Raw genomic sequence first — 214,221 nt, 5'->3', positions numbered from 1 at the left:
TTCCCCCGGACCCCCATCCCCTCTCCCTTCCTAAACTTTTTGTGGCCGCTTCGCGGGGTGACACAGCGAAGAACCGCCCTCCGCTCCTCACCTTTTCCAAAACAAAAAACCGCGATTTCGGACGGAAAAAACGGCGTGCTTCCTCATGCGAAGAAGCACGCCGTCCGATCCGTTTTTTCCGCCCGAAATCGCCCACCGGCACGGCGGAAGGCGACCAAGGCCAAACCTTCCGCCGCCGCACGCTTCCGAGCGTAGCGAGGCGATGGGGGTCCAGGGGGCCTTGCTCCCTGGCGGGTGCAGGGCAGCGCCCTGCCCGTCGGAGACGCCCGCCCGGCGAGGGCCCGCCGGAGGCATCTCCCCACGCCCCCTTTGCCGCTACTCCGCCTGCTTCGGCCAGCTGGCCTCGTCGAGCAGGAAGACGATGTTCTTGTACGGCACCTCGCCGTGCAGGGACAGGCCGACCTCGCAGGTCCGGGAAGTCGAGTAGCCGACGGTGCAGCCGTCGAGCTGCCTGCGCAGGTCCTTGAGCGCGGCCTGGTTCAGCTCGGGGTAATTGAAGCCCCGGTCCCCGGCGAAGCCGCAGCAGAAGACCTCCTCGGGCACGACCACTTCACGGGCGCACCTACGGGCCAGGGCCTCCATGGGCTCGGCCAACCCCATCTTGCGCGAGGAGCAGGTGACGTGCAGGGCGACCTTGCGGTTGACCGGGGTGAATTCCAGCTTGTCGGCCAGGAACTGGACGGCGAACTCCACGGGTTCATAGAGCTTGAGGCCCTTGATGTGCTCCTTCATGCGGTACAGGCACGGGCTGGTGTCGCACAGGATGGGCAGCTCGCCGCCGTTGCTGGCCGCGCGCAGGGCGCATTCGAGTTCCTGGAGCTTGGCGTCGCCCTGTTTGATGAACCCCTTGGATTCCCAGGGCTGGCCGCAGCACAGCTTGGTCATGTCGGCCGGGTAGACCACTTCGTAGCCCGCCTTGGCCAGCAGGCTCAGGGTGCGGTCGCGGATGGCGGTCTTGTCCGGGTCGTGCTTTTCCGGGCCCATGTGCCGGGCCACGCAACTGGGGAAGTAGACCACGCGGTTGCCGGTGGCCGGGGTCTTGAGGCGCGCGGGCGTGGCCGCGCGGGGCATGGAGGTGTTCCAGCGGGGGATGCGCTTGCCCGAGCCCTTGTGCAGGCCTCCGGCCACGGCGTCCATGACGCGGTCGCCGAGCACGTCCTGGGCGGCTCCGGCCACGCGCAGCGCGCCGGACACGGCGTGAATGGTCATGCCCGTGGTGTTGGCGGTGAAGGTGGCCGCGGCATTGGCCCAGCGGCCGTGTCCCCAGGCGCGGTACTGCTTGATGAACTTGCCGGTGTCGATGGACACGGGACAGCGGGTGCCGCACAGGCCGTCTGCGGCGCAGGTGGCCTCGCCGTCGTAGTCGTAGCTTTCGTGGAAGGCCCGCTTGGTTTCGGCCGCGTCGCCCGCCTGTTCCTGGCGGGAGATTTCGCGGTAGGCGACGATGCGCTGGCGCGGGGTCAGGGTCAGGGTGCGCGACGGGCAGACCGGCTCGCAGAAGCCGCACTCGATGCAGCGGTCGACCATGTCGTCGGCCACGGGCAGGGGCTTCAGGTCCTTGAGATGGGCGCGGGGGTCGTCGTTGAGGATGACGCCGGGGTTGAGCAACCCCTTGGGATCGAAGAGCGCCTTGATCTCGCGCATCAGGGCGAAGGCGTCGCGGCCCCACTCCAGTTCCACGAAATGGGCCATGTTCCGGCCGGTTCCGTGCTCGGCCTTGAGCGAGCCCTGGTACTTGTTGGCGACCATGTCTGTGACGTCGTTCAGGAACGCCTCGTAACGGTCGATCTCGGCCTGGGCATTGAAATCCTGGGTGAAGACGAAGTGCAGGTTGCCCTCGAGCGCATGGCCGAAGATGATCGCCTTGTCGTAGCCGTGCTTGCGGAAGAGCTCCTGGAGGTCCAGGGCGCCGTCGGCCAGGGACTCGATGGGGAAGGCCACGTCCTCGATGATGACCGTGGTGCCCGCCTCGCGCACCGCGCCCACGGCCGGGAAAAGGCCCTTGCGCACGTTCCACAGCTTGCCGAACTCGGCGGGGATGTCCGTGAACTTGTGCGGTTCGAGCGGCTCGATGTCCTTGATGATCTCCTTGACGCTCCCGATCTTCTTCTGCAACTCGTCGGCGGTTTCGGCGCGGACCTCGACCAGCAGGGCGCAGGCGTCCGGGCCGAGTTTGTCGAGCCCTTCGGGCATGCCCGGCTTGTCCTGGACCGAGGCGATGGACGCGCGGTCCATGATCTCGGCGGCGGACACGGCCCCGCCGCGCAGGGCGGTGGCGGCCCGGCAGGCCGAGCGCACGTCCGGGAAGCGCATCAGGGCCGAGGCCTTGTGCGGGTGTTCGACCACGGTGTTGTAGACGACCTTGGAGATGAACGCGAGGGTCCCCTCGCTGCCCACCAGAAGGTGCTGCAGGATCTCGAACGGGTCCTCGAAATCCACGATGGCGTTCAGGCTGTAGCCGGTGGTGTTCTTGATCTTGAACTTGTGGTGGATGCGCTCGGCCAGGGCCGGATCGGCCAGGACCTTGGCGCGCATTTCGGACAGGCCGTCCAGAATATGCCTATGGCTCTGGGCAAAGGCGTTGCGGCTGGCGGGATCGCCGGTGTCGAGCGGGGTGCCGTCCACCAGGACCAACCGCATGGAGTGCAGGGTCTTGTAGGAGTTCTCGGCCACGCCGCAACACATGCCCGAGGCGTTGTTGGCCACGATGCCGCCGATCTTGCAGGAATCGATGGACGCCGGGTCCGGGCCGATCTTCTTGCCGTGCGGGGCCAGGTACTTGTTGGCCTGGCTGCCGATGATGCCCGGCTCCAGCTCGATCTTGGCCGCGTCATCGAAGATGCGGTAGTGCCGCCAGCCGTCGCCCAGACGGACCAGCACCGAGTCGCTGATGGCCTGGCCGGACAGGCTGGTCCCGGCCGCGCGGAAGGTCACGGGCACCTGGTGGGCGTTGACCACGGCCAGAATGCGGACCACCTCGTCCTCGCTGTCCGTGTCGACCACGATCTTGGGGATGAGCCGGTAGAAGCTGGCGTCCGTGCCGTAGGCCAGGGTGCGCAGGGCGTCGGTATAGACCCGGTCCTTGGGCAGAAAGGCCAGCAATTCCTTTTGGATCTCGTCATATGGGGCGATGAGCATTGAATATCTCCTTGGTATGAAATCCGGGCCGAGCGGCCCCGAAAAGCAAAGCTACCATGATTATCCTTATCAAAACAAGCTGGTATCATTATTTTCCGTCCCGTAACGTTGTCGATGCGACGCCGTGCCCGTCCCGCAACGGCTGATCCCCGAAAAAAAGGGACCCCGGCCAAACCGGGGTCCCTCATCAATCATTGGACAGAGCCTATCAGCGCAGTTGCCGGAAGACCTCCACGGCCTCGGCGGGCGGCGGAGTTTCCATGCGCCGGTAGCGGCTGCCGTCGCTGGTCCGCTCGACCATGCGGTGGTCGGCCAGCTCGCGCCGGAGCAGGGCGTGGTCCTCGAACAGGTGCTGTTGTTCGAGCAGCTCGCTGATCTCGCATTCGTTGTAATCCGTGCGCGGCGTGATGCGGGACCACATGACCCACAGGCAGAGCAGCCGCTCGGAATACTTCTTGGGCCAGCGCGTCAGGTAGCCCTGTTTGTCGAACAGGCGGACCACCTTCGCGACGCGCTTGAGGTTGACCTCGGCGGTCCGCGCCTCGGGAGGCTCCACGGCCTGCCGGGCGTCGAACTCGGCCTTGAAGTGCTGGAAGTTGCGGTAGCCTTCGGCCTTGACGAGCAGGTTGAGCATCTCGACGTGGCCGGGCACGGTCTCGGCATCCTTAAGCTTGCGCCGCAGGGTGCGCGCCAGTGCGGAGACATCCCCCGCGTAAAAGGGCATGGGAACTTTGGACATGACATATCCTCGCTTGCGCGCCTGTCGCGGATAAGGGACTGCCGGTGGTCGCCGACTTCCGACCCGGCACGCTGCAAGGTGTCGAATGGAAAGGATATGATGGCAGGTTTAGCTCCCCGGAACGGGGCGGCGACGCCTGGGTGAACTGCCGACCAGGGCCGGATATACGCGAGATCGATACGGCGCGCAAGGGGGAGAGGCCTGTGCTTTTTTGGGAAAAGACAGGATTAGGAAAGCCGCTGCGCGGCGGTTATCGGATGATTTGATTCGCCCCGTCCTGGGGCTCACCCCTGCGGGGTCGCGCCTTGCCAGGCGCGGTCCAAATCCGCTGTCCTGCGGATTTGTCGCCTCCGGCGGGCAGCACCAGCTCTTGGCGAGTCTTCGAGCCTTAGAGATGGCGACAGCAGCGATAGGGTTCGCACCCTTGCATCCCGTTTTGCCGCTTCGCGGAGGAAGAGAGCGGGATGGCCCCCCTACTCCGACTCGTCCTCCTGCTCCCTTTTGAGCACCGGACAGCACATGCTCAGGGGTTCGAAGGTCTCGGTCTCGCGCATGTAGCTGAGCAGCTGGCCCGATTCCATCTCGAAATACCAGCCGTGCAGGCTGAGCTTGCCCTCGCCCACCCGCTCCTTGATCCAGGGGAAGGTCATCAGGTTGCGCACCGAGCGCAGGATGCCCGCCATCTCGCAGGCGGTGCAGGACCTCTTGTTGACCTCGCCGAAGTGGTCCACTACCTCTTCGCGCACCGGGCGCATGACCGACAGCCACTTGTACAGGAACTCGGTATGCCTGACCTTGTCGTCGTGCATCAAGGCGTCGATGCCGCCGCACAGGGAGTGGCCGAGCACGATGAGATGCTCCACCTTGAGGACCTTGACCGCGTACTCGATGGCCGAGGACACGCCGTGGAAGCCCTCGTCGCTCTCGTACGGCGGGACGATGTTGGCCACGTTGCGGACCACGAAGATGTCGCCCGGCTCGCACTGCATGATGAACGACGGGTCGGTCCGCGAATCGCTGCACGCGATGACCATGGTGGTCGGATTCTGCCCCTTGAGCAGGATCTCGAACGGGGCGTCCTCTCGACTGAAATACTCTTTACGGAAATTCCGGAAACCGGCAATGAACTTCTGTATGTCTTTCATGGGAAGTTTCACCTCTTGGATATGGGCGGGCTATCTGGTCCCCGCTTTTGTTCAAGTAGATGATTTCCCTGCGGGAGGCAATGCGCTCCATACCCGTCCGGTCGGGAAAATGACCGCGCGGAACAGGAAGGGCGCCGGCCGGAACCGGTGCCCTTTCAAACGGGAATCCGGCGTACCGGCTAGTCGTACGCCTTGCGCATGGCCTCGTCCGCCATGGCCGGGGCCAGGACGGTCAGCCACTTCTCGCCGTCCCAGGAACCCAACCGGGTATGGGTGTCGAAGTAGTTTTGCGGGATGGGATGGGTGCCGACAACCACCTCGATCCCGTAGCGGCCCTCCAGAAATTCCTTGAAGGTCTCGATGTGCGGACACGGGGGGTAGCCCACCAGCAGGCCGGTGGCCAGGTGGATGACCTGGACCCCGTTCCTGACCATCTCGTCGCCCAGATACTCCACGTTGCCGCCGGGACAGCCCGCGCAGGTGGTGTAGCCGACAAGCTGCACGTCCCGGCCCGCGTAGCGGGAGAACGCGCCTTCACGGTTATTCAGCGCGCGCAGACACTTGCCCCCGGCGCAGCGCCGGTAGCGGTCGCAGATGACGATGCCGATCTTGGTTGGATTGCTCATGGCAACTCCTTTGGCCGGGCGCGCCGGCCAGGGTTTCGGACAGGACTCCGCCAGGAGAAAAGGGAAATATCGTCATGATAGGGATATTATTCGACCAGCTTGACCCCGGCCCGCTCGGCCACGCCGCGCACGTGCTTTTCCATGGCCCTGTGCGCCTGCGCCGAACGCCCGGCCCGGATGTGGCCCATGATCTCCTCGTGCTCGCGCACCGTGTCGTGCACGCTGTCGTCCAGGACCAGCGGGAGGGTCTGGCTCTCGAAGAATATGCCGAGGAACGGGGTGATGGCTTCGGTGAAGAACCGGTTGTTGGCCGCTTCGATCATATGGGAATGGAAGGCGAAGTCGAGCCGGGAGAACTCGGTCAGGTCCCTGGACTCCAGGGCCGTGCGCATGGCCGCCACGACCACGCCCATGTCGTGCTTCTGGGCCGCCGTGGCGTTGACCGCCACCAGCCCGGCGATGGCCGGTTCGATGGCATAGCGGAACTGGTACATCTGGGACTCGCGCCCGGACAGGGCCGAATGGTTCGCCACCGCGCGCGGCGTGCCGAGGGGCGTGCCCAGAGACGCGCCGTCCACCAGGAACGCCCCCTTGCCGGGCTTGATCTCCACCCGGCCCATGGTCTCCAGGGCCACCAGGGCCTCGCGCACGGTCGGCCTGCTGAAACCCAACTCCTCGGCCAGGGTCCGCTGGGAAGGCAGCTGGAAGCCGCCAGGCCAACCGTTTTGGGCGATCATCGTCTGAATGCTCTCCACCGCCTCGTCCGACCTCGACATGCGACCGGCCCCCTTCGCGTATGTTCCGCTCATATTCCTCGTAACCTTTCCTGCATGGGAATCGACATTCTCGTCCCGGCCGGCCACCCCGGCCAACTGGTCTTACCAGCGCCCGTTCCAATCTAAACCACAGCCCATCACTTTTTGTCCACTTATTTTTTAAAGCCACATTTTTGTATCTTTTACGCCATATTTTTACTAAATTGTTATTTTTTGAATATTTTTACAAAGATTAATTTTTAACATTGACAATATCCGCAATCTATACGACCAAGGCCTTACCGGTCAGACCTGATGGTCAAATCGGTTTACCATCCAACGCAATCCATTGGAGAGAACGAGAGATGAAAACCGCCCTTCGCAACCGTCGCCGGCCGGTGCGGAACAGCGTCCATCCGGGCGACCGCGAAGCGGCCTTCTCCGTGCCGTCCGCACCCGGCGTCACCGTCTCCACCGGGAAAGAAGCGAGCAACACTGAAACAACGGCGAACCATCATGGCTGACATCGGAAAAGTGGAACTGTCCGCAGTGGGCAAATATTACGGCGAGGTCGAAGCGCTCAGGAACATCGAACTGACCGTCCGGGCGGGCGAGTACTGCTGCCTGCTCGGTCCCAGCGGATGCGGCAAGTCCACGGCCGTGCGCATGATCTCCGGGCACGAGGACGTGACCAGCGGCGACATCCTCCTGGACGGCCGGAACATCACCAACGAGCCGCCGGCCAAGCGCAAGACCGCGCTCATGTTCCAGAACTACGCCCTGTTCCCGCACCTGTCCTGCGTGGACAACGTGGCCTTCAGCCTGAAGCTCAAGGGCGAGCCCAAGAAGAGCCGCCGCGCCCAGGCCATGGAATATCTCGAACTGGTCCACATGGACGGATTCGCCAAGGTCAGGCCGGACCAGCTGTCCGGCGGCCAGCAGCAGCGCGTGGCCCTGGCCCGGGCGCTGATCACCAAGCCCTCGGCGATCCTCCTGGACGAGCCCCTGTCCGCCCTGGACCCCTTCCTGCGCGTGCAGATGCGCAAGGAACTCAAGAACATCCAGGAAGAGCTGGGCATGACCTTCATCCACGTGACCCACTCCCAGGAGGAAGCCTTCGCCCTGGCCGACAAGGTCGTGGTCATGGCCGACGGCGGCATCCGCCAGGTGGGCACCCCGCGCCAGGTCTTCCAATCCCCGGTCTCGCCTTTTGTTGCCGGGTTCATCGGCGGGCACAACATCTTCGAGGGCGAGTTCGAGGCCCGGCCCGAGGGGCACCGGCTGACCGTGGAAGGGGCCCGCGCTCAACGGTGCTGCGCCCTGCCCAACCTGGAGGGTTCCGGAACCTACGGCTTTTCCGTACGCACCGACCGCGTCCGCCTGGCGGGCGAGGGCCGGGAGGGCACGGACGTGACCGTGCCCGCGACCATCAACATGGCCGAGTACCAGGGCACCCACGTGGTCCTGCACTGCCAGACCGAATCGGGCCGGACCGTCCAGGTCTGCGAGCCCGACGACCGATATTTTGCCGACACGCCCGCGCCCGGGGATAGGGTTACCCTGGGCTGGGACTGTACCGACATGAACGTGTTTCCCCCTCAGGGCGGGAAAGGCAAAAACCAGTAACCGACACAGGAGAGAGAGTCATGGTCAAGGAAACGAAGAAAGGCGGCAAGATGAGCCGCAGGAGCTTCTTGGGCAAGGCGGCGGTCGCCACTGCGGCCGTGGCCGCGGCGCCGGTCATCACCGGTTTCCCCACGGTCTGGGCCCAGAACATCAAGAACATCAAGCTGCGCCAGTTCGGCACGGGCACGGCCAGCGTCAACGCCATCGCCGAGAAGGTCAAGGCGGACCTCGGGTTCACCATCGAGATGACCGCGCTCGACTCCGACGCGGTGGTCCAGCGCGCGGTGACCCAGCCCAAGTCCTACGACATCGCGGACATCGAGTACTGGGTCTGCAAGAAGGTGTACCCCAGCGGCGTGATCCAGCCCATGGACACCTCCAAGATCAAGCTCTACGACAAGATCTCTCCGCTCTTCAAGACCGGCCAGCTGACCCCGGGCGCCGATATCGCCCAGGGCACGGCCCCGCACACCGTGGGCTTCGTGGAGAAAAACGAGGACACCGCCTTCGCCAAGCGCGAGACCCAGTGGATGACCCTGATTCCGACCATCTACAACGCCGACACCCTGGGCATCCGCCCGGACCTGGTGGGCCGTCCCATCACCAACTGGCGCGACATCATGGACCCGGCCTTCAAGGGCAAGACCTCCATCCTGAACATCCCGTCCATCGGCATCATGGACGCGGCCATGATCTGCGAGTCCATGGGCGTCATCAAGTACGGCGACAAGGGCAACATGACCCGCGACGAGATCGACAAGACCATCGAGGTCCTCAAGAAGGCCAAGAAGGACGGCCAGTTCCGCGCCTTCTGGAAGTCCTTTGACGAGTCCGTCAACCTGATGTCCTCGGGCGAGGTCGTCATCCAGTCCATGTGGTCCCCGGCCGTGGCCGCGGTCCGCGCCAAGGGCATCCCGTGCAAGTACCAGCCGCTGGAAGAGGGCTACCGCGCCTGGGGCGGCGGCCTGGGCATCGCCCGCCACCTGTCCGGGCTGGAGCTGGACGCGGTCTACGAGTACTTCAACTGGTATATCTCCGGCTGGGCCGGCGCGTACCTCAACCGCCAGGGCTACTACAGCGCGGCTCCGGAAACCTCCAAGCAGTACATGTCCGAGAACGAATGGGGCTACTGGATGGAAGGCAAGAAGGCCAGCGCCGACATCGTCAGCCCCGAGGGCGTGACCATGGAGAAGAAGGGCGCGGTCCGCGACGGCGGCTCCTACGACGAGCGCATGGGCCACGTGGCCTGCTGGAACTCGGTCATGGACGAGAACAAGTACATGATCCGCAAGTGGAACGAGTTCATCGCCTCCTAGAACGCAATCAACGCGGCGGCTCCCCGGCCTTCCGGGGAGCCGCCCCAACACGGGCCGCACCATGACGCAATCCCGCTTTTCCTATCTCCAGGCGTTCCCGCTGTTCGCCATCATGCTGGTCTTCCTGGTCATCCCCACCGTGATGATCGTGGCGGTCAGCTTCTGGGACTACAACGCCTTTTCGATCATCCCGGACTTCATCTGGGACAACTACGACTTCCTGCTGACCTCCTCGGTCACCTGGCGGGCCTACGGCACGACCTTCTTCTACGCCCTGACCTCCTGGGCCCTGACCCTGGTCATCGGCTTCACCGCGGCCTACTACATGGCCTTCCACCTGCGCACCACCAAGTCCCAGACCATCTGTTTCCTGCTGGCGACCATCCCGTTCCTGACGTCCAACATCATCCGGATGATCTCGTGGATTCCCCTGCTCGGGCGCAACGGACTGGTCAACCAGGCCCTGCTGTCCCTGGGGCTCATCGACAATCCGCTGGAATTTCTGCTCTATTCCGACTTTTCGGTGATCCTGGCCTTTGTCCACCTGTACACCCTGTTCATGGTCGTACCCATCTTCAACTCCATGATGCGCATCGACCGCAAGCTCATCGAGGCGGCCATCGACGCCGGGGCCTCGCCCGTCCAGGTCCTGACCCAGGTTATCATCCCCCTGTCCAAGTCCGGCATCACCATCGGGACCATCTTCGTCTTCACCCTGGTCATGGGCGACTTCATCACCGTGCGCCTCATGTCCGGCGGACTGTCCGCCTCGGTGGGGGTGCTCATCTACAACGAGATCACCCTGCTGCAATATCCGGCGGCGGCGGCCGGGGCCGTGACCCTGCTGCTCACGGTCCTGATGATGCTCGCCATCCTCTTCCGTTTCGCCAACATCCGCGAAGACCTCTAAGGCGCAAGGGAGCATATCATGAACACCACCGGCAAACGGCCGAAGAGCTTCTACATCCTGTCCGCGTTCTTCGCCCTGTTCATCCTCTTCCTGTACGGGCCCACCCTGACCATCGGCATCCTGTCCTTCCAGGGGCCGTCCGGCGGACTGACCTTCCCCATGAACGGCGTGTCCCTGCACTGGTACTTCAAGCTGTTCGAAACGCAGGCCGTGGGCGACTTCGGCGGGTCCCTGACCCGCTCCCTGCTCCTGGCCCTGGCGGTCATGGTCACCACCGTGGTCATATCGCTCTCGGCGGGCATGGCCTTCCGCAAGAAATTCAAGGGCAGCGGCGTGCTCTTCTACCTGACCGTGGTCAGCCTGATCATCCCGTCCATCCTCATCAGCCTGGGCATCGGCCTGCTCTTCAACCAGGCGGGCGTGGAACCCACCTGGTACGGCTCGGCGTTTGGCGCGCACCTGACCTGGACCCTGCCCTTCGGGCTGCTGATCATGTTCGCGGTCTTCAACCGGTTCGACAAATCCTTCGAGGCCGCGGCCACGGACATGTGCGCCACCCCGTTCCAGACATTGCGCTTCGTGGTCATCCCGCTGATCCTGCCGAGCCTGGTGGGCGTGGGGCTGTTCGGCTTCACCCTGTCCTACGACGAGTTCGCCCGGACGATCATGACCTCGGGCTCGCAGAACACCCTGCCGCTGGAGATCTTCGGCATGACCACCAACGTGACCACGCCGGTGCTCTACGCACTGGGTACCTTGACCACGCTCATCTCGTTCGTGGCCATCGTCGGCACCCTGCTCGTCCTCCATCTGCTCAAGCGTCGCCGCAGCCGCATCCAGGCCGGGTAAAGGACATTCCCATGCGCATCCTGCTCATCAACCCCAATTCCAGCCCGGCCATGACCCGAACCATCGCGAACACGGGCAAGGCCGCGGCCGCGCCCGGCACCGAGGTCGTCGGCACCTGCCCGCCCGGCGCGCCCCTGTCCATCGAGGGCCACTCGGACGGCGTGCTGGCCGCCTTCCACACCCTCAAGCTGGTGGAAGAGAGCGGCCCGGCGGACGGCTACGTGCTGGCCTGCTTCGACGACACGGGCGTGGACGCGGTGCGCGAACGGGTCGCCGGGCCGGTCCTCGGCATCGGCGAGGCCGCCATGCACGCTGCCACCATGCTGGCCTGCCGCTTCTCCATCCTGACCTCGCTGGAACGGTCCGTGCCCATTCTGGAAGACAACGCCGCCCGCTACGGGCTGGCCGCCCGCTGCCGGGGCGTGCACGCCGCACAGCTGCCGGTCCTGGCCTTCGAAGACGGCAAATCCGCCTACGCGGTCCTGCGCGACGCGGCCCGCGCGGTCCTGGAAAGGGACCGCTCCGACGCCCTGGTCCTGGGCTGCGGCGGCATGGCCCACCTGGCCCCGCGTCTGGCCGGGGAACTCGGCGTCCCCGTGGTCGAGGGCGTGGCCTGCGCGGTCAAGTTCGTGGAATCCCTCGTCTCCCTGAATCTCAAGACGAGCAAGACCGGCGGGTACGCCTACCCCCTGGCCAAAACTCCGGTATCCGGCGGAGGACATCATGTTTGATCTCGTGCTCGAAAACGCCCGGCTGGTCCTCGAAGACGCCACCCGCGACTGCGTCGTCGGCATCAAGGACGGCGACGTGGCCCGCATCGCGGAACCCGGCACGCGCCTTGAGGGCGAACAGATCCTCGACTGCGCGGGCAAGCTGGTCCTGCCCGGCTTCATCGACCTGCACGTGCATTTCAACGAGCCGGGACTGACCCGGCGCGAGGACTATTCCACCGGCTCCTCCTCGGCCGCCGCCGGGGGCGTGACCCTGTTCGCGGACATGCCCCTGTCCAACGAGCCGTACACCTTGAGCGAGGCGGCCGTGCGCGACAAGTTCGAGCGCGCGGCCAAGGGCTCGGTGGTGGACTACGCCGTCTGGGCCGGGCTGGTGGAGGACAATACGGACCAGCTCGCCCCCATGGCCGAGGCCGGGGCCTACGGCTTCAAGATGTTCACCTGCGACGGCGGTGACGGCTTCCCCATGCCCGAGCCGGAAACCATGCGGCGCGGCTTTTCCGAAGCGCACCGGCTCGGCTCGTTCGTCGGCGTGCACTGCGAGGACCAGGCGGTCATGGACCGCATCGCCGGGCAGGACCATGACGACGCGGACGAGATTTCCCGTTTCCTGGCCGTCCACTGCCCCGAGGCCGAAATGGAGGCCACAAGGCGGGTCATCGGCCTGAGCGAGGAGACCGGCGGGCATCTGCACGTCTGCCACGCCAGCCTGCCCGAGGTGGTGGATATGGTCGCCGAGGCCAAAAAGCGCGGCGTGCCGGTCACCGTGGAGACCTGCCCGCAGTACCTGCTGTGCACCACCGACGACCTGAGCCGCATCGGCGGGCGGCTGAAGTGCACCCCGCCCGTGCGTTCGGCGGACGATGTGGAAGGCATGTGGCAACGCATCGAGGCCGGGGCCGTGGACTTCATCGGCACGGACCACTCGCCCGCCGAGACCTTCGAAAAGGAGCGCGCGTCCTTCGACCAATGCTGGGGCGGCATCAACGGGGTCCAGTTCCTCTTCCCCCTGCTCCACACCGAGGGCGTGGTCCGGCGCGGGCTCTCCCCCGAGCTCCTGGTCCGGCTGTACAGCGCCGCCCCCGCGCGGTTCATCGGCCAGTACCCGCGCAAGGGCACGCTCAAAGAGGGCAGCGAGGCGACTTTCGTGATCTTCGACCCCGAGGCCCAGTGGACCATCCGGGCCGAGGATCTTCTGACCAAGCACAGGCAGACCCCCTATGCCGGGATGTCCTGCACGGGCCGCGTGGAACAGACGTGGCTGCGGGGCGAGATGGTCTGCCGATTCGATTCCGATACGGGCAAACACCGGCTGACCGGCCGCGCCGGTTGCGGCAGGCCGGTGATCCCCGTGAACAACAAAGGGAAATGACCGATGACCATGGCGACATTGAAAACCGACCCCGCGCGGCTTGAACGGTTCCTGACCGAGATCGCCGCCTTCGGGGCGACGAAAAACGGCGGCGTGACCCGCCTGGCCCTGAGCGACGAGGACCGGGACGCCCGCAACCAGCTCAAGGCGTGGTTCGAGGCCGCGGGCTGCGAGACGCGGATCGACCGCATGGGCAACATGTTCTTTGTCCGGCCGGGCAAGAACCGCGCCCTGCCCCCGGTTATGACCGGCTCCCACTGCGACTCCCAGCCGCAGGGTGGGCGCTTCGACGGCATCCTCGGCATCATCGGCGGGCTGGAGGCGGTCTGCGCCCTGAACGACGCGGGTGTCACGCTTGAACGCGACCTGATCGTGGTCGACTGGACCAACGAGGAAGGCAGCCGCTTCACCCCGGGCACCACCGGCTCCGGCGTGTTCGCGGGCAAGCTCGACCGCGAGGCCATGTACGCCTTAACCGACCGCGAGGGGCTGACCTTCGGCGGGGAGCTTGAGCGCATCGGCTACAAGGGCATGGAGGACTTCGACCCCAGGCCGCTGCACGCCAACTTCGAGTACCACATCGAGCAGGGCCCGGTCCTGGAGCGCCAAGGCAAGACCATCGGCGTGCCCAAGGGCATCGTCTGCCTGCGCTGGTACGACGTGGAGATAACCGGCGTGCCCAACCACGCCGGGCCCACGCCCATGAACGAGCGCAAGGACGCGGTCTACGCCTTCGCACGCATGGCCTCGGACATCTTCGAGATCGGCCTGGCCTCGGACAACGTGGTGGCCACCGTGGGCGAGGTCCATCCCTCCCCCAATTCGCGCAACGTCATCGCCGGGAACCTGCACTTCACCATCGACGTGCGCGGCTGGGACGAGGGGGAGACCGACCGCGTCTGCGCGGACATCGAAAAAGCCGTCCGCACCCACGCCGAGGTCACCGGGACCACCGTGGACATCCGCAGGACCTGGGAGGTGGAGCGCGCGCCCTTCCATCCACAGCTGGTCTCCATGATCCGCGAGACCGCCGGGGAGCTGGGCCTGCCCGCCCTGGACATGGTCTCGGGCGCGTCCCACGACACCGTGTACATCAACCAGTTCGCGCCCAGCGCCATGATCTTCGTGCCGTCCATCGGCGGCCGGAGCCATGCCGAGGTGGAGGAGACCTCCTGGGCGGACTGCGCGGCCGGGGCCGACGTGCTCCTGAACTGCATCATCAAGACCTGCAACGATCCGGAAGGCGTGGAATACGCCTAGGCGTCCCGCGCGGCACCGATCAAGACAGAGAGAAAAAAGGAATAACCATGAGCGACATCGAATTCGAGAAAATCTACCGTGACGAAGACGTGGACCTGTCCGTGCTGGACGGCAGGACCGTGGCCATCATCGGCTACGGCAGCCAGGGCCGCGCCCAGAGCATGAACATGCGCGAAAGCGGGGTGAACATCATCGTGGGCGCGGGCGACCGCACCCGCCACTCCAGCTGGGACAAGGCCGAGGCCGACGGCTTTGAGGTCTTTTCCATCGAGGAGGCCGTGGACAAGGCGGACATCGTCCACATCCTGCTCCAGGACCCGGCCCAGCCGTCGGTCTACTACGAGTCCATCCACAAGCATCTCAAGCCCGGCCAGACCCTGAGCTTCGCCCACGGCTTCGCCATTCTCTACGGGACCATCAAGCCGCCCAAGGACGTGGACGTGGTCCTGTTCGTGCCCAACGGCCCCGGCCCGGTGACCCGCCAGAAGTTCAAGGACGGCTCCGGCATCTGGGGCTGCGTGTCCGTGGACCAGGACGTCAGCGGCCATGCGAAGGAGACCGCCCTGGCCATCTCCAAGGCCGTGGGCTCCACCCGCGTGGGCGTGGTCGACATGACCTTCCAGCACGAGACCGAGGGCGACAACTACGAGGAGCAGGTCCTGTACGGCGGGACCATCCATCTCATGCGGACCATGTTCAACATCATGGTCAAGAACGGCTACCCCCGCTCCTTCGCCTACGCCAAGGCGATCCGCTCCATCCGCTCGATCATCGACGACATCGACGCCGTGGGCATCGAGGCCTACCTGACCTCCCGGGCCAGCCGGACCTGCGAGTTCGCCGTGCGCCACAGCGGCCCGCGCGTGATCAACGAGCAGGCCATGGAGGAGATTTTCGAGGAGACCGAGCGCGGCGTCTTCGCCCGCAACTGGCTCCAGGAATTCTCCCTGGGCATGCCCACCCTGAACCGCATGCGCCGCACCTGGGCGGATTCGGACATGGAAAAGACCGGAAAAATCTGGCGCGACAAGTTCGGAAAGTAGTACACCTCCCCATATACCGGGACGCGGGGGAAACCGACCTCTCCCCCGCGTCCCGGCCATGAACCAAGCAGGCCGAACGCAACAAGGACAACCACCATGCCTTATCCCGAAGGCTTCCTGAAAAACCGCTCCGAGTACGTGCCCGGCAAGTACGCGGTCATCACCACCGAGGGCCGGGTCTTCAACGTCATTCCCGGCATCGAGGGCTGCGCCCTGTCCATCCTGGCCTCGCCCAAGCTCGGGGCCAACTTCGTGCAGACGGTCGGCACCGTGTCGACCGGGGGCAGGACGACCATGCCCTACGGCAAGGCCGAGAACATCGAGACGTTTCTCTTCGTCATGTCCGGCGAGGGCTCGCTCAAGGCCACCGTGGGCGGCAAGTCCGAGACTCTGTCCGCCGGGGGATACATCTACTCTCCGCCCGGCAAGGGCATCTCCTTCGCCTCCACGGGCGACGCGCCGGTGGAGATCCTGCTCTACAAGCAGCGCTTCATCCCTCATCCGGACCCGGCCGTCCAACCCCCGTGGATGGTCACCGGCTCCATCCGCGACATGGACGAGAGCCAGTACGACTCCATGGAGAACGTGTTCGTGCGCGACCTGTTGCCCGTGGACCAGGCCTTCGACATGAACTTCCACACCCTGGCCTTTTTGCCCGGCGGCTGCCATCCGTTCGTGGAGACCCACGTGCAGGAGCACGGCATGTACATCTACCGGGGCGAGGGGCTGTACCTCCTCGACGAGAAATGGCTGCCCGTAGAGTCCGGCGACTTCATCTGGATCGCCCCGTTCTGCAAGCAGGCGTGCTACGGCATCGGCCGCGAGCGCATGGAGTACATCTACTCCAAGGACTGCCACCGCGACGAAGCCATCTGATCCGACATTCCTCCTCTTTGGGGGCCGCGCGGCGCATCTCGCGCCGCGCGGCCTTTTCCGTTCCGGAAGCCGAAAAGCGAACGCGCCCTCTTTACGGCACGGGCCATGCAGGGTAGTTGGTCCTGCTAAGGAACCAGAGCAAAAGGAAGGGCCGCCCCATGGAATCCGCAATCCGCCATATCGCCTGCGTCGCCTCGGACACCCCCGCCGCCCAGGAACGGTTCGCCGTCCTGAAGGAACGCTGTTCCCTGGTCCCGGTCGAGGAGGCCGACGCCCTGGTGGCCCTGGGCGGGGACGGGTTCATGCTCAGGACCGTGCACCGGTTCCTGGACCGGAAACTGCCCATTTACGGCATGAACTGCGGAACCATCGGATTTCTGCTCAACCAGTTCAACCCGGATAACCTCATCGAGCGGATCAACGCGGCCCAGGAGCACCTCCTGAACCCGCTGGCCATGACCGCCACCACCTTGGAGGGCGACCGCGTCTCGGCCCTGGCCTTCAACGAGGTGGCCATGCTGCGCACCTCCCAGCAGTCGGCCCACATCCGGCTGTTCATCAACGGCCGCAAGCGGTTGGACAACCTGGTCTGCGACGGGGTCATGGTCGCCACCCCGGCGGGCAGCACGGCCTACAACCTGTCCGCCCACGGGCCGATCATCCCGCTGGGCTCCAACGTCATGGCCCTGACCCCCATCTGCCCCTTCAGGCCGAGGCGCTGGACCGGGGCGCTTTTGCCCAACACCGCCAGCGTGGAGTTCGATATCCTCTGGCCGGGACTGCGGCCGGTCAGCGCCACCGCCGACTTCCTGGAGGTGCGCGACGTGGCCCACATCCTGGTCCACGAGGACCACACGCACCCGGCGCGCATCCTGTTCGCCCCGGACCACTCCCTGGAGGAGCGGATCTTCAACGAACAGTTCATCCACTAAGCCCGGCTAGAACCGCTCCAGATCCTCCACCTCGCGGTCGAACTCGGGGTCCTGCGCAACCGGCGGCAGGGCCGGGCGTCGTACTCCCCCGGCGCGCTTGCCGCTGAACTTGAAAAAGCTCATGGACTGCTGGAGCATGACCGCCTGGCCGGCCAGTTCCTCGGCGGTGGAGGCGGTCTCCTCCGAGGCCGAGGCATTGGACTGGATGACCTTGTCCAGATCCTGCATGGCGGCATTGACCTGGGCGGCCCCCTCGGCCTGCTCCTCGCTGGCCACGGCGATGTCCCGGACCAGTTCGGCCGTGCGCTTGATGTTCGGGACCAGTTCCCTGAGCATCTGTCCCGCCTCGTCCGAAACCCCGGCGGTCTTGGAGGACAGTTCGCTGATCTCGGCCGCGGCGCGGCCGCTGCGTTCGGCCAGCTTGCGGACCTCGGCCGCGACCACGGCAAACCCCTTGCCGTGCTCGCCCGCCCGGGCGGCCTCGATGGCCGCGTTCAGGGCCAGCAGGTTCGTCTGCCGGGCGATCTCCTCGATGATCGAGATTTTCTCGGCGATGGCGTTCATGGCCTCCAGCGCGCCGCCCACGGCCGAGCTGCTCCGCTCCGCCACATGCAACGCCTTGTCCGCGATGGTTTCGGTATCCCGGGCGTTTTGCGTGTTGCGCTGGATGTTCTCGGCCATCTGTTCCACCGAGGCCAGGACCTGCTCCACGGCGGAGGCCTGCTGGTTGGTCCCCTGGGAGAGGTCCTCGGCCGTGGCCGCCAGCTCCTCGCTGCCCGAGGTCACGTTCTCGGCGCTGAGCTGCACGTCCTCGACAATGCCGGAGAGGGCTCCGACCATGGCCCGCATGGCCTCGGCCAGCTCGCCCACCTCGTCCTTCTGGCTGACCTTGAGGTCCGCGCCGAGGTTGCCCGAGGAGACCTCCTTGGAAAACGCCACCCCGTCCTGCAGGGGATGGGCGATGGACCCGGCCACGAATATCCCGGCCAGGACGACGAGCACGGCCAGGACCAGGGCCAACACGCCCACCGAGACGCGCAGGGCGCGGATCGGGGCAAGCACCTCGGCCTCGTCGATCTCGGCCAAAAGCGCCCAGGTCGTGCCGAGCACGTCCACCGGGGCGTAGGCGGACAGGACCGGGTTGCCGTTGTAGTCGATGATCACCTTGGCCCCGGTCTTCCCGGCCAGGGCCAGGGCGCTCCCTTCGGTGTCCACCCCGTTCTTCTCCACGCTCCCGGCAAAGGAGGCGGCCACGGAATGGCCCTCGGGATCGAGGAAGGAATCCGAGCGCATCAGCTTGTCCGGGCCGACCAGGTAGGTCTCGCCGGTCTCGCCCATGCCGTCGCGCTGCTTCATGATCCCGTTCAGGACCTCAAGCGAGATTTGCAGGCCGACGACCATCTCGACCTTGCCGTCGTGGACCAGGGGCTGGGCGATGAACGAGGCTGGCTCGAAGTCGCTCGGCTCGTAGGGCGCGAAGTCCGCGAAACCGAATTGCTTGGCCTGGAGCACCTTGCGGACCAGGCCGCCCAGGTTGGACCCGGCAAAACGGCCGTCGACCAGGTTGGTCCGGTAGTCCGCCTCGCGGGCCGCGGTGAAGAAGCAGTAGCCGTCCGGGTTGATCAGGAAGATGTCGTAGTAGCCGTGCAGTTCGACGAACTTGTTGAGCAGGAGGTTCCCTTCCTGGTCCTTGGGGCTGAATGCCTCGGCCACGTCGATCTCGGCGGCCAGGGCCCAGACGTGGTCGCCCACGGCCACCGGGGTGTAGGCCGACAGGACCGGGCTGCCGTTGTAGTCGATGACCAGTCCGGCTCCGCTTTGGCCGGCCAGGGCGTTGCGGATCGCTTCGGTATCGGCGCGGCCCTTCTGCGGATCGGCGAAGGAGGCGGTCACCGTATGGTGCTCGGGGTCGAGATGGGAGTCCGAACGCATCAGGAAGTCCGGGCCGACCAGGTAGGTCTCGCCGGTCTCGCCCATGCCGGTGCGTTCGCCCATGATCGCGTTGATGGCGTCGTTGGAAATCTGGAACGCGACCACCCCGACCACCCGGCCGCCCGACAGGATGGGCGCGGCGAGAAACTGGGCCGGGGCGTTGGCCGACGGCGCGTACGGGCGCATGTCGGACAGGGCGGCCCGCTCCTCGGCCACGGCTATCCGCCAGACGTCGCGCAGGGAGGAATCCACGTCCCGGGTGCGCTGGCCGAAATCCGCCTCCTTGGTCACGGAAAAGACCACGTCGCCGGTGTCGGCGGTCATCAGGAAAACGTCGTAGTAGCCGTACTCCTCCATGTATTTCTTGAACAGGGGAAAGACGCGGTCGTGGACGGCCCGGTATTCCGCCGGAGCCAGATAGCGCTCGCCGGCCAGCCCCTTGAACCCACCGCCCTGCGTGAAGACCGCCTCCAGGGAGACCAGGCTTTCGCGCGTGGACGGCTGCGCCGCCAGCACCCGGACCTCGTTCAGGCGGGAGTTGAAGAAGCGCTCCATCTGCTGCTTCTTGATGGCCGACAGGGCCTGGAGCTTCTGCATGGCATCGTGGCGCACGGAACTCACGGTCTCGACCAGCACCTCCATCTGCTCCCTGCGCCCCTGGAAAAAGGACATGACCTGTCCCTTCTTGATGGAGCGCACGGCCTCGAGATGGGCATAGGAGTTGTCCATGAGCGCCGTACCGGACGTTTGCATGGCCCACAAGCCCGCCAGGGCCATGGGCAAGAGGCCGGTAATCATGAACACGGCGATCAGTTTGGGCCGCATCTTGATGTCCTTGAATCGCAACATGAATACTCCCTGGTCTGAAGTGACGTCGTTCGAAAAAACCGACCGAGAAAAGGGTGATCATTACAGACCATGGCCCGCTGAGACCATTCTGTACATGATTATTCTTATTTATAACGAGTCCTGTTCAGCCTTGCGGCGGATTCCTTCAACCTATTGTATTCATGCTCATTTCCACGGAGACTGGACAACCCAGCAATTTGCGTACAGACTACCGGTCCGGTATTGCCGCCCGGCAGCGGAAGAAGGACGAACGATGCCAGCAGCTGAAACAGACATCTCCCGGAAGGGGAACCTCCGGGTCCTTGCCGCCGTTCTGGCGGGCGGACTCTTCACCTCGCTCGGAGTGGGCCTGTTCGCCTTCACCATCCCGCTGCTCAGCCTGGACGAGCGGATCAGCGGCGCGTGGATCGGCACCGCGTTCGCCGGGTACTACCTGGCCAAGCTGCTGGTCTCGCCCCTGTCGGGCATGGCCGCCGACCGCTTCGGGCCCAAGCCGGTCCTGGCCCTGGCCTCGGCCGCGGGCTGCCTCGTCCCCCTGGCCTATTTCCTGTCTCCGGGCCTGACCGCCCTGTACGCGGTGCAGGTGGCCATGGGCCTGGTCACCGGCCTGATCCGGCCCGTGGGGCTGGCCGCCCTGGGCGGGTCGGCGAGCGGCCCGGCCCTGTCGCGCCGGTTCGCGGTCCACGCCGCCCTGTTCAACGCGGCCGCCTTTGCCGGGCCCATCCTCGGCAGCCTGCTCTACACCACCGGAGTCATGGGGCCGGTCATGGTCGGCCTGTCCCTTTGCCTGGGGCTGGCCCTGGCCGCCACCCTCCTGCTCATGCCGCGCGAGGCGACCACCAGCCGCCCGGCGCGGCCCAAGGCCGGCCCGGCCCGGTCCAAGGGGCGCGCCGCCGCCCTGCTCCTGGCCATCGGCGGGCGCAGCCTGGGCATCGGGCTGACCACCGCCTTCTACCCCATCGTCCTGGCCGAAACGCTGGGCCGCCACGGACCGGTCATCGCCGCCACCTTCGCCGCGCCCGGCCTGGCCACCTTCCTGGGGCTGCTGCTCACCGGCCGGTTCGGCGGCAAAAGCCCGGACACGGACCGCGTGGTCATGGGGTTGCTCGTCAGCGCCGGGGCGCTCTACGCACTGGGCGAGTGCCGCTTGCTCTGGCAGTTCGCCACCTTCGGCGTGCTCCTCGGCCTGGGCGCGGCCCTGTCCATCCCTGCCTCCATGTATTTCGCCTCGTCCCTGAGCCGCAGACAGGGCGCGGTCTTCGGCGCGGCCAACCTGGCCTCCGGGCTCGGCTTCCTGCTGGGGCCGCTGCTCGGCGGGGCCGTGGTCCACGCCCTGCACTCCCCGGCCCCGGGGCTGAAGGTGGCGGGCCTGATCGGCGCGCTCTGCTGCCTGCCCCTGCTGGCCTACGTCTTCCGCGACCAGTTCCACTGGGGAAGCGGACTGAGCTGGACCGCCACCGGGCTGGCCGCCGGGCTCCTCTGCCTGATGCTCGTCCTGAACCTGTCCCCGACCCTGCGCATGGAGGCCCATGAGGACGGCCTCTACCGCTTCACCGACGTGGCCATGGGCACCGTGGTCAAGCTGACCATCGAGGCCCCGAGCCGCAAGTCCGCCGAGCTTTCGGCCCGCCGGACCATGACCGCCATGCGCGCCCTGCAGCAGGACTTCGACCACCGCAACCCGCGCGGCTCCATCGGCCGGATCAACCGCGCCGCCGGACACGCCTGGGTCAAGGTCACGCCGCGCGCCTTCGCCCTGCTCGACCGGGCGCTTACGTTCAGCGCGGCCACGGGCGGCATCTTCGACCCCACGGTGGGGGCCCTGACCACCTCGCCCTTCTACTACGCCATGGACGAATCCGTGGCCCGGGCCAAGTCCGGGCTGGTGGACTTCCGCATGGTCCTCATGGACCGGCCCGGCGGCCGGGTGCGGCTCAAGAAGGAAGGCATGGCGCTGGACCTCGGCGGTATCGCCAAGGGGTCCATCGTGGACGCGGCCGTGGCCCTGCTGCAAAAGCACGGCGTGCAATCGGGCATCGTCGAGGCGGGCGGCGACTTCCGCTGCTTCGGCGACCGCGACTGGCACGTGGGCGTCCGCCACCCGCGCAACGACGCCGTGTTCCAGACCATCGCCATCCGCGACAAGGGCGTGTGCGGCTCGGGCGACTACCGCCAGTTCGTGTCACCCGAGAAGAAGGGCGACCCCATCGAGCACCACCACATCATCGACCCCTCGACCATGGACTCGGCCCACCGGTCCATCGGCGTGACGGTCATCGCGGACACCGCCGAACTGGCCGACGCCCTGGCCACCACCCTGTTCATCATGGGCCCGGCCCGGGGGGCGGCCTTCCTTGAGAAGCACTCGCCCGACAGCGCCTGCATCTGGTTCCTGCCCGACCGGACCGTGGCCTACACCGACAATTTCCCGCACTGATCCCGAAAAAGACCGGCCGCGCGACCGGGGTCGGTATCCTTTTTGCTGTAATCAGGGCATGACGCCGCCCCTGTTTTTACACAACTATCATTATTTCAGTATGTTGACTGCAAACGCCGGAGCGGGCGGCCACATTGGGCCTTGCCTGATCGGCGGATTTCCGCCTATTGCTGAAAAGAGGACCGAAACAGACCCAACCCCCGCGCCTTCGCGGACACGGACAGGCCAGGCATGAAGACCTTCAACGAGACCCGATTCAACACCCCGGCCGTGACGCTCGGCATCTTCCTGCTCATCGGCCTGCCGTTCATCGTCGGCCTGCTGGTGCAGTACGACTACCTCCAGGACCTGGAACGGGTCTCGGACGAGCGGCTGACCCTGTACGAGATGACGCTGGACTCCGAGCTGCGCAAGTACGAGTACCTGCCCTACCTCATCTCCGAGAACGGCATGGTCACCACCTTCCTGACCCGGGGCGGCGAGGGCGTGCCCATCAACCGCTTCCTCAAGCGCGTGAACACCATCGCCGAGTCGTCCGTGGTCTACATCATCGGCACGGACGGCATCGTCAAGGCGGCCTCCAACTGGGACCGCCCCAACGCCTTCATCGGCCTGGACCTCGGCTTCAGGCCCTATTTCAAGGAAGCCATGGAGGGCCGCCAGGGGATATTCTTCGGCGTGGGCATCACCCGGGGCGAGCCCGGCATCTACATCTCCCACCCGATCAAGGACAGGGACGAGGTCATCGGCGTGGCCGTGGCCAAGATCGCCCTCTCCCCGCTGGAGCATCTCTGGAAGGAGGGCGGCGAGACCCTGCTGGTGACCGATTCCAACGGGGTTATCGTCCTGACCAGCCGCCCGTCCTGGAAGTACATGACCCTGACGCCGCTGAACGCGGGCATGCTCCAGGAAATCCACGACCGCGAACACTATCCCCGGCACCAGCTCAAGCATTTGGCCTGGCACACCCGGACCCGGTTCGGCTTTGTCCGCGAGACGACCATCGGCACCGAACGGTTCCTGCTGAACACGCGGGGAATCCCGGGCACGGACTGGAAGATCAGCTATCTCACGCCCCAGGGGCCGCTCTGGGAGCGGACGCTGGGCGTCTCCCTGACCACCTTCGTGATTCTCGGCCTGGCCGTGCTGACCCGCCTGTTCCTGCGCGAGCGCCGCCAGCGCCAGCTCTCCAAGCAGCAGGCCGTGGAAGCCAACCGCATCCGGGACATCAACCGCCAGCTGGCCCAGGAGGTGGAGGAGCGCAAGCGCACCGAGCACGAGCTGCGCTCGGCCCAGGAGGAGCTGGTCCAGGCGGGCAAGCTGGCCGCGCTGGGCGAGATGGCCACGGCCATCGCCCACGAGCTCAACCAGCCCATCGCGGCCACCAAAACCTACGTGGCCAGTTGCCGCCTGATGCTCAAGCGCATGAAGCTCGACGACCTGGACCCCACCCTGGTCAAGGTCTCGGAACTGGGCGACCGCATGGCCAAGGTCACGGGCCAGCTCAAATCCTTTGCCCGGCGAACCACGGACAAGGACATCGAGTTCGACCTGCGCCTGGCCATCAAGGAGGCGGTCAACCTGATGAAGCACCAGTTCCTGGTCGAGAACTGCGACCTCAAGCTGTCCATGCCCGGACAGCCGGTCTTCATCCTGGGCGACCGCATGCGCATGGAGCAGGTCCTCATCAACCTCTTCCGCAACGCGCTGGACGCCCTGATGGAGGTCGACTCCCCGCTCCTCGGCGTGCGTCTGTCCGCCGAGGGCGACAAGGCGACCATCCACGTCTGGGACAACGGGCCCGGCATCGCCGAGGAGGTCGGCAAGAAGATCTTCGAGCCCTTCGTGACCACCAAGAAGGAGGGCATCGGCGTGGGGTTGGGCCTGTCCATCTCCTACAAGATCGTCAAGGACATGAAGGGCGACTTCCGGGTGGCCAACCGCGACCCGAACGGTGCCGAATTCTTTATCCACATCCCCCTTTCCAACCAGCAACAGGACAAGAGCAACTGATGAAAAAAGTCATATTGGTGGACGACGAACAGTCGGTCCGGGATTCCGCCCGGCAATGGCTGGAGCTGTCGGATTTCGAGGTCGCCGATTACGCGGACGCCCGCGTGGCCCTGCGCGACATCACCCCGGAGTACGCGGGCATCGTGCTGACCGACGTGAAGATGCCCGGCCTGGACGGGCTGGCCTTCCAGAAGGAGATCGCGGCCATCGACGAGCACATCCCGGTGGTCCTGTTCACCGGGCACGGCGACATCGCCATGGCCGTGGAGGCCATCCGGGGCGGGGCCTACGACTTCGTGGAAAAGCCCTTCGACCCCGAACAGATCGTGGAGACCATCAAGCGCGCCCTGGAAAAGCGCCGCCTGGTCCTCGAGAACCGCCAGCTCAAGATGGCCCTGTCCGACTGCGAGGGCATCGACTCCCGGCTGGTGGGCACCAGCCAGCCCATGCGCGAGCTCAAGAAGGAGATCACCCACATCGCCCCCACCCCGGCCAACGTGCTCCTCTTCGGCGAGACCGGCACGGGCAAGGAGGTCATCGCCCGGGCCATCCACAACCTCTCCCTGCTGAACAAGGGCCCGTACATGGCGCTCAACTGCGCGGCCATCCCGGTGGACATGGCCGAGAGCGAGCTGTTCGGCCACGTCAGCGGGGCCTTCACCGGGGCGGCGGGCAAGCGCATCGGCAAACTTGAGGCGGCCAACGGCGGGACCCTGTTCCTGGACGAGCTCAACTCCATGCCGCTGGACGTCCAGGGCAAGCTGCTGCGGGCGCTGGAGATGCGCGAGATCACCCCGCTGGGGGCCAACTCGTCGCGGCCGGTGAACTTTCGGCTGATTTCCGCCATGAACGAAAACCCGCGCACGGCCATCGACGAGGGGCGGCTGCGCGAGGACCTCTATTTCCGCATCAATACCGTGGAGTTGAACGTCCCGCCCCTGCGCGAGCGCATGGACGACATCCCCCTGCTCTTCTCCTTTTTCCTGGAGCGCACGGCCGACACCTACGGCGTGGTCGCCGCCCCGCTCGGGCCCGAGGGGCTGCCCCTGATGATGAGCCACGACTGGCCCGGCAACGTCCGCGAACTCAAGAGCGTGGCCGAGCGCTACATTCTCTCGCCCCTGCCGCCCAAGGAGCGCATCTCCAAGATCATGGCCGCCAAGACCGGGGACACCGCGCCCCAGGCCGTCAGCCTCCGGGACCAGGTCGCCCTGTTCGAGCGCCACCTCATCCAGGAGTCCCTGAACCGCAACGGCGGCGTCATCAAGGACGTCATCGACGACCTCGGCATTCCCCGCCGCACCTTGAACGAAAAGATGACCAAATACGGACTGAAACGGTCTGAATAATCCTTCGGCGGATTCTTGCCGATCGGATACCCCCGGTTCGGCAAGAATCCGCTCATCTCCATTCTCACGACTCATTATAGCCATGGAATAGTGTGACTTTTTTGCCACGCTCTTCTGGCATGCCTGTTGCTCATCTTCAAACCGTTGCGATCCATTTCCGATGTATTGAGGAGGTTCTCTCGGGGATCTCGGCAATCGCATCGAGCCGCCAGGGGGCGCGCCGACCGGACCCGTCCGGCGGGCGGGCACCGGACGCGGCGCGACGCGGCGGAAGAGGCAGGGGTTCTTTCAATTCGTATCAATCATGAACAACAGGTGAAGAATGATGAAAACCTTTACGACATCCGTTCCAGGCGTGTCCCTCACCGATGCCGCCCTCGACTGGCTGCAGATGCTGACGGGAGCAAGCCTGATCCTTTTCATGTGGTGTCACATGCTGCTCGTGTCTTCGGTGGTCATTTCCCCGGGCGTGATGAACGCCATCGCCGGCTTCTTCGAGGCCACCTACATGGCCCAGGTCGGCGGCCCGCTGATCTTCCTGACCTTCCTGGTCCACTTCGCCCTGGCCGCGCGCAAGATCCCCTTCCGCGCCGAGGGGCAGGGCACCATCTGGGCCCACGCCAAGATGATGAAGCACCGCGACACCTGGCTGTGGGTCGTCCAGGCCGCGACCGCCATGATCATCCTGATCCTGGGCGCCATCCACATGTGGGTCGTGCTCAACGACCTGCCCATCACCGCCGCCAAGTCCGCCGCGCGCATGCAGCACTTCTGGTGGTTTCTCTTCTACATGATCCTCCTTCCCAGCGTGGAGCTTCACGTCAGCGTCGGCTTCTACCGCATCGCCGTGAAATGGGGTTTCGTGAAATCCGAACAGCGGAAGGGCTTCAAGCGCTTCGAGACGACCCTGTTCTCCATCTTCATGGTCATCGGCGTCATCACCCTGATCCGCTTCATAACGCTGAGCTAACGAGGTGAACTCCATGCAGACATTCTATTCCGACCTGCTCGTCATCGGCGCCGGACTGTCCGGCGAGCGCGTGGCCTGCGAGGCCGCCCAGAACGGCTTCAAGGCCACCTGCCTGTCCATCGTGCCCGCCCGGCGCTCCCACTCCTCGGCCGCCCAGGGCGGCATGCAGGCCGCGCTCGGCAACTGCGCCAAGGGCGAGGGCGACAACCCGGACGTCCACTTCATCGACACCGTCAAGGGCTCGGACTGGGGCTGCGACCAGGAGGTCGCCCGGCTCTTCGCCGACGCCGCGCCCATCGAGATGCGCCGCCTGGCGGCCTGGGGCGTGCCCTGGAACCGCGTGGTGCCCGGCCAGTCCTTCTACTTCAAGGGCGGCGAGAAATTCGAAAAATACGAGAAGGAAGAGAACGAGGGGCTGATCACGGCCCGCTCCTTCGGCGGCACGGCCAAGTGGCGCACCTGCTACACCTCGGACGGCACCGGCCACGCGGTCATGTGCACCATGGACAACCGCTGCGCCCAGCTCGGCATCGACGTGTTCGACAAGAAGGAGGCCATCTCCCTGATCCACGACGGCGACAAGTGCATGGGCGCGGTGGTCCGCGACCTGCGCAACGGCCAGCTCGAGGTCCACCTGGCCAAGGCCACGGCCATCTGCACCGGCGGCTTCGGGCGCATCTACAAGGCCACCACCAACGCGGTCATCTGCGACGGCGGCGGCCACATCCTGGCCCACGAGACCGGGCTGGTGCCCATCGGCAACCCGGAATCCATCCAGTTCCACCCCACCGGCATCGTGCCCACCGACATCCTGGTCACCGAGGGCTGCCGCGGCGACGGCGGAACGCTGCTCGACGTCAACGAAGAGCGGTTCATGCACATCTACGAGCCGGAAAAGGCCGAGCTGGCCTCGCGCGACGTGGTCTCCCGCCGGATGACCGAACACATGCGCGCGGGCAAGGGCGTGAAGTCCCCCTACGGCGAGCACCTCTGGCTGGACATCCGCCACCTCGGCGACAAGCACATCTCCACCAAGCTGCGCGAAGTGGACGAGATCTGCCACCACTTCCTGGGCGTGGACCCGCGCGTGGAGCTGATCCCCGTGCGCCCGACCCAGCACTACACCATGGCCGGCATCCGGACCAACAAGGACGGCGCGGTCTACGGCCTCAAGGGGCTGTACTCCGCGGGCGAGGCGGCCTGCTGGGACATGCACGGCTTCAACCGGCTGGGCGGCAACTCCCTGGCCGAGACCGTGGTCGCGGGCGGCATCATCGGCGCCAAGATCGTCGAGTTCCTCAAGGGCTACGAGACCACCTTCGACACCGGTGTCGTCAACGCCGAGGTCAAGCGCCAGGAAGAACGCATCCATGACGTCACCCACGGCCGCAACGGCAAGCTGAACGTCTACGAGGTCCGCAACGAGATGCAGGAGGCGCTGATGAAGGGCTGCTTCGTCTTCCGCAACAAGGAAGGCCTCGAGGAGTGCGTCCAGACCCTGCAGGGGACCATGGAGAAGGCCCGCAAGGTCGGCCTGGTCTCCGACGGCGTGGGCGCCAACCACGAGCTGGCCGCGGCCATGAAGCTGGAGGGCCAGGTCAGGCTGGCCATGTGCATCGCCCAGGCGGCGCTGATGCGCACCGAATCGCGCGGCTCCCACAACCGCGAGGACTTCCCCGAGCGCAACGACGCCGAGTGGCTCAACCGCACCCTGGCCTACTGGCCCGAAGGCGCGGACATGCCCGACCTCAAGTACGAGGACACCACTCCGCTGTTCGAACTGCCCCCGGGCGACCGCGGCTACGGCGGCGGCAAGATCATCCCGGCTGACGAGAAGTACGTGACCGAGCGCACCGTGAAGAGCCCCGTCACCGAAATCGGGAAGAAGAAGTAACCCGGTCAAGAAAGGAACACATCATGGGTAGACAACTGAAATTCGAGATATTCCGGTACAATCCCGAGAGGAAGGGCGACGTCCCGCACATGCAGGAGTTCATCCTGGACGAGACGCCGAACATGACCCTGTTCATCGCCCTGAACCGGCTGCGCGAGGAGCAGGACCCGAGCCTGGTCTTCGACTTCTGCTGCCGGGCGGGCATCTGCGGCGCATGCGCCATGGTCATCAACGGCCGCCCCGGCCTGGCCTGCCAGACCAAGACCAAGGACCAGCCCGGGCACATCGTCCTGCACCCCCTGCCGGTCTTCAAGCTCGTCGGCGACCTGTCCGTGGACACGGGCGTCTGGTTCCGCGAGATGTACGCCAAGACCGAGTCCTGGGTGCACACCAACAAGGTCTTCGACCCGGCCAAGGAAGAAGAGCGCATGGACAACGAGGTGGCCGAGCAGATCTACGAGCTGGAGCGCTGCATCGAATGCGGCTGCTGCATCTCGGCCTGCGGCACCGCCCGGCTGCGCGACGATTTCATGGGCGCGGCCGCCCTGAACCGCATCGCCCGCTTCGTGGTCGACCCCCGCGACGAGCGCACGGACCGCGAGTACTTCGAGGTCATCGGCAACGACAACGGCATCTTCGGCTGCATGGGCCTGCTGGCCTGCGAAGACGTCTGTCCCAAGGGGCTGCCCCTGCAGAACCAGCTCGGCTTCCTGCGCCGCAAGATGGGCATCACCGCAATGAAGCAGATCTTCAGGAAGAAATAGCATGCGTACCATCCAGACCAGCGACATCGTCGACGCCGTCGCCAAGATGTGCGTCAGTTCCAACACCGAGCTGCCCGCCGACGTGCGCGCCCGGCTTGAATCGGCCATGGCCGAGGAAACCAGCCCGTCCGCCAAGGAAGTGATCCGCCAGCTCCTGGAGAACGCGGACCTGGCCTTCGACACCAAGCTGCCCCTGTGCCAGGACTGCGGACTGGCCGTCTACTTCGTGGAGGTGGGCGACGAGGTGCGCATCGAGGGCGGCAACCTGCGCGACGCCATCAACGAGGGCACCCGCAAGGGATACGCCGACGGCTACCTGCGCAAGTCCGCCTGCGATCCGCTCTCCCGGGCCAACACCGGTGACGGCACCCCGGCCGTCATCCACTTCGACTTCGTGCCCGGCGACAAACTCAAGATATCCTACATGGCCAAGGGCGGCGGGGCCGAGAACATGTCCCGCGTGACCATGCTCGCCCCGGCCCAGGGCTGGGAGGGGATCAAGAAGTTCGTCATCAACCGCGTGGCCGAGGCGGGCCCCAACCCCTGCCCGCCCACGGTCATCGGCGTGGGCATCGGCGGGACCTTCGAACACGCGGCCAAGATCGCCAAGCGCGGCCTGCTGCGCAAGCTCGACGACACCCATCCGGACCCGGAAATCGCGGCCAAGGAAAAGGAACTCGAGGACGCCATCAACGCGCTCGGCATCGGCCCCATGGGGCTGGGCGGCAAGACCACCGTGCTCGGCGTGAAGATCACCATGGAACCGTGCCACCTGGCGAGCCTGCCCCTGGCGGTCAACGTGCAGTGCCACTCCCAGCGGCACGAGGAGGTCGTACTCTAATGGCTGAATACAAACTGAACACCCCGCTGACCGATCAAGACATCGCCCAGCTCAAGGCGGGCGACGTGGTCTTCCTGACCGGGACCATCTACTCCGCGCGCGACGCGGCCCACAAGAAGCTCGTGGACCTGCTCGACGCGGGCAAGGAACTGCCGTTCGACCTCAAGGGCGCGGCCATCTACTACGTCGGCCCCTCCCCGGCCCCTCCGGGCCGCCCCATCGGCGCGGCCGGACCGACCACCTCCTACCGCATGGACTCCTATGCCCCGCGCCTCTACTCCCTGGGGCTCAAGGCGACCATCGGCAAGGGCAAGCGCGACGCCCCCACCCGGCAGGCCATGCAGGACTATACCGCCGTGTACTTCGGCGCCACCGGCGGCGCGGGCGCGCTGCTGTCCAACTCCATCGTGGAGTCCAACGTCATCGCCTTCGACGAGCTCGGCCCCGAGGCCATCCGCGAGATGAAGGTCGAGGACTTCCCCCTGCTCGTCATCAACGATTCCCACGGCGGCGAACTGTACGCCGTGCCCGACCGCAAGGCCGCGGGCATCGAATAACGCACAACCTCAAGGAGCTAGCGAAATGGCATTATTCACCAAAGAGGAAGCCCTGAACTACCATTCCCATGGCAGGAAGGGAAAGGTCGAGGTCGTCCCGGTCAAGCCGTGCAAGACCCAGAAGCATCTGTCCATGGCCTACAGCCCCGGCGTGGCCGAGGCGTGCAAGGCGATCCACGAGAACCCGGAGCTGGTCTACGAGTACACCGGACGCGGCAACCTCGTGGCCGTGGTCTCCAACGGCACCGCCGTGCTCGGCCTGGGCAACATCGGCCCCCTGGCCGGCAAGCCGGTCATGGAGGGCAAGGGCGTGCTGTTCAAGGTCTTCGGCGACGTGGACGTCTACGACATCAACCTTAACGTGACCGATCCCGACGAACTGTGCGCGGTCACCAAGGCCCTGGAGCCGACCTTCGGCGGCATCAACCTCGAGGACATCAAGGCCCCGGAATGCTTCTACATCGAAGAGAAACTGAAAAAGGAAATGAACATCCCGGTCTTCCATGACGACCAGCACGGCACGGCCATCGTCACCGCGGCCGGCATGATGAACGCGCTGGAAATCTCGGGCAAGGACCCGGCGCAGATGCGCGTGGTCATCTCCGGCGCGGGCGCGGCGGCCATCGCCTGCACCAACCTGTACCGAAACATGGGCGTGAAGTTCGAGAACATCGCCATGTTCGACTCCAGGGGACACATCAACAAGTCCCGGACCGACCTGAACGAGTTCAAGCAACAGTACGCCACCGACAAGGCGTACGGCTCCCTGGCCGAGGCCATGGTCGGCGCGGACTGCTTCCTGGGCCTGTCCAAGGCGGGCGTGGTCTCCAAGGAGATGGTCAAGTCCATGTCCGACAACTGCCCGATCATCTTCGCCTGCGCCAACCCGGACCCGGAGATCACCTACGACGACGCCAAACAGGCGCGCCCGGACTGCATCATGGGCACCGGCCGCTCGGACTTCCCGAACCAGGTGAACAACGTGCTCGGCTTCCCGTTCATCTTCCGGGGCGCGCTCGACTGCGGCGCCACGGCCATCACCGAGGGCATGAAGCTGGCCGCCGCCCAGGCCCTGGCCGACCTGGCCAAGACCGAGGCCCCGAAATACGTCTGCGAGGCGTTCGGCGTGGACAAGCTCGAATTCGGGCCCGACTACGTCATTCCCAAGGCGCTGGACCTGCGGCTCATCGAGTACGTCTCCGTGGCCGTGGCCAAGGCCGCCATGGAGGAGGGAGTGGCCCGCAAAAAGCTCGACCTGGACGAGTACAAGGCCTCGCTGGGCAAGCGCATCGCCGAATCCGGCAAGCGCGTCAGCGCATTCGTCGAAACCTATCATCTTGGAATATAAATAAGTACCGGGCGGAGCGGGGTGCTCCGCCCGGTCTTTCCTCAGCGCCGTCTGGGGTTGCGGTCCTATCCGAGGTGAAAACGTTCTAATTGAGGAGTGTAAAATGTCTGATCAGGCTGATTCCAACAAGGGCAAGCGAATAGGGTTCTTCCTGGGGCCCATCGTGTTCATCGCCATGCTGCTCATCCCGGCTCCCGAAGGCATGAAGGTCGAGGCATGGCGCGTGGCGGCGGTCACCGCCCTGATGGCCATCTGGTGGATCACCGAGGCGATCCCCATTCCGGCCACTTCGCTCATGCCCATCGCCCTTTTCCCCCTGCTGGGCGTCATGAAATCCTCGGCGTCCACATCTCCGTACGCCAACCACCTGATTTACCTGTTCATGGGCGGTTTTTTCCTGGCCGTGACCATGGAGCGGTGGAACCTGCACCGCCGCGTGGCCCTGTACACCATCAAGGCCATCGGCACGAGCCCGGCGCGCATGATCATGGGCTTCATGGTCGCCACCGGCTTTCTGTCCATGTGGGTGTCCAACACCGCCACGGCCATGATGATGGTGCCCATCGGGCTGGCCGTCATCCAGCAGGCCACCGGGTTCGACTCCGACCACCTGCGCGAGAGCAGCGTCAACGTCGGCCCCGAGTTCAACTTCGGCCGCGGCCTGATGCTCGGCATCGCTTACGCCGCGTCCATCGGCGGCGTGGCCACCATCATCGGCACCCCGCCCAACACCGTCATGGCGGGCATGGTCGAAAAGATGTTCGGCGTGCAGATCGGATTCGGCCAGTGGATGCTCTTCGGCGTCCCGCTGGCGGTCGTCACCATGGCCTTCGCCTGGCTCCTGCTGACCAAGATCCTGTTCCCCACCGGCGGCATGGAGCTGGCGGGCGGCGCCAAGATCATCAACGACGAAGTCAAGAAGCTCGGCCCCATGTCCAATGCGGAGAAGAAGATCGTGGTCGTGGGCTGTTTCATGGCCGCCTTCTGGCTGGCGCGCGGGTTCATGGCCAAATCCTCCTTCGTCCTGGGCATCATGCCCCACTTCAAGTACATCGGCGACGCGACCATCGCCATCTTCGGCGCGCTCATCCTGTTCGCCATCCCCGTGAACTTCAAAAAGAGCGAGTTCCTCCTGGACTGGAAGACCGCGGTGAAGATTCCCTGGGACGTGATCCTGCTCTTCGGCGGCGGCCTGGCCATCGCCAACGGCTTCGCCAAGACCGGCCTGGCCGCCTACATCGCGGGCCAGCTCGGCGCGCTCGAAGGCACCAGCATGCTCGTCTTCGTGGGCGCGGTGGTCCTGATCACCATCTTCCTGACCGAGATCACCTCCAACACCGCCACCGCGACCCTGCTCGTGCCCATCATGGGTTCGGCGGCCATCGCCATGGGCGTGCACCCGTTCGCGACCATCGTGGGCGCGTGCGTGGCGGCCTCCTACGCCTTCATGCTCCCGGTGGCCACGCCGCCCAACGCCGTCATCTTCGGCAGCGGATGCGTGACCATCAAGCAGATGGCCAAGGCGGGCGTCTGGCTGAACATATTCGGGACGCTCCTGATCACGGCCTTCGTGGTCTACATCCTCCCGGTGCTGTGGGGCGTGGACCTCAGCATCGTGCCGGATTGGGCGGTCATTCCCAAGTAACGACGCAACCCCGCGGGCGGCTCCGGCCGCCCGCGGATTGACATGATCCTTCACCTGTAACCACCCGGAGCTGCCGCCCACAGGCGGCGGAGAGGAACGATGCGTTCAAAAACAAAGATATTTCCGGTCATGGCGGCGACCATCGTGCTCCTGGCGGTGGCCATCGTCGGCTATGTCCGATCAGGCCAGTCGCAGCCGATGCCGGTGCGCATCCTGTTCGAGAACAATGGGGGCAAGGTCGTCTTTTCGCACCTGGTGCATCACCGGGATTACGGGATCGAGTGTTCCCGGTGCCACCACGACAGATCCCAGCCCATCGTCACCCCCGAGGACGGGGCCCTGGCCTGCGGCTCCTGCCATCCCAACGATTTCGACCAGAATTTCGTGGACAACCACATGGATTCCTTTCCCAACGAATCCTATTGCGTGCGCTGCCACCACGTGGAGTACGACAAGCTCAACTTCGACCACAAGGCGCACACCGAATACGCCTCGGACTGCTCGGACTGCCACCACGGCAAGGAGATCGAGCCCGAGCCGCAAAAGTGCACCAACTGCCATGCGGAAAAGAGCACGGACGAGTTGTTGTCCATGCGCGAGGCCGGGCACGAGAGCTGCGGCCAGTGCCACGAGGACATGTTCGACAAGGGGCTGTCCAGCTGCAAATCCTGCCATATCCAGAAGGACATGACCGATTACGACGGCGACTTCTCGGCCTGCAACCAGTGCCACGAGGCCGAAACCCGGGAGCTGGTCCTGCCGCGCATGAACGCCTTCCACGACCAGTGCATGTCCTGCCACGAAGAGATGGGCGCGGGCCCCTACGGCCCGGACCATTGCAACCAATGCCACATCAGCAGGTAGACGGAATATGACGATTCAAGAGACACCCGCCGCCAAGGCGGAGATGAACCTGACCCGGCACTGCCCGCTGGTCGCCTGCGGCCAGGAGGTCAGGCGCGGCGAGCGCATCGCCACCGCGTCCGCGCCGGGCCGGGGCGACATCCACGCGCCCTGTGCCGGGACCGTGGAACACGTGGACCCGTACCGCGTCCGCCTCGCCCCGACGGACGGCGAGACCGTGGTGCCCGAGGTCCTGGACGGCCTGAGCGGCCCGGAACTCCTCGCCCGCCTGCGCGAGCTCGGGGCCGACGTCCCGGCCTGCGACCAGGTGGACACCCTGATCATCAACGCCATGGACGAGGAGCCGAACCTGTTCTCCCGCCGGACGCTGCTGGCCGAGAAGCTCGACATCCTCTCGGCCGGGGCCGAGGCCCTGATCCGGGGATTCGTGCCCGTGGACGTTTTCCTGGCCGTGCCCGGGGGCGTGCGCGAGAGCCTGCCGGGCATGGAGGTCAAGGTCCTGGCCGACCAGTATCCCCAGGCGCTCGATCCCCTGGTGGCCAAGGCCGTGACCGGCATCGAGATGCCGGACAACACCCTGGTGGTCGGCCTGGAGACGGTCTTCCACGCCGGGCTGATCATGGACACCGGCCTGCCGGTCATGGAGACCATGGTCACGGTGGGCAACTCGGCCCGGCTGATCACCCTGGGCACCCCGGTGGGCGAGATCCTGACCAACGACGGCGAGACCCTGCGCGACGGGGACCGCATCGTCCTGGGCGGCGTGCTGCGCGGCACGGCCGCGGCCTCGCCCGGCCAGGGCGTGGACCGCTCGACCACGGCCGTGGGCCTGGTGCGCAATCCGTCCCCGGTGGCCGTGGACGCGGCCTGCGTGGGCTGCGGCGAGTGCGTGCGCCGCTGCCCGGCCCGGCTCGATCCGGCCATGATCACCAGCTATGCCGAGTTCGGCCAGTACGCCAAGGCCGAGGCCGAGGCCGTGGACGCCTGCTTCGAATGCGGCCTGTGCGGCTATTTCTGCATCGCCCGTCGCCCCATGCTCCAATACATCCGGCTCGCCAAGAGCGAATTGGCGAAGGCCGCAGCCCAGTCCGGGGAGGAAACCCAGCCGTGAAACCCCTCAACCCCTTTGCCCTGACCGTCTCGGTCCCGCCCCACCGCCACTGCGGCACCACCGTGCGGGACCGGATGCTGATGATACTCATGGCCATGCTGCCCGCCGCGGTCATGGCGGCCATGACCTTCGGCATGCCCGCCGTGCGGGTCATGGCCCTGTCCATGGCCGCCGCCGTGCTGGCCGAGATGGCCTGCGACTACTTCATGGACCGGGAGACCGACGTCCACGACCTGAACGCCTTCGCCGTGGGGCTGTCCTTCGCCTTCCTGCTGCCCGCCTCGGCCCCCTGGTGGCTGGCGGCCTTCGGCAGCGCGGCCTCCATCGTGCTCGGCAAGATGGTCTTCGGCCCCCTGGGCGGCAGCCCGTTCTGCGCCCCGCTCATCGGCTGGGCCATCTGCCGCATCTCCTGGCCCGCCTACATGGACGCCAACGCCTCCATGCTGGCCACGGACCTGACCTACCCCCTGGCCCAGCTCAAGGACTTCGGCCTGGACGCGGTCCAGATCACCGACACCCGGCAGCTCTTCCTGGGCAAGCAGCTCGGCGGCCTGGGCGCGGTCCAGATCGCGGGCGTGCTCCTGGGCGGCATGCTCCTGGTCCTGCGCAAGCACATCTCGTCCATCATCCCGGTGGGCGTCATCGGCGGCGCGGCCCTGACCGCCTTCCTGTTCCACTGGCTCGACCCGTCCATCTACGCCTCCCCGGCCTTCCACCTGCTGACCGGATCCACCCTGTTCGGGGCCTTCTTCCTGGCCACGGACGGGCCGTCCAGCCCCAACCGGCAGGTGCCCATGCTGCTCTTCGGCCTGCTGATCGGGGCGCTGGTCATCATCATCCGCGTCTACGGCGCGTACGCGGACGGCATGCCTTTCGCCATCCTGCTGGCCAACCTGTTCACCCCGGTGCTCGAACGCATCCGGCCCAAGCCGTTCGGAAGGAGGTAGGCCATGAAGGAAATGATGAAAATGATGATCGTCCTGTCGCTCATCTGCGGCATAGCGGGCATCACCCTGGCCGCCCTGAAACAGGTCACGGCCCCGATCATCGAGGAGCAGGTCCTGACCTATGTCCAGGCCCCGGCCATCGAATCGGTCCTGAGCGATTACGACAACAACCCGATCAAGGACCGCAAAAAATTCACGGTGGACGGCCGGACCGTGACCGTGTTCCCGGCCCTCAAGGGAGGCACGCTCACCGGCGTGGCCTTCGAGACCTCGGGCAAGGGGTACGGCGGCAACATCGGCGTCATGGTCGGCTTCGACGTGCGGGCCATGCACCTGACCGGCATCGGCATCACCACCCTCAAGGAGACGCCCGGCGTGGGCGCGCGCGTGGCCGAGCACGGCTACACCACCCAGTTCCGGGGCCATCCGCTCGAGGCCGTGGACCTGAAGAAGAACGGCGGCGACATCGAGGCCGTGGCCGGGGCGACCATCTCGTCCACCGGCACCGTGACCGCGGTGCGCCAGGCCATTACCATCTTCAACGCCCTGAAAGGCAAACTCGCCGGCGGCTGGTCCTGAGCCGCCCCGCCGCATGGAGCCGACAATGAATAGCAGATTGTGGAAGGAATTCTCCAAGGGGCTGTGGAAGGACCTGCCCCCGTTCAAGCTGGTCCTCGGGCTCTGCCCGACCCTGGCCGTGACCAACACGGCCGACAACGGCCTGGGCATGGGCGTGGCCGTCGTCTTCGTCCTGGCCCTGTCCAACCTGATGGTCTCGCTGCTGCGCAAGGTCATCCCGGCCAAGGTGCGCATCGCCTGCTTCATCGTGGTCGCCGCCTCCCTGGTGGTGGCCGTGGAGCTGCTCATGCAGGCCTTCGCCTACCCGCTCTACCAGCGGCTGGGCATCTTCGTGCCGCTGATCGTGGTCAACTGCATCATCCTGGGCCGGGCCGAGGCCTTCGCCTCCAAGAATCCGCCGCTGCTGTCCATGGCCGACGGGTTGGGCATGGGCATCGGCTTCACCCTGTCCCTGACCTTCCTCGGAGCCCTGCGCGAGCTGCTCGGCACGGGCATGATCTTCGGGACCCGCGTGGTCTGGGACGGGTTCGAGCCCATCGGCATCATGGTCCAGGCCCCGGGCGCGTTCGTCTCGCTGGGCGTGCTCCTGTGCATCATGACCTTTGTCGAGAACGTCCGGCGCAAGCGCAAGGGACTGGCCGCCGTGCAGGGCCCGACCCACGACTGCGGCGCGTGCGGCGGCTGCGGCCACAAGAACTGTTGACGAGTATTGAAAAAGTCAAAATTGGAGGCTGTTCAAAAATGGTGAGATGCTAGGCGCGAAAAAAGTTTAAGGCCGAAGCGTACTTCCTGTACGTGAGGGTTTGAACTTTTTGAAGCAACGACACAGATTGCCGTTTTTCAACAGCCTCCCATTCGAGGAAACGATCATGCAGGAATACTTCCTTCTCTTCATCGGGGCGATGTTCGTCAACAACATCGTCCTGGCCCAGTACCTGGGCAACTGCCCGTTCATCGGCACGTCCAAGGACACGGGCGTCGCCATCGGCATGGGCGGGGCCGTGGTCTTCGTGGCCGTCATGGCCGCGGCCATCACCTGGCTGGTCCAGGAGTACGTGCTCGCCCCCTTTGGCCTGGACTTTCTCCAGACGCTGGCCTTCATCCTGGTCATCGCGGCCCTGGTCCAGTTCGTGGAGATGTTCCTCAAGAAGGTCATCCCGCCGCTGTACAAGTCGCTGGGCATCTTTTTGCCGCTGATCACCACCAACTGCGCGGTCATGGGCATCGCGCTCATCTGCCAGCGCGAGGAGTTCGGCTTCGTCAAGACGGTCCTGTTCTCCTTCGCCTCGGGTCTGGGTTTCATGCTCGCCCTGGTCCTTCTGGCCGGCATCCGCGAGAAGCTGGCCGTGCGGCGGCTGCCCATCGCCATGCGCGGCACGCCCATCGGGCTGATCATGGCCGGGCTCATGTCGCTGGCCTTCTTCGCCTTCAAGGGCATGATCTAACGGATTAAAAACGCAGAACGGGACGACATCATGATACTGACATCGGGACTGACTCTGTTCGGCATCGGCCTGCTGGCCGCGGCCATCCTGGGCATCGCCTCGAAGCTCCTCTTCGTCAAGGAGGACCCGCGCATCGCGCTCATCGAGGACAACCTGCCCGGGGCCAACTGCGGCGGCTGCGGCTTCCCCGGCTGCTCGGGCGCGGCGGCCGCCATCGTGGCGGGCAAGGCCCCGGCCTCGATCTGCATCGTGGCCGACGGCGAGGCCATCGCCACCATCGCCGCCCTCATGGGCCAGGAGGTCATCGAGCGCGAGCCCGAGCTGGCCGTGCGCGACTGCACCGGCGGGCTGCGGGCCGCCGACCTGTTCCATTACGAGGGGGCGCTGGACTGCCGGGCCGCCCACCTGCTCTACGGCGGGTCCAAGTCCTGCCCCGAGGGGTGCCTGGGGCTCGGTTCCTGCGTGCGCGCCTGCCCCTTCGACGCCATCCACATGGGTCCCGAGGGGCTGCCGGTCATCGATCCCACCCAATGCAAGGCGTGCGGCAACTGCGTGGACGCCTGCCCGCGCGGAGTCATCGGCGTGTCCGGCATGTCGGCCCGGCTGCTGCACCTCAACCAGACCACCGACTGCCTGGCCCCGTGCCGCCAGAAATGCCCGGCACAGATCAACATCCCGCGCTACATCGAGCAGATCAAGGCGGGCGACTATGACGGCGCGGTCATGACCATCAAGGAGCGCAACCCGCTGCTGGTCACCTGCGGCCGGGTCTGCCCCCGCCCGTGCGAGACGGTCTGCCGCCGCCAATACGTGGACGAGACCGTAGGCATCAACATGTTGAAGCGATTCGTGGCCGACCGCGAGCTGCGCTCGGGCGTCCACCTGCCCGTGCCCTGCGCCAAGGACACCGGCAAGTGCGTGGCCGTCATCGGCGGCGGCCCGGCCGGTCTGTCCTGCGCCTATTTCCTGCGCAGGCTCGGCCACAGCCCGACCATCTTCGACGCCATGCCCGCGCTCGGCGGCCAGACCCGCTACGGCATCCCGGAATACCGGCTGCCCAAGGCCGACCTCGATTGGGAGATCCAGGGCATCCTGGATCTCGGCGTCGAGGCGAAATTGAACACCAAATTCGGCCGCGACTTCACCCTGGAATCCCTCAAGGCCGACGGCTTCGACGCGGTCTTCATCGGCATCGGCGCGTGGCAGGCGTCCGGCATGTACGCCGAGGGCGAGGACCTGGACGGGGTCATGGGCGGCATCGAATTCCTGACCGCCCACGCCCTGGGCCAGAAACCCGAGACCGGCAACAAGGTCATCGTGGTCGGCGGCGGCAACACGGCCATCGACGCGGCCCGGACCTGCGTGCGCCTCGGGGCCGAAGTCACGCTCATGTACCGGCGCACCCGCAACGAGATGCCCGCCGACGTGGAAGAGATCGTCGGGGCCGAGGACGAGGGCGTGCAATTCAAGTTCCTGGCCGCCCCGGCCCGGGTCATCGGCGACGAGAACGGACGGGCCACCCATCTGGAATATTACGAGATGGAGCTCGGCGAGCCGGACGAGTCCGGACGCCGACGCCCGGTCAAGAAGGAGGGCTCCGAGCAACGCATGGAGGCCACCCTGATCATCCCGGCCATCGGCCAGAAGCCGGACCTCGCCTGCCTGTACGACGACAGCGAGGAAGGGACCTGTCCGCTGGAGACCACCAAGTGGCAGACCATCGTGGCCGACCCGGACACCTTCGAGACCGCCATCCCCGGGGTGTTCACCGCGGGCGACGTGTACACCGGCCCGGACCTGGTCATCTCGGCCATCGGCGACGGCCGCAAGGCGGCCCGGTCCATCCACTACCACCTGACCGAGGCGGCCATCCCCATCCCGGAGACCACCCAGAAGACCATGATTCCCTACACGTTGTTCAAGGAGATCGATTCCGTGGAGCGCAAGAAGCGGGCGGTCCTGCCCCATCTGTGCCACGGCGACGAGCGCAACTGCACCTTCAACGAGGTGGAGGGCCCGCTCGACGAACAACAGGCCCTGGCCGAGGCCGACCGCTGCCTGCGCTGCGGCCTGGTCTGCTACGACCGGGACGAGCCGTTCCTGGCCGAGGAGAGGGAGACCTCCCCGGACAGCTAATCCATCGCCATACCCCATGCCCTACGGAGCATAGCGGATGCCGTCGTCAACAGCCCCGACGTCACCCACGGCATCCGGCCGGGAGGAGGCGCTCCGACAACCGCCTTCTCCCGGTTCTCCACCGGGCCGGTCCAAGGAGACCGATATGTCCAAGAGCCTGTACATAGCCGCCACCGAGGCCCGCAGCGGCAAGTCCGCCATCGTCCTCGGAGTGATGCATCTGCTGCGCGCCAGCCTGCAGCGCGTGGCCGTGTTCCGCCCGGTCATCAGCGACCCGGTGGACGGGCGCAGGGACCACGACATCGACCTCATGCTCCGCCACTTCAAGCTCGACCAGGAGTACGACCGCGCATACGGCTACACCCTGAGCGAGGCCCGCGGGCTGATCAACGGCGGCAACAAGGAACTGCTCCTGGAAAGCACCCTGAACAAGTTCAAGGAACTGGAAAAGGAGTATGACTTCGTCCTGTGCGAGGGCACGGATTACATCGGCGGCAACGCCACCCTGGAGTTCGAGATCAACGCCGCCATCGTCTCCAACCTGGGCTGCCCGGTCCTGCTCGTGGTCAACGGCATGGACCGGTCCGACGACGAGGTCTGCGGCTCGGCCCAGCGCACGGTGGCCGTCTTCGAAGAGCGCGGCCTGGAGGTCCTGGGGCTGATCGTCAACCGCGCCCGCCCGGATTTCTCCCCCGAGACGCTGAAGGACATCGAGGCCCGGACCAGCACCTCGCACCAACTCTTGACCTACGCCATCCCGGACGACAAGCGGCTGGGCAACCCGACCATCCACGACGTGATCAAGTGGCTGGACGCCAAGGTCCTGTATGGCCACGGCAGCCTGGACACCCCGGTGGACGGCTTCCTGACCGCGGCCATGCACATCACCCATTTCCTGGAATACATCGAGGACGGGGCCCTGATCATCACCCCGGGCGACCGCATGGACATCATCCTGGCGGCCATCTCCTCGCGCCAGTCCGCCGCCTACGGAAACATCGCGGGCATGGTCCTGACCGGCGGCATCCAGCCGTCCATGACCATGCACCGGCTCATCGAGGGCTGGACCGGCATCCCCCTGCCCATCCTGAGCGTGGAGGACCATACCTTCAAGGCCACCCAGACCCTCCAGGCCCTGCACGGAACCATCGACCCCGAGCACCCGGCCAAGATCGCGGCGGCCATCGGCCTGTTCGAGGCCCGGGTGGACATTGAACAGCTGCGTGACCGGCTGGTGACCACCCAGTCCACCAAGATCACGCCGATCATGTTCGAGTACAACCTGATCGAGAAGGCCCGGGCGCAGCGCATGCACATTGTCCTGCCCGAGGGATCGAGCGAGCGCGTCCTCCGGGCCGCGGAGATATTGCAGCGGCGCAACGTGGCGGGCATCACCCTGCTCGGCGACCCCGAGGCCATCCGGGCCCAGGCCGCCAATCTCGGCGTGCACCTCAACGGCGCGGCCCTGGTGGACCCGGCCCGTGCCCCCATGCTCGAGGACTACGCCAAACGCTATTTCGAAGCCCGCCGACACAAGGGCATCCGCATGGAGGACGCCCGGGACCGCATCGTGGACCCCACCTACTTCGGAACCATGATGGTCCACGCCGGGCACGCGGACGGCATGGTCTCCGGCTCGGTGACCACCACGGCCCAGACCATCCGGCCCGCCTTCGAATTCATCAAGACCCGCCCCGACGCCTCCATCGTCTCGTCCGTGTTCCTCATGTGCATGGGCGACCGCGTGGTCTGCTTCGGCGACTGCGCGGTCAACCCGAAGCCCGACGCCGGGCAGCTGGCCGAGATCGCTCTCAGCTCGGCCCAAACCGCCCGCATCTTCGGCATCGACCCGTATGTGGCCATGCTCTCCTATTCCACGGGCGGGTCCGGCGCGGGCGCGGAGGTGGACAAGGTGGCCGAGGCCACGGCCATGGCCCGAAAGCTGGCCGAAGAGCGCGGGCTCGACCTGCCCATCGAAGGGCCGCTGCAGTACGACGCGGCCGTGGACCCGGAGGTGGCCCGGACCAAACTGCCCGGCTCCGAGGTGGCGGGCAGGGCCACGGTCTTCATCTTCCCGGACCTGAACACCGGCAACAATACATACAAGGCCGTGCAGCGCGCCGTGCCCGGCTCCACGGCCATCGGCCCGGTCCTCCAGGGGCTGAACAAGCCGGTCAACGACCTGTCGCGCGGCTGCCGCGTGCGCGACATCGTCAACACCGTGGCCATCACCGCCATCCAGGCCCAGGCCCAAAGGAACGTCTAGCATGCATATCCTGGTCATCAACTCCGGCAGCTCCTCGCTCAAATACCAGCTCATCGACATGGCAGGCGACCGGGTCATGGCCTCGGGCCTGATCGAACGCATCGGCGAGGACATGGGCTCCATCACCCAGAAATCCAACCCGGACAAGTGGCCCGACGCCCGGTCCGTGGAGCACAGGCCCATCCCGGACCACAAGGCGGCCATGGGGCTGATGGTCGAGAAGCTCATCGGCGAGGAGTGGGGCGTCATCGGCTCCCTGACCGACATCGACGCCGTGGGGCACCGCGTGGTCCAAGGCGGCGAGTCCTTCTCGAGCCCGGTCCTGGTGGACGCGGCGGTGGTCGAGACCATCCGCGCGAACGTCCCGCTGGCCCCGCTGCACGCCGCCAACCTGGTGGGCATCGAGGCCGCCCTGGAACTCTTTCCCGGCACGCCCAACGTGACCGTGTTCGACACCGAATTCCACCAGACCATGCCGCCCAAGGCATTCCTCTACCCGGTACCCATGGACCTCTACGAGGAGTTGAGAATCCGCAAGTACGGCTTTCACGGGACCTCGCACAAGTACGTCACCCGAGAGGCCGCCAAGTTCCTGGGCAAGCCCGTGGACGGGATCGACCTGATCACCGCCCACCTGGGCAACGGCTGCTCCATGGCGGCGGTCAAGAACGGCAGATGCGCGGACACGACCATGGGGCTGACGCCCCTGGCCGGGCTGATGATGGGCACCCGCTCGGGCGACGTGGACCCGGCCCTGTTCCCGTTCATCGCCCGGCACAAGAAGATGAGCGTGACCGAGGTGGACGCCCTGCTGAACAAGCAGAGCGGCCTGCTCGGCGTCTGCGGCTCAAGCGACATGCGCGACGTGCACGCGGCGCGCGAAAAGGGTAACGAGACGGCCCAGCTCGCCTTCGAGATGTTCGCCTACCGGGTCAAGGCGCGGATCGGGGCGTACCTGGCCGTGCTCGGCCGGGCCGACGCCGTGGTCTTCACCGCGGGCATCGGCGAGAACGACGCCTTTGTCCGGGCCGAGGCCTGCGCCGGGCTGGAAGGGCTCGGCATCAAACTTTCCCCGGAGCGCAACGAGTCGCGCGAACCGGGCGTGCGGCGCATCAGCGCCGACGACAGCCCGGTGGCCGTGCTGGTGGTCCCGACCAACGAGGAGTTGGAGATCGCCCATGCCACCAAGGCCCTGGTTGAGGCATAATATACTCAATCATTCAATAGACATAAAAAAATGGAGCACGACATGTCCAAAATGAAGACCATGGACGGCAACACCGCCGCCGCCTGGGTGGCCTACGCCATGAGCGAGACCGCCGCCATCTATCCCATCACCCCGTCATCCACCATGGGCGAGATCGCCGACGAATGGGCCGCGCAGGGCAAGAAGAACATCTTCGGCCACACCCTGAAGATCCGCCAGATGCAGTCCGAGGCGGGCGCGGCAGGGGCGGTCCACGGGTCGCTGGCCGGCGGCGCGCTGACCACCACCTTCACCGCCTCCCAGGGCCTGCTGCTGATGATCCCGAACATGTACAAGATCGCGGGCGAGCTCATGCCCTGCGTGTTCCACGTCTCGGCCCGGGCCGTGGCCGGACACGCCCTGTCCATCTTCGGCGACCACCAGGACGTCATGGCCTGCCGCCAGACCGGGTTCGCCATGCTCGCCTCGGCATCCGTCCAGGAGGTCATGGATCTCGCCCTGGTGGCCCACCTGGCCACGGTCGAATCAAGCGTCCCCTTCGTCTCCTTCTTCGACGGCTTCCGGACCTCCCATGAAATCCAGAAGATCGAGACCATCGACTACGCGGACATGAAGCCCCTGCTGAACATGGACAAGGTGGCCGGATTCCGGGGGCGCTCCATGAACCCCGAGCACCCGGACATCCGGGGCACGGCCCAGAACCCGGACATCTATTTCCAGGGACGCGAGGCGGCCAACCCCAACTACGAGGCCATCCCGGCCATCGTGGAGGAGTACATGGCCAAGGTCTCGGCCCTGACCGGCCGCGCGTACAAGCCCTTCGACTATGTGGGCGCGCCCGACGCGGAAAGGGTCATCGTGTCCATGGGCTCCAGCTGCGAGACCATCGAGGAGGTGGTCAATCACCTGCTTGCCAAGGGCGAAAAGGTCGGCCTGATCAAGGTCAGACTGTACCGGCCCTTCTCCGCCGCCCACTTCCTGTCCGTGCTGCCCGTCTCCTGCAAAAGACTCGCGGTCCTCGACCGGACCAAGGAGCCCGGCGCCATGGGCGATCCCCTGTATCAGGACGTCTGCGCCGTGCTCTTCGAGCAGGGCCACGGCCCGGCCGTGGTCGGCGGACGCTACGGCCTTGGCTCCAAGGAATTCACCCCGGCCATGGCCAAGGCCGTGTTCGACAACCTGGGTGCCGACGCGCCCAAGCCCCGCTTCACCGTGGGCATCGACGACGACGTGACGAACTCCTCCCTCGTCCTGACCGGGACCCTGGACACGACCCCCAAAGGCACCGTGCAGTGCAAGTTCTGGGGTCTCGGTTCGGACGGCACGGTGGGCGCGAACAAGCAGGCCATCAAGATCATCGGCGACAACACCGGCATGTACGCCCAGGGGTACTTCGCCTACGACTCCAAGAAGTCCGGCGGCATCACCATCTCCCACCTGCGCTTCGGCAATGAGCCCATCCAGTCCACCTACCTGGTCACCGCCGCCGACTACGTGGCCTGCCACAACCCGAGCTACGTCAACCTCTACGACGTGCTTGAGGGGATCAAGGACGGCGGGACCTTCGTGCTCAACTGCGCCTGGACCGGCGGCGAGATCGAAAAACAGCTCCCGGCCGCCATGCGGAGGACCATCGCCGAGAAGAAGCTCAACTTCTACACCGTGGACGCGGTCAAGATCGCGGCCGAGGTCGGCCTGGGCGGACGCATCAACATGGTCATGCAGACCGCCTTCTTCAAGCTGGCCGACGTCATCCCGTTCGACCAGGCGGTCAGCCTGCTCAAGGGCGGCATCGAGGCCGCCTACGGCAAGAAGGGACCGAAAATCGTGGAGATGAACAACGCGGCCGTGGACAGGGCGGCCGACGCCCTGGTCAAGGTGGACGTTCCCGCCGCCTGGGCAAGCCTCAAGGACGATCCCGCGCCCGCCACCGACGAGCCCGACTACGTGAGGAACGTCATGCGCCCCATGCTGGCCCAGAAGGGTGACACCCTGCCCGTGTCCGCCTTTTCCAAGGACGGGACCATGCCCGCCGCCACCTCCAGGTACGAGAAACGCGGCGTGGCCATCAACGTGCCCCAATGGATCGCGGACAACTGCATCCAGTGCAACCAGTGCGCCTTCGTCTGCCCGCACGCCGCCCTGCGGCCGGTGCTGATCAGCGAAACCGACGCGGCAAACGCGCCCGCAACCTTCGCCACTCTCGAAGCCAAGGGCAAGGACGTCAAGGGCATGCGCTACCGCATGCAGGTCAACACCCTGGACTGCCTGGGGTGCGGCAACTGCGCCGACATCTGCCCGGCCAAGGAAAAGGCGTTGGTCATGCAGCCCATCGCCACCCAGACCCCGGACCAGGTGCCCAACTTCGATTTCACCGAGACCGTGGCCTACCAGGACGCCTTCAAGCGCGACACGGTCAAGGGATCCCAGTTCCGCCAGCCGCTCATGGAGTTCTCCGGAGCCTGCGCCGGTTGCGGCGAGACCCCGTACGTCAAGGTCCTGACCCAGCTGTTCGGCGAGCGCATGGTCATCGCCAACGCCACGGGCTGCTCGTCCATCTGGGGCGCTTCGGCTCCCTCCACCCCCTACTGCACCAACCGCGACGGGTTCGGCCCTGCCTGGGGCAACTCCCTGTTCGAGGACGCCGCCGAGTTCGGCTACGGCATCGAGATGGGGTTGAACAACCGCCGCGAAATCCTCATCGCCAACTGCGAAAACGCCCTGTGCGGGGCTCCGGGAGAGATCAAGACCGCCCTGGAGAACTGGCTGGCCGCCAAGGACGATCCCGAGGAATCCGCCGCCACCGGCGCGGCCCTCAAGGCCGCCCTTGAAGGCACCCTCGACCCGGCGCTGCTGGCCATCGCGGCCGACGCCGACCTGTTCACCAAGAAGTCCGTGTGGATCTTCGGCGGCGACGGATGGGCCTACGACATCGGCTACGGCGGCGTGGACCACGTGCTCGCCTCGGGCGAGGACATCAACATCCTGGTCCTGGACACCGAGGTCTATTCCAACACCGGCGGCCAGTCGTCCAAGGCCACGCCGCTCGGTTCCATCGCCAAGTTCGCGGCCGCGGGCAAGCGCACCGGCAAAAAGGACCTCGGCCGCATGGCCATGACCTACGGCTACGTCTACGTCGCCTCGGTCTCCATGGGCGCGGACAAACAGCAGCTGCTCAAGGCGTTCCGCGAGGCCGAGGCCTACAACGGCCCGTCCCTGGTCATCTGCTACGCCCCATGCATCAACCAGGGCATCAAGAAGGGCATGGGCAAGACCCAGCTCGAGCAGAAACTGGCCGTGGATTCCGGTTACTGGCCGCTCTACCGCTTCGATCCGCAGCTGGCCGACCGGGGCGAAAACCCGTTCCAGCTCGACTCCAAGGCCCCGGACGGCACGCTCCAGGAATTCCTGTCCGGCGAAAACCGCTACGCCATGTTGGAGCGGTTCCACCCGGACCTGTCCAAGGCCTACCGCGACAAGATCGAAAAGGACTACGACACCCGCTACGCCATCCTCAGCCGCATGGCCGAAGCCGAGCCCGTGTCCCCCGAAGCCGAAGACCCGGCCGCGTGCGCCACCGGCATCTCCGCCGAGAGCCCGGGCGCGGGCGAACCGTGCGACGACGGCCGCTGAACCGAAAGTGACGCGGGTGGAGTTTTGTGACCGCAACTTGCAAAATATACTCCTGAGGAACCACAACCCGCGCTGCCCGGCCTCCCGTCCCCGACGGGAGGCCTTTTTTGCGCCTCCGGCGGCCGGGGGAAGGGGAGAGGGAAACCCTTTGAAAAGGGCTTTCCCTCTCCCCTTCCCCCGGACCCCCCATCCCCTCTCCCTTCCTAAACTTTTTTGTATCGCTTCGCGGGGTACGCCACCGAGGGATGCCCGCTGGCTCCATTGCGTCCGTTTTCATCATTCTCTGACAAGCAGCACGTTATACTGCGCCCGTACGCCCCTGCCGCAGGCACACAAAAAAGTTCTGGAGGGGGAGTCCAGAGGGGGAACCTCTTCCAAGAGGTTCCCCCTCTGGCCGCCGGAGGCATCAAAAAAAGGGACGCCCTCAAGAGGGCGTCCCTTTTTCTATATGTGAACCGCTCGAACTAGCGGGTGGTCACGGAGTCGGCCTGGACTTCGGTGTACATCAGGTCGCTGACGATCTTGCCGTTGACGTCCACGTCGGCGTTGGTGATGGCGGCCTTGTTGGCCTCGGCGTTCTGCATGTGCACGAGCAGTTCGCCGGTGTTGTCGGAGAACAGCACGCTGTTGTCATTGATGACCTTGACGATGCGGCCGTGCAGGGCCACGCCGGTGTCCACGCTGGAGGCCTTGGCCTCGGCCACGGTGCGGGCCTTGGTATCATGGGACCTAAACGCGCCGGCAAAGGTCGGGGCGGCGGCGAACGCGGCGGTCAGGAAAACGGTAAACACGAGCATCAGGGCAAGGGTGAAACGCTTCATGATAATATCCTCTTTTTAAATTTATTGGCTTCTCGGGGCCGGTATCCAACCGGCTACGACTCACCTCTACCACACCCTTTTAAAATGTGAAGAAAAATATTGACGTATAACTATACGTTTTATTTAATTTTTTAAAAAAAGTGCAACTTTTAATTGATCGGTCAATCAAAAAATCCCTCCTTTTTGGGGTCCGCACCCAAAAATCGGACCTCAAATATTTTCCCCTTGCGGCCCCGATTCGGAGGTCGCTTCAAGGGCGAAGCGAAAGTCCGGTTCAGGGGTCGGACCGGATGGAGTCCGGAGACGGTTCCGGCCATTGTTTTCGAATTCCGAGGAAACCGGAAACCGGACCGATTTTCATTTTTCCGCCCAAGGCGTCCTCCGGGCGGAAAAAAGTCTTTCGAAAAAGTCGGCCGGGCCGTAGCATGGCGGTGCAGGCCCGGACGCGTCCGGGCCGTGACGCAACCTTTGAGCCTGGAGAAGACCATGTCCAAAGAAGCTTTTCGCGACCGGGCCGCCGGGGCGGTCATGGGCGCGTTCATCGGCGACGCCCTCGGGCTGGGCCCGCATTGGTACTATGATCTGAACGAGATGCGCCGCGACTACGGCGACTGGATCGACGGCTACACCGACCCCAGGCCGGGCCGGTATCACGAAGGCATGAAGGCGGGCCAGCTCTCCCAGGCCGGGTTCATCCTCAAGCTGACGCTCCGCTCCCTGGTGGAGCGCGGACGATACGTGGAGGAGGATTTCTGCCGCCGCATGGACGTGGAACTGTTCCCGCAGCTCAACGGCGAACCGGCCCATGGGCCGGGCGGATACACCAGCCAATCCATCCGCGAGGCATGGCGTCGGCGCGTGGAAAAGGGGCTGCCCTGGGGCCAGACCGGCGGGCACGCGGACACCACCGAGGCCGTCGAGCGGACCCTGGCCATCGCGGTGCGCTACGCACTGGACCCGGGCCGCCTGGCGAGCGCCGTGAGCAAAAACACGGTCCTGACCCAGGCCGACGACGTGGTCGTCTCCATGACCGTGGCCTATTGCGCGGTCCTGGCCATGCTCGTGCAGGGAAACCGGCTCGCCCCCGACCTGCCGGGCAAACTCATGAAACTGGTCAAGGACGGCGTTCTGCCCTTCCACGCCGTGACCCGCGACGGGTTCAAGGCCCCGCGCCCCGGCGATCCGGACCCGCCGCGTGTGGGTCGCTTCGCCTCGCCCGACGCCCTGCTCTCTCCGGGCTACATGGCCACGGCCGCAACGGACCCGGACATCCGCATCGAGCCCGCCTGGAAGGTCTCCCTGGTCTACGGCATGCCCTGCGCCATCTACCACATGCTCCCGGCGGCCTATTACCTGGCCGCCCGGTTCCACGACGATTTCGAGTCCGCCGTGCTCAACTCCCTGAACGGCGGCGGCCAAAACCAGGCCCGGACCATACTGACCGGGGCCCTGGTCGGGGCGCAGGTGGGGCTGTCCGGCATCCCGGCCCGGTTCCTGGACGGGCTGGAAGAGGGCGAGGCGCTCGTGGAGTTGGCCCGCAAGCTGGCCGACCAGGCGGCCGACCAACAGTCCCCGGCCTGAGCAGGGCAACACGCAACCATGCAAAATGAAGGATAATCCATGAACAAAGCGGCGCACACCGTGCTGTACATCTCCCACGGCGCGGGCCCCCTGCCCGTGCTGGGCGACGAGGGCCATACGGAGATGGTCGACAACCTCAAACTGCTGGCCCGCGAGATCCCCAGGCCCTCGGCCGTGCTCGTGGTCAGCGCCCACTGGGAGGAGTCCGTGCCCACCGTGACCACGGCGGCCCGGCCGGACCTGTATTACGACTACTACGGGTTCCCGCCCGAATCCTACGAGCTGCGCTACCCGGCCCCGGGCGACCCGGACCTGGCCCGGTCGGTGCGCGACGCGCTGGAGGACAAGGGGTTCGCCACCCGCGCGGACGGCGAGCGCGGCCTGGACCACGGCGTGTTCATCCCGCTGACGATCATGTACCCGGAGGCGGACATCCCGTGCGTGCAGCTCTCCCTGATCAAGGGGCTAGACCCGGCGGCCCACCTGGCCATGGGCGAGGCGCTGGCCGGGCTCACCCGCGACAACCTGCTGATCGTCGGGTCCGGCTTCTCCTTCCATAACATGCGCGCCTTCTTCGCGCAGGACACGGACGAAACGCGCGCCTGGAACGAGGCCTTCGAACAATGGCTGATCGAGACCTGCTCGGCCCCGTCACTGGATGGTGCGGAAAGGAGGCAACGGCTGCTCGGCTGGGAATCCGCGCCCCATGCGCGCTACTGCCACCCCCGGGAGGAGCACCTGATGCCCCTGCACGTCTGCTGCGGCGCGACGGACAGGGCCTGCGCGGCCCATTACCGGCTGACCATCGTCGGGAAACGGGCGAGCGCCTACCGCTGGTAGGCGGACACGGGAGGAATCAGGCCGGGGCGGCCAAGCGGTCCTGCGGCGGCAGGGCCCCATGGAGAAAGATGTCGATGCACTGCTTGAAGTGGGCGGTGCGCTCCTCCCGGCCGGGCCAGCTGAACCCGCCCAGGGCGTCGAGAAACACGGCGCCGGTGAACGAGTCCAGGAGCATGCGGGCCGCCAAACTGGTGTTGGCGATGACCAGCCTGCCCTTGCCGCACTGCCGGTCCAGCCAGGACGTCAACCCGTCGAGCGCCTTCTGGCCGCCGTGCTGACGCAGGATTTCACCCAGCTGGGGGTGCTGCAGGGACTCCATGTTGGCCGTGCGCAAAAAGCCCGCGCGGATCTCGTAGTCTTTCTGGTCCATGTCTATCATGAACATGCGGGCCAGGGCCTGTTCCAGGGGGACATCGTCATAGCCGTCGCCGAAGTCTATCATCTTCAGGCGATGGGCCTCGACCACGGCGACGAACAGATCGAGCTTGCCGGGGAAGAGCCGGTACAGGGTCTGTTTGGAAATCTTGCACGTCGCCGCTATCTCGTGGGTGCAGGTCCCTGCGTAGCCCTTGTCGACAAAAAGCTTTTCGGCCGCCTGGACGATCTGTTCGCGGCGCTTTGCGTCGGGCATGGCCTTGGGCCGTCCGCGACGGGGTTTGACATCGGACCCCATTTCGCCACCTCCGTTTAACAATTTTTCACAATTTATTCGATTGACAGTCGGGCCAACCAACCATAATTGTACTGGCGAGTACCGTAAATGATGTCGCTTTTGAGCGTCAAGGAGGAATCCGCATTGCAGATCCTGTCCATATATTCCCGTTTCGCAACGGGCCGCATGGCATTCGCCCCGTTGCTCCTGCTGAGCCTGCTGGTCCTCGGGGGACTGGCCGGCTGCGAGGACAAAACCCCGAAGGCCTCGGCCAACACGGCTCCGGTGGAGGTAGGCGTCGAGGTCCTGCACCCGCAGTCCGTGCCCCTGACCACCGAGCTTCCGGGCCGGACCGCAGCCTCGCTGGTGGCCGAAGTCCGTCCCCAGGTGGACGGCATCCTGCGCGAACGGCTGTTCCGCGAAGGCAGCGAGGTCCTGGCCGGCGAAGTGCTCTACCGGGTCGTGCCCTCGACCTACAAGGCCGAGTACAGCAACGCCCTGGCCGCCCTCAAGCGGGCCCAGGCCGCCCTGCCCAGCTCCGAAAGCAAGGCCAAGCGCTACGCGGAACTGATCGGCCAGGGGGCCATCTCGGAGCAGGACTACCAGGACGCCCAGTCCGTGTACGAGGCCGACCTGGCCGCCATCGCCTCGGCCAAGGCCGCCCTGGAAAGCGCCAAGATCAGCCTGGACTACACCGAAATCAAGGCCCCGATCAGCGGCCGCGTGGAGATGTCCGACCTGACCCCCGGCGCGCTGGTCACCGCCAACCAGAGCGTGCCCCTGACGACCATTCGCCAGCTCGATCCCATCAACGTGGACCTGACCCAGTCGAGCACCACCATGCTCAACCTGCGCCAGGCCATCGCTTCGGGCGAAATTTCGGTCGAGGGCAAGACCATGAAGGTTAAACTCAAGCTCGAAAACGGGACCATTTATCCCTATGAGGGGACCGTGGAATTCGCGGGCGCCAAGGTGGACGAGTCCACCGGCACCTATACCCTGCGCGCCGAGTTCCCCAATCCGGACCGTCTCCTGCTGCCCGGCATGTACGTCCGGGCCATCATTCAGGACGGCGTGTTCCAGAATGGCTTCCTGCTGCCCCAGATGGCCGTCGGACGCACCCCCAAGGGCGAGGCCACGGCCCTGTTCGTGGACAAGGACGACAAGATCCAGCAACGCCTTCTCAAGGTGCGCGGAAGCCACGGCAACTCCTGGCTGGTCGGCTCCGGCATCAATGACGGTGACCGCCTTCTGGTCCTGGGCTCCCAGTCCGTCCGGCCGGGCCAGGTCGTGACCGCCAAGGAGATGGACGTGGACGACGCCACCGGCGAGATCAAGCCCGTTTCGACCGGCGTGAAGACCGCCACCGAAGCCCCCGCCAACGAAGCCAAGGAAGGCTAAGCCTCACATGTCCGAGTTCTTTATCCGGCGGCCCATCTTCGCCTGGGTCATCGCCATCGTCATCATGCTCGGCGGCCTGCTGGCCCTGCGGACCCTGTCCGTCTCCCAGTATCCCGACATCGCCCCGACCACGGTCCGGATCACCTGCGACTACCCCGGCGCGGACGCCAAAACCGTGGAGAACTCGGTGACCAAGGTCATCGAACAGGGCATGACCGGCATCGACTACCTCGACTACATGACCTCCACGTCGACCTCCACGGGCCGGACGGAGATTTCCCTGACCTTCACCAACGCGGCCGACCCCGACGTGGCCCAGATGCAGGTCCAGAACAAGCTCCAGCAGGTCACCTCTCAGCTGCCCGACGTGGTCCAGTCCAACGGCCTGAGCGTGACCAAGTCGTCGGCCAGCTTCCTCATGGTCCTCGGTTTCGTGTCCACCGACGACACCCTGACCTCCACGGACATCGCCGACTTTGTGGACAGCTCCCTGAACGACACCCTCAAACGCGTGGAAGGCGTGGGCGACACCCGGCTGTTCTCCTCGTCCTACGCCATGCGCGTCTGGCTCAACCCGGACGAGCTGACCGAATACTCGCTCATGCCCGGCGACGTGGCCCGGGCCATCGAGGCCCAGAACACCCAGATCTCCGCCGGACAGCTCGGCGGCCTGCCCGCCGTGCAGGGGCAGCAGCTCAGCGCGACCATCACCGCGCGCTCGCGCCTCCAGACCCCGGAGCAGTTCAGGAACATCATCGTAAAGAGTTCCCCGGACGGCTCGGTGGTGCGCATCCGCGACGTGGGCAGGGTGGAGCTCGACGCCGAGAGCTACACCACCAGCACGACCTACAACAACCACCCCACCGCGGGCCTGGCCATCCAGCTGGCCACCGGGGCCAACGCCATCCAGACCGCCGAGGCGGTCGAAAGAACCCTCGAGGAGCTCAGACCCACGTTTCCCGACGGGGTGGACGTCGTCTATCCCTACGACACAACGCCGTTCGTCAAGCTGTCCATCGAGGACGTCATAGAGACCCTGATCGAGGCCATCATCCTGGTCTTCTTCGTCATGTTTCTGTTCCTGCAGAACATCCGGGCCACGTTCATCCCGACCATCGCCGTGCCCGTGGTCCTGCTCGGCACCTTCGCTGTGCTCGCGATCATGGGGTACTCGGTCAACACGCTGACCATGTTCGCCATGGTCCTGGCCATCGGCCTGCTCGTTGACGACGCCATCGTCGTGGTCGAGAACGTGGAGCGCGTCATGGCCACCGAGGGGCTCGGCCCGCGCGAGGCCACAAGCAAGTCCATGAAGGAGATTTCCGGGGCCCTGGTGGGCATCGCCACGGTCCTGTCCGCGGTCTTTGTGCCCATGGCCTTCTTCGGCGGTTCCGTGGGCGTCATCTACCGCCAGTTCTCGGTGACCATCGTCTCGGCCATGCTCCTGTCCGTGGTGGTCGCCCTGATCCTGACCCCGGCCCTGTGCGCGGCCATGCTCAAACCCTCCCACGGCGAATCCAAGTTCCGTTTCTTCGGCTGGTTCAACAAAGGGTTCGACATCGGAACCAACGCCTACCACGACGGTACGGCCTGGATCTTGCGCCGTACCGGCCGGTTCCTGCTGGTCTTTGCGCTCATCACCGGCATCATGGTCTGGATGTTCTACCGGCTGCCCAGTTCGTTTCTGCCCGTGGAGGACCAAGGCATCCTGATCACCATGGTCCAGCTCCCCACCGGAGCCACCCAGGAACGGACCAAGCGGGTGCTGAAAGAGGTCAGCGACCATTTCCTGAACGATGAGAAGGACGCCGTGGAAGGCGTGCTCACCGTGGCTGGATTCAGCTTCAGCGGCGCCGGGCAGAACGTGGGCATCGGCTTCATCCGGCTCAAGCCCTTCGACGAACGCCATGACCCGTCCCTGTCGGCCCAGGCCGTCGCCGGCCGGGCCATGGGGACCTTCATGAAGAACCGCGAGGCGCGGATCTTCACCCTGGCTCCGCCGGCCATCCACGGCATGGGCAACTCCAACGGCTTCGACTTCTATCTGCGCGACATCAACGGCGCCGGGCACCAGAAGCTCATGGAGGTCCGCAATCAGCTCCTGGGCATGGCCGCCCAAAGCCCGCTGCTGGCCAACACCCGGCCCAACGGCCAGGAGGACGAGCCCCAGTACCACATCGACATCGACGAGGAAAAGGCCAGCGCGCTCGGACTCTCCTTCTCGGACATCAACACCACCCTATCCACGGCCTGGGGCAGCGACTACGTCAACGACTTCATCGACCGCGGCCGGGTCAAGCCGGTCTACCTTCAGGGCGACCGGGATTTCCGCATGCAGCCCGAGGACGTGAACCGCTGGTTCGTGCGCAACGACAACGGGGGCATGGTTCCCTTCGCCTCGTTCGCCAACGGCCGTTGGACCTACGACTCCCCGCGCCTGGAGCGCTACAACGGTGCCTCCGCCCTGGAAATCCAGGGTGAAGCCGCCCAGGGGGTCAGTTCGGGCGACGCCATGGCCGAGATAAGGAGGCTGGTCTCCCAGCTCCCGCCCGGCTACTCCATGTCCTGGACCGGGCTGTCCGCCCAGGAGGAACTCTCCGGCAACCAGGCCGCGCCGCTCTACGCCATCTCGGTGCTGGTGGTCTTCCTCTGCCTGGCCGCCCTGTACGAGAGCTGGTCCATCCCGTTCGCGGTCATCATGGCCGTGCCCATCGGCATCTTCGGCGCCCTGCTGGCGGCCAGTTCCTTCGGGCAGAGCAACGACGTCTACTTCAAGGTCGGCCTGCTGACGACCATCGGCCTGACCGCCAAGAACGCCATCCTCATCGTGGAGTTCGCCGTGGCCGAGCAGGCCGCGGGCCAAGGCGTCATCGCTGCCACCCTCAAGGCGGCGAAGCTGCGCCTGCGGCCCATCCTGATGACCTCGTTCGCCTTCATCCTCGGCGTTCTCCCCCTGGCCATCGCCTCGGGCGCGGGCTCGGGCGCGCAGAACTCAGTGGGCATCGGCGTCATGGGCGGCATGATCTCGGCCACCGTGCTCGGCGTGTTCTTCATCCCGCTGCTCTACGTGGGCCTGCGCAAGGTCTTCAAGTACAAGCCGCCCCAGTACCAGGACGACGTCCCGGCATCCGTCCCGGCCGCCTCCGTGGACACGGACGAAACCGCATAGAGCGCCACAGACAAAGAAATCAAGGCCGCGCCCCGAAGACGGGACGCGGCCTTTTTCATGCGCCTCACAAGGACAAAAAAAGCCCTTTGACCGGGATCAAAGGGGTACGGCTTCGAACGTTGGAAAGGGTTCAGATGTGGATGTCGAGACGGCGCAGACGGTAGTTGGTCGCGCCCTTCCCGTCAAAGGCGTCCGCATACCGCTGCGGGCCCGGCGCTGGCAGCAGTCCGTAATATCCCCGTTCCGCGTCCCTGCCCACGGCCACCACGGCCGTGCCGTCCCCCGGGTCCACGTCGCCCTCGGGGTCGTGCCCGCTCCGGATCACGTCGCTCCCCTCGCCGGTGTCCACGTCGCCCGAGATGGAATATCCGGCCCGGACCACGTCCGACCCGTCTCCGGTATCGACGGCCGCCTCGATTTCGTACCCGACGTCCAGAAAGTCGTTGCCGTCTCCGGTATCGACATCGCCTGTGATCTGGTATCCGGCCTCCAGGACGTCACCGCCGTCACCGGTCTCGACAGAACCTCCGATCTCATACCCCGCGCCGAGAAAGTCGTCGCCGTCCCCTGTCTCGACATGCCCGTCAATATTGACTCCGGCATCCAGAAAATCATTGCCGCCGCCGGTGTCGATATTCCCGATGATCTCGTACCCGGAACCGAGGACGTCGTCGCCGTCCCCGGTATCGACATTGCCGCCGAGGGAGTATGAGGCATCGAGCCGGTCCCGGCCGCTTCCGGTGGAGACGTTCCCGGAGATGGCGTATCCGGCTTCCAGTTCGTCCTCCCCAGCGCCGGTGTCGATGTTCCCGCTTATGGAGCCCCCGGCCCGGAGCGAATCGTCGCCGTCCCCAGTGTCGATGTCGGCGCTTATCCCGGACGAGGCATCCACGACATCGTCCCCCTCGCCGGTGTCGATCGTTCCGCTGATGACCGCGCCGGTGACGGTGTCGTCGCCACTCCCGGTGTCGAGCCTGATCCCCATCCCGCCGTTCACAGTCACGCGATCGTCGCCGTCGCCGGTGTCCACGCCCAGGGGGTTGCGACCCGTGCCGTACAGGAACACGGAGTCGTTCCCCGGCCCGCTGTCTATCAAATCGCGGCCCGGCGAGGCATACTTGCCGACCCCAAGACCGACGATCCGGTCGTCGCCGCCCCCGCCGGACACGCCCGCGCCCGTGGTGGTGATGATAATGTCGTCCCCGTCGGTCTCGTCGCCCTGGACATAGTTCTCCAGGACCAGATTCCCGGACTCGTCCTCGCGCACGAGGTAGTCCCCGTCCAGGGCCACGGTCTTCTCCACCCCGCCTTGGGAGTCGAGGACGCTCATGCGGAAATAGCCCCCATCCAGGGCCTGGATTTCCAGGGTCCTGCCCGAGGCGGTGGCCAGGGAGGTCACGGTCTGCCAGGTGGAGGTGTACGCGGGGACGTAGCTCAAATCGGGGAGCTCGGGCCGTGTGGCCCGGCTCAGGTCCCGGGCCTGGTCCGACAGGGTGGCGACGTCGCCGTCAAACGGCCGGGCCGGTTCGCCCCGTCCCTGCCGGACGTCGAGGGAGGCCGCGACGCCCGGACGGAGCGGATTCCCGCTCGCCCCTGCCTGGCGAAACGTGGTCGAAAACATGGAGGCTATGCTGGGCATGCGGCTCTCTCTTTCCTGCACGGGACGACACCGAAGACCGACGGCCAATGTTTTTTCATCGTCGGAAAGAACCGAATCTTTAGGGGGAGAGCCGAGAGGTTCGGCGCTTTTTCCGAAGATTCCGGGGTGAACGGGAGGGGCCAAGGCCCCCGGCCTAGCCCGCCGATATCTCTTCCCAGAGCAGGTCCATGATCCGCGACTTGACCCGGGAGAACTCCGGGGTCAGGGACGCCTTGTGATCGCGCGGGCGGGGGATGTCCACCGGCACCCTGGCCTTGATCCGGCCCGGCCGCCTGGACATGATGTAGACGTTGTCGGCCAGCAGGATGGCCTCGTCGATGTCGTGGGTGATGAACAGGATGGTGCTCGACTCCTTGCGCCAGACGTTCAGGAGCAGTTCCTGGAGCAGCAGCCGGGTCTGGGCGTCCAGTGCCCCGAAGGGCTCGTCCATGAGCAGCATGACCGGCTTGTTGGCCAGCACGCGGGCGATGGCCACGCGCTGCTTCATGCCGCCCGAGAGCTCCTTGGGCAGGGCGTTCTCGAACTCGGCCAGGCCGACCAGGTCGATGTACTTGCGGGCGGTCTCCGCACGCTCGGCAGCGGGCACGCCCTTGAGGCGTAGGCCGAACTCCACGTTCTTGCGCACGGTCAGCCAGGGGAAAAGCGTGTAGGACTGGAAGACCATGCCCCGGTCCGCGCCCGGCCCGGTAATGGGCTGGCCTTCGAGCACGGCCTCGCCCGAGGTGGCCTGTTCCAGCCCGGCCACGATGTTCAGCAGGGTGGACTTGCCGCAGCCGGACGGCCCGACGATGACCGCCAGCTCGCCCCGGTCCACGGTCAGGTTGATGTCCTCGAGCGCGGTCACCTCCCCTTTGTTGGAGTCGAAGACCTTGCCCAGGTTGTCGATGGACAGCATGGTCATCGTTTTTCACTCCAGGGGGTTATGATGCGCGCGAGCAGCTTGAACAAATAGTCGGTCAACAGCCCGAGCAGGCCGATGATAATCAGCCCGGCGAAGATGCGGTCGATGGCCAGGAAGCGCTGGGCGCGCAGGATCATGTAGCCCAGGCCCGAGTTGGCGGCCACAAGTTCGGCCACCACCAGGTAGGTCCAGGCCCAGCCCACGGTGATGCGCAGGTCGTCCATGATGCCCGGCAGCGCGCCGGGGAACAGGACCAGCCGGTAGGTCTGCATGCGGTTCGCGCCCAGGGTGGCGGCGGCCCGGCTCAGGTCCCCGGGCACGTTGGCCACGCTGTCCGCGACCATCAGGACCAGCTGGAAAAAGGTGCCCAGGAAGATGATGGCGAATTTCTGGGCGTCGCCGATGCCGAAATAGAGCAGGGTCAGCGGGACCAGGGCGACCACCGGCAGATAGCGGGCGAACTCCATGACCGGGGCGACCATGTGCGAGGCGCGCCGGGAGGTGGCGATGATCAGCCCGAGCGGCACGCCGAGCACGGCGGCCAGGGACCAGCCGACCATGACGCGGTAGACGCTGTCCCAGGTGTAGGAGAAGAGGACGCCTTCCCGGTACATGGCCCCGAAGGACAGGAGGACCTTGTGCGGCGGCGGCAGGAACAGGGGCTTGACCGAACCGGTGTAGGCCAGGGCCGCCCAGACGCCGAAGACGGCGGACAGGGACGCGGCCGCCAGCCACGCCCCTTTCCGCACGGTCGGAATACCTTGTCTCATGCTACTCGGCGTTGACGTAGTCGGCGCTGATCAGCGTGTCCAGGGACACGTCCTTGGTGATGATGCCCTTGGATTTCCAGAACGAGATGGCCCGGTCGGCGACCTCGTACACGCTGTTGGGCTTGGACATGTCGAAGAACGCCTTGTTGGCGTCCCTGCCGATAAAGGTCACGCCCGAGGCCATGTCGGCCATTTCCTGGGTCTCCAACCCCATGGCCTTGGCCATGATCTCGTTGCCCTTGTCCGGGTTCTGCACGTACCAGGCGATGGCCTCGTTCCAGCACTTGGTCATCTTGGCGGGCACCTCGGGGTGCGCCTTGACGTAATCGGCGTTGAGCACGAACACGTCCACGATGGTCTTGGGCATGTCCTTGGACGAGACGAGCACGTGGCCGCCCTCGCGTTGGCCCGCGTTGGTCAGCCAAGGCTCCCAGGTCACGGCCGCGTCGATGCTGCCCGCGACAAAGGCCGCGCCCGCGTCGGAGGCGCCCATCTCGGTGATGTTGATGTCCTTCTCGTCCACGCCGTACTTTTTCAGGATGGACAGGAAGAAGAAATAAGAGGTGGAGGACTTGTCCAACCCCACGGTCTTGCCCTTGAGGTCGGCCACGGTCTTGATCTCGCCCGAGGCGACCACGCCGTCGCCGCCGGACGACTCGTCCATGCCGAAGACCACGACTTCCGGGGTGCCCTTGGCGAAGTGGATGACCTCGCGGTCAAGCACGTTGCCCAGGCCGTCGATGTTGCCCGAGGCCATGGCCGCGGCGTATTGGGCCTCATCCTCGATGATGACCAGGTCCACGTCCAGCCCTTCCTTCTCGAAGTAGCCGAGTTCGTTGGCGATATACAGCGGGCCGTAACCGACCCAGGTGGCGTGGGCCACCTTGACCGGCGTACCGGCGAAGGCCGTGGAGGCACAGAGCGCCAACGCGCAGACCAACATCACAATGCGTTTCATGATTTCCCCCTTCAGGGCGTTCCGGACCGGATTCCCCGTGGCCTGCCCGCGCCGGAACCCCTCCTCGCGCATGTCGGCCCGGATTTCCCGCAATCCGCATTTCGTCGCCACCCTGATAGTCCACTTCCGCCCCACCCGCAACATTTTCGAGCTCCCGAGGCCCGGCCGGGCTGTCCGGCTGGGGCGGGAATGACCATTTCCGCATTTCCGGGTCCGCCGATGCCCTTCTCACCGGTGCGGATCGTTTTCCCAACAGGTCAAATTCCGTGAATGTTTGTCTTCACGACGCATCGGTGCTATGAATTCATAAACTGTATTCCGGCCGCGATACCGGCCGTGGATTGTGTCAATTCGGACCGAAAAGGCGGATTCTTGCGCCTCCCGGATGCACGATCGATAGTATGCTCACGCAGCCATGGCGCAACGCTTTACGCCGCCGCAGCCGACTCCTTTCGCACTGTGCCGCAAGGCCGGATGGAGGTACGAAAGGATGAGTTCAAACAATGTGTTGAAACTGCCGGCCCCGACGTTGGAAAGCGCATGGAATCAATTTGTCCGCACAGGCTCCATCCAGCCCGGAGCCGTCCGGTCCGAAATTCTGCGCTCGTGGCAGCGCTGTCACGAGGCCCGGGTCAATCCGTGCGGCGGCAACGGCCGTTTCGCCCGGGAGAGACGGATCGTCGAACAGGCCCGCCGCAGCCACACGGAGCTCCTGGCCATCGCCAAACCGTTCATGGACCGGCTCTACCGGTTCGTGGCCGGCTCAAGGCTGGTGGTCTTCCTGTCCGATGAATCCGGCGTGATCCTGGAGTGCATCGGCGACCACGAGATCAAGGACAACGCCTCCAAGGTCAACCTGGTGGCCGGCACGGACTGGCGCGAGGAGGCCGTGGGCACCAACGGCATAGGCACCGCCATCAAGCTGCGCGGGCCCATTCAGATATCCGGCATGGAGCACTACTGCGCCCGGCTGCACAGCTGGACCTGCTCGGCCGCGCCCATTTTCAACGACTGCGGCGAGATGATCGGCGTGCTCCAGGTATCGGGCCCCTCCAGCGAGGTCCACCTGCACACCCTGGGCATGGTCGTGGCCGCCGTGGAGGCCATTCGCGACCAGATCCGGATCAGGAAGAAGAACCTGGAGCTGAACCGGCTCAACGGCAGCCTGAACAAGATATTCCACATCATGTCCGACGGGGCCCTGATAACGGACGGCGACGGCGCTATCAGCCACGTCAACCGGGCCGGGGAAAGCCTCCTGGGCCCGGGCGTCGAGGGCAAGCCCATCGAGCAAGTCCTGAGCGGGAACCCGCTGATCTGGAAGCGCCTGAGGCACGGCGAGGCCTACACGGACGTGGAACAGATCATCGACACCCCCAGGGGGTGCGTCCATTGCCTGGTCACGGGCACCACGCTTCGAAACGACACCGGGGACCCCAACGGCGCGGTCGTCTTCTTCAACCGGATCAACAAGGTCAAGAAGCTGGTCAACCGGTTGAGCGGCGCAATGGCCTCCTTCGGCTTTTCGGACATCATCGGGTCCAGCCTCAAGCTGCGCGAAGCCATCAGGGCGGCCAAGGGCGCGGCCGCGGGCACCAGCAACGTCCTCATCCTGGGCGAGAGCGGCACGGGCAAGGAGCTGTTCGCCCAGGCCATCCACAACCACAGCCCGCGTCGGGACGGCCCGTTCGTGGCCCTGAACTGCGCCGCCCTGCCCCGGGAGCTGATCGCCAGCGAACTGTTCGGCTACACGGACGGAGCCTTCACCGGCTCCAAGAAGGGCGGCAGGCCCGGCAAGTTCGAGATGGCGGACGGGGGCACCCTGTTCCTGGACGAGATCGGGGACATGCCCCTGGACCAGCAGGCCATCCTGTTGCGCGTGCTCCAGGACAGGACCATCATCCGCATCGGCGGCGACCACGTCATCCCGGTCAACGTCCGGTTCGTTTGCGCCACGAACAAGGACCTGCTGGAAGAGGTGCAGAAAGGCAACTTCCGGATGGACCTCTATTACCGCCTGAACGTCCTGCCCGTGAAGGTCCCCCCGCTCAGGGAGCGGATCGGCGACCTGGACGGCCTGTTCCACCACCTCCTGGACAAGATCTGCGCCCGGCAGGGACGCCATATCGAACACGTCTCGGAAAAAATGCTCCAGCAGCTGGCCCGGCATGACTGGCCCGGCAACGTCCGCGAACTGGAAAACGTCATCGAGAAGATGCTCAACGCGGACCACGACGCGACACGGTTGGCCTTCAGGCACCTGCCGGAGCGGATCTCGGGCCGGAACATGGGCCCCGCGGTCTGCTCCTCCCCCTTCTATCCGAGCCAGGAACGCCACTTCGGCCGCCGGGAAAAGGAAATGACCGACCTGCTGCGCGAGAAGGAGCTGATCCTGAAGCTCCTGTCCGGCCACGGCGGGAACGTCAGCAAGGTCGCCCGGGAGATGGGGTTGTCCCGCAACACCATCTACCGCAAGATGCGGTTCTACAGGATATCCAAGGAGCAGGTCTTCCAATAGGGACGGGTCCCGTTCTTCGCGAACGGCCCGTCCCGGCACCGGCCCGAGCGGCCGCCGGAGGTTAACACCTGTCCCAAAAAACGGGACACCCATGCAAAGTGTCCCGCAAAAGGTCACACTCCCTCTCCGGGCATCCACCGCGCCTTTCCGGCGCGAATCCACTGTTTCCGCCATCCCCTTCCGGACGGCGTCAGGCGGCACCATACTTGCTCTTCGTGGGTGCGGTTCAAGCGGTCCCCTGCGGATCGCGCAACGTCGCCTAAATCCAACAGGAGGGTACTATCATGAAGGAATCACTGAGCTTTGATGGAACGGCGGGGAACAGCCCCATTGACCGGAACTACCAGCTGTACATCGGCGGGAAATGGGTGGACGCCCAGGACGGCAAGACGTTCACGGCCTACTGCCCGGCCAACGGCGAAGCGTTGGCCACCTGCGTCAACGCGGGCAAGGCCGAGGTGGACATGGCCGTGGACGCCGCCAGAAAGGCGTTCGCATCCTGGAAGAACGTCTCTCCCCAGGAGCGCGCGACCTATCTGCTGAAGATCGCCGACCTCATCGACGAGAACGCCGACAGGCTCGCCCTGGTGGAGACCCTGGACAACGGCAAGCCCATCCGGGAGACAAAAAACATCGACGTCCCGCTCGCCTCGGACCACTTCCGTTATTTCGCGAGCGCCATCCGGACCGAAGAGGGCTCGGCCACGATGATCGACAAGAACACCATGAGCATCATCCTCAACGAGCCCATCGGCGTGGTCGGCCAGATCATCCCCTGGAACTTCCCGTTCCTCATGGGGGCCTGGAAGATCGCCCCGGCCCTGGCCGCGGGCAACACCGTGGTCATCAAACCCTCGTCCGAGACGTCCCTGAGCATGCTGGAATTCGCCAAGATCCTGGACAAGGTCCTGCCCGCCGGGGTGGTCAACGTCGTCACCGGCGGGGGCTCCACCACCGGCAATTACATCCTCGAGCACGAGGGATTCAGCAAGCTCGCCTTCACCGGGTCCACGGACATCGGGTACATGATCGCCGACGCGGCCGCCAAGAAGCTCATTCCGGCCACGCTGGAGCTGGGCGGCAAGTCCGCCAACATCTACTTCCCGGACTGCCCCTGGGACAAGGCGGTCGAGGGCGCGCTGCTGGGCATCCTGTTCAACCAGGGCCAGGTTTGCTGCGCGGGCTCGCGGATATTCGTCCACGAGGACATCCACGACCGCTTCCTGGCGGCCCTGAAGGACAAGTTCGAAAAGGTCAACGTCGGCCTTCCCTGGAAGGAGGACACCCAAATGGGCAGCCTGATCAGCGGGCACCAGCTGGGCAAGGTGCTCGGCTGCATCGAGGACGGCCAGAAGGAAGGCGCGCGCCTGGTCACAGGCGGAAACCGGCTGACGGACGGCGAACTGGGCAAGGGCAGCTTCCTGAGCCCGACCATCTTCGCGGACGTGAACAACTCCATGTGCATCGCCCAGGAGGAGATCTTCGGCCCGGTGGTCTGCGTCATCAAGTTCAGGGACGAGGACGAGGTCATCGCCATGGCCAACGACAGCGAGTTCGGCCTGGGCGGCGCGGTCTGGAGCAAGGACATCAACCGCGCCATGCGGGTGGCCACCGGGGTCGAGACCGGCCGCATGTGGATCAACACCTACAACCAGCTCCCGGCCCACACGCCGTTCGGCGGGTACAAGAAGTCGGGCATCGGCCGCGAGACGCACAAGATGATGCTCTCCCACTACAGCCAGACCAAGAACATATACATCAGCCTGGATGAGAGTCCGTTCGGACTCTACTAAGCTCTCGCTCCCGCCTCCGTCCCCTCCTCGGGACGCAGTCGGCGAGATACAACGCCGCCGCGATCTCCGGGCCGCCCCACCTGCCCGGAGATCGCGGCCCTGCTTTATGCGGGCGGGCCGCTCCCACCGTTCCGCCGCCTCCGTCCAAGGACCTTGACAACGCTTGCGAATGCGATAAGCATCTCCGCATAGTTCACCAAGGAGTTTGGATGATTCTCCAGTCCATGGATCTTGCCGCCCGGAATATGGAACAGGGCGAGCAGCAGGTCTAGACCGCCTCCGGGCCGCGCTCCATCGCGGTCCCCATATGGTTGCTCCAACCGGCCCCGACGTGTTTCGCCCGAAACAGGTCTTATTCGACGCCCTTGCTCCATATTCCCCATTCCGTTCCCCGTTGCCCGTCGGCCGCACTTCCGGCCGGCCGCGATCGTACACGTTCGGGGCTCGTCTTCGACGCAACACAATGGAAGCAAGATGAAAACACGGACATTTTCCGAAAATCGACAGGAATGCTTGGACAGGCTCCGCCGCCTGGGCTGGAACGATCATTTCGAACAGCTGGCGGCCGACGAAACCCTCGACCCGGCTCGCGTGGCCCGGGTCCTCAGCGCGCAGCGGGACCTGTTCCTGGTCACCGACGGACGCGACGAGCGGCTCTGCGCCCCCTCGGGGACCATGCGTCACCGGCACCGGGACTACCCGGTCACCGGGGATTGGGTGCTCGTGGACGAGGGTGTGGTCAGGCGCGTCCTCCGGCGCAGGAACACCCTGAGCCGGGGCGAGGCCGGCTCGCGCGGCAGACAGGAGGGCGCCGCCCAGCGCGAACAGCCCATCGCCGCGAACATCGACACGGTGTTCGTCGTCTGCGGGCTCGACCGCGACTACAACCCGCGCCGCATCGAGCGCTACCTGGCCCTGGTCCACAACTGCGCAATGACGCCGGTGATCGTCCTGACCAAGGCGGACCTGCACGCCTCCCCTGAACCGTTCCGCGACGAGGTCGAAACCGCCGCCTTCGGCGTGGACGTGGTGTTGACCTCCACACGGGACGCACGCGGCGTGGACGAGCTGCACGCCTACTTGAGCGAGGGGCGGACCGTGTCCATGATCGGCTCCTCGGGCGCGGGCAAATCGACGCTGGCGAACATGCTCCACGGAAGCCGCGTCCAGGCCACCGGCGCGGTGAGCGCAAGCGTGGGCAAGGGACGCCATACCACGACTTCCCGCGAACTCATCGCCATGCCCCGGGGCGGCCTGCTCATGGACAATCCGGGCATCCGCGAAATCGCCTTCTCCCAAGGCGGAGACGGGTTGGACGCGACGTTCAGCGATATCCGCGAGCTGGCCGAGTCCTGCCGCTTCGCGGATTGTTCGCACCGGCGCGAGCCCGGCTGCGCGGTGATCCAAGCCGTGGAAACCGGCGTGCTTTCGCAAGCGCGGCTGGACAATTACCGCAAGATGCAGCGCGAACTGGATTACGTGCGGGCCCGCAGCGAAAAAAGCGCCAACTGCGTGGAAAGGGAGCGCTGGAAGGACGTGGCCATGGAGATCAAACGTATGCACAAGCGCAAGAAACGCTGACCACGAAAACTGGCTCACCGGAGCGCCATCGCCCGGCCGCGACGGCGCTCCGACCAAAAGGTTACCGGCAAGTGCCTACTGGTTTCATCACCCATGCTCATGTACTCTTCAGGGAAAAACCGGCCCAGGCAAGCGCCCGGGCCGGCATCACCCAAACCAAACGGATTTCCCATGCCATTGATAACGACACCGCTCACTGTCCGGGACCGGACGATCAAAAACCGCATCACGCAGCTCCCCATGGTCCCCTTTCCCTTCATCGAAGACGGCAAGGACTACTACAACACGCAACACCTGCACCACTATGCGCGGGCGGCGGAGAACGGCGCGGGCCTGATCATCGTGCAGTCCACCAGGGTCGAGGGGGTGACGCGCGAACAGGGCATGTGGACGCCCGGGAGCCGCTCCATACTGGAACGGATCGCGGAGAACGCCCGGTTAAGCGGGGCCACGATCATGATCCAGCTGTCCATAGAGCCCGAACAGGGCAAGGACATCAACCAGTGGTCCACCGAGGCGGTCCTGGAAAAGCAGAACGAGTTGAAGGAGGCCGCGCTCAAGGCCCGTGAACTCGGCTTCCACGGCGTGGAGTATCATTTCGCCCACGGGTTCACCCTGTGCCAGTTCATGGACGCCGGGGCCAACCGGCGGACCGACCAGTTCGGCGGCTCCCTGGAGAACCGGTGCCGCATCGTCACCGACATCCTGCCCGAGGTGCGGGCGGGCGCGGGGGACGACTTCATCATCTCGGCGCGGATGGGCGAATTCACGCCCACCAGCGAGGAAGGCATCGCCACGGCCCGGCATCTGGAACAATGCGGCATGGACATGTTGAGCGTCTCCTTCGGCATGACCGTGCCGGAAGGCCCCGTGCCGGAGGGCTTCGAATTCTCGCCGGTGACCCACTCCGCCCACGTGATCAAGCAGGCCGTGTCCGTCCCGGTCATCGGCGCGTTCGGCATCCGTACCCCGGAACAGGCCAAAGGGCTCGTCGAGAAAGAATACGCCGACCTGGCGGGCCTCGGCCGGGCCATGCTGGCCGATCCCCGGTTCGCCGCCAACCTGCTCCACGGCACCCCCTACCACCCGTGCATTTCCTGCAAGAACTGCTCGTGGTTCACAAACACCCTCCGCTGCCCGGCCCGAAAACTGCCCGAGACGGCATAGGGAACAGGGGAGTCAGGGATATGCTGACGCCCCCTCGTTCTCCGTGGCCTGAGCCGATGGACTCCGCACTCGCGGTCTTCATTTTTACATAAAAAAGACACTCCGCCTGCCCCAAGGCTGCTCACGCCTTGACAATATATACATTATATTCTATATATTACATATGATCAATAATATTAAATGATACACAGCAAAGCCATACCTAATCCCAATAAGGTGGAGGCGACATAATGAAAATCATAACAACAACAGCCTTAGCCCTACTCATCCTAATTTTTACTGCTCCAGAATTAATGGCTCGTGACGATTCTTCCGAAAACAAATCGTGGTTATCATCTTTTTTTAACCCTAATGACGCTGTTGTTTTTAGAGATCTTGTACATAAAAAGAAAACACTCGGAGTTGAATATGATGTTATTGAAGATTCACTTCGGCGGAGTGAGCAGAACTTAAAAGAAATTGGCAGCATATTGATACTGAAAGATGATCTTCTCAGAGCCAATTCTGCAAAAACACGATATAGCACTAGGATTTCAAATTATGACGAGAAAAAGAAAAGAATACAAGATAGCATAAATGATTTCAAAAAGAAAATACAAACAACTAATACAAAACAAGAAGTTGACAAAATAAACAATTTTATAGAAAGCCTTGAAAGTGAACTATTTTATCTTTCTGAGGATTACGAAGATGACAATGAAAGAGTTAATAGCATAAACAATGATATTGTGCATATAAACTCTCGTATACAGCAATCTAAAGAGGAGTCAAACAAGATAGCACAGTTGCGGAATGACCTTAAGACAAAAGAAGTCGAAATATCCAACACAGACAACAGATTATCTGAACTACTAAACAGAGACAGTCTACAAAATTCTTTTAGGTTAAACATTAGCATTGCTTTCACTTTATTAGTAGGTGTAGTCATTGTTGGATTTTATAGAATCGCGTCGACCAAAGATGAACTAGCCAAAACAATTTTCTCTGGAGAAAAAGGAATACAATTCATAACCTTATTCCTTATTATCATTTCCATCATATTATTCGGCATTATGGGCTCACTACAAAGTGAAGAACTCTCAGCATTGCTTGGAGCTCTTTCTGGTTATATTTTGGGAAGAACAAGTAAAAATGAAGAGTAGTCCTTTATATATAGCCCAACCAGTGCATCAAACATGATACTATTAGCTTTATTTGATTATCTGCAAATTACACCACACCACTTATTTAAGCGCGGTGCTGGGTATCTATCGTTTATTACCCGCCCCTACTAAACAAGAAGATCAAGACCTTATATATATTCATGGTTTTGATCTCTGTTAGTGAGATTGGCAGGCCTTGGACCATTGCTGTGGCTGGCCAAAAAGGCAGAGCTATACCCTCCCCTGGTCCGACGTTTTCTCTTCCCGAATCTCTGAATTTCATACCGCATGAGTATTACTTTTTTTAATTTCATACTCATTGCAATTGATTGATTCATATTTTGATGCTACTCCATGCCATCTTCCTGGTTTTAATATGCAATGCCATCCATTGGAGAGTTCGTAATGGGAAAACTTTTTCGCGCCATCGGTATGTTTCGGCGGCTTCTGACGATGACGGCCGTCATCGCGCTCACGCTGTTCTCCGCCCTTCCGGGCGTCCAGGCCGCGCCGCCCGAGGGAAAGGACGTCCTGGTCTACTCCTGGAACTCCAACATGGGCGAATTCAACCCGCATCTGTACTCCCCCAACCAGATGTTCTCCCAAAATCTGATCTACGAACCCCTGGTGCGCTATCAGGCCGACGGCATGGTCGCCCCCTGCCTGGCCCAATCCTGGAGCGTCAGCACCGACGGACGGGAATACACCTTCAAGCTGCGCCAAGACGTGCGTTTCACCGACGGCCGGCCCTTCAATGCCGAGGCCGTGAAACGCAACATCGACGCCGTCCTCCAAAACCACCAGCGCCACGAGTGGCTGGAGCTGACCAACCAGCTGTGGAAGGCCAAGGAATCCGGGAAAGCGCCCGCCACCGTCGTGGACGAATACACGGTCAGGCTGACCCTGCACGATCCCTATTATCCGGCGCTGCAGGAACTGGCGCTGATCCGTCCGGCCCGTTTCCTGTCCCCGGCCGCCATGCCGGAGGACGGCAACACGGCCAAGGGCATCAAGGAACCGGTCGGGACCGGCCCATGGAAGCTGGTGGAGGCGGTCAAGAGCGAATACGCCCTGCTGGAGCGCAACGAAGGCTACTGGGGAGACAAGGCCAAGTCCAAGTATCTCCTGATCAAGATCATTCCCGACACCAACGCCCGGGTCGTTGCCTTCGAGACCGGCCAGATCGACATCATCTACGGCGGGGCCGGGCACGGCGCGGGCCAGATCGGCCTGGACAGCTTCGAGCGCTACCGCACCATGCCCGGCGTGGTCACGGACGTGTCCGCCCCCCTGGCGACGCGCGCCCTGGCGCTCAACACCAAGCGTTTTCCCACCGACGACATCGATGTGCGCAGGGCCATCCTCCTGGCCGTGGACCGGGACGCCCTGGTCAAGCACGTCTTCCTGGACGTGGAACGGAAAGCCGACACGCTTTTCTCCCCGACCATGCCCTACTGCGACCTGGGGTTGAAGCCGTACGGATTCGACCGGAACGAGGCCGAGGCCCTGCTGGAAAAGGCGGGCTGGACCTTGGCCGACGGCGCCCGGTACCGCACCAAGGACGGCAAGGAGCTGGCCCTGGACCTGTGCTTCGCGGGCAACGACACCCTGATGAAATCCGTGGCCGAGGTCGTGCAGGGCGATCTCAGGAAGGTCGGCGTCAAGGTCAACCTGGTGGGCGAGGAAAAGGATTCCAACCTGGCCCGGCAGCGAAGCGGCGAGTTCGGCATGATCTTCGGCAACACCTGGGGCGCGCCCTATGACCCGCACTCCTTTGTCAGCTCCATGCGCGTCCCCTCCCATGCCGACTACCAGGCCCAGCTCGGCCTGCCCATGAAGGCGGACATCGACAAGGCCATCGGCGAGGTGCTTATCAGCGTGGACGAGACCAGACGCCGGGAGCTGTACCAATACATCTTGAGCACGCTGCACGACCAGGCCGTGTACATGCCCCTGACCTACATGACCAACATCATGGTCCACAGGGACACCCTTGAGGGCGCGCATTTCGGCGCGACCAAAAACGAAATTCCCCTTGAAACCATGTACAAGCGGTAGGCGAGCCGACCGATGACCCGCTACATCCTGAAACGACTGCTGTTGCTGATCCCCATTCTCCTGGCCGTGTCCCTGGTGGTCTTCACCATCCTGCGGCTCGGCCATGGGGATCCGGCCATGGCCTACCTGCGGCTGTCGAGCATCCCGCCCACGGACCAGGCCCTGGAAGCGGCCCGCCACGAACTGGGGCTGGACAAGCCGTTCGCCGTGCAATACGCGACCTGGCTCGGCAAGGCCGCGCATGGGGATTTCGGCATCTCCTACGTGACCAAGAGGCCGGTCCTGGAGGAAATCCTCTACTACCTGCCCAACACCCTGATCCTGGCCGGGTATTCCCTGGCCCTGACCCTGGTCCTGAGCCTGCCGCTGGGCATGATCTCGGCGCTGAAAAAGGACCGGCTGCCCGACCACCTGACCCGGGGCCTGAGCTTCTTCGGGGTGTCCATGCCCAACTTCTTCCTGGGCTTCGTCCTGATCTGGGTCTTCTCGATCAAGCTGGGCTGGCTGCCGCCCATGGGGCGGGGCGGGGCCGCGCACATGATCCTGCCGATTCTGACCATGTCCTGCATGAGCCTGTGCATCAACACCCGGCTGATCCGATCGACCATGCTGGACAACATGCACTCGCGCTACGTGCTCTACGCCCGGGCACGGGGGCTGTCCGAATCATCGGTCGTGGGCCGCCACGTGCTGACCAACTCGCTCATCCCGGTGATCACGGCCATCGGCATGCACGCGGGTGAACTCTTCGGCGGCGCGGTCATCGCGGAATCCATCTTCGCCTGGCCCGGCCTGGGGCGCTACGCGGTCTCGGCCATCTACAACCGCGACTACCCGGTCATGCAGTGCTTCATCCTGATCATGACCACCATCTTCGTGCTCATGAACCTGGCCGTGGACATCGGATACGCCTGGCTCGATCCGCGCATCCGGCTGCAGGGGGACAAGCAATGACCAACCGATTCCTGCGCCGGGGCGCACTGATTCTGGCCGGGCTCATGGTCCTGCTGCTGATCCTGTCCGCCGCATTGGCCCCGGCGATCTGCCCCTACGACCCGGACGAGGTCACCCTGGAACTCAAATTCGCTCCGCCGAGCCCGGCCCACCTCCTGGGCTGCGATCACCTGGGCCGGGACGTGGCCTCGCGCCTGATCTACGGCGCGCGCACCTCGCTCAGCTGCGTGGCCGCCATCGCCGTCCTCATCCTGGTGCTGGGATTCGCCGTCGGCGCCACCGCTGGCTACATGGGCGGCACGGTGGACTCGCTCCTGATGCGCGTCTGCGACGTGTTCCTGACCTTCCCCACCTTCATCCTGGCCATGTTCATGATCGGCATACTGGGGACCGGGATCGGCAACGTCATCCTGGCCATATCCCTGACCCACTGGGCGTGGTACGCCCGCATCATCCGCAGCTTCGTCCTGTCGCTCAAGAACCGGGAATACGTCCTGGCCGCGCGGGTGGCGGGCACGGGACGGTTCATGACCGTGCTGCGCCACGTGCTGCCCCCGGTCTTCGCCCAGCTGGCCATCCTGGCCACCCTGGACATCGGCCACATGATGATGCACGTCTCCGGCCTCTCCTTCCTCGGCCTGGGCATCACCCCGCCCACCTCGGAATGGGGGGTCATGATCGCGGACGGCCGCCAGTTCGTCTGGACCCATCCCGAACTGATCATGTACCCGGGCCTGGCCATCTTCCTGACGGTCATGGCCTTCAACATCCTCGGCGACGGGCTGCGCGACGCCATGGACCCCAACACCCGGGAGCCGGCCTCCCCGGAGAGCGCGCCGGCCGGGGCGGATCAGGCGGTCGCCGTCATGGAGGGGTTGTAATGTCCTGCCTCAACAAGACCAATCCCGACGCCTACCTGTCCGCGCGCGGCCTGTGCATCGCGGCCGGGGCCAAACTCCTGGTCCGGGGCGTGGACTTCGACGCGCACAAGGGCCGGGTGACCGGCCTGGTGGGCGAGAGCGGCAGCGGCAAATCCCTGACCTGCCAGGCGGTCATGGGTCTGCTTCCCGCCGGGCTGGCCTCGGCCGGGAAGATCGCCCTGGGCGGGGCGGACATGCCCCTCAAGGGGCCTTCCTCGCGCATCCGCAAGGCCCGTTCGGGCCGGGCCGCCATGATCCTGCAAAACCCCATGAGCTGCTTCGACCCGGTCTTCACCATCAAGACCCATTTTCGCGAGACCCTGGCCGCCCACGGCGTGGCCGGGAAGGACAACACCCCGGACCGCTGGCTGTCCGGCCTGGCGGAAGTGGGCTTCCCGAACCCCGATGTCCTGGGGCTCTACCCCTTCCAGATGAGCGGCGGCATGCTGCAACGGGTCATGATCGCCCTGGCCCTGGCCGTGGAGGTGGACTTTCTCATCGCGGACGAGGCCACCACGGACCTGGACGCCGTTTCCCAGGCGCGGGTCCTGGACCTGGTGGAGACGCTCGTGCGCCAGCGGGGCATCGGCGTGCTCCTGGTGACGCACGACCTCTCGGTCATCGCCCGGCTGGCCTCGGACATGCTGGTCATGCACGACGGCGTCATCGTGGAACGCGGCCCGGTCAAAACCATTTTCCAGGCCCCGAGGCACGAATACACCGCCGACCTGCTGGCCGCCCATTGCCGCCTCTACGGGCTGACGCCGCCCGAGCGGCAGCCAGTCGAGACAACCACGCAACCGGACGTTTCCCCAAGGAGCCTGCAATGACGACAGAGACCGCCACAACGCCCGGAAGCCTCCCGCCGAAGCGCGAATCCGCCTTTGTCCTGGAGGCCAAGGGCGTCACCAAGACCTATACCCGGGGCGGTTTTTTCAAGCGGACGGAAGAGGTCCCGGTGCTCCATGGCGTGGACCTGGCCATCCGGGCCGGGGAATGCGTGGGTCTCATCGGTAGGAGCGGCTCGGGCAAAAGCACGCTGGGCCGCATCCTGCTCGGCCTGGAAGCGCCCTGCGGCGGCGACGCGTACATCCTCGGGCGCAGGACCACGGACGAAAAGGGCCGCGTCCGCCCGGACCGGGAGCAGCGCCGGGCCGTCCAGGTGGTCTTCCAGGACGCCGTGGGATCGGTGAATCCGAGACTGACCGCCGGGGACATCATCGCCGAACCGCTGCGCAACTTCGAGCGGCTCTCGGGCGACGCCCTGAGCGAGCGCGTGGCCGAGCTGCTGGTCCACGTGGGCCTGTGCCCCGAGGACGCGGCCAAGCATCCGGCATGCTTCAGCGGCGGCCAGCTCCAACGCATTTCCATTGCCCGCGCCCTGGCCCCCCGCCCGCGCTGCATCATCCTGGACGAGGCCCTGTCCAGCCTGGACATGCTCGTCCAGGCCAGGATCCTGGACCTCCTGGACCGCCTGCGCCGCGAGGACGGCGTGGCTTACCTGTTCGTCACCCACGACCTGCGCCTGGTCAAACTCTTCTGCGACCGCTCCGTGACCATGGAGCGGGGCCGCCTCGAGCCCTTCGCCATAGAGGACCTGGCCCGGCGCGAGGCCATCCGGGCCCTGCCGGGCGACCTCAGGGAACTGGCCTCGGCCATGCTCCCGGCAATGCCGATCTAGCGGCGCGGGCCACGGCCCATCCCCAAAACGGCATCCCAAAAGAAAAGGACACCAGCCAGTTGGCTGGTGTCCCGCTTGCTCGCGCGGCAGACATCGCCGGGACTCGAACCGGCGGCCCGCGGTGTTGCCCGGCTAGAACGTGCCGGTCAGTTTGTAGATGCCGAATTCGTGGTGGCCCAGGCTTTCGGCCTTGGGCATGCCGCCGTTGCAGACCTCGACCATCATGTCGAACAGCTCTTCGCCGATCTGGGGCACGGTGGCGCCGCCGGCGATAATCCGGCCGGCGTTGATGTCGATGTTGTCGGGCATCTTTTCATAGGTCTCCGGGTTGCCCGTGATCTTGATGACCGGGGCGATGGGGCTGCCCGTGGGGGTGCCGCGTCCGGTGGAGAAGATCACCAGCTGCGCCCCGCCGGCCACCATGCCGGTGATGGAATCGATGTCCTGGCCCGGGGTGTCCATGAAGTAGAGGCCATGCGCTTCGGGCACGCCCTCGGCGTAGTCCAGCGCGCCGGTGAACGGGCTCGTTCCCGCCTTGTACATGCAGCCGAGGGACTTTTCCTCGATGGTGGACAGCCCGCCAACCTTGTTGCCCGGAGTGGGCTGGCCGCTGCGCAGGTCCTCGCCCAGGGAGATGGCGCGGTCCTCGACCGCCTTGACCAGGCTCAGGAACTTCTCCCGCTGGACCGGGTCGTCGAAACGGGCGGCGAGCAGGTGTTCCGCGCCGATGACCTCGGTGGTCTCGCTCAGGATACTGCTGCCGCCGTTGTCCACGAGCTTGGTGGAGGCGTACCCGATGGTCGGATTGGAGGCCAGCCCGCTGGTCGGATCGGAACCGCCGCATTCAAGCCCCATGATCAGTTCGCTGATGTCACATTCCTCGCGCTTCTGCATGGACAGTTCGCGGGCCATGGGCGCGGCCAGCTCGGCGCCCTTGGCAATGGCCTTGAGCGTGCCGCCGCATTCCTGGATGACGATGTGTTGGACCGGCTTGCCGGTTTCCGCCACCTCGGCCGCCGCCGCGGAGGCCTGGATGCCGTCGCAGCCGAGGCCGACCACGAGGACCGCGCCCACGTTGGCGTTTTTGCCGAAGCCGACGATGGTCTTCTGGGTCAGGGACAGGTCCGAGTCGATCTGGCAACAGCCGTGCTGGTTGGGGATGGAAACCGCGCCGGGGACCAGGGCGGCGATGCGTTCCGCCGTGGCCGTGGCGCAGACGGACGTGGGCATGACCAGAAGGTGGTTGCGGATGCCGAAACGGCCGTTGGCCCTGCGATATGCCTGAATCTTCATGTGTGGCCTCCTTTAGAGTTGCTTGTCGCCGCGTCCGCGGGTGCTTTCGATGTTGTGCAGGTGGACGTGGTCCCCTATTCCGATGGCCTCGGTGGCGTCGCCGATGACTTCGCCGTACTTGTAGCAGACGCCGCCCGGCTCGATGGGTTCGATGGCCATTTTGTGGAAGACCGGGATGTCCGCGTTGGCGGTGATCGTCCGGCCTTCGATCTCCACGCTTTCCCCCTTGGAAAGCGGGCGCAGACAGGTGACGACATTGTCCTTTTCGTTGACATGTATGATCGGGTTCATGTCTGAATCCTCCTGGATTCGTTGATGGTGTTGCCCGCCATGCTCGTGGCGGGATGCGGTATGCGGATTCCGACGGCTGCGGGAAACGCCTAGGCCGTTTCCCTGGCGAGGGCCGCGGTCTTGCGCTTCTCGCGCTTGTCCAGCCAGGTGACGAGGATGGGGCAGAGAATGGCCGTGACCATGATCGACGCCGCCACCTGGGCGGTGGCGACGGCGGCCGCGCCCCTGAGAGTCTGGTCGGCCATGACCAGGGCCGCCGGGGTGGCGGCGGAATTGCCCGCCGTGGTGCCGATGGCGGCACCGACCTGCGGGTTCTTGGAACGGACGAGCTTCATGGCGAAGTACCCGGCGAAACCGGTGATGACGGTGCAGGCGATGCCGAGGATGATGCCCGGTGCGCCGGCCTCCACGAACTGCCGCAGGTTCAGCGCGCTGCCCAGGGGAAAGGCGAAGAACGGGATGGAAATGGACACCGCGGGCTTGAGCCAATCACGCAGTTCGCTGTCCAGGTTGCCGAGCACGCAGCCGACGACGATCGGCAGGATGGTGCCGACCAGGGCCATGAGCGGGATGTCGGCCAGCCCGGTCAGGCCGAAGGCCAGCATGGTGAAGAAGGGGCCGTCGTTGGTGGAGAGCAGGGAGATGGCCCCCACGTCCGTGGAGTCGCCGAATTCCCCGGCCAGGGCGGCGAACAGCCCGCTGTTCGAGTTGGTCATGCCCGCCACCACGGCCATGGGCACGACGCCGAGCACTCCGGCCGGGCCGAAGAACGTGTTGACCAGCACGCCCAGGAGGGCGCCTATCAGGACCTTGACCACGGTCAGGGCCAGCCCCTTGACCAGCGGCTCCCCGGCCTGTTTCACGCTGATCTGCGCCCCGGTACAGAACATGAAGAAGGCGAGGATGGGCATGGCCCCGCCTTTCCACAAGAAGGTGGTGAAGCTGCCGATGTTCAGCACTTCAGGGAAAAAGGTGTTGACGAGGACCCCGAGCAGCAGCGGAATAATCATCAGCCCGCCGGGTATTTTCTGGACGCCTTGCAAAATTCTCATACCGATTTCTCCTTGAAACTGTTTGGAGACTATGAGCAAGGCGTATGCCAGAATATAAAATGTAATAAAATCAGATTATTATCGAGACGACCTCAGATTGGGTTTAAAAATGAAACATATATTGTTTTATTTTGCGACTCCCGTTTCATTTTGACCCGCCCCCAGTTCACGCAGTCTTCTCCAGAGGGTGGAACGGCTGATCTTCAGAATCTTACCGGCCTCCTTCACACTGCCACCCGTCCGCCGCAACACCTCGCGGATGTAATCGTTCTCCAGGCTGCGCAGGTCGGGAAGCGTTTGGGCCCCGTTGGATTCGCCCAGGCATTGCGCCAGAGCGTGAACGGTGGAGGGGGCGGGCGCGGGGGCCGGGTCGGCCGACAGGACCTTTTCAAAGGAGCCCAAAATGACGGCCCGCTCCACCAGCCCCTTGAGTTCCCGGACATTGCCCGGAAAATCCCGAGAGAGCAGCGCGTCCCGCACTGCGGGGGTGATGGGCATGGCGGGCCGCCGGTACCGCTCGGCGTAGAGCCGAAGGAAGTGCCCGGCCAGCTTCAGAATATCGCCCGGCCCCCGTTCGCGCAGGGACGGAATGCGCAGGGGCAGGACGTTGATGCGGAAATAGAGGTCGCGCCGGAACCGTTCCCTGGCCACCAATTGCTCCAGCGGCTGGTTCGTGGCGTAGACCATGCGCACGTCCACCGGGGTCAGCTTGTCGCCGCCCAGGCGCATGACCTGCTTTTCCTGCAGGACGCGCAGCAGGCGCCCTTGCAGTTCGAGGGGAATTTCCCCGATCTCGTCCAGGAAGACCGTGCCCCGGTGGGCCATTTCGAAGATGCCCGCCCTGCCCTTGCTGTCGGCCCCGGTAAAGGAGCCCTTGGCGTAGCCGAACAGTTCCGATTCCATGAGGGAGGCGGGGATGGCGGCGCAGTTGATGGCCACGAAGGGCCCCCCGGCCCGGGCGCTGGCGTTGTGCACCCCCTGGCAGAGCAGCTCCTTGCCGGTGCCGGACTCCCCGCAGACCAGCACCGGGGTATCGTACTGGGCGTAGTGCAGGGCGTCGTCGATACAGGCCTGCATGCTGCCGCCGTCGTGGACGATGTCCCGGAACGTATGCTTGGCCGAGAACCCGCGCTCGGCGAGCGTGCGGCGGATCTTCTGCTCCACGTCCTGCATCTCGGTGACGTCCTGGAACGTGGCCACCGCGCCGGAGATCCTGCCGTCCACGATGACCGGGGCGCGGTTGATGGCGATCTTGTTCCGGCCCACGTCCAGCACGTGGCCGACCTGGGTCTCGGTGTGGTTCAGGAGGTCGGGCAGCCTACAGGTCTTGACCACCTCGCCGATGGGACGGCCCAGGGCCTCCATCTTGTCGATCCCGAAGATCCTTTCCGCGGCACGGTTGAAGATGGATACCCTGCCGTCGCCGTTGATGGCGACGATGCCGTCGTGGACGAAGTCCGTCACCGAGATGATGCGCTGGGCCCGGCGCTGCTCGGTCATGGCCGCCCGGAACACCCGCCTGGCCTCGCGGACGGCGGTCAGGACCGAATCCTTCTGCGAGGTGATTTCGACGCACGGACGGCCGAGCCCCTCGGACACGAGCTTGACGTTGGCGTCGCCGATAAAGGTGCCGATGCCCATGTCCTTGTATTTTTCGATGGCCTGGGGAATGTCCGACTCCTGCTGGAGTTCCACCTTCACTATCTTCATGGGCAGCAGCTTCTTCAGGACATCGAACCCTTCCACCACGTTGTTGTAGCCCACCACGCCCACGGCCTCGTAGTTCCGCGCCATGGGCGAGAGGCTCTCGATGATGTCGTACGCGCTGACCTTGATCTCCACGACCGGAACGTCCAACTCCTCCCGGATCATCCGATAGGTGCCTCCCCGGGAGACCAGCACCGCCGCGCCGGAAAGGACGCACTGCCGGGCCTTGTCCAACCCTTCGTGCATGCTCCCGAGAATCACCTCCACGTTGGTGAAGCCCTGTTCCTCCACGATCTCGAGCGCGGTGTCGTAAATATCCCGCAACGGCGCGATGACTGCTATCTTCTTCATTGCTGACGTCCCTGGCTGAGGCCGAAGCCGCACAAACGCGGCCTCCCTGCGGACGATTCTTGATGACTTGGTCGCATTTTGCAACCCGAAGCGCGTCCGGGAGCCGGGCCGCCGCCCGTCCGGCGGGACTGCCTGGGGCGACGGATTTCGTCGGGGCAACGGCATTCCGGACATTGGCCCGGGTGCGGCCTAATTCCCCGCGAAATCCGCCTTGTGTAGAATCAGGGGAGTCAGGGGCGTTCCATAGAAGCTGCCGGTCGGCCCCGTGGTCTTGGCCCCAAAGCCCTTGAGAATATGCGTCGCACTGTCCCGGGCCTCGATGACGACGGCCTCGGCGATGCCGAAAAAATCCGCCAGGGATCGCCGCGCCAGTTCCCGGCCCAGCCCAAGCCCCCGATACTGGCCGTCAATGGCGAACCGGCCCCAATGCCATTCCTTGCCCTCCCGCCAGAAGGCGGCCGCGCCGATGATGTATTCGCCCAACCGAACGCACCACCAGTGGACGTCGTCCCCGCCCGGCCGGGCGAGTTCGGCGGGGATGCCCTGCTCTCCGGCGAACACCTCCTCCACGAGGACCAGGGCCTCGTCCAAATAGGCCGGGTCCAGCCGTTCGATCGCGAAGTCCTCCGCTCCCGCGGCCAGGTTCCGTTTGGCCGCCGCGCGCCGGAAGAGCCGCAGCCCGCGCCAGACGGCCGCGACCTCCTCGCCGCCGAGACCATTCAGGATTTCGCCCATCTCCCTGTTGACGGCGCTGTTGGCGTCCTCCAGGGCCCGCGCGCCGTCGGGCAGGATGGAGACCACCCGCTGCCGCCCGTCCGCCGCGCCCTTGACCTTCCGTAGAAAACCCCGGGTCCGCAACGCCTCCACCGAGCGGCTCAACGAGGCCTTGTCCACGCGCAGCCGTTCGCACAGCTCCGAAAAGGGGGAGTCGCCGTTGCGGGCCAGGTAGGTCAGGATATGCGCCTGTCCCAGCGTCAGCCCCGAGTCAAGGCAGTTCTTGTCCAGAAGGCCCAGTTCCCGGACCAGATAGCGAAGCTCGCCGCGTATTCTTGAAACGTACATCCATCACTCTCCTGCAATTAATTGATACTATCAACTAATCCGGGCGTGCCCGGCTGTCAACAACGGCCAAAGGGAAAGAAGGCCTCAACAGTCAAGGGGTCGGACTCCGGCCCGTGGGCCTCGAGGAAACGGGGAAGGGAATCGAACGGCCTGTCCCGGTCCGGTCAGATGAGCCAGAACAGCAGCGGCAGGGACAGAAAGGACAGAATCATTCCCGAACTGACGGTGGCGGCGGCCAGCTCCGGGGCCAACCCGGCGGCCATGGCCATGGTGCCCGCCACGACCATGGGCGGCATTCCGGCCTGGAAGATGGAGACGTTCGCGGACAGGGCGTCGAAACCGAGCAGCCGACAGGCGGCAAGGGCGGCCAAGGGGGCCGCAACCAGCTTGACGGCCAGTCCGAATCCCAGCGGCCGCAGCGTGGCCGGGCTGAGGCGGACCGTGAGCTGGAACCCTATCGCCGTCATGGTCAGCGGCGTCAGCATGCTCGAGAGCGTCTTCAGGAAGCCGGGCAGCGGTTCCGGATAGGACCAGGAGCGGAAGCACAGACCGAAGATGAGCGCCAGGGTGGGCGGAAACAGAATGGCCCTGCGCGCGATTTCGGCGGGCCGAATCCGCACGTCGCTGCCGTAGACGGCCAGGACCACGGAACCGTACACGGCGAAGATCAGCGCGGTCCCGATCTGGTCATAGACGATCAGCGCAGGGATGCCCATTTCGCCGAAAAAGGCCAGCACCATCGGCACGCCCATGAAGGACGTGTTCCCCATGGGCACGACCAGCAGCAGGACGCCCACGACCTCCCTTGACCAGGAAAACACCCGCCCCGCCCACAGGACCAGCGCAGCGGAAAAAATCAGCATGGCCCAGGGCATGACCGCAGGGAGCAGCATCTCCTGCGAGAATTGAATCTGGGGGGCCTTGAGGAGGATGACGGCCGGAAGCGCCGCATACAGCGCGAAGAGGTTGAGCACCTGGGCGGTCTGGCGGGGGAAGACCGGAAGACGCCTGAGGAGCCATCCGACGCCGACGAACATGCCGATTACCAAGAATCTTTCCACTTTCAATCCTGACTTGTCGAAGGATCGGACACGGCGCCGGCTTCCCGGGCGGCGGCCGTTGCGGGGAACCGCCCGGCAAGACGCACCCTGTTGACGGGCGGCGCGTGTCCACCCCGCTTTTGCCAAAGAACTCCTGGTTCCGCAAGAACATGCGCTCTTGCGGAACCAGGAGATTTCATCACGGTCCCTCAACACCCCACCAGCGCCTGCCGGGCCGATGGATCGGGGCTTTCCCGGCAGACGCCTTGTGGGGGGTGGAGGTTGTCTAATTGGCGGTTTCCCTGTGCAGGGATTCCTAGCGCATGTACGCCCCTTCCATTGCGGAGACGGCGCTGTCGGAATAGCGCTTGAGCACGCCGCGTTTCTGCGGGCGCTCGGGCAGGGTCCAGTTCTTCCGGCGTTCGGCGAGGATCGCCTCCATCTCTTCGGGAGTCTTTTTCTCGCCCTTCACGCCGACCACCTGCAGCGCCCGTTCCGGGATGTTAATCTCGATCAGGTCGTCGTCCTCCACCAGGGCGATGGGGCCGCCGTCGACCGCCTCGGGAGAGACGTGCCCGATGCACGGGCCGCTGGTGGCTCCCGAGAACCGGCCGTCCGTCACGATGGCGACCGTGCCGTTCAGGGTCTCGTCATAGACGATGGCGTCGGTGGTCATGAACATCTCCGGCATTCCGCTGCCCTTGGGGCCCTCATACCGGATGACCACGACGGAACCGGGGCGGATTCTGCCTCCGATTATGGCGGTCTGGGCCTCGTCCTCGCTGTCGAAGACAGCGGCCGGGCCGACATGCTGGTGCATGTCCGGCTTCACGGCCGCGTATTTCACGACCGCGCCCTTGGGAGCCAGGTTGCCGTCCAGCACGGCGATGGAGCCGCACTTGTCCGACTGCTCGGGGGTGCGGATGACGTCGTGCTGCGGGATGCTGTAGCTCTTCAGATGGCCGAGGCAGCGGTTGAAGAAGCCGTCTTCCTCGAGCATGGCCAGCGAGTCGCCCAGGGAACGGCCCGTGACGGTCATGACGTCCAGGTCGAGCTGGTCGCGGAGCATGTGCTGGACCATGGGAATGCCGCCCGCGAACCAGAACAGCTCGGCGGTGTATTTGCCGCTGGGCTGGATGTTGGTGATGTATTTGATCTCCTGCCCGATGGCGTCGAACTCCCTGGGGTCGATCTCAAGACCGATCTCATGGGCGATGGCGGGCATGTGGATATAGGCGTTGGTGCTGCCGCCGATGGCCGCGTGAACCTTCATGGCGTTGACGAAGTTCGCCTTGGTCATGATCTTGCGGGCGGTGATGCCCTTGTCGGCCAGATACATGATCTGCTTGCCGGCGGCCCGGGCCATGCGGCGGATTTCCGTCATGGTCGCGGGCATGAGCGCGGTTCCGGGCAGGGCCATGCCCAGGGCCTCGGACAGGCACTGCATGGTGCTGGCCGTACCCATGAACTGGCAGGCGCCGCAGGAGGGGCAGCCCGTGAGCTTGTAGTCGCGCATCTCCGCGAGGTCGACGTGCCCCTTTTTCTTGCGCGCGGACAAGGGGCCGGCCAGGCCGGAGGTCGAGTTGCCCGGGCCGGAGCGCATGGCGCCGCCCGGGATGTGGATGGTCGGGATGTCCATCCGCGCCGCGGCCATGAGATGGGCGGGCGTGGACTTGTCGCATCCGGACAGCAGGATCATGCCGTCCCACGGAATGACCGAGGCGTGGATCTCCACCATATCGGCGATGATGCCACGCGAGCAGAGGATGAAGTTCATGCCCTCATGCCCCTGCGCCCAGCCGTCGCAGATGTCCGTGACGTGGAACTTGGCCGGACGTCCGCCGGCCTCGTAGATGCCGATGGAGGCCTCTTCGCTCAGGACGTCGAGGTGGTAGCTGCCGGGATGGCTGTCCCCCTGGACGTCATCGACAAGGATCTGCGGCTTTTCAACGTCTTCCCGCGTCCAGTTCATGCCCATCATCAGGGCGTCGACCTGCGACCAGAGATCCCGTACGCGTTCGCATCGTTGTTTTGACATGGTTATATCTCCTTTTCTCGTTGTCGAGATTAGCATTATTCGTCGTTCAAACGCTCTCCCTAGAGACCCGCCTGGGCGAGAATTTCCGCGAGGCGCTTTTGGACGTCCTCGCCGGGCACGCTGGCCGGGGCGGCGACGCCGGTGGGGATGTCCGACCCGGTGGCCCGGGCGGCTTCCTTCAGCAACCAATAGAACGGAACGTCCAGCGCGTACATCTGGGAAAGGATGCCCAGGCGCGGGAGCAGTTCCGTGAGCGCCGTCATGTCCTTCTCCTGGAACGCCTTGTAGATGCCGCAGGTGATTTGCGGCGCGAAGTTCGACGTTCCGATGATGCCGCCGTCGCCGCCCATGGCCAGGGTCGAGAACAGGTACTCGTCATACCCGCAGACGACCTTGAAATCGGGCCGGGCGCCCTTGGCCTGAAGGATCAGGTCCCGGATATGGCTGATGCAGTCCACGGTATCCTTGATGCCGATCACGTTCGGGCAGTCCTTGGCGATGCGCGTCACCAGCGCGGGCGACAGGTCCTGGCCGGTCAGCGCGGGGAAGTTGTACATCAGCACCGGGATCGAGATGCTCTCCGAGATGGTCCGGTAGTGCCGGTACAGCCGATCGTCGCTCATGCACTGGTAGTAGGGGTTGACCACGATCACCGCATCGGCCCCGATGGACTGCGCATGCTGGCTCAGCTCGACCACTTCCGCCGTGCCGCAGGCGCCGGTGCCGATGATGACCGGCTTGCGCCCGGCCACCCGTTTCACGCAGAACTCCGCGACCCGCTTCCGCGTGGCGGCCGTCAGCTGGGAGAATTCTCCCGCGCTGCCCAGGAAAAGCAGCGCGTTGACGTCGCTTTCGAGCAGCCTGTCTATGTGGGCTCCCATCCCGTCACTGTCGAACTCACCTTTTTCATTCATGACGGTGATAACCGGGGGGATGACTCCCTTGATAGAATCTAAAGACATTTGTAGCTCCTTAGTTGTGCTTTTCTTATGAGCCGGATTCCCGGCTCGTTAAAACCCGTCCCGTTCAAATGACCGGGCGAATCGTCGTTTTCATATTCCGGGGACCTGTTAGATCAGTCCCATGGACACCAGGATCGCCAGCGTGATGAAACCGATCACGCCGCTGACGGCGCGGGGAACGGTCAGGTACTTCAAGCCCTGCGTCGTGTTCAGGTTGAAGAACTGGGTCATGATCCAGAAGCCGCTGTCGTTCAGGTGGCTGAAGATCATCGTGCCGCAGCCGATGGACAGGGTGGCGGCGACCGGGGAGAGGCCCAGGGAATCGAGCATGGGCAGGATGATGGCCGCGGCGGTCAGGCCGGCGGTGGTCATGGAGCCCACGGCCGTCATCAGGATGGAGGCCGTGAGGAAGGGAATCATGATCGGGAGCAGGCTCGTCCCGGCGACCATGGCGCCGAGTTCCTTGACCACGGGCACGCTCTTGAGCATGCCGCCCATGGCGCCGCCCATGGCGGTGATGAGCAGGGGCAGCAGGGCGACCACCAGGCCGCGTCCCACCCAGGTGCCGAAGATGATCTGCCGGAGGCTCGCGCCGTCGTCGCCCGCGGTGCGCAGGTGGTGGGCCTTGACCTTCTCGGCCTTGACATAGCCGAGAACGATGGTGAACACGACGCCCAGCAGCAGGGCCATGACCCTGTCGCCCACCGAGGTGAAGAAGGTCAGGGTAGCGCCGCCGTCCTTCATGTAGACCTTGGCGAAGGACGCGAAGGTGATGAGCACGACCGGGATCAGGACGGGAAGCAGGGCCATCAGGGCGTTGGGCAGTCCCTTCTCGTGAATGATGATGTCCTCGACCGCTTCGGATTTGGCGGGCTCGACACCTTCCACGAAGTCCTCCCGGGGGTCGATCCATTCCTTGGCCGCCCACTTGCGCAGGACCAGCCAGGTGCCGATGAAGGCGACAAAGGCGATGAGCGTTCCCCAGAAGATGGTCAGCCCGAGGTCGGCGCCGTACATCAGGGCGATGGCCAGGATGCCGGGAGTGGGCGGCACCAGGCCGTGGGTCAGCCCCAAACCCATGCCGATGAAGGCGGACATGGAGGACATGGAGATCTTTTTGCGCTTGGACAGGATGGAGGCGATCGGGGCGGTCAGGACCATGGTGATGTCGCCGAACACCGGGATGGACACGATGAACGCCGTCAGCGCCGGGGCGAGCTCGAGCGCCCGACCGCGGAACAGGCGCGTGAAGAAGTTGCAGATGGATGTGGCCGCGCCGGTATCCTGAATGCCCATGGCCAGGATCGAACCCAGGATGATGGTCACGCCGATGCCCTTGAGGGTCCCGCCGAAACCGGTATTGATCAGGTTGACGGTCTCAATGAGACTGTTGCCGAAGACCAGGCCCAGTCCGAGGCTCGTCAGGAACAGCGCGAGGACGGGGTGCATCTTGACCTTCATGATCATCAGCATCAGGAAGGCGATGGCTATCGCGAGGCAAACCAAAAAAAGTACTGGAGTCATTGTATTCTCGTTTATTTATGCCGGGAGCATCCGGAAACGGTGAGGCCTTGTCCGGCTTCCATCCCATTTTCCGTATTCCAGCGATTCATTATTGTTCAATTTCTTCTCGACACTTCCCGGCACCCCTGGAATGAATCACGTTCCATCCAGCGATGCCGTGGCCGCGGCGGCAACAGCCCTCCGCTTTTTTCCGGCCCGGTCCTTTACCCCATTTTCGGCTCCGGCGGACGGGATTCCACAATGACCACAACCAACGGGTCATCATTCTTCCGCCTGCTCAAAGACAAAGGACAAGGGCGTTTTCCTTCCAGCGTGACAGTTAGAATACCACCGGCTCCCGAGGGAGAGAGCCCGGCCAGCAGCCGCCGGATCGGCAAGCGGCTGGCGTCCACCTCATTCGTCCCCCGCCCCCGCGAATGCCATTCGCCCGGGGACGGTTATAAGCATTTGCAACGATCAACCTCCATCATTAAGCTGTTACTCCCTCCCAAGCAATTGCGGACGGCTGTTTCAACCCTCGTCTGACCGTTCCCTGTCAGCAAGCTGCCCGCACTGGAACCGCAACCACTCGTGCGACTATCCCGCACGCCATTCACACGCGGAATGAAAATCCTCCCCCCGAACAGGCATTAAATGCGTCGCCCTGGGGGTATGCCAAGCCATGCCAGGTCCGCTGCCGAGGGGGTTCCCCCCTTCGCAACCCGAGCCCAGTTGGTCTTTCAACATCGTCGGCGCGATTGTCCGCTATTGCCGCACAGCGTTCTCTTGCTCTACCGCAACAGAGGCCCGACATGACCACGCGAACCGACTTCGCCCATCCCCACCGCACCGGCCAGCCTTTTCGCCGACGTATCCGGATCAGTCCACAAATCCGGCATCAGCGACAGGCCCCTGGCGGGCAACCGGCCTCATCGCCGCGGGAGACCGACATCTTCCCATTTCAATTGTGCGATAATGTCGCACATCGTTCGCATGGAATGCGAAAAAAAATCACAGCACGGCGCTGATCTGCTGTGCCGCCCTGGCGACCCCTTCCGATATCCGGGCGACCAGCTTGGACGAAATCCCGGACTTGGCCCCGGAGATGCTGATGGCCGCCACCACTTCCCCGTCGTGATCCCGAACCGGGGCGGCAATGCACATCAGTCCGGGCACGTGCTCCTCGTCGTCGATGCTGACGCCGCGCTCGCGAATGGCCTGCAGCTCCTGCCTCAGTTCCGCTACATCGGTAATGGTGTTCGGGCCGCGCCTGACCATGGGCTGCATCCTCCGGATCAGCCGCTCCGCCTTTGCCTCGGGCATGTACGCGAGCAGGCATTTGCCTACAGCGGTGCAGTACATCGGGTTTTCCGCGCCGATGGCCGACTGCATGAAGATGGCCCTGTCGCCCTCGATCTTCTCGATGTAGACCACCATGCCGTTTCTCTCGACGGTCAGGTGAACGGTCTCGGAAAACTCCTCCACGAGTTTTTCCATGAACGGCTTGGCGCGGTTGACGATGACGTTGTGCCGTTGAACCGCCCCGCCCAGCCGGAGGAGCTTGAGGCCGAGCCTGTAGCGCGAATCCCGGGGATTCTGTTCCAGATACCCCTTATGCGCCAGGGTGTTGATCAACCCGAAGGCCGTGCTCTTGCTCAAGTCAAGATGGCTGGCGATTTCCGTCACACTGAGATCCGTGGAATTCTCGAACAATTCCAGGATATTCAATGCCCGCGCCACGGACTGGATAATTCTGCCTTCGGTCATCGACACCTCTCGTCCGGCATTGTCGGACGACGTTTGTATTTAGAAATTTCTACCCCAGGGCAAAACCCATGTCAATCATGGCTGGCTACAAAAGTTGCCTTGGACAAGCCTCAGAGGGACAACCGGCTGATGTCTTGGGGGAAATTCAATCGCGGCTGGAGGTGCAAAAGTTGCAGCTCATGGCTGCCCAAACTCTGTGGAACGCCCAGCATAAAGATCATCGGGGAGTCACGCGGGGTACAACCAATGACGCAAAGAACAAGGACCTCAAGCAATGTGCTTGAGGTCCTTGTTCTTTAGAGCGGAGCCGACGAGACTTGAACTTGCGGCCTCCGGTGTGACGGGGTATCCTCCATTTCTATATAAGCATTTATTACAATACAAGAAAGACAATACACATTTGGCACATGTGTCCCGCTGTGCCTTATTAGGACTATTAATAAACTTGTTCCAAGCAAGATTGCTTATAGCCTCAGAGCCACTAGACTATAAAACACATAGCCCGTCTGGCCTCTACAAACAGGGCTAGATTGACAATCAACCATCTGTTATCTGGCTCCTAACAGAAGTAATCTAAGAGACTAGACCCCTTTCTGACCGCTAAGACATTAAAGATATTATGAGCGTTAAATATGATAACGATTATCAAAGATAGAAACAGATTACTTATTAAGTATGAAAGCGAAAGGCATTTTAGTGCTGATTGGATTGACCAGAATATCCAACAATATGGAGCAGTCAACTTAAAAAGGGTATTCACTTTCACTCAACACGACGGTGCACCAAGTGACTACACCCGCATATTCATACTGGGGAGAAGGCGAGGAGAATATTTCAGGATCAACAAAGATTTTCTTGAATTAAAACACGACTTACTGATCGCCGCTGAAGTCAAACTGACACACAAGTCTTTCATTGCCCACAGGAATATCTCAATATTCCGAAAAATAGACAGCCTCGTGAATGAACAAATTGTCATTGGAGGAAGCCTTGAAAAGGCTATCCCAAACGAGGCATTTGAAGACCTGCTACGGAGTTTTCCTAATACAACAGAGCTAACACATTACGCAGGTGCAAGGATCAGCAGGATTCTTGGTGATTATTTTGAGACAATGACAGATGCCCAACTCAAGCTTAAAAAGCACCTCGAACATAAACACACATCCAGACTTTCTCCTCGTGTCGAATTCATAAAAGACTATGAAGCTCAAAAGTTTGTATTCATACGCGAAGAATTACAGTTGATGCTTAAAAGTGCTGATTCATATAAGGAAAGAGATTGGCAAAAAAAAATTGTCAGTTTCCTACTTCTGATATTTCCCAAATACGTAGCGGTTCTTGAGAACCTTCACATTAAGGATTTCTACTCTAACCCGTCAAAAACAACCGACCGCTACATAGACTTAACTCTAGTGGACGCCAATGGCACTATAGATGTTATTGAAATTAAACAACCCTTTGATGATTGTCTCCTTTCCAAAAGAAGGTATCGGGATAACTACACCCCTAAGATGGAGCTAGGTGGTTCCGTCATGCAGGTTGAAAAATACCTTTTTCACCTCAACAAGTGGGGCCGGGAAGGAGAGCGTACCATTTATGAAAAGAGAAAAGACGAATTGCCTGTTGATCTTAAGCTTCAAGTGACAAACCCTAAAGCAATGGTAATCCTTGGTCGAGACAAGAACTTCGACTCAGATCAAAGGTTTGACTTCGAAATTATCAAGCGAAAATATGCTAATATTATAGATATTATGACATACGATGACCTTCTGCGCCGACTAGATAACATTATCGAAATGATACAAAGATAGTGGCCGTAACCAAATCAAAGGGCTTTTCTAGATTGTTTGGCGATCAACCAGAAAAAGAAAAAGGACACCAAGCTCATTGCTTGATGTCCTTGTTCTTTAGTGGCGGAGCCGACGAGACTCGAACTCGCGGCCTCCGGCGTGACAGGGTGCCAGCTGAACAAAAGATTCAAGCACTTTAACAAGTTAGATCGTTGACCTGACCCATTATTTGCATTATTTTCACCTAGAAATGTGTCCGATTCTCAGCACGTTGAAATTACAGGGATTTCAGGATAACCGCCCTCGACTTTGCTTATCGACTAGCTGAAGTCGGGTATCAATTTAAACAACCCTTGCTCACCTTCCCTGAACATATTCACATGCCGTAGGGTGCTGTCCGACAGATTATTACTCATGGCTAGCAGGTCTTCGGGAATAGGAAGTTTAAGTAAGGTGTCAACCGAAAACCGTGGATGATGTCCACCTTCTGTTGATGCCTGAAGAGAATCCTGAATGACTGAGGAGAGAAGATAAGGAACCAAAAAGCCAATTGATGATTCTTTTGGAGCCAACACATAAAACTCTGTACTACAAATGATTCTGTAGTTCCCTTCATGTAAATGAAACAAAGCGTCATCAACATATGCAACTTGACGCAAGTAAGGACGTAGGCGGGATATAATTATATCGCCTGCGTGAATGATCTTCTTTGAACTACCTACTTCTGGCCCGGATACGCAGGTTTTACGTGTAAAAATGACACCTTCAGACGCATCATTGGTGTCTAGGACTAGGCACATATCGTCAGAAGACGCTTTCTTTGGATTAAAGGATTCCTTCCTTAAGGAGCATATGTCACCCAGAGTCACCTTTGAATATAGGTTGACACTTCGCCGGGGATCATAGCGTTCAGGGGACAAGATATATGTTGAATCTAATGATGAAACGCAAACGGTGTTGGATATTGCCATCTCGATCTCCTTTAACGCCAAAGCCCTTCAGTCATAGTCACAACATCAGCAAGATCATGGTCTACACGGTCCCAGAGAGTCTCAGCATCTTGCGCCTTAATGATAAAATTACCTTTATTGTCTTTGCCTGACATCTCGCTCAAGAAAAAATGGACTTCTTCACTTAAAGCGTCAGAGAACTTAATAGGTTTAAGTCGTTTTTTTGCAAACAGCACATTGGTCTTTTGCGAGGTGTAAGGCATAAAGGCACTTCTGCCCAATCCTAGCACAGCCTTCACCTCAACATTGCGAATAAGCCATTCTCGCAAGTACCCCCAGGTCTTAGTCGAAAATTTGTTCACAGGAAGAACAATTGCGATACGTCCGCCTGGCTTCAACAAGTTGACACAACGTTCCAAGAATAATGCGTCGCGCTCTACACGCTTCTTTCTGCTTGCAAGAGAATAAGAGTTTAAGATGTGAGGTTCTTTAATTTCACCGGCAAACGGAGGATTAGTGATAATCACATCAAACCCAGAAAACCCGTTGGTTGATGAGTTCAATGCATCCTCGATGTTATACCCATAGTACTCCTCGGTAGGAATTAGACCAGCCGAAGGCTTCAATAGGCTATTAATCTGGTGAAAATTGGTGGTCCCACAACCAGCAAGAATCATCAAAGCCCTGCATACGCTGACAGCCTTTTTGTCAAAATCAAAACCGTACACACACTTTTTAATATCTGAGATGTCCGCCTTGTTTTTTAGGTGCTCTACAGCATGAATCAAGAAGCCGCCAGAGCCACAAGCTGGATCACAAATCAGTTCTCCAGGTCTAGGATTTATGATCCTAACCAAGCACTCAACAACATGCCTCGGAGTAAAGTACTGCCCCTTGGCCCCCTTCGAAGTACTTGCGACTATGCTTTCAAAAAAACTATCGATGATCTCAAAATTTGACCCAGAAAAAGAAATGTCTTGCATTTCTCGCAGAAACACATCCAGGTGTTCATTGGTCATTTTTATTTCACATGTACCTTGAACTATATTGGGCCATTTGTGATTCGCTTTGCGTAAAACAGACTCCACAAACTCTCGGTTATTTACTCCTTGAGCAAGATACTCTGAATCCATATCTCCATTTGTCTCAAGAAATATCTTCGCAACAACGAGCTTATACAACTCCTCAAAAGGGTCTTCGCCCGAGTTAGCTAGAAACAACTCCTGCAATCTATTCACTATAGATTTAGCATCGTTAGAATCAAAAGAATGACGACTTCCCATGGCAGGGCCTCCTTGTCTATGGACACCTACCCTCTTCAAACACACAGGTCAAGACGTTCGTCTTTCTTGGATAAAAAATTCTCAAATCGAATAAATTCTCTTTTCCCCAGCATTTTGCTATTTTTATGCGATGCATCGAAGTAGTCCTGAATACATACAAATCATTTCCGATTTGAAGGGAAGGCGAAAAGAACTCCGACTAACCCAGAAAGAAGTTGCTGAAAGCCTGGGGAAGTCTCAATCATTCATGGCGAAGATTGAAAACTATGAGCAAGAATTGTCGGTTACGGAATTATTTCAGCTGCTCAAGGTGTTGAACCTCGATATGTCAAAATATTTTACCAAAACGAAGGTATAAAACTGTGACAACATGCATCTCTTCAGAAGACATCATGGCATTTAAAAACTGTCTTTCACCCTTAATCGGTGCCCAGATCAACATACTGAACATTCCTAAAGACCTTCTGAAATCCTTTGAGCCATCACAAATTGGTACAATAGTTGGGACATTAATGGATGTAGCAATCCCAGAACTTGATAAGCTTTACCCTGATGATGGTCTTTTTGCTAAAGTAGGACTCTCTAAGCATGACGGGATACTTGGTGACAGAGAAGGGTATCCTGATTACCAACACAATCTAGGATTTAGAGCGGAACTAAAGCTTCTTTATGTTGATCCTGAAGGTGTTGAAATGAAAGTCCCTGCCACAAGGAGAGAACCATCAGCACGGTTAACTCAAAAAGTTACAGTTAAAAATGTCATCCCAGAAAAGGACATCCTTCTTGTTGTAGCCTACCAACTCAGGGAGAACGCTCAACATGATGGCTTTTATTGTCCGACTATTATTGATGTCGGTGCATTTCCTGTCTCGGAATGCATTGCTGCACGAGATTACCGACTTCTCAACAGTGGAGGTCGGTGGTTTGGAAACTATGAGACACCAGCCATCCTCAGTCGAATTGGTAAAGCGAAAATTGAAGCAGGTGAGGAGCTAGACACAACAACATATGGAAGGAAAGAATCAGAAGGGAAATGCTTCAACGAGGACACCAATTTTGGCAAACTAAAACGCATTCCATACAAGCCTCTACAGGAGTACTTAAAGCTTCATGGAGCTACGTACTCCGCACGTGGGGGTTACCCTTCTCCATGGAAAATCAGTTGATTTAAAATCAAACGTACAAGGTGTACCCAATCTTAGGGCTCACTGAATGCCTTAGAAGTAATACGAATGGCTTCTGAGGCATTTTCTTTTTCTGGCTTACTAAGTTAGGACCTCTGGTCGGCAATGAAGGCTTCTGCTATATCTCCGACATGGCTAAAAAAATTTTTCCAGGGAAACCGATGCCATGGCCCGGGCGATCAGCTGCGTGTCCGCAGGCTGCGCAAATAACCATTCATCGCGGGACAAATGAAATCGGTGCAAACTGCGTCGAGATAACTCATGAATTCACTCGTATCTTGGTCGATGCAGGTTCATCATTGGATGGCTCCCCGACATCTCTTCCTGATGACATAGGCGAATATTCGGCTGTGCTCATTTCACACGGACATCAGGATCATTATGGATTGATCAAAGATATTCCTAAAGACCTTCCGATATACATAGGGGATGTCGCGTGGGATTTTATGCAAAGCCTGAGAATATTCACAGGGAAATCACCACTTCCTTCCCGACAAAGAACCCGTTTAGAGGCTGGCAAAACCATCAGTATTGGGGTTATCGCTGTAACCCCGTACATGGTTGACCATTCATCTCCCGAATCCTTTGGGTTTCTTATCGAAGCAAACGGCAAAACCATTTATTACAGTGGCGACTTCCGAGCGCATGGCAGGAAATCAAGGTCTTTTAACTACCTCTGTTCTCATCTTCCCAAAGGTATAGATGCGATGCTCTTGGAAGGAACAATGGTTCGTCGAAACAACGCCGAGTTCGCCAATGAATCCGCTGTCGAAGAAGGAATGGTTGATGCGATCAAGAATGAACCGAGCCTTGTCTGCCTCAGTTGTTCAGCTCAAAACATTGATCGGATGGTAACTGCCTATAGAGCAGCGAAAAAATGCGGTAGAGTTTTGGTCCTGGACATCTATTCAGCTTGGATTCTGCGGATCGCACAAAAACTGTCCAAGAATATACCCGATCTCAAATGGTCAGGAGTTCGGGTTCTTTCCCACAACAAAGCTGCTTCTGGTCAGTATCAAAAAATGAAGCAGCAAAAAGAATATTTCAACGACTTTGTTCAGGAACTCTATCACCCTGACAACGAGCTTTGGGAAAAGGACCTTCACAATTCCCCTTCAAAGTATGTTCTCAAACTCGGAGATTATTGGGTGGCCCACATCATTAAATCCCTGGAGTCATCGACTGTTATCTACTCACAGTGGACAGGCTACCTTGATAGAAACACGCCGACTTTCAACGAGTACGCAGCGGCATTAAAAGAGCTGCCAGGAGTCAAGTTCAAAGCCATCCATACCAGCGGACATATCACGAGTTCGGACCTCGAACGATTTGTAGCGGAGACAAAACCTAAAAGGATTATCCCGATACACACAGAACACAAAGAGGAGTTTCATAGACTCTTCCCCCAAACTGTAGTTCTGGATGACGAAGAGATGTTTGACATAACCTGAGAGTCCAATCATCTGATGACACCCAAATAGGGAAGCATCCCATGTGTTGGCGGAAGTTAGAGTTACAGATTTGCTCTGTTAAATACTCAAAACCTGACCCATCCCACTTCCCATGCAAATCCGAGAGGATAAGTGCATCTAGCCGGAAGCCGCGACAAAACGGACATTCCAACCCTTCGCGATTACTACCTAAAAATAAAAATGTGTCCGATGTTTTTCGGATCAGAAAATAGAAAAAGGATCTTAACCTAACTGATTAAGATCCTTGTTCTTTAGTGGCGGAGCCGACGAGACTCGAACTCGCGGCCTCCGGCGTGACAGGCCGGCGTTATAACCAGCTTAACTACGGCTCCGCACTTATTATGATAAAGGGTGTTAAGCGTACCCTCTATTTCAAAGATGGCGGGCGACAGGGGGCTCTCCCCCGCGGCCCTCGGCTTGTGGCCGATGCCCTTCCCGGCGAGCTGCTCGCCCGCAGGAAGAGCCTGTCTAATCGGACTTGCATGGGTTGTCAATCCATTTCTTTTCGACCGCATCGCTTTTTGTCATCTGGCTCTCCGGCATGTCGGCCCGGCGTGCCGAGCGCAGCCATTGGGAGAAAAGCCCGGAACTCCCGGCTCCCTTAAAACGGCTTGGCATAAAGCCGACAACACCTTTCGCCGCATGTGCCCGCAGGGTGCCCGTTTTGCCCTCCGCCAACACAAACAATCCAGCAAATACGAACAGGTATGTTGGACTATTATTAAGCTTTGCACCCCCCCTACAAAATATCCGCCATTCCATGCTATGGTGTCGTCGAGTCCCTCCCCCAGAAAACTACAAGCCTAAAAAGCATGGCAGGTCCTTATGCTCAACAACGTCAGTGTGAAATTGAAAACAATCATCCCCGCACTCGCAGGGCCGGTGATCATCGCCCTCGTCCTGGGAGGACAGCAAATCCACACGATACACGACAAGAGCGAAGAGGCCCTGCTCATGCAGAGCAAGGCGATCGTCCTGATGGCCGAGGCGGCCCGCAACGAGATGAGCGACAAGATCGACTCGGGCATCATCAAGCCGTTCGACCAGATCCCGGCCGACCAGGTCGTCAACGCGGTGCCCGTCATCACCGCCATCAAGATGGCGATGGCGAATGCGGAAAAGGCGGGCTACGCCTTTCGGGTTCCCAAGGAGTCGCCGCGCAACCCGGCCAACACCCCGACCAAGCTGGAGGCCGCGGCCCTGGCCGAGATGAAGGCGGCCAACAAGGAGGAGCTCACCCTTATCGACGACGACCACATCCGCTATTTCAAGGCGATACGCCTCACCAAGGAATGCCTGTACTGCCATGGGGACCCGGCCGGGGAAAAAGACGTGACCGGAGGGACCAAGGAAGGCTGGAAAACAGGCGAGATCCACGGCGCTTTCGAGATCATCAGTTCCCTTGCCGCCTCAAAGGCGGACTCGCGAAATGCGGCGATCTCCTTTTCTCTCTGGACCCTCCTGATCCTGGGCGTCATAGCCTTGATCGTGACCTGGATACTGCGTTCATCCGTGCTGCGCCCCCTGCTGGAGATCACCTCCCTGACCGGCGCCATGTCCGAAGGCCGTTTCAAGGGAGGGATCGAAAAAACCGCCAACGATGAAATAGGCAAGGTCGGGAAATCCCTCAACTCGATGATAGCCAGCCTGGGCAGCGTGATCAAAACCGTCACCGGAGCCGCCGGAGACGTCAGCACGGGAAGCCGCGAGCTGGCGGCCGCCGCCGACAACGTGGCCACGGGCGCGGCGCAACAGGCCGCCAATGTGGAGGAACTCTCAGCCAGCATGGAGGCGATGACGCACCACATCATGAAAACGGCCGGCAATTCGGCCACGACCAAGGAGATAGCCGTCAGAAACGCGGCACACGCCGAACGCAGCGGAAAAAGCCTTGTGGAAGGACTCGGCGTGCTCAAGGAAATCGCGGACAAGATCCAGGTTATCGAGGAAATCGCCCGGCAGACGAACCTCCTGGCCCTGAACGCGGCCATCGAGGCGGCCCGCGCCGGGGAGCATGGAAAGGGCTTCGCCGTGGTGGCTTCCGAAGTCCGCAAATTGGCGGAAAAAAGCGGCCTGGCGGCCCAGGAGATAATCCGGATATCCGAGGCAAGTGTGGAAGTGGCCGACAATGCCGGAACCCAGCTTGCCGAAATGATACCCGAAATTCAACGTACGGCCGAACTGGTGGAGGAAATAGCCGAGGCCAGCGCCATCCAGGACGAGAACGCCAGACAGATCAACCAGGCGATCATGGAACTCGGCAACGTGGTCCATCAGAACGCATCCGCCGCCGAGGAGATATCCAGCACCGCCAGGGAACTCGCCGCCAGATCCAAGGAGCTGACGGACGCAACCGATTTCTTTGACGTGGAAGGGGAAACGGTCTTCTCCGTTGCCCAGCTCTGCGAACAAAACAGTAAAAAGTCCTGACCCCGGGCGGAGCCGACGAGACAACGAAAAAGCCCTTGCAACGCGTTGCAAGGGCTTGATTTTGAGAGGCGAAGCCGACGGGACCCGAACTCGTGGCTTCCGGCACGACTGGTCATGGAGTTGATCATTATTTTACGCGATTCTTATATGAATCAGCCATAAAAAACCGGGCAAAGATTAGTACAGCATTCACCTGACACATCCAGCGAATTAGCCTATTATTGTGAATTGTCTACCGACGGGGTCGGCATTTCCCCCAACACTCAAATCAAAGGATACAAGATGGCAAAACCTACCCTTAGCGTCGCGAACGTCTCCAACGCCTGGAAGATATCGAGGAAATCAAAACATTAAAGGCGCGATACGCCGAAGCGTTGGACAACCGATTCAACGGCGATCAGATTTCAGCGTTGTTTGCCGAGGATGCCACTTGGCAGGTCGGCGAAGATCAGGCCGCTCAGACAGGACGCGAGGAAATCAAGCGTCTCTGCGTAAACCTGGCAAAGCAAATCTCCTGGTCGATCCACTACTTCTTCCCCTCCGAGATAGAGATCGGCGAGGACGGCATGACTGCCAAGGCCAGCTTCTACATTCTTGACTTCCAGACCCTCAAGAACGAAGCGGGTGAAGATGAAGCCTACAAGTTTACAGGCACCTTCAACGACACATTCTCAAAGATCGACGGGGCCTGGTATTTCCAGAACATCAAAGGGACAATCGATGTTGTTACGCCGTGGACCGAAAGCTGGGTGGACAAGCCGTTCATCCCGGATTTCTTTGCCAAGGACAAATAGCGCAGGGTTTTCCGCTCTGGTCCGGCTTTGGGCATGACTACCGCCGTGGCCCCTTGCAAAAGCTTCCCCGCGGCAACGCCGTTCGAGGTGTCCAATACCTTGGCTGCCGCGAGAACAGCCCTGCCCCGCGTCCGTTTCCTGCATGTTTTGCAGGGTGGTAGTACCGGCTTGAATTGAGCAAGGAACCACATCAAGGCGTTGGGAACGGCATGGGACAACCAAGAGGCTTTCCGCCTACGCTCCCATCTACCTAGAAGAAGGACTGCAAGCTCATTGCTTGCAGTCCTTCTTTTTTCGCGGCGGAGCGGGCGAGACCCGAACTCGCGCCTCCGGCACGACCGGGATGAAGCGGCTCAACGAGGCTCCTGCATTCAATGAGCCGGTGTTCCGGGATTGCTTGGGGCATGCCGGATTACATGATGCTCCTGACCACTTGCGGGCTGCTTGAACCCTGCGACAAGGGTGCATTATACAACGACACGTCCAGAAGATGGCTTCTATAATACGGACTGGAAAGGATTTTATCCAATTCTGATTGAATCACGGCGTAACCATCGAGATTGAAATGGCACAATGCGTTATTGATCTCAGCCCACTCTGATATGTTGACGTCATCATCATAGGGGAAATTAACGAAATTTTTTCTTGCCATGCTCACATAGTTCATGGAGCTGAATGCCTTTTCAAATTTTTTATCGATTTCATTCAGGTAATCAGTCGACATAACGCCACGCAGTATAGCCACTAGATCGGTTTTCAAGGCGCCTTTAACGATGTTCAAGACCGTGCTGTCGGCGAGCCAGGACGCAACATGGTGACACACGGTCCTTGCGCGTCCGCAACCAAGCACTTTTCCCGGGTTATGTGTATTCTGCTTCCCCTCCTCAACATATGCTGAAAAGGCTGACTGTGGATCATCTGAAACGCAATATCGAAACTGATCGCTCAATCTCCCGTGTCTTTCCTTTTTTTCCGTTCTCAGCAGCAGCCCTTCGTCAAGGAACTGAACCAATAAAGCTGGATCAACAACCATCCTGCCGAGGTCTTCAGCATAGTGGCTGCCGATACGCGCACGCACTTGTCTCTTGAACCAAAGCGGAACACAATCGGTAACGCCGTAATCCTCCTGTACCAAGCGGGTATTCAGAATGCACACGTCCATGTGCCGAGGATTCACCACAAGATCCCCAAACTCCACGATTTGGCAATTGTCAGCACATTTTCCAGTCAACAGAACGGTCAACTCCAGCAACTTGGCATAGCTCAAGGCAACAAGAGGCAAATATGCGGCATCGGAATGCTTGGAGATGTCTTCCAGTTCGACTTGTCTTGAAGTAATAAAATCCTCATCCAGATTCTTTGGATCTATTGTAGAGTCCAGGAACTCATTGAATTGTATTACATCAGCAATCATCATTTCCACCTGTCACCCCGTATGCCCCGCACCGCTTCCACCAGCTCGTCACTCCGGAAAGCCACCAGCGCTTGCTGCCTATCGCTTCCTGGCGGCGAATAACGGTACGACGTTCATAATGAACAAGAAAAAGAAAATGAGAGCATGCAAAATATCGCATGCATTATACCGATTCTCCAGCGACAAGATACGATGAAGAACGCTCCCAGGCATAGCCAACAAGACTTATGTCCGGTTTAGCACAATACCCTGCCGTCCACATCCACCAGGACCGACGCAACCGACCGGAGACCACGAGAGTACGGACAGTCCAATCCACTGCGATTACAACCCAAAAAATCAATAAACCCAGTTGATGTGTCCGAGAATTTTGGGGCGGCGCAACAGAAAAAGCCCTTACAACTTGCGTTGTAAGGGCTTGATCTTTAGTGGCGGAGCCGACGAGACTCGAACTCGCGGCCTCCGGCGTGACAGGCCGGCGTTATAACCAGCTTAACTACGGCTCCGCACTGTATGATAAAGGGTGTTAAGCGTACCCTCTATTTCAAAGATGGTGGGCGCGACAGGGCTCGAACCTGTGACCCTCGGCTTGTAAGGCCGATGCTCTCCCAGCTGAGCTACGCGCCCGCAGGAAGAGAGTCTTTAGCTTGGCGGGGTCAGCTTGTCAACTTCTTTCGGCGGCGAGGCCGCCCACTCGTCCAAGCCTTGATCCGCATTCAGCGACGAACGGCATACTGCCCTTACGCCTCTCTTTTATCAATGCTTTTTAATACTTTTTTTGCGCGATACAACTTGCTGAAATCAAAAGATCATTTCGCAGACCAGAGAAGCCGTCCGCCCTTCCGGGCCAGCCAGCCCACGGGCAGGCCCCGATAATACAGGCCCACGCTTCCCCTGCCCTGCCCAAACGGCACGCTCTGGCCGGTGAACAACCGCTCCAGGAGCGTAGTGTCGTCCACGTCGAGCACGTCGCAGGCCGCCCGGGACGGGTCCTCGGGAAGCAGGACCCGGGCCAGGGGCGCGGGGGTGAACTTGGCGCGGTCGCCCTTGCCCGCCGCCTTGCCCAGAGGGAAGCCCTGCCAACGCAGGCCATGGGGCACCAGGTCCAGGGCCCTCTGGTGGAGAAAGAACGCCTTGCCGCCGAAGTCGTAGACCTCGCCCGGGGGCAGCCGGTTCAGGTCGAGCAGGTCGCCGCCGACCATCCCGGCCAGGTCCAGCCGGTTGCCCGGCAGGTCCGCATTTTGCGCGCCCTCGCCCAAGCTTGCGCTCCCGCCGCCCCTTTTCACGAACCGCGCCAGGAAGAACCCCTGGCCGTCCGAGTCCTCGGCCACGCGCAGGACCCCGTCCATGCCCGCCATGTGCGGGGACTCGAAGACGAACCCCTCGGGCTCGGCAAGGGGCTCCAGATCGAGGTCGAGGGTCTCCAGGGCCCAGGCCACCTGCTCCTCGTTCTCCTCGATGTTGGTGGTGCAGGTGGAGTACAGGACCGTTCCGCCGGGCCTGAGCATGGCCGCCGCCCTGGCCAGGAGCGTCTTTTGCAAGGCGACCAGCGGGGCGGTCTTGGACCCGGACCAGACCTCCATGACCTTGGGGTTCTTGTCCACGGTGCCCCAGCCGCTGCACGGCGGGTCCAGCTGGATGTGGCCCCAGGTCCCGTCCGCAAAGGGCAGGTCCTGGGCCATAGCCTTGGCCGTGGCCGCGTTGGCCGAGCCGGTGCGGCGCAGGTTGGCGCGCAGGGTGCCCAGCCGGTCGGCCGAGGGCTCGGACGCGAACACGAACCCCTGCGGCCCCACCAGGCGGGAGAGCAGGCTCGTCTTGCTGCCCGGCGCGGAACACATGTCCAGGACGTCGGCCCCGGCCGGAGGGTCGAGGGCCAGCGGCGGCAGCATGGAGGAGCGGTCCTGGATGTAGATCAGGCCGAACCGGGCGGCCAGGCTTTCACCGAGGGGAAACGGCTCATGAATCAGTCTGCGGGCAAAACCATAGAACGGCTCGGGTCCGAAATCGAATCCCTGCGCGCGAAGCAGCCCTTCCACCACCAAAACGGCCGGTTCGTCGCAGACCAGCCTGAAGGTGCGTCCGAATTGGGTCATCTACTCTCCCTGGTCGGCCCGGACACCGGACCGTCACCATGCCGGCCGGCCCGTCCGCCGACGGCGGCAATAGCGGTTATCCCACGCCGCATCAACTGTCTTCGCCCTTTGCATCCGGTCCGGAAACTGGTACAAGGGGCTCCCGTGCGGGACCGCACGTCCATACATGTCACAAAAGCAAGGTTATCACCTACCTTCCGGAGGAATACATGGCAAGAAGACCCGTCATCACCGTCTTGATCGCCCTGGCGGCGGCCCTGCTCCTGGCCGTCCCGGCCATGGCCCAGGGAGCCAAGACCTATGCGGTCCTCCCGTTCGTCTACAACGGGCCCCAGAAATACGAATACTTTTCCAAGGCCGTCCAGGCCAGCCTGGAGAACGACCTGGAATGGATCGGCCACGCCGAGCCCAGCACCAAGAGCCTGCAGTCCGTGGGCGTGCCCAATGACAAGGGCGCGGCCCTGACCGCCCTGAACAGCCTGGGCGTGGATTACATCATGTACGGCGAGATCTCCATCCTCGGCAGCAAGGCGCACATGCGCATCGACGCGGTCTCGGCCGACGGCAAGGCCTGGCAGAAAAAGGGCGAGGTGGGCATCGACGAAATGACCAGCTGGCTCGATTCCCAGGCCAAGCTCCTGCAGGGCGACGTGTTCAACCGTCCGGGTTACGGCACGGTCGAGGAGGAGAAGGTCTCGCAGAACACGGTCCAGGCCGCGGCCCCGACGGAAAGCCCGTTCCTCTCCAGCGACGGCCAGCCCCTGCAGGCGACCCTGAACCCGCAGTTCCGCTATGAAGGCGGCACCGAGACCACCGGCCGCTGGAGAAGCCAGACCCTGCCCTACTACTCCTTCGGCATGTACGTCGCCGATGGTGACGGCGACGGCCGCAACGAAATCTTCATCCTCCGGGAATCGGCCATTTCCGCCTTCCGATTCAAGGAAGGCAAGCTCCAGCACCTGGACACCTTCGAGCTCCCGCCCAACGTCATGAGCGTCCGCATCGAGATCGCCGACCTGAACCGCGACGGTTTCCCGGAAATCATCATCGGCGGCTACCGGTTCCAGAGACAGGGCGCGGTCCGCGCCCCCCGGGGCGAGCCGCAATCCTGCGTCCTCTCCTTCGAGGGCGGCAGATTCAAGTACGTGGTCCAGAAGGCGACCAAATTCCTCGGCGTCCTGCGTATCCCGCCGGCCTACATGCCCATCCTGGTGGCCCAGAACAAGGGCCAGCGCGATCTCTTCGACAACCACGTCTATGAGGCCTTCATCAAGGGCGACCAGGTCGAGTTCGGCCAGACCATTCCGGTGCCGCCCTTCGGCACCGTCTACAACCTGACCTATCTGCCCGACGGCCTGGGCTACAAGTGCGTGGTCATCGGCAACAAGCACAAACTGGTGGTCTACAGCCAGAGCTTCGAACGGCTCTACGAGAGCGACGCGACCTACAACAGCTCCGGCGTGGTCATCGAGGCCGCCGACAAGATGGTCGGCATGGGCGGCGGGGTCACCGAGGAGCACGGCGTGACCTACAACATTCCCATCCGGGGCATCACCGCGCCGCTGACGTCGAAAAGCCGCTACGAGATGCTGCTCAACCGAGATCTGTCGGCCACGGCCCAGGTGTTCCAGAACTACAAATACTACACCCAGGGCGAAATCCACTCGATGGTCTACGACCAGGTGGGCATGAACCTGGCCTGGAAGACCCGGCGCATCAAAGGGCAGGTCTCGGACATTGCCCTGGCCGACCTGAACAACGACGGCCACAAGCAGCTGTGCGTGCTGGTCAACACCTTCGCGGGCTACGGCTACGGCAACCGCAAGACCCTGATCCTGGCCTACGACCTGAACATGTAATAGCGGGACGGGCGGCCGTTCCCCACCATACGCGTTATTAAGGAGAGAGTGATGCGAAAAACGATGACCGCGCTGGCCCTGAGCCTGGCCCTGACCTGCCTCGCGGCGGCCTCGGCCCTGGCCGGGACCACGGTGACCTACGCCAACTTCCCGCCCGCCAAGACCTTCCCCTGCGTCCAGATGGAGCGCTGGAAGACCGAGGTCGAGAAACGCACAGGCGGGGCGCTGGACATCCAGACCTTCCCCGGTTCCACCCTGCTCGGGGCCAAGAACATGCTGCGCGGCGTGCAGACCGGGCAGGCCGATATCGGCTGCATCTCCATCGCCTACTATCCCGGGGTGTTCCCGCTCATGTCCGCGGTCAACCTGCCCGTGGCCTTCACCTCCACCGAGGCGGCCAGCCTGACCATGTGGGACCTCTTCCAGAAGTACCGGCCCGAGGAGTTCAAGGACGTCAAGGTCCTGACCATGTTCACCTCGGCCCCGTCCCAGATCATGAGCAAGGAGCCGGTCAAGACCCTGGCCGACCTCCGAGGCATGGAGCTGCGCGCCTCGGGCACCATCCTGCGCGTGCTCGGCGGCCTGGGCGCCCAGGGCGTGGGCATGCCCATGTCCGAGACCCCCGAAGCCCTGCAAAAGGGCGTGGTCAAGGGGCTGGTCTCCTCCTTCGACGTGCTCAAGGACTTCAACTTCGCGGACATCTGCCGCCACGAGACCATCACCAACCTGCCGGTCTACCCCTTTGCCGTGATCATGAACAAGGCCAGGTGGGAGTCCCTGCCCGCCGACGTCAAGGAGGTCCTCGACGACCTCGGCCGCGAGCAGGCCCAGTGGACCGGCCAGTACCTGGACCAGCATATCGACGATTCCCTGAACTGGTCGCGGGAGAAATACCAGGTGGAGGTCCACAAGCTGACCCCGGCCGAGCACGCCGAGCTCAGGAAGCTGGGCCAGCCCCTGGTGGACGACTGGAAGGAAGAGTGCGCCAAGGCAGGCGTCGACGCCGACGCCGTGCTCAAGGACCTGCTCGAGTACCAGGCCAAATACGAATCCCTCTAACCGCACACATCAACGCCCCCGCGTCCGCGCGGGGGCGTTTTTTTCGGGACCTTTCATGATGCATTTCCTTGATCGGGCCAGCGAGTGGACCGCCCGGGCGCTGGCCGTGCTGGCAGGCATATTTCTCGTCTCCATGATGCTGCTGGCCTGCGCCAACATGGTCCTGCGCGCGGTCTGGGTGCCGGTCCAGGGCACCTTCGAACTCATGGGATTCCTCGGCGCGGTGGTGGCCGCCTTTTCCCTGGCGTTCGCCCAGCGGCGCAAGGCGCACATCGCCGTGGGCATCCTGCTGGCGCGCTTCCCGGCCTGGTTCCGCAGGCTGGCCGACGCGTCCACCAACGCGCTGTCCTGCGGCTTCTTCCTGCTGGCGGGCGTCGAGACCTGGAAATGGGCGGCCTTTCTGGTCCAGACCGGCGAGGTCTCCGAGACCCTGCAGATCGTCTACCATCCCTTCGTCTTCGCCTCGGCCGCCGGATGCATCGCCCTGGCCTTCGTCCTGGCCGTGGACACGCTCAAGGCCCTGATCCAGGCAAAGGTGGCGTGATGGACCCGATCACCACAGGCATCCTCGGCACCCTCCTGCTGCTGGTCTCCATCTTCCTGTTCCGCATCCCCGTGGCCTTTGCCATGGGCATCATCGGTTTTTCCGGCTTCGCCTACGTGCTCAACTGGAACGCGGCCACCGGCATGCTCGGCACCGAGCTTTGGAACGTCTTCTCCAATTACGGACTGACCGTCATCCCCCTGTTCATCCTCATGGGTCAGATCTGCTTCTACTCGGGCGTGAACGAGCGGCTGTACAAGTCCGCCTACGCCTGGATGGGCCAGATCCGGGGCGGCATCGCCATGACCACGGTCCTGGCCTGCGCCGGATTCGCGGCCATCTGCGGGTCCAACTCGGCCACGGCCGCGACCATGTCCACCGTGGCCCTGCCCGAGATGCGCAAATTCAAGTACAATCCGATCCTGTCCACGGGCTCGGTGGCCGCGGGCGCGACGCTCGGCGTGGTCATCCCGCCGTCCGTGGTCCTGATCATCATCGGGTTGCAGACCAGCCAGTCCATCGCCCAGCTGTTCGTGGGCGGCATGGTCCCCGGCGTGCTGCTGACCGCGCTGTTCCTGGGGACCATCTGGTACCTCTGCCGACGCCACCCGGACTGGGGCCCGGCCGGTCCCAAAACCACCTTTGCCGAAAAGCTGCGCTCCCTGCCCGGCTCCATCGAGATGGTCACCCTGTTCTTCCTGGTCATGGGCGGCCTGTTCATGGGCTTGTTCACCCCCACCGAGGCGGGCGCGGCGGGCGCGGCCCTGGCTCTGGTCATCGCCACCGTCTCGGGCAAGATGAGCGTGGAGAAGTTCCGCCTGGCCGTCAGCGACACCCTGAAAATCTCCTCCATGATCATGGTCATCATGCTCGGCGCGGTCATCTTCGGCCGCTTCCTGGCCATCACCCGGCTGCCCTTCGAGGCCGCCGACTGGGTGGCCGGTCTGCCCATCCCGCCGGTGGTCATCATCATGGTCATCTGCCTGATCTACGTGATCGGCGGCATGGTCATGGACGCCCTGGCCCTGCTGCTGGTGACCATCCCCATCTTCTTCCCGGTGGTCACGGCCATGGGCTACGACCCGGTCTGGTTCGGCGTGCTCATCACCGTGGTCACCACGCTGGGCGCCATCACCCCGCCGGTGGGCGTCAACCTGTTCATCGTCGCCTCCATGGCGCACGACGTCACCATGACCGACGCTTTTAAGGGGGTTGCGTATTTTGTGGCCGCCTATGTTGTTTGTGTGGCGCTGATGCTTGTGGTCCCTCAGTTGGTGACGTTCCTACCAAGCCTCATGTAAAAGCGGGTGGCCACAAGAGGAAGGCGGCTTCCGATAGCGGGCCATCTGCACATTTTTTCCGGGGGCTTCCATCCTCACGTAGACGGCTACGCTGCGGTGCAAGCCCCCGGAAGAAAAGGCACAGCTGACCCACTCTCGAAAGCCTTGTGCCAGCGCGATAAAAGAGCCGCTGTCGGCTGCTGAAGCACCCGATTCGCTCCAAGAAGAATCAAGAATGAAGGCCTCCGGACTCATCGCGAAGTCGGAGGTCTTCTTGTTGCGTTCCCACCACGCGAAGCGTCCATATAAAGTTTAGGAAAGGATGGGGATGGGGGGCCGGGGGCAATGCCTTGCCAATGGGGGACCGGGGCTTGTATGGGTAATGCATGGCGAAATCCCATGGCAAAACAATCCTGAAATGGACCGTGTTGGTCGCGCCGTGGCTGCTGGCGGCGGTCTTGGCCGCGGGCTGGTGGCTGACGGTCTGGACGCCGGGGTATCTGGAGCGGCTGGTGCCGAGGCTGGCGGCGGACATGGGGCTGCGCCTGACCGAGTTTCATGTGCGCAGCGCCGGGTTGTTTTCGGCGGACATCGGGCCGGTGCGGCTGGGGGACGGGGCGGACGCGCTGACGCTGGCCAACGTGCACGTCAGCTACACCCCGGCCTCGCTCAGGGCCGGGCGGGTCGACGCGGTCCGGCTGGACGGGCTGCATCTGGCCTGCTCCTATGACGGCGAACGGTTCCGGCTGCCGGTGCTGGACATGCTGCCCGCGTCCGGGGGCGGCGAAGGAACGGCGGAAGGCTCAACCGTTCCGATGCCGCCGCTGAGCAGACTGACCCTGCGCGGCGCGGTCCTGGACTGCGAGATCATGGGCCGGACCGTGTCCGTGCCCGTCAATGCCGAGATCTCGCCGGGCGAGGCCGTGTCGTTCATAGCCGAACTGACACCGCGCGACCAGATTGTGCGCGTTGAGGGGACCCTGAGCCCGACCCTGGACGATCTGTCGTTCACGGTCACGGCGGACGCGCTCAGGGTGGGCGCGTTCAGCGACTTCCTGCCCGTGCCGCTGGAGGGGACCGCCGCCGTGGCGGCCACCGGCAAGGTGAACCTGGCCGATCCGGCGAACGCAATGGCCGATTTTTCCCTGGCCCTGTCCGGATGCGATCTGCGCGCCCTGGGCGTGGAGCTGGCCGAGGGCGCGGTCGTCGGGATCAAAGGGCGGTTCGAGGAACGGGAAATCCGCTTCTCCATGGACCGCGTGGAGTTGGCCGAGCCGTATCCGGCCTCATTGGATATTCCGGCGGGCAGACTCGGCGGAAACGAATTGTCCGCGCAGTTCTCGGTGGCCGGGGCCGGAGTGGAGATGGGCGGCCGATTCGACGCCGCGCGCAGGGAGGACGGCGGCCTGTGGGACGTGTCCTTCACTGCGGCCAACCCGGACAAATTGACGGTCAGGGCGGCGGGCCGGACCCTCCGGCTCAACGGCTTCATCTTTTCCCTGCACGGCACGGCAAACGCGGAATCGGCGGACGTGGTCCTGAACTGCGGCACCCGGGGGACGGGGCTGGCGGGCAGCGGTTTTTCCTCGGGGCCCATGCGGCTGACCCTGCCGCTCCAATGGCCCGCGCCCAAGGCGAACCGGCAAGGGGACATACGTGTATCCGGGCTCAGGCTGGACCAGCGCAAGCTCGGCAACGTCCGGGCCCGGGTGCGCCAGGAGGGCACGGACCTGGCCTTTGGCGGGACCCTGCATACCGAATTGCTGCCCGGCCTGCGGGTGCCCTTTTCCGGGCGGTCCTCCATGGTCCGCAACGAGTCGGACGTGTCCTTCAAGGTGGCCGGTTACGCCCTGCCCGAGGGATTCGACCCGGCCACGCTCGCGCCCGCGCTCAAGGGCGTGGGGCTTACCGGCACGCTGCGCGCGGACGGCGGCGTCACGGTGGACGAGCGCGGCGTGAACAGCCGGTTGGGGGTCTTCCTGACCCATGGCAGGCTGACCATGAACGAGGGAAGCACGGTCGTTGACGGCATCGACCTGGCCTACTACACCCCGGACCTGCTCACCCTGCGCAGCGCCCCGGCCCAGACCCTGTCCTTCGACTCGCTGACGGCGGGCGACATCGCCCTGACCAAAGGGCGGGTGGTGTACCAGCTGGAATCCATGGGCTCCATCCTGGTGGAGCAGGCCGGGTTCGACTGGTGCGGCGGGCACGTGTCCAGCCGGGCCTTCCGCATCGAGCCCGAGTCCAACGAGTACGCGGTCACCCTGTTCTGCTCCGAACTGAAACTCTCGGAGATTCTGGAGCAGCTCGGGCTGGCCAAGGCCGAGGGCGAGGCGGCGTTGTCGGGCGAGCTGCCCGTGACCTGGAAGGACGGGAAAATTTCGTTCAACAGCGGATTTTTGCACTCCACGCCGGGCGAGGGCGGAACCATCCGGGTGGAGGCCATGCAGGACCTGGTGGACTCCATCCCCGAGGGCACGCCCGAGCGCGGCCAGCTGGAACTGGCCCGGGAGGCGGTCCGGGACTTCAACTACAAATGGGTGCGCATCAAGGCGGACACCGTGGGCGAGGACCTGCTGGTGCGTCTTTCCCTGGACGGCAAGCCCGCCTCGACCCTGCCCTTCGTCTACAAGCGGGAGTTCGGCGGATTCATCCGCGTGACCGGCGACGTCAAGGGCTCCAACTTCCAGGGGCTGCGCCTGGACGTGAATTTCAGCGTACCGCTGGACCGGATTTTGCTGTATAAAGACATCACACGCATGATCGAATAGGGAGAACATGCCATGAAACATTGTTTAGCCGCGACAGCCTGCCTCCTGCTGCTCTTCGCCTCGGGCTGTTCCACCAGCCACAGGGTGGAGGTGGCCCCGGTGGAGGTCAAGCCCATCCACATCACCATCGACGTGAACGTCCGGGTAGACCGGGCACTGGACGATTTCTTCTCCGACGTCGACGAAGCTCCAGCCGCACCGGAGGCGACCAATGCGCAATAAGACACGACTCGTCCTCATATTCACCCTTGTCCTCGGGCTGACGGCGAGCGCCGCCCTGGCCGAATCCCTCAAGGACCGGTTCATCGCCCGCAAGCCCGCCGTGGCCGCGCTGCTGGCCGACGGCACCGTGGGCGAGAACAACCAGGGCTTCCTCGAATTCCGGGGAGCGAAGAAACAGGCCGACGTGGTGGCCGCCGAGAACAAGGACCGGGCCACGGTCTACGCGGCCATCGCCAAGAAGGCCAACACCACCCCGGCCCTGGTGGGCCAGCGCCGCGCGTCCAAGGTGGCCCAGCAGGCCCAGCCCGGCACCTGGCTGCAAAACCCCGACGGCACCTGGTACAAAAAATAACCATCCCAAAGACACTCCGCCCCCCCTTCCCTTCGCGAAGCGACCCAAAAAGTTTAGGAAGAGAGTGGGGATGGGGGGTCCGGGGGAAGGGGAGAGGGAAACCCTTTTCTCAAAGGGTTTCCCTCTCCCCTTCCCCCGGCCGCCGGAGGCTCCTCCACCACCATGCCGGAAACACAATTCGTTATCGTCACGCGGGCCGAGTCAGGCCAGAAGCTGTTGCAGTTCCTGGAACGGCGGCTGACCGGCGACGTGCCGCGCTCGGCCATCCAGAAATGGATCCGCACGGGCCAGGTGCGCGTGGACAAGGGCCGCAAGAAGCCTTTTGACCGCATCGAGGCCGGGCAGACCGTGCGCATTCCGCCGTACACGCCGGGCGAGGGCAAACAGGTGTCGGAAGCGGGCGGCCTGAAGGTGGCCTATGAGGACGCGGATTTGCTGGCCGTGGCCAAGCCCGCCGGACTGGCGGCCCACGGCGGCGACGGGGTGACCGACTCGGTCACGGCGCGGCTGCGGGCCCTGTACCGCGACGCCGCGTTCATGCCCACCCTGGCCCACCGCCTGGACCGCGACACCTCGGGGCTGCTCCTGGCGGCCAAGAGCTACGAGGCCCTGCGCGAACTCAACGATCTCTTCGCGTCCAACGGCGTGGCCAAGGTCTACCTGGCCTGGGTCGAGGGACGGTGGGACGAACCGGACGGCGCCCTGCTGGAAGACGTCATGAAGAAACGCGGCGCGCCGGGCCATGAAAAGGTCCGCACCGGGTCGGGCAAGACGGCGCTGGCGCGGGTCAGTGCGCTGACAGTGGGCCGGGAACGGTCGCTGCTGGCCGTGCGCCTGCTCACCGGCCGCACCCACCAGATCCGAGTGCAACTGGCCTCGCGCGGGCACCCGGTGGCCGGAGACAGAAAGTATGGCGAGGACGGGCAGCGCGCGTCGCGCACGAACATGCGCCTGCACTGCTACGCACTGCGCGCCGGGGAACGGACCATCAGCCTGAAACCGGCCTGGACCGGCGGCTGGGAGGTTGACCGGGAGGCATTGCGGGAGGCGTTGGGCCTGCTCTTCGACTGAGGCGGCTACCAGTCGACGGAGATTTCCCGTTCGGCCCGGCGGTCGAACTCGGCCACCTCGTCGAGGTGGGCGGCCATGTACTCGTCGTTGTCCACCAAACCATCGCACTCGCCGTCGGAGCGCGGGCCGAACTTGACGGCGGCCACCACGTCGCTGTCCAGGGAGACCACGTAGGCCCGGACCAGCTGGCACAGGCGCGGCAGCCAGGAGGTCTGCGGCGGATACGCCTTGATCCCGGTCTTCGGAGCCTCGATGGTCCTGCCGATGAGGTCCTCGAACCGGGCGCGGTCCATGCTGGAGACCAGGACCGAGGTGCCGTCTTCGGCGCGGTAGAGCCAGCCCTCGACGGTCGCGCCCATGAAGTCGCGGCGCACGTGCTTGTCGAACTCCAGGCCGGGGCTCAGCGTCACGGTCACGGCGTTGCCGGTGTCGGCCCGGGCAAAGGCGACCACGTTGCCCCTGCGCTCCTCGGTCAGCGGGCCCCTGGCGGCGCAGGCGGCCAGAAGGAGGATAAACGGGATGAGCAAAAGCAGGCGTTTCATGTCTCCTCCTATTTCCAGCCGATGACGTCGTAGCCCTTTTCGCGCAGGCACCGCTCGACGAAATTCTTGTGGATGGCCGCCGGGTCGCCGGACTTGAAGCCCTCGTTGACCGCGCTTCCGGCAGCGGCGGCCCCGCCCGCTGCGGCGGCGGACCGGCCCACGCCGTTGCCCATGATCGCCCCGAAGACCGCCCCGGCGGCAGCGCCCACGGCTCCGGACTTGGCCACGTTTCCGGCGGCCGCGCCCGCGTCCCTGGCGTTGGCCCCGGCGGCCTCGGCCTTCATGACGCAGTCGTCGATGTCGGCCTGGGCCACCTGCATGCCCACCTTGTCCAGATGCGCGTTGGGATAGAGCACGGGCCGCTTGGGGCCGCACCCGGCCAGGAGCAGGCCGGCCAGAAAAAGCATGGGAATGTACCGGATTCGTTGCATCGCGCCACCTCCAATGGCAGTATGGCGAGTATGCGGAAATAGGCGCACCCGGTCAATGGGCACGGGCCGCCGTGGTTGCCACCACAGCGCAAAATCGGTATATAGAGATACTCTAGAAAAACTCAGGGGGAGCTTCATGCACCATAAAAAACTTATATTTTCCATCCTTACACTCCTGGCGGTGGGCCTGTTCGCCAACGGCTGCACGGTCTACGACGTGGCCGTTGAGGAGCGCAACGTGGGCGAATACGCCAGCGACGAAAAGATCGCCTTCCTCATCGAGAAGGACTTTCTGGCCGACGACCTGGTCAAGTACATGGACTTCGACGCGTCCAGCTACGAGGGGCTGGTCTACATCGTGGGCGAGTACGAGTCCCGCGCCCAGGTGGACCGGGCCGTCCAGATCGCCAAGGCCGTGGACGGCGTGCGCTCGGTGACCACCTACCTGCTGCCCAAGAAGGCCGACGACACGTGCGGCACCACGGACAACCTGGAGCTCTACGCCAAGGTCAAGAACCTGCTCGTGCAGGACAAGGACATCTGGTCCACCAACGTGGAGATCAAGACCGTGCAGTGCAACGTGGTCCTGCTGGGCATCGTCGGCTCCTCGGCCGAACGGGACAAGATCATCCGTCACGCCAAGTCCGTTTCCGGCGCGCGTTCGGTCAAGTCCTTCCTGCGGATCAAACGCGGCTAGAAGGCGACCATGCGGCACCGGACAAGCGGACGACTCCCCGCGCTCGGGCTCGCGGCCTGCGCGCTCCTGCTCTGCGCCTGCGCCGCGACCTCGCCGGTCCAGCCGCCACCGCCCGAAATCTCGGCCCGGCCCGCGCCCGCCGCGCCCAAGGCCGTCAAGGTCATCCGGCTGGCCCGCTCGCTCGTCGGCACCCCGTACAAGTGGGGCGGCTACTCGCCCAAAACCGGCTTCGACTGCTCCGGATTCATCTGGTACGTCTACCACCAAAACGGGGTGGACCTGCCGCGCCTCTCCTGGCAACAACTCGGCTCGGGCCGCCCGGTCCAGCGCGCAGACATCCGGCCCGGCGACCTGGTCTTCCATCAGGTGGACAAGAACGGCAAATCACTGCACGTGGGCATCGTCACCGAACGCGGCACCTTCGTGCACTCCCCCAGTTCCGGCAGCCGGGTCATGGAATCGAGCCTCAACTCGCCCTTCTGGGAAGAGCACTATCTGAGCGCGCGCCGCGTGCTCTAGCGCCTTTTCCTTTCCCTCGCCCCCGCCGCTGCTCCAGGCACGGAAAACCGTCGCCGGAAGCGGCCTTTGTCACGGCCAAACGCCGCCTTGTCCATAAGACCTACGGAAAGGTTTGCCAAATGGCCGCATGGGGAGAGGCTCGCTTTTATAATAGGTAATGAACCGTTCCCCCGGCTTTCGCTCTCTCCCCGCCTTCCCGCCGCCCCCCCCGAACCGCTTGGAAAGAGACGGGGAAAGGGCTCGGCCACCCCCCATACTCGCCGCTCCCGCCCGAACCGCAACCGCCCGGGAAGCGGCTCACCGTGCCGCCTATATGCGCCACGCTATCTCGCATTCAAGGCAATTATCCGCCCTTCTGTTATTGACACAAACAAGGCGTTTCCGTATGATGGAAAACAGTTCTATAATGCTGAAAACTTACGTCAGACACCGATTGTGTATATTTGAAAACAATTGTGAGGTAGTGATGAAAACGGTAACCATGCGAGCCGAAATCAACCAGGACACCTGCATCGGCTGCGGCATCTGCAGCAAGGTATGTCCGACTCTGGCCGTGACCGTGGAAGAGCGCAAGGCCGAGGTGAACCCCGACCGTTGCCTGGCCTGCGGCAACTGCCACCAGCGGTGTCCCGTGGAAGCGGTGACGCTCGTCCGTCTCAAGGAGCCCTTTACGGTCGGCACGGTCGTTCGGGACGAAGACCGGGAAAAAGTGGAGGAGATCTGCATCAAGGCGGGCTTCAACCCGAGCCAGATCGTCTGCTACTGTACGGCCACCCGCGCCGAGGAAGTGGCCGCCGCCATCATCCAGGGCGCGAACACCCCGGAGGAGATCTCCTTCCGCACCGGGCTGAGGATGGGCTGTTCCGTCGAGTGCATTCAGCCGGCGCTCCGCCTCCTCGATGCCGCGGGCATCGTGCCTACCCCGCCCGAAGGCGGCTGGCAGTGGTACGGCAAGACCGCGACCCTCCAGGATATCCCCGAAGACATCAAAAAGAAATACAACCATCGCGGCTTCTATTTCGACAGCGACCTCGCGCTGTTCACCGAAGTCGCCGAGTCCAAAAGGAGATAGCGCCATGTCCCGCGCCCCTATAATCCCGGCCCCTCCCCGTCTCTCCCAGTACGGCGTCGCCCCGGAGTACGTCGTCAAACGCGCCGCCGAGCTCCCGGACATGACCTCCGTCATGCTCACGGACCTGTTCCCGGACTCCCCTTCGGTCATCTATCCCGGCCCCAGAGGGATCAGCGCCATCCGTGAAGAGACGATCGCCTCGCTCAAGAACGTCAACATGGACATGATCAAGCCGGACCACTCGGTGAACATCTGCGCCTCCCACCACGGATTCACCATTCTCGGCGGCGAACCGTACGCCGAGATGCTCAAGGCCCTGCGCGACGAGATCGAAGCCCGCACCGGCTGCACCAACATCCGCCTGCGCGCCGGCGTCGGCCTGCGCTTCCGCGAGACCGAGGAATACATCAAGTCCTTCGGCCTCGATAAGCACTTCGGCAAGGGCAAGACCCGCGGCATGGCCCCCATCGACGAAGGCGTGCCCATCGAGACCGAAATCGGCACCCTCTACGGCCTCAAGGCCGTGTACGACGCCGACTGGGTCGTGCACGCCCACAACAGCGACGTGCGCGAGGTCCACTTCCACCGCCAGGTCGACCGGGCCGTCAAGCCCTTCGGCATGTCCTACGCGCGCATCGAAACGCGCTCCACGTACCACCAGAACCTGGGCCCCCGCGCCGCGAACTTCACCGCGCGCGCCATCTTCGCCTCGGACTTCGTGCAGTCCAAATTCGCCTTCGCGACCTTCCTGGACATGTCCCCGGTGGGCGTGGTCTCGGTGGAGGCGGACAACGACCTGTACGCGCTCAACGACCGCCTGACCATCGCGGGCTGCCGCTATTACGGCAAGATCATGACCCTGCTGGGCGAGGTGGACGAGTGCATCGCGGTGCTCGACTTCCCCTGTCCGGTTCCCTACGTCTTCGCGGCGGGCGTCATCTACGCCAACTTCGTGGGCGCCAGCACCGACCTGTTCGACCTGGACGTGCCCCTGGCGGCGTACACCTGGTACACCGAGGCCTTCTACGGCAAGAACGGACCGCTGCTGGAATCCATTCCCCCGACCAACCCGGCCATCAAGATGTGCGTGCACAACTACTCCTGGGGCGGGTATCCGAGCGCCTTCTTCAGCGAACAGATCCCGACCATCGTGGTCGGCGCCGAGCAGGCCAAGGTCATGGACGAGGACTCGCAGAACGTCGAGTACATGACCCACGGGCTCGTGGCCAAGAACCTGGACGCGGCCATGCACTTCGCCAAGCAAACCTCCGGCACCGACAAGGTCATCATCTTCGACGGCGCCGCCGGCGGCATCAACGTGAGCACGTCCCTGGCCGAGCTGCTCAAGGAACGCGCGCCGATCATCAGCGCCAAAGTCGACAACGAACTGTTGCCCAAGTGGCTGCGCCAGCGCGGCATCGACCCGGCAACCGCCCTGAACGGCTAAAACGGGAGGCGACCGATGTCCTCGGACCTGCGGGATACTATTTTCAAGAGCCTTGAGGGTGACTCGTTCACGGCGACCGTCTTCCTTTCGGGAGAAGGCGTCGTATGCGGTGTGGACTCTGCATGCGACACCCTCACGGCCCTTGACTGCACCATACTATTCGCCCGCAGGGACGGGGACATCGTCGACCCCCAATCGCCCGTTCTGGTCTTTTCCGGCTCGGCCAAGGCCGTGGCCATCGCGGAAGACACGGCCATCGGGTGCATCACCAAGACCACGGGCATCGCCCGGGCCTCGGCCCGGGCCATGGACCTGGCCAACCGGCATTCCGGCGGACGGGTCAGGGTCGTGTCCGGCGCGATCAAGAAGATACCGGGCGGAATCAAACCCATAGTTCGGCGCGCCGTGCATATGGGCGGGTGTTCGGGACGCATCGTGGACGGCCCGTTCATATACCTTGATAAGAATTACGTGAGGATGTTCGGCTCGGTCTCCGCCACCATCGACGGGGTGGCCCACATGCGGGGCTACACGCGGGTCATCCAGATACGCGGCCAGATCGAGCCGCTGGAGACCGAAACGCGCGCGGCCCTGGAAAGGGGCGTGGAGCTCCTGATGGTCGATACCGGCCACGTCGAGGATCTCGACCGGGTCTCGGCCATGGTTCGGGAGGCGGGCAAACGCGACGCCGTGACCATCGCCTTTTCGGGCAACGTGACCCACGAGGACATCCCCGAGCTCTGCTCGCACGATCTCGACATCATCGGCATGGGCCGCTCGATCATGGACGCCCCCATGGCCGATTGCTCCATGGACGTCACCCCGCGCGGGGCGGCGAAAGGGGCGGAGAAGAAGCCAGGCGACGGCATGGAACTCAACCTGCTGCAGAAGACGGAGTTGCGCATCAACGGCATCACCCTGGACTCGGCGAACCTCACGGACATCGCCACGGCCGTGGCGCAATGCCTCTCCCTGCCCGAGGACAAGGTCCTGGTCATCGACGTGCGCCCCGGGCAGCTGGCCCTCGACATCCTCGTGCCCACCATCAGGGCGGATCAATTTTTCGGCAAGGAGAAGACCTTGCTCGCCCTTCTGGCCGCCATGCCCGGCGTTTCCCTTGACCGGGACGCGTGCATGCATTCCGAAGGCATTCTCGGGGCCATCAGCCTGGACGAGGAACGCGTTCCCGAAGTCCTGGCCCGAACGTCGAGCATGGGAACGGCCCTCTCGGCCCGCAAGAAGGGCCGGGTGCGCATTTTCCCCACCGGATTCGAGCTGATAGAACGCCGGATCGAAGACACCAATACCCCGTACCTGGTGAAACTCTTTTCCCAGGCAGGGTTCATGGCGGATGCGGGCGACAGCCTGCCCGACAACAAGGATGCGCTCGCCGCGGCCATAGCCGCGGCGGCCGAAGAGTGTTCCCTGGTGGTCACCACCGGAGGAGTAGGGGCGGAAGACAAGGATTTCAGCGTGGAAGCCATCGAGAGCGTGGACCCTCTCGCGGCGACCCCGTACCTGGTACGTTTCACCCGAGGCGAAGGCCGCCACGTAAAGGACGGAATCCGCCTGGCGGTCGGCGAAAAGGACGGCTGCATCATGGTGGCCCTGCCCGGCCCGCATGACGAAGTCCGTCTTCTCGCCCCCATTCTTCTTCGAGGCATCAAGGAACGGCAGGACATCCACGTTCTTGCGGAAACGCTGGCCTCGCGCCTGCGCGGCAAGCTGCGCGGCATGCATGCGGCCCATAAACACCACCCCCAACATGCCCGCGGCGGGCACGGCTACTGATCCGCCCCGCGACGAGTCGACCAGCATGAACACCGACACCCCGACCGCAGGCCCGGCGCAACGCCGCTTCATGGCCACCGTGCGCGGTCGGGTGCGGCCGCCCTGCCGACGCCGCCGTCACATCGGGCACGGACGCAACGCCACGGCGCCGCCCTGTCGGCCGCCCGCCGCTTGAGCCCCAACCGCAACCGCGCCCTCCCTTCCGCTCCGAAGATTCCCCCTCCGCTCCCCGAACGCCACGCTACGGCATGATCCATGCCCGCCCCTTGTGAATCGGCCACGCCGCCTGTCCGTTCCCGGAATTCACGCACGGCTAATCACTTTTTTTCACAATGGTTTTTTCCAAATGTTCGTTATTATCGAATCTCTTTCTATTATTCGGAATTTTCTTGACGACCTGTTTGATTTCTACTATTCCCTCTCCTTAAGGCAGAAAGGAGAGCAGACAGTATGCTCTCCGGTCCACTTTCTACCTTGGGTTTTCACCGTAACGGCACATGTGAACAAAGGAGCAAATGGACTGAGGAAAAGAACGGCCCCGGACACCGCGCAGAACGACCCCTTCGGTTTCAGCGCCTTTCCCCCCGCCGTCCCGCTTCGGTTCATCCCAAGGACACCCGCCCTCTGACATTCGGCATCGGCTGCCGAGGTGAAGCGCTCCCCGAAACCGTGCGGTGAGGGGACATATATGAAATTGCGAGTATGCGCCGCATCCCATGCGGCGGTTCCGTCACTCGAAACGGCCTTGTCGTTTCCGTGCGAAGCGATGACGCAAGGCCCAAAAGTGGAGAACGAAATGCCTGATGCCAGCATCAATGACTTCTTTACCCCGCGTGGGGTTGCCATCATTGGGGCGTCCACCAAAAAGGGCAGTCCCAACAATCAGACTCTCAGATACGCCATCGAGATGAGCAAGACCGGCAAGGTCTTTCCCGTCCACCCCAAGGCCGAGGAGATCGAAGGAAAGAAGGCGTACACCTCTCTCCTGGAAATCCCGGACCCGGTCGACCTCGTGGTCATGGCCGTGGGCTCGAAGAGCGCCCTCCAGGTCGCCCAGGACGTGAAGACCCGCCGTGAAAGCAAGGGGGACGCGGGCGCCGTCGCCATCGTCACCGCCGGTTTCAAGGAAATGGGCACCCCGGAAGCGATCAAGCTTCAGGACGACATGATGGAGATCATGCGCTCCTGCGGCGCTCGGGTCATCGGCCCCAACTGCCAGGGGATCGCCGACTTCTATAATGGGGTGAACACCTCGTTCAGCCTGCCCCCCGTCACGCTGAAAGGCGGCCTGAGCATCGTCTCCCAGAGCGGCGCCTTCGCCACCTCGTACCTCCGTTGGGCCAAAGAGCAGAAAATGGTCGGGATGAACAAGTTCATCACCCTCGGCAACATGGCCGATGTGGATGTGACCGAAATCCTCGAATACCTGGGCAACGACGAGAAGACCAAGAGCATCGCCATGTACCTGGAAGGCACCCCCAATGCGCGCAAGCTGATGGAGGTCGCCGCCAAGGTGACGAAGAAGAAGCCCGTTTCCGTCCTGAAGGCGGGCAGAACCGCCATGGGATCGGACGTGGCGCATTCCCACACCGCGTCCATCGCCGGCGACGACGCCATCTACGACGGCGCGTTCAAGCAGGCCGGCATGCTCCGTGCCCAGTCCATCGCGGACTTCTACCATACGGGCCGCGTGTTCGACCGGATGCCCCTGCCCAAGGGGAACCGCATCTGTCTGCTCACGGTCATCGGCGGCCCCAGCACCATCTGCGTGGACGCCCTGGCCGCTGCCGGCGCGGGCAAGCTCGCCACGTTCAGCGAATCCTTCAAGGAGAAGGCGCGGGCGATTCTCGCCCCCGCGGCGAACGTCGGCGCTCCGGACGGCTATATCGACATGACCGCTTCGGTTAATCCGAAAATGCATACGGACATCATCAAGCTCATCATGGAAGAGGACGACATCGATGCGGTGCTGTTCCTCACCTCCCCCCCTGGCTTCCTGGAAGACGAGGAATTGGCCAACTCCATTATCGACGGCTACAACTCCGTCCCCGATTCCAAGAAGAAGCCCTTCCTCACCGCCCTCATGGCAGGCAACAGCGTGGCCAAATGCCGCCTCATCATGGAGGAGCACGGCATGCCCACCTTCGACATGCCCGACGAGGCCGCAAGGGTGATGAGCAATATGATCCGGTACGCCGAGTACCGGAAGAACGCCTAGGAGATTAAAGAATGAAAGGCCTTATTCAACAATGCCTGCAGGAAGGGCATAAGGTTATGCCGGAGCTCGAGGCGCAGAAACTCTGCGCCGGGCACTCCATCCCCTGCCCCCCCACGCAGGTCGCACAGGACAAGGACGAGTGCGTCGCCATCGCGCAGTCCATCGGCTACCCCGTGGTCATGAAGGTCCTGTCCCGCCAGATCGTCCACAAATCCGACGCCGGCGGCGTGATCGTCAACATCAGGAACGACGAGGAGATGGCCGCCGCCTTCACCAAGATGAACGACGCCATCAAGAAGAACTGCCCCGACGCCAAGATCGACGGCTTCGTCATCCAGAAGATGATGCCGTCCGGCATCGAGGTCGTGGTCGGCGCCCTGCGGAACTCTCAATTCGGCCCTGTCGTCATGTTCGGCATGGGCGGTATCTATATTGAAGTCTTCAAGGACGTGGAGTTCCGTCTTGCTCCCCTGAGCAAGGAGGAGGCCCTGCGCCAGATTGAGGAAACCAAGATTGCGACGGTGTTGAAAGGCGTGCGCGGGCAGGCCCCCTGCGACATCGACGCTCTTGCGGAACTTATCGTCAACGTAGGCAAACTTATCTGCGATTTCGAGGAAATCAAGGAGATCGATTTCAACCCGGTGCTGAGCTACCCGGATGGGTGCGTGGCTGTTGATGCCCGGATAGTCATCGGCGACTAGCAGAAGAAAAAAGGTAGGTAAGAGTTAATGTCAGAAATCAGATTACACGGGCGCGGTGGTCAGGGCACTGTCATGGCCGCCGAGATGCTCGCAAACGCGTTTGTACTGGAAGGGAACTACGCATCCGTATTTCCGTCCTTCGGCATCGAACGCCGCGGCTCGGCCGTCATGGCCTTCGTGCGCTACGGCGACAACCCCATCAGGGAGAAGACCAGGGTCTACCACCCGGAGATCCTCCTGGTCCTGGACCCGAGCCTGCTCGAAAAACCGGAGATCTACAAGGGCTTCACCAAGGGCGGCATCATCGTGTCCGCGGGCAAGCACCCCGAGACGATCCTGAACATGGGCGTGGAGCCTTCGGTCATCGCCATGGTCGACGGCATGGGCATCGCCCTTGAGGAGACCGGCACCAACATCACCAACGTGATCATGCTCGGCGCCTTTGCCAAGGCCACCGGCCTGGTCTCCCTGGACCACGTCCGGACCGCCGTGGAAGGCACCTTCTCCGGCAAGCTGCTGGCCAAGAACATGGTCGGCCTGCAGCGCGGCTTCGACGAGACCGTACTCCACCAGTACGACGTCGAGCGTGCCGCCGAAAAGGAAACGTACGCCTTCGAGGAAAAGATCACCTCCTGCAAGGAACCCGAGCCGATGGTCTTCGAGTCCTCCTGGTCGGATTGCACGGACAAGGTCAAGATCATCAATACCGGCGAATGGCGCTTCAAGCGGCCCATCCTGGACAAGGACGGCTGCAAGCAGTGCGGCATCTGCGCCATGTACTGTCCGATCGGCTGTATCTCCGAGCGGCCCAGCGGTTATTTCGTACCCGACTTCACCTATTGCAAAGGCTGCGGCGTCTGCGCCAACGAGTGTCCCGCCCACGCCATTGTCATGCATTTTGAGGAGGAACTGCAGTGATTAAAGTCTTAAGCGGAAACAAGGCCGCCGCGCACGGCGTGCGCCTGGCCCGGCCCGATGTCATTGCCATGTACCCCATCACTCCTCAGACGCCCCTGGCCGAGGAACTGGCCCACTTCCACGCCGTCGGCGAGATCGACAGCGAAATGATCGAGGTCGAGGGCGAGCACACCGCCATGAGCGCCATCACCGGCGCAGCGGTCGCCGGTGGACGCGTGTTCACCGCCACCTCCTCCTGGGGCCTCTCCTACATGAACGAACCGCTCATGTACTGTGCGGGCATGCGCGTCCCGGCCGTCATGGTCGACGTCACCCGCGAGACCTCGTCCATGCGCGGCGTGGGCGGCTCCCGCCAGGACATCATGACCGCCCGCGACTGCGGCTGGATCATGATCGAGCCCGAGAACAGCCAGGAAGTCCTGGACACCGTGCTCATGGCCTACCGCCTGTCCGAGGATCCGGAAGTCCTGCTCCCGGTCATGGTCGCCTACGACGGTTTCTTCCTCTCCCACCAGTACGAGCGGGTGGACGTGCCCGACCAGGCACTGGTCGACAAGTTCCTCGCCCCGGTGGCCGACCGTTCCAGAAGGACCACGCTCGAGACCGACCGCAAGCGTCACTTCTCGATCAGCCTGGCCGGTCTGGAATTCGCCTACTACCGCAAGCAGACCCTGGACGCCCTGGAGCACACCAAGGAAGTCTACGAGAAGGTGGAACAGGAATTCGAGGCCATCTTCGGCCGCAAGTACGGCATGGTGGACGAATACCGCACCGAAGACGCGGACATCGTCTTCCTGACCGCGGGCAGCTCGTCGGGCACGGTCAAGACCGTGGTGGACAGCGCCCGCGAGCGCGGCATCAAGGTCGGCTGCGTCCGCCTGCGCATGTTCCGCCCCTTCCCCAGAGAGGCCCTGGCCAAGGCTCTGGAAGGCAAGAAGGCCGTGGCCTGCATCGAGCGCAGCATCTGTCTGGGCTGGGACTGCGGCCACCTCTTCCAGGAAGCCCGCGCCGTCCTGCCGGACCTCAAGAATCCTCCCATCATGGTTGACTTTATCGATGGGCTTTCCAGTCTCGACATCACCGTGGACCACATCGGAAAGGCCCTGGCCATCACCATTGCCGCCATGAACGGCGAAAAGGTGAAAGAATGCAACTGGCTGATCTGGGAATAACGGAGGCATCTCAATGAGTACCCAATACGTAATGATAGGCGCGGGCCCCGCCGCGCAATCCGCGGCCAAGGTTATCCGGACCGCCGATAAAGACGGGGAAATCGTGTTCATCACCCGGGAAGAGACCCTGCCCTATTCCCCCGTGGCCCTGCCCTACCTGCTCGACGACATGAAGAGCGACGCCCTCTTCGCCAAGGGACAGCAGCTGCTCAAGGACCTCAACGTGTCCTTCGTGACCGGCAAGGAAGTGGCCGGCGTGGACGCCAACGGCAAGCAGGTGCTGTTCTCCGACGGCAGCTCCCAGGCCTACGACAAGCTCCTGGTGGCCACCGGCGCCTCCCCCATCCGCATCCCGGTTGAGGGGCTGACCGAGGAGGACACCTTCGTCTTCCGGACCTTCGCCGACTACGAGCGCCTTGCGGCCAACTGCTGCAAGGGCGGGGACGTGCTGATCTACGGCGCAGGCCTTGTGTCCGTGGAGCTGGCCGAAAAACTCTCCCACTCCGGCTACAACGTGACCATCGTGGTGCGCAGCCATCTCCTGCGCCGCTACTTCAGCCCGGAGACCGTGGCCACCCTGCAGAAGATGTTCGCCGACAAGGGCGTGAACATCATCAGCGGCACCACCATCGCCTCCGCCAAGAAGAACGGCGGCAAGTACGCGGTCACGCTGTCCAACGGCGAGACCAAGGACTTCGACGCGCTGGTCATGGCCCTGGGCGTGACCCCCAACCTCGTCCAGGGGCTGGAAGTGGCCGGCGGCGGCATCAAGGCCGACCAATGGCTCGCCGCCGCCGAGGACGTGTACGTGGCGGGCGACGTTGCCGCCCCGGCCGACTACACCGGGACCACCTACGAGCCGTGCCCCATCTCCCCGGAAGCGGCCAAGCAGGGCAAGATCGCCGGCCGCAACATGACCGGCGAGAAGCAGCGCTACGACGGCTGGGTCTCCATGAACTACTTCCGCATCTTCGACGAGAACCTGTTCAGCATAGGCGAGATCGAAGGCCAGACCAAGCTGGACTGCGAAATCCTCAGCACCGGTAGCGACAACAAGACCCTGAAGCTGCTCTTCGACAAGGACGTCCTCGTCGGCGTCGAGGGCTTCGGTCAGAAGGAAGCGCACCCGGGCGTATTCGCTTTCCTTATCCGCAACCGTGTTTCGGTGGGTGACAACAAGGAACTGCTGCTCAACAAGCCCCGCGAGACGGCTTTGTGGCTGATGCAGACCTACCGCGAAGAACACAAACTGTAAGAAGGAGAAGCAAAGTGACCCACCGTACTTTGTTGATAGATAAGAGAAAGTGCCCGGCGGATTGCAAGGTCTGCATGGACGCGTGCGTAAACCGCGGCGCCTTTCCCAAACAGGCCATGATCGAGCGTATCTCGCTCCCCGAAAGGGATTTCTCAACCGTCTCCACCTGCAACCAGTGCTCCGCGGGCGACTGTATCGACGTCTGCCCCACCGGCGCCATCGTCCGCAAGGATGACGGCGTGGTGACCCTGGATGTGGCCAAGTGCATCGGCTGCGGCCTGTGCAACATGAGCTGCCCCTACGGCGGCATCATGTCCGTGCCGACCATGCACAAGTCCACCAAGTGCGACATGTGCGCCCACAAGGACACCCCGGCCTGCGTCGAGGCCTGCCCGCAGAACACCCTGTCCGTGAAGGACACGGGCAAGATCTTCGAGCAGTACAACGGCGATCCGTACTCCCCGGGCCTGCAGTTCTGCGCCGGTTGCGTCATGGAGCTGGTGGCCCGCGTGCTCCTGGAGACCCTGGGCGACGACGTGGTGCTCTTCGGCACCCCGAGCTGCTGCGTACTCAGCGACAAGGTCAAGGTCCCTTACTACGGCACCCTGATGACCAACATCGCCTCCACGGCCAGCGGCGTCTCCCGCTACTTCAAGAAGACCGGACGCGAGACCCTCTGCCTGGCCCTGGCCGGTGACGGCGCCACCGCCGACATCGGTTTCGGCGCGGTTTCCGCCGCCGCGGAACGCAACGAGCGCATGCTCTACGTCTGCTACGACAACGAAGCCTACATGAACACCGGCATCCAGCGCAGCGGCACCACGCCGTTCGGCAGCTGGACCAACACCACCCAAATCGGTTCGGTGGACCACGGCAAGAGCCGTGCGGCCAAGGACGTGCCCGTGCTCATCGCCGAACACGGCGTTCCCTACGCCGCCACCGCGACCCTGGCCTACATGGAAGACTTCATCGAGAAGATCCAGAAGGCGAAGGAAGCCGCGAAACACGGATTCGCCTACCTGCACGTCTTCACCCCGTGCCCCACGGGTTGGAAGATGCCGACCAACAAGGCCATCGAGATCACCCGTGTCGCCGTGGAGACCAACTACTTCCCGCTCTGGGAAGCCCAGAACGGCGATTTCAGGTTTACCCATCAGGTGCAAGAACGCGCCCCCATCGACACGTTCATCAAGTACATGAAGCGGTTCTCGCACATGGACAAGGAACAGGTCGAAATCCTGCAGGGGCTTGTTGATAGACGCTATTCAAAAGTGAGCCGTCTGACTCTGAATAACGATCCGGAAACACTTTAAAAAGGAGTAGGTATGCGAGTTCTTAAACTGTTTGGGCCTCTTTTGGCACTGACGCTGGCGCTTGGCCTTGTCGCCCCCAGGCCGGCCTCGGCATTCGACCCGGCGACCGCGAACAACAAGGTGCGTTTCGCCTCCATGTCCGTCGGCGGTTCCTGGTACATCTATGCCGTGACCTGCACCGAGGCCATGAAGAAAGTCATGCCCCACCTGGTCGTGGACGTGTTCCCCTACCAGGGCGGCATCGGCAACCCCATCCTCGTGGGCAGCGGCAAGGCCGAAATGGGCCTGTCGTTCTCCGTGGCCTCCAACTGGGCCTACAACGGCATCGTCACCTACAAGGGCAAACCGCGCAAGAACCTGCGTGCCCTGCTGGGCGGCCTCTCCAGCCCCTACCGCATCGGCGTGGTGGTCAACGAAAAGCTCGGCGTGAACTCCCTTGAGGAACTGCTGGCCAAGAAGGGGCCGATCCGGCTCGTGACCGTGCAGCGCGGCGGCCTGGGCGAGATCATGACCTCCCTGATCCTGGAATCGTACGGCGTGTCCTACGACGACATCAAGGCGTGGGGCGGCAGCGTCTCCCACATCGATCTCGGCAGCGCCATCTCCCAGATGAAGGACGGACAGGCCGACCTGTTCATCCACAACATGAGCTACAAGATGCCCAACATCACCGAGATGTGCCTGCGCGGCGGCCTGCAGTTCCTCCCCATCGGAGACAAGCAGGCCAACTACCTGGCCGAAAAGTACGGCATCATGCCCAAGGTGTACTTCGAGAAGGGTGAGTTCAACGGCATCACCGAACAGGTTCGCTCCATCGGCTACCCCACCAGCGTCATCGCCAGCTCCGAGATGAGCGACGATATGGCCTACAACATCGTCAAGGCCATCTGCGAGAACAAGTCCATGCTCGTGGCGGCGCACGCCTCCCTGGCCGCGTTCGATCCCGCGAACGCCTGGAAGCCGGAAATCAACGGCGGCATTCCCCTGCATCCCGGTGCCGAAAGGTACTTCAAGGAAAAAGGGTACATTCAATAATGCATAGTGTCCGGCGGTTCCCGGCATTCCCGGGAACCGCCGGAAATCCGGCTGCACAAGGGGTGGAGCCGGATACGGACGCGGGAGCGGGCTGGTGCCCAGAGCCCGGGAATGCGAAAGGTCGCATACCCCCCGGGAAATCCGCCCCGTGTTCATCGTCAAAGGCTCTTGTTGCGGATTGTTAAGATAATCACTTCGGCCTGCTGGATTTGCAGGATCATGCGTGAAACTCCCAGGGAGGAAGATAATGACGGACTGGAAGGAAAACTGGCGTAAGTACGCTGTTGCCGTGGTGGCGATAAGCGTATTAATTCTGCAAGTCGCAGCCATGTATTTTACGGTGGTGCCGGTCATGGCGCACCGCGTGAGCTTCGTGTGCCTAGCGATGATCCTGCTTTTCCTCAATAAGAGCGAAAGCAAAACCGGCTCGGCCATCAACTGGCTCTTCATCGTCCTCTGCCTGGTTGACATGGCCTACGTCTTCATGGAGGCGGACCGCATCGAAATGCGCATCGCCTTTGTCGAAGACCTGGAACCGTTTGACTACTTCATGGGCGTCACGTTCATCGTCATGCTCCTTGAAGGCACGCGGCGGATCGCCGGCAACGTGTTGTTCGGCCTGGCCGCGTTCTTCATCGCATACGGCTTTGCCGGGCCGTTCCTGCCCGGCGTGCTGGCCCATACCGGCTTCAACCTGACCATCTTTCTCGAGTCGAACACCATGACCCTGGGCGGCGTGCTCGGCACGGCCACCGGCGCCGTGGTCAACTACGTGTTCTACTTCCTGCTCTTCACCAGCTTCCTGGAAGTCTCGGGCGGCGGACAGCTGTTCATCGACACGGCCATCTGGCTGGCCGGCCGGTTCCGCGGCGGCACGGGCAAGGCCGAGATCGTCTCCAGCTCCCTCATGGGCATGATCAGCGGCAGCGCCGTGGCCAACGTCGTCGGCGTGGGTTCCCTGACCATTCCCATCATGAAGGAAAACGGGTTCGACAAGGCGAGCGCCGGCGCGATCACCGCGGCGGCCGCCACCGGCGGCCAGCTCATGCCCCCGATCATGGGCGCGGCGGCCTTCGTCATGGCGGAGACGACCAACATCGACTATTCGCACATCGTCGTCGCCGCGGCTCTCCCGGCCTTCTTCTTCTACTTCGGCATCTTCTGCCAGGTGGACTTCTACGCCCAGAAGAATTCCCTGAAGGGGCAGTCCAAGGAAGAGCGTCCCGATATCCTGACCTCGACCAAGAGATACCTGCACATGATGGTCCCTCTCGGCCTGCTCGTCTATTACATCGCCACCGGTAAATCCATCATGCTGGCCGGGTTCATCACCACCGGCCTGCTCATCGCGATCAGCTTCCTGCGCCGCGAGACGTGGATGACGCCCAGCAGGATCCTGGACGGCATCGTGGCCACCGTGCGCGGCCTGCCCGCCATCACCCTGCCCTGCGCCACGGCCGGCCTGATCATCAGCGCGGTCATCGCCTCGAGCCTGGGGACCAAGCTGTCCGCCCTATTCGTGACCATCGCCGGCGGGAGCATCTTCCTGTCCCTGGTGGCGGTCATGATCGTCTGCATCATCCTCGGCATGGGCATGCCCACCATCTCGGCCTACATCATCGTGGCCATGCTCCTGGTGCCCAGCCTGATCCAGCTTGGCGTGCCCCTGCTCGCGGCCCACATGTTCGTGTTCTACTTCGCGCTGATGTCCTTCGTCACGCCTCCGGTGGCCCTCTCGGCCTATACGGCGGCAGGCATAGCAGGGGCCGACGCGAGTGAAACCGGTTGGAATGCCTTCATGTTCACCTTCGCCGGTTTCATTGTGCCGTACGTCTTCGCCTACAACCAGGGCCTGCTCATGGACGGCAGCGCCTTCTCGATCCTGTGGGTTTCCATCACCTGCGGCATCGGCATCTGGGTGCTGGCCGGGGCCCGCATGGGCTGGTTCCTCAGCAGCGCCACCATGGTCGAGCGCCTGCTTGGAGCGGCCTTCGCCTTCTGCCTGATCATCCCCAACATGCTGACCGACTTCATCGGCCTCGCGGGCGTCGCCCTGGTTCTCGCCTTCTCCTTCAAGAAGAAGCGCGCCGAGCTTCAAGTCGCTGTGTAAATAACCTGCGGCCCCGGTCTTTGACCGGGGCCGCCAGAATAAAAGGAGTAATACTCACATGAGTCAAGAAGAACAGATTGTCCTGAAAAAGGAAGAGTTGTCCGCAGTCATCCAGGAGTTGCTGACCAAGGTCGGCGTTCCCGCCGCCGATGCGGCCATCACGGCCGACGTCATGGCCGACACCAATGCCCGCGGCGTGGAATCCCACGGCGTGCGCTGGCTGGACATCTACCTGCAGCGCATCCAGGCCGGCGGCGTCTCCCCGGTCACCAAGCTCGACGTGGTTCAGGACAAGCCCAGCCTCCTCATCCTCGACGCCAACAACGGCCTCGGCCAGGTGGCCATGCACAGGGCCGTCGAGATGGGCGCGAAAAAGGCCAAGGAAAACGGCGTGGCCATCGTCGGCTTGCGCAACACCAACCATTTCGGCGCCTGCGCCTACTACACGGAAATGGCCTCCAAGATGGGCCTGGTCTCCTTCGTGTGCACCAACGCCACCCCCCTGATGGCTCCCTGGGGCGGCATCGACCTGTGCATCGGCACCAACCCCCTGTCCTACGGCTTCCCGACCAAGGGCACGCCCATCATCCTCGACATGGCCACCACCGCCTATGCGCGCGGCAAGGTGTTCGTCGCCGAGCGCAAGGGCGAGAAGATTCCCGAAGGCGTGGCCCTGGACAAGAACGGCGCGCCCACCACGGATCCCAAGGCGGCCCTCGAGGGCATCATGCTTCCGGCCTCCGGCCCCAAGGGCTTCGGTCTCTCCCTGGTCATCGACCTGCTCTGCGGCATCATGACCGGCGCCAAGTACGGCACGCACATCACCCCGATCTTCGGGACCATCGACAAGTCGCAGAACATCGGCCATTTCGCGTTCTTCCTGGACATCGAGGCCTTCGTGCCCGTGGAGGAGTACTACAACAACATCGAGGACAACATCGCGAACATGAAGAAGTCCCGTCTGGCCAAGGGCTACGACCGCATCTACATGCCCGGCGAGATCGAATCGGGAATCCGCGAAAAGAACCTCAAGGACGGCATTTCCATTCCGAAACCCACCTGGGACGTCCTGCAGGAGTGGAAAGCCAAGCTGGCCTAGGATTTGGGCGGCGTGGCCCGGCCCCATTCCAACCCCTACGCCACCCCATGGCCACGCCGTCCCTTTTCCCGCGCCACAGTCGCTTCGGGAAAACTCCCCGAAATGACGACTTAACGGCAACCGACGATTCCCCCGGGCCGCCACCGCGGCGGTCCGGGGGAAAGAGAGTTCAAGGGAATCCGAAATAATCAGCCGCATTGGATGGATTTCGGATTCCCATTCGTTTTATAACAGGGTATGCGCCGACCGTCTTCCATGCGAAGATGCGGACGAATTCGGCAAACGTGTGAGGAATCTATGCGGATAATAGTCGGAATAACGGGAGCCAGCGGCGCGGTGTACGGCCTGCGCCTGTTGCAGGAACTGGCCAAGCTTGGGCACGAGGTCCACGCCACGGTCAGCAACAGCGGCTGGAAGGTCCTGGATCATGAGTGCGGGGCGGACGCGGACACGATTCGTCCCCTGGTGCACGCCCTCTACGCCGTGGAGGACATTGCGGCCCCGATCGCCAGCGGCTCGTTCAGGGCGGACGTCATGGCCGTCGCTCCCTGCACCATGCGCACTCTGGCGGCCATCTCCTCGGGGCTGGCGGGCAACCTGCTCTGCCGGGCGGCCGACGTCATGCTCAAGGAACGCAAGAACCTCGTCCTCGCCGTGCGGGAAACGCCGCTGAACGCCATCCATCTGGAAAACATGCTCACCCTCGCCCGACTCGGAGTGGGCATCGTCCCGGCATGTCCCGGTTTCTACCACGCCCCCCGCACGCTGGACGATCTGGTGTCCATCATGGTGGGGCGCATCCTGGACAGCATGGGTATCGACAACGACATCTTCACCCGTTGGGGCGGCTTCCCCGAAGACCGCTGAACACAGCTCCCCCTTCTCCGCCAAACGGGGCCTGACCATACAAGCCGGACCACAGACATTTTGTTGGCGCTTAAAAAAAAACAGGGACACCATCATGCGAATCGGTATCAACAACGTCCTTTTGTTCGCCGTCACCTCCTCGGTCTTTGCAGGCATTCTCGTCATATGCCTCTATGCTTCCTCCTCAACCTTCAACATCTCCTCTGACATCCACGCGGCCTCACTCCAGCAGACCGCTAAATCCACCAAGACCTTTCTTTCGTATTACCTCCAGCAGGCCCAGGAAATGGTCTCGGACATCGCCGTGTTGCCGGCCGTCTCCGAATCCCTGACCAATAATCCGGCCAGGGCCCAGAAACTGCTGGACTCCTTCGTCGAGAAGTCGAAGATGTTCAGTTCGCTCATCGTCCTCGACCCCACGGGCAAAGCCGTGGTCGGGCACGTCAAGGGCGGCAGGATGGCCGCGTCCTATGCGGGAAGGGCATACGTCCAGGCCATCGCCGCCGGAGCCGACTCCTACGTCACCAGGAATATCGTCCGGGGCAAGACCTCGAAGGCCCTGCTGTTCGTGGTGGCGCACGCCGTCCGCGATGAGCAAAACAACCTCCTGGGCCTGCTCATCGGAGCGGTTCAGTGGGAAGGCTTTACCAAGACGTTCATCGATCCCCTCAAGTTCGGAGAGAGCGGCTATGCCTACATCATCGACCAGACGGGCCGCATCATCGCCCATGGTGCGGACAAGAACCTGATCCTCGATCCCGAATTCGACACCGGCCTCAACGCCGAGGCCCTCAGGCTCAAGAACGGCATCTTCGAGGACGAGGTCGACGGGCAGGATAAATACGTGGCCGTGGCCGACGTCCCGGAAACGGGCTGGATAGTGTGCATGTCCGCCTCCGTGGACGAAATGAACGCAAGCGCGGCCCGCCAACGCAACATCCTCCTGCTGGTGGGCATCCTCGTCCTGGTGGCCGTGGTGGCCATCATCGTCCCGTTCAACAACCGGTTCATCCTGAAACCCCTCGCCCTTATGGGCAACTTCACCAAACGGGTGGCGGACGGCGACTTGCTCGGCAAGCTGGAGGGCTCGTTCCGCTTCGAACTGTCCGCGCTGGCCGACAACCTGCGGCAGATGGTGGAGGAGCTCAAGAACAAGCTGGCCTTTTCCGAAGGGGTGCTGCGCGGCATTCCCGCGCCGTGCGCCATCCTCTCCCCGGACCACAAGCTGAGCTGGGCCAACCAGCTGGCCTGCGATTCCCTGGAAAAGAACGGGGGCCCCGAGAACCAGGTGGGCCAGACCGCCGGAGCGTTCATGTACGGCGACTCCTCCAGGCAGACCATGGCCGACGACGCGCTGGCCAGAAAGGAGGCGATCAACGACCTGTTCGAACACGAAACCGTGTCCGGGGAGAAACGGACCTTCGACTTCACCTCCACGCCGTTCTTCGACCTGGAGGGCGAACTGCTCGGCTCCTTCTCGTTCTGGACGGACCAGACCGAAATCTATGCCCAGAAAAAGCGCATCGAGGAGCAGAACTCGGTCATCGCCCACACCGCGGCCGAGGCCTCGATCGTGGCCAACAACATGGCCTCTGCGGCCCAGCAGCTGTCGGCCCAGATCGAGGAATCCACGGACAACGCCAACCGCCAGCGCGACAAGATCCAGGAGACGGCCACCGCCATGGAGGAGATGAACGCCACCATTCTCGAGGTGGCCCGCTACGCCTCCGAGACCGCCACCAACGCGAGCAGTGCGCAGACCAACGCGAACGAAGGCTCCGCGCTGATGGACGAAGTCGTCGATTCCGTGCAGACCATCAGCGAGGAGACCCAAATCCTCAAACAGAACATCCACGACCTGGGCAACCAGGCCCAGGGAATCGGCTCGGTGCTCTCGGTCATCACCGACATCGCCGACCAGACCAACCTGCTGGCCCTGAACGCGGCCATCGAAGCGGCCCGGGCCGGAGAGGCCGGACGCGGGTTCGCCGTGGTGGCCGACGAGGTCAGGAAGCTGGCCGAAAAGACCATGCAGGCCACCGGAGAGGTGGGCCGGGCCATCACCGACATCCAGAAAGGCACCCAGGACACGGTCAACAGGGTCGAACGGGCCTCGGAGTTCGTGGGCCAGGCCACGGAAAAGGCGGAGCGCGCGGGCGCGAGCCTGTCCGAAATCGTCACCCAGATCGTGGCCGCCGGAAGCCAGATCACCTCCATCGCCACCGCGGCCGAACAGCAGTCCTCCACGTCCGAGGAGATCAACAAGGCCATGGACGACATCCGGGAGTTCACTGCGGATTCGACGGACTCCATCAGCCAGTCCAACCGGGCCGTGGCGGAACTGGCCGAACTGGCTGGCCGCCTGAACGGCCTCATCGGGGAACTGGAAACCGAGGAATTCCGCCCCGCCTAGGCGGCGTTTCGCGGCAATCCTCCACCGGACGGGCGCGATTGCCCGGTCCCACGATCACGAAAAAACCTCCCCGCACAGGCCTGCGCGGGGAGGTTTTCCATCGTTGAGGCAAGATGCCTCCTGTCGGCGGCAGGCTATGCGCCCGCGGCCCCGATGGCCCAGATGGCGCCGTTGGGGGCGTCGGGAAACACCTTGGTGCCGTAGCTGATGACGCTTTTGTGCATAACCATGTTCGGCCAGGGACCGAAGTCCGCTCCCAGGGCCTTGAGCAGGGCTATGGCCGTGGGGGTGACCGTCTCCCCCTGCCCGGCGAAGCCGCAGACCGGCACGTTTTCCAGGAGGCGCAGAACGGCCGGGGCCGGGGACGGCACCTTGCCGTGGGCGCACTTGACCACGCCGTCGGCCAGGGGCAGGGGGTTGCACACGAACCGGTCGGGCTTGAGCATGACGAAGAGGCGGCAGACCAGACAGATGTCCAGGATGCTGTCCAGGGCGCCGACTTCGTGGAAGGTCACCTCCCGGCTCGGCATCCCGTGCACCTCGCCCTCGGCCTGGGCCAGAATGGTGAACGCCTTTTTGGCCGGCTCCTTGGCTTCGTCCGGCATGGCCCCCGCCTCGATGATCTTGAGGATGTCGGCCAGATTCCTGTGCGCGTGCTCGTGGGGCAGGGTCACCTTGCAGCCCACACCGGCGATGCTGTTCACGGACCGGGGCTCGAGCTGTACGGAGCCGCACAGGGAATCCAGCCCCAATTCTCCGGCAAGCCCATCCAAGTCCTTACTATCAAGGCCTGCCAGCGCGGCCAGGCCCGCCAGCATGATGTCCCCGGATAGGCCGCTCGAGGCCCGGACCGTCAGGACCCGGCCGCCGGTCGTGGGCACCGCATGATGGTGGTCGTGTTCATGGTGGTGCCCGTGATCGTGCTCGTGATGGTGTTCATGAGAGTGCGCGTGCCCGTGTTCGTGATGGTCATGGTGGTGATCGTGCCCGTGGTGGCCGTGTTCATGGGGTTCCGAAACAGGGCTGCAGGGCGCGGCCTGTCGATCCTTGTCCTCGGGCATGGTCCGGGCCTTGCGCTCCTTGGTCTTGTCTTCACTCATTTCAGGACCTCTTTTTGCGAAAGCAGGTTGATGATGCGTGCCGCCGCGCATGCGGCCCCGTATCCGTTGTCGATGTTCAGAACGCCGATCCCCGGGGCGCAACTGACCAGCATGGACGCCAACGCGGCCTCCCCCTCGTGGGCCATGCCGTATCCCACGGAAGTGGGCACGGCGAACAGGGGCTTGCCGGAAAGTCCGCCCAGGACCGACGCCAGGGCGGCGTCGAGTCCAGCGACCACGACGATGACGTCCGCGCTTTCCAGCTTGGGCAGGCTGGACGTCAATCTCCAGAGGGCGGCCACGCCGTTGTCCTCGAACACATTGACGGTGATGCCCAGGTACTGCAGCGTGCGCACGGTTTCCCAGGTGACGCTTCCATCGGCCGTTCCGGCCGAGACCACGGCCACCTCCCCGCCGCCCCGCCGGGGCAGGGGCCGGGTGTATGCGGTGCGCGAAAGGGGGTGATAGTCGTAAGCGTCGCGCACGACGGACGGCGCGGCCTCGATCACTTCCCGGTCCAGCCGGGTGAACAGAATCGGAGCCTTGCCCGCCCCGGCGTGATCGGTCAACAGCGAAACGACGGCCTCCCGGCTCTTTCCTTCGCAGAAAACCGCCTCCGGAAGGCCTATGCGGGCCTGCCGATCATGGTCAAACAGTATTCCGTATGAATTATGCATAGCCATATCTGTTATCCAAATACATCCGTTGTTTAAAATAGTCCCATTATTAAATGGTAATAGGTGCCATACGAGCTCGGCGGCCATGAAATGGGACACTCATTCGTTCCATATTGTCGCACTTTATTTGACAATAAAAAACTCCATTGACAAGATCAAGGCCTTCGGCCATAATCTCAAAAAAAGATAAGAGGAGAACCTGGATGCTCAAGGACGGTCACAAAGTCCCCATCAAGTCGGTCGGGCACGCGTTGAATATTTTGGAATGCTTCAGGCACAACGAAGACCTCGGCATATCCGAAATCGCCTCGCAGCTCGGCCGCTCCAAAAGCACCATACATGCTTTGGTCAATACGCTTTCCCAGTGGGGGTTCCTTGAGCAGAACACCGAGAACCGGAAGTACCGGCTCGGCATGTCCCTCCTCGAACTGGGATATATCGTCCGCGACAGGATCGACATCCGCCGGGAGGCCCGGCCGTGCTGCCAGACTCTGGCCGAGCGGTTCGACACCACCGTGCACCTGGCCGTCGTGTCCGCCGGCGAGGTGATCTACATCGACAAGGTCGACTACGGCTCCTCGACGGTGACCTACTCGCGCGTGGGCAAGCGGGCTCCCATGTACTGTACCGGTATCGGCAAGTCCATTCTCGCCTACATGCCCATGGACCAGCTCGAGAAGTACATCTTCTCCAAGCCGATGGAAAAATTCACGCCCAATACCATCACTACCAAAGAAGCCCTGCTGGAGGAACTCGACACCATCCGCCGCCAGGGCTACGCCATCGACAACGAGGAAATCGAAATCGGCGTCAAGTGCTTCGCCGCCCCGGTCTTCAACCGGGAGGGAACGCCGACCCACGCCATCAGCATGTCCTTTCTGCAGGCAAGGCTGGGCAACGAGGCTGTCACGGACATGGTCACCAAGATCAAGGAATGCGCGGAGAACATCTCGGCGCGCATCGGGTATACCGGATCATAACCCGGCGTCTGTTCACGCACAAAGAATCTTAAAAATTTCAGGTTGTGATTTTTGGATTCTTTTTTTATACATATTATACCGAACGCGGTTCTTTAATAACGAACACCATGTGCGTTTTCATCGAGGCAACAGTCTCCGGCTCATGCACGGGCCGGAAAGATGAAGCGGATGGTCAACCAAGGCAGAATGTGTTTTGACCCCAGAGGCCCGAACCAAGCGGACCGGCCGGGACTTTCCCGGCGCGGGAACGGTGCGGGAACCGGACACCATACACGCTGTGCAACTCTTAACGTATCATAAGGTAGAGTAAACATGACTACTTCATTCGACGTTGCCAAGGCCGCCGCCGAACTGGCCAAGGCGGAGAAAGACTGCCGCCAGATTGCCCCGCTTACGCAGACGTACCCGGGAATGACCGTTGAGGATGCCTACGCCGTCCAGTTGGAGAACGTGCGGGCGCGCAAGGCCGCCGGCGAAAAGGTCATCGGCATGAAGATCGGCCTGACCAGCAAGGCCGTGCAGAAGATGCTCGGCGTGGACGAGCCCGACTACGGCCATCTTTTCGATTCCATGTTCATCGGCGAAGGGCAGCCGTGCCCCATGGCCGGGCTGATGCAGCCCAAGGTCGAAGGGGAACTGGCCTTCTGTCTGGGCAAGACGCTCAAGGGCCCCGGGGTGACCATGGCCGACGTCTACGCCGCGACCGAATACGTCATCCCCTCCATCGAGATCGTGGATTCCCGCATCAAGGACTGGAAGATCACCCTGCGCGACACCGTCGCGGACAACGGCTCCGCCGCCCGGCTCGTTCTGGGCGGACGCATGCGCCCCATCGACGCGGTCGACATGCGCCTGACCGGCATGACCCTGGAAAAGAACGGGGAGCTGCTCTTCTCCGGCACCACCGCCGAAGTCCTGGGCAACCCCGCCGCGTCCGTGGCCTGGCTGGCCAACAAGCTGGGCTCCTTCGGCATCGAACTGACCGAGGGCAGCATCATCCTGGCCGGGGCCGTGACCGCCATGGCCGTCGTCGAGCCCGGAGACAGCATCACGGTGTCCTTCCACGGCATGGGCAGCGTCACCACCGTCTTCACCGGAGAATAATCCGAAGCGAAAGTCGGTTCCGGCAGCCTTCGGCCGGGTGAGCGCGCCCTTTGCCACTCATCCTGAAATGCTGAACTGGCGCCACGGTCCCGGACGCCGAACCGGCGTACCGCGCCGAGCAGACGCCAACATATAAACCAGAAAGGATTACTGTCATGGACAAAATCAAAGTAGGCATCATAGGTCCCGGCAACATCGGGTCGGATCTCATGTTCAAGGTCATGAAAAGCCGTTATCTCGAGATGTCGATGATGACCGGTATTGTGGAATCCGAAGGGATCAAGCGTGCCAACTCCATGGGTATCAAGACGTCCATCGAAGGCTGTAAGGCCATCCTGGAGGAAGAAGACATTAAAATCGTGTTCGAAGCCACCAGCGCCAAGGCCCACCTGATGAATGCCCCGCTGCTCCGCGAAGCCGGCAAGATCGCCGTGGACATGACTCCCGCGTGCGTGGGCGCCCAGGTGGTTCCCTGCGTCAATCTTGATTCCGTGGCCGACATGGACAACTTCAACATGGTCACGTGCGGCGGACAGGCCACCGTGCCCATCGTCTACGCCATCAACCAGGCGGCCGACGTGGAGTACGCCGAGATCGTGGCCGCCCTGTCCTCCAAGAGCGCCGGACCGGGCACCCGCGCCAACATCGACGAATTCACCGAAACCACCTCCAAGGCGCTGGAAACCATCGGCGGCGCCGACCGGGGCAAGGCGATCATCGTGCTCAACCCGGCCGAGCCGCCCCTGATGATGACCAACACCATCTACGCCCTGGTCCGCAACCCGGACCGCGACGCCATCATCGCCTCGGTCAACGACATTATCAAAAAGGTCCAGGCCTACGTGCCCGGCTACCGCCTGCGCGTGCCGCCGACCATCAACGGCAACAAGGTGACGGCCATCGTCGAGGTGGAAGGCGCCGGCGACTTCCTGCCCTCCTACTCCGGCAACCTGGACATCATCAATCAAGCGGCCGTCGCCGTGGCGGAAAAAGTGGCCGCGCGCATGCTTCAAATGGAAAGCGCGGCTTAAAGGAGACGCATCATGCAGAAATCCATCAAGATCATAGATACAACGCTCCGGGACGGCAGCCACGCCGTCAGCCACAGCTTCACCCCGGAACAGGTCAAGGCCATCGCCGGCGGACTGGACGCGGCGGGCGTGGACCTGATCGAAATCACCCACGGGGACGGCCTGGCCGGCTCCTCCATCAACTACGGCTTTTCCGAGCACCCCGAGCTGGAACTCATCCGCGCGGCCAGCGAGGTCGTCAAGAACGCCAAGCTGACCGTCCTGCTGCTGCCCGGCATCGGCACCATCGAGGACCTGGAAATGGCCCGCGACGCCGGCGCCACCGCCGTGCGCATCGCCACCCACTGCACCGAAGCGGACATCGCCATCCAGCACATCCGGTACGCCAAGGAACACGGCATGTTCACCGTGGGCTTCCTGATGATGGTCCACATGACCAGCCCCGAAGAGCTGGCCAAGCAGGCCCTCGTCTTCGAGGAGGCCGGTGCGGACTACATCAACCTGGCCGACTCCGCCGGGCACCTGCTGCCCAACGAAGTGCGCGCCCGGGTCAAGGCCGTCAGGGAGGCCGTCAAGATTCCCGTCGGTTTCCACGCCCACAACAACCTCGGCGTGGCGGTCGCCAACTCCCTGGCCGCGGCCGAGGAAGGCGCCCAGTATCTGGACGCCACCCTGCGCGGCCTGGGCGCCGGAGCGGGCAACGCCCAGTCCGAAGTGCTGGCCGCCGTGCTGAACCGGGCGGGCTTCGAGACCAAGGCCGATTTCAACACCCTCATGGACGTGGCCGCGGAGTTCGTCGATCCCGTGATGAAGCGGCCGCAGGTCATCTTCAACGACGCCATCACCATCGGCTACGCCGGGGTCTACTCCAGCTTCCTGCTGCACGCCCGCAACGCGGCCGAGACCTATGGCGTCAACGCCAGGGAGATCCTCGTGGAACTGGGCAAACGCCGCATGGTCGGCGGCCAGGAAGACATGATCATCGACGTCGCCCATGAGATCGCCCTCCAGCAGGGACAGACGAACTAGCAACCGCCTTCGCGGGTTCCGCCCGCCGTTCGCAACGGACGGAACCTGCGCCGGTTTTGACCCGGCCCGATCCTGAAAAGGGACGGGCGGCAACTTGACAGACGCCCGGCAGCGTCATAGCAGCAACCGGATGGACCGCATTCCGGGGGATGCAATGACCCGGCGATGAACATACAGGGAGAGCGCATGCAACCGATTTTACGGACCTGGCTCCGGCAGTTGGAGGAAGAAGGTCTTCTCAAGCGGATCAAAAAGGCCGTGGACCCGGCTTTTGAACTCGCTTGCGTGGGGAAAAAGCTCGAACCGGACTACGGTGTCCTTTTCGAAAACGTCAACGGCTTCTCCATGCCGGTGGTCACCGGCCTCGCCACCAGCCGCGACTCCATGGCCAAGGCCCTGGGCCTGACGTACACCGAATTGACCGAACGGTTCAGCGAGGCCATCACCAGCCCCACCCCCTGCACCGTGGTCGAGCCGGAAGGCCTGGCCGTCAAGGAGCGCAAATTCATCGGCGACGACGTCGATCTGCGCTCGCTGCCCGCCTGCGTACACCACGCCAAGGACAGCGGCCCGTTCCTGACCGCGGCCATGTGCATCGTGCGCGATCCCGAGACCGGCATCCGCAACGTCAGCATTCACCGCCATGAGGTGAAGGACAGAAATCACCTCGGAGCGCTGCTCCTGCCGCGCCATACCAGCCAGATTTTCAACAAGCTCGAATCCCAGGGCAAGCCCCTGGAAGTGGCCCTGGTCATCGGCGCGCACCCGGCCCTGCTGCTCAGCTCCCAGGCGACCACCCGCCTGGGCGTGGACGAGCTGGAGATCGCCGGAACCCTGCTCGGCGAGCCGCTCAAGGTGACCCCGTGCGAGACCGTGGACCTGGAAGTGCCGGTGGAGAGCGAGATCGTCATCGAAGGCCGGCTGCTGGCCAATACCCGCGAGGACGAGGGACCGTTCGGGGAATACCCCAGGACCTACGGCCCGCGAGGCAAGCGCCACGTCATCGAGGTCACGGCCATCACCCACCGGGCCGAGCCCATCTACCACACGATCATCCCGGCCAGCATGGAGCACCTGCTGCTCGGCGGCGTGTCCCGCGAGGCCAGCATGCTGCAGCTCATCCGCCAGGCCACGCCCAACATCATCGACGTGCGGCTGACCCCGGCCGGCGGCTGCCGCTACCACGCGGTCATCCGGCTCGACCAGAAGCACGAGGGAGAGGCCAAGAACGCCATCTTCGCGGCCCTGGCGAGCAGCACGGAAGTCAAACACGTCGTCGCCGTCAACCCGGACATCGACATCGACGACATGCGCGACGTGGAATGGGCCATAGCCAACCGGGTCCAGGGCGGCAGGGACGTCTTCATCGTCCCCGGCGCCATGGGCAACAAGCTGGACCCCTCCTCGCGCGACGGGGTGAGCGACAAGATCGGCATCGATGCGACCATCCCCTTGGGCCAGGACTGCGAACGTTTCGAAAAAATGTGCATTCCCGGGTACGAGTCGTTGTGCCTGGAGGACTATATCTGACCGGGGCGGCACCGCCCCGGTCCAAGAGAGGACATGGCGCCCGACCGAAAGAAAGGCGCCATCCCCGGAACAACATTCTAGATCGTTTCGCCAAGCTGGCCGGAACATGGAGACACCACCGACACCCTCTCCTGCCGAGAATCCCGGACGCCCCCACCCGCCGATAGTCCTCCTAGATCGGCCCTCTGTCCGGACCAGCCTCACTCGGCAAAAAAGGTGATGTGATGGAAGACGGAGACATACGGGTCCGGCCCGCCAGTGCCCGAACAGCATGAGCGGCCGGCCCAGCCCCCAGAGAAGCACCAGACCAAGCCTATGTCGACGCACTCCATCACCCATGCGTCCCATGCCAGCGAAACCGCCCGGGAGGAGGATCGGCCTCCTCCCGGGTTCCCGGAAAGCGCAAGGAAGGACAAAAGGAATTGAGCATATCGCAAGTGCAATAACTCTCAAACACCGGTTGCCCGGTTAACCACTTGGATTACATCATGGACACGATACAAATGAGCCACTCCGTCGACGCGGAATTCATCCGCCAGGTGGAGCAGGAAAGCGGACAGAACGTCAGCCTGTGCTACCAGTGCGGGAACTGCACGGCGGGCTGTCCGTACACGGAGTTTTACGACATCCCGGTGAGCCAGATCATGCGGGGCCTGCAGGCGGGACAGCGCGACAAGCTCATGTCCTGCCGGTCCATCTGGCTGTGCGCCACCTGCGAGTCGTGCACCACCCGGTGCCCCAACAACATCGATGTGGCGCGCATCATGGACATCCTTCGCCATATGGCCCGCAAGGCGGGCAAGACCCCGGAGAAGGAAGTCAAGACCTTCTGCGACGCCTTTCTCGACTCGGTGCGCCACCACGGCCGGGTCTTCGAAATGGGCCTGATGACCAAGTACATGACCCGGACGGGCCGATTCCTGACCGACATGGACCTGAGCGTCAAGGTCCTGCCCAAGCGCAAGCTCGCCATGACCCCGCACAACATCGTGGGCAAGAAGAGCATCGCCAAGATATTCGAACGGTATAACCGGGAGGGCGGCGAATAATGAGCGACACCCTGAGATTTGCCTATTACCCCGGCTGTTCCGGCCAGGGGACATCCATAGAATACGACCAGTCGACCCGCGCCATCTGCAAGGCGCTCGGCATCGAACTGGTGGACATCCCGGACTGGAGCTGCTGCGGTTCCACCCCGGCCCACACCGTGGACCACGTATTGTCCGGCGCGCTGTCCGCGCGCAACATCCTGCAGGCCGAGTCCCTTCAGGACGTCCGGGGCATCATCACCCCCTGCCCGAGCTGCCTGACCAACCTCAAGACGGCCAGCCACCGCATGCGCGACGCGGCCTTCAAGGCCAAGGTCGACTCCCTGCTGGACAAGCCGTGCCGCAACGACCTGCCGATCATGTCCGTGCTCCAGGTCATCTACCAGGAGCTGGGGCCGGAGGCGGTCAAGGCCAAGGTGACCAACCCCCTGACCGGGCTCAAGGTGGCTCCCTACTACGGGTGCATCATGAACCGGCCGCCCGAGATCATGGACTTCGACGATTGCGAGAACCCCATCGCCATGGACCGCCTCATGGAGGCCGTGGGCGCCGAGGTCATGCCGTTCCCGCTCAAGGTCGAGTGTTGCGGCGCCTCCTACGGCATCGCCAAGAACGAGGTGGTCACCAAACTGTCCGGCAAGCTGCTGGACATCGCCGTGGACTGCGGAGCCAAATCCATGGTCACGGCCTGCCCGCTGTGCCAGATGAACCTGGACATGCGCCAGGATCAGATCAACCGGGCCAACGGCAGCAAGCACAGCATCCCCATCTTCTATTACACGCAGCTCATCGGCCTGGCCCTGGGCATGAACGGCTCCAGCCTCATGCTCGACAAGCTGTTCGTGAATCCCTCCACGGTGATCCGCGAAATGAAGGCAAGCCAGGCTGCGGCAGCCTCGTAAGGAGAGTCAGTCAATATGAAAATCGGAGTTTTCGTCTGCCATTGCGGCAGCAATATCGCAGGGACGGTCGATGTGGCTTCCGTGGCCGAGCAGGCCCGGAACCTGCCCAACGTGGCGTTCTCGACCGACACCATGTACACCTGCTCGGAACCGGGCCAGGACGAGATCGTCCAGGCCATCAAGGAACACGGCCTGGACGGCGTGGTGGTGGCCTCCTGCACCCCGCGCATGCATGAGCCGACCTTCCGCAAGACCGTGGAGCGCGCCGGGCTGAACCGGTACATGTTCGAGATGGCCAACATCCGCGAACACGTCTCCTGGATCGGCAAGGACAAGGAGGCCAACACCCGCAAGGCCCTGGACCTCGTGTCCATGGCCGTGGCCAAGCTGGCCAACGACCGGGTCCTGACCCCGAGCAAGTTCGACATCAACAAGCGCGTGCTGGTCATTGGCGGCGGCGTGGCCGGAATCCAGGCCGCCCTGGACTGCGCGGACGGCGGCCTGGAAGTCGTGCTGGTGGAGAAGACCTCCACCATCGGCGGCAAGATGGCCAAGCTGGACAAGACGTTCCCGACCATCGACTGTTCGAGCTGCATCCTCGGCCCCAAGATGGTGGACGTTGCCCAGCACCCGAACATCACCCTCTACGCCTGCTCCGAAGTGGGCGACATCAGCGGGTACGTGGGCAACTTCAACGTGAGCATCACCAAGAAGGCCACCTATGTGGATTGGGACGCCTGCACCGGCTGCGGCCAGTGCACGGAGAAGTGTCCGAGCAAGAAGGCCACGGACCACTTCAACGAGGAGATCGGCACGACCACGGCCATCAACATCCCGTTCCCCCAGGCCATCCCCAAGAAGGCGTCCATCGACCCCGAGTTCTGCATCAAGCTGACCAAGGGCAAGTGCGGCGTCTGCGAGAAGGTCTGTCCCACCCAGGCGATCCGCTACGACCAGCAGGACGAGAAGGTCGAGGAGGCCGTGGGCGCGATCATCGTGGCCACCGGCTACGACCTGTTCGACTGGACCCGCTACGGCGAGTACGGCGGCGGCCGCTACCCGGATGTGATCACCTCCCTGCAGTATGAACGGCTGCTGTCCGCCTCCGGCCCCACCGGCGGCCACGTGACGCGCCCGTCCGACGGCAAGGAGCCCGAGACCGTGGTCTTCATCCAGTGCGTGGGCTCCCGCGACAAGTCCGTGGACCGCCCCTACTGTTCCGGCTTCTGCTGCATGTACACGGCCAAGCAGGCCATCCTGACCAAGGACCACATGCCCGAATCCCAGTCCTATGTATTCTACATGGACATCCGCGCCCCGGGAAAGATGTACGACGAGTTCACCCGCCGGGCCATGGAGGAATACGGCACCAAGTATATCCGTGGCCGCGTGGCCATGATCTACCCCAAGGGCGACAAGTACGTCGTCCGGGGATCCGACACCCTGCTCGGCACCCAGGTGGAGGTCGAGGCCGACCTCGTCGTCCTGGCCGTGGGCGCCGAAGCGGCCAAGGGCGCGCCCCAGCTGGCCGAGAAATTGCGCATCTCCTACGACTCCTACGGATTCTACATGGAGAGCCACATCAAGCTGCGGCCCGTGGAGACCAATACCGCGGGCGTGTACCTGGCCGGTTCCTGCCAGGGCCCCAAGGACATTCCCGCGTCCGTGGCCCAGGGCAGCGCCGCCGCGTCCAAGGTGCAGAACCTGTTCTCCAGGGACCAGCTCGAAAGCGACCCCCAGATCTCCCAGGTGGACATCAAGCGATGCATCGGCTGCGGCAAATGCATCCAGACCTGTCCGTTCGGGGCCATCGAAGAGATGGATTTCCGGGGCGCGACCAAGGCCCACGTCATCGAGACCGTGTGCCAGGGCTGCGGCATCTGCACTTCGACCTGCCCCCAGGGGGCCATCCAATTGCAGCACTTCACCGACAACCAGATCCTTGCGGAGGTCAACGCGCTGTGTCAGCCGACAACAATACTGAATTACGAATAGTAGGGTTCCTGTGTAACTGGTGTTCCTACGGCGGTGCCGACACCGCCGGAGTGGGCCGTTTCCAGCAGCCCACGGACCTGCGCATCATCCGCGTGCCCTGCTCGGGCCGCATCGATCCGCTGTTCGTGCTGAAAAGCCTGGTCAACGGCGCCGACGGCGTGCTCGTGTCCGGCTGCCATCCGAGGGACTGCCATTACTCCGAAGGCAACTTCTATGCCCGCAGGCGGCTGGAGATGCTCAAGCGGTTCCTGCCCATCCTGGGCATTGACGAACGGCGGTTCGAATACACCTGGGTCTCGGCATCCGAGGGCCAGAAGTGGAAGACCGTGGTCCAGACCTTCACCGAGCACATCCACGAACTGGGCCCCGCGCCCAAGCTGGACGCCTCGCTGCTCAAAAAGGCCGAAGCCCTGAACCTCACCCAGGCGGCCTGACGGAGATACCCATGTCGAAACTTGATGAATTGAAAAACGAGATAAAGAAGCGGCTGCCCGACCTGGACCTGGTCATCGGCTGGGAGCAGGGGTTCGACCCCCTGCGCACGAGCCCGTTGTTCATGCGCACCGAAGAGGACGTGGACAAGCTGCTGTGGGGACCGCTGTGCGTCCACAACCTGGCCACCTACCTGCCCTCCATGAAGGGCCGCAAGGTCGGCGTCGTGGTCAAGGGATGCGACAGCCGGTCCGTGGTCGAACTGCTCCAGGAAAAGCTGATCAACCGCGATGAGGTGGTCATCTTCTCCACGGCCTGCGAGGGCGTGGTCTCCACGCGCAAGATCCGCGACGCCATCGACACCCTGGACTATGTGGAGGAGGCCGTGATCGACGGTGACGCCTTCACGGTGACCGCCGACGGCGTGGCCTACGACCTGAAGATGGCCGACGTGGGCGCATCCAAATGCGCCCGCTGCCGGAACCACGCCCCGGTCATCTCCGACGTGTTCGTGGGCGAGACGCCCGCCGAGGACCTCGCGGACGACTACGCGGACGTGACATCCTTCGAGGAGCAGCCCCAGGAAGACCGGCTGGCCTTCTGGATGGGCGAGATGAACCGCTGCGTGCGCTGTTACGCCTGCCGCAACGCCTGCCCGCTCTGCGTCTGCCGCGATCACTGCGTGGCCCAGAGCCGCGAGCCGCACTGGCTCACCCAGGAGGACACGGTGCAGAACAAGTGGTTCTTCCAGATGATCCACGCCATGCACCTGGCCGGGCGGTGTACCGAGTGCGGCGAGTGCGAACGCGCCTGCCCGGTGGGCATCCCCCTGCTCCTGCTCAAGCGCAAGATGAACAAGGAAATCCTTGATGTCTTCGACTATCGCGCGGGCATGGACGTCAACGCCGTCCCGCCGCTGCAGGCATTCAAGGTGGAAGAGGACAATATCAAGGAGAGGATGCTGTAATGGCCGCCAAGTTCCTAGCTAAAGACAAACTGATTTCCTGGCTGGCCGAGCTGTCCGAGTCCAACCGGACCCTGGTGCCGCACCGCGAGGGCCAGGCCGTGGTGTTCCGCGAGTTCGACGGGGACACCGTGCCCGAACTGGAACGGCGGCCCACCGTGCCGCCCAAGGGCGCGGTCTTCCCGCAGTGCGAACCGCTGATGACCTTCAAATACGAAAAGAACCCCGAGGATCCGGGCAAGGTCAGCCTGAACGTCAAGGAGCGCAAGGACGAGACCCCGACCGTGGTCTTCGGCGCGCGCGGCTGCGACGCGGCGGGCTTCAACTGCTTCGACCGGGTCTACGTCACGGACAAGGTCACGGACCAGAACTACCTGGCCCGCCGGAAAAACACCCTGTTCGTCACCGAGGTCTGCGCCAAGCCCGCGACCACCTGTTTCTGCAACTGGGTGGGCGGCGGCCCGGCCGACACGGCCGGCGCCGACGTGCAGCTGACCCCGCTGGTGAACGGCTGGCTGGTCGAGGGCGTCACCGAACGCGGTGAAGCCCTCATGGACAGCCTGTACCTGACCGACGGCGCCGACCGCGAGACCGAGGCCCAGGAGGTCAAGAAGGCGGCCGAGGCGCTCATGGGCGAGGCCTGCGACCTGTCCGGAGCCCCGGAGAAGCTGCTCGCCCTGTTCGACGACAAGGACTTCTGGGAAGCCGTGTCCGACAAGTGCCTGAGCTGCGGGGCGTGCACCTACATCTGCCCCACCTGCTACTGCTTCAACGTCACCGACGAGAACTGCGGCCTGCAGGGCGTCCGCCTGCGGACCTGGGACAACTGCATGTCCTACCAGTTCACGGCCGAGGCCAGCGGGCACAACCCCCGGCCCGCCAAGGCGAACCGGTTCAAGAACCGGATCGGGCACAAGTTCGGCTACTATCCCTCCCTGCACGGCGGCAACATCGCCTGCGTGGGATGCGGCCGCTGCATCAAGAGCTGCCCGGTTTCCATGGATGTCCGCGAGGTCGTCCGCAACGTCATCGCCGCTCCCGTGGCCCAAGGGGATAAATAGTCATGCTCGAGGAAATAAAGATCACCAACGAACACAACCCGTACCTGCCCAAGATCGGGACGATCATCGAGACCGTGCAGGAGACGCCGAACATCAAGACCCTGCGCATCGTGCTCGACGACCCGGAGGAGATGAAGAACTTCACCTTCCATCCCGGACAGGTCGGCCAGCTCTCCATCTTCGGCACGGGCGAGTCCACCTTTGTCATCAACTCCTCGCCGACCCGCATGGACTATCTCCAGTTCAGCATCATGAAGGCGGGCGAGGTCACCGAGAAGATCCACGGCCTGTCAGTGGGCGACCAGGTCGGCGTGCGCGCCCCCCTGGGCAACTGGTTCCCGTACGAGGACCTCAAGGGCAAGGACATCGTCTTCGTGGGCGGCGGCATCGGCATGGCCCCCCTGCGCACCCTGCTGGTCTACATGCTGGACAACCGCGCGGACTACGGCAAGATCTCCCTGCTCTACGGGGCGCGCTCGCCGCAGGACATGGCCTTCCAGTACGAGCTGCCCGACTGGCTGGGCCGCGACGACCTGGACACGGTCCTGACCATCGACAACCCGTCCGACGGCTGGGAGCACAAGGTGGGCCTGATCCCCAACGTGCTGCTCGAGATGAACCCCTCGCCCGAGAATTGCGTGGCCATCACCTGCGGTCCGCCGATCATGATCAAGTTCACCCTGCAGGCCCTGGCCAAGCTCGGATTCGCCGACGACCAGATCCTGACCACCCTGGAAAAGCGGATGAAGTGCGGCGTCGGCCTCTGCGGCCGCTGCAACATCGGCAACAAGTACGTCTGCCAGGACGGCCCGGTCTTCACCTACGCCGAGCTCAAGGAACTGCCCAACGAACTATAGCCAACCTCCGTGGCCGGGGGCGGACGGCTATCCGCCGACCACACTCCGCCCCCGGCTTCAACACGGATCGATCCAAGAGAAGAAACAGGAGACATCATGGCATATTTTTTCCACGCCAACGAAATCGCGAAAACCGCGGTTGAGATCGAAAGAAAGGGACGCGCCTTCTACCTCCGCCTGGAGCAGGAGGCCAAAGGCGAAAAGACCAGGGAACTGTTCGGCTACCTGGCCGCGGAAGAAGCCAGGCACGAACAGATTTTCGCCGCGCTCTTCGAGCGCCTCGGCAACGTGGAGCTGCCCGCCTGGGCGACCAGGGAGGAATACACCGCCTACATCCAGGGCCTCATCGAATCCCACGCCCTCTTTTCCGACGACATGGTGACCAAGCGCATGGCCGTCATCGAGGACGAGCGGGAAGCGGTCATCATGGCCATGGGCTTCGAGAAGGACACCCTGCTGTTCTTCGCCGAGATGGAATCCCTGGTCCCCGAAAGCGAGCGCCAGGCCATCCGCGACTGCATGGACGAGGAGAGGGTCCATCTCTCCAGGCTCCAGAAGATCCTCAAGGAGATCTAGCTTCAACGCCGCGGCCGGACGTTTTTCAAGAACACACCTTGCCCCTTGGAAGGGGGCGGCCGACAGGCCCCCCCTTCCCACCCTTCAGCCTGGTCGTGAACGCCGCTGCCACCTGTACGAGGAAGACGTTATGTTTCAACAACCTGACCTGATGGACAACCCCGACCTGCCCCTGCAGTACGCCCCGTACACGCAGGACGACGACATCATCACCGGTCGGCGGCCCCTGCGCCCCCCCTTCCGCATTCAGCATCTCGGCGTTTTCTTCCTCTCGGACCTGTTCAGCGCCGAATACATGCACGATTCCGAATTCGTCCACCGGCGGCGGCTGGCCACCCTCTGCGGGAACAAGGAACTCTTCTTCACCGGGAACCGCTTCGACCAGTGGGACCTGGACGTGCTGCTGTACTGCGTCCGCCGTTCCCCGGCGGGCAACGGCGGCCCCGAACGGTGCCAGGTCAAGCCCGCCGAGCTCCTGCACGCGCACAACCGGCGCAACAACGAGAAGAACCGCGAACGGGTGTTCACCAGCCTGAAGCGGCTGTCCTCGGCCGCCATCTGCATCGAGGGCAAGGGCTATCAGTACACGACCCAGCTCATGAACCGCGTCCTGGTGGACGCCCGGCAGGAGGAATGCCTGGTCGAAGTCAACGGCGACGTGACCATGGCCTTCCGCAGGAACGGCCTGGAACAGATCATGCGCGAACGGCTTCCGCAGGGCGGCAACGGCCTCGCCAAGTGGCTCCTCGGCGCCGCCCAGGTCTACAAGGGCGGCTTTTCCTCGGATTTGAGGAGCCTGTACGACCTGTGCCGCCCCAAGACCAAACAGAAGAGCCAGTTCATCAAACGGCTGGAAAAGGCCCTTGAACAGCTGGAGGAAAACGGCATTCTCACCTGGTGGGAGATGGACGGCCACACCGTCCGGGCCGTGCCCCGCTCCACGCCCACCCGCAACATGGCCTGCGGCCTCCTGCACCGCTACCGCTAGACCCGCCCCCTCCGCCCAAACGCCCGCTCATACGCCACCGAAAAAAATTTCGGGAGGACGCATCGCGCCCGCCCCACGCCAAAACAAAGGATACCCCCATGTCTAAAAGCCTTTTCATAGCGGCCACCGAGCCGTACAGCGGCAAGTCCGCCATCCTGCTGGGGCTCATGCACCTGTTGCATGCCAATGTACAGCGAGTGGCCATCTTTCGCCCGATCATCGGCGACCCGGTGCACGACGAACACGACCACGACATCGATCTCGTCCAGAAGCTCTTCAAGCTGGACATCGAGTACGAACGGACCCACGCCTACACCCTGAGCCAGGCGCGCAGGCTGCTCAACGAAGGGCAGCAGGCCCTGCTCCTCGAGACCACGCTCAACAAATTCAAGGAATTGGAGAAGGAGTACGACTTCGTGCTCTGCGAGGGCACCGACTACATCGGCGACAGCGCCACCATGGAGTACGAGCTGAACACCTCGATCATCTCCAACCTGGGCTGCCCGGTGCTGCTGGTGGTCAACGGCCGCGACCAGGACGCCGAAAACGTGTGTGATTCGGCCCAGCGGACCATCGAGACCTTCGAGCAGCGGGGCCTCGAGGTCCTCGGCCTGATCGTCAACCGGGCCCGTCCCGACCTGCCCGCAAGCGTGCTCGACGACATCCGCGAACGCGTCCGCACCACCCATCCCCTGCTCGGCTACATCATCCCGGACGACAAGCGCCTGGGCAACCCGACCATCCGCGACGTCGCCAAATGGCTGGGCGCCTCGGTCCTGTACGGCCACGGCCAGCTCGACCGGCCGGTGGACGACTGCCTGGTGGCGGCCATGCACATAGGCAATTTCCTCAAGTACCTGACCGAAGGGAGCCTGATCATCACCCCCGGCGACCGCTCGGACATCATCCTGGCCAGCCTGACCTCGCGCCAGTCCTCGGCCTACGGGAACATCGCGGGCATGGTCCTGACCGGCGGCCTCCAGCCGTCGGACACCATCCACCGGCTGATCGAAGGCTGGACCGGCGTGCCCATGCCCATCCTGAGCGTGGAGGACCACACGTTCAAGGCCACCCAGATCCTCCAGGCCCTGCACGGCACCATCGACCCGGAAAACCCGGCCAAGGTCGCCTCGGCCATCGAGCTGTTCGACTCCAACGTGAACACCGAGGAGCTGCAAAAACGCTTGGTGACCACCAAGTCCCGGAAGATCACCCCGTTCATGTTCGAGTACAACCTGATCGAAAGGGCCAAGGCCCGGCCGCAGCGCATCGTCCTGCCCGAGGGCAACAGCGACCGCGTGATCCAGGCCACGGAGATCCTGCTGCGCCGCAACGTGGCCGAGATCATCCTGCTCGGCGACGAGACCGCCGTCCGCGAGCAGGCGGCCCGCCTGGGCGTACGGCTTGACGGGGCGCGGATCGTCAACCCGACCACGTCCGAACGGTTCGAGGACTACGCGCAGGCCTATTTCGAGGCCCGCAAGAAAAAGGGCATCCTCATGAAGGACGCCCGCGACCGGATGAGCGATCCGACCTATTTCGGGACCATGATGGTCAAGATGGGCGACGCCGACGGCATGGTTTCCGGATCGGTGACCACCACCTCCCAGACCATCCGCCCGGCCTTCGAGTTCATCAAGACCAAGCCCGGCTCCTCCATCGTCTCGTCGGTCTTCCTGATGTGCATGGGCGACCACGTGGTCTGCTTCGGCGACTGCGCGGTGAACCCCAAGCCGGACGCCCGCCAGCTGGCCGAAATAGCCCTGGTCTCGGCCGAGACCGCGCGCGTCTTCGGCATCGAACCCAAGGTGGCCCTGCTCTCCTACTCCACCGGCACGTCCGGCAAGGGCGAGGAAGTGGAGAAGGTGGCCGAGGCCGCGCGCATCGCCCGTGAGCTGGCCAAGGAACGGGGCCTCGACATCCCGATCGAAGGCCCCCTGCAGTACGACGCGGCCGTGGCCCCGGACGTGGCCAAGACCAAGCTGCCCGGCTCCGAAGTGGCGGGCCAGGCCACGGTCTTCATCTTCCCGGACCTGAACACCGGCAACAACACCTACAAGGCCGTGCAGCGCGCCGTGCCCGGCTCCACGGCCGTCGGCCCGATCCTGCAGGGCCTGAACAAACCCGTCAACGACCTGAGCCGGGGATGCCTGGTGCGCGACATCGTCAACACCGTGGCCATCACCGCCATTCAGGCCCAGGCAGAAAAGGACGCTTAACATGAAAATCCTGGTTATCAACTGCGGCAGCTCCTCCCTCAAATACCAACTGCGGGACATGAACAACGAAACGGTCATGGCCACCGGCCTGGTGGAACGCATCGGCGGGGAGATCGGCCGGATCGCCCATACCTCCCGCCCGGACGGCGACTCGCCCGCGAAACGGGTGGACGAGCTGCCCATCGCCGATCACACCGAGGCCCTGAAGCTGATGACGGACCGCCTCCTGGACGGGGTGATCGATTCGCTCGGCGAGATCGACGCCATCGGGCACCGCGTGGTCCAGGGCGGCGAATCCTTCTCCCACCCCGTGCTGGTGGACGACGCCGTGGTCGAGACCATCCGGGCCAACATCCCGCTGGCCCCGCTGCACGAATCCAACACCATCGGCATCGAACAGGCCCGCAAGCTCTTCGGCGACGTGCCCAACGTGACCGTGTTCGACACCGAGTTCCACCTGACCATGCCGCCCCACGCGTACATGTACCCCCTGCCCATGGAGCTCTACGACGACCTGAAGATCCGCAAGTACGGCTTCCACGGCACCTCCCACAAGTTCGTGTCCCGGGCCGCGGCCGAGCACCTGGGCAAGAAGCCCGAAGAGGTCAACCTGATCACCCTGCACCTGGGCAACGGCTGCTCCATGGACGCGGTGGAAAAGGGCAAGTGCGTGGACACCACCATGGGCCTGACGCCCCTGGCCGGCCTGATGATGGGCTCGCGGTGCGGCGACATCGACCCGGCCATCGTGCCGTTCCTGGCCAAGAACAAGTCCCTTTCCCTGGATGAGATCGACGCCTTGATGAACCACCAGAGCGGCCTGCTCGGCATCTGCGGCATGAACGACATGCGCGACGTGCACCAGGCACGGGAGCAGGGCGACGAAAACGCCCAGCTGGCCTTCGAGATGTTCGCCTACCGGGCCAAGAAGACCGTCGGCTCCTTCCTGGCCGTGCTCGGCACGGTGGACGCCCTGGTCTTCACCGCCGGGGTCGGCGAAAACGACGACCACCTGCGGGCCAAGGTCTGCGAGGGCCTCGCCCCCCTGGGCATCCATATCGACACGGAGAAGAACGCGGTCAGGGAACCGGGCATCCGGGAGATCCACGCCGCGGGCAGTCCGGTCAAGATCCTCATCGTCCCGACCAACGAGGAACTGGAGATCGCCCGCTCCACCATGGCGGTGGTCAACGAAGCCGCCGCCTAGCCCCGATCCGGCATTCCAAAGCAGAACAACGCGCCCCGTCCGGCATCATGCCGGGCGGGGCGTATTCGCATCGGGCCTCGACGCCCTTCCGGATGGGGAATTCTCCGGGCGCGCGGCGCGCACCCTAGACGTCTTTCGGCTCGTCCCCGGGCTTCTTCTTCCGGCGCAGCAGCGTGTCGCGCACCGAGCGCACGCCCTTTTCCACGGATTTGCCCGTGGAGCGCAGCGCGCCCTTGGCCGAACCGGCCGCGCCGGACACGGCTCCCCCGGCCCTTTTGGCCAGCCGCCCGGCCCCGTCCGCGGCACTGCGGACCGTGCGGGCGGACCGCTTGGCGGCCCCGGCCGTACCGTCCACGACCTTGTCCAGGGCCCGGTCCACGCCGTCCACCACCGAGCGGGCCGAGTCCGTGACCCCGCGCCCGATGTCCCGCGCTCCGCGCCCCACGCTCTTAGCCCCGTCGCCCACGGCCCCGGCAGCGCCGGACACGCCGCGTCCCACGCTCCCGGCGGCCCCGGTCACGCCCTTGCCCACGGAGGTGAAGGCCTTTTTGGCCCCGCCCCTGACCGCCCTGGACGAGCCCTTGACCAGCAGCTTGGTCACCTGGGCCACGGTCTCGCCCGAGATGGACATGAACATGCGCGCCGCCTCCAAGGTGGCCGAGCGGCGCATGGCCCCGCGCCTATCCAGGTCCAGGCTCATGTAGTTGCGGGCCACGATGCCGCAGCGCATGGCCAGCAGCGCGTTGGTGGAGCCGCTTAAGACCGAACTGGTCACGGTGGAGGCCACGGCCTCGGCCCCGGGCATGACCCCCAGGGCCGACCCGGCCACCAGCGGCCCCATGAGTTCATGGATGTATTCCTCGATGCCGAACTCCTCGATGGAACCCGCCAGAAACGAGGTCGCCGCGATGTTCACGTACAGATTGACCAGCTCGCGGTAGTGCGGCCGCTGGGCGTACAGCTTGGAGATGCGCCAGGCCAGGCGCGAGATGAGAAACAGGACCACCAGGGAGTCGAGCCGCCCGTTCTGGGACACGGCCGAGCCGATGAACACCCGCTTGGCCGTGGAGCGTATCTCCTCGTCGGCCCGCCTTCGCAGGACCTCGAGCCCGAGTTCCAGGCCCGATTCGTCGCGCACGTCGACCCCCGAGTCCCTGAGCACGCGATTCCTGGCCAGCCGCTTCACGAGTTCGCGGCGGAATCCGGCCAGTTCCTCGGGCGTGGGATCGGCGTGGACCAGCAGCGGCCTGGGCCGGACCAGGGCCAGGGACAGCCACCAGGCCAGCGAGGCGAGGACCACGCCCATCAACCCCCAGAAGACCCACGGGGCCAGCGCCGGGTTGATCCGTCCGGCGAAATCGGCCAGCCCGGCGATGCAGTCGTACAGGAATGCGAGAAACGCGCCCAGGATGACGATCCCGGCAATGGTCAGGAAATTCTTCATCTGTTTCGACATGGGTTCCTCCACGCAGAGGATAAGCACGGCGCCATGAAAGGCAAATGGCGGAACAGGCCGCCCCGGGGCGGGACGGCCTGGAAAAAAGGCGATCGGTCGACCGCTACTCCTGGGGGATCAGCGGCTTGTAGTACATGCCGATCTTGATGCGGTCGGTTGCGAACTGGCTCTTGAGCTTGACCTTGAGGTCGTCGGTCTCCCAGCGGTACTCGTCCCAGCCGTCCGACTGCTTGTGGTCGGGCAGCCCGTAGGAATCCATCAGGGTGGCCACCACCTGCTTGACGTCCTGGGCCTTGTCGATCTCCACCAGCACGGTGTAGAGCTTGCCGCCGAGGAACCCGTAGGTCACGTTCGCGCCCTGGATTTCGAACACCCCGCACGGTTCGGTCTTGGTCACTTTGTAATATTTCACCCCGGCCACGGTGTGGGAGTAGGTGATCTCCTCCACGGCGGAGATGGGCGCGCCCCAGGGGATGGAGCCGCACCCCTCCACGGCGGGCGTGGAATCCGCCGGGGCGGTCGCCGCCACGCCAGCGGAGGCGAAGGCCAGGATCAGGGTCAGCGTCAGGGCCGGGATCAGAAAGCGGGTCTTCAAGGCGAACTCCTTGGTAACGGGTTCCATTATACTCATATGCATACCTTTTCCGAAAGCGCGACCGCCTGTCAACCATTGGTTTTGGTGCCCTTGTAGGTGAAGGCCTTCCTGTCCATGGCATAGTGACTCCCCCGGTCGATGCCCACGGCCCGGCCGCAGGGGCAGAAGACCTTGCCGTCCCGTTCCTCCATGTTCCAGACCTTGTCGATGCGGTCCTTGTGGCAGCGGTGCACCTCGCCCTGGCCTATCTTGTGATAGCGCCACAACTTGCGGCGGCAGTCGGCGCACTTGAGAACGAGCACGCCTAGACCCGGTTGAAGTGCACGGTGTCCGCCTCGGGGAAATCGTCCAGGGACTTGGCGATGCCCGCCCGGAGGAAGGAGTCCACCCAGCGGAAGATGTTGCCGCGCCTGATCTGTTCGCGCAGCCGGGTCATGTGCGCCTTGCGCTCCTCGATGGGCCAGTACAGGGCGCGGTGCAGCGCCTTGGCGATGCCCTCCACGTCGTACGGGTTGACCAGGTAGGCGTGCTTTTGCAGCTGGGCGGCGGCCCCGGCGAACTCGCTCAGGACCAGGACCCCGTCGCCCTTGTTGTTGCAGGCGCAGTACTCCTTGGCCACCAGGTTCATGCCGTCGCGCAGGGGCGTGACCAGCCCCACGTCGGCCGCCGCGTAGTAGGCCACCAGATCCTCGTGCGGCAGGCTGCGATAGTGGTAGTGGACCGGCACCCAGCCCGGAAAGGAATACTCGCCGTTGACCCGGCCGACCAGCTGCTCGATCTCGGTCCGCAGCTCCTTGTATTCGTCCACCTCCTCGCGGCTGGGGACCGCGATCTGGATGAAGTTGACCTTGCCCTTGAGGTCCGGGTAACGGCGCAGCAGGGTCTGGATGGAGCGGATGCGCTCTGGGATGCCCTTGGTGTAGTCCAGCCGGTCCACGCCGAGGATGATCTTGCGGTGCCTGAGCGCCTCCTTGAGGTCGAACGCCTTCTGGACCACGTCGGGCCGGGCCGCCATGTCCGAGAACTGGGCGTAATCGATGGAGATGGGGAACGCCCCGGCCCGAAACGAGCGGTTGCCCATGTTTATGGTCACCACCGCGCCGCGCCCCTCGACCCGGGCCTCGGGCATGAGCCGATGCAGGCTGCCCACGAAATTGCGCCGGTCCTGGACCGTCTGGAAGCCGACCAGATCGAACTCGGTCAGGGCCTGGATCAGCTTGGCCCGCCACGGCAGTTTCATGAAGATGTCCGGCGGCGGAAAGGGGATGTGCAGGAAGAACCCGGTGTTGCGCCGCACGCCCATGGACTTGAGAAAAAAGGCCTGGTGCATGAGGTGGTAGTCCTGGATCCAGATGTAGTCCTCGGGCGAGGAGCGCCGGGCCACGACCTCGGCGAACTTGAAATTCACGTCCAGATAGGTGCGCCAGTAGCGGGGGTGGAAACGGCAGCGGCTCTGCAGATCGTGGAACAGCGGCCAGATGATCTCGTTGGAAAAGCCGTAGTAGTAGCCGTCCACGTCCTCCTCGGTCAGTGGCACGGTGCACAACTCGTACCCGGCCTCCTCGGTGAAGTCGTCCATGAGCCCGTCCAGTTCGGCCCCGGAATCCGAAGTCCCGGACCAGCCGATCCACATGCCGCCCCGGTTCTTGAGCACCGGGGCCATGGCCGTGACCAGCCCGCCCGAGCCCTGTTTGAGCTTCCAGCCGTCCTCATCCTTGCGGAGGGCGACCGGAAGGCGATTGGAGACCACCACCAGCCGTTTTAGCGCGGGTTCCATCCTGTTTCTGCTCCCTTTTTCTCGGTTATTCGCTTTTTTTCTAAGTATAGCACTACCCCGCATCGGTGGGGATTTCAACCGCGCCCCCGAAACGGTCCGGAAAAATATGCGCCCGTCCTGTTGACACCGCCCGCGCCGTACTTATCTCTTGGCCCAGTCGAAACATACGCCGCCACTGCTTGCGGTGAAGACAGCATAAGGAGACTTTTCATGGGTTTGAAACCGCTCAATGACCGCGTCATCGTCCAGAGGAAGGAAGAAGAGGAAAAGACCGCCGGGGGCATCTACATCCCGGATTCCGCCAAGGAAAAACCCCAGAACGGCGTCGTCCTGGCCGCCGGCCCCGAGTGCAAGACCGTCAAGGACGGCGACATCGTCCTGTTCGCCAAGTACGCGGGCAGCGAGTTCAGCATGGACGGGGACGAACTGATTATCATGCGCGAGGACGACATCCTCGGCGTCTTCGCCTAAAACCGTCCATAAAGGCCCGATTGCTTCGTTGCTGCAAAAGAATCAAATCCTCGCGTAGGAAGACTACGCTTCGGCCTTGATTCTTTCTCGCGCCTCGCACTCGAACCTTTCTGAACGGTTTACGAAGCCAACCCATACAACTGACAACCACTTTTCATAGGGATTCGGAACAATGTCTAAAGCAATTGATTACAAAGCGGTAGCCCGCGAGGGCATGCAGCGCGGCGTCAACACCCTGGCCGACGCCGTCAAGGTCACCCTGGGCCCCAAGGGCCGCAACGTCATGATCGAGAAGACCTGGGGCGCTCCCCAGGTGACCAAGGACGGCGTGACCGTGGCCGAGAAGATCGACCTCGAGGACAAGCTCGAAAACATGGGCGCCCAGATGGTCAAGGAAGTGGCCAAGAAGACCAACGAGATCGCCGGCGACGGCACCACCACCGCCACGATCCTGGCCCAGGCCGTGTTCAACGAGGGCGTCAAGCTGCTGGCCGCGGGCCGCAACCCCATGTCGCTCAAGCGCGGCATCGACGCCGCCGTGGCCGCCGTGGTCGAGGAACTGGACAAGATGGCCAAGCCCATCAAGAAGACCTCCGAGATCGCCCAGGTGGGCGCCATCTCCGCCAACAACGACATGACCATCGGCGAGATCCTGGCCGAGGCCGTGGACAAGGTCGGCAACAACGGCGTCATCACCGTGGAGGAGTCCCAGGGCCTGACCACCGAACTGGACGTGGTCGAAGGCATGCAGTGGGACAACGGCTACCTCTCCCCCTATTTCGTCAACAACCAGGAAGCCCAGAACGTCACCTTCGAGAATCCGTTCATCCTCCTGGCCGAAAACAAGATCTCCAACATCAAGGCGCTCGTGCCCATCCTCGAGGCCGTGGCCAAGGCGGGCCGTCCCCTGCTGATCATCGCCGAGACCGTTGAGAACGAGGCCCTGGCCGGACTGACCATCAACGCCATGCGCGGCGCGCTCAAGGTCTGCGCCGTCAAGGCCCCGGGCTTCGGCGACCGCCGCAAGGAAATGGTCCGCGACATCGCCATCATGACCGGCGCCACCCCGGTGTCCGAAGACACCGCCGTGACCCTGGAATCCATCCGCCCCGAACACTTCGGCACCGCCAAGAAGGTCGTGGTCGACAAGAAGAACACCCTCATCGTGGACGGCGCGGGCGACAAGAAGGCCATCGAGGCCCGCTGCAACGAGATATCCAACATGGCGGCCAACTCCACCAGCGATTATGACCGCGAAAAGCTCCAGGAGCGGCTGGCCAAGATGGTCGGCGGCGTGGCCGTGGTCAAGGTCGGCGCGCCCACCGAAATCGAGATGAAGGAACGCAAGGACCGCGTCGACGACGCCCTCAACGCCACCCGCGCGGCCGTTGACGAAGGCATCGTCCCCGGCGGCGGCACCGCCCTGGTGCGCGCCGGCAAGGCCCTCAAGGGCCTCAAGGGCGCCGACGATACCGAACAGGCGGGCATCGACATCATCGCCCGGGCCATCGAGGAACCGCTCAGGCAGATCGCCAACAACTGCGGCCTCGAAGGCACCGTGATCGTCGAAAAGGTCAAGGCCCTCAAAAACAACAACGGCTTCAACGCCGCCACCGGCGAATACGCCGACCTCGTCAAGGAAGGCGTCATCGACCCCAAAAAGGTCACCCGCATCGCCCTGCAGAACGCCGCGTCCGTGTCCAGCATGCTGCTGACCACCGAATGCGCCATCTCCGACTTCGTCGCCGACGAAGATTAGTCACCCGATTCACAGCCAATAAAAAGAGGGGACGCGCCTTGCGCGTCCCCTCTTTTTTTGCCTCCCCCGGACCCCCATCCCCCTTTTCCTCCTAAACTTTTTAGCGCCGCTTCGCGGATGGCGAGAGCGCATTACATATGGCTCTTTTCGTCCTGGTCCAAGACGCCGCCCAGTAGGGGGCGCCCTTCGGAACACCGCCAATCCCCCTACACAACCATCCGCCATGCCGCCCCCCCCTTCGCCGCAGGCGACCCAAAAAGTTTGGGAGAGGGTCCAGGGGGCAACCCTTTTCAAAGGGTTCCCCCTGGCGGGGTCCGGGGCGGCGCCCCGGCCGCCGGAGGCATCCCCCTTGTCGTGGCAGCGCCAAACGGCTATCGTTCATGCCATGTCATTCTTTTCCAAGCTGGTGCGGCCCGAGACCAAGGGCAAAAAGAATTTCGAACGCGGGCGGGCGGCCGAGGCGCGGGGCGATTTCGGCAAGGCCGAGTCGTACTTCGGCGAGGGCGCGGCGGCCTACGATACATATTTTGCCGGGGCGCAAGGCAAGGTGCGGCCTTCGCACCTGGTCATGGCGGGCGTGTGCTACACCCGCGTGGGCCGGTACGAGGACGCCCTGCGCGTGTTTGCCGAGTGCGTGGAGCGCAAGGAGATCCCGGACGCGTTCGTGAACGCGGGCTATGCCGCGGCCAAGCTGGGACGCGGGGACGAGGCGGCGCGGTACTGGTCGCTGTATCCGTCCTGGGCGGGCCAGCGCAAGGTGGAGTCCGCGCTCAAGGAGCAGGTCCGGCTGATCCGCGCGGGCGGGCCGGACCTGGACGCGGCGTGCGAGGCCGTGGCCGTGGCCGTATTCGAGCAGGACAAGGTCAATGCGCGGGACCGGAATTTCCGGGAGGCGGGCCGCCGGACATCGGAATTTCGCCAGGGTTACTGACCCGGGCGCAAAAAAGACAAAACCCCCTTCCGGACGGCCGGAAGGGGGCTTTTTTTGTTTTCGATCAGGCCGCGCCGCCCGGTGGCAGGGCCTTGAAATCGGCCTGTTCGCAGACCTGGTCCGCGCCGTCCACGCGGAAGTAATGCATGGCGCTTTGCAGGGTCGTGGCCTGCCCGGCCAGTTCCTCGGCGGTGGAGGCCATTTCCTCGGAGGCCATGGCGTTCTGCTGGATGACCGTGTCCAGCTGGCCCATGGCCCGTTCGATCTGGCTGACCCCGTGGTTCTGTTCGGAGCAGACCTTGGACACGTCCTTGATCAGCTCGGCGGTCTTGGCGATCTCCGGGGTGAGCCGGGCGAACAGGTCGCCGGTCTGTTCGGCCACCTGCACGCTGGAGGCGGACAGCTCGCTGATTTCCTGGGCCGTGGTTCCGCTGCGTTCGGCCAGCTTGCGGACCTCGGCCGCGACCACGGCGAAGCCCTTGCCGTGCTCTCCGGCCCGGGCCGCCTCGATGGCCGCGTTGAGGGCCAGCAGGTTGGTCTGCCGGGCGATCTCCTCGATGAAGGATATCTTGTCCGCGATCTCGCGCATGGCCTCGACCGTGCGGCGCACGGACTCCTCGCCGGTGAGGATTTCGCGGTTGGTCTGGTCCGCGATCTCGCTGGTCTTTTCCGCATTGTCCGCGTTCTTGCGGATGGAGGCGACGATTTCGGCCAGGGACGAGGACACCTCTTCGATGGAGGCGGCCTGTTCCTCGGTGGCCTGGGACAGGGTCTCGGACGAGGCCGAGAGCTCCTCGCTGCCCGCGGCCACGTTGTCCGTTGCGCACTGGACCTCGGCGACCACGCCGCGCAGCCGGTCGGCCATGTTGAGCATGGACCTGAGCACGCCCCGGTCGCGGTCCCCGGGCTTGTCCATGGTCAGGTCGCCGTCGGACACCCGGACGGCCATGCCCGCGATGTCGGAGGGTTCCCCGCCCAGGGTCCTGGTCACCGACCGGGCGCTGAGCATGCCCGCAACCACGCCGAGCACGGCCAGCAGCAGGGCGATGCCCAGGACCAGGAGGATCATGTCGAAGATGCGCTTGTCCAGATTGGCCTGTTTGGCGGCGATCTCGGCGTCGATGTTGTCCACGTAGACGCCCATGCCCAGGACCCAGCCCCAGGGCTTGAACAGCTTGACGAAGGACAGCTTGGGGAAATCCCCCTGCTTGCCGGGCTTGGTCCAGAAATAGTCCACGAACCCCTGGCCGTCGGCCTTGGCGACCTTGGCCATCTCCGCGAAGAACGGCTTGCCCTTGCTGTCCAGTTCGCGGCTGACGTCCTTGCCGTCCAAGGCGGGATCGATGGGGTGCATGACCATGGTCGGAGCGAGGTCGGTGATCCAGAAATAATTGCCGTCCGTGAGCCGCATCTTGGAGACCTGGCGCAGGGCCTCCTTCTTCATGGCCTGGGTGATGTCCTCGATCCAGTCCCCGGTGCCGACGACCCATCCGGCCTCGGGTATCAGGCGGACGTAGGATATCTTGAGCTTGGGCTCCTCCTCGCCCGGCTTGGGCCACCAGTAGGCGACCACGCCCTGGCCGTGCTCTTTGGCCACGTCGCTCATGCTCGCGATGATCGGGAAGCCTTTCTTGTCCTTGAGCCCGGACATATCCTTGTCCCGCAGCGCGTCGGACGGGTGGGCCAGAATGATGTTGTCGAGGTTCTGCACCCAGACGTAATTGTCCCCGTCAAAGCGGGCGGGCTCGACGAGACGGCGCAGCCCCCGGAGCAGGCTGGCCCGGTCCAGACGGTCCGCGTTGGCGTCGTAGTATGCCTTGACCTGGCCGTATACCGCGTCCACCACGCGTTTCAGGTCCTCCTGCCTGTCGCGCTTCAAGCCCTCCACGTCCTGGGAACGGTCATAATAGCTTTTCAGCGTTCCCTCGGCCATCTGGACCGCGTCCTCGAGGTTCAGGCGGGCGTCCGCCATCCGTTCTTTGCGGAAATCCCGCATCTGGTCATCGGCATACCCCCTCAATCCCTGTATGGACAGTAGACTCAGCGCCACTATGACCACCACCACGGTGGCCACCTGCATCAACGTCATTCTCGTTCTCAAGCGCATTGCTATCCCCCTAGCGGACCCTGACGTTAGGCCTATCGGCCATCCTGTAAGTATCGAATGCCTCATGTTTCGTGAACAACTTGATAATTACTATTATAAATGTCGATGGCAGGCCTTACACCGGCCGACCGCGCCGGGCAACGCATTGAACATCGTCGCCAAAGAGGATAAAACCACCCGCATGACCACCAACGCCAGCCGTACGGAGATTCCATGCACCGTATTTTCACCGCCCTGCTTCTCGCCCTGCTCCTGACCGTCCCCGCCCTGGCGGACGACGCCGTGGTCACGGGCACGGGCGACCCGGCCAGGGACGTGGCCAACGTGCAGGCCGCGCTGGACAAGGGCGGCACGGTCCGGCTGCGCGGCCATTTTGACTTCGGCGCGGACGGACGGGTCAAGATCACGAGGAACGTACGCATCCTGGGCGGATTGGACGGATCGGGCGAACCGGTGACGACCATCACGGGCGGTGACTGGACCTTCTACTCCCCCCTGCCCGTGGACACCGCGCCGCCGGGCAAGGACGGGCCGCTCATCGTGGTCCGCGACCTGCGCTTCGACGGGGCCACCGGCACGCCCCTGCACTTCGCCTATGCGGGCGGGCTGGAAGTCGGCGGCTGCGTGGTCACCGACGTGGCCCCGAAGGACGCGGCCATTTCCTGGAGCCAGGGCGACTCCCTGCCGTTCCAGGCCGGGATCGTGGTCGGCAACCGGCTGGTCCACCCCAAGGGCGGGCTCAAGGGCGCGGTCACGGGCACGGTGCTCATCGAGGGCAACCGGCTGGAGATGATCAACGACCACCCGGAGGAGACCGCCGGATACGGCGTGCTCGCGGACTGGACCACAGGCGCGGAACTGACCATCCGCGACAACGAGATCGAGCGCACCTCGCGCAACGGCATCGAGGTTCTGGACAACGAACTGGACGGCAAGGGCAAGGGATTCATCCGCATCGAGTCCAACCGCATCGTCACGGACGACGAAGGGATCGCCTATCCCAACAAATTCGGCCCAAATGGCATCGTCGCGGGCTGGTATTTCGACACCAGTGGGGGTGTCGATTTTTCGCGGAACAGCCGAGCCGTCATCACCGGCAACCGCATCGAGGCGCGCGGCGAGGAGTCCATCGGCCTGATGCTCTACGCCAACGACCTGGCGGCCACCTGCAACGACATCGTCCTGGCCGGAGGCCGGGGCGCGCGCGGCGTGGTCCAGACCGGCTCGCGCGGATTCTTTGCCAACAACAGGGTGCGCGGCCGGGCCAACTACGCCCTGTTCTGCTACCCCTTCGAGGCCCTGACCGCCACGGCCAACACATTTGCCTGGACCGAGCTCGGCCTGTTCACCGGGCTCAAGGGCCAGATCCTGCTCGGCGGCCGGGTCAACATGGTGGTCGGTACGGTCCCGTCCCTCATCGACCACGGCCAGGGCAATATCGTAGTGGATAGCCCTCCCTGCACCCTGCCCGAGGCGGACCCCGAAAACTGATCCCGGCCCGCGCCCCGCCCGCTTACAGCCCGCCCCGTCCCGGCGGCTTCCGGACGGACGCCCCTTGCCGTTGCCCCGCCCGCCCCGCACTCCCTTCTTGACCCGAGCGCCTTCTTCATATAGTTGTATGTACACACAATAGAGAAACCCATGAAAACACCCTCACTCTATCTGCAAAACTGCCTGTTCTTCACGGCCAACGCCCTGGCCCGGTCGGTCACGCGCCTGGCCGAGAAGGCTTTCCGCGACACGGGACTGTCTCCGTCCCTGGCCTTTGCCGTCATGCTGGTCAACGACCAGCCGGGCATCACGGTCAAGGAGCTGGCCGAACACCTGCACCTGGCCCCGTCCACCCTGACCCGGTTCACGGACAAGCTGGTCTATCAGGACCTGGTGGAGCGCAAACAGGAAGGCAAGCTGACCCGCGTCTACCCCACGGACCGGGCGCGGGAGGCCCAGGCGGCGATCGAAAAGGCCTGGACCCGGCTGCACGAGGACTACTCCGCCGTACTCGGCCGCGAGGCGGGAGACGCCCTGGCCCGCGAGACCTTTGCCGCGCACCAGCGCCTCGAAGACCTGAGCTGACCCTGAGGCCGGACACCCAGCGTCCGGCTTTTTTCGACGAAAACACTTGTATGTACATACAATCCAAGAAGGAGCGCACCATGTCTGAACGGATCAACATCGGCAACAACGCCTTCATCCTGCCCGAGCCGCAGACCATCCTCGGGACCATGCTCGACGGCAAACCCAACTTCATGGCCATGGCCTGGGTCACCCGGGTCAACTACGACCCGTGCACCATGGCCATGGCGGTCAACAAGAAGCACGCCAGCCACCGGGCCATTCTCGAAACCGGCCAGTACTCCATCAACATCCCGTCCGTGGACATGGTCGCCGTGACCGACTACGCGGGGCTGGCCTCGGGCAACCGGACCGACAAGTCCGGCCTGTTCGAGGTCCACTTCGGCGAACTGGAGAACGCGCCGCTCATCCGCGCCTGCCCCCTGGCCATGGAGTTCCGGCTCGTCGAACGGTTTTCCATGTCCAACGACACCCTGTTCATCGGCGAGCTGGCCGCGGCCTGGACCGAGGAGCGCTTTCTGACCGACGGGCACGTGGACGTGGAAAAGGTCCGGCCCTTCACCCTGACCATGCCCGACAACCGATACTGGGCCGTGGGCGAACAGGTCGGCAGGGCCTGGCACGACGGCAAGGCGCTGCGCGAGTCCTCCAAGGACTGAACGGGTTAAGCCCCATCACGAAAAAAACGAAATCCCATGTTGACAGGGCCGCACTCCCTTTGTATTAATTGAAAACGATTTTCAATTTCAAACAAAGGGAGTGCAATTATGTGCGCGGCATTGATAGGCGGAATGGATCGGTTGAAGCAGGAATACGTGACGGAAGCCAAACGCAGCGGGATCAAGCTGAAACACTTCACCGGCAAGGAACGGAAGATATCCAAGGCCCTGGGCCAGGTGGATTTCGTGGTCATGTTCACCAACAAGGTGTCCCACAAGGCGCGCAAGGACGTGCTCGACGCCGTGCGCGGCAAGGACGTGCCGGTCTACATGCACCACTCCTGCGGCGTGTCCACCCTGCGCAAGCAGCTGGACGAGGTGGTCGGCTAGGCTGTCGCTCCGGGCCGTTCCCAGCCCCGGATCAGGTTGATGACCTTCTCGGTCAGGCCGTGGAATTCCGGCTTGGTGACCTGCTCGTCCGCCATGACCGCCTTGCCCTTGTGCAGCACGGATTTGGAGATGAGCGACGAGAACAGAACCACGGGCAGGACCTTGAGGACCGGGTCCTCCTTGACCTTGCGGGTCAGGGTGTAGCCGTCCATCTGCGGCATCTCCACGTCCGAGACCACGGCGTCCAGGTAGTCCAGCGGGCTTTTGCCCTCTGACGCGCATTTGGCCTTGATCCCCTCCAGGACGGCCCACGCCTCGGCCCCGTCCCGGGCCATGGTCACCTCGAAATTGGCCTGGGTGAAATTGCTTTCGAGCAGCTGACGGACCGAGGTGGAGTCGTCCGCCACCAGCGCCCGGTAGCGTTCGTCCGAAACCACGCTGCTCAGGTTCGCCTGGGTCTGGCCCGACTCGTCCAGGTCGGCCAGGACCTGCTCCAGGTCGAGCATGAGCACGAACCGGTCCTTGATCTTGACCGTGCCGGTGATGCAGTTGGTCTCCATGGACGACACGTACTTGCTCGGCGGCTCCACGTCGGCCCAGAAGACCCGGTGGATCTGCGTCACCCCGGAAACGAGAAAGCCCGTGATCATGGCGTTGAACTCGGTGACGATGATCGGCTCGTTCTCGGCGGGCGAACGATCAATGTCCAGCCATACGCTCAGGTCCACCACCGGCAGGATCAGGTCGCGCAACGGGATCGTGCCCAGAAAACTCGGGTGCACCGCGGCCTCGGATCCCTCCAGCCCTTCCGGGGCCTCGACGACCTCCAACACCTTGGCCACGTTCACGCCGAAATACTGCCGCACCACCCCGTCCGGGGTGACCTCGTCAATAAAGAACTCAATGATCTCAAGCTCATTGGTCCCTGTTTCCAACAGAATGTCCGTCTGACTCATTCGTCCTCCTCCGGCACGGTTGCGGCCATACCCTCACCTAGCACGCACCCGGCCCGATATGAATGATAATTTGTATTTCGACCGACGCGGCGCTTCCGACGGCCGGGGCCTGGTCCCGCCCCCCGCTGGGGCGCTGCCCCTGGCCCCCTCCCAAACTTTTGGGGTGTTTTCGGCAGAGACCTGCGGGCGCGGCAGGAGAGGCGCTTTGGACTGAAACATGGAAAGGCGCTTTTCCTGGTGTTGCCGCCATCCGCGAGGCGGCGCCAAAAGTTTGGGAAAAGGAGGGAATGGGGCCCGGAGGCAAAAAAAGGTGCGGGCGCGCGTTGCGCGTCCGCACCTTTTTTCCGCATGCGCAGCGTCTAGGACGAGGCGGCGTCGGCGCAGGCGGGTTGGGTCAGGCTGAGGGTATCCCATTGGACGGGTTCCTCGTGTTTGACCGAGCGGTTGAGCGCGGCGCCGAGGACCTCGTCCCAGTGGACCGGGGAGACGCCCACGCGCGGGCAGCGGGTGGTCAGGTCGGCCTCGGTGAGGATGTGCCCGGCGGGCAGGTCGCGGGAGAAGACGATGCATTTGCGCAGCTTCTTGGCCGCAGCCTGTTCGTCGGGGAAAACGACCTTGCCCTTGACCTGGACGGCCTTTTCGACTTCGCGGATCATGGTCACCATGGCGGCCAGCTGCGCGGGTTCGAGGGAGGCCTGGTGGTCGGTTCCCTTGAGGGTCTTGTCCAGGGTGAAATGGCGTTCGACCACGCATGCGCCCAGGGCGGCGGCGGCCACGCTGGGGCCGATGCCCTTTTCGTGCCCGGAATAACCGACCGGCACGCCGTAGCGTTCGCGCAGGGCGTCCATGACGGGCAGGCCGATGTGTTCCTCGGGGCACGGATAGGTGGAGTTGCAATGCAGGAGAATGACGTCGTCATGGACGGTGCGGATTTCGGACATGGCCACGTCGATGTCGTCCAGGCCGCTCATGCCGGTGGACAGGATGACCGGAATCTCGGCCTTGGCGTACTTGCGCACCAGGGGCACGTTGACCAGTTCGGCGGAGCTGATCTTGAGCAGTTCCACGTCCAGGTCCAGAATCTGGGCCAGGCTCGGGTCGTCCCAGGCCGAGGCGAAGAAGACCAGGCCCAGGGACTCGGAGTACGCCTTGAGCCGGGCCATCTGGTCGATGGACAGCTCGAGCGCGGCACGGTGTTCGCCGTAGGTCGGGCCGAAGCTGTTGGGGCCGGTGTAGGGGGCGGCCCGCCCCTGGCGGGTGAGCAGCGCCTCGCTGTCCCGTTTCTGGAACTTGACCCCCTGGACCCCGGCGGCGGCGGCCTCGTCGATCATCTTCCTGGCGATGTCGAATTCGCCCTGGTGGTTGTTGCCGATTTCCGCGACCACGAAGCAGGGATGGCCCTTGCCGATGGTGACGCCCGAACGCAATGTGACGGATTGAATCTGTTTCATAATCAGAATCTCACAATTTGAAATCCGCGCTTTTCGGAATAGGGCTTGACCTGTTCATAGATCTCGCTCTGCTTGCCAAAGGAGGTGATGACCACGGCGTCGCAGTCCACCTGATCCAGGACATGCGGTGCGGAAACCACGTGTCCGTTGAAAATCTGCCCCTGTTTCTCGGAGTCGTTGTCGAGCAGGGCCTTGACCCTGAAGCGGGTGCCGCGCAGGGCGGACAGGACCACCTCGCAGGTCTCGGACGCGCCGAACAGCGCCAGGTCCCGCTTGCCCTCCTCCTCCAGGTCCTTGAGCTTGTCGAGCACGAACTCCTTGATGGTGGAATAGAGCCGGACGGTCTCCGAGGAATAGTCCGAGAACATCCGTTGCCGCGAGCGGCGGCCCTGTTCCGTCAGGGTATAGTTGTAGCTCTTGCCGTTGACCGGGAGGAACTCGACCAGCCCTTCGGCCTGCAACTGTTTGAGGTACTGGTTGACCATGGCACCCGACAGATGCAGCCGCCTTCCCAGTTCGTACTGGGACAGACTGGAATCCCTGGACAGGGCGTCCAGGATGGCCAGGACACGGGTGCTCTTGCTCGGCCTGAGGTAGCACCCCTCGGTTATCAGCATTCCGGTCACCACATTTTCAGCGTGTTCTGCCATGCAACTTCTCGGTCATTCGTTCGGTCAATGATTCATCCGTTCGAGATGGCGTCCGGCTCTGCCGAGTGTTTCACTCTAGGCACAGGCACCACCCCTGTCAACTCGGCCCCGGCCGGGCACTCCGGCCTCAAGGCACCGTTTCCGTCAAGGTCCGCCCGCCTTGATCAATCGTTGACGTATTGAATAATCGGCGCTTTCCGGCCCCAACTTTAGCCAACGGGCAACGATTTCCCCCTGAAAGGGATGTGCGGGAGTAACTGCAAGGAGTTTGCCAAGGTGTCCGAGCGCCCTTCCGGCCGCGCTGAAGTGGCATACAACAGACCGGCAATACTACTGTTTATTTTCCCGGCTATCGGCTCTCCAAGCCGAGACGGCGCGCGTCACGCGCGGGCAAGCGAAAATCGTCAAAACTTCGACTGCGCCGGGGAAACTCGCCATATTGACCCCGTGACCGGCCTATTATACCTTCGCCGCACATTTTCACCACCGAACCCCTTGAAGGACCCCTGAGATGGAGCAACTCGACCGTCCCTGGCTCAAATCCTATGATCCGGATGTGCCGCCGACCCTGGATTACGACAAAATTCCGCTGTTCAAGTTCCTGGACAGGGCCGCGCGCAAGTGGCCCCAGCGCAAGGCCATCGTTTTCCGCAACTGGTCGATCACCTACGCCAAGCTCAAGGCCCGGACCGAGGTGGTCGCGGCCAATCTGCGCGCGGCGGGCATTCGCAAGGGGGACCGGGTGGCGCTGATGCTGCCCAACCTGCCCCAGACCATCATCGCCTTCTGGGGCGTGCTCCGGGCCGGGGCCGTGGGGGTCATGACCAACCCCCTGTACATGGAGACCGAGATCATCCACCAGTTCAACGACGCCGGGGTGCGCTGCTGCATCACCCTGGACCTGCTCTGGCCCAAGCTCGAGAAGCTCCGCGACTCCCTGCCGGTGGAAAGGTACTTCGTGACCACCATCGGCGAGGGGCTGAAATTTCCCCTGAACGTGCTCTACGGGCTGCAGGCCAGAAAGAACGGCTCCACGCCCAAGGTGCCTTACGACGGCCGGACCGTGTTCCCGTTCAAGGCCCTGACCAAGGGACGCGAGCGGTTCACCAACGAGCGGGTGGTGGCCGACGACACGGCCCTGCTGCAATACACCGGCGGGACCACCGGCGTGGCCAAGGGGTGTATCCTGACCCATTTCAACATCGGCGCGAACATGCAGCAATGCCAGTCCATGATGCACACCCTGGGCAAGAAGCAGGAGACCTTCCTCGGCATCCTGCCCTATTTCCATATATATGGGCTGACCACCTGCCTGGCCTGGCCGACCAGCCTGGGCGCGACACTGGCCCCGTTCCCGCGCTACGTGCCCCTGGACGTGCTCAAGGGCATCCACAAGCTCAGGCCCACGGTCTTTCCCGGAGCGCCCGCCCTGTACATTTCGCTGCTCCAGCAAAAAGACATCGACAAGTACGACCTCAAGTCCATCGAGGTCTGCGTGTCCGGGTCCGCGCCCATGCCCGTGGAGTACATGGAGCAATTCCTGGAGCGTTCGGGCACGTCCATCACCGAGGGGTACGGATTGACCGAGGCCTCGCCCGTGACCCACTTCAACCCCCTGGAGGGCAAGAGCAAGAACGGCTCCATCGGCCTGCCCTTCCCGGACACGGACGCCAAGATCGTGGACATGGAGGTGGGCGGCGAGCCCCTGCCCCCGGGCAAGCGCGGCGAGTTGGTCATCCGGGGCCCGCAGGTCATGAAGGGGTACTACAACCGGCCCGACGCCACGGCCGACGTGCTGCGCAACGGCTGGCTGTACACCGGCGACATCGCCACCATGGACGAGGAAGGCTATTTCTACATCGTGGACCGCAAGAAGGACCTGATCATCTCCGGCGGGTACAACATCTACCCCCGCGAGATCGACGAGGTCCTGCACAGCCACCCCAAGATCAAGGAGGCCGTGTCCGTGGGCATCCCCCACGAGGCGCGCGGCGAGATCGTCAAGGCGTACGTGGTGGTCCAGGACGGCGAGACGCTGGAGCGCTGCGACGTCATTTCGTTCTGCCGCGAGAAGCTGGCCAACTACAAGGTTCCGCGCCAGGTGGAATTCCGCACCGAACTGCCCAAGACCATGGTCGGCAAGGTCCTGCGCCGCGCCCTGCGCGAGGAGGAGGAAGCCAAGGCCGAGGCCAAGCGGAACCGCCGGGCCGGGAAGAAGGCGGCCGAAGCCGAGGACACCTGCGAATAACCGCAGGACGCGGCCCCGCGCACAGCCCGGAACAAAGGGCCGGTTCCCGTCGGGAACCGGCCTTTTTTGCGCCCCGCGGACGCCTGTCCCCGACGCCTTTATTCGGCGCGATTTGCGGTCCGGCGAGACTCCAAGCGTTTTCTCACATTAATGAAAAATTTTATTCCCCTAAAAATTTCTTTTTGAGAAATTTCGCGCTGTTTTTATCAAGAACTGCGCAATTTATTCAACCATACCGCCGGATTTGCAAAAATGTATTAACGAAAACCGCTTCCTCTCACCCCCCTTTTGGTGTATGAATCAACACTGTTTGAATCAGCAACCATAATTCCTATGAGAGGAGGAGTAATGAAACTGAGTTTGCACAAGATGGGCCTGCTGGCTCTCGCGTTCGTCCTGAGCTTCCTGATGATCGTTCCGGCCTTTGCCGCCGACACCATCAAGATCGGCTTCAACCTGCCCCTGACGGGCGACATCCCCGAGGTCGGCGACGGTTCCAAGAAGGCCGCCGAGATGTACCTCAAGGATATCAACGACGCTGGCGGCCTCGAGGTCGGCGGCAAGAAGTACATGCTCGAGTTCGTCTACATGGACAACGAGTCCAAGGCCGAATCCGCGGTCAACGCGGCCCTCAAGCTGATCGAGCAGGAGAATGTTGTCGCCATCATCGGCCCCAACTCCTCCAAGCAGGCCGTGCCCGCCGGCGGTACCTGCAACGACAACCGCACCCCGATGATCACCCCGTGGTCCACCAACCCGGACACCACCAAGGACCGTCCTTGGGTCTTCCGCGCCGCCTTCCTGGATCCGTTCCAGGGCCCGGTCGCGGCCGACTTCGCCTCCGAAAAGTTCGGCGCCAAGACTTCCGCCGTTCTGTTCGACGTGTCCAACGACTACTCCAAGGGTCTGGCCGAAATCTTCAAGGCCGCCTGGGAGAAGAAGGGGTTGGGCCCGGTCGTGGCCTTCGAATCCCACGGCACCAAGGACCAGGACTTCTCCGCGCAGTTGACCACCATCATCAAGGCCAACCCGGACTTCATCTTCGTTCCCGACAACTACAACCAGGTCGCCCTGATCGTTCAGCAGGCTCGTGACCTCGGCTACCAGGGGCCGTTCATGGGCTCCGACGCCTGGGGCACCCCCGACCTGATCAAGCTCTGCGGCGAGCAGTGCTACGGCAACTTCTTCTCCACCCACTACGCGGCCGCCGGTGCCACCGGCGCCACCAAGGTCTTCATCGACCGCTACGAGAAGGCCTACGGTTCCACCCCGGCCGACTACGCGGCCCTGACCTGGGACTCCATCGGCCTGCTCGTTCAGGGCATCCAGAACGCCGGCAAGGTTGATTCCAACCCGCGCAAGGAGCGCCAGCTCATCCGCGACGGCCTGGCCGCCATCAAGTCCTTCGACGGCATCACCGGCAAGTCCAAGTTCGACGAACAGGGCGACCCGATCAAGTGCGCCGTGGTGGTCAAGATCTCCGACCAGGGCGAATTCGTCTTCGAGCAGTCCGTCTGCCCGTAGACCTATTGCATACACCGGCTTAGGTGAGCGGGGGCCATCGGCCCCCGCTCTTGTATACACCTTCTGGTGCCGGGGGCGCCCAGCGGCCCGAAATCCTCAGAAATTTCCCAGGGAAGGCTATCGTGGACTTCATCATTCAAAACATCATCAACGCCCTGCAGTGGGGAAGCTTCTACGCGCTCATCGCGCTGGGCTACACCCTGGTGTACGGCGTGCTGCGCCTGATCAACTTCGCCCACGGCGATATATTCATGGTCGGCGCCTACATCGCGTTTTTCGTGGCCGGGTTCCTGCTCGGCCCGGCGCTCGGACTGTCGCCCATGGCGACCTTCCTGCTCGCCGTGCCGCTGACCATGTTCCTGACCGCCTGCGTGGGCGTCACCCTCGAGCGCGTGGCCTACCGGCCGCTGCGCCGCAAGGGCGCGCACCGGCTCTACGTGGTCATCACCGCGCTCATGTGCGGGTTGATCCTCGAATACTCCAACCTGGCCGTGCTCGGCGCCAGCCGGTTGAAGTTTCCGGAGCTGGTCCAGAAGAGCATCTGGGACATCGGCGGCGTGACCGTGACGAACCTCAAGGTCATCGTCATCTTCGCGGCCATCGCGGTCTTCATCATCCTCAATTTCATCGTCACCAAGACCAAGATCGGCATGGCCATGCGCGGCATCTCGTACGACAAGTTCGCCATCCCGCTCATGGGCATCCCCATCGACCAGGTCATCGTCTTCACCTTCATCCTGGGTTCCGGCTTCGCGGGCCTGGCCGGGCTGCTGTTCGCCATGTCCTATCCGGTGCTCGAGCCGTTCATGGGCATGCTCATCGGCTGGAAGGCGTTCATCGCCGCGGTCGTCGGCGGCATCGGCGACATCCGGGGCGCGTTCTACGGCGGCTTTCTGCTCGGCTTCATCGAGGTCGGAGTGGTCACCGTGTTCCCGTCCACCTACCGGGACCTGTTCGCCTTCACCATCCTGCTGATCATTCTCTGGATGAAACCGACCGGACTGTTCGGCATGCCGCAGTCCACCAAGATCTAGTCGGGGAGCCAAGCGCATGCAGAAATACTCATTCAACATCCTGATCGCGTTCGCGGCCGTGGTCCTCCTGGTCCTGGCCCAGTACCGCATCCTCGACAACTACATCCAGGCGGTCATCATGTTCGGCGGCATCAACATCATGATGTCCACCTCGCTGAACCTGGTGAACGGCAACATGGGCGAATTCACCTGCGGCCACGCGGCCTTCATGTGCGTGGGCGCGTATGTCGCCTCCATCCTGTCCGTGGTCTGCTTCGGCTCCAAGTTCGGCGACCCGCTGTTCCCGGCCGGGGCGTCCTACTTCGTCTTCCCGGTCATCATCCTGATCGGCGGCGTCATGGCGGCCCTGTCCTCCATCCTGGTGGCCCTGCCCTCGTTCAAGACCCGCGACGACTACCTGGCGATCATCACCATCGCGGTCAACTACATGGTCATCTCGGGCATCGAGAACATGGACTGGATCGGCGGATCGCGCGGCTTCCAGGGCATGAAGGACACGGTCTGGGCCATGGTCGACGCCACCCCGTCGTGGCTGGCCGGCGACAACGACTTCCCCTGGGTCCTGCTCTACGTCATCCTGTTCACCATCTTCGACATCTGGGTCATTCGCCGGTTCATCACCTCGACCTACGGCAAGGGCGTGGACGCCGTGTGCCAGGACGAGACCGCGGCCGAGATCATGTCGGTCAACACCAACAAGATCAAAACCGTGAACTTCATGATCTCGGCCGGGCTGGCCGGTTGCGCGGGCGGCCTGTTCGCCCACGTGGTCGGCTACGTCAACCCGCAGTCGTTCAACATCCTCAAGTCCACCGAGGCCATGGTCATGGTCTACCTGGGCGGCATGGGCTCGCTCTCGGGCGCGGTCATCTCGGCGGTGGTCTTCACCTTCCTGCTCGAGATCCTGCGCTCCCAGGCGCTCATCGACTTCCTGCTGGCCCCGGCCACCTTCGTGTTCCCGGATTGGGAGCCGTCGGCGGGCGTCATCAAGTGGGTCATGATCCCTCTGCTCCTGGTCCTGATCATGCAGTTCAGGCCCGAGGGCATCATGGGCAACAAGGAGCTGTCGGACGTGTTCCCGAAGCTCAAAAAATACTACACGTTCAAATAGGGGGCTGTTCATGTCACTGCTCAAAATAGACAGCCTCACCCAACGCTTCGGCGGCCTCCAAGCCGTCAGCGAGTTCTCGGTGGACATGCAGGGCGGCGAACTGATGGGGCTGATCGGCCCCAACGGCGCGGGCAAGACCACCATCTTCAACCTCATCTCCGGCTTCTACCAGCCCACCGAGGGGACCATCACCTTCGACGGCAAGCCCACGGCCGGGCTCAAGCCCCACCAGGTCACCTCCATGGGCATCGCCCGGACCTTCCAGAACATCCGCCTGTGGCACGACATGACCGTGCTGGACAACATCCGTATCGCCCAGCATTACCGGCTGGGCTACTCGGTCCTGGATTCGGTCATCCGCGGCAAGAAATACCGCGCCCGCGAGGCGCGCATCCTGGAGATCGCCGAGGAACTGCTCGAGGCCATGTCCCTGACCGAGGTGGCCATGGAGTACCCCAAGAACCTGCCCTATGGGCTGCAGCGCCGGGTGGAGATCGCCCGGGCCATGTCCATCCGGCCCAAGCTCCTGCTGCTCGACGAACCGGCCGCGGGCCTGAACTCCAAGGACGTGGAGGACCTGATCACCCTGGTCAAGGGCATCCACGAGCGCTTCGACATCACCATCTTCATGATCGAGCACCAGATGAAGGTCGTCACCTCGCTGTGCCAGTGGATCAAGGTCATCGACTTCGGCTCCACCATAGCCGAGGGCACCCCCGAAGACATCCAGAGCAACCCGGCCGTCATCAAGGCCTATCTTGGAGACGACAACATATGACTACTCCCTTACTCGAAGTCGAAAACCTGTACGTCAAGTACGGCAACATCGAAGCCCTGCACGGCATCTCCTTCACCGTGGGCGAGGGCGAGATCGTCACCCTCATCGGCGCCAACGGCGCGGGCAAGTCGACCACGCTCATGTCCATCGCCCAGTTGCCGCCGCCCGAGGCCCCCAAGGTCATCAAGGGCGACATCCGCTTCAAGGGCCGGTCCATCCTGGGCATGTCCGCGGACAAGGTCGTCTCTGACCTGCACATGGCCCTGGTCCCGGAGGGACGGCACATCTTCGGCAACCTGACCGTGGAGGAGAACCTCAAGATCGCCACCTACTCCCGCAAGGACGGACAGGCGGAGATCGACCGCGACTACAAGCGCGTCTACACCCTGTTCCCGCGCCTGGACGAACGCAAGAAGCAGCGCTCCGAGTCCCTGTCTGGCGGCGAGCAGCAGATGCTGGCCGTGGGCCGCGCCATCCTGTCCGGCTGCCGGGTGATCATGCTCGACGAGCCGTCCATGGGGCTGGCCCCCCTGCTCATGTACGACATGTTCCGCACCCTCAGGGAGCTGAACGAGGAGGGCATGACCATCCTGCTCATCGAGCAGAACGCCAACCTGGCGCTCAAATTCGCCCACCGGGGCTACGTCATCGATACCGGCGAGATCGTGGCCCAGGGCTCGTCCGCCGAGCTCATGGAAAACCCGGAGGTCAAGAAGGCGTACCTCGGCGGCTAAGCCCCGCGCAACACGCAACAAAAAAGGGCCGCCCGGCGAGGGTGGCCCTTTTTTCGCGCCGGATTCCGCTCTCCGGGCGGTGAACCGGCAACATTCACCCACGATTGGCACGGCTTGTGCTGTTCGCTGAACAAGGGAAAAACATTCCTCATGGACAACGGCAACAGCGGGAGTAAGCATGTCGACCACATCCATCGGAACCGACCTGATCACCAACACCTATACGCTGCTTCGCGCCTCGGTCGAGGAGAAACAGCTTCGCGAGCAGGCCAAGAAACTGGACGAGGAGAGCGCCAATAGCGCCGGGTCCACGGGCCTGGCATCGGAAATTTCGTCCATCCTGGACCAGATTCCCAAGGGCGACGACAACCGCATCTCCTTCCAGGAGGTCCAGGACTACCGGGAGAAGCTCGGCGACAAGTGGGATATCGAGGTCATGGCCGACCTGGAGAAGCTCGGCGTGGACGTTTCCAAGGAGTTCGCCATGACCTACGACCCGGACACGGGCAAGGTCACGGTTCCGGCCTCCACCAAAGACGCCGAGATCATTAACAAATATTTCGAGGACAACCCGGACAAGGTCAAGGAGTTCCGCGACATCATCCAGCTGGGCAAACTGACCTCCACGGCCGCCACCCAGCTCTCCCAGAGCCAGATGATGACCAGCATGCAGCAGCAGTCCCTGGCCTGGTGGTACGCGGACAACACCAATCCGACCAGCTGGTTTGAGGGCGGCGGCCTCCTGGCCATGGGCGGGAGCAGCGCCTCCTATACCGGCCTGAACCTGATGGTCTAGCCGGTCCGGCCCCCCACACGGCAAAAAAGGCGCGTCCTGCGGCAGGGCGCGCCTTTTCTCATTTCCGGTCAGCGCTCCCGTCCGTGGGCCGGGAAGCGCGGGCGGCCGCTATTCGACCACGGTAGCCTTGTTGATGACCACCGGCTCAAGCGGGACGTCGTCGTGATAGCCGTGACGGCCGGTGTCCACGTCCTTGATCTTGTCCACGGTGTCCTGGCCCTCCACGACCTTCCCGAACACGGCGTAGCCCCAGCCCTGGGGGGTCTCGGAGGAGAAGTTCAGGAAGCCGTTGTCCTTGACGTTGATGAAGAACTGGGACGAGGCGGAATGCGGGTCCATGGTCCGGGCCATGGCCAGGGTGTACTTGTCGTTGGTCAGGCCGTTGTTGGCCTCGTTCTCGATGGGCGCGCGGGTCGCCTTTTCCTTCATGTCCGGGTCCATGCCGCCGCCCTGGATCATGAAGTTGGAGATCACACGGTGGAAGATCAGGCCGTCATAGAAGCCCTCTTCCACATACTGCTGGAAGTTGGCCGCGCTCTTGGGGGCCTTGTCGAAATCGAGTTCGATGACGATGTCGCCCATGCTGGTTTCCATCTTGATCATGAATACGCTCCTTTGTGCCGGGTCGCCCCCGGCGTGATGTCGTTCGGGGGGTATCCCCTTACCAGAGCCCGGTGCGCCTGGCAAATGAGGCCGCCGGGCGGGCCCTATTGCCCGGTCCCGGCCTGGCCGGTCCCCGCGTCCCGGGCCGAAGGGCCCCGGACGCCGGGATCGTAGAACATGCCCAGCCCCTCGTTGGGCGCGGCCTGCTGCCGCACCAGGGCCGGATTGTCGGCCTGGAAGGTCAGCAGAGAGCCGAGCTTGAGGATGTTCCTCTCGATGACCAGTTCGGCCTGGGGCTCGACGATCTCCGTCTGCTTGGCGGTGCGCGGGTTCTCCGGGCTGAAGTTGACGGGCGGCGGCCCGTCGACGAAACCCGTGGCCAGATAGGCCAGGGCCATCCCGGCCATGACCGGCTTGAGCACCCGGATCATGCCCCCCCAGGTCCACCGGAACATGCGCCCTACCCCTTGATGACCTTGACGATCGTTTCCTGATCCTCGGCGGTCAGGTAGGGATGCATGGGCAGGGCGAAGATGCGCGAGGCGGCGTCTTCGGACACCGGGAAGTCGCCCATGACGTAGCCCAGATCGGCGAACGCCTTCTGCAGGTGCAGCGGCTTGGGATAGTAGATGCCCGACGGAATGGACGCCTCGGCCAGCCGTCCCATGACCTCGGTGCGCTGCTCGGTGTCCCGGGCCAGCACGCAGTACTGCGCCCAGACCGAGACATTGCCCTCGGGCACGGACGGCGGGGTCAGCCCGTCCACCTCGGACAGGAGTTCGGCGTAGCGTGCGGTCACTTCCTGGCGCTTCTCGATCTCGCCGGGGAAGAGGCCGAACTTGGCCAGGAGCACGGCGGCCTGCATGGAGTCCATGCGCGCGGTCAACCCCAGGCGGTCGTTGTCGTACTTGTCCGTGACGCTCATGCCGTGCACCCGGATGGAGACCAGAAGCTGGTGCAGTTCCTCGTTGTTGACGAAGACCATGCCGCCGTCGCCGTAGCAGCCCAGCGGCTTGGCCGGGAAGAACGAGGTACAGGCCAGATCGCCCAGGGAACACACCTGCCTGCCCTTGTAGACGGCCCCGAAGGACTGGGCCGCGTCCACCACGAGAAACAGGCCGGAGTTGTGGGCCAGGGGCTCGATGGCGTCGTAGTCGGCGGGCTGGCCGAAGATATCCACGGCGATGACGCCGCGCGCGGTCAGATCCTTGCGGTTCTCCCGGACGTAACGGATCTTGCGCCGCAGGTCGTCGGGGTCGAGGTTGAAGGTCACGGGGTCGATGTCCACGAAGACCGGGGTCGCTCCGAGCAGGGCGACCACCTCGGCGGTGGCGATGAAGGTGAACGGCGTGGTGAAGATGGCGTCGCCCGGGCCCACGCCCAGGGCCATGAGGGACATGAGCAGGGCGTCGGTGCCCGACGAGCAGCTCACGGCATGGGACACGCCTGCGTAGTCGGCCAGCGTGGCCTCGAGCTCGCGGATCTCCGGGCCCATGACGTAGGCGCCGTGTTCCAGGACGCCTTCGATATTCGCCTTGATCTGGTTTTCGATCAGCCTGTACTGCGTTTTGAGGTCGATAAAGGGTATACTCATTCTAAATACTCGCTTGTAGGAGTGGGTGTTTGTGTGGCGGCAGTGTCTCACGAAAGACCGTGCCGAGACAAGGGGTTTACCGCTCCCCACCCCGGCGGGCGGCGGCCGCGGCCACGAACCGCTCGGCCCAGCCGGGCACGGCCAGGGCGTGGATGTGGTTGTATCCGGCCCAGGTGTTCTTGTGCAGGAAGCCGTCGCGGCCGAGCGCGCTGCCCTGGCCGCGGATCATGCGTAGGCCGTGGCGCAGATCGGCCGCGCCGTCGGACACGCACATGGAGTAGTGAAATTCGTGGCCCAGGACGCGCTCGCCCCGGGGGAAGAAGACCGAGTCCTCAACCACCTCGGCCTCGGTGTAGCCCAGCCCCTGCGGACGGGGGCAGAACGACGTGGTCAGGGGGAAAACACCGGCCATGCGGTGGCTCTCGCCGTTGATCTCGAGCAGGTCGCACAGGACCATGAACCCGCCGCATTCGGCGTAAACGGGCATACCGGACTCGGCCAGGGAGCGGAGGTAGCGCAGCGCGGGCCGGTTGGCCGCGATCTTCTCGGCAAAAACCTCGGGGAACCCGCCGCCCAGGTACAACCCGTCTATCTCGGGCCAGGGCTCCCCGTCGAGCAGGCTCAGGCGGACCAGTTCGGCCCCGGCGTGCTCCAGGGCCTCCAGGTTCTCGGGGTAGTAGAACCACAGGGCCGCGTCGTGCACATAGCCGATGCGCGCCGACTTTTCAGCCGGGGGGCCGGGAAATACGGGACCGGGCCTGGGCCCGAAGTCCGGAGCCGCGTGCGCGGCCTTGAGGATGGCGTCCAGGTCCAGCCACTCGGCGGCCGCGTCGGCCAGTCGGTCCAGGTGGGCCGAGCCGTCGTATTCCTGGTCGGACATGAGCCCCATGTGCCGCTCGGGGATGGGGTTCTTCATCTTGGGGAGCATGCCCAGCACAGGCACGTCGCAATAGGTCTCCATGGACCGGCGCAGCACGTCGCGGTGCCGCTCGCCCGCGGTGCGATTGAGGATGACCCCGGCCAGATTCAGCCCCGGCTCGAATCCGGCGCATCCCTGGACGATGGCGGCCACGGTGCGGGTCATCTTGGTGCAGTCGATGGCCAGGACGACCGGGCAGTCGAGCATGCGGGCCAGCTCGGCGCTGGAGCAGCTGCCCCGCTCGTCCATGCCGTCGAACAGCCCCCGGTTGCCCTCGATGAGGCTCACGTCCGCACCCAGGGAGCGGTGGAAGAACAAGGAGCGGATGATCTCGCGGGAATGGAAAAAGGGGTCCAGGTTGGAGCATGTCCGGCCCGCGGCCAGGGCGAGCCACTGGGCGTCGATGTAGTCAGGGCCCTTCTTGAACGGGGCCACCACCCGCCCCCGGCGCGTGAACGCGCGGGCGCAGGCCAGGGAGACGATGGTCTTGCCGGTGCCGCCGGACAGTCCGGCCAGAAGTATGCGCGGGATGGAATCGGACACGATGAAAACCGGGCTTAACGAACCAAGAAAGCCTTGCCCGTCATCCTGGGGACGAGGGCAAGGCTTGTAAACCGATCAGAAACGAAGATTAATCTTCGCCCTCGGAGTGGGCCTGCTTGCCGACACCGGCCAGGCCGTACATGGTGGTGGACCCGGAGGACCAGAACACCATTTTTTCTTCCTGAACCAGTTCGGTCAGGAGTTTTTTGACAGCGCGGCTCTTCTCATCCGGGAAGAGTTTGGTGAAGTCGTTGAAGTAGAACTTGGTCTTCGACGCGGACTTCTCTTCGCAGAACTTAAGGATTTCAGCCTTTCCGGCTTCGGGATCGAGTGCCATGACGGACTCCTTATTGTTGCATAAAGACGGGGTACGGCGGAGTCGCCGTACCCCGGGTCTTCGTTATCTTACCACTTGAACTGCGTGGTCTGGCGCCAGGTGTAGTACGCCGGATCACGGAAGTCATCGATCAGGTGCTCGCTGAAGGGCAGGTCGCATTTCTCGAAGAAACGCTCCCAACCGATGCGGTTCGCCCAGTCGCCCAGACGCTCGTACTTGTTGGCGTCCTTGGCGTAGGTGTCGAGGATCTTCTTGATGGTCTTGGTCAGCGTGGGCCAGCGAGGCGGCTCGTTGGGCACGAAGGGAACCACGACCTTGGAGAAGGCGGGCTTGGTGATGCGGTTGGAGATCTTGCCGCCGACCATGATGGCGATACCGTCGCCCTCGCCGTCGGACAGGGGCAGGGACGGGCACATGGTGTAGCAGTTGCCGCAGAACATGCAGCGCTCTTCCTTAATGGCGACGGTCTTGTAGGTCTCGCCGTCGAGCTCGACCTTGGACGGACGGACTGCGCCGGTGGGGCAGGCGGCCACGGCCAGGGGAATCTCGCACAGGTTGTCGAGGAACTTGTGGTCGATGAGGGGCGGTTTGCGGTGAATGCCGAGAATGGCGATATCGGAGCAGTGCACCGCGCCGCACATGTTCAGGCAGCAGGCCATGGAGATGCGCACCGGAGCGGGCAGCTTCATGTCGGTGAAGTCGTCGAAGACGACGTCCATGGTGGCCTTGACGGTACCGGAAGCGTCGGTGGCCGGGGTGTGGCAGTGGACCCAGCCCTGGGTGTGGACGATGTTCGTCACACCGGCGCCGGTGCCGCCGACCGGGAACTTGTAGGCTCCGCCGGGGAACTTCTGGTCGTTCAGGAAGGCCTTCAGTTCCTTGGCGGCCTCTTCGGTCTCGACCTGGAACTCGAGGTTGTTGCGGGTGGTGAAACGGACGTAGCCGCCGGAGAACTTGTCGGCGATGTCGCAGATTTCACGAATATGAGTGACGGACATCAGACGGGCGGTACCGGCGCGGACGGTGTAGGTCTTGTCGCCGGACAGGGCCACGTGCAGCAGGATGCCGGGCTCGATGATCTCGTGGTAGTCCCACTTACCAAAGTTTTCTTTGATAACCGGGGGCAGATACTCGCCGAAGTGACGGGGTCCGATGTCGGAAACCCGACCTTCCATCGGTTTGTCGGGATTGTACCCAGAAGAAATAAAAGCCATATTGATACACTCCTCTTTTTAGCGCTGGTGGCGCTTGCGGAAATCGTTGATATCGCGTTCCCAACCACCTTCGACATCTTCGGCTTTCCAGAAGATGTAGGGGTTGTGGCGAGGCTCCTGGACCTGGCGGGCATCGACCGGGACACCGGCGGCGTCGATCAGGGCGGCCATGCCCAGACGCTTCATGGTCTCACCGATGCGCTCGCGGTTCTTGCCTTCTTCCATCCACCAATCCCAGATGTTTTCGACGATGTCCTTGATGGCCTGGTAATCGTCGTCCTTGTTGACTTCGATGAAAGGCACGAGCAGGGAGCCCATCTGCGGGCCGTCGAGGATCGGGGCCTTGGCGCCGCACAGGATCGAACAGCCGCGTTCGTCGCCGATCTTCAGGGCGCGGGGCATGGTGTTGATGCAGTGCATGCAGCGGACGCATTCCTTGTTGTCGATGGTCAGCTTGCCATCGTAGGAGATGCACTTGGACGGGCACAGGTCAACGACTTCCTTCTGGATGTCGAACGCGCCCCAGTCGCGGCCCGCGTGGGCGCCGGCGTTGGGAGCGATCTCACCGCCGACGTAGGCGGCGACGACTTCCTGGTTGATCTTGATCTCATCTTTCCAGGTGCCGATGAAGGAGAGGTCGGAACGAGCGATGGCGGCAACGCAACCGTTGGGGCAACCGTCGAACTTGAACTTGAACTTGTAGGGGAACGCCGGGCGGTGGAGCTCGTCCTGGTATTCCTGGGTCAGGTTGTAGCACAGCTCCTGAGAGTCGTAACAGGCGTACTCACAGCGGGACATGCCGAGGCAGGTGGCCGGGGTGCGCAGGTTGGAGCCGGAGCCGCCGAGGTCGATCTCGAGGTCGTGGGTCAGTTCCCAGAAGATTTCCTCGAGCTGCGGGGTGGTGGTGCCCAGGAACACGATGTCGCCGGTGGCGCCGTGCATGTTGGTCAGGCCGGAACCGCGAAGGTCCCAGATCTTGACCAGGTTGCGCAGCAGCTCGGTGTTGTACCACTTGCCGTTGGGCTGGGCCACGCGGACAGTGTGGAAGTGAGCGACGCCGGGGAACATCTGGGGCTGGTCACAGTAACGGCCGATGACGCCGCCGCCGTAACCGAAAACGCCGACGATGCCGCCGTGTTTCCAGTGGGTTTCACCGTCGGTGTACGACATTTCGAGAACACCCAGCAAATCATCGGGACAATCGACGGGGATCTGGTAATCCAGGCCCTGCTCGTTCTTGGCTCGAGCGTCAGCCTCCTGTTTAATGTCGGATACGAAGCTGGGCCACGGGCCGCTTTCCAGCTGATCCAACAGAGGAGTTTTGTGTTTCGCCATTCCCTTAACCTCCATTGTTTGATTAAGATGTTGCCATCAACCATTTTTGCGCCCGGCCCGGCAAATGGTGAAAAAAAATCACCCGGAGCCGGAACGCCTTACCTACTTAACGCAACCACCTGGAATAACGGCAATTGCGCCAATATTCACAAGGTATGCAGGGCTGATAATGTACTGGTCCATTTGGTTTTTTGTCAACCGAAATATCCAAGAAACCATTGTCAACCCACGGTTTGCGGACTCAACGGAAAACCCGATTTTGGGATCGTTTGCCACCCCCGGCCTTGCCTTCACGGCCGAGCCGGAGTATCGGACCCTTGGCACAGGATATGGACCGCCATAAGCGTTACCGCAAAAGGGTATGAGGAGCAACACAAACTTGCAAATTCCAAACACTAATGGGCCGCATTGCCGGTGTTGCGGGAAGTGCTGCCGCGAGGGCGGCCCCGCCCTCCACGCGCAGGACCTGCCGCTCGTCCAGGACGGCACCATCCCACTGGCCGATATCGTCACCCTGCGCGTCGGGGAATGGGTCTTTGACCAGCCTCGGCAGGAGATCGTGCCGCTGACGGCCGAGATGCTCAAGATCAAGGGCCGGGACAGCACCTGGACCTGCCTCTACCTGAGCCCGGAGAGCAATCTCTGCTCCGTGTACGAGGCCCGGCCCGCCGAATGCGAGGCCCTGTTCTGCGAGGACACCGGGCCGCTCCTGGCAATGTACGGCGAGGACCGCCTGTCCCGCGCCGACCTGCTGCCCGAGGGCCATCCCCTGCTCGAACTCATGGCCGAGCACGACCGCCGCTGCCCGCCGCCGCGCATGGAGGACCTGGCCAAGGCGGCCCGCGAGGGTGACCGTGAGGCCGGGGAGGCGCTCAAGGAGATGGTCGTCTACGACATGGAGATGCGCCGCCTGGTGCCGCAAAAAACCGGCATGCCCGCCGAACTGAACGAGTTTCTCTTCGGCAGGCCCCTGCGCGTGCTGCTCGGGGCCATGAACATCAAGGTCTACGACACGGGCGACACGGTCCGCTTCAACTTTCAAGCTTAGGAGAACACGCCATGAAGGACGAACGCGGCGTCTACTACACCCCTTCCCTGCAGCACCCCGAGGTACGCATGTACGTGCGCGACAACGAGGGGGAAATCGAATTCCGGCTCTACAACCCGAACGAGCCGGTCATCTGGGAAAAGCACCAGTGGGTCCCCTACGGGGCCATCGAGGCGGCCGCGGCCATGTTCCGCGAAAAGAACACGGACCGGAATCCCCTGGCCCTCTACGACCTGAACATCGCCCGCAAGCTGCTCGACAATTAACCCACTGAATACAAACGGTAAATAACCAGCTTTCCGAACCGCCCGGCAGGACCGGGCGGTTCTATTTTTGCGAATGGGAATTTTTCCCAGAAAAGGGAGGCAACAACAGGACGTTCCCCTATTGTTTTTGCCCTGAAAGTATGAGCGTATGAACACCGTCAACGCCAATAATTGTTTTCCCGGCAATCCCCGCCGGGAACTCCCCCCGAAAGGCTCCAATCACCGCCATGGAGCCTTTCTTTTTGCCTTCTTTTGCGCGCGGCTTCCGATAGCGGCGCATCCGCACATTTTCCGAGGGGGTGTTTCATCCTCACGTAGGAGGACTACGCTGCGGTGAAACACCCTCCCGGCAAATGCACGGCTGCACCACTCTCGAAAGCCTGACACCGTGCGGCGCGAGAGCCGCTGTCGGATGCTGCGCATCCGAGTCGCTCCAAAGTTTGGGGGGAGGCTATCGAGCGACTTTGCGGTCCGAGACGCTATCGCCCTCTCAAGAAAAACAACTCCTTCCCCGCGCACTCATCCCGCCGCAGGCGGATACAAAAAGTTTAGGAGGGAAAGGGGGATGGGGGGTCCGGGGAAGGGGAAGGAAGCCTTTCAAAGGGTTCCCTTTCCCCTTCCCCCGGCCGCCGGAGGCATCCGCCCTACCCTGCTGCGCGGGCGCAGGCGGGGCAGAGGCCTTCGAGATGGAGGTCGACGTGGCTGACGGCCAGGTTGAGGGCGTTGGCAACGGCGGTTTCGTCGAAGTGGAGTTTTTCGTTGGCGATGCACTGGACGCGGCCGCAGCCGGTGCAGTGAAAGTGGCTGTGGTTGCTGCCCACGCAGTAGTGCTGAACGCGCTCATTGGTGCTGAAGCGGTTGACCGCGCCCTTTTCGGCCAGCAGGTCGAGGATGCGGTAGACCGTGACCCGGTTGATGCGGTGCTCGCGCAGGATTCGGGCGTGGACCTCGGCGGCGGTCATGGGCCGTTGCCCGGCGGCCACGGCGGACAGGACCAGGATGCGGTTGAGGGTCGGTTCCAGGCCGGTCCGCTCCAGGAACTCCCGGGCGGCCTCGGCCGTGTCGTGCTGTGTCATGGCGACCTCCGGAGTGTTGAATCAGCGCAGGGCCTGGCCAAAGGCGTCGGCCGCGTGCAGCAGGTTGTCCTTCCAGTCCTCGGCCAGGGGGTCGAGGGGCACGACCCTGGCGTCGAGTTCCGAGGCGATGACGTCGGCGCTGCGCCGGGAGAACTGGGGCTGGACAAAGACCACGCTCACGCCCAGCTCCCGGCCGTGATCGATGATCTCGGCCAGGTGCCGGGGACTCGGCTCGCTGCCGCCCGCCTCGATGGCCACCTGGGTCAGCCCGTAGCGCCTAGCGAAATAACCCCAGGACGGATGGAAGACCATGAAGGACCGCTTGTCGTCAGGCAAGGCGGCCAGGCGCTGGGCGATGGACGCGTCCAACCGATCCAGTTCCTTGAGGAACGCGGCTAGGTTGGCCTCATACGCGGCCTTGTGCGCGGGATCGGCCGTGACCAGCCCGGCGCAGGTGTTCCGGGCAATGGTCTTGCCCCGCACCGGGTCGAGCCAGATGTGCGGGTCGAGGATGCCGTGTCCCTCGTCCCCGTGCTCCTCATGCGCGGCCTCGTGTTCGGCCCCCTCGTCGTGATGGTGTTCGGCCATGGGGATCTTGTCCACGCCCTCCTGGGTCCGGACCACGAGCATGGCGCGGTTGGCGTCGGCCAGCCTGGGCAGCCAGACGTCCTCCAGGTTGACGCCGATGGCGAAATAGACCTGTGCCTTGGTCAGGGCGGTCATCTGCCTCGGCGAGGGCTCGTACATGTGCGGGTTGGCCCCGGGCAGGACCAGGACGCCCACATCCACCAGGTCGCCGCCGATGCGCTCCACGAAATATTTCTGCGGCAGGATGGACACGAACGCCCGCACCTTGCCGTCCGCCAGGGCGGGCCCGGCCCAGGCCACCAGCAGCCCGAGCACCACGAATAGCGCCCTTTTCATCAGATTGAATACTGTCATGCCAACCTCCAGGGGTTGCGTTGCGGCCTTGCCGGAACAGGCAAACCGATTACACGATGCAACACGGTTGCACGTGTGTCAACACCGCCGAGAGACACCCGCACCGCACCGGCAACGACAAGGCCCGGCCCGGAGAAACTCCGGGCCGGGCCTTCCGAATTGCAGGCGTTTGACGGCGAAGGCTACTTGAGCAGGGCGGCCGCACCCGCCTTGGCAATGACCTCGTCCTCGTCCACGGAACCGCCGGACACGCCGATGGCGCCGACGATGACGTTGTTCTTGTCCACGAGCAGCACGCCGCCCGCAAACAGGATCAGGCCGTCGTTGCTGGCCTCGATGCCGTACAGGGGCTGGCCCGGCACGGACGCGGCGCCCAGGGTGCGGGTGGACATGTTGAAGTAGCGGGCCGTGACGGCCTTCTTGATGGAAATGTCGATGCTGCCGAGGAAGGCGTCTTCCTGGCGGTAGAAGGCCTTGAGGTTGCCGCCGGCGTCGACCACGGCGATGTTCACGGGCACCTTGGTCTCAACGGCCTTTTTCAGGGCTGCGTCGAGGACGACACGGGCCTGGACCAGGGTGATGTCGCCGGGCATGGTCTTGACCGGACCCTCGGCGAGGGCGGGCAGGGCAAAGAGCGCGACGGCCAGGGCAAGCATGGTGGAAAGCACGATTTTTCGCATAAAAAAACTCCTCCTAAAGACGTGCCGCCTTCCCCGGCCCCACACTGGCGCCATTGGGTAATAGCGGCGAATTCAAGAGGAAATTACGCCCGCGCAATAAAAAAAGCAATGTTGGAACACGGAAAGACGGAGTCGGTGGAAAGCGTTGCGGACCCGGCCGTTGCGCCCGAAGGACACGGGAATGCCGGGCCCTGCCCGGCATTCCCTTATCAGGCTGTCCACTCCAGGGGGGCCGACCCCGGGGGCGGCAAAGGCCGCCGCCCGAGGCCGGTGGAGGTTTGCGATTTGGTCTAATAGCCCTGCTTCTTTTCCCGGGCGCCGCCGACCGGCTTGAAGGGAGCCAGGGCCGCGTCCAGGGCTTCGACATAGGACACGGTGTCCACGGCCACGGCCACGAAGTTGGCGCCCCACTCGATGCACTTGCGGGCCGCGACCGGGTCCGTGCACAGGGTCCCGGCGGCCTTGCCCGCCGCGCGGATACGCTTCAGGCAGTCCTCGATGGCGGTCTGCACCTCGGGATGGCCCGCGTCGTCCGGGTGGCCCATGGAGGCGGACAGGTCGGCCGGACCGACGAACACGCCGTCCACGCCCTCGACGGCCAGGATCTCGTCCAGGTTGCCCAGGGCCTCGCGACTCTCCACCTGGACCAGCAGGCAGAGCTCGGCCTCGGCCTTGGCCATGTAGTCGGCCATACGGCCCCAGCGGGACGCCCGGGCGACGCTCGCCCCGACCCCGCGCTGGCCGTTGGGCGGATAGCGCAGGGCCGAGACCACGCGTCTGGCGTCCTCGGCGGTGTCCACCATGGGCACCAGCACGGTCTGCGCGCCCACGTCCAGGACCTGCTTGAGCAGGGCCGTGTCCCCTTCCAGGGGCCGGACGATGGGATGGGCCGGATAGGGCGCCACGGCCTGCAACTGGCCGAGCACCGTCTGGATCGTGTTCGGGGCGTGTTCGCCGTCGATGAGCAGCCAATCGTAATCGGCTCCGGCCGCCAGTTCGGCCATGTAGGGGGATGCGGTGCTCAGCCACAGGCCGTACTGCACCTCCTCCCCCTTGGCGATAGCCTCTTTGAATCTGTTCTTGGGTACCATTTTCTATCTCGTTTGTTGTGGACCCGCGGCTCAGCTCTCGCTGGGCACGGGTTGGGGAGCCTTCTTCGTGCGCAGGGCCAGGATGGCCGCGGAACCGCACACGGTGATGATCGCGAGCGTGATCAGACCGGCCATGTGGTTGCCGAAGAAGATGTCTGCCTGGGCCTTGATGTTCGGGGCCAGAAAGCCGCCGAACGCGCCGAACATGTTGGTGAAGCCGATGCCCGCGGCCAGGGCCGCGCCGGACAGGATGCCGGTGGGCATGGTCCAGAAGACGGGCTGCACGGCGATGAACCCGGCGGCCGCGAAGCACAGGGCCACGATGGCCACGCCCGGAGAGGCGAAGGCCGAGACGCCCAGTCCGAGACCGGCCGCGAGCAGGGTCATGGCCGCGGTGATCCGCCGCTCGCCGGTGCGGTCCGAGTACCGGGGGATGTAGTAGGTGCCGAACAGCGCGGCCACCCACGGGATGGCGGCCACGAGCGAGACCTTGAAGCCGACCGTGGTGCCCATGAGCGCACCCACCTGGGTGGGCAGGTAGAAGACCAGGCCGTACACGCTGATCTGGATGATCATGTAGATGATGGCCAGGTGCCACACGGGCCAGCGCTTGATGGCGTCGCTGATCTTCGAGGTCGCCTTGGTGCTCTCCTCCGCCTTGAGCGTCTCGGCCAGCAGCCGACGCTCCTCGGGAGCGAGGAAACGGGCCTCCTCCGGAGTGTTGTCCAGGTACAGGAAGGTCGCGAAACCGGCGATCAGGGCGAGTGCCCCCTCGATGACGAACATCCAGTACCAGCCCGGATGGCCCAGGAAGCCGTGCATCTCGAGCAGCGCGCCGGACAGGGGCGAGCCCAGGGTCAGGGCCAGGGGCGCGCCCATGTAGAACAGCCCCATGATGCCCGCGCGGCTGCGCTGGGGGAACCACTGGGAAGTCAGGTAGATCATGCCCGGGAAGAAGCCCGCCTCGGCCGCGCCGAGCAGGCTGCGCACGAGCAGGAATTTCCACTCGGAGTCGGCGTAGCCCATGGAGGCGGACAGGACGCCCCAGACGAGGGTCGTGCCGCCGATCCAGGCGCGGGCCCCGAACTTGCGCATGAGCAGGTTGGCGGGTACGCCCAGGAAGGCGTAGGCCACGAAGAATATCCCGGCGCCCAGGGCGAAGGCCCCGTCGCCCAACCCGGTGTCCAGTTGGTAGGACGCCTTGGCGAAGCCGATGTTCGCCCGGTCGAGGAAGGCCAGGATATAGAGCATCAACATGAAGGGAATGAGGCGCAGGCGGGTTTTATTGACAACCTGCTCCAAGTTTGTTGACATGTTTATTCTCCTATTGCGTGATACCATTTTGCGTTGGGAGAGTGGGCTGCCGGGCTGCCACCTGGTGGCCCATGTTCGTTGCGGAGGACGTCCCGCCGCCCGCAACGATCCTTATTCCAGACTCCATCACCGCTTCTAGTGCGTGTGAGGCCGGACCAGGTCGCACTCGCGGTTCAGCTCCACGCCGAAACCGGGCTTGTCCAGGGTTTCCTTGGTGATCCGCCCGTTCTCGGGCACCGGCTCGTTGACCAGCAGCGGGTGGAACTGGGGCCTGACCTCGAGGCAGTCCGGGCTGGTCATCAGGTACTCGCTGAACGGCGTGTTGGTGAAGGTGATCACCGCGTGGTGCGAATAGACCGAGGAGCCGTGGGGCACGACCAACTGGCCGCGGGACTTGGCGATGGCCGCGATCTCGGTCAGGGTGGTCAGGCCGCCGCACCAGCCGACGTCCGGCTGCATGATGTCCACGCCGGTCTCGGACAGGGTGGCGAAGGACTGGATGGTTCCGTGGTGCTCGCCGGTGGTGACCATCATCCCGGCCGGGGCCTGGCGCTTGAGCTCGCGGTAGCTGTCGTACTGCTGCGGGGGGAAGCACTCCTCGATCCACTTCAGGTTGTAGGGGGCGCAGGCGTGGGCCAGCTTGACCGCGTAGTTCACGTCCTGGCTCATCCAGCAGTCGAGCATCAGCCAGAAGTCCGGGCCGCACTTCTCGCGGTACTCCGCGACCATGGCCGCGTCCTTGCGGATGCCCTCGTCGCCGTCGTGCGGGCCCCAGTGGGTCGGCATCTTGCCGCCGATGAAGCCCATCTCCTTGGCCGCGTCCGGACGCGCGCCCGTGGCGTAGAACCGGATCTCGTCGCGCACCGCGCCGCCGAGCAGCTTGTAGACCGGCGTGTCGAGCACCTTGCCGAACAGGTCCCACAGGGCCAGGTCCACGCAGGAGATGGTGTTCATGACGATGCCGCCGGAACCGGCGTAGTACATGGTCGCATTGACCATCTGGTCGTGGATCAGCTTGATGTCGCTGACGCAGCGCCCTTCGATGAACCGGTTGAGGTGTTTCTCGACCATGAAGCAGCCCATCTCGCCGCCGGTGGAGATGGCGAAGCCGGTCACGCCGTTGTCCGCCTCCACCTCGACGATCAGCGTGCCCAGCACGTTGATGCCGAAGGACTGGCGGGACTGCTCGTACGCCTTGTACTTGCTCATGGGCGTGGCGATGTGGTCGTCGATCCAGTGCCCTCCGGCCTGGTCGTGGTAATCGCCGCCGCCCCCGGCGGCCTTGGCCGTGGCGCCGCCGCAGTAGTAGGCCCTGATTTCCTTGATCTTCGGAAGAATCATCTTGGTCCTCCATTGTAACAGGTTGTCCGGACCGGGGGCCCGTCCGGCGCGCACCGCGCGCGCCTAGGATTCCGTCCAGCCCAAATCTCTTGAAATGTCCCGGGCGCAGGCCTGCACCCGCTCGGCCACGGACGCCACCATGGCGTCGCCCAGCTGCATGGACGTCCCGACCACGGAGATGGCCCCGGCCACGCCGCCGGCCCCGTCGAACACGGGCGCGGCCACGCAGCGCACCGCCGAGACGTCCTCGCCGTTGTCAAATCCCCAGCCCTCCCGCCGGATCTTGGCCAGTTCCTCTTCCAGGGCCTCGGCCGAAACGATGGTGGTCGGGGTGACCGGCCTGAAATCCGTGCCCGCTATGATCGCCTTGCGCACGGCCTCGGGCTGCCAGGCCAACAGGCACTTGCCCACGCCGGAACGGTGCAGGGACAACCGCTTGCCCACGTAGGAACGCACGCTGATGGTGCTCTGGGACTCGACCTTGAGAATGTAGTAGGCCGCGTCCCCGTCGAAGATGCCCAGATGACAGAGCAGGCCGGTGCGGTTCATCAGCGCCTCCAGGTGCGGCCTGGCCGTGTCGCGGATGTCCAGCTGCCCCGAGGCGCGCTCGCCCAGGGCGATGAGCCGCACCCACAGCCGGTAGTTGCCCCGATCGTCCTGCGAGACCAGCCCGAGCTGCTGCATCTCCTTGAGCAGGAGGTACGCCGTGCTCTTGGGGATGCCCGAATGCTCGATGAGTTCCGAAGCGGGCGCGGCCCCGTTCTCGGAGAGGTACTCCATAATCGCCATGGCCCGTTGCAGGGTCGACATCTTATTTTTTTCCAAAATACTGGACTCCATTCCTAAATGTTGTACAAGCCTAGACCTCCTGAAATGCCCTGTCAAGAGGGGGCGGCTCCGGACATCGAACAATTTCGCGCAGGCTGGAAGGCGGGTGCTCCGTTCAACACCGGCAGGCCGTCGCGGACAACGCCACCCGTGAGCCGTCCCACCCGCATTGGCGGCTTGATGGAAACCGCCCTGGACGCGGCCGGAATGATTATAATCCCTTTGTGCAAAATGCGGCACACAACTTGCTCATGAGCATTCGTTCATTTCGACCGGCAGGACGGCTGCCTCATTTCTTCAAGTTTGAACTCCTGCAAGGGAGAGGATCCCGTGAAACTCAATCTCAGAACAAAAGTACTCGGAGCGATTACCGCTTCGCTCCTCCTGACAGGGCTGGTGATCTTCGGATTCGTGGCCGCCAAGGTCAACGACGCCTCCCACCTGTCGTTTTCCAACTCCATGAAACTCAGTCTTTCCCAGGCCTCCATCAACATCGTCCAGTTCGTGGACGGGCTCAAGGCCAACTGCCTGCGCTTCGCCCTGGATCCGGACGCCTCCAAGGTCAACGAGATCACCACCAGCTATTACGACAAGGACAAACCGTCCAAAAGCAACGTCGGGCCCGACGACGCCGTGGGCAAGATCTGGGAGGAAAAACTGCGCCGGTTCAAGAAGACCAATCCTGAAGGCACGGGGGTGCTTCTGGGCAAAGACGGGTCCATGGTCCTGGGCATGGAGATCCAAATGCCTCCCCACGCCGACAACCGGGAAAAGTCCTGGTATAAAAACGTGATGAAGAACCCGGACGAGGTCCTCACGACCAGGGCGTACATCACCTCCCTGGGCAACGCCGCCTTTGCCGTGGCCAAGGCGATCACCTTCCAGGGACAGACCTTGGGGGCTATCGGAATCGCGGTCAGGCTGGACAGCATCACCGAGACCCTGGACTCCTACCGCTTCGGCGAAACCGGCTACATGCTGCTCGTGCAAAAAGACGGCATCATCCTGGCCGATCCGGCCATGCCGGCCAACGTCAACAAGAACGCCAACGACCTTGCGGACAAGGGCTACAGGGAGTTTCTCGCCATGACCGAGCCGAACTCGATTTCCCTGGCCGGCGCGCAATGGATGACCGACTTCAGGGACGTCCCGGGCACCGACTGGCGTCTGGTCACCCTCGTCAAGGAATCGGAAGTGATGGGACCGGTCTACGGCACGCTGCGCGACATCAGCATCATCACCGTCATCAGCGTCATCCTGATCACGCTGGGCATCGGGCTCTTCATGAATCGGCAGCTCATCGCCCCGTTGATGCGGATAGTGGGGGTCCTGAACAAGGTTTCCGAGGGTGACTACACCCACGACATCCGGACCAACCGGACCGATGAAATCGGCCAGACGCTCCTGGCCCTGAACAGCATGTCCCAAAAAGTGGCGCAAGTGATCGGCCAGGTGATGGACGGCAGCGCCCGCGTCTCCAACGGCAGCAACGAGTTGGCCTCCGCCTCCCAATCCATTTCCTCAGGAAGCACCGAACAAGCCGCATCCATCGAGGAAGTGTCCGCCTCCATGGAGCAGATGACCGCCAACATCCAGCAGAACGCCAGCAACGCGCAGGAGACGGCATCGCTGGCCACCCATGCGGCCACCCAGGCCCGGTCCGGCGGCGAGGCGGTCGCCGAGACCGTTGTCGCCATGCGCCAGATCGCGGAAAAGATCGGCGTCATCGAGGAAATCGCCCGGCAGACGAACCTGTTGGCCCTGAACGCGGCCATCGAGGCTGCCAGGGCGGGAGAACACGGCAAGGGGTTCGCGGTGGTCGCCGCCGAGGTCCGCAAACTGGCTGAAAAAAGCGGCCATTCCGCAGCCGACATCAGCGAGCTTTCCAACAAGAGCCTGTCCATCGCCGAGAGCGCGGGCGATATGTTGAAGGGGCTTGTCCCGGAAATCACCCGGACGGCCGACCTGGTCCAGGAGATATCCGTGGCTTCCCAGGAACAGGCCGAGGGGGCCTCCCAGGTGAACCAGGCGCTGCACCAACTCGACCAGGTGGTGCAGCAGAACGCCAGCGCCTCCGAGGAGGTCGCCGCCACCTCCCAAACCCTGAACAGGGAAGCGGGACTGCTCGGCGATGCCGTGGCCTTTTTCAAGGTCCGGGCGACCGGGCGGCCGGAACTGCCGCGAGCGACTCCGGCCAATCTCCCCCTCCCCTCGTACGGGGACGACCTCGATTTCGAGCGGTTCTAGCGGTCCCGCGGACCGCCCCTTCCCCGGCTCCGCATCCGCTGGAGCCGGGGAAGAGGCCCCACCGGGCGAGATAATCATCTCCCCGCTCCCTCTCCTCAGGCATGTCCGACGGCATGCAACCTTTCGCACAGGTGTACGGAAATCCGCACATTCGCCCTCTGGATTCCGGCCACATAAAGACCGCGCGTTTCCGTGCCGGACGCCTTCAGCGCCATCTTCCCCTTGATAGCCGGGCATTCCCAAAGTATAGGCATGGCGGCGGCCCCGTCTTGCCCCGACGAATGAACGCGCGCAGCCAGGGACGCCCCTGGCCATGCCCCCGCAACCGGAGAATCGCACCCCAAGGAGACCTCAGCCAATGGACACCCAGACCGCCGACAAACTGGCAACCTTCCTCGACACCTGGACAGCGGACCCCAACCAGACCAAGGACTGCTTCACGGCCCTCAAGGCGCACCTCGAAGGGCTGGACGGCATCAAGCTCGACTTCGTGCCCCGGCCCGGCATAACCTATTCCCTGCGCGCCGCCCACGAGAACCAGAGCAAACGCAGCCTCTTCGCCATGGTCGACGTCATCGACGACGACCCCGCCGACCGCTGGCTGTCGGTCTGCTTCTACAACGACCTGGTGGACGATCCCCAGGAACTGGGCGACGAGGTCCCCGGCGGCCTGATGGGCGAGGACGCCAAATGCTTCGACCTCTACGAGGGCGACGACGACATGGTCCGGTACATAAAGGAAAGGCTCAGGGCGGCCTGCCTCGCCGCCGCCAAAAAGTAGCGCCCGGCAGCCCGCCGCGCACGGCCGCTTTGACCCACTGATAAAAAGAAAGGGCGTTAGAGGTATAACCTCTAACGCCCCGTTTTCATTCCTGGTACCAGGGGAGGGACTCGAACCCTCACAGTATCGCTACCGGCGGATTTTGAGTCCGCTGCGTCTACCAATTCCGCCACCCTGGCGTGGGAGAGGTTATCTCATAGGGCAGGGGCGCGGTCTCTGTCAATGATCTTGTCCCGGCTACGGGACGGCTGCCGTCCACCGGGGGGTCGGGATCCCTGTTTGCCGGGAAAACGTCCACTATGCTGGAATTGGCATATTTCTCTTCCGGAGGGGTTGTTTCAGGCCGTCACTTCTGTCAATCTATGAACCATTCCTATGTGCCATCAGGCGGTGCGCCGTTTCCTGGCGGCAAGGGTATTCTTACCGGATGGCGCGTTAACACACTTGTTATTCAGGAGGTTTTTTTTGATGAAATCATACCAGCAGTACATCAACGGCGAATTCCGCGACGCGGTTTCCGGGGAACAGTTCGAGGTCATCAACCCGTTCACCGAGAAGGTCGTGTCCATGGCTCCCAAGGGCAATGCCGAGGACGCGGCCCTGGCGCTGGAAGCCGCCACCGCCGCCCAGAAGGCCTGGGCCGCCAAGCCCTGCTCCGAGCGCGCCGTGTACCTGACCAAGATGGCCGAGGCCATCCGGGCCAACCGCGTGATGCTCGCCGAGACCCTGGCCGAGGAGCAGGCCAAGGTCATGCCGCTGGCCCAGGTGGAGATCGACGCCACCGCCGCCTATTTCGACTATTACGCCGGGTGGTCCAACAAGTACGAGGGCGAGGTCATCCAGAGCGACCGGCCCACCGAGAACATCCTCCTGTACCGCCAGCCCGTGGGCGTGGTGGTCGGCATCTGCCCCTGGAACTTCCCGTTCTTCGTCATGGCCCGCAAGGTCGCCCCGTCCATCCTGACCGGCTGCACCATCATCCTCAAGCCGAGCAGCGACACCCCGAACACCACCTTCGAGTTCGCCAAGCTCATCGCCGGCATCGGCCTGCCCAAGGGCGTGCTCAACTTCGTGTCCGGCGGCGGCTCGACCCTGGGCGATGCCCTGGTGCGCAGCCCGGAGGTCGGCCTGATCACCCTGACCGGCAGCGTGGAGACCGGCCAGCGGATCATCTCCGCCACGGCCGAGAACATCACCAAGACCTCGCTCGAACTGGGCGGCAAGGCCCCGGTCATCGTCTGCGCCGACTGCGACATGGACCTGACCGTCAAGGCCGTGGTCGCATCAAGGGTCATCTTCTCCGGCCAGGTCTGCAACTGCGCCGAGCGCGTCTACGTCGAGTCCCCGGTCTACGACGAGTTCATGGAGCGCATGACCAAGGCCATGAGCGAAGTGACCTATGGTGATCCCTTTGCCAAGACCCCGCCCGACATGTCCTCCCAGATCAACGCGGCCCAACTCGACAAGATCGCGGCCATGGTCGACAGGGCCAAGGCCGAAGGCGCCGAGGTCCTGGTCGGCGGCAAGCGCGCCGAGGGACAGCCCTCGGGCTACTTCTACGAACCCACCCTGCTGGCCGGATGCACCCAGGATATGGAGATCATCCGCAAGGAAATCTTCGGACCGGCCCTGCCCGTGGTCAAGGTCGACGATTTCGACGAGGCCATCGAGCTGTCCAACGACTGCGAATACGGCCTGACCTCGTCCATCTTCACCTCCAACATGAGCAAGACGATGCGCGCCATCAACGAGCTCAGGTTCGGCGAGACCTACGTCAACCGCGAACACTTCGAAGCCATCCAGGGCTTCCACGCGGGCTGGCGCAAGTCCGGCATCGGCGGCGCGGACGGCAAGCACGGCCTGTACGAGTACCTGCAGACCCACGTGGCCTACATCCAGTACTAAACGCGACGACGTCATTATCTATAAAATAAAAGGACCGGCCGCTGATGCGGCCGGTCCTTTTATTTAAGAATGCCTCCGGCGGCCAGAGGGGAAACTTTTGGAAAAGTTTCCCCTCTGGACTCCCCTTCAAAACTTTTTGGTGCCGCTTCGCGGGGCGAGTGAGCACAAAATCAGTGCCTCTTTTGCCAATTTCTCTTGTCCGCCATACAGGCCCGTAGAAGAACAAGGCCTAACTTTACCCTCGTGTGCGCGCATGCGCATACAAAAAGTTTCGGACGGGGTGAGGTGGGATGGGGGGGCCGGGGGCGCATATTTCTTGTCACACGGGCGGGTTGGTGGTAGCTCCCCGGTACGTTACCGGTTTGTTCACGAGTGAGGATATGTTCATGCTGCCCGTCGGATCCATTGTCAACGCCTGCGCCATCATCGGCGGTTCACTGATCGGCTGCTTTCTGCAATCCCGTTTTCCGGACCGCATCCGGACCATCGTGTTCCAGGGGCTGGGGCTGTGCGTCCTGCTCATCGGCGTGCAGATGGCGCTCAAGGTGGAGAACATCCTGATCGTCATCTTCGCGGTGCTGCTCGGCGGCATCACCGGGGAATGGCTGCGGCTGAACACCCTGCTGGACCGGCTGGGCAACCGCTTCAAGAAGCTGGTGCGCTCCAAGAACGCCACCTTCACGGACGGGCTGGTGACCACCTCCCTGCTCTTCTGCATCGGGGCCATGGCCATTGTCGGCTCGCTGGAGGAAGGCATCCACGGCGACGCCACAATCATCTACACCAAATCCATCCTGGACGGTTTCGCGGCCATCGCCTTCGCCGCCACCTACGGCACCGGGGTCATTTTTTCGTTCATTCCGGTCCTGCTGTACCAGGGGTCCATCACCCTGGGCGCGTCGTTCTTCCAGCAGTACTTCTCGGACCTGATGATCGCCCAGATCACCGGCTGCGGCGGCCTGCTCATCGTGGGTATCGCCATCAACCTCCTGGAACTGACCGAAATCCGCCTGGCCAACCTGCTCCCCTCCCTGGTCTACGTGATCCTGCTGACCTGCTTCTTCGGCTAGCCCCGCCCTTCCCCGCTCATCCTCCCCTTGACAAATCGCGCGCGGCTCATTAGTTATCATGATAACCATGTTCCCACGCACAAATGAAACCATGGAGGAAACCATGCTCCGCGACATAACCAAGGAGCGCTCGGCGCTCGTATTCATCGAATTCCAGCAGGAGTGGTTGGCCGACGACGGCATCCTGCAACAGCGGCTCATCAAGGACCGCGAACCGTTCCGGGCGGCGGTCGAAAACGGGGCGCGGATCATCGCATCCGCCAGAGCCAACGGCTGGACCGTGGTCCACGCGGGCCTCGACCTGAGCGCGGACCCCGGCTACCTGCTCTTCAACGGCGGCCACGACGTCCTGGGATTGCGCCAGGCCATCCCCCGGGCCGGGACCTGGCAGGACAAGGGGGCCGGGCGGGCCGCGCCCTTCGCCCCGCTGGACGGCGAATTCGTGGTCGCCGGCCGGTCCGGGGCCAGCGTGCTCAAGAATTCCACCCTGGACCCGTTTTTGCGCAACCGGAGGATCGACACCCTCTTCCTCATGGGCTTCGCCACCCACGTCTGCGTGGAATCCTCCCTGCGCGAGGCCCACGACATGGGCTACAACGCCTACCTGGTGGAGGACGCCTGCGCGGCCTTCGAGCGCGCCCAGCACGAGCACGTGCGCAAACACGTGGTCCACCACTTCGGCGCGGAGACCGACACCGCCGAACTGACCGCGTTCATGGAGGGCTGACCGTGTTTTTCCTCAAGGAACTGCCCACCAGGGAGACCCTGGAACGCTACCACAAACGGTTCCCCGGCATGCGGCCCGAGGTCATCGAAGAGGCTCTGCACCTGATGAAGAAAGGCAGCCTGCTCATCCGCCGCCTCGACGAGTACTTCACCGGCCAGGGGTTGTCGCAGCTGCGCTACCTGATCCTGGTGGTCATCGACCGCCAGCCGGATCGGGACGAGATGACCGTCACCGAGCTGGCCGCCAACCTCGACGTGTCCAAGCCGGTCATGACCCGCACCCTCAAGGGGCTGATCGAGGACGGGTACATCGACATCGCGGTCCACGACAAGGACCGGCGCGTCAAGCTGGTCCGGCTGACCGATAAGGCCCGCGCCAAGCTGGCTGCCATCCTGCCCGGCTACTACGAGACCATCCAGGCGGCCATGGAACAGCTGGAGGCGGACCGTGCCTAGCCCCCTATTCGCGCTCAAGGTCTGGCTGTGCGTCTGGCCCCTGGTCACCCTGCTGACCGCCTGCCTGCGCGGGCTGGCCCGGGAGCTGCCGCTGATCATGCAGACCATGGCCGTCAGCGGGATTCTCGTCCCGCTCATGGTCTACGTCATCATACCGTTCCTGAATACCCGCGGGACACGCCCCAAAGGAGGCAACCAATGACCATACAGCGGACCAACGTCCCGGAACTGCCCGCTCCGCTGGGCCCTTACGTCCACGCCGTGCGCCACGGCGATACCCTGTACCTGTCCGGGCTCACGGCCCACGGCGGCGACGCCCAGGACGGGCCCATCGAGGAACAGGCCCGCGAGATATTCCGGCGGATCGGACTGATCGCCTCGGCCCACGGCACCGGCCTGGAGAACCTGCTCAAGGTCACGGCCTTCGTCACGGAGATGGATCGGGTGGACCCGCTTCGCGCGGCCCTGTTCGACGTCTACGGCGACAACCTGCCCGCCAGCTCCCTGGTCCGGGTGGCCGGGCTGTTCGCCGACGGCCTCAGGATCGAGGTCGAGGCGGTCCTGGCCGTGGACGGCTAGCCCGCGCCGACCTCCCCCGACCATGAAAAAAGGCCCGCCTGACAACAGGCGGGCCTTTTGCGTGCTGAATGCAAGCGGCCTATTCGGCGGGCTTTCCGGCGGGCTTCTTCTTTCCGGCGCACCCGCCGCAGCCCATTGTCTTCTTGACCAGCTCGTCGGGCTCCACGGTGCCGATCTCGGCTTCGGACTCGATGTGACCCTTTTCCATGGCGAAGGCGATGCAGTCCTCGAGAATTTGCTGGCAGTGTTCGGTGGGGATGAACTCGCCGAGCATGGCCAGCTGAAACTCGGGACGGTCAAAGGGCTCGGCCCATTCCTTTTCGCGCAGGTACATCCACGGCCCGATGCCGGGCGTGTCGATGGGCGGCGTGGTGGACCGCAGGGAGACCTCCCAGTGAGTGTACTGGCTGACATCGTCCAGGGTCTCCTCCGGGGTGCAGCTGTGCACCTCGCTGGCCTGGAACGAGACAAACAGCTTGAACCCCACGGCCAGTTCCTTGAACACGCGGCCGAACTCCTCGGTCCGGTAGGCCTCGACAAGATATTCCCTAAAATCTTTAGCCATTACACACTCCTTTAACCGTGAACAGGAAATCAGCGGCATACTTACTCAATTCCATCTTTAAGGCAAGCGGCTTCCGAGGACGAATTGGCGGTAGGGAGCCGCTGTCGGGTGCTGCGCACCCGAGTCACTCCAGGAGAGGGAGATCGGCGAGGGACTTCGAGCAATGCTGAGCAAAATCAAAACGGTGCGGACCGCCCCGCGAAGCGGATAGAAAAAGTTTAGGAGGGTGAGAGGGGGTTGGGGGGTCCAGGGGGGAAGGGGAGAGAGGGAAGCCCTTTTCCAAAGGGTGCCCTCTCTCCCCCTTCCCCCCTGGCCGCCGGAGGCATCTTCCTAGCCCAGCAGGGCGAGGACGAGGGGCATGGTCAGGGCGGAGAGGACGGTCTGGGCGGTGATGATCAGGGCCATGACTTCGTGGTCGCCGCCCATCTGGCGAGCGAGGATAAAGGCGGAGACCGAGACCGGGATGGCGGTGTAGATGAGCGCGGTGGTCACGGCCGGGCCGCTCACGCCGAGCAGGCGGGCGCAGCCGTAGGCGGCCAGGGGCAGGGCCACGAGGTGGGCCAGGGAGGCCAGGGCCACGGGCAGGGTGGACGCGCCGATGCCGTGGAAGCGCAATCCCGCGCCCACGGCGAGCAGGCCGAGCGGCAGGGCGGCCTTGCCGAGGATGGTCAGCAGGTCGAGGAGCACGCCGGGCAGGGGAACATCGAGCACGCTGAGGGCCATGCCGGCCACGCAGGCCAGGATAAGCGGGTTCTTGACCAGTTGGAGCCCGACCCGGCCCAGCCCGCCGCCGTGCCTGCCGTGGCGCGACAGGACCAGGACGCAGAGCACGTTGACCAGGGGGATGAGGGTCAGCAGGGCCACGGCGGACAGGGTCATCCAGTCCGGGCCGAGCAGCCCGGCCGCGGCGGACAGCCCCACGTAGGTGTTGGGCCGGATGGCGCCCTGGAAGACCGAGGTAAAGACCGGGCCGTCCAGCCGGAACGTGGTCCGGGTGAAGACCAGGAACGCGCCCAGCAGGCAGACCGCGCCGACCAGGGTCAGGGAGAGCCCCATGGACGTGGCGTCGAACTGCCGCCCGGACAGGCCGCTGACGAGCATGGCCGGGAAGAGCACGTAGTAGGTCAGCCGCTCGGACACCGGCCAGAACCCCACGCCCGGGAAGTCGAGGCGGTACAGGATGAAGCCGATGAGGATGAGCCCGAAGATGGGCAGGATGGCGAGGATGACCGGTGACATGGACGGGACGGTACGCCCGGATGCGAGGCTATGGCAAGGAAAACGGGGGGCTTCCGCCAGGGCGGCCCCCGCCCTGGCTATTCGGGTATGGTCTCCATGGACGCCCATTTGGGCTCGTGCAGCGGCAGGACGTAGTCGGCCATGTCGCGGGCCTTGAGCAGGATGTCGTAGGCTTCGTAGGGGCCGGTGTTGGTGCCCGGGGGGATGACCTCCATCTCCATGGCCCGGACCTCCTTGGGCGGATCCAGATTTTCGAGGATGGTGCAGAAGCCGCAGATGAGCACCGAACCCTTGTCGGTCTCGATCTTCACGGACATGCCGCCCGGGGTGTGGGCCGGGGTGTGGATCATGGTGATGCCGGGCAGGACCTCGGTGTCCTTGTTCACGGTCACGATCTGGCCGTTCTCCTTCGCGTCGTCCACGTAGTCCTCCAGGTAGCGGAAGTCGAGGGGATGCGGGTTGTAGACCGACTCCATCTCCTTCTCGTGCACGTAGATGGTCGCGTTGGGACACTTGTAGTCGTTCTCGCAGTGGTCGTTGTGCAGGTGGGTATGGATGATGATGTCTATGTCCTCCGGCTTGAGGCCGTACTTGGCCAGCCCTTCCTCGAAGGTATATATCCTGCCGCCGATGGCCTTTTCGCGGTCCTCGGAAACGATGGGCTGCATCTCGCCGGTGTCCACCAGGATGTTCTTGTCGCCGCCCTCGATGTACCAGGTGTAGATGGGGATGGTGTACGGGGTGCCGTAATCGTGCTGATAGGTCATCATGCCCTTGTCGAAGACCTTGGTTCCCATGACGATCGGGTGAACTTTGTACGAACTCATGATTCACGCTTCCTGTTGTGTTTGTCTCTAAGTATGAATGGACGTTGGCCGTGTCAAGGGCGGCCGACGGTCGGCAAGGCCCGCCGGGCCGAGGTATGGCGGGGAAAATCGGCCACCGTCCGGGCCGGCGGATTCCGATGGTGCCGCCGGGCCGGGTCAAGAAAATTCCGGGAGAGGTATTATTAATATTATACACACCTTGACCCCTTAACTCTTCCTCGGGTACGTACTTGCAATGCGGGGATTTGCCGCCGTGCGGGCCCCAATCGGATACACACAGGTCTTCTCCTTTTATTGCGAATAATTGGAGCGAACTTGAAAACAGATACAGAGACCCTCATTTTTTAAGGAGAGAGAGCATGGACGTCGAACTGGCCAAGCCCTTCATCAAAGCCGCCATAGATGTCTTATCCACCATGGCGTTTATCAAACCCGAAGTGGGCAAGCCCTACGTGAAGCGAAACAATGTCGCGGCCGGCGACGTATCCGGCATGGTCGGCATCACCGGCGAGAAGAACGGCAGCGTTTCGCTTTCGTTCTCCAAGGGATGTGCCGTGGCCATCGTCAAGAACATGCTCGGCGACGAGATCGAGGACATCATGCAGGACGTCAAGGACGCCGTGGGCGAGTTGACGAACATGATATCCGGCCAGGCGCGCGCCGGTCTGGCCGAGCGCGGGCTGGTCTTCCAGGGCTCCACGCCCACCGTGGTCATGGGAGACAACCACACCATCTCGCACATGGCTAAGGCCCCGATCATGGCCATCCCCTTCAAGACCAAGGACGGGGATTTCACCATCGAGTTCTGCTTCGAGTAGGCCCCGGCCTTCCCCAACAACACGCGGAGACGCCATGTCACCATTAGAGAACTTCAGAGATAAGGAATTCCTGGATCAGATCACGATCCTCAATGAGATTTCCGGGAGCAAGGACTCCGAGGCCCTCCCCGGCCTTGTCGACCTGCTCAAGGACCCTGTCGGCGACACCTCCATCGACTACATGGTGGTCAACGCCCTGAACGCGGTCCTGTCGAGCAACGAGGACAAGGTCATCGAGGGGCTCAAGGACCCGCACGAGGGATTCAACATTTTATGCATCCGCGTGGCCGGGGAATACGGCCTCAAGGGCGCGGTGCAGTCACTGGTGGATCTGGCCCTGGCCGAGGAGGACCTCGACCGGCTGATGGAGATCCTGACCTCGCTGGCGCGCATCGGCGACGAGGCGGCCATACCCGTGTTCCGGCAGTTCCTGAACCACCAGGACCCGTTCATCCAATCCTCCTGCATCGAGGCCCTGGGCAAGCTCGGCGACCACCAGTCCATCGAGGAATTCAAGAAGATCATCATCGAGAGCGAGGCGGACGACCGCTTCGAGGTCTGCGACATCACCACCTGGAAGGCCGTGGACGGACTGGCCCGCAACGCCAGCGAGGACACCATATCCTTCCTGGTCAGGACCCTGCACCACAAGAACCCCACGGTGCGCCGGATCATCACCGACGCGCTGATCAACGTGGGCTCTTTCAGCATCCCCATGCTGCTGGAGGCCTTCGAGACCGGGGACACGGACACCAAGATTCTGGCCGCCAACGTGCTGGGCTTTTTGCGCGACAAGATCGGCGCGGACGGCCTGGTGGCCGCCTTCGACAAGGGCCAGGCCGACGACGCCAACGTCCGCTACGCCGTGTACGAGGCCCTGGGCCGCATCGGCACCATGAAGGGCATCATCTGCCTGGTGGACGGACTGTCCGAGACCGATGAGCTGATCCTCATGGCCGTGATCGGCGGGCTGGAGCAGCACATCAATCCGGGCATGCTCTCGACCCTGACCAAGCTCATCTCGGCGGCGGACGAACAGTCCTTCCGGCTGGCCAAGGCGGTCATCAATTCCCGGGCCATCTCCATTTTCGATCACCTGTACGAAAACCAGGGCGCGGGGGACATCCTCGTGGACGCCCTGGCCGAGTCCCGCGACCCGGAGATCGTGGAGGAATTCCGGGACGCCCTGGCCGAGATCGGCGGCATCCGCGCGGAACAGGATCTGGACCGGTTGCCGGTCCTGACCGTGTCCACGCGCAAGGCCCTGGCCGCGGACGACTCGCGCTCCATGTGCGCCATGCACCGGGCCATCCTCACGGACCTCGGCTTCGAGCCCTTCGTGGCCGCCAACGGCGAGGAGGCCTACGAGTTCATTGAGCAGGGCGAGACCTTTGAGGTCATCATCACGGACATGAACATGCCGATCATGGACGGCATGGAGCTGGTCGGCAAGATCCGCTCCACTCCCGGCCTGGAGGAAGTGCCGATCATCATGGTCACCACCGAGTCCGAGGCTTCCCAACAGGGGCTGGCCTCCAAGACCGGCGTGTCCGCCTTCATCACCAAGCCGTTCAAGCCGGACGACCTCAAGGCCAAGATCCTGGAAGTCACCAGCTAGAACTCCAACCATATCGGAATAAAAAGGGCCTCGGTACGAGGCCTTTTTTTATGTCCGGCGCGCGGAGAAAACATCACGCCAAAGGCGCAGAATAGGGATGCAAGGCCAGAGGCGAAGTCACCCGAAGAGCGCCGCGCAGCGGCTTACACCAGCTGCTTTTCCACCAAGGCGCAGCCTACACCGCGCACCGCAGCGGGCGCAGGAAGTCGGTGACCATGTCGGCCACCTCCGGGGAGTAGAGCATCCAGACGTGGCCCATGGGGGCGCAGACGCGCTCGTCCCAGCCGGGGCGGCCGGTGCGCAGCAGGTCCAGGGGGATGACGTAGTCGTCGGCCATGGTGTAGACGGCCAGCTTGGGGCAGTCCGGGTCCGGGGCTTCGGCCACGGCCTCGGGGATGGTCCGGCCCGGAATGAGCCCCCGGGCCATGCGGTTGCCGCCCAGCCAGGCCAGTTCGCTGCCGCCGTGGGGCGAGCCCAGGGTGACGAGGGCGGCCACCTTGTCGCGGAACCGGGGGTCGCCCGCCGCGCAGCGGCAGAGCAGCCCGCCCAGGCTGTGGCCGATGAGGATGATCCTGCCGTCCGGGGAGCCGGCCAGGAGCGTGTCGAGCCGTTTCTTCAGCCCGGCCAGGGCGTGGTCGAAATCCTTGGTGAAGCTGTTGTAGCCGAAGGTGTGCAGGTTCTCGAACCCGGACCGGCGAAGCCTGCGGGCGAAGACCAGCCAGGCCGTGCGGTTGTGGTACAGGCCGTGGACCATGAGTACGGGCGTGCCCGTGGGCGCGGCGGGCCGCTCGGGCAGGGCCAGGAAGATGATGCTCGGCAGGGCGACCACGTCGGCGGCCATGGCCGTGACCACGCCGCGCGCCACGGCCGACCCCAGGCCGCCGGCCTCCTCGCGGATGAGCCCGAGCCGCCCGGCCAGGGCGTTGGACAGCAGGAAGATGCCGTAGCGCAGCAGGGTGAACAGGGTCAGTCCCAGGACGACGTAGAGGAAGACTCTGACGGGCATGACGCACCATGACGCCGGGCCGGGCCGGTGTCAACCCGGCGGGGAATGCGCGCCCCCTTGCCTTGATTCCGCACGCGGTGTAACCAGGGCCGACATTCCAAGGAGTACCCAAGTGACAACCACACTCTGCCTCGACATCGGCAGCGGCACGCAGGACGTGCTGCTGTACTCCCCGGACAGGGAGATAGAAAACTGTCCCAAGTTCGTCCTCCCCTCCCCGGCCCTGCAGATCGGCCGCCGCATCGACAGGCTGCGTATGCGCGGCGAGCCCATCTGGCTGCACGGCAGCAACATGGGCGGCGGCGTGACCCGGTTCATCAACGCCCATCTCAAGGCCGGGCTCAAGGTGGCCACGAGCGAGGGCGCGGCCTACACCATGGCCGACGACCTGACGCGGGTGACCGACATGGGCATCGATATGGCCGAGGCGTGTCCGGACGGCTTCACCCCGGTCCGGCTGACCGACTTCGACGAAACGTGGTGGCGCCGCTTCTTCGACGCCGCCGAACTGCCCTGGCCCGACCGCATCGCGGCCTGCGCCCAGGACCACGGCTTCCACCCCGGCCAGTCCAACCGCATGGGCCGGTTCAAGCTGTGGCAGACCATGCTCGGCGAGGGCGAGGGCCGCCCCGAGGCCCTGGTCTACCGCACGCCGCCCGCCATGCTCACCCGCCTTACGGACCTGCAGCGGGACATCGGCGGCGGGCCCGTGGCCGACACCGGCGCGGCCGCCGTGCTCGGCGCGCTGTACGTGGACGGGATCGAGCGACTGAGTTTCGAGCGCGGCATCACGTTGGTCAACATCGGCAATTCGCACCTGATCGCCTTTCTGCTCTACGCCGGGCGCATCCACGGCGTGTACGAACAGCACACCGGATGCGTGGACGGCGAAAAGCTGTGGGCCGATCTGGCGGCCTTCCGCAGCGGCTGCCTTTCGTTCGAACAGGTCTTCGACGACAAGGGCCACGGCTGCCTCTGCCTGGACCTGCCCGCCGAGGCGGACGGGTTCGCGCCCACCTTCGTCATCGGCCCGCGCCGGGCCATGCTGGAGGGATATGACGTGGACTTCCCCTCCCCGGGCGGCGACATGATGCTGGCCGGCTGTTTCGGACTGATAAAGGGCCTCGCCATGGAGCGGTAAAACCGGACATGAGGGAGGCCCCCCTTCCCGCCGCCCGACGCAGCCCCGCCCGAAGCCGGGCCGAACCGTTGACGCGGCGATCCGCCCATTTTGTCTCCGGCGTACCCGGGCTATCGCCAAAATTCCCCATGCCCCCTAGGCAGACCGGTTCGCCCGTGGTATTCATCCGACGTGCCCTTTCCCCAATGCAAACAGGAGCCGACCATGATGCCCAAACATCCCGTTCTCCCCATTCTCCCCCTGTTGCTCGCGCTGGCCCTGCCCTGGGCCGCTATCCCCGCGTCCGCCGGATGGGGCGACACCCTCAAGGCCGCCGGTGACGCCGGAGCCAAGGCCGCCGGGCTGTCCGTAACCCCGTCCCAGATCGAGGGGGCCTTCCGCGAACTGCTCTCGCTGGGCGCTGACTCCGCCGTGAAATCCCTGTCCCAGGACGGCGGATTCTCCCGGCTGGCGGCCACTTCCCTGTCCCTTCCGGACAGCTACCGAAAGGTTGCCGAAACCGTGGCCCCGGACCTGCTCGCCAACCTGAACACGGCGGCCGAAGCGGCTGTCCCGGCCATCGGCGAGTTGTTCCAAAAGACCATCAAGACCATGGAGTTCGCCAATCCAACCGGGCTGCTCTCGGGCAGAAACGACGCCGTGACCAGCTATTTCGAACAGAGCGCGCGGCCCGGCCTGACCGAGAACGCGGCCCCGCTGATCCGATCCGCCCTGGAAGAGTCCGGAGCGGGCACGGCCGTCAGCGCCGCGCAAAAGCTTTCCGCCCTGACCGGAACGGACTTCGATCCGGTGGGCTACCTGACCGACAAAACCCTGGACTCCATGTTCCTGTACATGGCCAAGACCGAACAGGACGTCCGCTCGGGCGACATGGCCGTGACCAGCGAACTTCTGCAAAAAGTCTTCTAGGAGCAAGACCATGAACAAGACACTCAAGATAGGACTGATAATCATCGGGGCCCTGGTGGCCCTGTTCATCGCGGCCTGCATCGTCCTGGTGCTGACGGTCGACCCCAACGACTACAAGCCCCAGATAGCCGAAGCGGTGAAGGAACAGACCGGCCGCGAATTGAAGTTCGAGGGCGACATCTCCTTCAACTTCTTCCCCTGGCTCGGGCTTGAGGTCGGGCCCATGGCCCTGGGCAACGCCCCGGGCTTCTCGCCGTCCGAGATGGTCCGCATCAAGCGCGCCGAGGCCTCCATCCGGATCATGCCCCTGCTCTCCGGCGACGTGGCCGTGGGCACCGTGGTCCTGGACGGCCTGACCCTGAACCTGGCCAGGAACAAGCGGGGCGTGGCCAACTGGGACGACCTGGCCAAGGGCGGCGACTCCGGCAAGGGCGAGGCCGAGACCGCCACCGGATCGGAGACGCCCGCCAAGTCCGGCCAGCCCAAATCCCTGTCCGTGCAGGGCGTGGAGATCACGAACGCCAACATCGTCTACGACGACATGCAGGCGGGTTCCAAGACCTCGGTCAACGACCTGAGCCTGGTCATCGGCGAGGTCGGCGACAAGATCCGCTTCCCGTTCGAACTCAAGTTCCACCTCATGCTCGACAACCCCAAGGTCGACACCCGCCCGGCCCTGACCGGATTCGCCCGATTCGACCAGGAGGCGGGGAGCATCGAGGTCGACGACATGAAATTCTCCCTGCTCAACCTCGAACTGACCGGCCTGCTCTTCGCCAGGAGCAAGGACGATGAGACCTCGTTCTCGGCCGAGATCAAGCTGGCCCAGGCCTCGGTGCGCGAGCTCATGAAGCAGCTGGGCATGACCCCGCCCGAAACCAGCGATCCCAAGGTCCTCGAAAACCTGACCGCCGACCTCAAGGTCAACGGCTCGGACAGCGAGGCCACCCTGGAATCCCTGACCGTCAAGCTCGACCAGACACTGATCACCGCAGAGGGCGCGGTCAAGAACTTCAAGAAGCCCGCCGTGACCGTCAACGTCAACGTGGACGGCATCGACGCGGACCGCTACCTGCCGCCCAAATCCGGGTCCAAGGCCGAATCCGAGGCCGCCCCGGCCGAGCCCGCCTCCGCGCAGTCCGCTCCGGCCGGGGAACCCGACCTGAGCGCGCTCAAGGACCTGGATATCAAGGCCCGGTTGACCGTGGGCAAGCTCAAGGCCGTGAACCTGACCATCACCGACATCCTGGCCGCGGTCACCGCCCGCAACGGCCAGGTCACCGCCGATCCGGTGTCCCTGAAGCTCTATGACGGCGAATACACCGGCCGGGGCACACTGAACGCCGACAGGCCCGTGGCCGCATGGACCGAAAAGGGCCAGCTCAAGAACGTCCAGGCCGGGCCGCTGCTCAAGGACCTGACCGGCAAGGAGCAGTTGACCGGCACGGCCAACGCCCAGTACGACCTCACGGGCGCGGGGCTGACCCCGGACAACATCAAGAAGTCCGTCACCGGCACCGCGTCCTTCGCCTTCACCGACGGCGCGATCCACGGCGTGAACGTGGCCAAGATGCTCCGCGACACGTGGAACCGCCTCAAGGGCCGCCCCGTGTCCGCCGACGAACCGGCCAAGACCGACTTCGCCGAACTGCTCGGCTCCGCCGCCCTGACCAACGGGCACATCGTCAACAAAGACCTGCTCATGAAGTCCCCGCTGCTGCGCGTCAACGGCCAGGGCTGGGCCGACCTGCCCAGGAACACCACGGACTACACCGCCACGGTCACCGTGGTCGGCACCCTGGAAGGCCAGGACGGCAAATCCATCGAGGAGCTCAAGGGCTTGCCCCTGCCCGTCAACGTCAAGGGCAGCCTGGACGCCCCGTCCATCTCCCTGGACATCAAGGCCATGGGCGAGGCCCTGTTCAAGGGCACCTTCAAGCAGGGCGCCAAGGGCATCGAGGAGACCCTCAAAAAGGGCCTTTTGGGCGGCTCCGGGCAGTCCGGCTCCACCGGGACCACCACCGACTCCAAGACCACGGACAAGCCCGTGAACCCGCTCAGGCGGCTGTTCCAATAGGCGCGCCTCCGGAGGGAGGGAAGAGGGAAGTCCTCGAAAAAGGGTTCTTCCTCTTCCCTTCCCCCGGGCCCCCATCCCCTCTCCCCCTCCCCTTCCAAACTTTTTGGCTCTGCCTCGCGGGGTTGGAACGCGACGGGGCGGTCCGCTTCACCCGAGAATGGCAGACTCTCTTTTTTCATTTTTATTGGAGCAACGCAGGTGCGCGGCTCCCGGCAGCGGCCCTCGTCCAAGGCGCTTTCCTGTATTCGGAACAGGCTTCCGTCACCCAATCTCCACCCTCCCGAAACAACTGTTTCGCGCCCATTCCTTATACAATGTGGAAATATTTTTAGGAGGCACTTTCATGCTGCGCTATCTCTTTCTGACCGCTTTACTGCTCCTGTCCGCCGTGCAGGCCGCACAGGCCGACGACGTCACCGTGGAAAAATACGACATAGAGATTCCCAAGGAATTCATGGTCCCCTATACCGGGCAGTACGCCGCCCGATTCCCGGACGGATTCACCATCGGCCTGGGCTCGGGCATGACCTACGTGGGCCGGGCCGCCGACGGCTCGCGCGTGTTCTACGCCATCACCGACCGGGGCCCCAACGCCGACGCGCCCAAGTATGAGCTGAACGGCAAGGCCACGGCCAGCAAGATGTTCCCGGCCCCCGGCTTCTCGCCCTCCTTCGGGGCCATCCGGGTCAAGGACGGCCACGCCGTGCTCGCCTCCCTGATCACCATCAAGGACGCCAGGGGCCGGGCCGTCTCCGGCCGGGCCATCCCCATCGGCTCCGTGGGCGCCACCGGCGAAGTGCCCCTGGACGACTCCCTCAGGAAACTGCCCTTCGACACCGAGGGGCTGGACACCGAGGGCATCGCCATCGACAGCAGGGACAAGCGCTACCTGTGGATCTGCGACGAGTACGGCCCGTTCATCGCCAAGATCGACGGCTACACAGGCAGGATCGTCAAGAAGTACGTTCCGGGCAAGGAACTGCCCATGATCGTCACCACCCGCCAGCCCAACCGCGGCATGGAGGGCATCGCCGTGACGCCGAGCGGCAAGGTCCTGGCCGCCGTCCAGTCCGTCTGCGACGTGGACGGCAACATCAAGAAGTCCAAGGCCACCTTCATCCGCCTGGTACTCCTCGACCCGGACACCGGCGCGGTCAAACAGTACGCCTACCCACACGACATCCAGAATTACGCCATCTCGGCCCACGCCATGATCGGCGACCTGCACGCCATATCCGACACCAAGTTCCTCCTGGTGGAACGGGGCAAGAACGCCGACGGCAAGGGACGCATCCCCATCTACCTCATCGACCTGGCCGACGCCTCCGACATCTCGAACATCAAGGCCGGGGATGGCAAGGAGCTGGAGACCGTGGCCGACCGCAACGAGGCCGAGGCACTGGGCGTGCAGTACGTCAAGAAGACCAAGCTCCTCGACATCAAGGAGTACGGCTGGAAGCCGGCCAAGGCCGAGGGCGTGGCCCTGCTGCCCGACATGCGGACCATCGCCGTGACCTCGGACAACGACTTCGGCATGACCTTCAAGGTCGTGGATCCGGTCAACGACGCGGACGGCAAGCCCGTGACCAAGGCCGCGGCCTACACCGTGGACCCGTCCGGCCAGGTCAAATACAAGGGCAAGCCGGTGAACACCCACATCGAACTGTCCGACACCGGCACCAGCTCCAAGCTCTGGCTCTTCCATCTGCCCAAGCGGGTGAGCGAATACTAAGCCCCATCCCGGACCGGGCGGGGATTCACCTCTCATCCCTGCCCGGTCAGCCATCCCCTGTCGATTGCGCCTCTCGCAGGGCGGAAGCATACAAAAGGCCCCCGGCTCGATGGAGCCGGGGGCCTTGTTTCGCGTCCGCGCGCACGTATCCGGGCGGGCCTAAAACCGCAGAGACAGGCAGGTCAGCCCGCCGTCCAGCTTGCGGAACTCGGAGACGTCGATGACCGTGGTCTCGACGCCGGTGGCCCGGACCTGGGCCAGGGTCTTTGGAAAACCCTCGGGCACGATGACCGTGCCGTTTATGTACAGGCAGTTGCGGGCGTACGCCTCGTCGTCTTCGACCACCACGCGTTTGAAGCGGGCGAGCTCGGGCAGGGCGTCGCAGCAGGGCGAGACCAGGATGGTGTCGTTGCCGATGTAGTTCACGTCGGTCTTGAAATGCAGGCTGGGGCAGCAGGTGATGGTCACGGTGTCGTAGCCGTGCGGCCTGACCGCGTCGGCCAGGGCGGCGGCCCCGGCGGCATTGGTCCGGTCGGACAATCCCACGTAGAAGGTCTTTTCCACCAGGAGCACGTCGCCGCCTTCGATGAGCGCGGGCGGAACGATCCTGACCACCGGCTTGTGCCTGGCCAGCTCGGGCTCGATGGTCAGTTGCTCCCCCTGGCGCGACGGCGCTCCCAGCGGGGTGAGCACGGCCACCTCGGCACAAACCACGGCGGTGTCCTCCACGAAGCAGCAGTCCGGAAAGCCGGGCGCGGCCCCAAGCACGGTCACGTCCAGCCCCAGGTCGGCCAGGGTCCGGCAATAGACGTCGTGCTGCTCCAGGGCCAGCTCAAAGTCCGGCTTGCCGAGATTCTGGGAAGTGATGCCGTCGACCATCTCGGGACCGGGGCGGCGGGTTATGGCGCGAGTGAACATAATGGCTTTCATCTCCTTTATTGTGCGTCCGCCCGTGAATTTGCGGATTCCGGTCTGTTGCGTCAAGCGAATCATGGCGGAATTTCGCCGGATATTTCAACCGTTAGTAAAATATGTTTACTATATTCTTCATTTTGTATTATGCGAATAACAAATACATGACGCGCACGGACATAATCCGAGACGCAATGGAGGCTAGCCAATGCCGGACGAGAAACAGCGCTGCGACCTGTCGGGAACCCCTGCCGACAAACGATGCATCTTTTGGCTGCTGGCCTTCTTCCTGGCCATGGCCTTGATCCTGCCCGGAGGGTTCGTCTACAGCTGGATATCGCTCCAGGAGGCCATCGAGGATGCGGGTGCCAGCCACCTGCTGAACAACGTGGTGGCGACCATCGGGGGCGATTCCTTGTTTGCCGTCAAAAGGGTCGAGGTGCCTGCCGAAACCAAAACCACGGTCGGCGCACCCGGTGCCGCTGCCGAGGACTCTACCATGCCCGAGGCCGGTGCTGCGAAACCGGATGCGGTTCAGGTAAAGGCCTCGAAGAAATACATACTGCTCATATCGGACTCCTTTGCCGTGCTGATCGTCTTCATCAGCGGGGCGTTCGGGGGATTCATCCACGCCTCGCGCTCCTTCTACTACCACGTCCACAAGGGCGATCTGCAAAAATCCAACGCCATCGAGCTGATGCTCCGGCCCCTCACCGGCGGGACTTTGGCCCTGATCTTCTACCTGGTGCTTCGGGCCGGACTGAGCCAATCCCCGTCCCAACCCGATGAAAGCGGCGGCAGCATCATCTTCTATACCGCCGTGGGGGCCATCGTCGGCATGTTCACGGACCAGACCGTGGCCAAACTCAAGAAGATTGCCGAAGCCATACTGACCTCGCCGGAAGAGCCGGAAAAGGACAAGGAGAAGGCCGATGCGACCGGGTAGACCGTACCTCCGCACATTTCCGATGCTGCTCCTGGCATGCTGTCTGGCGCTTCCGCTCTCCGGATGCACCGAGGAAAAGGCGAACGCTCTGCAGGTCGCGGCCAAACAATTCAGGAACGAATCGCTTTCGGCCCTGGATCTCTATGAATCCTTCACCATCTCGACCATCCGGGGGACTCGGGAAAACCAGGACGAAACCGTCGCCTTCCTGGTCGGAAAGCTGAAGGAGCATGGCAAAAAAGTAGACCTCCCCATATTCAACGCGCTCCTGAACTATGGTCATGAAAGCGACGCCGCCGTCGAACCTCTCAAAGAGGAGTTCAGCGAGCTCAAAAAATATTACACGCTCTTTGCTTCCATATTCGATTCGGTCCAGCGCGGCCATTACTTCAACAAGGAGGCCGTTGCCAGGGCCGAGCACGTTTCCATCAAGCTGACCCTGCAACTCATTCAGTACGCCGAGACACTCAAGGAACATTCCGGATACATGTTCACGGCGGATCGGGCCCGCGCACTGGATCGGCTGAACAAGGCCCTTGAAAGCAACAACGACGCGGACCTGCGGAGCGCCGTGGAGGATATCCTGTCCATCCGCAACCGGGAGGACACGGCAAAAGCCGCCGTGATAACGCAGCTGTTGAAAGCCGCCGAGGCGGGCCGCATCGTGACCGAATCCATCAAGGACTACGGCAACCTGACGGCCAACGACATCCTCAACAACATCACGGACGGCTTGAATGTGTTCGCCGGGCTCAACATAGCCGGCGTGGACACGGACGGGCTTATCGCCAAATACGCCGACTACGCGCAAAGCGTCCGGAGCGACCCGTATTGGGGTCCGGTTCTCGACATGCCAATCAATTAAGGAGTAACCCATGGACAACGATTCAATCATGCTCGAAGAGTTGGGCACGTCGGTCATCCTCATGCAGCAGAGATACCGAAACGCCCCATTGGCGGATTGGCCCGACATCCAGGGCAAGCTCCAGGAGGCCATGGCGCAGTATGTCCTCTACCAAGCCTTCCTGCTGAAACAAGGGACCATCTCCACCGCCCAGGACATTGCTGCGATGCAGGACATCAAAAAGGAAATAGACCAGGCGGCCGAGACGCAAAAGCTCGTTGCGGCCATCTCCCGGTTCGCCGTATTCATTGCGTCCAAGGTGATCTGAGGCAACCCCTCACGGCCTCTCCCGGGCGTGCATCTGTCCCAACGAAAAAAGCCCTCAGTCATACGACTGAGGGCTTTTAGGAAACATTCCTTGGCGGCGACCTACTTTCCCACACGCTACCATGCAGTATCATCGGCGATGGAGGGCTTAACTACCGGGTTCGGAATGGGACCGGGTGTACCCCCTCCTCCTTGGCCACCAAGAAAATTTTGGCGAACCGGAGTTCGGAATATATTAGTAAATAGGGGAAGAGAGAATTCCTTTAATTGTTAAATAAGCCGCACGATCTATTAGTACTGGTCAGCTGAACAACTCACGTTGCTTACACCTCCAGCCTATCAACCTTGTAGTCTTCAAGGGATCTTCAGGGACATATAGTCCAGGGAGAACTAATCTTAAGGCTGGCTTCCCGCTTAGATGCTTTCAGCGGTTATCCGTTCCGAACTTAGCTACCCTGCAGTGCCACTGGCGTGACAACAGGAACACCATAGGTTCGTCCACCCCGGTCCTCTCGTACTAGGGGCAGACCCTCTTCAATTCTCCTACGCCCACGGAGGATAGGGACCAAACTGTCTCACGACGTTTTAAACCCAGCTCGCGTACCACTTTAAACGGCGAACAGCCGTACCCTTGGGACCTGCTTCAGCCCCAGGATGTGATGAGCCGACATCGAGGTGCCAAACCGCGTCGTCGATGTGAACTCTTGGACGCGATCAGCCTGTTATCCCCGGCGTACCTTTTATCCTATGAGCGATGGCCCTTCCATTCGGAACCACCGGATCACTAAGACCAACTTTCGTTCCTGCTCGAGATGTCTCTCTCACAGTCAAGCTCCCTTATGCCTTTGCACTCAACGGCTGGTTTCCAATCAGCCTGAGGGAACCTTTGCAAGCCTCCGTTACTTTTTAGGAGGCGACCGCCCCAGTCAAACTACCCACCAGACACTGTCTCCACACCGGATAACGGTCATGGATTAGATACCTAAGTAATAAAGGGTGGTATTTCAAGGTTGACTCCACGCACTCTGGCGAGCACGCTTCAAAGTCTCCCACCTATCCTACACATTATTAATCAAATACCAATGTCAAGCTGCAGTAAAGGTGCACAGGGTCTTTCCGTCCTTCCGCGGGTACCCGGCATTTTCACCGGGAATTCAATTTCACTGAGTCTCTGGTTGAGACAGCGGGGAGA

At 63.3% G+C, this 214,221-nt stretch carries 182 protein-coding genes, 4 tRNA genes and 2 rRNA genes (1 of these 188 only partly in view); 123 read left to right on the top strand and 65 right to left on the bottom strand.

The window, feature by feature from the left end; all coding sequences use genetic code 11:
* Nucleotides 1-375: 375 nt before the first annotated feature.
* The 5 genes from BerOc1_RS12690 to BerOc1_RS19420 form a co-directional block, all read right to left on the bottom strand.
* A complete protein-coding gene (locus BerOc1_RS12690; RefSeq protein ID WP_071546047.1) occupies nt 376-3,198 on the bottom strand; it encodes an FAD-binding and (Fe-S)-binding domain-containing protein in 2,823 nt (940 codons plus the stop codon).
* 208 nt (nt 3,199-3,406) lie between these two features.
* Nucleotides 3,407-3,937 (bottom strand): DUF2087 domain-containing protein, encoded by a 531-nt coding sequence (locus tag BerOc1_RS12685; RefSeq protein WP_071546046.1) that lies wholly within the window; start codon nt 3,935-3,937, stop codon nt 3,407-3,409.
* 473 nt (nt 3,938-4,410) lie between these two features.
* On the bottom strand, nt 4,411-5,082 hold the full coding sequence (locus tag BerOc1_RS12680; RefSeq protein WP_071546045.1) for a carbonic anhydrase: 672 nt from the start codon (nt 5,080-5,082) through the stop codon (nt 4,411-4,413).
* A 179-nt stretch (nt 5,083-5,261) separates the two neighbouring features.
* Nucleotides 5,262-5,708 carry a CGGC domain-containing protein gene (locus BerOc1_RS12675; RefSeq protein WP_071546044.1) on the bottom strand — a complete coding sequence of 149 codons (447 nt, stop codon included), beginning with the start codon at nt 5,706-5,708 and terminating at the stop codon, nt 5,262-5,264.
* Between the two features lie 86 nt (nt 5,709-5,794).
* The gene (locus BerOc1_RS19420) at nt 5,795-6,484 is read right to left on the bottom strand and encodes a FadR/GntR family transcriptional regulator (RefSeq protein ID WP_071546043.1); all 690 of its coding nucleotides are present in this window, start codon (nt 6,482-6,484) and stop codon (nt 5,795-5,797) included.
* Nucleotides 6,485-6,979: 495 nt separating this feature from the next.
* Between BerOc1_RS19420 and BerOc1_RS12665 the strand changes: the two genes are divergently transcribed.
* The 10 genes from BerOc1_RS12665 (at nt 6,980) to BerOc1_RS12620 (ending at nt 17,378) form a co-directional block, all read left to right on the top strand.
* Nucleotides 6,980-8,089 carry an ABC transporter ATP-binding protein gene (locus BerOc1_RS12665; protein ID WP_071546042.1) on the top strand — a complete coding sequence of 370 codons (1,110 nt, stop codon included), beginning with the start codon at nt 6,980-6,982 and terminating at the stop codon, nt 8,087-8,089.
* 20 nt (nt 8,090-8,109) lie between these two features.
* A complete protein-coding gene (locus BerOc1_RS12660) occupies nt 8,110-9,405 on the top strand; it encodes an ABC transporter substrate-binding protein (RefSeq protein ID WP_071546041.1) in 1,296 nt (431 codons plus the stop codon).
* 61 nt (nt 9,406-9,466) lie between these two features.
* Nucleotides 9,467-10,315 (top strand): ABC transporter permease, encoded by an 849-nt coding sequence (locus BerOc1_RS12655; RefSeq protein WP_071546040.1) that lies wholly within the window; start codon nt 9,467-9,469, stop codon nt 10,313-10,315.
* 18 nt (nt 10,316-10,333) lie between these two features.
* Entirely contained in the window at nt 10,334-11,164 is an 831-nt protein-coding gene (locus tag BerOc1_RS12650; RefSeq protein WP_071546039.1) for an ABC transporter permease, read from the top strand.
* 11 nt (nt 11,165-11,175) lie between these two features.
* Nucleotides 11,176-11,895 carry an aspartate/glutamate racemase family protein gene (locus BerOc1_RS12645; protein ID WP_071546038.1) on the top strand — a complete coding sequence of 240 codons (720 nt, stop codon included), beginning with the start codon at nt 11,176-11,178 and terminating at the stop codon, nt 11,893-11,895.
* Complete coding sequence (gene allB, locus BerOc1_RS12640; RefSeq protein ID WP_071546037.1) at nt 11,888-13,267, top strand: allantoinase AllB; 1,380 nt, start codon at nt 11,888-11,890, stop codon at nt 13,265-13,267. The genes BerOc1_RS12645 and allB overlap by 8 nt, the downstream gene beginning before the upstream one ends.
* A 9-nt stretch (nt 13,268-13,276) precedes the next feature.
* Entirely contained in the window at nt 13,277-14,527 is a 1,251-nt protein-coding gene (locus BerOc1_RS12635; protein WP_071547109.1) for a Zn-dependent hydrolase, read from the top strand.
* A gap of 47 nt (nt 14,528-14,574) precedes the next feature.
* On the top strand, nt 14,575-15,570 hold the full coding sequence (gene ilvC / locus BerOc1_RS12630; RefSeq protein WP_071546036.1) for a ketol-acid reductoisomerase: 996 nt from the start codon (nt 14,575-14,577) through the stop codon (nt 15,568-15,570).
* Nucleotides 15,571-15,666: 96 nt separating this feature from the next.
* On the top strand, nt 15,667-16,446 hold the full coding sequence (gene allE, locus BerOc1_RS12625; RefSeq protein WP_071546035.1) for a (S)-ureidoglycine aminohydrolase: 780 nt from the start codon (nt 15,667-15,669) through the stop codon (nt 16,444-16,446).
* Between the two features lie 158 nt (nt 16,447-16,604).
* Entirely contained in the window at nt 16,605-17,378 is a 774-nt protein-coding gene (locus tag BerOc1_RS12620; protein ID WP_071546034.1) for an NAD kinase, read from the top strand.
* 6 nt (nt 17,379-17,384) lie between these two features.
* On the opposite strand, the gene BerOc1_RS12615 is transcribed toward BerOc1_RS12620, so the two are convergent.
* Nucleotides 17,385-20,159 carry a methyl-accepting chemotaxis protein gene (locus BerOc1_RS12615; RefSeq protein WP_071546033.1) on the bottom strand — a complete coding sequence of 925 codons (2,775 nt, stop codon included), beginning with the start codon at nt 20,157-20,159 and terminating at the stop codon, nt 17,385-17,387.
* A gap of 253 nt (nt 20,160-20,412) precedes the next feature.
* Here BerOc1_RS12615 and BerOc1_RS12610 point away from each other — a divergent pair, with 253 nt between their 5' ends.
* From BerOc1_RS12610 to nifJ, 20 genes are all read left to right on the top strand, one after another.
* Nucleotides 20,413-22,596: an MFS transporter gene (locus BerOc1_RS12610; RefSeq protein WP_071546032.1), complete on the top strand. Its 2,184-nt coding sequence runs from the start codon at nt 20,413-20,415 to the stop codon at nt 22,594-22,596.
* A gap of 231 nt (nt 22,597-22,827) precedes the next feature.
* Entirely contained in the window at nt 22,828-24,609 is a 1,782-nt protein-coding gene (locus tag BerOc1_RS12605; protein ID WP_071546031.1) for a sensor histidine kinase, read from the top strand.
* Nucleotides 24,609-25,958, top strand: a complete 1,350-nt coding sequence (locus BerOc1_RS12600) for a sigma-54-dependent transcriptional regulator (protein ID WP_071546030.1) — start codon at nt 24,609-24,611, stop codon at nt 25,956-25,958. Before BerOc1_RS12605 ends, BerOc1_RS12600 begins: the two co-directional genes overlap by 1 nt.
* Nucleotides 25,959-26,283: 325 nt before the next feature.
* Nucleotides 26,284-26,928, top strand: a complete 645-nt coding sequence (locus BerOc1_RS12595) for a succinate dehydrogenase/fumarate reductase transmembrane subunit (RefSeq protein WP_071546029.1) — start codon at nt 26,284-26,286, stop codon at nt 26,926-26,928.
* A gap of 13 nt (nt 26,929-26,941) precedes the next feature.
* Nucleotides 26,942-28,822, top strand: coding sequence for a fumarate reductase flavoprotein subunit (locus BerOc1_RS12590; protein WP_071546028.1), 1,881 nt, complete (start codon nt 26,942-26,944; stop codon nt 28,820-28,822).
* 23 nt (nt 28,823-28,845) lie between these two features.
* Nucleotides 28,846-29,586 (top strand): fumarate reductase iron-sulfur subunit, encoded by a 741-nt coding sequence (locus BerOc1_RS12585; RefSeq protein WP_071546027.1) that lies wholly within the window; start codon nt 28,846-28,848, stop codon nt 29,584-29,586.
* Between the two features lies 1 nt (nt 29,587).
* Nucleotides 29,588-30,427, top strand: coding sequence for a fumarate hydratase (locus BerOc1_RS12580; protein WP_071546026.1), 840 nt, complete (start codon nt 29,588-29,590; stop codon nt 30,425-30,427).
* Complete coding sequence (locus tag BerOc1_RS12575; RefSeq protein ID WP_071546025.1) at nt 30,427-30,984, top strand: Fe-S-containing hydro-lyase; 558 nt, start codon at nt 30,427-30,429, stop codon at nt 30,982-30,984. The genes BerOc1_RS12580 and BerOc1_RS12575 overlap by 1 nt, the downstream gene beginning before the upstream one ends.
* Before the next feature lie 25 nt (nt 30,985-31,009).
* Nucleotides 31,010-32,332, top strand: a complete 1,323-nt coding sequence (locus tag BerOc1_RS12570; RefSeq protein ID WP_071546024.1) for a malic enzyme-like NAD(P)-binding protein — start codon at nt 31,010-31,012, stop codon at nt 32,330-32,332.
* Between the two features lie 103 nt (nt 32,333-32,435).
* Nucleotides 32,436-33,977: an SLC13 family permease gene (locus BerOc1_RS12565; protein ID WP_071546023.1), complete on the top strand. Its 1,542-nt coding sequence runs from the start codon at nt 32,436-32,438 to the stop codon at nt 33,975-33,977.
* Between the two features lie 99 nt (nt 33,978-34,076).
* A complete protein-coding gene (locus BerOc1_RS12560; RefSeq protein ID WP_071546022.1) occupies nt 34,077-34,841 on the top strand; it encodes a cytochrome c3 family protein in 765 nt (254 codons plus the stop codon).
* Nucleotides 34,842-34,848: 7 nt separating this feature from the next.
* Nucleotides 34,849-35,952 carry a 4Fe-4S dicluster domain-containing protein gene (locus BerOc1_RS12555; protein WP_071546021.1) on the top strand — a complete coding sequence of 368 codons (1,104 nt, stop codon included), beginning with the start codon at nt 34,849-34,851 and terminating at the stop codon, nt 35,950-35,952.
* A complete protein-coding gene (locus tag BerOc1_RS12550) occupies nt 35,949-36,899 on the top strand; it encodes an RnfABCDGE type electron transport complex subunit D (protein WP_071546020.1) in 951 nt (316 codons plus the stop codon). The genes BerOc1_RS12555 and BerOc1_RS12550 overlap by 4 nt, the downstream gene beginning before the upstream one ends.
* Nucleotides 36,900-36,902: 3 nt before the next feature.
* The gene (gene rnfG / locus BerOc1_RS12545; protein WP_071546019.1) at nt 36,903-37,478 is read left to right on the top strand and encodes an RnfABCDGE type electron transport complex subunit G; all 576 of its coding nucleotides are present in this window, start codon (nt 36,903-36,905) and stop codon (nt 37,476-37,478) included.
* A gap of 25 nt (nt 37,479-37,503) precedes the next feature.
* Nucleotides 37,504-38,181 (top strand): electron transport complex subunit RsxE, encoded by a 678-nt coding sequence (gene rsxE / locus BerOc1_RS12540; protein ID WP_071546018.1) that lies wholly within the window; start codon nt 37,504-37,506, stop codon nt 38,179-38,181.
* 166 nt (nt 38,182-38,347) lie between these two features.
* Nucleotides 38,348-38,923 carry an electron transport complex protein RnfA gene (locus BerOc1_RS12535; protein ID WP_071546017.1) on the top strand — a complete coding sequence of 192 codons (576 nt, stop codon included), beginning with the start codon at nt 38,348-38,350 and terminating at the stop codon, nt 38,921-38,923.
* Between the two features lie 30 nt (nt 38,924-38,953).
* Complete coding sequence (locus tag BerOc1_RS12530) at nt 38,954-41,059, top strand: FAD-dependent oxidoreductase (protein WP_071546016.1); 2,106 nt, start codon at nt 38,954-38,956, stop codon at nt 41,057-41,059.
* Nucleotides 41,060-41,204: 145 nt separating this feature from the next.
* Nucleotides 41,205-43,325 (top strand): phosphate acetyltransferase, encoded by a 2,121-nt coding sequence (gene pta / locus BerOc1_RS12525; RefSeq protein WP_071546015.1) that lies wholly within the window; start codon nt 41,205-41,207, stop codon nt 43,323-43,325.
* 1 nt (nt 43,326) lies between these two features.
* The gene (locus BerOc1_RS12520) at nt 43,327-44,532 is read left to right on the top strand and encodes an acetate kinase (RefSeq protein ID WP_071546014.1); all 1,206 of its coding nucleotides are present in this window, start codon (nt 43,327-43,329) and stop codon (nt 44,530-44,532) included.
* Nucleotides 44,533-44,574: 42 nt separating this feature from the next.
* Nucleotides 44,575-48,165, top strand: a complete 3,591-nt coding sequence (nifJ, locus tag BerOc1_RS12515; protein ID WP_071546013.1) for a pyruvate:ferredoxin (flavodoxin) oxidoreductase — start codon at nt 44,575-44,577, stop codon at nt 48,163-48,165.
* A 464-nt stretch (nt 48,166-48,629) separates the two neighbouring features.
* On the opposite strand, the gene BerOc1_RS12510 is transcribed toward nifJ, so the two are convergent.
* Nucleotides 48,630-48,986, bottom strand: coding sequence for a NirD/YgiW/YdeI family stress tolerance protein (locus BerOc1_RS12510; RefSeq protein WP_071546012.1), 357 nt, complete (start codon nt 48,984-48,986; stop codon nt 48,630-48,632).
* Between the two features lie 486 nt (nt 48,987-49,472).
* On the opposite strand from BerOc1_RS12510, the gene BerOc1_RS12505 reads away from it, so the two are divergent.
* Both BerOc1_RS12505 and BerOc1_RS12500 read left to right on the top strand, forming a co-directional pair.
* The gene (locus BerOc1_RS12505; RefSeq protein ID WP_071546011.1) at nt 49,473-50,567 is read left to right on the top strand and encodes an ADP-ribosylglycohydrolase family protein; all 1,095 of its coding nucleotides are present in this window, start codon (nt 49,473-49,475) and stop codon (nt 50,565-50,567) included.
* A gap of 39 nt (nt 50,568-50,606) precedes the next feature.
* Nucleotides 50,607-51,407, top strand: coding sequence for a DODA-type extradiol aromatic ring-opening family dioxygenase (locus BerOc1_RS12500; protein ID WP_071546010.1), 801 nt, complete (start codon nt 50,607-50,609; stop codon nt 51,405-51,407).
* A gap of 16 nt (nt 51,408-51,423) precedes the next feature.
* Here the strand turns inward: BerOc1_RS12500 and BerOc1_RS12495 are convergent, their stop codons facing one another.
* Nucleotides 51,424-52,038, bottom strand: coding sequence for a TetR/AcrR family transcriptional regulator (locus BerOc1_RS12495; RefSeq protein WP_165610818.1), 615 nt, complete (start codon nt 52,036-52,038; stop codon nt 51,424-51,426).
* Between the two features lie 129 nt (nt 52,039-52,167).
* On the opposite strand from BerOc1_RS12495, the gene BerOc1_RS12490 reads away from it, so the two are divergent.
* Complete coding sequence (locus BerOc1_RS12490; protein WP_071546008.1) at nt 52,168-53,460, top strand: efflux RND transporter periplasmic adaptor subunit; 1,293 nt, start codon at nt 52,168-52,170, stop codon at nt 53,458-53,460.
* A 7-nt stretch (nt 53,461-53,467) separates the two neighbouring features.
* Nucleotides 53,468-56,629, top strand: a complete 3,162-nt coding sequence (locus BerOc1_RS12485; RefSeq protein ID WP_071546007.1) for an efflux RND transporter permease subunit — start codon at nt 53,468-53,470, stop codon at nt 56,627-56,629.
* Nucleotides 56,630-56,759: 130 nt separating this feature from the next.
* Here BerOc1_RS12485 and BerOc1_RS12480 read toward each other — a convergent pair whose 3' ends face one another.
* The 4 genes from BerOc1_RS12480 to BerOc1_RS12465 form a co-directional block, all read right to left on the bottom strand.
* Nucleotides 56,760-58,268: a calcium-binding protein gene (locus BerOc1_RS12480; protein WP_071546006.1), complete on the bottom strand. Its 1,509-nt coding sequence runs from the start codon at nt 58,266-58,268 to the stop codon at nt 56,760-56,762.
* Between the two features lie 154 nt (nt 58,269-58,422).
* Nucleotides 58,423-59,190 carry an ABC transporter ATP-binding protein gene (locus BerOc1_RS12475; protein WP_071546005.1) on the bottom strand — a complete coding sequence of 256 codons (768 nt, stop codon included), beginning with the start codon at nt 59,188-59,190 and terminating at the stop codon, nt 58,423-58,425.
* Complete coding sequence (locus BerOc1_RS12470; RefSeq protein ID WP_071546004.1) at nt 59,187-59,960, bottom strand: ABC transporter permease; 774 nt, start codon at nt 59,958-59,960, stop codon at nt 59,187-59,189. Before BerOc1_RS12470 ends, BerOc1_RS12475 begins: the two co-directional genes overlap by 4 nt.
* A gap of 1 nt (nt 59,961) precedes the next feature.
* Complete coding sequence (locus BerOc1_RS12465) at nt 59,962-60,918, bottom strand: ABC transporter substrate-binding protein (protein ID WP_071547108.1); 957 nt, start codon at nt 60,916-60,918, stop codon at nt 59,962-59,964.
* Nucleotides 60,919-61,423: 505 nt separating this feature from the next.
* Here BerOc1_RS12465 and BerOc1_RS12460 point away from each other — a divergent pair.
* The 10 genes from BerOc1_RS12460 (at nt 61,424) to BerOc1_RS12420 (ending at nt 74,732) form a co-directional block, all read left to right on the top strand.
* Entirely contained in the window at nt 61,424-63,436 is a 2,013-nt protein-coding gene (locus BerOc1_RS12460) for a sigma-54-dependent Fis family transcriptional regulator (protein WP_207503310.1), read from the top strand.
* A gap of 284 nt (nt 63,437-63,720) precedes the next feature.
* Entirely contained in the window at nt 63,721-65,229 is a 1,509-nt protein-coding gene (locus BerOc1_RS12455; protein ID WP_071546002.1) for an aldehyde dehydrogenase family protein, read from the top strand.
* A 513-nt stretch (nt 65,230-65,742) separates the two neighbouring features.
* Complete coding sequence (gene rsgA, locus BerOc1_RS12450) at nt 65,743-66,810, top strand: ribosome small subunit-dependent GTPase A (protein ID WP_242652985.1); 1,068 nt, start codon at nt 65,743-65,745, stop codon at nt 66,808-66,810.
* A 171-nt stretch (nt 66,811-66,981) separates the two neighbouring features.
* A complete protein-coding gene (locus BerOc1_RS12445) occupies nt 66,982-67,977 on the top strand; it encodes an oxidoreductase (RefSeq protein WP_071546000.1) in 996 nt (331 codons plus the stop codon).
* Between the two features lie 230 nt (nt 67,978-68,207).
* Nucleotides 68,208-69,119 carry a hypothetical protein gene (locus BerOc1_RS18905; protein WP_129586536.1) on the top strand — a complete coding sequence of 304 codons (912 nt, stop codon included), beginning with the start codon at nt 68,208-68,210 and terminating at the stop codon, nt 69,117-69,119.
* A 405-nt stretch (nt 69,120-69,524) separates the two neighbouring features.
* The gene (gene nikA / locus BerOc1_RS12440; RefSeq protein WP_242652983.1) at nt 69,525-71,177 is read left to right on the top strand and encodes a nickel ABC transporter substrate-binding protein; all 1,653 of its coding nucleotides are present in this window, start codon (nt 69,525-69,527) and stop codon (nt 71,175-71,177) included.
* 12 nt (nt 71,178-71,189) lie between these two features.
* Nucleotides 71,190-72,131: a nickel ABC transporter permease subunit NikB gene (nikB, locus tag BerOc1_RS12435; protein WP_071545999.1), complete on the top strand. Its 942-nt coding sequence runs from the start codon at nt 71,190-71,192 to the stop codon at nt 72,129-72,131.
* A complete protein-coding gene (gene nikC, locus BerOc1_RS12430) occupies nt 72,128-73,012 on the top strand; it encodes a nickel ABC transporter permease subunit NikC (protein WP_071545998.1) in 885 nt (294 codons plus the stop codon). The genes nikB and nikC overlap by 4 nt, the downstream gene beginning before the upstream one ends.
* Nucleotides 73,012-73,881: an ABC transporter ATP-binding protein gene (locus tag BerOc1_RS12425; RefSeq protein WP_071545997.1), complete on the top strand. Its 870-nt coding sequence runs from the start codon at nt 73,012-73,014 to the stop codon at nt 73,879-73,881. The genes nikC and BerOc1_RS12425 overlap by 1 nt, the downstream gene beginning before the upstream one ends.
* A complete protein-coding gene (locus BerOc1_RS12420; protein WP_071545996.1) occupies nt 73,878-74,732 on the top strand; it encodes an ABC transporter ATP-binding protein in 855 nt (284 codons plus the stop codon). The genes BerOc1_RS12425 and BerOc1_RS12420 overlap by 4 nt, the downstream gene beginning before the upstream one ends.
* A gap of 132 nt (nt 74,733-74,864) precedes the next feature.
* Here the strand turns inward: BerOc1_RS12420 and BerOc1_RS12415 are convergent, their stop codons facing one another.
* The 10 genes from BerOc1_RS12415 to BerOc1_RS12370 all read right to left on the bottom strand — a co-directional run bounded on the left by BerOc1_RS12415 (nt 74,865) and on the right by BerOc1_RS12370 (nt 87,798).
* Entirely contained in the window at nt 74,865-76,025 is a 1,161-nt protein-coding gene (locus BerOc1_RS12415; protein WP_071545995.1) for a UxaA family hydrolase, read from the bottom strand.
* 12 nt (nt 76,026-76,037) lie between these two features.
* Complete coding sequence (locus BerOc1_RS12410) at nt 76,038-76,316, bottom strand: UxaA family hydrolase (RefSeq protein ID WP_071545994.1); 279 nt, start codon at nt 76,314-76,316, stop codon at nt 76,038-76,040.
* 89 nt (nt 76,317-76,405) lie between these two features.
* A complete protein-coding gene (locus tag BerOc1_RS12405; RefSeq protein ID WP_071545993.1) occupies nt 76,406-77,368 on the bottom strand; it encodes a 2-keto-3-deoxygluconate permease in 963 nt (320 codons plus the stop codon).
* A 126-nt stretch (nt 77,369-77,494) separates the two neighbouring features.
* Complete coding sequence (locus BerOc1_RS12400; RefSeq protein WP_071545992.1) at nt 77,495-79,426, bottom strand: sigma 54-interacting transcriptional regulator; 1,932 nt, start codon at nt 79,424-79,426, stop codon at nt 77,495-77,497.
* 189 nt (nt 79,427-79,615) lie between these two features.
* A complete protein-coding gene (locus tag BerOc1_RS12395) occupies nt 79,616-80,488 on the bottom strand; it encodes a bifunctional helix-turn-helix transcriptional regulator/GNAT family N-acetyltransferase (protein WP_071545991.1) in 873 nt (290 codons plus the stop codon).
* A gap of 164 nt (nt 80,489-80,652) precedes the next feature.
* Entirely contained in the window at nt 80,653-81,549 is an 897-nt protein-coding gene (locus BerOc1_RS12390; protein ID WP_129586535.1) for an AEC family transporter, read from the bottom strand.
* A gap of 295 nt (nt 81,550-81,844) precedes the next feature.
* Nucleotides 81,845-83,566, bottom strand: coding sequence for a dihydroxy-acid dehydratase (gene ilvD, locus BerOc1_RS12385; RefSeq protein WP_071545989.1), 1,722 nt, complete (start codon nt 83,564-83,566; stop codon nt 81,845-81,847).
* A gap of 59 nt (nt 83,567-83,625) precedes the next feature.
* The gene (locus BerOc1_RS12380) at nt 83,626-84,528 is read right to left on the bottom strand and encodes a dihydrodipicolinate synthase family protein (protein ID WP_071545988.1); all 903 of its coding nucleotides are present in this window, start codon (nt 84,526-84,528) and stop codon (nt 83,626-83,628) included.
* 108 nt (nt 84,529-84,636) lie between these two features.
* On the bottom strand, nt 84,637-86,052 hold the full coding sequence (locus tag BerOc1_RS12375) for a GntP family permease (protein ID WP_071545987.1): 1,416 nt from the start codon (nt 86,050-86,052) through the stop codon (nt 84,637-84,639).
* A 990-nt stretch (nt 86,053-87,042) separates the two neighbouring features.
* On the bottom strand, nt 87,043-87,798 hold the full coding sequence (locus BerOc1_RS12370) for an IclR family transcriptional regulator (RefSeq protein WP_071545986.1): 756 nt from the start codon (nt 87,796-87,798) through the stop codon (nt 87,043-87,045).
* 632 nt (nt 87,799-88,430) lie between these two features.
* Between BerOc1_RS12370 and BerOc1_RS12365 the strand changes: the two genes are divergently transcribed.
* On the top strand, nt 88,431-89,609 hold the full coding sequence (locus tag BerOc1_RS12365) for a Shedu immune nuclease family protein (protein WP_071545985.1): 1,179 nt from the start codon (nt 88,431-88,433) through the stop codon (nt 89,607-89,609).
* A gap of 299 nt (nt 89,610-89,908) precedes the next feature.
* On the opposite strand, the gene BerOc1_RS12360 is transcribed toward BerOc1_RS12365, so the two are convergent.
* Both BerOc1_RS12360 and BerOc1_RS12355 read right to left on the bottom strand, forming a co-directional pair.
* A complete protein-coding gene (locus tag BerOc1_RS12360) occupies nt 89,909-90,559 on the bottom strand; it encodes a restriction endonuclease subunit S (RefSeq protein WP_071545984.1) in 651 nt (216 codons plus the stop codon).
* 11 nt (nt 90,560-90,570) lie between these two features.
* On the bottom strand, nt 90,571-91,821 hold the full coding sequence (locus BerOc1_RS12355; RefSeq protein ID WP_071545983.1) for an HsdM family class I SAM-dependent methyltransferase: 1,251 nt from the start codon (nt 91,819-91,821) through the stop codon (nt 90,571-90,573).
* A gap of 130 nt (nt 91,822-91,951) precedes the next feature.
* Between BerOc1_RS12355 and BerOc1_RS19515 the strand changes: the two genes are divergently transcribed.
* The 3 genes from BerOc1_RS19515 to BerOc1_RS12345 all read left to right on the top strand — a co-directional run bounded on the left by BerOc1_RS19515 (nt 91,952) and on the right by BerOc1_RS12345 (nt 94,456).
* Nucleotides 91,952-92,179 carry a helix-turn-helix domain-containing protein gene (locus BerOc1_RS19515; protein ID WP_071545982.1) on the top strand — a complete coding sequence of 76 codons (228 nt, stop codon included), beginning with the start codon at nt 91,952-91,954 and terminating at the stop codon, nt 92,177-92,179.
* 34 nt (nt 92,180-92,213) lie between these two features.
* Nucleotides 92,214-92,987, top strand: coding sequence for a hypothetical protein (locus BerOc1_RS18900; protein WP_129586534.1), 774 nt, complete (start codon nt 92,214-92,216; stop codon nt 92,985-92,987).
* 149 nt (nt 92,988-93,136) lie between these two features.
* The gene (locus BerOc1_RS12345) at nt 93,137-94,456 is read left to right on the top strand and encodes an MBL fold metallo-hydrolase (RefSeq protein WP_084641476.1); all 1,320 of its coding nucleotides are present in this window, start codon (nt 93,137-93,139) and stop codon (nt 94,454-94,456) included.
* Between the two features lie 276 nt (nt 94,457-94,732).
* Here BerOc1_RS12345 and BerOc1_RS12340 read toward each other — a convergent pair.
* Nucleotides 94,733-94,809 (bottom strand) — tRNA-Asp (locus BerOc1_RS12340).
* Nucleotides 94,810-94,945: 136 nt separating this feature from the next.
* Nucleotides 94,946-95,239 (bottom strand): hypothetical protein, encoded by a 294-nt coding sequence (locus BerOc1_RS18895; protein ID WP_129586533.1) that lies wholly within the window; start codon nt 95,237-95,239, stop codon nt 94,946-94,948.
* Nucleotides 95,240-95,359: 120 nt separating this feature from the next.
* On the opposite strand from BerOc1_RS18895, the gene BerOc1_RS12335 reads away from it, so the two are divergent.
* Nucleotides 95,360-96,907 carry a methyl-accepting chemotaxis protein gene (locus BerOc1_RS12335; RefSeq protein ID WP_242652981.1) on the top strand — a complete coding sequence of 516 codons (1,548 nt, stop codon included), beginning with the start codon at nt 95,360-95,362 and terminating at the stop codon, nt 96,905-96,907.
* A gap of 323 nt (nt 96,908-97,230) precedes the next feature.
* The gene (locus BerOc1_RS12330) at nt 97,231-97,701 is read left to right on the top strand and encodes a nuclear transport factor 2 family protein (RefSeq protein WP_071545979.1); all 471 of its coding nucleotides are present in this window, start codon (nt 97,231-97,233) and stop codon (nt 97,699-97,701) included.
* Between the two features lie 412 nt (nt 97,702-98,113).
* Here BerOc1_RS12330 and BerOc1_RS12325 read toward each other — a convergent pair whose 3' ends face one another.
* The 4 genes from BerOc1_RS12325 to BerOc1_RS12310 all read right to left on the bottom strand — a co-directional run bounded on the left by BerOc1_RS12325 (nt 98,114) and on the right by BerOc1_RS12310 (nt 101,208).
* Nucleotides 98,114-99,118 (bottom strand): hypothetical protein, encoded by a 1,005-nt coding sequence (locus tag BerOc1_RS12325; protein WP_242652977.1) that lies wholly within the window; start codon nt 99,116-99,118, stop codon nt 98,114-98,116.
* A gap of 426 nt (nt 99,119-99,544) precedes the next feature.
* Nucleotides 99,545-99,621: transfer RNA gene (locus BerOc1_RS12320), tRNA-Asp, on the bottom strand.
* Nucleotides 99,622-99,666: 45 nt separating this feature from the next.
* Nucleotides 99,667-99,742: transfer RNA gene (locus tag BerOc1_RS12315), tRNA-Val, on the bottom strand.
* 182 nt (nt 99,743-99,924) lie between these two features.
* Nucleotides 99,925-101,208, bottom strand: coding sequence for an RsmB/NOP family class I SAM-dependent RNA methyltransferase (locus tag BerOc1_RS12310; protein WP_071545977.1), 1,284 nt, complete (start codon nt 101,206-101,208; stop codon nt 99,925-99,927).
* Between the two features lie 209 nt (nt 101,209-101,417).
* Between BerOc1_RS12310 and BerOc1_RS12305 the strand changes: the two genes are divergently transcribed.
* The 8 genes from BerOc1_RS12305 (at nt 101,418) to BerOc1_RS12270 (ending at nt 110,369) form a co-directional block, all read left to right on the top strand.
* Nucleotides 101,418-103,067: an FG-GAP repeat domain-containing protein gene (locus BerOc1_RS12305; protein WP_071545976.1), complete on the top strand. Its 1,650-nt coding sequence runs from the start codon at nt 101,418-101,420 to the stop codon at nt 103,065-103,067.
* Nucleotides 103,068-103,118: 51 nt separating this feature from the next.
* Nucleotides 103,119-104,126, top strand: a complete 1,008-nt coding sequence (locus BerOc1_RS12300) for a TRAP transporter substrate-binding protein (protein ID WP_071545975.1) — start codon at nt 103,119-103,121, stop codon at nt 104,124-104,126.
* A 55-nt stretch (nt 104,127-104,181) separates the two neighbouring features.
* Complete coding sequence (locus BerOc1_RS12295) at nt 104,182-104,670, top strand: TRAP transporter small permease (RefSeq protein ID WP_084641474.1); 489 nt, start codon at nt 104,182-104,184, stop codon at nt 104,668-104,670.
* Nucleotides 104,670-105,971: a TRAP transporter large permease gene (locus tag BerOc1_RS12290; protein ID WP_071545974.1), complete on the top strand. Its 1,302-nt coding sequence runs from the start codon at nt 104,670-104,672 to the stop codon at nt 105,969-105,971. The genes BerOc1_RS12295 and BerOc1_RS12290 overlap by 1 nt, the downstream gene beginning before the upstream one ends.
* Nucleotides 105,972-106,336: 365 nt before the next feature.
* Nucleotides 106,337-108,724 carry an intermembrane phospholipid transport protein YdbH family protein gene (locus tag BerOc1_RS12285; RefSeq protein ID WP_129586532.1) on the top strand — a complete coding sequence of 796 codons (2,388 nt, stop codon included), beginning with the start codon at nt 106,337-106,339 and terminating at the stop codon, nt 108,722-108,724.
* A gap of 12 nt (nt 108,725-108,736) precedes the next feature.
* Nucleotides 108,737-108,946 carry a YnbE family lipoprotein gene (locus tag BerOc1_RS12280; protein WP_071545972.1) on the top strand — a complete coding sequence of 70 codons (210 nt, stop codon included), beginning with the start codon at nt 108,737-108,739 and terminating at the stop codon, nt 108,944-108,946.
* On the top strand, nt 108,936-109,298 hold the full coding sequence (locus tag BerOc1_RS12275; RefSeq protein WP_071545971.1) for a YdbL family probable chaperone protein: 363 nt from the start codon (nt 108,936-108,938) through the stop codon (nt 109,296-109,298). The genes BerOc1_RS12280 and BerOc1_RS12275 overlap by 11 nt, the downstream gene beginning before the upstream one ends.
* 162 nt (nt 109,299-109,460) lie before the next feature.
* A complete protein-coding gene (locus BerOc1_RS12270) occupies nt 109,461-110,369 on the top strand; it encodes an RluA family pseudouridine synthase (RefSeq protein ID WP_071545970.1) in 909 nt (302 codons plus the stop codon).
* A 5-nt stretch (nt 110,370-110,374) separates the two neighbouring features.
* On the opposite strand, the gene BerOc1_RS12265 is transcribed toward BerOc1_RS12270, so the two are convergent.
* Together BerOc1_RS12265 and BerOc1_RS19140 are read right to left on the bottom strand one after the other, a co-directional pair.
* On the bottom strand, nt 110,375-110,911 hold the full coding sequence (locus tag BerOc1_RS12265; RefSeq protein WP_071545969.1) for a hypothetical protein: 537 nt from the start codon (nt 110,909-110,911) through the stop codon (nt 110,375-110,377).
* A gap of 8 nt (nt 110,912-110,919) precedes the next feature.
* Nucleotides 110,920-111,342: a hypothetical protein gene (locus tag BerOc1_RS19140; protein ID WP_071545968.1), complete on the bottom strand. Its 423-nt coding sequence runs from the start codon at nt 111,340-111,342 to the stop codon at nt 110,920-110,922.
* Nucleotides 111,343-111,478: 136 nt separating this feature from the next.
* Here BerOc1_RS19140 and BerOc1_RS12255 point away from each other — a divergent pair, with 136 nt between their 5' ends.
* From BerOc1_RS12255 to BerOc1_RS12170, 16 genes are all read left to right on the top strand, one after another.
* A complete protein-coding gene (locus BerOc1_RS12255) occupies nt 111,479-112,039 on the top strand; it encodes a BON domain-containing protein (protein ID WP_071545967.1) in 561 nt (186 codons plus the stop codon).
* 9 nt (nt 112,040-112,048) lie between these two features.
* Nucleotides 112,049-112,558 (top strand): C40 family peptidase, encoded by a 510-nt coding sequence (locus BerOc1_RS12250; RefSeq protein ID WP_071545966.1) that lies wholly within the window; start codon nt 112,049-112,051, stop codon nt 112,556-112,558.
* Between the two features lie 466 nt (nt 112,559-113,024).
* Complete coding sequence (locus BerOc1_RS12245) at nt 113,025-113,630, top strand: 4Fe-4S binding protein (protein WP_071545965.1); 606 nt, start codon at nt 113,025-113,027, stop codon at nt 113,628-113,630.
* Nucleotides 113,631-113,634: 4 nt separating this feature from the next.
* Complete coding sequence (locus BerOc1_RS12240; protein WP_071545964.1) at nt 113,635-115,077, top strand: hypothetical protein; 1,443 nt, start codon at nt 113,635-113,637, stop codon at nt 115,075-115,077.
* 15 nt (nt 115,078-115,092) lie between these two features.
* On the top strand, nt 115,093-116,868 hold the full coding sequence (locus BerOc1_RS18695) for a molybdopterin-binding protein (protein WP_084641468.1): 1,776 nt from the start codon (nt 115,093-115,095) through the stop codon (nt 116,866-116,868).
* A gap of 796 nt (nt 116,869-117,664) precedes the next feature.
* On the top strand, nt 117,665-119,086 hold the full coding sequence (locus BerOc1_RS12220) for an acetate--CoA ligase family protein (protein ID WP_071545963.1): 1,422 nt from the start codon (nt 117,665-117,667) through the stop codon (nt 119,084-119,086).
* A gap of 11 nt (nt 119,087-119,097) precedes the next feature.
* Nucleotides 119,098-119,787, top strand: coding sequence for an acetate--CoA ligase family protein (locus BerOc1_RS12215; protein ID WP_071545962.1), 690 nt, complete (start codon nt 119,098-119,100; stop codon nt 119,785-119,787).
* A 27-nt stretch (nt 119,788-119,814) separates the two neighbouring features.
* Nucleotides 119,815-120,705 carry a 2-oxoacid:acceptor oxidoreductase family protein gene (locus tag BerOc1_RS12210; RefSeq protein ID WP_071545961.1) on the top strand — a complete coding sequence of 297 codons (891 nt, stop codon included), beginning with the start codon at nt 119,815-119,817 and terminating at the stop codon, nt 120,703-120,705.
* A complete protein-coding gene (porA, locus tag BerOc1_RS12205) occupies nt 120,702-121,877 on the top strand; it encodes a hypothetical protein (RefSeq protein ID WP_071545960.1) in 1,176 nt (391 codons plus the stop codon). The genes BerOc1_RS12210 and porA overlap by 4 nt, the downstream gene beginning before the upstream one ends.
* Before the next feature lie 13 nt (nt 121,878-121,890).
* Complete coding sequence (locus BerOc1_RS12200; RefSeq protein WP_071545959.1) at nt 121,891-123,132, top strand: NAD(P)/FAD-dependent oxidoreductase; 1,242 nt, start codon at nt 121,891-121,893, stop codon at nt 123,130-123,132.
* Nucleotides 123,133-123,206: 74 nt separating this feature from the next.
* Complete coding sequence (locus BerOc1_RS12195; protein ID WP_071547104.1) at nt 123,207-124,445, top strand: thiamine pyrophosphate-dependent enzyme; 1,239 nt, start codon at nt 123,207-123,209, stop codon at nt 124,443-124,445.
* Nucleotides 124,446-124,457: 12 nt separating this feature from the next.
* Nucleotides 124,458-125,480, top strand: coding sequence for a TAXI family TRAP transporter solute-binding subunit (locus BerOc1_RS12190; protein ID WP_071545958.1), 1,023 nt, complete (start codon nt 124,458-124,460; stop codon nt 125,478-125,480).
* Nucleotides 125,481-125,727: 247 nt separating this feature from the next.
* Complete coding sequence (locus tag BerOc1_RS12185; protein WP_071545957.1) at nt 125,728-127,590, top strand: TRAP transporter permease; 1,863 nt, start codon at nt 125,728-125,730, stop codon at nt 127,588-127,590.
* 58 nt (nt 127,591-127,648) lie between these two features.
* A complete protein-coding gene (locus tag BerOc1_RS12180) occupies nt 127,649-128,689 on the top strand; it encodes an Ldh family oxidoreductase (protein ID WP_071545956.1) in 1,041 nt (346 codons plus the stop codon).
* A 237-nt stretch (nt 128,690-128,926) separates the two neighbouring features.
* The gene (locus BerOc1_RS12175) at nt 128,927-129,556 is read left to right on the top strand and encodes a UbiX family flavin prenyltransferase (protein WP_504109385.1); all 630 of its coding nucleotides are present in this window, start codon (nt 128,927-128,929) and stop codon (nt 129,554-129,556) included.
* A gap of 94 nt (nt 129,557-129,650) precedes the next feature.
* A complete protein-coding gene (locus BerOc1_RS12170; protein WP_084641459.1) occupies nt 129,651-131,969 on the top strand; it encodes a methyl-accepting chemotaxis protein in 2,319 nt (772 codons plus the stop codon).
* A gap of 134 nt (nt 131,970-132,103) precedes the next feature.
* Here the strand turns inward: BerOc1_RS12170 and larC are convergent, their stop codons facing one another.
* Both larC and larB read right to left on the bottom strand, forming a co-directional pair.
* A complete protein-coding gene (gene larC / locus BerOc1_RS12165) occupies nt 132,104-133,069 on the bottom strand; it encodes a nickel pincer cofactor biosynthesis protein LarC (protein WP_242652972.1) in 966 nt (321 codons plus the stop codon).
* Entirely contained in the window at nt 133,066-133,746 is a 681-nt protein-coding gene (gene larB, locus BerOc1_RS12160; RefSeq protein ID WP_071545953.1) for a nickel pincer cofactor biosynthesis protein LarB, read from the bottom strand. The genes larC and larB overlap by 4 nt, the downstream gene beginning before the upstream one ends.
* A gap of 203 nt (nt 133,747-133,949) precedes the next feature.
* Between larB and BerOc1_RS12155 the strand changes: the two genes are divergently transcribed.
* From BerOc1_RS12155 to BerOc1_RS12080, 16 genes are all read left to right on the top strand, one after another.
* Nucleotides 133,950-134,726: an IclR family transcriptional regulator gene (locus tag BerOc1_RS12155; RefSeq protein ID WP_071545952.1), complete on the top strand. Its 777-nt coding sequence runs from the start codon at nt 133,950-133,952 to the stop codon at nt 134,724-134,726.
* A gap of 312 nt (nt 134,727-135,038) precedes the next feature.
* Nucleotides 135,039-135,830: a 2-keto-4-pentenoate hydratase gene (locus BerOc1_RS12150; RefSeq protein ID WP_071545951.1), complete on the top strand. Its 792-nt coding sequence runs from the start codon at nt 135,039-135,041 to the stop codon at nt 135,828-135,830.
* Nucleotides 135,831-135,985: 155 nt separating this feature from the next.
* Complete coding sequence (locus BerOc1_RS12145) at nt 135,986-136,861, top strand: acetaldehyde dehydrogenase (acetylating) (protein WP_071545950.1); 876 nt, start codon at nt 135,986-135,988, stop codon at nt 136,859-136,861.
* 12 nt (nt 136,862-136,873) lie between these two features.
* On the top strand, nt 136,874-137,890 hold the full coding sequence (gene dmpG, locus BerOc1_RS12140) for a 4-hydroxy-2-oxovalerate aldolase (RefSeq protein WP_071545949.1): 1,017 nt from the start codon (nt 136,874-136,876) through the stop codon (nt 137,888-137,890).
* Between the two features lie 186 nt (nt 137,891-138,076).
* Entirely contained in the window at nt 138,077-139,420 is a 1,344-nt protein-coding gene (locus BerOc1_RS12135) for a UbiD family decarboxylase (protein WP_071545948.1), read from the top strand.
* A 488-nt stretch (nt 139,421-139,908) separates the two neighbouring features.
* Nucleotides 139,909-140,469: a 4Fe-4S dicluster domain-containing protein gene (locus BerOc1_RS12130; RefSeq protein WP_071545947.1), complete on the top strand. Its 561-nt coding sequence runs from the start codon at nt 139,909-139,911 to the stop codon at nt 140,467-140,469.
* Nucleotides 140,469-141,371, top strand: a complete 903-nt coding sequence (locus BerOc1_RS12125) for a CoB--CoM heterodisulfide reductase iron-sulfur subunit B family protein (protein ID WP_071545946.1) — start codon at nt 140,469-140,471, stop codon at nt 141,369-141,371. Before BerOc1_RS12130 ends, BerOc1_RS12125 begins: the two co-directional genes overlap by 1 nt.
* 15 nt (nt 141,372-141,386) lie before the next feature.
* Complete coding sequence (locus BerOc1_RS12120; RefSeq protein WP_071545945.1) at nt 141,387-143,366, top strand: CoB--CoM heterodisulfide reductase iron-sulfur subunit A family protein; 1,980 nt, start codon at nt 141,387-141,389, stop codon at nt 143,364-143,366.
* Nucleotides 143,333-143,800 (top strand): hydrogenase iron-sulfur subunit, encoded by a 468-nt coding sequence (locus tag BerOc1_RS12115; protein WP_071545944.1) that lies wholly within the window; start codon nt 143,333-143,335, stop codon nt 143,798-143,800. Before BerOc1_RS12120 ends, BerOc1_RS12115 begins: the two co-directional genes overlap by 34 nt.
* 11 nt (nt 143,801-143,811) lie before the next feature.
* Nucleotides 143,812-144,765, top strand: a complete 954-nt coding sequence (locus tag BerOc1_RS12110; protein ID WP_071545943.1) for a 4Fe-4S dicluster domain-containing protein — start codon at nt 143,812-143,814, stop codon at nt 144,763-144,765.
* A complete protein-coding gene (locus tag BerOc1_RS12105; protein ID WP_071545942.1) occupies nt 144,765-145,823 on the top strand; it encodes a 4Fe-4S dicluster domain-containing protein in 1,059 nt (352 codons plus the stop codon). Before BerOc1_RS12110 ends, BerOc1_RS12105 begins: the two co-directional genes overlap by 1 nt.
* Before the next feature lie 2 nt (nt 145,824-145,825).
* Nucleotides 145,826-146,680, top strand: coding sequence for an FAD/NAD(P)-binding protein (locus BerOc1_RS12100; RefSeq protein ID WP_371912959.1), 855 nt, complete (start codon nt 145,826-145,828; stop codon nt 146,678-146,680).
* Between the two features lie 96 nt (nt 146,681-146,776).
* On the top strand, nt 146,777-147,256 hold the full coding sequence (locus tag BerOc1_RS12095) for a ferritin-like domain-containing protein (protein WP_071545941.1): 480 nt from the start codon (nt 146,777-146,779) through the stop codon (nt 147,254-147,256).
* Nucleotides 147,257-147,386: 130 nt separating this feature from the next.
* Complete coding sequence (locus BerOc1_RS12090; RefSeq protein WP_129586530.1) at nt 147,387-148,244, top strand: hypothetical protein; 858 nt, start codon at nt 147,387-147,389, stop codon at nt 148,242-148,244.
* A gap of 98 nt (nt 148,245-148,342) precedes the next feature.
* A complete protein-coding gene (gene pta / locus BerOc1_RS12085) occupies nt 148,343-150,463 on the top strand; it encodes a phosphate acetyltransferase (RefSeq protein WP_071545939.1) in 2,121 nt (706 codons plus the stop codon).
* Between the two features lies 1 nt (nt 150,464).
* Nucleotides 150,465-151,670, top strand: coding sequence for an acetate/propionate family kinase (locus BerOc1_RS12080; RefSeq protein ID WP_071545938.1), 1,206 nt, complete (start codon nt 150,465-150,467; stop codon nt 151,668-151,670).
* A gap of 124 nt (nt 151,671-151,794) precedes the next feature.
* On the opposite strand, the gene BerOc1_RS12075 is transcribed toward BerOc1_RS12080, so the two are convergent.
* From BerOc1_RS12075 to BerOc1_RS12060, 4 genes are all read right to left on the bottom strand, one after another.
* Entirely contained in the window at nt 151,795-153,126 is a 1,332-nt protein-coding gene (locus BerOc1_RS12075; protein ID WP_071545937.1) for a DUF697 domain-containing protein, read from the bottom strand.
* 103 nt (nt 153,127-153,229) lie between these two features.
* Complete coding sequence (locus BerOc1_RS12070; RefSeq protein WP_071545936.1) at nt 153,230-153,757, bottom strand: hypothetical protein; 528 nt, start codon at nt 153,755-153,757, stop codon at nt 153,230-153,232.
* A gap of 32 nt (nt 153,758-153,789) precedes the next feature.
* Complete coding sequence (locus BerOc1_RS12065) at nt 153,790-154,023, bottom strand: hypothetical protein (RefSeq protein ID WP_071545935.1); 234 nt, start codon at nt 154,021-154,023, stop codon at nt 153,790-153,792.
* Between the two features lie 2 nt (nt 154,024-154,025).
* Entirely contained in the window at nt 154,026-155,498 is a 1,473-nt protein-coding gene (locus BerOc1_RS12060) for an alpha,alpha-trehalose-phosphate synthase (UDP-forming) (RefSeq protein WP_071545934.1), read from the bottom strand.
* 210 nt (nt 155,499-155,708) lie between these two features.
* Here BerOc1_RS12060 and BerOc1_RS12055 point away from each other — a divergent pair, with 210 nt between their 5' ends.
* The 3 genes from BerOc1_RS12055 to BerOc1_RS12045 all read left to right on the top strand — a co-directional run bounded on the left by BerOc1_RS12055 (nt 155,709) and on the right by BerOc1_RS12045 (nt 158,659).
* Entirely contained in the window at nt 155,709-155,969 is a 261-nt protein-coding gene (locus tag BerOc1_RS12055) for a co-chaperone GroES (protein ID WP_071545933.1), read from the top strand.
* Between the two features lie 172 nt (nt 155,970-156,141).
* Entirely contained in the window at nt 156,142-157,728 is a 1,587-nt protein-coding gene (groL, locus tag BerOc1_RS12050) for a chaperonin GroEL (protein WP_071545932.1), read from the top strand.
* A 385-nt stretch (nt 157,729-158,113) separates the two neighbouring features.
* Entirely contained in the window at nt 158,114-158,659 is a 546-nt protein-coding gene (locus BerOc1_RS12045) for a tetratricopeptide repeat protein (protein ID WP_071545931.1), read from the top strand.
* A 64-nt stretch (nt 158,660-158,723) separates the two neighbouring features.
* On the opposite strand, the gene BerOc1_RS12040 is transcribed toward BerOc1_RS12045, so the two are convergent.
* Nucleotides 158,724-160,748 carry a methyl-accepting chemotaxis protein gene (locus tag BerOc1_RS12040; protein ID WP_242652970.1) on the bottom strand — a complete coding sequence of 675 codons (2,025 nt, stop codon included), beginning with the start codon at nt 160,746-160,748 and terminating at the stop codon, nt 158,724-158,726.
* A 231-nt stretch (nt 160,749-160,979) separates the two neighbouring features.
* On the opposite strand from BerOc1_RS12040, the gene BerOc1_RS12035 reads away from it, so the two are divergent.
* The 4 genes from BerOc1_RS12035 (at nt 160,980) to BerOc1_RS12020 (ending at nt 163,891) form a co-directional block, all read left to right on the top strand.
* Nucleotides 160,980-162,257: a right-handed parallel beta-helix repeat-containing protein gene (locus BerOc1_RS12035; protein WP_071545929.1), complete on the top strand. Its 1,278-nt coding sequence runs from the start codon at nt 160,980-160,982 to the stop codon at nt 162,255-162,257.
* A 150-nt stretch (nt 162,258-162,407) separates the two neighbouring features.
* Nucleotides 162,408-162,842, top strand: a complete 435-nt coding sequence (locus tag BerOc1_RS12030) for a MarR family winged helix-turn-helix transcriptional regulator (RefSeq protein ID WP_071545928.1) — start codon at nt 162,408-162,410, stop codon at nt 162,840-162,842.
* An 80-nt stretch (nt 162,843-162,922) separates the two neighbouring features.
* A complete protein-coding gene (locus tag BerOc1_RS12025) occupies nt 162,923-163,501 on the top strand; it encodes a flavin reductase family protein (protein WP_071545927.1) in 579 nt (192 codons plus the stop codon).
* A 108-nt stretch (nt 163,502-163,609) separates the two neighbouring features.
* Nucleotides 163,610-163,891 carry a DUF2325 domain-containing protein gene (locus BerOc1_RS12020; protein ID WP_071545926.1) on the top strand — a complete coding sequence of 94 codons (282 nt, stop codon included), beginning with the start codon at nt 163,610-163,612 and terminating at the stop codon, nt 163,889-163,891.
* Here the strand turns inward: BerOc1_RS12020 and BerOc1_RS12015 are convergent.
* The 3 genes from BerOc1_RS12015 to BerOc1_RS12005 all read right to left on the bottom strand — a co-directional run bounded on the left by BerOc1_RS12015 (nt 163,888) and on the right by BerOc1_RS12005 (nt 166,915).
* On the bottom strand, nt 163,888-164,847 hold the full coding sequence (locus BerOc1_RS12015) for a chemotaxis protein (RefSeq protein WP_071545925.1): 960 nt from the start codon (nt 164,845-164,847) through the stop codon (nt 163,888-163,890). The genes BerOc1_RS12020 and BerOc1_RS12015 overlap by 4 nt on opposite strands.
* Before the next feature lie 359 nt (nt 164,848-165,206).
* Nucleotides 165,207-166,298, bottom strand: coding sequence for an N-acetylneuraminate synthase family protein (locus BerOc1_RS12010; protein WP_071545924.1), 1,092 nt, complete (start codon nt 166,296-166,298; stop codon nt 165,207-165,209).
* Between the two features lie 2 nt (nt 166,299-166,300).
* The gene (locus BerOc1_RS12005) at nt 166,301-166,915 is read right to left on the bottom strand and encodes a winged helix-turn-helix transcriptional regulator (RefSeq protein ID WP_341349795.1); all 615 of its coding nucleotides are present in this window, start codon (nt 166,913-166,915) and stop codon (nt 166,301-166,303) included.
* 544 nt (nt 166,916-167,459) lie between these two features.
* Here BerOc1_RS12005 and BerOc1_RS12000 point away from each other — a divergent pair.
* The 7 genes from BerOc1_RS12000 (at nt 167,460) to BerOc1_RS11970 (ending at nt 175,173) form a co-directional block, all read left to right on the top strand.
* A complete protein-coding gene (locus tag BerOc1_RS12000; protein ID WP_071545922.1) occupies nt 167,460-169,196 on the top strand; it encodes a long-chain-fatty-acid--CoA ligase in 1,737 nt (578 codons plus the stop codon).
* Nucleotides 169,197-169,544: 348 nt separating this feature from the next.
* On the top strand, nt 169,545-170,720 hold the full coding sequence (locus BerOc1_RS11995; RefSeq protein WP_129586529.1) for an ABC transporter substrate-binding protein: 1,176 nt from the start codon (nt 169,545-169,547) through the stop codon (nt 170,718-170,720).
* A 122-nt stretch (nt 170,721-170,842) separates the two neighbouring features.
* Entirely contained in the window at nt 170,843-171,754 is a 912-nt protein-coding gene (locus BerOc1_RS11990; protein WP_071545921.1) for a branched-chain amino acid ABC transporter permease, read from the top strand.
* A 16-nt stretch (nt 171,755-171,770) separates the two neighbouring features.
* Nucleotides 171,771-172,865 (top strand): branched-chain amino acid ABC transporter permease, encoded by a 1,095-nt coding sequence (locus tag BerOc1_RS11985; RefSeq protein ID WP_071545920.1) that lies wholly within the window; start codon nt 171,771-171,773, stop codon nt 172,863-172,865.
* 10 nt (nt 172,866-172,875) lie between these two features.
* A complete protein-coding gene (locus BerOc1_RS11980; protein WP_071545919.1) occupies nt 172,876-173,643 on the top strand; it encodes an ABC transporter ATP-binding protein in 768 nt (255 codons plus the stop codon).
* Nucleotides 173,640-174,377: an ABC transporter ATP-binding protein gene (locus BerOc1_RS11975; RefSeq protein WP_071545918.1), complete on the top strand. Its 738-nt coding sequence runs from the start codon at nt 173,640-173,642 to the stop codon at nt 174,375-174,377. Before BerOc1_RS11980 ends, BerOc1_RS11975 begins: the two co-directional genes overlap by 4 nt.
* Before the next feature lie 178 nt (nt 174,378-174,555).
* A complete protein-coding gene (locus BerOc1_RS11970; protein ID WP_071545917.1) occupies nt 174,556-175,173 on the top strand; it encodes a hypothetical protein in 618 nt (205 codons plus the stop codon).
* Nucleotides 175,174-175,281: 108 nt separating this feature from the next.
* Here BerOc1_RS11970 and BerOc1_RS11965 read toward each other — a convergent pair whose 3' ends face one another.
* The 7 genes from BerOc1_RS11965 to dsrA all read right to left on the bottom strand — a co-directional run bounded on the left by BerOc1_RS11965 (nt 175,282) and on the right by dsrA (nt 181,718).
* Nucleotides 175,282-175,776, bottom strand: a complete 495-nt coding sequence (locus BerOc1_RS11965; protein ID WP_071545916.1) for a peptidylprolyl isomerase — start codon at nt 175,774-175,776, stop codon at nt 175,282-175,284.
* A gap of 104 nt (nt 175,777-175,880) precedes the next feature.
* Entirely contained in the window at nt 175,881-176,231 is a 351-nt protein-coding gene (locus tag BerOc1_RS11960) for a hypothetical protein (RefSeq protein WP_071545915.1), read from the bottom strand.
* A gap of 5 nt (nt 176,232-176,236) precedes the next feature.
* Complete coding sequence (locus tag BerOc1_RS11955) at nt 176,237-177,370, bottom strand: DegT/DnrJ/EryC1/StrS family aminotransferase (RefSeq protein WP_071545914.1); 1,134 nt, start codon at nt 177,368-177,370, stop codon at nt 176,237-176,239.
* Nucleotides 177,371-177,446: 76 nt separating this feature from the next.
* Complete coding sequence (locus tag BerOc1_RS11950; RefSeq protein ID WP_071545913.1) at nt 177,447-178,832, bottom strand: cobyrinic acid a,c-diamide synthase CobB; 1,386 nt, start codon at nt 178,830-178,832, stop codon at nt 177,447-177,449.
* Between the two features lie 88 nt (nt 178,833-178,920).
* Nucleotides 178,921-179,169: a dissimilatory sulfite reductase D family protein gene (locus BerOc1_RS11945; RefSeq protein WP_071545912.1), complete on the bottom strand. Its 249-nt coding sequence runs from the start codon at nt 179,167-179,169 to the stop codon at nt 178,921-178,923.
* A gap of 68 nt (nt 179,170-179,237) precedes the next feature.
* Nucleotides 179,238-180,383: a dissimilatory-type sulfite reductase subunit beta gene (dsrB, locus tag BerOc1_RS11940; RefSeq protein ID WP_071545911.1), complete on the bottom strand. Its 1,146-nt coding sequence runs from the start codon at nt 180,381-180,383 to the stop codon at nt 179,238-179,240.
* Between the two features lie 18 nt (nt 180,384-180,401).
* Nucleotides 180,402-181,718, bottom strand: coding sequence for a dissimilatory-type sulfite reductase subunit alpha (dsrA, locus tag BerOc1_RS11935; RefSeq protein ID WP_071545910.1), 1,317 nt, complete (start codon nt 181,716-181,718; stop codon nt 180,402-180,404).
* Nucleotides 181,719-182,097: 379 nt separating this feature from the next.
* Here dsrA and BerOc1_RS11930 point away from each other — a divergent pair, with 379 nt between their 5' ends.
* Both BerOc1_RS11930 and BerOc1_RS11925 read left to right on the top strand, forming a co-directional pair.
* Nucleotides 182,098-182,766, top strand: coding sequence for a YkgJ family cysteine cluster protein (locus tag BerOc1_RS11930; RefSeq protein WP_084641453.1), 669 nt, complete (start codon nt 182,098-182,100; stop codon nt 182,764-182,766).
* Between the two features lie 11 nt (nt 182,767-182,777).
* Complete coding sequence (locus BerOc1_RS11925; RefSeq protein ID WP_071545908.1) at nt 182,778-183,032, top strand: hypothetical protein; 255 nt, start codon at nt 182,778-182,780, stop codon at nt 183,030-183,032.
* Nucleotides 183,033-183,150: 118 nt separating this feature from the next.
* Here the strand turns inward: BerOc1_RS11925 and BerOc1_RS19135 are convergent, their stop codons facing one another.
* The 8 genes from BerOc1_RS19135 to BerOc1_RS11890 all read right to left on the bottom strand — a co-directional run bounded on the left by BerOc1_RS19135 (nt 183,151) and on the right by BerOc1_RS11890 (nt 190,286).
* Nucleotides 183,151-183,312, bottom strand: coding sequence for a hypothetical protein (locus tag BerOc1_RS19135; protein ID WP_165610817.1), 162 nt, complete (start codon nt 183,310-183,312; stop codon nt 183,151-183,153).
* Nucleotides 183,313-183,676: 364 nt separating this feature from the next.
* The gene (locus BerOc1_RS11920; RefSeq protein WP_071545907.1) at nt 183,677-184,108 is read right to left on the bottom strand and encodes a Fur family transcriptional regulator; all 432 of its coding nucleotides are present in this window, start codon (nt 184,106-184,108) and stop codon (nt 183,677-183,679) included.
* A 21-nt stretch (nt 184,109-184,129) separates the two neighbouring features.
* The gene (locus tag BerOc1_RS11915; RefSeq protein ID WP_084641450.1) at nt 184,130-185,050 is read right to left on the bottom strand and encodes a metal ABC transporter solute-binding protein, Zn/Mn family; all 921 of its coding nucleotides are present in this window, start codon (nt 185,048-185,050) and stop codon (nt 184,130-184,132) included.
* A 182-nt stretch (nt 185,051-185,232) separates the two neighbouring features.
* The gene (locus BerOc1_RS11910) at nt 185,233-185,730 is read right to left on the bottom strand and encodes a GlcG/HbpS family heme-binding protein (protein WP_071545906.1); all 498 of its coding nucleotides are present in this window, start codon (nt 185,728-185,730) and stop codon (nt 185,233-185,235) included.
* A gap of 290 nt (nt 185,731-186,020) precedes the next feature.
* Nucleotides 186,021-186,821 (bottom strand): aldolase/citrate lyase family protein, encoded by an 801-nt coding sequence (locus BerOc1_RS11905; RefSeq protein WP_071545905.1) that lies wholly within the window; start codon nt 186,819-186,821, stop codon nt 186,021-186,023.
* A gap of 30 nt (nt 186,822-186,851) precedes the next feature.
* Entirely contained in the window at nt 186,852-188,135 is a 1,284-nt protein-coding gene (locus BerOc1_RS11900) for an MFS transporter (RefSeq protein ID WP_071545904.1), read from the bottom strand.
* A 135-nt stretch (nt 188,136-188,270) separates the two neighbouring features.
* Nucleotides 188,271-189,476 carry an L-rhamnonate dehydratase gene (gene rhmD, locus BerOc1_RS11895; protein WP_071545903.1) on the bottom strand — a complete coding sequence of 402 codons (1,206 nt, stop codon included), beginning with the start codon at nt 189,474-189,476 and terminating at the stop codon, nt 188,271-188,273.
* A 63-nt stretch (nt 189,477-189,539) separates the two neighbouring features.
* Entirely contained in the window at nt 189,540-190,286 is a 747-nt protein-coding gene (locus BerOc1_RS11890; protein WP_207503308.1) for an IclR family transcriptional regulator, read from the bottom strand.
* A gap of 348 nt (nt 190,287-190,634) precedes the next feature.
* On the opposite strand from BerOc1_RS11890, the gene BerOc1_RS19295 reads away from it, so the two are divergent.
* Together BerOc1_RS19295 and BerOc1_RS11880 are read left to right on the top strand one after the other, a co-directional pair.
* Nucleotides 190,635-192,551 carry a methyl-accepting chemotaxis protein gene (locus tag BerOc1_RS19295; protein WP_242652968.1) on the top strand — a complete coding sequence of 639 codons (1,917 nt, stop codon included), beginning with the start codon at nt 190,635-190,637 and terminating at the stop codon, nt 192,549-192,551.
* A gap of 358 nt (nt 192,552-192,909) precedes the next feature.
* Nucleotides 192,910-193,332, top strand: a complete 423-nt coding sequence (locus BerOc1_RS11880; RefSeq protein WP_071545901.1) for a hypothetical protein — start codon at nt 192,910-192,912, stop codon at nt 193,330-193,332.
* Between the two features lie 92 nt (nt 193,333-193,424).
* On the opposite strand, the gene BerOc1_RS11875 is transcribed toward BerOc1_RS11880, so the two are convergent.
* Nucleotides 193,425-193,511 (bottom strand) — tRNA-Leu (locus tag BerOc1_RS11875).
* 289 nt (nt 193,512-193,800) lie between these two features.
* Between BerOc1_RS11875 and aldA the strand changes: the two genes are divergently transcribed.
* From aldA to BerOc1_RS11845, 6 genes are all read left to right on the top strand, one after another.
* A complete protein-coding gene (aldA, locus tag BerOc1_RS11870) occupies nt 193,801-195,237 on the top strand; it encodes an aldehyde dehydrogenase (RefSeq protein ID WP_071545900.1) in 1,437 nt (478 codons plus the stop codon).
* 386 nt (nt 195,238-195,623) lie between these two features.
* Nucleotides 195,624-196,307 carry a DUF554 domain-containing protein gene (locus BerOc1_RS11865; RefSeq protein WP_071547098.1) on the top strand — a complete coding sequence of 228 codons (684 nt, stop codon included), beginning with the start codon at nt 195,624-195,626 and terminating at the stop codon, nt 196,305-196,307.
* Nucleotides 196,308-196,410: 103 nt separating this feature from the next.
* A complete protein-coding gene (locus tag BerOc1_RS11860; RefSeq protein WP_084641691.1) occupies nt 196,411-197,034 on the top strand; it encodes a cysteine hydrolase family protein in 624 nt (207 codons plus the stop codon).
* Nucleotides 197,035-197,036: 2 nt separating this feature from the next.
* Nucleotides 197,037-197,489, top strand: coding sequence for a MarR family winged helix-turn-helix transcriptional regulator (locus tag BerOc1_RS11855; protein WP_071545898.1), 453 nt, complete (start codon nt 197,037-197,039; stop codon nt 197,487-197,489).
* The gene (locus BerOc1_RS11850) at nt 197,482-197,691 is read left to right on the top strand and encodes a putative antibiotic biosynthesis monooxygenase (RefSeq protein ID WP_071545897.1); all 210 of its coding nucleotides are present in this window, start codon (nt 197,482-197,484) and stop codon (nt 197,689-197,691) included. The genes BerOc1_RS11855 and BerOc1_RS11850 overlap by 8 nt, the downstream gene beginning before the upstream one ends.
* Nucleotides 197,688-198,068: a RidA family protein gene (locus tag BerOc1_RS11845; RefSeq protein ID WP_071545896.1), complete on the top strand. Its 381-nt coding sequence runs from the start codon at nt 197,688-197,690 to the stop codon at nt 198,066-198,068. Before BerOc1_RS11850 ends, BerOc1_RS11845 begins: the two co-directional genes overlap by 4 nt.
* Nucleotides 198,069-198,147: 79 nt before the next feature.
* Here the strand turns inward: BerOc1_RS11845 and BerOc1_RS11840 are convergent, their stop codons facing one another.
* The 3 genes from BerOc1_RS11840 to BerOc1_RS11830 all read right to left on the bottom strand — a co-directional run bounded on the left by BerOc1_RS11840 (nt 198,148) and on the right by BerOc1_RS11830 (nt 200,699).
* Complete coding sequence (locus tag BerOc1_RS11840; RefSeq protein WP_071545895.1) at nt 198,148-198,633, bottom strand: hypothetical protein; 486 nt, start codon at nt 198,631-198,633, stop codon at nt 198,148-198,150.
* Nucleotides 198,634-198,963: 330 nt separating this feature from the next.
* Nucleotides 198,964-199,872 carry an AEC family transporter gene (locus BerOc1_RS11835; RefSeq protein ID WP_071545894.1) on the bottom strand — a complete coding sequence of 303 codons (909 nt, stop codon included), beginning with the start codon at nt 199,870-199,872 and terminating at the stop codon, nt 198,964-198,966.
* A 77-nt stretch (nt 199,873-199,949) separates the two neighbouring features.
* Nucleotides 199,950-200,699 carry an N-acyl homoserine lactonase family protein gene (locus BerOc1_RS11830; RefSeq protein ID WP_071545893.1) on the bottom strand — a complete coding sequence of 250 codons (750 nt, stop codon included), beginning with the start codon at nt 200,697-200,699 and terminating at the stop codon, nt 199,950-199,952.
* Nucleotides 200,700-201,058: 359 nt separating this feature from the next.
* Between BerOc1_RS11830 and BerOc1_RS11825 the strand changes: the two genes are divergently transcribed.
* Together BerOc1_RS11825 and BerOc1_RS11820 are read left to right on the top strand one after the other, a co-directional pair.
* Complete coding sequence (locus BerOc1_RS11825) at nt 201,059-201,517, top strand: chemotaxis protein CheX (RefSeq protein ID WP_071545892.1); 459 nt, start codon at nt 201,059-201,061, stop codon at nt 201,515-201,517.
* A gap of 34 nt (nt 201,518-201,551) precedes the next feature.
* Nucleotides 201,552-203,135: a HEAT repeat domain-containing protein gene (locus tag BerOc1_RS11820; RefSeq protein WP_071545891.1), complete on the top strand. Its 1,584-nt coding sequence runs from the start codon at nt 201,552-201,554 to the stop codon at nt 203,133-203,135.
* 175 nt (nt 203,136-203,310) lie between these two features.
* Here BerOc1_RS11820 and BerOc1_RS11815 read toward each other — a convergent pair whose 3' ends face one another.
* Entirely contained in the window at nt 203,311-204,141 is an 831-nt protein-coding gene (locus BerOc1_RS11815) for an alpha/beta fold hydrolase (RefSeq protein ID WP_071545890.1), read from the bottom strand.
* Between the two features lie 112 nt (nt 204,142-204,253).
* Here BerOc1_RS11815 and BerOc1_RS11810 point away from each other — a divergent pair, with 112 nt between their 5' ends.
* The 4 genes from BerOc1_RS11810 to BerOc1_RS11795 all read left to right on the top strand — a co-directional run bounded on the left by BerOc1_RS11810 (nt 204,254) and on the right by BerOc1_RS11795 (nt 210,000).
* Complete coding sequence (locus BerOc1_RS11810) at nt 204,254-205,282, top strand: DUF1786 domain-containing protein (RefSeq protein ID WP_071545889.1); 1,029 nt, start codon at nt 204,254-204,256, stop codon at nt 205,280-205,282.
* A 204-nt stretch (nt 205,283-205,486) separates the two neighbouring features.
* Complete coding sequence (locus BerOc1_RS11805) at nt 205,487-206,191, top strand: DUF4197 domain-containing protein (RefSeq protein WP_071545888.1); 705 nt, start codon at nt 205,487-205,489, stop codon at nt 206,189-206,191.
* Between the two features lie 10 nt (nt 206,192-206,201).
* A complete protein-coding gene (locus tag BerOc1_RS11800) occupies nt 206,202-208,268 on the top strand; it encodes an AsmA family protein (RefSeq protein WP_071545887.1) in 2,067 nt (688 codons plus the stop codon).
* Between the two features lie 343 nt (nt 208,269-208,611).
* Nucleotides 208,612-210,000 carry an esterase-like activity of phytase family protein gene (locus tag BerOc1_RS11795; protein WP_071545886.1) on the top strand — a complete coding sequence of 463 codons (1,389 nt, stop codon included), beginning with the start codon at nt 208,612-208,614 and terminating at the stop codon, nt 209,998-210,000.
* Between the two features lie 159 nt (nt 210,001-210,159).
* Here BerOc1_RS11795 and BerOc1_RS11790 read toward each other — a convergent pair whose 3' ends face one another.
* Complete coding sequence (locus tag BerOc1_RS11790) at nt 210,160-210,918, bottom strand: dimethylarginine dimethylaminohydrolase family protein (RefSeq protein WP_084641445.1); 759 nt, start codon at nt 210,916-210,918, stop codon at nt 210,160-210,162.
* Between the two features lie 202 nt (nt 210,919-211,120).
* Here BerOc1_RS11790 and BerOc1_RS11785 point away from each other — a divergent pair, with 202 nt between their 5' ends.
* Genes BerOc1_RS11785 through BerOc1_RS11775 form a run of 3 tightly spaced genes read left to right on the top strand, consistent with a single transcriptional unit; the run spans nt 211,121 to nt 213,030 of the window.
* Nucleotides 211,121-211,858: a hypothetical protein gene (locus BerOc1_RS11785; RefSeq protein ID WP_071545885.1), complete on the top strand. Its 738-nt coding sequence runs from the start codon at nt 211,121-211,123 to the stop codon at nt 211,856-211,858.
* 22 nt (nt 211,859-211,880) lie between these two features.
* Nucleotides 211,881-212,723, top strand: coding sequence for a hypothetical protein (locus BerOc1_RS11780; RefSeq protein WP_129586528.1), 843 nt, complete (start codon nt 211,881-211,883; stop codon nt 212,721-212,723).
* Between the two features lie 10 nt (nt 212,724-212,733).
* A complete protein-coding gene (locus BerOc1_RS11775) occupies nt 212,734-213,030 on the top strand; it encodes a hypothetical protein (protein ID WP_071545883.1) in 297 nt (98 codons plus the stop codon).
* 88 nt (nt 213,031-213,118) lie between these two features.
* Here BerOc1_RS11775 and rrf read toward each other — a convergent pair.
* Both rrf and BerOc1_RS11765 read right to left on the bottom strand, forming a co-directional pair.
* Nucleotides 213,119-213,233: ribosomal RNA gene (gene rrf / locus BerOc1_RS11770) — 5S ribosomal RNA — on the bottom strand.
* A gap of 66 nt (nt 213,234-213,299) precedes the next feature.
* A 23S ribosomal RNA gene (locus tag BerOc1_RS11765) occupies nt 213,300-214,221 on the bottom strand; it runs 2,019 nt beyond the window's last position.

It is taken from the genome of Pseudodesulfovibrio hydrargyri (genome assembly GCF_001874525.1).
Classification (GTDB): Bacteria; Desulfobacterota; Desulfovibrionia; order Desulfovibrionales; family Desulfovibrionaceae; genus Pseudodesulfovibrio; species Pseudodesulfovibrio hydrargyri.
Note: the sequence above shows the minus strand (reverse complement) of the source record. Positions and strands in the feature narration are given on the sequence as shown.

What these genes read in the sequence shown, in the direction of transcription:
- BerOc1_RS12665 (WP_071546042.1), top strand. Translation starts at nt 6,980, where the DNA reads ATGGCTGACATCGGAAAAGTGGAACTGTCCGCAGTGGGCAAATATTAC.
- BerOc1_RS12270 (WP_071545970.1), top strand. Translation starts at nt 109,461, where the DNA reads ATGCCGGAAACACAATTCGTTATCGTCACGCGGGCCGAGTCAGGCCAG.
- BerOc1_RS12245 (WP_071545965.1), top strand. Translation starts at nt 113,025, where the DNA reads ATGAAAACGGTAACCATGCGAGCCGAAATCAACCAGGACACCTGCATC.
- BerOc1_RS19140 (WP_071545968.1), bottom strand. Translation starts at nt 111,342, where the DNA reads ATGCAACGAATCCGGTACATTCCCATGCTTTTTCTGGCCGGCCTGCTC.
- BerOc1_RS12380 (WP_071545988.1), bottom strand. Translation starts at nt 84,528, where the DNA reads ATGTCTTTAGATTCTATCAAGGGAGTCATCCCCCCGGTTATCACCGTC.
- BerOc1_RS12590 (WP_071546028.1), top strand. Translation starts at nt 26,942, where the DNA reads ATGCAGACATTCTATTCCGACCTGCTCGTCATCGGCGCCGGACTGTCC.
- BerOc1_RS12310 (WP_071545977.1), bottom strand. Translation starts at nt 101,208, where the DNA reads ATGACCCAATTCGGACGCACCTTCAGGCTGGTCTGCGACGAACCGGCC.
- BerOc1_RS11845 (WP_071545896.1), top strand. Translation starts at nt 197,688, where the DNA reads ATGACCATACAGCGGACCAACGTCCCGGAACTGCCCGCTCCGCTGGGC.
- BerOc1_RS12295 (WP_084641474.1), top strand. Translation starts at nt 104,182, where the DNA reads ATGATGCATTTCCTTGATCGGGCCAGCGAGTGGACCGCCCGGGCGCTG.
- BerOc1_RS12530 (WP_071546016.1), top strand. Translation starts at nt 38,954, where the DNA reads ATGATACTGACATCGGGACTGACTCTGTTCGGCATCGGCCTGCTGGCC.
- BerOc1_RS12130 (WP_071545947.1), top strand. Translation starts at nt 139,909, where the DNA reads ATGGACACGATACAAATGAGCCACTCCGTCGACGCGGAATTCATCCGC.
- BerOc1_RS12655 (WP_071546040.1), top strand. Translation starts at nt 9,467, where the DNA reads ATGACGCAATCCCGCTTTTCCTATCTCCAGGCGTTCCCGCTGTTCGCC.
- BerOc1_RS12455 (WP_071546002.1), top strand. Translation starts at nt 63,721, where the DNA reads ATGAAGGAATCACTGAGCTTTGATGGAACGGCGGGGAACAGCCCCATT.
- BerOc1_RS11820 (WP_071545891.1), top strand. Translation starts at nt 201,552, where the DNA reads ATGTCACCATTAGAGAACTTCAGAGATAAGGAATTCCTGGATCAGATC.
- BerOc1_RS12685 (WP_071546046.1), bottom strand. Translation starts at nt 3,937, where the DNA reads ATGTCCAAAGTTCCCATGCCCTTTTACGCGGGGGATGTCTCCGCACTG.
- BerOc1_RS12610 (WP_071546032.1), top strand. Translation starts at nt 20,413, where the DNA reads ATGCCAGCAGCTGAAACAGACATCTCCCGGAAGGGGAACCTCCGGGTC.
- BerOc1_RS12250 (WP_071545966.1), top strand. Translation starts at nt 112,049, where the DNA reads ATGCGGCACCGGACAAGCGGACGACTCCCCGCGCTCGGGCTCGCGGCC.
- BerOc1_RS11920 (WP_071545907.1), bottom strand. Translation starts at nt 184,108, where the DNA reads ATGACACAGCACGACACGGCCGAGGCCGCCCGGGAGTTCCTGGAGCGG.
- BerOc1_RS12080 (WP_071545938.1), top strand. Translation starts at nt 150,465, where the DNA reads ATGAAAATCCTGGTTATCAACTGCGGCAGCTCCTCCCTCAAATACCAA.
- larB (WP_071545953.1), bottom strand. Translation starts at nt 133,746, where the DNA reads ATGCATAATTCATACGGAATACTGTTTGACCATGATCGGCAGGCCCGC.
- BerOc1_RS12370 (WP_071545986.1), bottom strand. Translation starts at nt 87,798, where the DNA reads ATGACCGAAGGCAGAATTATCCAGTCCGTGGCGCGGGCATTGAATATC.
- BerOc1_RS11830 (WP_071545893.1), bottom strand. Translation starts at nt 200,699, where the DNA reads ATGAGTTCGTACAAAGTTCACCCGATCGTCATGGGAACCAAGGTCTTC.
- BerOc1_RS11860 (WP_084641691.1), top strand. Translation starts at nt 196,411, where the DNA reads ATGCTCCGCGACATAACCAAGGAGCGCTCGGCGCTCGTATTCATCGAA.
- BerOc1_RS12400 (WP_071545992.1), bottom strand. Translation starts at nt 79,426, where the DNA reads ATGAAGAAGATAGCAGTCATCGCGCCGTTGCGGGATATTTACGACACC.
- BerOc1_RS11965 (WP_071545916.1), bottom strand. Translation starts at nt 175,776, where the DNA reads ATGATCAAGATGGAAACCAGCATGGGCGACATCGTCATCGAACTCGAT.
- nifJ (WP_071546013.1), top strand. Translation starts at nt 44,575, where the DNA reads ATGTCCAAAATGAAGACCATGGACGGCAACACCGCCGCCGCCTGGGTG.
- BerOc1_RS11805 (WP_071545888.1), top strand. Translation starts at nt 205,487, where the DNA reads ATGATGCCCAAACATCCCGTTCTCCCCATTCTCCCCCTGTTGCTCGCG.
- nikA (WP_242652983.1), top strand. Translation starts at nt 69,525, where the DNA reads ATGGGAAAACTTTTTCGCGCCATCGGTATGTTTCGGCGGCTTCTGACG.
- BerOc1_RS12445 (WP_071546000.1), top strand. Translation starts at nt 66,982, where the DNA reads ATGCCATTGATAACGACACCGCTCACTGTCCGGGACCGGACGATCAAA.
- BerOc1_RS11780 (WP_129586528.1), top strand. Translation starts at nt 211,881, where the DNA reads ATGCTGCTCCTGGCATGCTGTCTGGCGCTTCCGCTCTCCGGATGCACC.
- BerOc1_RS11995 (WP_129586529.1), top strand. Translation starts at nt 169,545, where the DNA reads ATGAAACTGAGTTTGCACAAGATGGGCCTGCTGGCTCTCGCGTTCGTC.
- BerOc1_RS12585 (WP_071546027.1), top strand. Translation starts at nt 28,846, where the DNA reads ATGGGTAGACAACTGAAATTCGAGATATTCCGGTACAATCCCGAGAGG.
- dsrA (WP_071545910.1), bottom strand. Translation starts at nt 181,718, where the DNA reads ATGGCGAAACACAAAACTCCTCTGTTGGATCAGCTGGAAAGCGGCCCG.
- BerOc1_RS11985 (WP_071545920.1), top strand. Translation starts at nt 171,771, where the DNA reads ATGCAGAAATACTCATTCAACATCCTGATCGCGTTCGCGGCCGTGGTC.
- BerOc1_RS12255 (WP_071545967.1), top strand. Translation starts at nt 111,479, where the DNA reads ATGCACCATAAAAAACTTATATTTTCCATCCTTACACTCCTGGCGGTG.
- BerOc1_RS12470 (WP_071546004.1), bottom strand. Translation starts at nt 59,960, where the DNA reads ATGAGACAAGGTATTCCGACCGTGCGGAAAGGGGCGTGGCTGGCGGCC.
- ilvD (WP_071545989.1), bottom strand. Translation starts at nt 83,566, where the DNA reads ATGTCAAAACAACGATGCGAACGCGTACGGGATCTCTGGTCGCAGGTC.
- BerOc1_RS12535 (WP_071546017.1), top strand. Translation starts at nt 38,348, where the DNA reads ATGCAGGAATACTTCCTTCTCTTCATCGGGGCGATGTTCGTCAACAAC.
- BerOc1_RS12030 (WP_071545928.1), top strand. Translation starts at nt 162,408, where the DNA reads ATGAAAACACCCTCACTCTATCTGCAAAACTGCCTGTTCTTCACGGCC.
- BerOc1_RS11825 (WP_071545892.1), top strand. Translation starts at nt 201,059, where the DNA reads ATGGACGTCGAACTGGCCAAGCCCTTCATCAAAGCCGCCATAGATGTC.
- BerOc1_RS12355 (WP_071545983.1), bottom strand. Translation starts at nt 91,821, where the DNA reads ATGGGAAGTCGTCATTCTTTTGATTCTAACGATGCTAAATCTATAGTG.
- BerOc1_RS11880 (WP_071545901.1), top strand. Translation starts at nt 192,910, where the DNA reads ATGGACACCCAGACCGCCGACAAACTGGCAACCTTCCTCGACACCTGG.
- BerOc1_RS11800 (WP_071545887.1), top strand. Translation starts at nt 206,202, where the DNA reads ATGAACAAGACACTCAAGATAGGACTGATAATCATCGGGGCCCTGGTG.
- BerOc1_RS18905 (WP_129586536.1), top strand. Translation starts at nt 68,208, where the DNA reads ATGAAAATCATAACAACAACAGCCTTAGCCCTACTCATCCTAATTTTT.
- BerOc1_RS11975 (WP_071545918.1), top strand. Translation starts at nt 173,640, where the DNA reads ATGACTACTCCCTTACTCGAAGTCGAAAACCTGTACGTCAAGTACGGC.
- groL (WP_071545932.1), top strand. Translation starts at nt 156,142, where the DNA reads ATGTCTAAAGCAATTGATTACAAAGCGGTAGCCCGCGAGGGCATGCAG.
- BerOc1_RS12280 (WP_071545972.1), top strand. Translation starts at nt 108,737, where the DNA reads ATGAAACATTGTTTAGCCGCGACAGCCTGCCTCCTGCTGCTCTTCGCC.
- BerOc1_RS12035 (WP_071545929.1), top strand. Translation starts at nt 160,980, where the DNA reads ATGCACCGTATTTTCACCGCCCTGCTTCTCGCCCTGCTCCTGACCGTC.
- BerOc1_RS12070 (WP_071545936.1), bottom strand. Translation starts at nt 153,757, where the DNA reads ATGAGTATAATGGAACCCGTTACCAAGGAGTTCGCCTTGAAGACCCGC.
- BerOc1_RS11815 (WP_071545890.1), bottom strand. Translation starts at nt 204,141, where the DNA reads ATGCCCGTCAGAGTCTTCCTCTACGTCGTCCTGGGACTGACCCTGTTC.
- BerOc1_RS12045 (WP_071545931.1), top strand. Translation starts at nt 158,114, where the DNA reads ATGTCATTCTTTTCCAAGCTGGTGCGGCCCGAGACCAAGGGCAAAAAG.
- BerOc1_RS12675 (WP_071546044.1), bottom strand. Translation starts at nt 5,708, where the DNA reads ATGAGCAATCCAACCAAGATCGGCATCGTCATCTGCGACCGCTACCGG.
- BerOc1_RS11865 (WP_071547098.1), top strand. Translation starts at nt 195,624, where the DNA reads ATGCTGCCCGTCGGATCCATTGTCAACGCCTGCGCCATCATCGGCGGT.
- BerOc1_RS11785 (WP_071545885.1), top strand. Translation starts at nt 211,121, where the DNA reads ATGCCGGACGAGAAACAGCGCTGCGACCTGTCGGGAACCCCTGCCGAC.
- BerOc1_RS12395 (WP_071545991.1), bottom strand. Translation starts at nt 80,488, where the DNA reads ATGTACGTTTCAAGAATACGCGGCGAGCTTCGCTATCTGGTCCGGGAA.
- BerOc1_RS12595 (WP_071546029.1), top strand. Translation starts at nt 26,284, where the DNA reads ATGAAAACCTTTACGACATCCGTTCCAGGCGTGTCCCTCACCGATGCC.
- BerOc1_RS12125 (WP_071545946.1), top strand. Translation starts at nt 140,469, where the DNA reads ATGAGCGACACCCTGAGATTTGCCTATTACCCCGGCTGTTCCGGCCAG.
- allB (WP_071546037.1), top strand. Translation starts at nt 11,888, where the DNA reads ATGTTTGATCTCGTGCTCGAAAACGCCCGGCTGGTCCTCGAAGACGCC.
- BerOc1_RS11890 (WP_207503308.1), bottom strand. Translation starts at nt 190,286, where the DNA reads ATGTCGACCCTGCAACGGGCCATGGCGATTATGGAGTACCTCTCCGAG.
- BerOc1_RS12425 (WP_071545997.1), top strand. Translation starts at nt 73,012, where the DNA reads ATGTCCTGCCTCAACAAGACCAATCCCGACGCCTACCTGTCCGCGCGC.
- BerOc1_RS11775 (WP_071545883.1), top strand. Translation starts at nt 212,734, where the DNA reads ATGGACAACGATTCAATCATGCTCGAAGAGTTGGGCACGTCGGTCATC.
- BerOc1_RS11945 (WP_071545912.1), bottom strand. Translation starts at nt 179,169, where the DNA reads ATGGCACTCGATCCCGAAGCCGGAAAGGCTGAAATCCTTAAGTTCTGC.
- BerOc1_RS11910 (WP_071545906.1), bottom strand. Translation starts at nt 185,730, where the DNA reads ATGCGAAAAATCGTGCTTTCCACCATGCTTGCCCTGGCCGTCGCGCTC.
- BerOc1_RS12185 (WP_071545957.1), top strand. Translation starts at nt 125,728, where the DNA reads ATGACGGACTGGAAGGAAAACTGGCGTAAGTACGCTGTTGCCGTGGTG.
- BerOc1_RS12465 (WP_071547108.1), bottom strand. Translation starts at nt 60,918, where the DNA reads ATGAAACGCATTGTGATGTTGGTCTGCGCGTTGGCGCTCTGTGCCTCC.
- BerOc1_RS12060 (WP_071545934.1), bottom strand. Translation starts at nt 155,498, where the DNA reads ATGGAACCCGCGCTAAAACGGCTGGTGGTGGTCTCCAATCGCCTTCCG.
- BerOc1_RS18695 (WP_084641468.1), top strand. Translation starts at nt 115,093, where the DNA reads ATGTCCTCGGACCTGCGGGATACTATTTTCAAGAGCCTTGAGGGTGAC.
- BerOc1_RS12040 (WP_242652970.1), bottom strand. Translation starts at nt 160,748, where the DNA reads ATGACGTTGATGCAGGTGGCCACCGTGGTGGTGGTCATAGTGGCGCTG.
- BerOc1_RS12175 (WP_504109385.1), top strand. Translation starts at nt 128,927, where the DNA reads ATGCGCCGACCGTCTTCCATGCGAAGATGCGGACGAATTCGGCAAACG.
- BerOc1_RS12405 (WP_071545993.1), bottom strand. Translation starts at nt 77,368, where the DNA reads ATGAGAATTTTGCAAGGCGTCCAGAAAATACCCGGCGGGCTGATGATT.
- BerOc1_RS11980 (WP_071545919.1), top strand. Translation starts at nt 172,876, where the DNA reads ATGTCACTGCTCAAAATAGACAGCCTCACCCAACGCTTCGGCGGCCTC.
- BerOc1_RS12290 (WP_071545974.1), top strand. Translation starts at nt 104,670, where the DNA reads ATGGACCCGATCACCACAGGCATCCTCGGCACCCTCCTGCTGCTGGTC.
- BerOc1_RS12095 (WP_071545941.1), top strand. Translation starts at nt 146,777, where the DNA reads ATGGCATATTTTTTCCACGCCAACGAAATCGCGAAAACCGCGGTTGAG.
- dsrB (WP_071545911.1), bottom strand. Translation starts at nt 180,383, where the DNA reads ATGGCTTTTATTTCTTCTGGGTACAATCCCGACAAACCGATGGAAGGT.
- BerOc1_RS19420 (WP_071546043.1), bottom strand. Translation starts at nt 6,484, where the DNA reads ATGTCGAGGTCGGACGAGGCGGTGGAGAGCATTCAGACGATGATCGCC.
- BerOc1_RS12485 (WP_071546007.1), top strand. Translation starts at nt 53,468, where the DNA reads ATGTCCGAGTTCTTTATCCGGCGGCCCATCTTCGCCTGGGTCATCGCC.
- BerOc1_RS12510 (WP_071546012.1), bottom strand. Translation starts at nt 48,986, where the DNA reads ATGAAGCGTTTCACCCTTGCCCTGATGCTCGTGTTTACCGTTTTCCTG.
- ilvC (WP_071546036.1), top strand. Translation starts at nt 14,575, where the DNA reads ATGAGCGACATCGAATTCGAGAAAATCTACCGTGACGAAGACGTGGAC.
- BerOc1_RS12560 (WP_071546022.1), top strand. Translation starts at nt 34,077, where the DNA reads ATGCGTTCAAAAACAAAGATATTTCCGGTCATGGCGGCGACCATCGTG.
- BerOc1_RS12495 (WP_165610818.1), bottom strand. Translation starts at nt 52,038, where the DNA reads ATGCCCGACGCAAAGCGCCGCGAACAGATCGTCCAGGCGGCCGAAAAG.
- BerOc1_RS12375 (WP_071545987.1), bottom strand. Translation starts at nt 86,052, where the DNA reads ATGACTCCAGTACTTTTTTTGGTTTGCCTCGCGATAGCCATCGCCTTC.
- BerOc1_RS18895 (WP_129586533.1), bottom strand. Translation starts at nt 95,239, where the DNA reads ATGGAATGGCGGATATTTTGTAGGGGGGGTGCAAAGCTTAATAATAGT.
- BerOc1_RS12645 (WP_071546038.1), top strand. Translation starts at nt 11,176, where the DNA reads ATGCGCATCCTGCTCATCAACCCCAATTCCAGCCCGGCCATGACCCGA.
- BerOc1_RS12650 (WP_071546039.1), top strand. Translation starts at nt 10,334, where the DNA reads ATGAACACCACCGGCAAACGGCCGAAGAGCTTCTACATCCTGTCCGCG.
- BerOc1_RS11905 (WP_071545905.1), bottom strand. Translation starts at nt 186,821, where the DNA reads ATGGTACCCAAGAACAGATTCAAAGAGGCTATCGCCAAGGGGGAGGAG.
- nikB (WP_071545999.1), top strand. Translation starts at nt 71,190, where the DNA reads ATGACCCGCTACATCCTGAAACGACTGCTGTTGCTGATCCCCATTCTC.
- BerOc1_RS12680 (WP_071546045.1), bottom strand. Translation starts at nt 5,082, where the DNA reads ATGAAAGACATACAGAAGTTCATTGCCGGTTTCCGGAATTTCCGTAAA.
- BerOc1_RS12615 (WP_071546033.1), bottom strand. Translation starts at nt 20,159, where the DNA reads ATGTTGCGATTCAAGGACATCAAGATGCGGCCCAAACTGATCGCCGTG.
- BerOc1_RS11970 (WP_071545917.1), top strand. Translation starts at nt 174,556, where the DNA reads ATGTCGACCACATCCATCGGAACCGACCTGATCACCAACACCTATACG.
- BerOc1_RS11790 (WP_084641445.1), bottom strand. Translation starts at nt 210,918, where the DNA reads ATGTTCACTCGCGCCATAACCCGCCGCCCCGGTCCCGAGATGGTCGAC.
- BerOc1_RS12210 (WP_071545961.1), top strand. Translation starts at nt 119,815, where the DNA reads ATGTCAGAAATCAGATTACACGGGCGCGGTGGTCAGGGCACTGTCATG.
- BerOc1_RS12325 (WP_242652977.1), bottom strand. Translation starts at nt 99,118, where the DNA reads ATGATGATTGCTGATGTAATACAATTCAATGAGTTCCTGGACTCTACA.
- BerOc1_RS12360 (WP_071545984.1), bottom strand. Translation starts at nt 90,559, where the DNA reads ATGGCAATATCCAACACCGTTTGCGTTTCATCATTAGATTCAACATAT.
- BerOc1_RS12505 (WP_071546011.1), top strand. Translation starts at nt 49,473, where the DNA reads ATGTCCAAAGAAGCTTTTCGCGACCGGGCCGCCGGGGCGGTCATGGGC.
- BerOc1_RS12200 (WP_071545959.1), top strand. Translation starts at nt 121,891, where the DNA reads ATGAGTACCCAATACGTAATGATAGGCGCGGGCCCCGCCGCGCAATCC.
- BerOc1_RS12075 (WP_071545937.1), bottom strand. Translation starts at nt 153,126, where the DNA reads ATGTCGAAACAGATGAAGAATTTCCTGACCATTGCCGGGATCGTCATC.
- BerOc1_RS12660 (WP_071546041.1), top strand. Translation starts at nt 8,110, where the DNA reads ATGGTCAAGGAAACGAAGAAAGGCGGCAAGATGAGCCGCAGGAGCTTC.
- BerOc1_RS12055 (WP_071545933.1), top strand. Translation starts at nt 155,709, where the DNA reads ATGGGTTTGAAACCGCTCAATGACCGCGTCATCGTCCAGAGGAAGGAA.
- dmpG (WP_071545949.1), top strand. Translation starts at nt 136,874, where the DNA reads ATGCAGAAATCCATCAAGATCATAGATACAACGCTCCGGGACGGCAGC.
- BerOc1_RS12620 (WP_071546034.1), top strand. Translation starts at nt 16,605, where the DNA reads ATGGAATCCGCAATCCGCCATATCGCCTGCGTCGCCTCGGACACCCCC.
- BerOc1_RS12240 (WP_071545964.1), top strand. Translation starts at nt 113,635, where the DNA reads ATGTCCCGCGCCCCTATAATCCCGGCCCCTCCCCGTCTCTCCCAGTAC.
- BerOc1_RS11795 (WP_071545886.1), top strand. Translation starts at nt 208,612, where the DNA reads ATGCTGCGCTATCTCTTTCTGACCGCTTTACTGCTCCTGTCCGCCGTG.
- BerOc1_RS12145 (WP_071545950.1), top strand. Translation starts at nt 135,986, where the DNA reads ATGGACAAAATCAAAGTAGGCATCATAGGTCCCGGCAACATCGGGTCG.
- BerOc1_RS12580 (WP_071546026.1), top strand. Translation starts at nt 29,588, where the DNA reads ATGCGTACCATCCAGACCAGCGACATCGTCGACGCCGTCGCCAAGATG.
- BerOc1_RS12365 (WP_071545985.1), top strand. Translation starts at nt 88,431, where the DNA reads ATGATAACGATTATCAAAGATAGAAACAGATTACTTATTAAGTATGAA.
- BerOc1_RS12490 (WP_071546008.1), top strand. Translation starts at nt 52,168, where the DNA reads ATGATGTCGCTTTTGAGCGTCAAGGAGGAATCCGCATTGCAGATCCTG.
- aldA (WP_071545900.1), top strand. Translation starts at nt 193,801, where the DNA reads ATGAAATCATACCAGCAGTACATCAACGGCGAATTCCGCGACGCGGTT.
- BerOc1_RS11835 (WP_071545894.1), bottom strand. Translation starts at nt 199,872, where the DNA reads ATGTCACCGGTCATCCTCGCCATCCTGCCCATCTTCGGGCTCATCCTC.
- BerOc1_RS12025 (WP_071545927.1), top strand. Translation starts at nt 162,923, where the DNA reads ATGTCTGAACGGATCAACATCGGCAACAACGCCTTCATCCTGCCCGAG.
- BerOc1_RS11900 (WP_071545904.1), bottom strand. Translation starts at nt 188,135, where the DNA reads ATGTCAACAAACTTGGAGCAGGTTGTCAATAAAACCCGCCTGCGCCTC.
- BerOc1_RS12265 (WP_071545969.1), bottom strand. Translation starts at nt 110,911, where the DNA reads ATGAAACGCCTGCTTTTGCTCATCCCGTTTATCCTCCTTCTGGCCGCC.
- BerOc1_RS11915 (WP_084641450.1), bottom strand. Translation starts at nt 185,050, where the DNA reads ATGACAGTATTCAATCTGATGAAAAGGGCGCTATTCGTGGTGCTCGGG.
- BerOc1_RS12110 (WP_071545943.1), top strand. Translation starts at nt 143,812, where the DNA reads ATGTCGAAACTTGATGAATTGAAAAACGAGATAAAGAAGCGGCTGCCC.
- BerOc1_RS12010 (WP_071545924.1), bottom strand. Translation starts at nt 166,298, where the DNA reads ATGAAACAGATTCAATCCGTCACATTGCGTTCGGGCGTCACCATCGGC.
- BerOc1_RS12005 (WP_341349795.1), bottom strand. Translation starts at nt 166,915, where the DNA reads ATGCTGATAACCGAGGGGTGCTACCTCAGGCCGAGCAAGAGCACCCGT.
- BerOc1_RS12015 (WP_071545925.1), bottom strand. Translation starts at nt 164,847, where the DNA reads ATGAGTCAGACGGACATTCTGTTGGAAACAGGGACCAATGAGCTTGAG.
- BerOc1_RS12600 (WP_071546030.1), top strand. Translation starts at nt 24,609, where the DNA reads ATGAAAAAAGTCATATTGGTGGACGACGAACAGTCGGTCCGGGATTCC.
- BerOc1_RS12180 (WP_071545956.1), top strand. Translation starts at nt 127,649, where the DNA reads ATGAGTCAAGAAGAACAGATTGTCCTGAAAAAGGAAGAGTTGTCCGCA.
- BerOc1_RS12285 (WP_129586532.1), top strand. Translation starts at nt 106,337, where the DNA reads ATGGCGAAATCCCATGGCAAAACAATCCTGAAATGGACCGTGTTGGTC.
- BerOc1_RS12475 (WP_071546005.1), bottom strand. Translation starts at nt 59,190, where the DNA reads ATGACCATGCTGTCCATCGACAACCTGGGCAAGGTCTTCGACTCCAAC.
- BerOc1_RS11955 (WP_071545914.1), bottom strand. Translation starts at nt 177,370, where the DNA reads ATGAGTATACCCTTTATCGACCTCAAAACGCAGTACAGGCTGATCGAA.
- BerOc1_RS12150 (WP_071545951.1), top strand. Translation starts at nt 135,039, where the DNA reads ATGACTACTTCATTCGACGTTGCCAAGGCCGCCGCCGAACTGGCCAAG.
- BerOc1_RS12220 (WP_071545963.1), top strand. Translation starts at nt 117,665, where the DNA reads ATGCCTGATGCCAGCATCAATGACTTCTTTACCCCGCGTGGGGTTGCC.
- BerOc1_RS12570 (WP_071546024.1), top strand. Translation starts at nt 31,010, where the DNA reads ATGGCATTATTCACCAAAGAGGAAGCCCTGAACTACCATTCCCATGGC.
- BerOc1_RS12575 (WP_071546025.1), top strand. Translation starts at nt 30,427, where the DNA reads ATGGCTGAATACAAACTGAACACCCCGCTGACCGATCAAGACATCGCC.
- BerOc1_RS12170 (WP_084641459.1), top strand. Translation starts at nt 129,651, where the DNA reads ATGCGAATCGGTATCAACAACGTCCTTTTGTTCGCCGTCACCTCCTCG.
- BerOc1_RS12195 (WP_071547104.1), top strand. Translation starts at nt 123,207, where the DNA reads ATGGACGCGTGCGTAAACCGCGGCGCCTTTCCCAAACAGGCCATGATC.
- BerOc1_RS12020 (WP_071545926.1), top strand. Translation starts at nt 163,610, where the DNA reads ATGTGCGCGGCATTGATAGGCGGAATGGATCGGTTGAAGCAGGAATAC.
- BerOc1_RS12305 (WP_071545976.1), top strand. Translation starts at nt 101,418, where the DNA reads ATGGCAAGAAGACCCGTCATCACCGTCTTGATCGCCCTGGCGGCGGCC.
- BerOc1_RS12605 (WP_071546031.1), top strand. Translation starts at nt 22,828, where the DNA reads ATGAAGACCTTCAACGAGACCCGATTCAACACCCCGGCCGTGACGCTC.
- BerOc1_RS12690 (WP_071546047.1), bottom strand. Translation starts at nt 3,198, where the DNA reads ATGCTCATCGCCCCATATGACGAGATCCAAAAGGAATTGCTGGCCTTT.
- BerOc1_RS12345 (WP_084641476.1), top strand. Translation starts at nt 93,137, where the DNA reads ATGGCTAAAAAAATTTTTCCAGGGAAACCGATGCCATGGCCCGGGCGA.
- BerOc1_RS12500 (WP_071546010.1), top strand. Translation starts at nt 50,607, where the DNA reads ATGAACAAAGCGGCGCACACCGTGCTGTACATCTCCCACGGCGCGGGC.
- BerOc1_RS12420 (WP_071545996.1), top strand. Translation starts at nt 73,878, where the DNA reads ATGACGACAGAGACCGCCACAACGCCCGGAAGCCTCCCGCCGAAGCGC.
- BerOc1_RS12155 (WP_071545952.1), top strand. Translation starts at nt 133,950, where the DNA reads ATGCTCAAGGACGGTCACAAAGTCCCCATCAAGTCGGTCGGGCACGCG.
- BerOc1_RS12480 (WP_071546006.1), bottom strand. Translation starts at nt 58,268, where the DNA reads ATGCCCAGCATAGCCTCCATGTTTTCGACCACGTTTCGCCAGGCAGGG.
- BerOc1_RS11960 (WP_071545915.1), bottom strand. Translation starts at nt 176,231, where the DNA reads ATGTTCCGGTGGACCTGGGGGGGCATGATCCGGGTGCTCAAGCCGGTC.
- BerOc1_RS12100 (WP_371912959.1), top strand. Translation starts at nt 145,826, where the DNA reads ATGCTCGAGGAAATAAAGATCACCAACGAACACAACCCGTACCTGCCC.
- rnfG (WP_071546019.1), top strand. Translation starts at nt 36,903, where the DNA reads ATGAAGGAAATGATGAAAATGATGATCGTCCTGTCGCTCATCTGCGGC.
- BerOc1_RS12120 (WP_071545945.1), top strand. Translation starts at nt 141,387, where the DNA reads ATGAAAATCGGAGTTTTCGTCTGCCATTGCGGCAGCAATATCGCAGGG.
- BerOc1_RS12135 (WP_071545948.1), top strand. Translation starts at nt 138,077, where the DNA reads ATGCAACCGATTTTACGGACCTGGCTCCGGCAGTTGGAGGAAGAAGGT.
- BerOc1_RS12415 (WP_071545995.1), bottom strand. Translation starts at nt 76,025, where the DNA reads ATGAAGATTCAGGCATATCGCAGGGCCAACGGCCGTTTCGGCATCCGC.
- BerOc1_RS12565 (WP_071546023.1), top strand. Translation starts at nt 32,436, where the DNA reads ATGTCTGATCAGGCTGATTCCAACAAGGGCAAGCGAATAGGGTTCTTC.
- BerOc1_RS12555 (WP_071546021.1), top strand. Translation starts at nt 34,849, where the DNA reads ATGACGATTCAAGAGACACCCGCCGCCAAGGCGGAGATGAACCTGACC.
- BerOc1_RS19515 (WP_071545982.1), top strand. Translation starts at nt 91,952, where the DNA reads ATGCATCGAAGTAGTCCTGAATACATACAAATCATTTCCGATTTGAAG.
- BerOc1_RS12520 (WP_071546014.1), top strand. Translation starts at nt 43,327, where the DNA reads ATGCATATCCTGGTCATCAACTCCGGCAGCTCCTCGCTCAAATACCAG.
- BerOc1_RS11925 (WP_071545908.1), top strand. Translation starts at nt 182,778, where the DNA reads ATGAAGGACGAACGCGGCGTCTACTACACCCCTTCCCTGCAGCACCCC.
- pta (WP_071546015.1), top strand. Translation starts at nt 41,205, where the DNA reads ATGTCCAAGAGCCTGTACATAGCCGCCACCGAGGCCCGCAGCGGCAAG.
- pta (WP_071545939.1), top strand. Translation starts at nt 148,343, where the DNA reads ATGTCTAAAAGCCTTTTCATAGCGGCCACCGAGCCGTACAGCGGCAAG.
- BerOc1_RS18900 (WP_129586534.1), top strand. Translation starts at nt 92,214, where the DNA reads ATGGCATTTAAAAACTGTCTTTCACCCTTAATCGGTGCCCAGATCAAC.
- BerOc1_RS11840 (WP_071545895.1), bottom strand. Translation starts at nt 198,633, where the DNA reads ATGGCTAAAGATTTTAGGGAATATCTTGTCGAGGCCTACCGGACCGAG.
- BerOc1_RS12190 (WP_071545958.1), top strand. Translation starts at nt 124,458, where the DNA reads ATGCGAGTTCTTAAACTGTTTGGGCCTCTTTTGGCACTGACGCTGGCG.
- rsxE (WP_071546018.1), top strand. Translation starts at nt 37,504, where the DNA reads ATGAATAGCAGATTGTGGAAGGAATTCTCCAAGGGGCTGTGGAAGGAC.
- rhmD (WP_071545903.1), bottom strand. Translation starts at nt 189,476, where the DNA reads ATGATTCTTCCGAAGATCAAGGAAATCAGGGCCTACTACTGCGGCGGC.
- allE (WP_071546035.1), top strand. Translation starts at nt 15,667, where the DNA reads ATGCCTTATCCCGAAGGCTTCCTGAAAAACCGCTCCGAGTACGTGCCC.
- BerOc1_RS19135 (WP_165610817.1), bottom strand. Translation starts at nt 183,312, where the DNA reads ATGCGCCGCTATCGGAAGCCGCGCGCAAAAGAAGGCAAAAAGAAAGGC.
- larC (WP_242652972.1), bottom strand. Translation starts at nt 133,069, where the DNA reads ATGAGTGAAGACAAGACCAAGGAGCGCAAGGCCCGGACCATGCCCGAG.
- BerOc1_RS12215 (WP_071545962.1), top strand. Translation starts at nt 119,098, where the DNA reads ATGAAAGGCCTTATTCAACAATGCCTGCAGGAAGGGCATAAGGTTATG.
- BerOc1_RS12000 (WP_071545922.1), top strand. Translation starts at nt 167,460, where the DNA reads ATGGAGCAACTCGACCGTCCCTGGCTCAAATCCTATGATCCGGATGTG.
- nikC (WP_071545998.1), top strand. Translation starts at nt 72,128, where the DNA reads ATGACCAACCGATTCCTGCGCCGGGGCGCACTGATTCTGGCCGGGCTC.
- BerOc1_RS12410 (WP_071545994.1), bottom strand. Translation starts at nt 76,316, where the DNA reads ATGAACCCGATCATACATGTCAACGAAAAGGACAATGTCGTCACCTGT.
- BerOc1_RS12105 (WP_071545942.1), top strand. Translation starts at nt 144,765, where the DNA reads ATGGCCGCCAAGTTCCTAGCTAAAGACAAACTGATTTCCTGGCTGGCC.
- BerOc1_RS12300 (WP_071545975.1), top strand. Translation starts at nt 103,119, where the DNA reads ATGCGAAAAACGATGACCGCGCTGGCCCTGAGCCTGGCCCTGACCTGC.
- BerOc1_RS12275 (WP_071545971.1), top strand. Translation starts at nt 108,936, where the DNA reads ATGCGCAATAAGACACGACTCGTCCTCATATTCACCCTTGTCCTCGGG.
- BerOc1_RS12635 (WP_071547109.1), top strand. Translation starts at nt 13,277, where the DNA reads ATGGCGACATTGAAAACCGACCCCGCGCGGCTTGAACGGTTCCTGACC.
- BerOc1_RS12090 (WP_129586530.1), top strand. Translation starts at nt 147,387, where the DNA reads ATGTTTCAACAACCTGACCTGATGGACAACCCCGACCTGCCCCTGCAG.